Genomic DNA, 226,843 nt, shown 5'->3' with positions numbered 1-226,843 from the left:
ACGGCAGTGTCCAGCGGCGGCGCGTGAGCACGGCCTCCAGATCCACCGTCAGCACTTTCTGCGGATCCTCCTGATCGCGCGTAACCCTTACCACCATGAAGTGTTTCTCACGGCTGGTGGGGGCCACGGCCGTCCACTTGCTGCGCAGCAGTTTCTTGTGATTGACCGGCATGGCGGGCTCCTTGTCGGACCGGGCGATTGCCCGTCAGGCTTGGAGAAGACGGCCGGCGATCAGTTCCACGATGCGGTCGCTGGCGCCCCGGTGGGCCGCGGTGAACGCCAGGGCGGCGTCGTGCATCGCCTGCCTGGCGGGTGCATCCGCCAGAAGGGCCAGCGCTTCGTCCACCAGCGCCCCGGCATCCGGCACCTGCCGTGCCGCGCCGGCCTCGAGTGCAAGACGGCTGGCTTCGGCAAAGTTGAACATGTGGGGGCCGAACAGCACCGGCCGCCCGATGCTGGCCGGCTCGATCAGGTTCTGTCCCCCCAGAGGCAGCAGGCTGCCGCCCACGAAGGCCACATCGGCCGCCGCGTAATAGCCGAACAGCTCACCCATGCTGTCCCCCAGCCATACTGCAGCATCGGGCGGCACCGGGCCTTCTTCGCTGCGGCGCGCGCACGCCAGGCCGGCGCCTTCGGCCAAGCCCGCCACGCTGTCAAAGCGTTCCGGATGGCGCGGCACCACCACCAGCAAGACCCTGCCCACCCGTGCCCGCGCAGCGCTCCAGGCAGCGAAGAGCAAAGCTTCCTCGCCTTCGCGTGTGCTGGCACACACCAGCACCGGGCGCGGCCCGATCCGCTGTCGGAAGTCCTCTCCCAATGCCAGTTTGTCGAGGGGGGGCGTGAAATCGAACTTGGTGTTGCCGCACACGTGCACCTCGCGGGCCCCAAGTTGGGTCAGGCGCCGGGCGTCCTCAGCGGTTTGCGCAGCCACGCCCGTCAACTGTGCGAGGGCGGGACGGATCAGCGCACCGATGCGCCGGTATCCCGCCAGCGACTTCTCCGACAAGCGCGCGTTGGCCAGAAACAGTGGCACCCCGCTGCAGGCCGCTGCCGCGATCAGGTTGGGCCACAGTTCGGTTTCCATCAGCACCCCGAAACGCGGAGCATGGTCGGATAGAAAACGCGCCACAGCGGCAGGCGTGTCGTAGGGAAGGTAGCGAATCTCGGCATCGGGGTAGAGTTCGGCAGCGGTGGCACGACCGGTGGGGGTCATCTGGGTAATCAGCAGCGGCACCCCCGGCCAGCGGGCCTGCAGGGCACGCACCAGAGGCAGTGCAGCGCGCGTCTCACCTACCGATACCGCATGAATCCAGATCGCTCCGCGATGGCGGGCGGCAAAAGGTTGGCCGAAGCGTTCGTCCCAGTGTTCCAGATAGGCCGGCGCCTTGCGGGCCCGCTTGCGCAGGTAGCGCCTGACCAGCGGCAACAGCAGGGGCCAGACTGCGCCATAGAGGCGCCGGGCAATCATGCCTGCCGCACCCGGCGGAGGGCGTCCAGCACCGCTTCAGGTGTGGGACACGCCCCAATACCGCCCAGGTTGGTGGCCCAGGCGGTCTCCACCACTCCGGTGCGGGCAGGGTCGGTATCGGTGTAGAGCGCCACCAGCGGTACATCCAGCGCATTGGCCAGATGCGTCAACCCGGTGTCCACCCCCACCACTGCCGCCGCATGCCCGATCAGTCCGGCCGCCTCCGGCAGACTGAGCCTGGGCGCCACCACGGCGGCAGGCATGGCCTGCGCCAGCCGTTCTGCGCGGGCCTTCTCGGTATCGTTGCCCCAAGGCAGCACCACCGGCCAGCCTTCGGTCTCGGCCAAGGTTTTCCCCAGTGCGATCCAGGCTTGTTCCGGCCATTCCTTGGAAGGCCGGCTGGTGGCATGCAGAAATACTGCGTAGCCCCCTTCGGTGAGCCAGGGTGGTCGTTCGCCTGCCCCGATGCCAAACCGGGGGGCGCCCTCCGGGTTGTAACCCAGCGCCTGCCCAAACAGGCGACGATTGCGCTCGATGGCGTTCAGGGTCCGCGGCACCGTCAGGCGACGATCGTAGAACAGGCTGGCCAGCGGCTCGCGGATGCTGCCAAAGTCGTAGCCCACCAGCGGACCTTGGGCAAGGCGTGCCGGCAGGGCGCTCTTGAGCAGGCCCTGGCTGTCAATCACCCAATCCCAGCGGCCTCCCTGTAGCGTGGCCTTCAGGGCCCGCATCTCGCGCCAGGTGGTGGGCGAAAGCAGGCTGCGTCGCCAGCGGCGCCAGGCAAGCGGGATCACGCGCCGGACTGCGGGGTGCAGGCGCGCGATATCGGCAAAGCCTTCTTCGGCCAACCAGGAGATTTCGACATTGGGGAAGTGTTCGGCAAGGTCGGTGACGGCTGGCCAGGTGTGGATGAGGTCCCCCATCGACGAGGTCCGCACGATCAAGAGCTGCATCATGGCTCGCATTGTACGAGCGGCCCTGTGGTTAACCAAGTAGAATTGGCCGCCATCAAATGTGGATAAGAGGCTGTGGAAAACCCGGGCTGGATTTATCCACAAGCTGTGCCTAGGCAAGGCGTAGCAACTATCCCAAGCCCATCAACAGGGCAAGATGTTGACAGCCTTGATGTTTTTTCGGTTTATCCACATGTGGACAGTTACTACATCAGTTTCATCCTTTTATAAAAGGGCAACAAAGAAAAGAAGAGGATGCGCTGTTTGAATGGCCAAAAGCGTTTTCCCGTACCCAACTGGCAAACGTCGCCTCAGTCTGTGGATAAACGAGCAGTTTGAAAGACGGCCCAACTTATCCACAATTGCTTCTCTACCGGCAAGCCGGGTTGGGCACATCTATATATAGTCCATAAGTATTTGAATTATAAATTGAAAAATCACTTATCCACAGGTAGCGGCTGTCTTCTACCAGTATCATCCGTATTTAATAGGAACACAGAGAAAAGATGCGAGAACCCGTCAGCCTGGTAGTCATTACCAAGAATGCGGCGCCAGCTCTGGAAAAATGCTTGGCCCAGGCCGCATGGGTGGATGAAATCGTGGTAGTGGATTCGGGTAGTACTGATACGACATTGGCAATAGCTTCTGCCTATAAGGCCAAAGTTATCCACCAGGACTGGCTGGGTTTCGGTCCGCAAAAGCAGTTCGCAGTGCAGGCCGCTTGTCATGATTGGGTACTTTGCCTGGATGCCGATGAGTGGTTGTCTGAAGAATTATCTTGTGAAATCAAAAGGTTGCTGGAAAACCCACCCGGGTTTGCCTACCGTTTTGCACGCAGCAACAAGTTCATGGGGCGTTTTCTGAAGCACGGGGAAGGCTACCCGGACTACAGCCTGCGGCTGTTCCACCGGGCGCATGCACGCTGGTCGGACGATATTGTTCACGAGACTGTCCTTACCCAGGCCGAGGTGCACACCCTGCCGGGCGACCTGATGCACGAGTCTGGGGAGGACTTGGCGCTTTACCTCTCCAAGCAGAACCGTTACACCAGCCTGCAGGCCGAAATGCTGTTCCGACGTGGAAAACATGTGGGCATCACCAAGCTGGTGCTCAGCCCCCTGCTGCGTTTTCTCAAGTTCTACTTTTTCAGGCAGGGTTTCCGGGACGGACTGCCCGGACTTGTCCACATCAGCATTGGCTGCTTCAACAGCTACATGAAATACGCGAAGCTGATCGAGCTTCACCGGATTGGGAACAAGTCATGAAAGTACTGGTAACCGGCGCTGCCGGCTTCATCGGACGTGCGGTGTGTGCGCGGCTTCTGGACCGGGGCGACATCAACGTACTCGGTGTGGACAACCTCAACGACTACTATGCGGTGGCCTTGAAGCACGCACGATTGGCTACCTTGTCCGGGCGCCCGGGTTTTGCCTTCCACCATCTGGACATTGCCGACTGGACGGCGCTGGAAGCGCTGTTCGCGGCAGAGCGGCCAGACTACGTGGTGCATCTCGCGGCACAGGCTGGGGTGCGCTACAGCATCGAGAATCCGCATGTGTATGCCCAGAGCAACCTGGTCGGGCACACCAATGTACTGGAGGCCTGCCGGCGTCATCCGGTGCGTCATCTCGTGTTTGCTAGTTCTTCCAGCGTCTACGGGCAGAATGCCAAGGTGCCCTTCTCCGAAGACGACCGTGTGGATGCGCCGGTCAGCTTCTATGCGGCTACCAAGAAAGCCAACGAAGTGATGGCGCATAGCTATGCCCATCTCTACCGCTTTCCTGTGACGGGTCTGCGTTTCTTTACGGTATATGGCCCCTGGGGCCGCCCGGACATGGCACCGTGGCTGTTTACCGAAGCGATCCTGCAAGGAAGGCCGATCAAGGTCTTCAACCACGGCCGCATGCAGCGCGACTTCACCTACATCGATGACATCGTGGAAGGCGTGCTGCGGGTGATGGAACGGCCTGCGGACGGCCAGCCCCCGTTTGCGGTGTACAACATCGGCAACCACAATCCGGTGCCGCTGACTGAGTTCATTGCCGCCACCGAAGCCGCCTGTGGACGCGAGGCGGTGAAGGAATACCTGCCGATGCAGGAGGGAGACGTACCCATCACCTATGCCGATACACGGCGGTTGCGGGAAGCGGTGGGCTTCTCACCCGACACGCCCCTACGTGCAGGCATGCAAGCCTTCGTGGACTGGTATCGCGCCTACCACAGTCTCTGAGCAGCCTTTTTTCCCGATGCAGAACCGGCCTTTCGCGAGGTCGGTTTTTTCTTGTATCAGCGCATTAGACTGCACTGATACTGTTTAACCAGGATCAAAAGACAAAAGGCAGGCACGGGCGTAGCATCTTTGCATTATCGTACGCGAGGAGAGCAGTATGAAATTGCGCATTATTACGCTGGCTCTGGCAGGTATTTGTCTGGTCAGCCCCCTGTCCAGCCTGGCTGCAACGGCTGTATCCGCCACCGCCCCCGTCTCTGCCACCCAGGCGGGCAAAGCCGATCAAGCCCTGCGCAAGCTGGTGGATGGCTACTTCCGGGAAAACCTGGCGCTCAATCCGCTGAACGCGCCTGACATGGGGGTGAACACCTACAACGACCGTTTCGGTGATTATCTCTCCAACGATTATCTCTTCCGCCAGAAGGCGCTGGAAACCCGCTATCTGGAAGCCATCCGCAAGGTGGATCGCAGCCAGCTTTCGGCCGACGGTCAGATCACCTATGACGTGTTCCTCTACGATCGGCAGATGGCGCTGAAAGGCTTCGACTTTCCGTTCTGGTACCTGCCGCTCAACCACTTCTACAGCAAGGCCAGTACTATCGCCGAACAGGGTAGTGGCGAATACGGCCAGCCTTTTGCCACTGTCCGCGACTATGACAACTTCCTGAAGAAGCTGGACGGCTTCGGCCGCTGGGCCGACATGGCGGTCCAACGCATGCGTCAGGGCCAGGGCGAAGGGGTGACGTTGGCCGCCCCGCTGGCCAAGATCCTGGAGGGCCAGCTGCGCGACTATGTGCCAGCCAAGCTGGAGGACAGCCAGTTCTGGAAGCCGGTGATGCACTTCCCCAAGAACTTCAGCGCTGCTGACAAGGCACGGCTGACCAAAGCCTATCGGGCCAAGATTCAGGAAGTGGTCAATCCGGCGTATCTCAAGCTGGCGGACTTCCTGAAGAACGAGTACCAGCCAAGGCAGACGCTGGGATGGCAGGGCTTGCCCAACGGTGCAGCCTGGTATCAGTATCTGGCCGACCTGAACACCACCACTACCCTGCCTGCGCAGCAGATTCACAACATCGGCAAGCAGGAAGTCGCTCGCATCTTGGGCGAGATGGAGACTGTGCGCCAGCAGGTGGGCTTCAAGGGCGATCTGAAAGCGTTCTGGAAGTATCTGCAGACCGATCCCAAGTTCTTCTGGACCGATCCCAAGCAGCAGGTGTCCGACTATGTTGCCTTCCGCGATCGCGTCTATCCGGTGCTGCCGAAGTTCTTCGGGCTGATGCCGAAGGCACCGTATGAAGTGCGTGCCGTGCCCAAGGAATCGGAAGACACGGCAGGCGTGGCGTACTACAACCCCGGCACGCCGGATGGCAAGCGCCCGGGAGTGTTCTTCGTCAACACCAAGCCGGGCCAGCAGCTGCCCAAGTGGAGCCTGGAAACCCTGGCAATGCACGAAGCCGCACCGGGGCATCACTTCCAGATCGCGATCAAGCAGGAGCAGAAGGGTGTGCCGGAATACCGCAAGTTCCGCGACTACACCGCCTACGAGGAAGGCTGGGCGGTCTACGTGGAAAGCATCGGTCGCGAGCTTGGGATGGAGAAAGACCCGTTGCAGTACTTCGGCAAGCTGAACGAGGAAATGCTGCGCGCGATGCGTCTGGTGGTGGATACCGGACTGCACACCCAAGGCTGGACGATCGAACAGGCCGAAGCCTACATGTTGGCCAACTCCGCGCTGGGTGAAGGCGACGTACGCTCTGAAGTACGCCGCTACCTCGCCATCCCCGGACAGGCGCTGTCGTACAAGGTGGGGCAACTGACGATCAGCCGGCTGCGTGCCGAAAGCCAGCAGGCGCTGGGGCCTCGCTTCGACATTCGCCGCTTCCACGATCAGGTACTCGGTTCGGGTGCATTGCCGATGAGCGTGCTCGAAGCCAAGGTACACAACTGGGTCAAATCCGGCGGTTGATCTCGGCTTTTGCGGTAAAGTACCAAGGGCCCGTGCGCGGGCTCTTTTTCATTATCCGGGAAACACGATGATCACCCTGCGTCCTGCCACTGCCTTCGATGCCGATGCCTTGCGCGAACTGATCCTGATTCATGGGCCCAATCCTTGGAACTGGCTACCTCCAGAAGGTGTGGAAGCCACGCTGATGCAGCTGGTGGCGGGTCAGGCGGGGGCGGTGTTGGCCGAAGCGGGGCCGCAGTTGGTGGGTGCCGTCATTCATCGCCGCGAGGATACCTACCCTGCCCTGCGGCCGGTGGAGGTGCCTGCCGTGCAGGCGGCCTTCATCGTCGAAGCCGTCGTACACCGCGATCACGCAGGTCAGGGTATCGGGGCCCGGCTACTCGCTTCCGCCTGCGCACACTTGGCCGACCGTGGCTGTCTATGGGTGGTGGCCGACCGCCATGAGGAAAATGCCGCCTCGGCCGGCATGATGCGCAAGGCAGGTTTTGCCGAACTGGCGGTGTACGACGATCCGCAGCGGCGAACCAGCGGCACAGGCCGTACCACGGTATGCGGGCGTTACCTGTGAGGTAGCTGCCTCCCACCTTCGGCCAACCCTGCCCCGTAAGCCCCAACAAAAACGCCGACGGCGAAACCGTCGGCGTGGCAGGCAGGGCTATCAGCCTTCGTCTTCTTCTGCGGGAGGCGCCCAGTTGTCGTCCCGTGTGACCATGATCTTGTCGACCCGGGTCTTGTCCATGTCCATCACCTCGAAGGTAAAGCCACACCACTCGAAGCGGTCGGTGACGGCGGGTACCCGGCCCAGCTGGAACATCATGATACCGCCCAGCGTGTTGATGTTGCCGGTTTCCTCTCCGGGCAACAGAGTCTCCAGGTCGAAGTACTCCTTGAAGCGGTCGAGCGTCACCATGCCATCGACCAGCCAGCTGCCGTCGTCGCGGCGGACGATCTCTTCGTCGTAGGGCACACCGCTGGCAGGCAGGTCGCCGACGATCGCCTCGAGTACGTCATTCATCGTCACCAGCCCTTCCAGCTCGCCATATTCGTCGACCACCAGCGCCAGATGCGTGCGGGACAGCTTGAACTGCTCGAGAAGCTGCATCAGCGACACATTGGCGGGCACATAGAGCGGTGCCTCGAGGTTGGAAGTGAAATCCACCGGCTCACCGGCCAGCATGCGGTCCAGCATGCGCTTGGCGTCCAGAATCCCCATCACATGCTCCATATCGCCCTTGCACACCGGGAAGCGTGAGTAGGGGCTTTCCTGCAGCAGGCTGCGGTTCTCTTCCAGGGTGTCCTCGATGTCCAGCGCCACGATTTCCTTGCGTGGCGTCATCACCGAGGCCACCTTGCGGTCGTCGAGGCGGAAGATGTTTTCCACCAGCTCCTGCTCGGCGCGGTCAAACACGCCTTCGTCCGCCCCCTGCTCCATCAGCACGCGGATCTCTTCCTCGGTGATCGAAGGTTCCTTGCTCTTGCGGGCACCCAGAAGGCGCAGAATGGAGTCGGTGATGAGGCTGAGCACCCGTACCAGTGGCGAGCTGATGCGCGACAGCAGGCGCATCGGGCGGGCCATGGTGGCGGCCACCAGTTCGGGGTTGAGCATGGCCAGTCGCTTGGGCACAAGCTCGCCCAGGATCAGCGACAGGGTGGTGACAGTGATGACCATGATCACCACCGAGAGGACATGGCTGTAATCGGCCAGGGCAGGATACTGCACCAGCCAGTTACGCAGCTTTTCCGAGATGGCGGCTTCACCGAATACCCCGGACAGGATACTGATCGAGGTGATGCCGATCTGGATGGTGGAGAGAAAGCGGGTGGGCTCTTCGGCCAGCTGCAAGGCGGCCTGGGCGCCCTTGTGGCCATCGTCGGCCCATTGCTGAAGGCGGACCTTGCGCGAGGAAACCACGGCCAGTTCAGACATGGCAAACAGGCCGTTAAGAAGGATGAGAAGCAGTAATATCAGTATGTCCACGGTCGGCACATTGTGTTGAGGAAACCTAAGCTTAGGGCATGCGCTGGTCCGAGGGAAGGGCGACAGCGCCCCCAGGCGGCCGCCGTCGCGTCGCTGGGCATCAGAAGAGGTCGCTCATGCCCACAGCGTGGCACCAACTGACGGTGCCACGCTGCCGCGCTGCCAGCCAGGCATTTGCCTGCGAGAAGGGGCGGCTGCCAAAAAAGCCGCGGTGGGCCGACAGGGGCGAGGGATGCGGAGCGCACAGCACCAGATGCCGCGCGCGGTCGATGCGTTCGGCCTTGCCCTGCGCATAGTTCCCCCACAGCAGGAACACGCAGCCGGGGCTGTCCCGGTTGACGGTGTCGATCAGCGCATCGGTCACCGTCTGCCACCCCAGCCTGGCATGGCTGGCGGCCTTGTCTTCCTCCACCGTCAGCACGCTGTTGAGTAACAGCACGCCCTGCCTGGCCCAGCCGCTCAGGTCGCCGCTGCCCGGCTGCCCGCTGCAGAGGTCCGATGCCAATTCCTTGTAAATGTTGCGCAGGCTGGGTGGGATGCGCACGCCTTCAGGTACAGAGAACGACAGCCCCATTGCTTCGCCGGTCCCGTGATACGGGTCCTGGCCCAGGATAACAACCCGCACGTCGGCCGGGGCGGTGAAGCTCAGTGCGTTGAAGATCAATGGACGGGGGGGGAAAATCGTGTGGCCGGCGTCGCTCAGCTGGGCCAGGGCGCTGTCGATTGCCTGCAGGCCGGGGGCCACGCTGGCGCCGGAGAGGACGTTCTCCCAGGCAGGATGCACGCGGGCCAGTGCCGCGTCGAGATAGTGCAGGTTCATTTCGGGGTTCGCTACAAGGAAACAGCCTAAGGCAAGGGCAATAACGGTGCCCGGCTGGCAAATGAAAACGCCACCCCGAGGGTGGCGTCGTCCGGCCGGAAAGCCCTCAGTAGTGGCGCATGCAAGGGTCCACCTGAGTGGCCCAAGCCTCTACCCCGCCCTGCAGGCTGTACAGGGTATCGAAGCCGGCCTGCTGCAGGTACAGCGCCACATGATAGCTGCGCACGCCGTGATGACAGATGGTAACGATGGGCACGTCATCCGGCAGCGTATTCAGCTGCAGGGGCACCATGTTCATCGGCAGGTGGCGTACGCCTTCGATGCACGCCTGCTCCAGCTCCCACCCTTCACGCACGTCCAGCAGCAGCGGCTGTTCCCGCTCTGGATCGGCCAGCCACTGTGCCAGCGCCTGGGGGGTGATTTCCTGGATCATCAGAACTCGAACCGTTCCGGCTCGATGGCTTCACTGCCCTGCAGGCGTGCGGTCAATGTGTCGAAGATCACCAGTTCGCTGTAGGTGTCTTCCGACAGGCGCTCAATCAGCTGCGCACGCATTACCGGCTCGTCCCCGACGATGATAACCATGCGGCCACCGATCGCCAGCTGTTGTTTGAGTGTCTCGGGCACCAAGGGCAGAGAGCCACCCACGAAGATGGCGTCGAACGGTGCCTGCTGCGGCAGGCCGTTGATACCGTTGCCTTCGGTGAGCGTGATATTGCGCAGGCCGGCCTGCTTGAGGCGGGCAGCGGCGCGGGCCAGCTGGCTACCGTCAATGTCCAGGCTGTAGACGTGGCTGGCCAGCGAGGCCAGCAGTGCGGTGACATAGCCGGAGCCGGTGCCCACTTCCAGCACACGGTCGCTGGGCTTGAGCTGCAACTCCTGCACCAGGCGCGCTTCTACCTTGGGCTGGAGCATCAGTGCGCCGTTCTCCAGCGGCAGCTCCATATCGGTAAAGGCCAGCGTGCGTTTGTCCGCAGCGACGAAGTCCTCGCGTTTCACGTGAAACAGCAGGTCGAGAATCTTGCCGTCGAGCACATCCCACGGGCGGATCTGTTGCTCAACCATGTTGAAACGGGCTTTTTCGAAATCCATCGACAACCTCAGTGGGGCTTCATGACGATAACTTGCGATTATCCCATATTTGCCCTACCTTCACAGCATCGCTAGGGGTCCTGCGAGGCGTTTTGTCGGGGCAAGCAGCTGAATAATCAGCTTTTTTGCCACGCCAGACGTGTCAATGGTGAGAGTTACCCTTCGAACCTGATCCGGTTAACACCGGCGTAGGGAAGCGAGCCTGCCAAACCGGCCTTCGGCCAACCTGCCAGCGTGGCCATCCGCCGCATCGCCCTTACGCCGTTTCATCGAGAGGATACGACGATGAACGCGCGCACCCGCACCAGCCTGAACCAGACCCTGACGGTGGATTCCGCCGCCATCCAGCCTCTGCCCAACGCCCGCAAGATCTACGTCACTGGCAGCCGCCCCGACCTTCGGGTGCCGATGCGCGAAATCAGCCAGGCCGACACCCCGACCCAGTTCGGCGGCGAGACCAACCCGCCCATCTACGTCTATGACACCAGCGGCCCCTACACCGACCCGCATGCGCAGATCGACATCCGCTCCGGCTTGCCGGCGCTGCGCGCCGCCTGGATTGCCGAGCGGGGGGACACCGCGCTGCTGCCCGGCCTGTCCAGCGACTACGGCCGCGCCCGCGCAGCCGACCCAAAACTGGCCGACCTGCGCTTCAACCTGACCCGCCAGCCACGCCGCGCCAAGCCCGGCTGCAACGTCACACAGATGCACTACGCCCGCCGCGGCATCATCACACCGGAGATGGAATTCGTCGCCATCCGCGAAAACCTGAACCGCCAAGCGTATGTCGAATCGCTCAAGGCTACCGGCAACAGCCGCCTGCTGGAGCTGATGACCCGCCAGCACGCCGGCCACAGCTTTGGCGCCCAGCTGCCCGAAAAGATCACCCCCGAGTTTGTACGCCAAGAAATCGCCGCCGGCCGCGCCATCCTGCCGTGCAACATCAATCATCCTGAATCCGAGCCGATGATCATCGGTCGCAACTTCTTGGTGAAAGTAAACGGAAATATTGGTAACAGCGCGTTAACGTCGTCGATCAGCGAAGAAGTGGACAAAATGACCTGGGGCATCCGCTGGGGGGCTGATACCATCATGGACCTGTCCACTGGCAAGAACATCCACGAAACCCGCGAGTGGATCCTGCGCAACAGCCCGGTACCGATCGGCACTGTGCCCATCTACCAAGCGTTGGAGAAGGTCAACGGCAAGGCCGAAGACCTGAGCTGGGACATCTTCAAGGACACGCTGATCGAGCAGGCCGAGCAGGGCGTGGACTACTTCACCATCCACGCCGGCGTACTGCTGCGCTACGTACCGCTTACCGCCGGCCGCATGACCGGCATCGTGTCGCGCGGCGGCTCCATCATGGCCAAATGGTGTCTGGCGCACCACCAGGAAAACTTCCTCTATACCCACTTTGCCGAGATCTGCGACATCATGAAGGCCTACGACGTGGCCTTCAGCCTGGGCGATGGTTTGCGTCCCGGCAGCGTGTGGGACGCCAACGACGAGGCGCAGCTGGGCGAACTCAAAACCTTGGGCGAGCTGACCCAGATTGCCTGGCAGCACGACGTGCAAGTGATGATCGAAGGCCCAGGCCACGTGCCGATGCAGCTGATCAAAGAGAATATGGATAAAGAGCTGGAATGGTGCCACGAAGCCCCGTTCTACACGCTGGGCCCGCTCACCACCGACATCGCCCCCGGCTACGACCACATCACCAGTGCCATCGGCGCCGCACAGATCGGCTGGTACGGCACTGCCATGCTGTGCTACGTCACCCAGAAGGAACACCTGGGTCTGCCCAACAAGCACGACGTGAAGGAAGGCATCATCACCTACAAGCTGGCCGCCCACGCCGCCGACCTGGCCAAAGGCCACCCCGGCGCGCAGATCCGCGACAACGCGCTGTCCAAGGCGCGCTTCGAGTTCCGCTGGGAAGACCAGTTCAACCTGGGTCTGGACCCGGACAAGGCACGCGAATTCCACGACGAAACCCTGCCCAAGGACAGCGCCAAGGTGGCCCATTTCTGCAGCATGTGCGGCCCGCACTTCTGCAGCATGAAGATCACCCAGGATGTGCGTGCGTTCGCCGCCAGCAAGGGCATTAGCACTGATGCCGCGCTGGAAACCGGCATGCAGGAAAAGGCCATCGAGTTCGTCCAGGGGGGCAGCAAGCTGTACGCCCGAGTGTAGGTCGGATAGGAAGGGCCGAAGCGTCCTGCTTCGGCCAACCTTGCCTGACCGCACACCACATCCGCCTGCCTGCGCGCGGGTGGGTGTCAGTCCGACCACAGCGGCTGGCCTGCCCCGGTTGCCTGCAGGGCAGTGCCCTTCCACCCACAGCCATCCGGGGGGGCGGTGCGCCTGCCATTGCTGGTGCCTTACATGCAAGTGACTGATTCCGCTATACTTCCGCCCCTTGCCACCTCCCTTGCCGAAAGAAGCCGATGAGTCTGCTGCCGCACCAGATCGAACTGTTGTCCCCTGCCAAGACCGCCGAGATCGGGCGCGAAGCGATCCTGCACGGGGCCGACGCGGTCTACATCGGCGGGCCCAGCTTCGGGGCGCGCCACAACGCCTGCAACAGCGTGCAGGATATTGCGGCGCTGGCCACGTTTGCCCACCGCTATCATGCCCGTGTGTTCGTCACCCTCAACACCATCCTGCACGATGCCGAACTGGAAGCGGCCCGCATGCTGATCGGCCAGCTCTACGATGCCGGGGTGGACGCCCTGATCGTGCAGGACATGGGGGTGCTGGAGATGGACCTGCCGCCCATCGAGCTGCATGCCTCAACTCAGTGCGACATCCGCACGCCGGAAAAGGCCCGCTTCCTGGCCGACGCTGGCTTTTCGCAGATTGTGCTTGCGCGCGAACTGACCATTCCCCAAATCCGCAGCGTGGCCGAACGGGTGGACGGACATGCCACCCTCGAATACTTCATTCACGGGGCGCTGTGTGTGGCATTTTCCGGGCAGTGCTACATCAGCCATGCCGAAACCGGGCGCAGCGCCAACCGCGGTGACTGTTCGCAAGCCTGTCGCCTGCCCTACACGCTCACCGACGAGAAGGGCGGCGTGGTGGCGTTCGACAAGCACCTGCTGTCAATGAAGGACAACAACCAGAGCACCAATCTGGAGGCTCTGCTGGATGCCGGCGTGCGCTCGCTGAAAATCGAGGGCCGCTACAAGGACGCCAGCTACGTCAAGAACATCACTGCCCACTACCGCCTGCTCCTGGACGAGATCCTCGAACGCCGGCCGGAGCTGGCGCGTGCTTCCAGCGGCACCAGCGAGATCTTCTTCACGCCAGACCCGGACAAGACCTTCCACCGTGGGGCCACCGACTACTTTGCCACCGGGCGCAAGGGCGACATCGGCGCTTTCGATTCGCCGAAATTCGTTGGTGTGCCGCTGGGTACGGTCGAGCGCGTGGGAGAAGGCTGGCTGGAGATCGCCACTGACGCGCCGATGCACAACGGAGACGGGCTCAGCTTCATGCGCAAGCGTGAGGCGGTGGGCGTGCAGGCCAATACGGTGCAGCGCCAAGGCCTGAGTGCGGACGGACGGCCCGTGTGGCGCGTGGTGCCCAACGACGCGTCCGTGCTGGCCGGTCTGAAGCCAGGCACCGACATCAGCCGCAACCGGGACCATGCCTGGGAGCTGGCCCTGCTGAAGAAGTCCGCCGAGCGCCGGGTAGGGGTATGGATGACGCTTGCCGAGTCTGCGGAGGGCCTGACGCTGACGGTGGTGGACGAGGATGGGCACAGTGCCACCGCTACGGCGCTGCTCGCGTTACAGCCCGCCAAGGAGGTTCGGCAGGCCGAAACGACCGTGCGCGACAGCTTGGCCAAGTTGGGCAACACCCTGTTTTTTGCCCATGAGGTCACGTTGGCCTGGACGCAGCCGCTGTTCGTGCCGGTGTCGGTGGTCAATGCGCTGCGGCGCGAGGCGGTGGAAGCGCTGGAGCGCGCACGGCTTGAGGCCTGGCAAAGGCCGGTCCGCAGGCCGGCGGTGGAGCCGCCCGTGCCCTACCCGGAAAAGACGCTTAGCTATCTGGCCAACGTCTACAACACCTTGGCCTGGCAGTTTTATCGCAAGCATGGTGTGGAGGTGATCGATGCAGCATACGAAGCGCATCAGGAAGAAGGCGAGGTATCGCTGATGATCACCAAGCATTGCCTGCGTTTTTCCTTCAACCTCTGCCCCAAGCAGGCCAAGGGCGTGAAGGGGGTGATGGGCCAGGTACGGGCCGACCCGATGACGCTGCGGTCCGGCAGCGAAACCTATACGCTGAAGTTCGAGTGCCGGCCCTGCGAGATGCATGTGATGGGACGGATGAAGAAACACATTCTCAAGTCGCCACCACCGAGCGACGTGCCGGTGACCGCACCGCTCACCTTCTTCCGGCAGCGGCCGAGGTAAACCCTCGCGAGCTTGGCCGAAACCCGTGCTCTGCCTGCAAGTAGGCCTGTTCGGCAGGTGCCGTGTAAGGGCGGTTACGGTTCGGGCCCAGCGCCGCAGTGCTGCGGGAGCGCTGTGGGCTCTAGAGCGGAGGCACGGCGCTTTGCGCTTTCTGACGCCACTGGGTCGCCGGGCGGGTCGTCCCCTCCCCGCTGGCCGGGCGGCGAGATGGCCCGCCCTTCGCGTCCCAAGTCGTCCCCAAGAACGGCAGGGGCATGACGGGCCGGATAGACGGGCCTGCCCGGCGGAGGCAAACTTCATAATCTCCCCTGTCCCAGTTGGTCCCCACCTGCGCTACATCAAAAAACCTTCATAACATTAAAGTATGCTTATGAACTGAATACCGGCCGTGTTGCCGTGAATCAGTCGCCTTCCCGGCGGACAGGGCACGCTGCCGTCAGCTTTTGGGAGAAGGTCATGTTCGTGTCTACCCGCAGTCTCAACAAGGCGCTGCAACCGCTGTCCGATGCCACCGAGCGTGGCGTGGACCTCACTGTGGCGCTTCCCGAATCCTCCAGCAGCCTTGGCTGGATGGCCCGGCTCGTTAATGGTCTCTTCAAGCGTTTTGACGACGCCATGGGGCAGATCGCCGGCAACGCCATCCATCTGTCGCGCGTTGCACCCCGTTTGGCGGAGCTGGCCCAGGTACAGGAAGACCATGCCCGGGCACAGCGGCAGAACGCGGAAGGCATCGGCCAGGCCAGCCATACGCTGGCGCAGACAGTGGCCTCCATTGCCAGTAGCGCTGCCGAAGCCTCGGCTTTCTCCAATCAGGTGGCCGCCGCGGTGCACAGCGCCAATGCCAGCGACGAGGAGAACCGCCAGCAGATCCGGGCCATCGGCGACAGTACCCGCGCGCTCAGCGAACAGATGGCCCTGCTGGAGGACAGTTCGGCCTCGATCGGCAAGGTGGTGGAACTGATCAAGAGCATCGCCGACCGCACCCGCCTGCTGTCGCTGAATGCCGCGATCGAAGCGGCGCGCGCCGGCGAACAGGGCCGGGGCTTTGCAGTGGTGGCCGACGAGGTGCGCAAGCTGGCGGACCAGACCACGCAAGCCACCCAAGATGTCGAACACCTGCTGGAAACCATTCAGCAGCAAGTGGCCACCTCCAGCAGCACCATGGAAAGCATGAACCAGCTGGTGGACAAGGGTATTAGCGTATCGCAGACCGCCGGGGAATCGATCCAGGCGGCCTCGCGCGACATCACCACGCTGATTGAGCACGTCCACACCATCGCTGCGGCCAGCGGCGAGCAGAGCGAGAAGGTGGAGGCTATTGCCGCCCAGATCGGCGAAGTGGTGGCCAGCACCCAGCGCCAGCTGGAAGACGCGCATGCGTTGGCCGAAAGTGCCGGACAGGTGCGTGACCGCAGCGACACGCTGCTCACCGCAGTGGGCATCTTCCGTTTTGAAGGCCACAAGCGGGTGCGGCAGATGATCGAGGAAGCTGTACGCGATTGGAAGCTGGACCACCTCGACGCCGACACGCTGGATAGGCTGCTCAGTGCGCTGGGCGCGCGCCACCCCGAACTGGAAATGTTGTGCATCACCGATGCGCATGGCGTGCAGGTGTCCTCGGATGTGGCCGGCGCACGCGTGGTGCCCGAAGGGCGCGGCAACAAGTGGGCCGATCGTCGGTGGTTCCAGGATGCCGTGCGCGAGCAGCAGCTGGTGGTTTCGGACCTGTACCGCTCGGTGGACACCGGCGACTACTGCTTTACCGTATCCACACCGCTCTTTGACCCTGCCGGCCACCTGCTCGGCGTCTTTGAAGCGGACGTCAATTTCAACCACATTGTGGATGGCTGACGGCGGAAGGTTGGCCGAAGCCGGTGCTTCGGCCAACCTTTGCTTTCCTGCCGCTCGTGGCGGTCCAGGCTGCCGCTCCTTCCTCCCTTCTTTTAGTGCTGTTTCCGTCAAGCCCGGTTGGCCGTGGGCCCCGGGTCCGATTCTGTCACCACCGGTGCCGGCCGTCGGGACGCATCGTGTATGGTTCTCCGCCTAGATCGCTTGTGTTCCCGCTGAAATGGCAGGCTTGCGCCCTGCTTGTGTGGCCGCAACCGTTACCGTAGCGCCCCCTTGCGTCCTTGCTGCGCTGGCGGGATCATCCCCCTCCCCACCTTCTGCGGAAATTGCCATGAATGCTTTCTTTCTGCCCCTGGCCTTCGTGATTGGCGCCGTGGTGCCGCTGCAGGCAGCCATCAACAACCAGCTCAAGGCGGTGATCGGTGGCAGCACCGTGCTGGCCGCGTTGGTGTCCTTCAGTGTGGGCTGTCTGGCACTGGTGGGCGTGGGCATGCTCACCGGGCAAAAGTGGGCCAGCCTGGCCCAACTGCCCCGTGCGGAGTGGTGGATGTTCGCGGGCGGTTTTCTTGGCGCGCTGTTCGTGTTCGGCAGCACCTTCCTTGCACCCCGTCTGGGCGTGGCTGTCATGCTGTCGCTGATCATTGCCGGACAGATCCTCAGTTCGCTGCTGTTCGACCGCTACGGCTGGTTTGGCGTGCCGGTGCGTGACATCGGCCTGTGGCGACTGCTGGGCGCGCTGTTGGTGGTGGCAGGCGTGGTGCTCGTCAACTTTGGCGACCGCATCGGCCGCGGCTGAGCAGGCCGCCTGGCTTTTGCGTCTGCCGCGGCGGTCAGGACCTTGCTGGGCATCGATCATTCTGCCGCACGGTGGTATCGCCCTGCCCTTGGGCAACCTTTGCTACGTCTATGCCTCTTCCTTGCATCTTCCGCTTTTGCCAGCGCTAAAAGCGACTGGGCACGAGCATGGGTTCCCTCCACCCGGTTCCACGTGAAACGCCCGTTTCAGCCTCTGCGGGGTAATAGAAAACAAGGCAGGCTGAAGCCGAGGGAAGGCCGCAGGCCGCGCCGGCGCTGGCAGGCTAGAATGCACACCTTTCCCTTATGCAAGGAAGCACACCATGCAGGATGAAGTACGGATCGAGGATCTGGTGGAAGGCAGCGGCAAAGCGGCCGAGCGCGGCGCGCTGATCACCGCGCACTACACCGGCTGGCTGGAAGATGGCACCGAGTTCGATTCTTCATGGAAGCGGGGCAAGCCCTTCGAGTGCGTGCTGAGCAAGAACCGAGTGATTCAGGGCTGGATTGTGGGCCTGGCCGGCATGCGCGAGGGCGGCCGGCGCCGTCTGTGGGTACCGGCTGCGCTGGCCTATGGCGAGCGTCAGATGGGCGAGTACATCAAGCCGCACAGCAACCTGGTATTCGAGATCGAACTTATGCAGGTGCTGACGCGGGACTGAAACCGGCCGAACGCTCAACCTTCGGGGGGCGAGGCCTTGGCACTGCGCACCCGCAGGATGACATCCACCTGCTCCAGCTGCAGGCCAGGGGGCAAATGCGGGCGTCCCACCATGCCGAACAGGCTGTCGGGGGCATCGCTCAACGTGCCGGTGTCCACGTCGTAGAAGTGGGCGTGCGGGTGGGTACTGGAGTCGTACAGCGTGCGTCCGGACTCCACCACCACTTCCCGGATCAGGCCACAGCGGGAAAACAGGTTGAGCGTGTTGTAGACGGTAGCGCGCGAGATGTCGGGGGCAAAGGCGCGCACCCGGGTCAGCACCTCGTCGGCTGAAAGATGCACCGGTGCGGTCAGCAGCACCCGCGCTACCGCCAGACGCTGCAGGGTGGCCGGGATGCCGGCTTCCTTGAGGACGCCTTCCAGTTCGCTCACAGTCGGAAATCGGGCCATAGCCATATCGGCCCCGGCATGGCCGGGGCCGCCTCATGCTCAGTCGTTGAAGGGATGCGGACGCGGCGTGCTGTCCGAGGACGGCGGCAGGATCGGCAGCTTGAAGTTTGGCTGTTCGCCGGTCAGCGTCTTGAGGAAAGCGACCACATCGTTCAGCTCTCCGTCGCTGAAGGTGCGGCCCAACTGCAGGCGGGCCATGGTATCGACCGCCTGATGCAGCGTGGCGGCTTCGCCATCATGGAAGTACGGATAGGTCAGTTCGACGTTGCGCAGCGTCGGCACCTTGAAGTTGAAGCGGTCTGCATCCTTGCCGGTGACGGCCATCCGTCCCTGGGCGGTGCTGGCGGTCTTGTAGGCTTCGACGATGCCAAACTTCTGGAACGAGTTGCCTCCCACGGCGGGGCCGTTGTGGCAGGCCACACAGCCGGCGTTCTTGAAGGTTTGGTAACCGCGCACTTCCTGGGCAGTCAGCGCCTTGCGGTCGCCCTTGAGCCACTTGTCGAAGCGGGCATTGGGGGTTACCAGCGTTTCTTCGAAGGCGGCGATGGCCTGCGTGATGTTGGCCATGTCCACCTTGCCGTTGGGGAAAACCTGGCGGAATTCGCTGGTGTACTGTGGGATCGACTTGAGCACGTCTACAGCCAGCTCGTGGGTGAAGGCCATCTCGCCCGGGTTGGCGATCGGACCGCCGGCCTGTTCCTTGAGATCCTTGGCGCGGCCGTCCCAGAACTGGGCGATGTTCAGCGTCGCGTTCAGCACGGTGGGCGAGTTGATCGGCCCCTTCTGCCAGTTGTGACCGATGGAGGTCTTCAGGTTGTCAGAACCGCCCATGCTCAGGTTGTGACAGGAGTTGCACGAGATGAAGCCGGAGCGCGACAGGCGCGGCTCGAAGAACAGCTTTCTTGCCCAGCTCCACCATGGCCGGGTTACGGACCTTGGCGGGGGCGATCGGCTGGATGGGTTCCTGGCTGGCGGCAAGCGCAGCCGCGCCTGCAAACAGGGTGGCAACGGCCGAGGCAATCAGAAAGGCAGCTTTCATGGCAGACTCCAAAAGAGGACGGGCGCGTGGCGCCGAATTAGACTGTGTCTAAACCACGGCCAATCTATCGGGGCGATGACGACAGAATGTTGACCGCCATCAAGCTTGACCATGAAAACCCATACCAACGGTAAGGAAATGCGCCAGCCTGCTGCGGGCAGGTGCGCTGCTTCATCCATCCGCTTCAAAGAGCTGTCATGACCGCCAAACAACAGAACAATCCGCTGCACGGCATCACCCTGGAAAAGCTGCTGACCGAGCTGGTTGCCCGCTATGGCTGGCCGGGCCTGGCCCAGCGCATTGCCATCCGCTGCTTCAGCCACGATCCCAGCATCAAGTCGAGCCTGGTCTTCCTGCGGCGCACGCCGTGGGCCCGGCAGCAAGTGGAGGCCTTGTATCTGGAGATGCTGGCGGAGACCCGCGTGGCCGCGAAGGACACCCGGCCCAGGCTGTTCTCCCGTCGCACGTCGGACTGAACGCCGCACTCAAGAGGCTGGTCTGGCCGATGCCTCCTCTGCGGTGTGTGGCTGGCCGCCTGGGCGTTTTGTGGTCTGTGCGGCCCCGTCTGCCCGCCACCCCCAAAGCGCTACCCCTTCTGTGCTGGCACAATGAGGGGGCTTTTGCCCACAGGCGGCTCCAGGGCCGTCTGCCTTTCCCTCAGGAGATGCCATGAAGCTCTACTACTCCCCCGCCGCCTGCTCGCTCTCGCCGCACATCGCGCTGGAAGCCGCTGGCCTGGCCTATACCACCGTGCGGGTGGATGTGCGCGCCCAGCCGCACACCACCGAGCACGGGACACTGATGACCGACATCAACCCCAAGGACTATGTACCGGCGCTGGAGATTGCCGAAGGCCAAGTGCTGACCGAAGGCCCGGCCATCGTGCAGTACATTGCCGATCAGGCCCCTGAGCGCGAACTGGCCCCACCGGCCGGCACGCTGGCACGCTACCGCCTGCAGGAGTGGCTGAACTTCATTGCCACTGAAATCCACAAGGGGTTTTCTCCGCTTTTCTACCCGGGCACGCCTGAAGCACAAAAAACCGCAGCCCGCGAACGGCTGGAAGGGCGCTTCGCTTACCTGGAAAAGCAGCTGGCGGAGGCGCCCTACCTGATGGGCGAACGTTTCACTGTGGCCGACGGCTATCTCTTCACCTGCCTGAACTGGTGCAACTACCTGAAGATGCCGCTCGAGGGCTTCCCGGTGCTGGGGGCATACATGGCGCGAGTGGGTGCCCTGCCCTACGTGCAGGCGGCCCTGCGCGCTGAAGGCCTACTGAAGGGGTAGTGCTGTTGTGCGGAGGCGTCCTGTCCGTTCGGGCAGGCGCCTTGGTCGGCCCCGATGCGTTGCCGCGCCCGACCCCGCTGAGGCACACTCGCCTTCCGCCGGGGCCAGCATTGCCCCTCCCTCACGAGGCCACTTCCATGCAGACACCGCTGTTGCCGCTGACGCTCGTCGCGGCGCTCGTTTCGGCCAACGTCCTTGCCGCGCCCGTCAAGCTGCGGTTGCTCGAAACGTCCGACATCCATATGAACCTGGTGAACTATGACTACTACCAGGACAAGACCACCGACGAGTTCGGCCTGGCCAAGACCATCAGTCTGATCAAGGCGGCCCGGGCCGAGTCCCCCAACAGTGTGCTGATCGACAACGGCGACCTGCTGCAGGGCAGCCCGATGGGTGATCTGGTGGCGCGCATCAAGCCGCTGAAGGCCGGCGAGACCCATCCGGCGTACCGGGTGATGAATGCGCTGGCGTACGACGCCGGCAATCTGGGCAATCACGAGTTCAACTTCGGTCTGCCTTTCCTGATGCGCTCGCTCAAGGGCGCTGCGTTCCCCGTGGTTTCGGCCAACGTGGTGCAAGCCAACACCGGCAAGCCACTGCGCCCGCCGTATGTACTGCTCAAGCGCACCCTCAAGGATGAGGACGGTAAGCCGCAGCGGCTGACCATCGGCGTGATCGGTTTTGTGCCGCCGCAGATCATGCAGTGGGACAAGGCCAATCTCGAGGGACGGGTGCGCACGTTGGATATTGTGGAGACCGCCCGGCGTTACGTACCGGAAATGCGTCGCAAAGGCGCCGATCTGGTGGTGGCTGTGGCGCATTCGGGCTTCGAAAAAGGTGAAACGCCGCGCTTCGCCGAAAACTCCGTGGCAGGGTTGGCCGAAGTGCCTGGCATCGACGCCCTGTTGTTCGGGCACGCGCATGCCGAGTTCCCGTCGGCCGCGTTTGCCGATTATCCCAAGGTGGATGTCGGCCGGGGCACCATCAACCGGGTACCGGCGGTGATGCCGGGGCGTTGGGGCGACCACCTGGGTCTGGTGGATCTGACGCTGGACCGGGTGAACGGCAAGTGGGCGGTCACCGACCGTCAGGCCAGCCTGCGCCCGATCTACGACCGCAAGGCCAAGAAGGCCATCGTTCCGACCGACCCGATGGTGATGGCGCTGGTGGGCCATACCCATGAGGACACGCTCGCCTATGTGCGGGCCCAGGTGGCGGAAACCGCCGCGCCGGTCTACAGCTACTTTGCCCAAGTGGCCGATGACCCTTCGGTGCAGATCGTGTCGCAGGCCCAGCTCTGGTATGCCCGCAACGCTGTGCGCGGTACCGAGTACGAGACCCTGCCGCTGCTGTCGGCTGCGGCCCCGTTCAAGGCGGGCGGGCGACAAGGCTGGAGTTACTACACCGACATCGCCCCCGGTCCGCTGGCCATCAAACACTTGGCCGACCTCTACATCTACCCGAATACGCTGAAGGTGGTGAAGGTGAGCGGACGCACGGTGCGTGAATGGCTGGAAATGTCGGCCGGCCAGTTCAACCGCATCGACCCCAAGGGGCCGGCGGCCCAGGCACTGATCAATCCGGACTTCCGCTCCTACAACTTTGACACCATCGACGGCGTGAACTATCAGGTGGACGTAACCCAGCCGGCCCGTTACGACCTTAACGGCAAGCTGGTCGCGCCCGACAGCCACCGTATTGTCAACCTCACCTACAACGGCCAGCCGATCGACGAGAATGCCAGCTTCCTCGTGGTAACCAACAATTACCGCGCCGCCGGCGGGGGCAATTTCCCCGGACTGAGCGGCAAGGAGATCGTGGTGGACGCCCCGGACGAGAATCGCGAGGCACTAGCGCGCTATCTGGCGAGCGAGAAAAGGGTGAATCCCAGCCGCGACAACAACTGGCGCATCCTGCCGGTGCCGGGCATCAGCCTGCGCTTTGCCACCGGAGCGGGGGCGCTGGCGCACCTGTCGCGGCATCCGGAATACCGGCTGGTCAAGGAAAATGGAGACGGTTCGGTGACTCTGGAGCTGGCGCAGTAGGCCATGAATGAGGTTTCACGTGAAACGCCTACCCGTCTGGTAGACGTGCGGGCGCTGGAGTCCGCTCTGGACGATTTCGCCCGGGCACGCGACTGGCCGCGCTTTCACACACCGCGCAATCTGGTGCTGGCGCTGACGGGCGAGGTGGGGGAACTGGCCGAGGTGTTCCAATGGCTGACCGATGATCAGGCGGCAGGGTTGGCCAAAGACCCGGCGCGGCGCCAGGCGTGCGAGGAAGAGATCGCCGACGTGCTGATGTATCTGGTGCGGCTTGCCAGCGTGCTTGGCATCGATCTGGACCGGGCGGTGGCGGCCAAGCTCTTGCGCAACGCCGAGAAGTACCCGGCACCCTGATCCGGGCAGGCTGCGCCCCGTACGTACGACAGGCCACCCGTGGGTGGCCTGTTTTCATGCAGCCGGCAGCACGCTTACTGTAGCGTGCCCTCCGCTTCCAGCCAGCGGGCCATGGCATGCTGCGGAAAGGCCTGCTCCAGCGCCCAGTCGGTCTGTGGCAGGGCATCATCGATCATTTGCGTGAGCAGGTGCAGCAGGTCGTCGCTCAGGCTGTAGACCTCGCCGCGGCCATGATTGTCGAAGAAGCCCAGCAGGTGGCGTCCCTGCTCATCGTGTCCGTGGCGCACCGTCACCGCCAGGATCGGTGCTTCCGCCAGCGGCATCGGCGCTTCCAGCGTCGGCGCGTAGCGTTCGCGGGTGGACACCTGCTTGAGCGCCATCATCCAAGGACGCGCTTCGTCGGTGACGGCCGGCCCGATGGTGCTTTCCAGGCGCTGGCGCAGGATGGGAATCAGCAGACTGGTCAGGCGACGGGTTAGCCAGAACCCACGGCGGTGGCCTTCGGCGTCGACGCGCAGCATCAGGCGGTCTTCTTCGGGCTGATAGGCAAGTTGGAATTGCATGGCGCTTCATACCGGTTCGGAGTCAACAGTTGCTATTAAGACGAAAGGCTGAACCGCTGGCAACCAGACTGCCGAAAAAACCTTACTTTCTTCCGTTAAAACAGTCGCTTGAGCCGATTCAGACCCCTCGGTGCCGTCTGCGCCGTACGGGTGCTGTGTCCAGCGGGCGCTTGTCTGGCAAGGCTTCACGCTGTTGGCAAGCCCGGGCGCGCGACGCAGAATGACGCAGTAATCCCTTTTTCTGAAGGAAGTGTCCGCATGCATACGGTCAAAACTGTGGTACGAAAAACAACACTTGCCCTGGCGCTGTCTGTCCTGTCACTGCCTGCCCTGGCGGCCTCCACCTTGGTGTACTGCTCGGCGGCTGCGCCCGAAGGCTTTGATCCGGCGCTGTACGCCGGCGCTGACACACACGATGCTACTGCGGAGACGGTGTTCAATCGGTTGGTACGCATCGAGCGCGGCGGCAACCGCGTGGTACCGGACCTGGCAGTGAGCTGGACGGTGTCGCCCGATGCGCGCGACTACACCTTCCAGCTGCGTCCGGGCGTGAAGTTCCACCATACCGCCGACTTTGTGCCCACCCGTACGCTCAATGCGGACGATGTGGTATTTACCTTCAGCCGCTTCATCGACCCCAAGCATCCCCTGCGCGGTGCCCTGCCTTCGGTGTTTCCGCAGATCGGCATGACCAGCTTCGACAGCAACATCGAGAAGATCGAGAAGGTGGATGCGATGACGGTGCGCATCACGCTGAAGAAGTCCGATACCAGCTTCCTCAACGACCTGACCTGGCCGTTCGCGTCGGTACACTCCGCCGAGTACGCCCAGAAGCTGATTGCCGAGAACCGCGCGGCCGAACTGAACCAGAAGCCCGTGGGCACCGGGCCCTTCGTTTTCCGCAGCTACCAGAAGGACAGCGCCATTCGCTATGCTGCCAACCCGGACTATTTCCGCAGCAAGCCCCGGCTGGACAACCTGGTTTTCGCCATCACACCGGACGCCACGGTGCGGGTGCAGAAGCTGCTGCGCAACGAATGCCAGCTGATCATCCAGCCCAAGCCCACCGACCTGGCCAGCCTTTCGGCCAACCGTGACGTGGTGCTGCGCAGCACGCCTGCCCTGGCCGTGGGCTACCTCAACCTCAATCTGGAGAAGGTGCCGCAGCTCAAGGACGTGCGGGTGCGTGAAGCGCTGGCGCTGGCCATCGACCGCAAGGGACTCCTCAGCCAGGTCTATCTCGATGCCGCGCGGCCCGCCAGCAGCCTGGTGCCACCACCAGCCTGGGCCTTCGACCCCACGCTCAAGCCAGTGAGCCAGGATGTGGCGCTGGCCCGCAAGAAGCTGGCGGAAGCCGGCCTGGCGGAGGGCTTCTCCATGGAGCTGTGGGCGATGCCCGTCACTCGCCTGACCCAGCCCAACGGTAAGTTGACCGCAGAGATGATCCAGGCGGACTGGGCCAAGATTGGCGTGAAGACCGATATCAAGACCATCGGCTGGGGGGAATACATCAAGATGGGGCGTTCGGGCGGCTACAAAGGGGCCATGGTGCTCGGCACCGGCGGCACCACCGACCCGGCCTCCTTCCTCGGCATGATGAACTGCGGGGGCATCGACCAGGTGAACTTCTCGCGCTGGTGCAACAAGAACTACGACGCCCTCTTTGCCCGCGCCAAGGCCGAGCGTGACCCCAACCGCCGTGCCGCGCTCTACCGCCAGGCGCAGGGCATCCTGATGAAGGAGCTGCCACTGATCCCGCTGGCCTACCCCAACGCCTACGCCGCCTGGCGCAAGACGGTGCACGGCTACACCCTCAGCGCCGATGGCCGTGTCAATTTCGAAGGGGTGTGGATCAAGTAAGTCGGCCGATCTGAACGATGGTGGAAGATGGGGTGCCTTGCGCACCCCGTTTTTATGGGCGGGGCGTTTTCTCCGGACCGTACATAGCCGGCCGAGGGCGATTGTTCTGCTGTTTTTCTGGTTTTCGCTGTGGATGGGTTTGCTTCTTAAATGGGCCATCCCCCTCCACCCGAGACACCTCCATGCTTCGCACCCTGTTTCACTCTCTTTTGCTGACCCTGCTGCTAGGCACCGCCGTGCCCGTCCACGCCGAGCACCCTATCCCGCTCGCCTACCAGACCGGGGGGCCCTGTCCTAAGGTGGCGCAGTCCTACAGGGTGGACGATGATTGGCGGGTGCGCCGCATCATGCAGCGTGCCCCCACTCTGGATGACCGTCCCGCCTGATACCGGATGTACAAACGCCCCGGGCTGCAGGGTCCGGGGCGTGGTGATGCGGGGGGCTGCTAGCCGCTGTTGCGCAGGCCGGCTGCGATGCCGTTGATCGTCTGGTGCAGGGTGTAGAGCGTTTCCTCATCGTCCGGGTGTTCGCCCAAGGTGCGCAGCAGGTCGATCTGCAGCAGGTTGAGCGCCGCCAGATAAGGCAGCCGGGTGGCCAGACTGCGCGCCAGCGTGGGGTTGCCCTCCAGAAAGCGTGCATGGCCGGTGATGGCGCTCCAGGCGCTGCGGGTCTTTTCGAACTCGTCCTCGATACGGCCGAACAGCGTTTCGGCCAACCGGCTGTCGTCCACCAGGTCGGCGTAGCGGCGGGCAATGGCGAGGTCTGCCTTGGCCATCACCTGCTCCATGTTGGACAGCGCCACTTGGAAGAAGGGGGATGTGTCGTACAAGGCCTTGAGGCGGCTGAGTCCCGCCTCGCCGTGGCGTTCAAGGAAGGCGGCCACCGCCGACCCGAAGCCGTACCAACCCGGCAGCATCACCCGCGACTGTGCCCACGAGAATACCCAGGGAATGGCACGCAGGTCCTTGATCGACGCCAGCGTCTTGCGCGAGGCCGGGCGGCTGCCGATGTTGAGCCGCGCGATTGCGGTAATCGGGGTGGCCTCCAGGAAGTACTGCATGAAGCCCGGGGTGTCCACCAGGGCACGGTACGCGGTGTAGGCGTGGCCGGACAGTTCGGCAAATACGCCCTCGTCGGTCTCGCAACGGGGGCAGTGGGTGAGCGTGGCCTCCAGCGTGGCGGCCACCAGCGCCTCCAGGTTGCGGGCGCCGATGTCCGGGTCCGAATACTTGGAGGCGATGACCTCGCCCTGCTCGGTGATGCGGATGCGTCCGGCCACCGAACCGGCTGGCTGCGCCAGGATGGCGTCGTACGAAGGGCCGCCACCGCGGCCGACCGAGCCGCCCCGGCCGTGAAACAGTCGCAGCCGGATGCCGTGCCGCTCGAACAGCGTCACCAGCCGCCGTTCGGCCTGGTAGAGTGCCCACTGGCTGGTCAGGTAGCCACCGTCCTTGTTGCTGTCCGAATAACCCAGCATCACCTCCTGCAGCCGGCCCCGGCTTTCGAGGAGCTGGCGGTACCAAGGCAGGGCAAACAGCGTTTCCATGATGGTGCTGCCCGCCTCCAAGTCGTGGATGGTCTCGAACAGGGGTACCAGGTTCAGGCTGGCCTGCGGCTGGTGGTCTGTCAGCCGCACCAGTCCCGCTTCCTTGCACAGCAGCGCCAGCGCCAGGATGTCGCTGGCGGCGGCACAGTTGGAAATGATGCTCTGGCCGATGGCGTCCTCGCCATAGTCGCGCTGGATGCGGGCCGCCTCGCGGAAGATCGCCAGTTCCTTTTCCGTCTGCTCGCTATAGGCCAGGTAGGGGGAGTACAGCAGCCGCGGCGTGGAGAGTTCGCGCAACAGCACGCGCACCCGTGCGGCCTCCTCGAGTGCGGCGTACTCCTCCAGGCCGGCGCGGGCAAACAGCTCGCTCACTACTGCGGCATGGATGTCGGCGTGCTGGCGCAGGTCCAGCGGCATCAGCGAGAAGCCGAACACGTCCAGGGCGCGCAGCAGGCGGCTGAGCCGGCCCTCGGCCAGGATGCCGCTGCCATGCTGCATCAACGACAGCTGCAACGCGGTCAGGTCGGCGCGGAAGGCTGCCCGGTCGGTGTAGGGTTCGCCCGCCGGCCAGCGGCTGTTGAAGTCTACGCCCAGCCGCGCGGCCGTCGCCGCCAGACGGCTTTCGATGGTGGCCACCGCCTGGCGGTAGGGCTCCTCGCGCCGGCTTTCGGCCCGGTCGGGCGAGGTTTCGGCCAGGCGAGCCACTGCCGGGCTGACGCACACCAGCCGCGAAGACAGCGACAATTCGCGGTACAGGCCGGCCAGCTCGTAGCCGTAGTGCGCGAATGCGGCCTCGGCCTGGGTGCGCACCGCATAGGCCAGCACTTCGGCGTTGACGTTGGGGTTGCCGTCGCGGTCGCCGCCGATCCAGCTGCCGATGCGCAGGAAGGTGGGCAGTGCCGGCTGGCGTCCCCACAGCCTGCCGATCAGGCCGGCCAGCTTTTCGTACAGCGCCGGCAGGGCCGGCAGGAAGGTCAGCGGGTGGTAGGCCACACCGTTCTCGATCTCGTCCCGCACCGACAGCTTGAAATGACGGATCTCGGCCGTCTGCCATAGCGCCAGGATTACCCGCTTGAGGCGGGCATCCAGTTGCGCCTCCTCGTCGGGCGTCAGGTCGGGGGCATGCAGCCGCGCCAGGAACTTGCGCACCGCACGGTGGCCGTCCAGCACACTCTGACGTTGCACTTCGGTCGGATGCGCGGTCAGTACCGGATGGATGGTGGCTTCGGCCAAGGTGGTCAGCAACTGGGCCTCATCGATGCCGGCATCCTGCAGCGTGGACAGGGCGCGCTCCAGGCTGCCCGCCTGCGGGCGCGAGCCGGCCAAGCGGTGTGCCCGACGGCGGCGGGTGTGATGCAGGTCTTCGGCGATGTTGAAAAGCTGGGCGTAGAGGCCACAGGCCCGCACCAGTGCGCTGCCGGTCAGCGCTGGCTGGGCATCTGGCGTGCCGTCCGCGTGGCGCAGGTTGGCTAGCCGCATTGCCACCGCCGGGCCTTCCTGCTCGGCAATCACTTCGCCCAGAAGGCGGTCGAGCCGGGCGATATCCTCGCGCAGCGGCTGGTCCTTGTCGTGTTCGGTCATCTTCCGTCGTCCTGAATTGTGAGGTCTTTGCGGTCTCTGCCATGATAGTGCCATGAACCCCGCCCTGGTATTGCTGCCCGACTTCCTGCTGATCCTGTTCGGCCATGCGCTGCGCCGCAGCGGCCTGTTCTCCGGCCAGTTCTGGAGCGATGCCGAGAAATTCATCTATTTCGTGCTGTTTCCGCCCTTGCTGTTCCGCGCGCTCGCGCGGGCACAACTGGACCTTCAAGCCAGCGTGCCGATGCTGCTCACCGGGGTGCTCTTCACCCTGGCAGGCTTCGTGGCCGCGCTGGCGGCTCGCCATTTCTTCACTCTGTCGTCGGCCTCGTTTGCCGCAGGCCAGCAGGCAGCGTACCGCTTTAACACTTACGTCGGCTTTGCCGTGATCGGCGCCCTGTCCGGCCCGCCGGGGCTGGCTGCCATCGCGCTGCTGGCCGGGGTGATGATTCCGCTGGTCAACCTGCTGGCAGTGTGGCAGCTGGCGCGGGCCGGCGGTGGACGGCTGTGGGGCGAACTGGCCCGCAACCCGCTGATCTGGGGCATCGTAGCGGGGCTTTCGGCCAACCTTTCGGGACTTTCCGTGCCCGACTGGCTATTTCACGCGGCCGGCTATCTGGCCGACAGTGCGCTGCCGCTCGGGCTGATCACCGTGGGGGCCGGGCTGCGCTTTGCCGCGGTACGTGCCCATCTGGGGCCGGTGTGCTACTGGACCGCGATCAAGCTGGTGCTGGTACCGGCGGTGGCGCTCGCCTTGGCGGCGGTCTTCGGCCTGACGGGTGTCTACCGCCAGGCCGCGCTGGTGATGGCGCTGCTGCCCACGGCTACCTCGACCTACATCCTGGCGGTACGCATGGGAGGCGATGGCACGCTGGCGGCCAGCCTCGTCACCGTGTCCACGCTGGCGGCGATGGTGTCCATGCCGCTCTTTCTGGCCGGCTTTGCCTGAAAGGCTGTCAACCCGGTGCGTCAAGGCGGCCGCGTGGCCGCGCATGCTAGAATGCGCCCAATATCCACACGCCTTATCCGGAAATCTCCGCGCCATGGAAAAACTCGTCATCGCCAGCCGCGAAAGCCGGCTTGCCATGTGGCAGGCCGAACACATCAAGGCCCGGCTGGAAGCCATGTATCCCTCGCTGAAGGTGGACATCCTCGGCATGACCACGCAGGGCGACCAGATCCTCGACCGCACGCTCTCCAAGGTGGGTGGCAAAGGGCTGTTCGTGAAGGAACTCGAAGTGGCCCTGATGGAAGGCCGCGCCGACCTGGCGGTGCACTCCATCAAGGACGTGCCGATGGTGCTGCCCGAAGGCTTTTCGATTGCTGCCATCTGCGAACGCGAAGACCCGCGCGACGCCTTGGTGTCCAACCGCTATGCCAGCCTGGCCGACCTGCCCGAAGGGGCGGTGGTGGGCACCTCCAGTCTGCGACGCGAGTCGCAGCTGCGGGCGCGCTACCCGCATCTGGTGATCAAGCCGCTGCGCGGCAACGTGCTGACCCGCCTGGCCAAGCTGGACGCCGGCGAGTTCGACGCCATCATCCTGGCCGCGGCCGGCCTCAAGCGTTTGGGTCTGAACGACCGCATCCGCACCGAGCTGGCCCCGTCCGAAAGCCTGCCCGCACCCGGACAGGGCGCGCTGGGCATCGAGATCCGCGCCGACCGCGAGGACCTGATCGGCTTGCTGACGCCGCTGGACCACGCCGACACCCGTGACTGCGTACTGGCCGAACGCTCGCTCTCGCGCGAGCTGGGCGGCAGCTGCCAGGTGCCGCTTGGGGGCTTTGCCACGCTGTCGGGCGAACTGCTCACGCTGGGCGGCTTTGTCGCGCATCCGGACGGTTCCACCATGCTGACGGCCTCCGCCAGCGCGCCGCGCGAGTACGCCGACGCCTTGGGGCGCACCGTGGCGCGCAAGCTGCTCGACGCCGGCGCGGGTCCACTGATCGAGGCCGTTCTGGCCGACGGCCGATGAGCCTGGCGGGCCGGCACATCCTCGTGACGCGGCCCGTGGCACAGGCCGCTGCACTGATGCAGCTGCTTGAAGCGGAAGCCGCAGTGCCCGTGGCCTTCCCCCTGATCGACATCCAGCCCGACGAGGCCGCGCTGGCCCGGCTTGCCACCGAGGCAGCGTCAGCCGACTGGCTGGTGTTCGTCAGCCCCACCGCCATCGACCTGGCCTGGCCACGGCTCGCTTCGGCCAAGCTTGCACCCCTGCCTCGGCTGGCCACGGTCGGCCACGCCAGCGGCCAGCGGTTGGCCGAACGCAGCGGGCAGACCGTGCTCTACCCCGAAGGCGGGGACGACAGCGCTGCCCTGGCCGCCCTGCCGGCCCTGCAGGCGATGGCAGGCCAGCGTGTCCTCATTGTGCGAGGCCATGGCGGCCGGCCGGAACTGGGGCAAACCCTCGCTGCCCGTGGTGCCTGCGTGCGCTTTGCCGAGGTCTACCGCCGCGCGGACGCCGCGCCCGACTGGGCCCGTTTCGATGCGCTGGCGGCACGTGGCGCGCTGGACGCCGCCGTGATCACCTCCGGCCCGATGGCACAGGCGCTGTACCGGCTCGGTGGCAGCGCCCGGATGCCGACGTTACAATGTCTGACGTACTGTGTGCCCCATCCGCGCATTGCACAGGCACTGCACGGACTGGGTGCCACCCAGGTCGTCACAACCCGGGCCGACGACAAGGCGCTTGTCGCCGGTCTCAAAGAATGGTTCCTTCGCCACCCATGACCGACACCAATCCCGATAGCCCGACCCGTCCTGCCGCCCGCACCGCGACAGCCAGTATCGCGCTCCTCCTGGCGCTTGGTGCGCTCGGCGTCTCCGGCTGGCAGTGGTATCAGACCCGGCAGGTCCTGACCGCAACGCAGACCGAACTGGCCCGGCGGCTTGCCGAAACCGGTGGCGCCTCCAAGGAAATGCGGGTGCTCACGCAGGAGGCACTGGCCGCCGCACGTGCCACCGACGCCAAGCTTTCGCTGCTGGAAGCGCGGGTCAACGAGTCGGCCGGTCAGTACGCCACGCTCAACGGCATGTATCAGGAGCTGACCAAGAACCGCACCGACTGGCTGCTGGCCGAGATCGAGCATTCGCTGGCGATCGCCAGCCAGCAGCTGCAGCTGGCCGGCAATGTGTCGGCAGCGCTGTCCGCGCTGGAGATGATCGATTCGCGCCTGGCTACCTTCGACCGCCCCCAGCTGATCGGCCTGAAGAAGGCGGTGGCCAAGGATCTCCAGACCCTCAAGGCCGTGCCCTACTTCGACGTGGTGGGCATGACGGTCAAGATCGAGCGCCTGATGCTGGCGGTGGACGGACTGCCTCTGGTGGTGGATCACCACCGTCTGGCCGACCCGGCGCGCCAGCCCGCCACGGTAGTGCCGGCCACTGCTCCCTGGTGGGAACGGCTGGCCGGCGACGTCTCGCGCAGCTTGGGCGAGCTGGTGCACATCCGCCGGATGGACAAGCCCGAGGCGCTGCTGCTCTCGCCAGAGCAGGCCTTCTTCCTGCGAGAGAACCTGAAGCTGCGCCTGTTGGACGCACGCATCGCGCTGATCCAGCGTGAAGGCAGCACCTTTGCCGCGGACATCGATGCCGCAGAGCGCTATGTCAGCCGCTACTACGACCGCGATGCCCCGGCCACGCGCCAGTGGCTGGCACTGCTGTCCGAGCTTAAGGGCGTGCCGCTGGACGTGACCCTGCCCGACCTTTCGGCCAGCCTGAAGGCGGTGCGCGAGGCCCAGGGCACGGCGGGAGAATAAGGTGAGATTCGTACTGTGGATTACCGGCCTCTTCGCGCTGGCCGTACTGCTGGGCCTGGCGTCCACCCTGAACAACGGGTACGCCATCCTGTTCTTCCCGCCTTACCGGATGGAAGTGTCGTTCAACCTGATGATCGTAGGCGTTCTGGTGCTGATTGCCGTGGCCTACGGCATCCTGCGGCTGATCGGTGTGGCCGCCAATATGCCTACCGAGGTGCGCGCCTTCCAGCGTCAGAAGAAGCTCAAGGCCGCCCGCCATGCCCTGCGCGAGGCCGGGATTGCCTTCTTCGAGGGACGCTTCCAGAAGGCCGAGCGTGAGGCCGCCCGGGCCATTGATGATGAATACGCCCCGGAAAACCGCGCGCTGGCCCTGCTGATCGCCGCTCGATCCGCCGGCATGATGCAGAACTTCGACAAGCGCGATGCCTACCTGGCCCGGCTGGATACCGTGCCCGAACGGCTGCAGCTGGCCCGTCATATGGTGGATGCCGAGCTGCGTCTGGAGGCCAAAGACCTTCTGGGCGCGCTGGCCGCCATCGAGCGCGCGCGCGCAGTGGCACCCAACCTCACCAATGCCCTGCGGCTGGAGCTGAAGGTACGCATGCTGCAGAAACAGCCGGACGCGGTGCTGGCGCTGACCGAAAAGCTGCTCAAGGCCGACGCGCTGGAACCCGAGCAGGCCCGTCGCTACCGTATGGCAGCCTACTGCCAGCAGCTTGAAGGCCTGCCCAGCGGCGAGGCGATCCGCAACTGGTGGCGTCGCATTCCCGAGGTGGAGCGTCAGAACCCCGATCTGGTGCGCCCAACGGTGGAGCGCCTTGAGGACCTGGGCGACTTTGACCAGGCCGCGCAGTTGATCGGTGCGGCGCTGGTGAGCGACGACACCACCCTGCCCGAACTGGCGCTGGGGCTGGCAAGGTTGGCCGAACATGTCTCCGGCGAGAAGCGCCTGGCCCTCTTGCGCGAGGCAGAGGCCTGGCTGCAGGTCCGGCCGCGTGATCATCTGCTGCTGTTCGCCCTGGGCCGTCTGGCCGCCGAGGAGCACCTGTGGGGCAAGGCCCAGAGCTATCTCGAAGCCAGCCTGTCGCTGGAACCCACGCTCATGGCCCATGCGGCGCTGGCCCGGCTGTACGAGGCCATCGGCAAGCCCGAAGAGGCCGAGCACCACTATCAGCGCAGTCTGGCGCTGGCGCTGGAGCGCGGTGCCTAGGTTTCCTTTTCCTTCCTCCCGAACGGGCCGCCCTGAGCGGCCCGTTTTGCATTCTGATGTGTCCTGAGCAGCCTTTACGCGTCTTTACGCAATCCTTACGCCGGCTTCTTCTTTCCTGACACCGTCCTTACGCCCGCCTTCCTACACTCACAGCCTCGGTTTCTCTGGGAGTGAACCTCATGGATGTGCCTTTCATGCTGCTGATGCTGCTTTGCGCCGGCCTTGTCACCGGCTTCTTGGGTGCCTGCCAGGCGCTGGGGGAGCAGCGTCATGACTAGTCTCGTTGTGGGCGGTGCCGTGCTCGCCCTGCTGCTGCTGGGCTACCTTGGCTATGCCCTGCTGTTTCCGGAGCGCTTCTGAATGACACAGGACCTTTTCCTTCTTACCCTGCTGTTCCTGGCCCTTCTGGGGGCGATGGCCTGGCCGCTGGGCGCACACATGGCGCGCCTGTTTTCCGGCACATACGCCTGGCAGCCGCGGCTGGAGGCCGGGCTGCTGCGGCTGCTACGCCTTAACGGCGATGACATGCGCTGGACCGTCTACGCGCTGGGCGTGCTGCTTTTCAACCTGATCGGCCTCTTGGTGCTCTATGGCCTGCAGCGGTTGCAGGGCGGCCTGCCTTTCAACCCCCAGGGGTTTGGCGCAGTCAGTGCCGATTCGGCGTTCAACACCGCCATCAGTTTCGTCACCAATACCAACTGGCAGGGCTATGCAGGCGAGAGCACCATGAGCCACGGGGTACAGATGCTGGGGCTGACGGTGCAGAACTTCCTGTCGGCCGCCACCGGCATCGTTGTAGCCATCGCGCTGATGCGTGGCTTTGCACTGCGCGCGGCAGCGGGGCTGGGCAACGTATGGCTGGACCTGCTGCGTGCGGTGCTGGGGGTACTGCTGCCGCTGTCCCTGTTACTGGCGCTGGCGCTGGCCGGGCTGGGCGTGGTGCAGAGCCTGGACGCCCATGTAACGGTGGCGCTCCACGGCACGCCCGGCAGCACGCAGACCCTGCCGCTCGGCCCGGTGGCTAGCCAAGAAGCAATCAAGCTGCTGGGTACGAATGGCGGCGGCTTCTTCAATGCCAACTCCGCACATCCCTTCGAAAACCCGAGCGCGCTGACCAACTTGCTGGAGATGCTGGCGATCTTCCTTGTGCCGGCGGCGCTGTGCTTCGCCTTCGGGCGCTTGGTGGGCGACCGGCGCCAGGGTTGGACCCTCCTGGCCGCGATGACGTTGCTGTTCCTTATCATGCTGGCGGTGTTCTTCGCCGCAGAGTCTTCGGCCAACCCCCTGTTGACCGCACTGGGCGTGGACGGGCACGCCGGCAATCTGGAAGGCAAGGAGCTGCGCTTCGGCCTGGCCGGCAGCAGCCTGTTCGCAGTGGTGACCACGGCCGCTTCGTGCGGTGCGGTCAATGCGATGCACGATTCGCTGATGCCGCTGGCCGGTCTGGTCACCCTGTTGCAGATGCAGTTGGGTGAGGTGATCTTCGGCGGCGTGGGCTCCGGCTTCTACGGCATGCTGCTGTTTGCAGTGGTGGCGGTGTTCGTGGCCGGACTGATGATCGGCCGCACCCCCGAATACCTCGGCAAAAAAATCCAGAGCTTCGACATCCGCATGACGATGCTGGCCCTGCTGGCGACACCCCTGCTGGTACTGGCGGGCACGGCGCTGTCGGTGGTGCTGCCGGCCGGACTTGCCGGGCCTGCCAACCCCGGGGCGCACGGTTTTTCCGAAGTGCTGTATGCCTTCTCGTCCGCGGCCAACAACAACGGCAGCGCCTTCGCGGGCCTTTCGGCCAACACACCTTTCTACAATACGCTGCTGGGGCTGGCGATGTGGTTCGGCCGCTTCCTGGTAATTGTGCCGGTGCTGGCCCTGGCGGGCAGCCTGGCCGCCAAGAAGGCCGTGCCGGTTACCAGCGGCACCCTGCGCACCGATACCGGGCTCTTCGTGGGCCTGTTGATGGGTGCGGTGCTGATCGTCGGCGCCCTCACCTATCTGCCGGCGCTGGCGCTCGGACCCATCGCGGAACACCTCACCCTGTTCGGCATTCACTAGTCAGGCGCGGATCATGGATATCAAGCAAACCCCTCAATCCCCTCTTTCTTCCGCGTCCACCGGCCGCAGCATGGCCAGGGCCAGCCTGCTGGATGCGCGGCTGCTGCGCCCGGCCGTGGCCGGCAGCCTGCTGCGCCTGGCGCCGCAGGCGCAGTGGAAGAACCCGGTCATGTTCGTGGTGTACCTGGGCAGCATGTTCACCACCGTACTGCTGGGCCTGGCGCTGGCCGGGCACGCCGATGCCCCGCCGGCCTTCGTGGCCCTGGTCGCGGTGACGCTGTGGCTCACGGTGCTGTTCGCCAACTTTGCCGAAGCGTTGGCCGAAGGCCGCAGCCGCGCCCAGGCCGCCTCGCTGCGGGCGGCCAAGAAGAACGTGGCCGCCAAGAAATTGCGGGCGCCGCGCCGCGATGCGGGCGTGGAACTGGTGGCCTCCACCGACCTGAGGAAAGGCGATGTGGTCCTGGTGGAGGCCGGTGACACCCTGCCGGGCGACGGCGAAGTGATCGACGGCATCGCCTCGGTGGATGAGTCGGCGATCACCGGCGAGTCCGCCCCGGTGATCCGCGAGTCGGGCGGTGACTTTTCCTCGGTGACCGGCGGCACCCGCGTGTTGTCGGACTGGCTGGTGGTGCGCATCACCACCCAGCCGGGCGAAGCCTTCCTGGACCGCATGATCGCCATGGTCGAGGGCGCCAGCCGCAAGAAGACCCCCAACGAGATCGCGCTGACGGTATTTCTGGTCGCCCTGACCATCGTATTCCTGTTGGCGTGTGTGACGCTGTATCCGTTCTCGGTGTATGCCGCGACTGCGTCGGGTGGCAGCCCGGTATCGCTGACGGTTCTGGTCGCGCTGCTGGTATGCCTGATTCCGACCACCATCGGCGGGCTGCTTTCGGCCATCGGCGTGGCCGGCATGGGCCGGCTGTTGCGCGCCAACGTCATCGCCACCTCCGGACGCGCCATCGAGGCGGCCGGCGACGTGGATGTGCTGCTGCTGGACAAGACGGGCACCATCACGCTCGGCAACCGCCAGGCCACGCGCTTCGTGCCGGCGCCGGGTGTGGAGGAAGGCGCGCTGGCCAGCGCAGCGCAGCTGGCGTCGCTTGCCGACGAGACGCCTGAAGGCCGCAGCATCGTGGTGCTGGCCAAGCAGCGCTTCAACCTGCGCGAGCGCACCGTGGGCGAGCTCAAGGGCGAGTTCGTGCCCTTCTCGGCCCAGACGCGGATGAGCGGGGTGGACACGGGCGGACAACGCATCCGCAAGGGAGCGGCCGATGCGGTGCGACGTTTCGTCGAGGCGCAGGGCGGTGCCTTCCCCGAGGCGGTCAGCGCGGCGGTGGACGCGGTGGCTCGCAGCGGCGCCACCCCGCTGGTGGTGGTGGAAAACACCCGGGTGCTGGGTGTGGTGGAACTCAAGGACATCGTCAAGGGCGGCATCCGCGAGCGCTTTGCCGAACTGCGACGCATGGGCATCCGCACGGTGATGGTCACCGGCGACAACCGGCTGACGGCCGCGGCCATCGCGGCCGAGGCGGGCGTGGACGACTTCCTGGCCGAAGCCACCCCCGAGGCCAAGCTGACGCTGATCCGACGCGAGCAGGCGGCAGGCCGGCTGGTGGCCATGACCGGCGACGGTACCAACGATGCCCCCGCCCTGGCGCAGGCCGACGTGGCGGTGGCGATGAATTCGGGCACCCAGGCGGCCAAAGAGGCCGGCAACATGGTGGACCTGGACTCCAACCCCACCAAGCTGATCGAGATCGTGGCGATCGGCAAGGAAATGCTGATGACGCGCGGAGCGCTCACCACCTTTTCGATCGCCAACGACGTGGCCAAGTACTTTGCCATCCTGCCGGCCGCCTTCGTGGCGACCTACCCGCAACTGGGCGCGCTCAACCTGATGCATCTGGCGTCGCCGCAGAGCGCCATTCTGTCGGCAGTGATCTTCAATGCGCTGATCATCGTGGCGCTGATTCCCTTGGCCCTGCGTGGCGTGCGCTATCGGCCGGACACTGCCGAGAAGCTGCTACGGCGCAACCTGCTGGTGTACGGGCTGGGCGGCCTGCTGACACCGTTTGCCGGCATCAAGCTGATCGACCTGGCGCTGGTGGCGCTGGGCGTGGCCTGAACCCCCGTGCCCATGCGCTGCATGGGCACCAACCTGGAGCAACCTGATGACCCCTCTCCTGAGCACCTGCCGCCAAAGCGCGGCCCAGGCCTTGCGGCTCTTTGCCGTTCTGATGCTGGTAACCGGTCTTGCCTACCCGCTGCTGGTGACCGGCCTGGCACAGCTGGTCTTTCCGCAGGCCGCCAATGGCAGCCTGGTAACGGTCAACGGCCGTGCTGTCGGCTCCCGCCTCATCGGCCAGTCCTTCACCGACCCCGGGCATTTCTGGGGCCGCCCGTCGGCCACTGCCGGCCAGCCCTACAATGGTCTTGGTTCCGGAGGCAGCAACTTGGGCCCGGCTCATCCCGACCTGCAGGCAGCGGTGGCTGCCCGCATTCGCGCCTTGCGTGCCGCCGACCCGGGCAACACCGCGCCCGTACCGGCCGACCTGGTTACCGCCTCGGCCAGCGGGCTCGACCCGCACCTCTCGCCGGCTGCCGCGCGCTGGCAGGCCCTGCGTGTCGCGCGTGTACGCGGCCTGGCGCCACAGCGAGTGCTGGCGCTGATCGAGATGCACACCGAACGACCATTGTTGGGCATACTGGGCGACCCGGTGGTGAACGTACTGGCGCTCAACCTGGCGCTGGATGCCGCCGCCGGCTCCTGATGCCCCGCATGCCATGACCGACCTTCGCCCCGATCCCGATGCCCTCCTTGCCCGCGTGCAGGCGGAGGCGGCACGTGCGTGCCGGGGCCGGCTGAAGATCTTCTTTGGCGCAGCCGCCGGGGTGGGCAAGACCTGCGCGATGCTCGAGGCCGGCCGCGCCCGTCTGCAGGCGGGGGTGGACGTGCTGGTGGGCGTGGTGGAAACGCATGGCCGCAGCGAAACGGCCCTTCTGGCCGCGACACTGCCCCGCCTGCCGGTCAAACGCATTCCCTACCGGGGCACCGTCTTGCAGGAGTTCGACCTGGACGCAGCACTGGCGCGTCATCCGGCGCTGATCCTGGTCGACGAACTGGCACACGCCAACGCACCGGGCAGCCGGCACCTGAAGCGCTGGCAGGATGTGGATGAACTCTTGGCCGCCGGCATCGACGTCTACACCACGCTCAACGTGCAGCATCTGGAAAGCCTGAACGATGTGGTCGGCGGTATTACCGGCATCCGGGTGGCCGAGACCCTGCCCGACTGGGTATTCGACGAGGCCGACGACGTAGAGCTGATCGACCTGCCGGTCGACGAGCTGCTGGCGCGGCTGTCTGCAGGCAAGGTCTACCTGCCAGAGCAGGCGGCCCGGGCCAGCCAGCATTTCTTCCGCAAAGGCAACCTGATTGCCCTGCGCGAACTGGCCTTGCGGCGCACGGCCGACCGGGTGGACGCGCAGATGCGCGACTACCGCGATCACGCGGCCATTCGTGATGTCTGGGCGGTGAACGAGGGCGTGCTGGTGGCCTTGCTGGATGTGGCCGAGGCCGAGCGCCTGGTACGGGCGGGCAAGCGGCTGGCCGAGCGTCTGAAAGCCGCGTGGCATGTGGTATCGGTGGAGACGCCGTCGACACGCCGGACCGCGCACCGGCGCGAGGCGCTGGCCGCTGCCCTGCGGCTGGCGGAAAGCCTGGGCGCGGTGGTGCACACGCTGGCAGGGATCGACCCCGCCGACGAGCTGGCCGGCTTTGCGCGCAGCCACAACATCGGGCGGGTGGTGCTGGCGCAGGCACCACGACGCTGGATGCCGGGGCGCACGCTGGCCGAAAGGTTGGCCGAACGCGCGGACGACATCGACCTCATCCTGCTGGCGCGGCGCGAGCGGGGTCCGGCAGGACTGACGGCCCTCCTGGCGGCCAGTCGCGACTATCTGGGACTAAGCCGGGAAGCCGAAACCCGCCGGCGACACATCAGCCTGGGCTGGGCGGCCGCCATCCCGGCCGGGGTGACGCTGCTGGCCTGGCCGTTGCGCGGCGTGGCCGAGCCGATCAACCTGATCATGCTCTACCTCCTGGCGGTGGTGGGTGTGGCCTACCGCTATGGGCCGGGCGCAGCCTCGCTGGCCTCGGTGCTGTCGGTGGCGGCGTTCGACTTCTTCTTCGTGCCGCCGCATCTCACCTTCGCCGTCTCCGACACGCAGTACCTGTTCACCTTTGCGGTGATGCTTGCGGTAGCGCTGACCATCAGCCACCTGACCGGCAACATGCGCCGCCAGGCGCGCGAGGCGGGCTTTCGCGAGCGTCGGACCGGGCTGCTCTATAGTCTGGTCCGCTCCTTGGCGCAGGCCCCCAGCGAGGACGCCGTGATCCGCCTGGCGGTGCGTGAACTGGCCGAGAGCTTCCAGGCGCAGGCGGTGGTGCTACTCCCGGATGCCAGCGGGCGCTTGGTCTATCCCGCCGGAGCGAGCGGCCATGGCTCGCTGCACGGCGCCGACCTGGGCGTGGCCCAATGGGTATTCGACCGCGGCGAGCGCGCTGGCACGGGGACCGCCACCCTGCCGTCCAGTGGAGCACTGTTCGTCCCGCTGGCCACGCCTTCTGCGCGGCTGGGGGTGCTGGCCCTAAGCCTCAACAGCGGCGAAGCGCTGGCCCTGCCCGAGGAGCACCGGCTGCTGGACACCTGCGCCACGCAGTTGGCCCTGGCGCTGGAGCGGGTGCGTCTTGCCGAGGCCGGGGAGCAGGCCCGGCTGGCCAGCGAGAGCGAACGCCTGCGCAACTCGCTGCTGACGTCGATCTCGCACGATCTGCGCACCCCCCTGGCCGGCATCATCGGGGCCGCTTCCACGCTGGCCACGCGCGAGCTTGCGCCCGATGCACGCGCGGCCTTGGCGGCGGGCATCGAGACCGAGGCCGAACGCATGGCCCGGCTGATCACCAGCGTGCTGGACATGGCGCGGCTGGAAGCCGGTGCGGTGCGGCTGTCCCCGGAGTGGCTGCCGCTGGAGGAGGTATTCGGTGCGGCGCGGCACGCGCTTGCCTCTCGGCTCGCTGCGCATGTGTTCCACGTGGAACTGCCGCCCGGCCTGCCGATGGTGTATGCCGACAGCCGGCTCTTGGAGCGGGTACTGGTCAATCTGCTGGACAATGCGCTCAAATATACCCCGGCCGGTAGCACCCTCACCCTTTCGGCCCGCCTCTACCCTGCCTACACCGATCTTGTGCTGGAGGACGACGGCCCCGGGTTGGGCAGCGCTACCCCCGAGCGACTGTTCGACAAATTCCAGCGGGCCCGGCCCGAAGGCAACGAGGGCGGTGTGGGGCTGGGGCTGGCCATCTGTCGCGCCATTGCCGAGGCCCATGGCGGGCACATCCGCGCCGAAAACCGGCCCGAGGGCGGGGCCCGATTCATACTGACCCTGCCCCACCCCGGTCCGCGGCCCGAGCTGGACGCTTCGGCCAACCTTCCTCTCGGTGAGCCCTGATGAAACCTGTGATCCTCCTGATCGAAGACGAACTGCAGATCCGGCGCTTCCTGCGCGTGACGCTGAGCGCCGAAGGCTTCTCCCTGCTCGAGGCCACCACGGCCACCGAAGGGTTGGCCGAAGCGGCACGGCACACACCGGCGCTGGTCCTGCTGGACCTGGGCCTGCCCGACGCTGACGGGCTGACCGTCATCCAGCGGCTGCGCGAATGGTCGTCGGTACCGGTGATCGTGCTGTCGGCCCGGCATCAGGAGCCCGACAAGGTGACGGCGCTGGACGCCGGTGCCGACGATTACCTGACCAAGCCTTTCGGCGTGGCCGAGCTGATGGCGCGTATCCGGGTCGCGCTGCGGCACCGCCAGCCTGGAGACGAAGCCGTCAGTCCGGTGGTGCGCGCCGGTGAGCTGGCCATTGATCTGGCGGCGCGCTCGGTCAGCCGGGCCGGCCAACCGGTACACCTGACCCCGCTGGAGTACGACCTTCTGGCCGAGCTTGCGCGACATGCGGGCAAGGTACTCACCCATCGTCAGCTGCTGCGCAGCGTATGGGGCCCGTCGGCGGTGGAACACAACCACTATCTCCGCATTTACATGGCGCAGCTGCGTCACAAGCTGGAGCGCGACCCGGCTTGTCCGCGCCACCTGCTCACCGAAACCGGCGTGGGCTACCGGCTCTTGCCGGACCCGGCCGCCTAGCGGCTTCATGAAACCGCAACCGTACGGCCATCTGGTTGTGATGTCCCTGTCAACCCACGCTTCTAGCATGACGCCCTTGCCTTTTACACCCACCCATCAAGAGGCTTGTCATGCAACGTCGTGTTTTTCTCAAGCAGTCGCTCGCGCTCGGTGGCGGCCTGCTGCTGCCGGCGGCCCCGGCGGTGATCGCTTCGGCCAACGTTCGTCCCCAGTTGCCTTCCGGCCTGCAGTTCGGTGATGTGCTGCGCGATCGCGCCCTCGTCTGGGCACGCGCCGACCGTACCAGCCGCATGGTGCTCGAATGGGACACCACCGACCGCTTCGCCCGCCCTCGCCGCCTGCGCGGCCCGTGGGCGCACGAGGCCAACGACTTCATCACCCGGGTTGACCTGACCGGCCTGCCGGCCGGCCAGCGCATCTTCGTGCGCGTGGCCTACGAGGATGCCTCCACCGGCCGCACCCTGTCCGAGGCGCTGACCGGTCAGTTCCAGACTGCCGCCGACAGCCTGCGCCCGGTGCGCTTCGTCTGGTCGGGCGATACCGCCGGGCAGGGCTACGGCATCAACCCCGAGTGGGGCGGCATGCGCATCTACGAGACCATGCGCCAGCAGTCGCCCGACTTTTTCCTGCACAGCGGCGACACCATCTATGCCGATGGCCCGATGGAAGCGCAGAAGACGGTGGAAGGGGGACGGATCTGGAAGAACCTCATCACCCCGGAGGTGGCGAAGGTGGCCGAAACGCTGGACGAATACCGCGGCCGCTACCGGTACAACCTGATGGATGCCAACGTGCGCCGTTTTGCCGCGGAAGTGCCGCAGATCTGGCAGTGGGACGACCACGAAGTCACCAATAACTGGTCCGGCAGCAAGGATCTTTCGGCCGACGCACGCTACACCGAAAAGCGCGTTCCGCTGCTGCAGGCACGCGCCACCCGAGCCTTCCTCGACTATGCCCCCCTGCGCAGCTTTGGCGAGGCCGACAGCGAGCGGGTGTACCGGCACATTCCGTACGGGCCGCTGCTGGATGTGTTCGTGGTGGACATGCGCAGCTACCGCGGCCCCAACGGGGCCAATCTCGAGGCCGAGGCCGGAGACGCCACGGCCTTCCTGGGGCGCCAGCAGCTGGCCTGGCTCTTGGACGGGCTGCGCCGCTCGCGCGCCACCTGGAAGGTTATCGCCGCTGACATGCCCATCGGCCTGCAGGTGCCGGACGGCAAGGACGCCGCCGGTCGTGACCGCTGGGAAGCGATCGCCAATGCCGACCCGGGCAAGCCGCTGGGGCGGGAGCTGGAGATCGCCGAGCTGCTGCGCGGCATCAAGCGCGCTGGCGTGCGCAACGTGGTGTGGCTGACCGCCGACGTGCATTACACCGCCGCCCACCACTATCACCCGTCGCGGGCCCGCTTCACCGACTTCGATCCTTTCTGGGAGTTCGTGTCCGGGCCGCTCAACGCCGGGTCCTTCGGCCCCAATAAGCTGGATGCCACCTTCGGCCCCGAAGTGAAGTACCAGAAGGCGCCGGATACACAGAACGCCTCGCCGCTGGCGGGTTACCAGTTCTTCGGCCAGGTGGACATCGACCCGCGCACGCGCGCGATGACAGTGGCGCTCAAGGACGTGGACAACCGCACGCTGTACAGCCAGACCCTGCCGGCGACCTGAGGCACCGGTGCCGTCCGGCGGGCCGTTCCCGGACGGCCCGCCGCGTTACTGCTGCTCCAGCTGCAGGATCGCTTCCAGCTCCTTGTCCACCGCGCGCATGCGCTCGTACAGCGTCCCGGTCTGCTCCAGCATGGCGTCGATCCGGCCTTTGCTGTCCTGCGACGAGGCTGCCAGGGCCTGCAGCGTTTCCACCACACGGTTCATCCCGCTGGCAAATCCGGATACCTGCGTGCCCATGCCGCGAACGTCGCCGCCCACCGTACGCACCCCGCTCATCACGTTGTCCACGGCCCCACCGGTGGCGTCCAGGTTGGACTGGGTCGTGTTGGCCAGCTTGCGCACCTCGTCGGCCACCACCGCAAATCCGCGTCCGGCCTCGCCAGCCCGCGCCGCCTCGATGGCCGCGTTCAGCGCCAGCAGGTTGGTCTGCTCGGCGATCTTCTTGATCATCTGCATCACTTCCCCGATCTGCTGGGCGTCCTTTTCCAGCGCACCGATGCGTTCGGTCACCTGTCCTGCGGTGGCGGCGCCCGTCTTCACCTCCCGTTCGAAGCGGCTGATCTCTTCCCCGATCCGGCCCAGGCTTTCCACCAGGGTGCCGGTGGTGTCGCGGAACAGCGGCAGGCTGTCCATCAGCTGCGCGGCAAACTGCTTGTAGCCGCCCAGCTCCTCGATCACGCGGCTTTTCATCCGTCCTGTCATGCGTGCCCGCTCGAGTTCGCGGCGGAAGAAGTAGTTCTTGAAGTTGGCGTAATGCACGGGGAAACGGTCCACGAAGTCGTCGCGGAAGCCTTCGGCCGCAGGGTGAAAAAACACCGCCGTCAGGGTCTGGTTGATATTGACGCCCAGAAGTTCGCCGAAGGTGGAGAAACCGGCAGTGGGGACATCGCCGTACACGTTGGCGCGTGCCAGCGCACCGGCATTGTTGAGGCGGCGCAGGATGCAGTCGTTGAGGATGCCGCCCACCGGCGCCTCTTTGCCCTGCAGGTAGGCGCTGAAGTCGCGCCGGGTGCGCTCTGCCAGGTCAACGCTGCGCAGCAGGTGCAGCTGCTCGCCGAAGGCCAGGTCGCAGGCGAACTGCAGGTAGCCCTCTTCCTGGTTGATGGCCAATACCGAGCGTACGTACACCTCGCCCTAGATCTTGATACCGAAGCTGTGGCTCTGCAGCCGGGCTCCCAGCTCCTCACGCCGGCAGCGGAAGTGAGCGGCGAGCGCATCCAGCACGTCGCGCAGCTCGCCGGTGGCCGGGTCCAGCACGGCATGCACGCGGCGCAGCTCGGTGCTGGCTACACCAATGGTGAAGTGGGTGCCGGTTTCTTCGAAGTTCTGGCTCTTGAAGACGCCGTAACGGTAGGCGGGGGCCAGCTTGATGAAGGCAAACACCGCGTGGCCATCCCTTACCTCGTGGCTGTCGTAGAGACGGGTCGTCGAGAAGTCCAGGGGTCCGCCGGCGGAGCCACCCACGAACAGGTAGGGCAGGCGTCCCGATTCGTACAGCGCCTCCATCAGGTAGCTTTCGCTGTTGGAGAGGCCGTCCACCAGCGTCAGCACGAAACCTTCGTCGTGGCGCATCGGAAACGGCAGGGTGATGCGTGCGAGGTGCTCTTCCAGCCGGGCGATCCGCTCGGCATGGCTGAGCCGGGGAGCGCCGGCCTTGATGTCCTCGCAGGCCAGCCCCACCGCAGCCACGTGCACGTCGCTGAGGGCAGGTACAGGTTGTCGGATGCGTGGAGGCTGCACAGCTCGCCGGCGGTGGTGGTCAGGACCATCTGCGCGTGAGGAAAGTGGCGGGCTACTGCGCGGCCCACCTGCTCCAGGTTGGCCGAAGGGTTGATGTAGCCCAGCACCAGTTTCACCCGGCTGCTGGCCGCCCCCGAGAGGGCGCTGTCGTAGTGCTGGCTGTCGGTGGAGACGATGGTCAGAGGACGCTGGCCGGATGGGACGGCGGCGCGGTCGGCGGGCACAGACGCGCCCGAGGGTTTCCTCGAGAAGAGTGGCATGGTGTGACCTCTACGGATGAGTACCGGTACCGGGGCTTGCAGCAGGAAAGGTCACAGGGCCTTTCCTTTGGTTATGGCTGGAGTGTAAGACAATATCGCGGCCATGGAAAAAAACTGTCCGACCCCCGCACGGGGCCGGACAGCACAAGTGCCAAGGCGCATCGGCATGGAGCGGCTGAGGAGGTATCGTCGCCCTTGCGCCCGGCAGGGAAGAAACCTTGGCCGAAAGACCACCGCAGCCGCAGGCGGTGGACCCGGCTGGCAAGGATCCCTCCGCCCACCTCAAGTGCCACGGCCCGTATGAACGGCTGCGCAGGCGGGTCCGCCGGCCAGCGTTGGGGTTAGAAGAAGCCCAGCTTGTCTTCCGCGTAGCTCACCAGCAGGTTCTTGGTCTGCTGGTAGTGCTCCAGCATCATCTTGTGCGTCTCGCGGCCAATGCCGGACTGCTTGTAGCCGCCGAACGCGGCATGCGCTGGGTAAGCGTGATAGCAGTTGGTCCATACCCGACCCGCCTCAATGTGCCGGCCCATGTAGAACGCAGTGTTGATGTTGCGTGTCCACACCCCCGCCCCCAGGCCAAACAGTGTGTCGTTGGCGATCGCCAGTGCCTCGTCGCGATCCTTGAAGGTGGTGACCGATACCACCGGGCCGAAGATCTCTTCTTGGAAGACGCGCATCTTGTTGTGGCCACGGAACACGGTGGGCTGGATGTAGTAGCCTTCCTCCAGGTCACCGCCCAGGTGGGCGCGTGCGCCACCTGCGAGCACCTCGGCGCCTTCCTGGCGGCCGATGTCCAGGTAGCTCTGAATCTTGTCCATCTGCTCCATCGAAGCTTGGGCGCCGAGCATGGTCTGCGGGTCCAGTGGGTTGCCCTGGCGGATGGCCGCCACCCGGGCCAGCGCCTTCTCCATGAAGCGGTCGTAGATGGATTCGTGGATCAGGGCCCGGCTGGGGCAGGTGCACACTTCGCCCTGGTTGAGCGCAAACATTACGAAGCCCTCGATCGCCTTGTCGAGGAAGGCATCGTCCTTGTCCGCCACGTCCTCGAAGAAGATGTTGGGCGACTTGCCGCCCAGCTCCAGCGTCACCGGGATCAGGTTCTGGCTGGCGTAGTTCATGATCAGGCGGCCTACCGGCGTGGAGCCGGTGAAGGCGATTTTGGCAATGCGGGTAGAGGTGGCCAGGGCCTTACCGGCTTCGGTGCCGTAACCGTTGACGATGTTGAGCACGCCCGGTGGCAGCAGGTCGCCCACCAGTTCGGCCAGTACCAAGATCGAAAGAGGGGTCTGTTCGGCCGGCTTGAGCACCACGCAGTTGCCGGCCGCCAGCGCCGGGGCCAGCTTCCACGCCGCCATCAGGATCGGGAAGTTCCACGGAATGATTTGTCCCACCACCCCCAGGGGCTCGTGGAAGTGGTAGGCCACCGTGTTGGCGTCAATCTCGCCGAGGCTGCCCTCCTGCGAACGCACGCAGGCAGCGAAGTAGCGGAAGTGGTCGATGGCCAGCGGGATGTCAGCGGCGCGGGTTTCGCGGATCGGCTTGCCGTTGTCCCAGGTTTCCACCGTGGCCAGCATCTCGAGGTTCTGCTCCATGCGGTCGGCGATGCGGTTCAGCAGGATGGCGCGCTCGGTCACGGGCGTGTGGCCCCAGCCGTGCCGGGCGGCGTGTGCGGCATCCAGCGCCATTTCCACGTCCTGCTCGTCCGAGCGCGGGATCTCGCACAGCACCTTGCCGGTGATCGGCGTGACATTTTCGAAGTAGCGGCCGTTGACGGGGGGTACCCACTTGCCACCGATATAGTTGGCGTAGCGGGACTTCAGTTCCAAGGGGTAGCCGATCTGGCCGGGTACGAGCGTGCTCATGCGTCATCTCCTTTGTGCGTCTTGTGTTGTGGCCACCGGTGTGGCGGCGATGCCATAGCGCACGATCCGTGCCAAGAAAATGGCGTGATGCAGCGCAAAATCCCTCATGCGCCAACTGTAAAGATTTAGAGCAGATGACTTGTGCGTTGCGCAATGTGGCGAGCGAGCACGCAGGCCTGAAGCGGCTTCAAAGGCCGCGCTACACGTCCGACAATCCGGCAGTTCGTGTCGCGGCGTGCGACACTGTGACGCGACACTGTCGCAAGAAAGGCCAGCGATGCGCCCTGTACCCGACCTGACCGAAGCGCGCCGACTCTTCTACGAAACTGCCTCGCTACCCGACGGGCTGCTGCCCCCGTCCATCCTGCAGTCCTGGCGCCGCTGCCGCAGCTTCGGCCTGCCAATGCAAGCCCGCACCCGCAATGAAGAGCGGCTGGAAGCCACCGAGCTTGCCAGGCGCCGAGAGGCCAGTGCCGACTGGCTGTCGCTGGCGCGGCCGCAGGTGGATACGCTGTTCGAGCAGGTGGTCGACGACGGACTCGTGGTGGTGGTGGCAGACGGCCAGGGCCTGATCCTCGACGAGCTGGGCCATCCGGCCTTCCTCGACCGGGCCGAGCGTTTGGCGCTAACACCGGGCATGGCCTGGGGGGAAACCATCCGCGGCACCAACGCCATCGGCACGGCGCTGGCATTGGCCGACCCGGTGCTGGTGCGCGGCGGCGAGCATTATCTGGAGCGCAACCGCACGCTGGCCTGCGCCGCCAGCCCGATCCTTGACCCCTTCGGCCAACCGGTCGGGGTGGTCGATGTCTCCGGTCCGCCGCGCCGGGTGCACGCAGGGCGGCTGCAGCAGGTAGATGCCGCGGTGCGTCTGATCGAGCAGCGCCTGTTCGATGTCGCCCGCGCAGGCTGGATGACGCTGGCGCTGCATCCGGACGCCAGCCAGCTGGCCACGCCGCGCGCCGGCCGGCTCGCCTTCGACGCCCAAGAGCGGCTGTGCGCGGCCGACCGGCGCGCGCTAGGTTGGCTGGGGCGCGATTTCTCCGCCATCGGCCACTGCCGCTTTGCTGACCTGTTCGGCGAGACGCTGTCGCACTGGCTGTCGCGCTCGGGACAGGCCACCGGCCGACTGACGACCTCCGGCGGCCTGCTGTCGGCACGGCTGTTGCCCCAGATAGCCCCGGCCGCGTCCCTTCCCTCTTCTTCCCGCGCCACGCCTCCACGCCCGGTTTCGGCCAACCCTGCCGGCCCACGGGGCGATGCCGCCGCCACCCTGGCAGGCCTGGAGCCACAGTGGCTGGCACGCGCGGTGCGGCTGCTGGAAGCGGACATTCCGGTATTGGTGCTGGGCGAGACTGGCGTGGGCAAGGACCGCTTTGCCCAAGCCCTGCATGCCGCCAGCAGCCGTGCCGCCCGGCCTTTCGTGGCGGTGAACTGTGCCGCCCTACCGGAAGGCCTGGTGGAGGCCGAACTCTTCGGCTATGAGGAAGGCGCCTTCACCGGGGCCCGGCGGCAGGGTAGCCGTGGGCGGCTGCGCGAGGCGCACGGCGGCGTGGTGTTTCTCGACGAGATCGGCGACATGCCGCTGGCGGTGCAGGCGCGGCTGCTCAGGGTGCTGCAGGAGCGGGTGGTGTGTCCGCTGGGCGGAGGGGCGCCACAACCGGTGGACATTCGCCTGGTGTGTGCCACCCACCGCGACCTGAAGGCCATGGTGGCCGAAGGCAGCTTTCGCGCCGATCTGTACTACCGCCTGTGCCATCATCCCTTCCGGCTGCCGCCCCTGCGGGCGCGCGGCGACGTGGGCGCGATCGCGCTGGCGCTGTGGCAGGCGCACGGCGGGCACCGGCGCAATATCGTTCTGTCGGCGGACCTGCTGGCGCTGTTCCGCCGCTATGCCTGGCCGGGCAACCTGCGTGAGCTGGACAACCTGTTGCGCACGCTGCTGGCGCTGTACGATGACGGCACGGTGCTGGCGCCGCGCGACCTGCCGGACACACTGCGTGAGGAAATGGAAGACGCGGAGCCGGCGCAACCGCTAGTCATGCCGGCTTCGGTCAGCGCACTGGAGGCGCATCTGGCGCGGCACCAAGGCAATATGACGGCCGCCGCGCGGGCGCTGGGCATCAGCCGCAGCACGCTCTACCGGCGTATGGCGCGGGAGCGCGCCTGAGGAGGGAAGATGCAGGTCTTGAAGAAGCTGGCGCTGGCCATGATGCTCGGCGCCCTGTCGCACACCCTGCTGGCCGACCCGGTCCTGGTAGACGTGCGTACCCCGCAGGAATTTGCCGCCGGCCACGTGCCCGGTGCGCTTTCGCTGCCCTTGGACACGCTGCCGGAAGCAGCGGCTCGGCTGCCTGACCGTGACGCGCCTATCGTGCTTTACTGCCGCAGTGGTCAGCGCGCTGCCCGGGCCATGGAAATGCTGCGCACGCTGGGCTACCGTAATCTGGAGAATGGCGGCACCCTTGAGGCCGTGGCACAGCGTTTTGGCCACGTGCAGGCGCCCTAGCGCAAAAAGCCGAAGGCAGCCAGCTCGTCCGGGGTGAGATGGCGCCACTCGCCTTCGTCGAGCTCCGCCAGCGCCAGCGTGCCGATGCCTTGGCGGTGCAGGGCTTCCACCCGATTGCCTGCGGCGGCGATCATCCGCTTTACCTGATGGTAGCGGCCCTGCGTGATCGTCATCAGGATGCTGTGCTCGGACAGCACCTCCACCGCGTCGGCTGCCACCTTTTCGTCGTCGTCCTTGAGGTACACCCCCTTCTTCAGGTGGGCCACCAGGGTCTCGCTCACCGGGTGCTTGAGGATCACTTCATAGTGCTTGGGCACATGCCGCTTGGGCGAGGTGAGCGCATGCACGAACTGTCCGTCGGTGGTCAAGAGCAGCAGTCCGGTGGTGTCCACGTCCAGCCGTCCCACGGCCGTGATGCCCAGTTCGCTGAACTGCCAGGGCAACAGGCTGAATACGCTCGGGTTGTGCATCGGCTTGTGCGAGGTTTCGTAACCCGGCGGCTTGTAGAGCATCAAGTACAGCGGGCCTTCCAGCAGTGTCCAGGGCTCGCCATCCACCACCAGCTCTCCGATGGCGGCCGGGTCCACCGGCTGCCGGTAATCGTCGGCCACCACCCCATCGATTTCCACCAGCCCGTATTCCACCAGCTTGCGACACGCCTTGCGGCTGCCGAAGCCCTGTTCGTGCAAAAGTCGGTAAAGTTCCATGGCGCGATGTTAGCACGGCCTCCGCTACCGGCCGGCCTTTCGGCCAACCCCCGCAGGCAGTGGAGGATCTGTAGGGTCCGGTTGCGGCCGGGTTCCGGCAAGGCTGGCGAATGGCCGGCGCAGATGCTTTGGGAGCCATGTCAGGCCCGGATCGCGTGGGGGGCAAAAGGACGGGGCAGTGGCTCAGACAGAAGGCTGGCACGCGGCAGTGCCGGCCACCACCACGCAGTCGCGTCCGGCACGCTTGGCCGCATATAGCGCCAGGTCAGCGGCCTGTACCACAGCCTCCGCCTCCTCTCCGTGGGTGGGCGCGAAGGCCACACCGATGGACAGGGTGACGTGCAGTGTCTGGCCGGCGGTGTCGATCGGCAGGCGTCGCAGCTCGCGGCACAGGGTGCGGGCCTTGTTTTCGGCGGCCACGGGGTCGCTGTCGGGCATTACGATCAGGAACTCCTCCCCGCCGTAACGGCAGACGATGTCGCTGGTGCGGAAGCGTTGGGCCAGATAGCGGCCGATGGCGGCCAGCACTGCATCGCCGCTCTTGTGCCCCCAAGTGTCGTTGATGCGCTTGAAGTGGTCCGCATCCAGCATCAGCACGGCCACCGGGCGGTCCAGCGCCCGCATGTGCGCCAATACCCGCGGTAGGGTGTCATCCAGATAGCGGCGGTTGAACAGCCCGGTGAGCGGGTCGCGCACCGCCTGTTCCCGCAGACCGTGCTGCAGGCTTTCGATCTCGTTCACCTGGCGCCGCAGCGCCTCGTTGGCGGTCTGAAGAGAGTACTCCAAGGCCTTGCGCTCGGTCACATCGTTGATGCCAGAGATCACATACACGGCCTGCTCGGTGCGCACCAACGAGCACGAAACATGTGCCCAGAAGGCGCGGCCGTCGCTATCCCTTAGTCGCACCTCGCGGTCGGCGATCGCGCCTGCGCGCAGCAATGTTTCCACTACCGCGCTGCGTTCTTCCTGGCAAACGTAGAAGTCCAGCACATTCAGCGGCGTCTGCCCCAGCGTGCTGCGGAACAGGGCCTCGGCCTTGGGGTTGGCGTAGAGCAGTCGGCCGTCGCTGAGAGTGTTCATCACCAGCGGGAAGGGCGCGGCGTCTGCCATCAGGCGGAAGCGGGCCTCGCTGTCCAGAAGCTGCTGGGTGCGTTCCCGTACCTTACGCTCCAGCGTCTGGTTGGCCTGACGCAGCCGCTCCTCGCTGATGCGGCGCTCGGCCACCAGCGCACCGATCACCAGCAGCGTGATTGACTGTGCCATCAGCGTCATCGAGGTATTGCCCAATGCCTGCGCCGTGCCCCAAGGGCTGAACACGCCGCGTCCGGATGCCGCGCCCGCCAGCGCCAGCGTGGCCACACCCAGGGCGAGGCCATGCGCCGCCCGCAGCGGTACCCGCCCCACCATCCACAGCAGGGGCAGCAGCAGCAAGGCAGGCAGCGCGGGATAGGCCTGCCCCGCCTGCGGCAGCGAAAGGAACATCCACCCGGCCGCGCAGAGCGTGCCCAAGGCCACCGTCAGGCTCTCCGGCAAGGCCGCCTGATGGCGCCGGTAGTGGTCCTGCTCGCGCGAGAGGCACAGCAGCAGTATCGGGGTCAGCACCAGTGCGCCCGCAGCATCGCACAGCCACCAGCGCACGAAGGGCATGAAGCCCTCCTGGCCGGTGGTGTGGTGCAGCTGGTCGAAGAGCAGAGCGCCTCCCAGTGCGCTGAGCGTGCTGGACACCCCCACCCCCAGTACCAGGAAGCGCACGGTGTCGACAATGCGATAGAAAGGCAGCCTGTCGGCTTGCTGGTGACGGTAGAGCGCGGCGGCCAGCACCGGGCCGAGCGTGTTGGATGCGGACAGACCGAGCGCGCTGTCCAGCGGGGCGTCGAAGAGCCCGTAATTGACGATCAGGGAGCCGGCGAACACCGCCAGCCACATGCGTGAGCCAAACCACAGGCAGGCGGCCAGCGCCACGCCCGAAGGCAGCCAAATGGCTGCAGGAAAGGCATCGGCCACGCCAAGGAAGCGGTACACTACCGCCCCCGCCAGGCAGTAGAGCAGCAGATAGACCAGCGTCTGCAGGCGCCGAGCGAGCCAGCGCGAAAGACAAGGTGAACAGGACAGGTGGATGGGCATGCGGGTGGCCCGGCGGCGGGCCGCCTGCAAGGCAGCTGCAGCGGTGGGGGCCGGCCGTGGCAGAATAGCGACCAGCTGATTATAGCTTCATGCCAAGCGCAAAATTTTAATTAAATGGAATGGAAAGCCAGTAAGGTCACAGTTATGCGGCATTTTTGCACACTCCTGCTCGCAGTCCCGTTGCTGATGCTGGCCCCGGTGGGCGCGCGGGCGACCGACCTCACCCTGCTGGCGATGGACTACCCGCCCTTCAACACGCTCAACAGCACCGGTGAGCCCGAGGGGCTGAGCGTCGAGCTGGTGCGCGATATGCTGGCGTTGGCCGGTCTCAAGGGCTCGGTGTCGCTCTACCCTTGGCTGCGCGCCTATACGATGACGCAGGATAACCGGCACGCCTGTCTGCTTTCCACCACGCGTACCCCGGAGCGCGAGGCGCTGTTCCAGTGGGTGGGACCGCTCTACGACAACCCGTGGGTGCTGTACGCGCCGCGTGCGCTGGCCCCACGCATCCGTTCGCTGGAAGACGCGCGGCCGTATCGCATCGCCGGCTTCGAAGGATCGGCCGCAGCCGCCTACCTCGTCAAGAAGGGGTTTCGCGTGGAGTATGCGCGGGACGATCTGGACAACTTCACCAAGCTGCAGGCCGGCCGGGTGGACCTGTGGCTGACCGGCCGGCTGCAGGCCGAAGCGCTGATGGCGCGTCGGCCGGACGCTGCACCGCTGGAGCCGCGCATCACGGTGCGCACCACCCAGCTCTACCTGGCCTGCAATCGCAACATGCCCCTCACCATGGTGCAACGCTTGCAGCGCGCCCTGACGCAGCTGGCGCGCGAGAACCGCCCCTACATCATCGCGCACCGTTACCTGGACCGCCTGCGCCTGCGTACCCAGCCCGCACTGGATCCCTGGAGCCGGCGCTAGGCGCACCGCTCAGGCTGCCGGCGGCACACTCACCGTCCACCCTTCCAGCGGGTCGAACGGTGGCAGTCCGAAGCCGTCCGTACGCCGCACCTCCGCCCAGGCCGCCTGCACCAGACACAGTGCAGCATCAAGCGTGTCGCCGCTGGCATCGGCCAGCGCAGCGTCCTCGAGCCCGTCCTCCCACTTCACCCGGGGATAGTCGTCCACTCCCTGTGCCAGCGCCGCCAGGAGGGTGGCACGTACCGCGGTGCGCGCCGGCGTCTGCTTGGCTTTTTCGTCGCTTTTATACGAAGCGCGGGTGATGCGCCGCGCCAGATAGCCCGGATAGGCTTCCAGAGCGATGCGTGCTGGGTCGGCCACATGCATGCCCGGCACGGTGACACCCGCCTGCCACAGCCGGGTAGCGCCTTCGAGCAGCATCCAGGCCACGGGCGGATTCACCCATTTCATGGAGGGGGACGAGCCGGCGGGACCATCGGTGGCCCGATGGGCAAACTTCTGTCCGGCAGGGCGGGCGCCACACCAGGCGCGGAAGCGCTCGGTGAGCTGCGCGCGGGCGGTGTCGGCCGGCAGGACAGACAGCGAGGCCATCAGTGCTGGCCAGGTGTTCGGCCAACCTTGGGCTTCCACCAAGGCGCGGGAGAATCCGAAGGGAAAATCGAAACCGCCCAGCCAGGGGCCGGGCGTCTGCAGGAAGGCTTCGAAAGCGGGAAAATGTTCCAGCCGCTGGCAGGACGATACTGTGAGCACGTTGCCCTCCAGCCGCCCTTCGGCCACGACGATTGCCTTGCGGCGCGAGGGCCGGCTGGTGAAGTCGACGCCGAACAGTCGCGGCCTCACCTGCCCGACCTCAACGCTTCTTGGGCGGCGAGAACAGCGCCGCGCGCTGGCCGTCTGCGGGGCGGCCCTGGCGGGCACCCGGCTTGCGGTTGGGCGTGCCGCGCCGATCGCCTTGGCCGTGGCGGGCCGGTTCGACGCGGTTGCCATTGATCTCCGGGCGCGGCGGTTCGATGCGGTTGCCGTTGATCTCCGGCCGTGGCGGCTCGATGCGGTTGCCGTTGACCTCGCGCTGCGGTTCGTTGCGGTTGCCGGCGGTGCTGCGACCGCCGCGGCCGGTTGCCGGCTTCTGACGGCCCGGCTGGGCCGGTGCGTTGCGCGGTGTGTCGTGCCCGTGTGGCTTGGCCTCGCGACGCGGCGCGGCGGCCTTGGATGTACGGGCAGGTTCGGCGTTGCGGGGCTTTTCACCGCCGCTGCGGCCCCGGCCTGCACCGGGCGCGCCACGGCCGCGATTGCCGCCCATCAGGATCGGCTCCGGCTTGACGCTCAGGTCCGCTTCGAAGCCCGCTTCGGTGAAGCGCGGGATCGACTGGCGCGTCAGCTTTTCGATGTCCTTCAGGAAGCCCAGCTCGTCCACGCACACCAGCGAGATTGCCTCGCCCGGCGAGCCGGCACGGCCGGTCCGGCCGATGCGGTGCACATAGTCCTCGGGGACGTTGGGCAGCTCGAAGTTGACCACATGCGGCAGTTGGTCGATGTCCAGGCCGCGGGCTGCGATGTCCGTGGCGACCAGCACCTGCAGCGAGCCTGCCTTGAAGTCGGCCAGGGCCTTGGTGCGGGCGTTCTGACTTTTGTTGCCATGAATGGCCGCGGCCGGTATGCCGCTCTTTTCCAGCTTTTCGGCCAAGCGGTTGGCGCCGTGCTTGGTGCGCGTGAACACCAGCACCTGCTGCCAGTTGTAGGTAGCGATCAGGTGGGTGAGCAGTTCGGTTTTCTTGTCGCGGTCCACCAGATGGATTTTCTGGTCCACCAGCTCGTTGGTGGTGTTGCGGCGGGCCACTTCCACCAGCTTGGGTGCGTCCAGCAGCCGGTCGGCCAGAGCCTTGATCTCGTCGGAGAAGGTGGCCGAGAACAGCAGGTTCTGGCGCTTGGCCGGCAACAGGGCCAGCACCTTCTTGATGTCGTGGATGAAGCCCATGTCCAGCATGCGGTCTGCTTCGTCCAGTACCAGGATCTCCACACCGGAGAGGTCGACGGTCTTCTGGCCGGCATGGTCCAGGAGGCGGCCCGGGGTGGCTACAAGGATGTCCACCGGCTTGCGCAGGGCGGCGATCTGCGGGTTGATGCCCACGCCACCGAACATCACCATCGAGGTATGCGGCAGGTACTTGCCGTAGGTGCGGACGGACTCTTCCACCTGGGCCGCCAGTTCGCGTGTCGGGGTGAGCACCAGGGCACGCGGGCGCCCCTTCAGGTGAGTGGGCTTGGGCCCCAGGCGATGCAGCAGCGGCAGCGTAAAACCCGCGGTCTTGCCGGTGCCGGTCTGGGCTGCGGCCAAGAGGTCGCCGCCTTGCAGCACCTGCGGGATGGCCTGGGCCTGGATGGGGGTGGGGCGGGTGTAACCGGTTTCGGTCACCGCGCGCAGCAGGGGTTCGGCCAACCCGAGGTCGGCAAAGGTAATTTCAGACATTGAGCACTCCCGCGACGGCCTATCGCAGGTTGTGCGACACCAATCCAGGCAGACGGAACGAGTGGATAGAGGGCGGAAAACTTCGCTAAGGGGGCCAGGCGGCCACCCGGGAAGAAGACCTGGCGCCGAATTGGTCAGGCGCAAGTGGCGGCAGTGTACAGGCTTTCGGCCCGCTATGAAACAAGGGTTGGCCGAAAAGCCTTCGGCCAACCCTTTCAGCTAACGTCTGTTATCCGATCAGCACCCCAGCTTGCAGGCCGGATCCGGGTTCTGGATCAGGATGCGTACCAGAAGGCCGCGTGCCTCGCGCAGCGGGTCGTTGCCGATGGCCAGCACCTTGCCATCGGCCGAAGCGGTGTACTCGCGGATCACGTCGCCGAAGGCGTTGCGCTGCACCGCCACTTTCTGGCCTTTCTTCACCATGTCGCCTACCTTCACGAGCACTTCCGAGAAGCCGCCGACTTCGGCGCGGATCGAGGTCATGTCGTTGCCGACGAAGGCCTTGTAGTCCTGGGCGGTTTTGCCCAGCCGGCCGTCGACCATGCCGTTCTTGATCATGACGTTGCGCACGCCAGTCAGGCTGCGCTCGATCAGTTCGGGCTGGTAGAGCTTGGGCTTGCCGATCTCCAGCGTGATCGCCGGGATCTTGTTCTCGACGAAGGTGGTTTCCACCGAGCCTTTCTCACCCGGGTCGGCCTTGATCTGGTCGGCCGGAATCAGCTCGGCAATCTCGCGGATCTTGGGGTTGCGGTAGTCGGCGTAGATGAAGAGCGGATACTCGGTGCCACGGCTTTGGGTGTGCATATCGATGAACATGTCCACATTGCCGCCCCACAGCTGGTTCCACAGCCGCCATGCGTGCTGTTCGGGCGTGTTGCCCTTTTCCTTGCCGGGCCAGATGCGGTTGAAGTCAACCATGTCGCCACCGTCGTTCATCAGCTGCCAGTTGCGGTTGTTGGCCAGCATGCCCGAGGGGTTGGCGCCAATGGCCCCGATCACCGTGCCCTTCAGGGTTTTGGGATCGATCGATTCGAACACCTTCTGGATGACGCGGGTACCGTTCAGCTCATCTCCGTGCACCGAAGCCTGCAGGCCCAGTTTCGGACCCGGCTGCGCGCCTTTGGCCACGATCACTGGTACGTACCAGTGTTGCGCGATGCCATTGGAAGCGCCCTCAAACATGAAGCGCTGCATCGTACCGGCCGGCAGGTCGGAAATGTCCAGTTTGCGGATGACGGGCACACCGTCGATCTTGTCGCCGGTGTAGACGGTTTCAGCGTGGGCAGCCAGGCTGCCCAGCGCAAGGGTAACGGCCAGAGCAAGGGTACGCATGTTTAAGACTCCTCTTTGCCGGTTTGGCAAGCGAGCGCCAGGATGGGCCGGGCGATGCCGGTCCACACGGATCAGTCTGGCAGCAGGTTGCTTTGTCGTCTGTTGACATGCCGCAAGCAGACCGGCAAGGGCTGGTACGCGCCGCCCGTTTGGGCCCGGGCCCGGGCCCTGCCCTGCCGCCGTCGGCGCTCGGCAGGATGTGGCGCGCCAAGCGATTCCTTGGGGCGGCTTGTTGCGCCGAGAAGGGAAACGCTACGGGGAGATTGCCGGGGGCCGCGTTCCAGGCCGGCGTTAGGCGTGTTGCGTAATATCGACATCCCTCGCCACACCGGGCCCAAGCGCCTACACTCGCCCCCTTCTTCTCTTGTCCGGACGCAACCATGGCACTCAAGGCGACCATCTTCAAAGCCGATATCGACGTTTCCGACCTCGACCGCGGGTATTACGCGCGCCACAGCCTGACCTTGGCGCAACATCCGTCCGAGACGGTGGAGCGTCTGATGCTGCGCCTGGCAGCCTTCGTCCTGCACGCCAGCGACACCCTCGCGTTCACGCGCGGGCTGTGTGCCGACGACGAGCCGGAGCTATGGCAGAAGAACTACAGTGACGAGATCGAGCTGTGGGTGGAGCTGGGCGAGCCGGACGAGCGACGGCTGAAGAAAGCCTGCAGCCGCGCCCAGCAGGTCGTGCTCTACAGCTACGGCGGCCGGGCCGCCGAGGTGTGGTGGCCGCAGATCCAGGGACGCCTCGGCCGGCTGGACAACCTGACCGTGCGCAGCGTGTCCCCGGCCACCCTGGCCGAATTGGTCACGCTCAACCAGCGCAGCATGCAACTGAGCGCCACAGTGCAGGACGGTCAGCTGTGGCTGGCCGATGGTAGCCGCAGCGTGCTGGTCGAAACCCTCACGCTTCAGGCGCCGCGCTAGCCGCGCTGGACGGAGGCGGGTCCTCCATCGCAGCGGCTACGGCCCGCGCCATGGCATCGCCCTGCGCCAGATGCCGCGCCACTGCGGCGCGGTCCTCCTGCGTGCGGTTCTGACTGAGCTTGGTCTTCACGTCCCAGCGGCTGACGTGAAAGCGAAAGGCAACGAGGCCGGGAAGCTCGGCCGCCACCGGCGCCAGACCAAAGTCAGGCGCCCAGCCTCCGGCCGGCTCCAGCACCTGGCTCAGCTGCACGAGCACCTGCCGCGCGCCCTCGTCGTCCAGCGGCGCCGCCCGGCCGTGCGCATGCGCCACCGTGTAGTTCCAGGTAGGCACCTGCGGGCCGGGGCTCACGTACCAGCGCGGGGAAACATAGCTGTGCGGGCCATGGAAGATGGCCACGCTCGGTTGGCCGAAGAGCACCCTGCAGTGCCCGCTGGCGGCAGACAGGTGGCCCAGCAGGGCCCCGGCATCGTCCGGGTCGGGCAGCATCAGCAGGTGCGAGATCCAGGGCTCGTCATCGGCCATCGGGGTGATCAGCGTGGCAAACGGCCAAGCTTCGGCCAAGGTGGGGCCGGATGCGGCGGGTGCACGAAAGGCGCGGGGGCAGTAAAGCGGCATGGGATTCCTCTGCTCGGCGCACGGCAGCGGCCCGAACCGGGCCGCCCCTTTTTCCCATTATCGGCGCGCGCGTGCGCCGAACCCAGGACCGGTATGCCGTCCGGACAGGGAACCACGCGGGCACCATGCCGGACAGTGCGATGCAAAAATGACCGGGCTTACAGCAAGCGGGTGAAGCGCAGCGCGATCACGTTCACCCCCGGGTTAGGCTTCTTGATGCCGGCATTGGAAAAGTGCATCGCATTCAGGCTGACCTCGCTGGCCCCGAACGCATAGCCCACGCCCAGACGCGAGGCGAAGTGCCCGTGCGAGGTGAGGTCGTGGTCGTCCGCGAAGCGGGTCTTGGAGAGGTATGCGCCGCCCAGGCTGGCTTCCACGAAGGGGCCGCTGTCGGGCCGGCTGGTCTTGAAGCGGTAGTGGGCCACCGGCGCCACCGTCACGCTCCACACCTTGTCGGCCTGGGTGTTGCTGTACCCTACTCCTACTTCCATCCGGGTCTGGTAGAGGCCGCTGTCGCTTTCGTACTGGTTGATCACCCAGCCTGCGCTGATACGCCCGTCGTTGACGCTGCCCTCGCCGCGCGGATGATCGAGCGCACCCAGCGAAACCGTCAGGGAATCCACTGCCAGGGCCGGCAGCGCGGACAGGGCCAGGCACAGCCCCAGGCCGATTGCATTGAACCGCATGTTAGCTCCTTCGTTCTTATTGGCTGGCGCTGCCTTTCCACATGAAAAGCGCACGCCTGCCAGACAGGAGCAAACGTCATACCGGCCGTGGCCGGTTTACCCGCGTGGGAAGCGGAGGGTCATCCTGGATCAGCCGGTCACGCCGGGCCAGCGAGGGGAACCAGCGCATCCACAGGCCCGCCACCGCCAGCGTGCCCACCCCGCCCAGCACCACAGCGGGCACCGTGCCCAGCCAGTGTGCGGTCATGCCCGACTCGAACTCGCCTAGCTGGTTGGAGGCGCCGATGAAAAGCGAGTTGACTGCACTGACGCGGCCGCGCATCTCGTCCGGGGTTTCCAGCTGCACCAAGGTGCTGCGGATCACCACGCTGATCATGTCGGAGGCGCCCAGTACCACCAAGGCCGCCAGCGACAGCGGAAACCACGACGAGAGGCCAAAGACGATGGTCGCCAGGCCGAACACGGCCACAGCGATGAACATGATGCGCCCCACGCGATGCTGGATCGGGTGCCGCATCAGCCATGCCGACATCGCCAGCGCGCCCACCGCCGGTGCGGAGCGCAGAAGCCCCAGCCCCCACGGGCCGGTATGCAGGATCTCGCCGGCATACACCGGCAGGAGCGCCGTGGCCCCACCCAGCAGCACTGCAAAGAGGTCCAGCGACATCGCCCCCAGAATGTCGCGCCGGCTGCGGATGAAGTGCACGCCGGCCATCAGGGCCTCCAGTGTCATCGCCTTGCCGCTGGAAATATGGCGCCGGGCCGGCACACGTACCACCAGCGCCGCGCCCAGGAGGAACATGGTCATCACCAGGGCATAGGTAAACTCCGCTCCCAGTGCGTACAGGAAACCGCCGGCGGCCGGCGCAAGGATGGTGGCCGCCTCGTTGGCCGAAGCGGCTGCGGCGATGGCGGGCGCCAGCAGCGTGGGCGGCACCACGCTCGGCAGGAGGGCCTGCATCGTGGGCATGTCGAAAGCACGGCAGATGCCGATCACCACGGCAATGGCGAAGATCAGCTCGCGAGTGGTAGAGAACCCCCAGTGCAGCGCGCCCATCGCCAAAAGCGCTGCCGAGGCCGCCTGGACCGTCATGCTCAGCGCCACGATGCGCTGGCGATGGAAGCGGTCGGCCACCGTGCCCACCACCAGCACCAGCAGGATACGCGGCACAAACTGCAACAGGCCGACAATGCCCAGATCGAAGGCGCTGCCGGTCAGCGCGTACACCTGCCAGCCGATCGCCACCGACATTACCTGAAAGCCGCTGGTGAGCAGCACCCGGGTCAGCCAGAACCACCAGAACGGGCGGAAATGACGCAAGGAAACAGGCGGGTCGGACAGCGGAGCGGAGTCGGGGGCGTGCATGCAGGGTTGGCCGAAGGATGGGGATGAGCAGAGCCCACAGCTTACCGCGTCTTGCGCAGGGCCGCGACCCGCCGCCCCAGCCCCGGCTTTGGGCGTATCATCGGGCGCCTGATTCCGCTTCCGGTGACCTCCCATGACCGACACTCCCACCCTTCAGCCCAAACCTTGCAACAAGTGCGGCGCCCCTGCACAGGTGGTCAAGACCGGTTCGCGCCGCTTCTGGGTGCAGTGCAGCCGCTACCCCGATCAGGGCACCTGCGTCACCATCGGCCCGCAGACCGACAACCGCAAGGATGCGATCCTGCGCTGGAATGCCACCCGCTGAGTCCGCAAGCAAAACCGCCCGTGCGGGCGGCGATGCGTGCAAACGCCAGCCTGGTCAGAAGCCGGCGGTGGCCCCGTCCGGATTGCGCGGGTCGGAATAGCCGTACAGCCCATCCTCACGCACCTGGATCGTCTGGGTGCGCCCCATCGTCGGCTTGACCGACACCTTGTAGCCCTGCTGGCGCAGGATGGCCAGCGTGTCCGGGCTCAGCCCCTTCTCTACCCGCAGCTCATCGGGTAGCCACTGATGATGGATGCGGGGCGTGGCAGCGGCTTCGGCCGGGTTCATGCCGAAGTCGATCGCATTGACGATCGTCTGCAGCGTGGTGGTGATGATACGTGCGCCGCCAGGGCTGCCTGTTACCAGCCATGGCTTGCCTTCCTTGAGTACCAGCGTCGGCGACATTGATGACAGCGGGCGCTTGCGCGGGGCGATGGCGTTGGCCTCGCCGCCGATCAGGCCGTAGGCGTTCGCCACGCCGGGCTTGGCCGAAAAGTCGTCCATCTGGTCGTTGAGCAGGATGCCGGTGCCCCGTGCGACGATGCCACTGCCGAAGTTGAGGTTGAGGGTATAGGTGACCGCTACCGCGTTCCCTTTGCCGTCGACGATCGAGTAATGCGTGGTCTGGTCGCTCTCGTACGGCTGCGGCTGGCCGGGCTTGATGGCCGATGCCGGGCTCACCCGTTCCGGGTCGATCCTGGCCGCCAGGCTGTCGGCATAGCGCCGCGAGGTCAGCCCGGCTACCGGCACCTTCACAAAGTCCGGGTCCCCAAGGTATTCCGCCCGGTCGGCGTACGCCAGCTTCATGGCTTCGGCCATGAGATGGATCGACCGGGCACTGTTGGCACCGTACTGGGCCAGCGGGTAGCGCTCCAGAAGGTTGAGGATCTGCACGATGTGCGTGCCGCCGGAGCTGGGCGGCGGCATCGACACCACCCGGTAGCCGCGATAGCTGCCCGCAACTGGCTGTCGCTCGGCCACGCGGTAGCCGCGCAGGTCCGCAGCGGTGATCAGCCCGCCGTGCGCCGCCATCTCGGCCACGATCTTCTCCGCGATCGGCCCTTCGTAGAAGGCCCGGGCGCCTTGGACGGCGATCAGCCGCAGCGAACCGGCCAGGTCTTTCTGTACCAGCCGCTCGCCCGCCTTCAGGGGCCGCTCGCCGCGGAAGAAGATCGCACGCGTCGCCGGCCACTTGCCGAGGTTGTCCTTTTCCACCTCCAGCACCTTGGCCAGAGTGGGGCTGACAGTGAAGCCCTGCTCGGCCAGGCGGATGGCCGGCGCGATCACGTCGCGCAGGCGCATCGTGCCCCAGCGGCGCAGGGCGTGTTCCATGCCCGCCACGGTGCCGGGTACGCCGACCGCCAGATGCGTGTACAGCGACCGCCCTTCTACCACCTTGCCCTCGGCATCCAGGTACATGTCGCGCCCGGCCCGTTCGGGGGCCATTTCGCGGAAGTCCAGCGCAATGTCCTGACCGGTTCGCGCGTCGTGCAGCATCAGGAACCCGCCACCGCCGATGTTGCCGGCATTGGGCAGGACCACAGCCAGTGCAAAGCCGACGGCGACGGCGGCGTCCACCGCATTGCCGCCCCGGCGCAGGATGTCCAGCCCCACCTGCGTGGCCAAGGCCTGTTCGGTAGCCACCATGCCGTTGCGGGCGTACACCGGGTGGAAGATGTCCTGTTCGTAGTCGTAGCGGATGGCGGCCGCGGCCGTGGTGCCTGGCACGGTATCAGCGGCGGACGGTGCGGCAGCGAAGAGAAGGCCGAGGCTGGCAGCCAGCATGGCCAGGCGTAGGCGGGTGGGCATGAAGGTCTCCTTTGTCGTTCGGATGGGGGCGCGACCGTCTTTTTGCGGCTGGGCGCTCCTTCATGCTCGGGGCAGCGGCTGGGGCGGTCAATGGCGCGCGGCAGTGCCGAGGATGCACAAAAAAGCCCGCCGAGGCGGGCCGAATGCAGAAGAAAGGATGAGGCGGGCTCAGGCAGCGGCGGCGGCTTTTAGCAGGCCGTAGAGTTCGTCCTTCAGGCGCAGCTTGGTCTTCTTGAGTGTTTCGATCTCGTCGGGCGAGCCAGGCTCGATGTGCGCTTCCATGTTCTTGATCTTCTGGTCCAGATCATTGTGCTCGTTGAAGAGGCGGGCAAAATGCGGGTCCTGCGTCTTGAGGCGGGAAATCAGGTCGCGGTATTCGGGGAACATCGGCAACTCCTTGGGTGGGATGAAAACGTCATCGATGGCTTCATCCTACTCCGGCGGCCTACCGTTTCCTTGCGCTGCATCAACTGCGCCTGCCCAGCTGACTGATCAGTACGCTGACCACAATCAGAGCGGCCCCGGTCACCATCCACACCGTCAGCCGCTCGCCTGCGAGCCAGCCCACCAGCCCTGCCCAGACAGGCTCCATCGCATAAATGATGGTGGCGCGGGTGGCAGGTACTGTTTTCTGAGCCCAGTTCATCGCTACCTGGATCACCGCCGTGGCCAGACCCATGCCCAGTACGCAGACCAGCAGCATCGGATGCGCCTGCGGCAGTGGTTCGCCGGCGGCCACTGCCCCGGCTGCCGCCAGGCACGACACGGTGAAAAGCTGCACCACTGTCACCCGGCGCGCATTGCAGTCGGCGGCATAGCGGCTGACGAGGCAGATCTCCAGCGCGATCGCTGCCGCCCCGGCCAACGTCAGCCACTCGCCTTGGCCGAAGCCGCTGTCCAGTCCGTTGGGGTCGGCCAAGAGCACCAGCCCGGCAAACGCCACGGCGATGCCGATCCAGGCCGCCACGGGGGGGCGCCAGCGGAACATCGCCCATTGGAAGACCGGCACCAGCGGCACGTACAGCGCGGTGAGGAAGGCCGATTTGCTGCTGGTGATGCTGCCCAGTCCCACTGTCTGCAGGCAGTAACTGAGGGTGAGCACGCTGCCGATCAGTACACCCGCCCGCAGTTCGTGAGCGGTAAGGCCCGCCAGGAGACGCCCGGCAAGCAGCAAAGCAATCAGGCCGGCAGTACCGAACCGCAGGGCAACAAAGCCGAACGGCCCCACCCATTCGAGCGCGGTCTGGACAGTGAGAAAAGTGCCCCCCCAAAGCATGGTGACACCGATCAGTGTGACGTCGGGCAGCAGGGGATGGCGGGCGGGGGGCTGGCTGGTGGCGGGCATGGCATTGCAAAGGACTGGGGGATAGCGCACTATACCGCTGCCCTCCCGTTTTGTGCAGTATATTGCTCATGCCCCTGCCCACCCCCCTTCCGGATGTTCTCGCCACCGTGGCGGCCAACCTGCGCCGTGCGCGTTTGGCGGCCGGTCTGTCCCAAGATGGGCTGGCCCGCCAGGCCGGGGTCAGCCGGCGCATGCTGGTGGCCATCGAGGCGGGCGAGAGCAATGTCAGTCTCTCCACGCTCGATCGGCTGGCGCGTGCGCTGGGTCTGCGTTTCGGTGAGTTGGTGCAGCCGCTTGCGACGGGCGGTGCCGTTCCCCGTCCGGCACGGTTGTGGCAGGGCCAGCAGGAGGAAAGCCACGGTACGCTGATGGAGCATATCGCCCATGCGGGCACGCAAGTGGAACTGTGGCTGTGGCAGCTGGCGGCCGGGGACAGCTACGAGGCCTCGCCCGATCCGGACGGTAGCCACGAGATGCTGCTGGTGCTGGAGGGGACGCTGCTGCTGGTGCTGGCGGGGGGCGAGCGCACGCTGTCGGCGGGCGAGACAGTCACCTTGGCGACCGACCGTCCTTACCGGTATCACAACCCGGGACCAGAGCGGGTGCGCTTCAGTAAGAATGTGATCGCTCCGCTCTAGCCCCGCGCCCGGCCAAGGTTGGCCGAAGCCGGCAGTCAGGGGGTGTAGCCGAGATTGGGCGCCAGATCGCGCTCGGCCTGCTGCAGGCTGACCCCGCGACGCTGTGCGTAGCTCTCCACCTGATCCCGCTCGATCTTGCCGACGCCAAAGTAGCGTGCTTCGGGGTGGCTGAAGTAGAAGCCGGACACTGCCGCCGTCGGCAGCATCGCGTACCCCTCAGTCAGGGTCATGCCGATGCCGGGGGCGTCCAGCAGCTCGAACAGCGCCTGCTTGACCGTATGATCCGGGCAGGCTGGGTAGCCCGGTGCCGGGCGGATGCCGCGGTAGGCCTCGTCGATCAGTGCCTCATTGTCCAGGGCTTCGTCAGCCGCATAGCCCCAGAACTCGCGTCGTACCCGCGCATGCATCAGTTCGGCAAAGGCTTCGGCCAACCGGTCGGCCAGCGCCTTGAGCAGAATGGCCGAATAGTCGTCCCCTTCCGCCTCGAAGCGGGCCACATGTGGCTCAATGCCGAGCCCGGCGGTGACGGCAAAGGCGCCGATGTAGTCGGCCACACCACTTTCGCGCGGGGCAATGAAGTCCGCCAAGGCCCAGTCCGGCTTGCCGTCGGCCTTGGCCAGCTGCTGGCGCAGCCCCACCCAGGTCATCAGCGGCCCACTGCCGTCCGGTGCGTAGATCTCGATGTCGTCGTCCCCCACGCTGCTGGCGGGGAAGAGCCCGATCACCGCGCTGGCCGTCAGCCACCGCTCGCCGATGATCTGGCGGAGCATGGCCTGTGCATCGTCGAACAGCGCCCGAGCCGATTCGCCCACGACCTCATCCTGGAGGATGGCCGGGTAGCGGCCGGCCAACTCCCAGCTCTGGAAGAATGGCGTCCAGTCGATGTAGCCCGCGATTTCCTCCAGCGGGTAGTGCTCGAAACGGCGTACCCCGAGCCAGCGGGGCACGGGTGGGACATAGGCCTGCCAGTCGGTCCGCAGGCGGTTGGCCCGGGCTTCCGCCAGGGGCAGCCCCTGGCGCTTCTGCTTGCCGGCGTGTCCTTCTCGGGCGCGCTCGTACTCGCCCGCCACCTCGGCTACATATGCATCGCGCAGGGTGTCCGACAGCAGGTTGGAGCATACCCCCACCGCACGGCTGGCATCGGGCACGTAGATCACCGGGCCATCGTAGTGCGGGGCGATCTTCACTGCCGTGTGCACCTTGGAGGTGGTGGCGCCGCCGATCAAGAGAGGAATGTCGAAGCCCTGGCGCTGCATTTCCTTGGCCACATGGCTCATTTCTTCCAGGCTGGGGGTAATCAGGCCAGAGAGGCCAATGATGTCGGCCTTGTGTTCGCGCGCGGCGTCGAGGATGGTCTGGCACGGCACCATCACGCCCAGGTCGATCACCTTGTAGTTGTTGCAGCGAAGTACCACGCCGACGATGTTCTTGCCAATGTCGTGCACGTCGCCCTTCACCGTGGCCATGATGATCACGCCCTTGGCTGGCGCATCAGCCAGGCCCAGCGCAATCTTTTCTTCTTCGATGAAGGGTTCCAGATGGGCCACCGCAGCTTTCATTACCCGCGCGGATTTCACCACCTGCGGCAGGAACATCTTGCCGGCACCGAACAGGTCGCCCACCACATTCATGCCGTCCATCAGCGGGCCTTCGATCACATGGATCGGCCGCTCGCTCTTCTGGCGCACCTCCTCGGTGTCTTCCACGATATAGGTGGTGATGCCTTTCACAAGCGCGTGTTCCAGCCGCTTTTCCACCGGCAGCGTGCGCCAGGCGAGATCCTCGGCTTTTTTCTCGCCCACTGCATCGCCCTTGAAGCGTTCGGCCAACGCAATCAGGTGTTCCGTCGCATCGCCGCCCTCCTTGGGCGCGCGCATCAGCACCACGTCTTCGATGCGCTCGCGCAGTTCCGGGTCCACCTCGTCGTAGACTTCGAGTGCACCTGCGTTGACGATGCCCATGGTCATGCCACGCTTGATGGCGTGGTAGAGGAACACTGCGTGGATGGCCTCACGCACCTTGTTGTTGCCGCGGAAAGAGAAGGATACGTTGGACACGCCGCCGGAAATCTTGGCATGCGGCAGATGTTGCTTGATCCAGCCGGTAGCTTCAATGAAGTCCAGGCCGTAGCGGGCGTGTTCCTCGATGCCCGTGGCGACCGCAAAGATGTTGGGGTCGAAGATGATGTCCTGCGGCGGGAAGCCCACCTCGTCCACCAGGATGCGGTAGCTCTTCTCGCAGATTTCCACCTTGCGGGCATAGGTGTCGGCCTGGCCCTGCTCGTCAAAGGCCATCACGATTACCGCCGCACCGTAGCGGCGCAGCAGGCGCGCCTGTTCCTTGAACTTGTCGACCCCTTCCTTCATGGAGATGGAGTTGACGATGCCCTTGCCCTGGATGCATTTCAGCCCGGCCTCGATCACTTCCCACTTGGAGCTGTCGATCATGATCGGCACGCGCGCGATATCCGGCTCGGCCGCGATCAGGTTGAGAAAACGCACCATCGCGGCCTGGGCATCGAGCATGCCCTCGTCCATGTTGATGTCGATGATCTGGGCGCCGTTTTCCACCTGCTGGCGCGCTACATCCAGCGCGGTAGCGTAGTCACCGTTGAGGATCAGCTTGGCAAACGCCCGGCTGCCGGTGACGTTGGTACGCTCGCCCACGTTCACGAACAGATCGTTGTCGCCGATGTTGAACGGTTCCAGGCCGGAGAGCCGGCACTTGGGCTCGATGGCCGGCAGCGCGCGCGGCGGCAGCCCTTCCACCGCGCGTGCAATGGCGGCAATGTGGTCCGGCGTGGTGCCGCAGCAGCCCCCCACGATGTTGATCAGCCCGGACTGCGCCCATTCGCGCACGTGCTCGCCCATGGTCTCGGGCTCGAGGTCATAACCGCCGAAGGCGTTGGGCAGGCCGGCGTTGGCGTGCACCGAAACGTAGGTGGCCGAGATGCGCGCCATTTCCTCCACATACGGTCGCAGCAGGTCCGGCCCCAGGGCACAGTTGAGACCGAAGGACAGGGCGTCGGCATGTGCCAGGCTGTTGTAAAAGGCTTCGGTGGTCTGACCGGTGAGCGTGCGCCCCGACTGGTCGGTGATAGTACCGGAGATCATGATCGGCAGCCGGGGCCGGTCGGGGCGGGTGTCGAAGTAGCGGTGGATGGCGAACACCGCTGCCTTGGCGTTCAGCGTGTCGAAGATGGTTTCCACCAAGAGCAGGTCGGCCCCGCCGGTCACCAAGCCGTCGATCGCCTCGGTGTAGCTCTCCACCAGTGCGTCGAAGGTGATGTTGCGAAAGCCCGGGTCGTTGACGTCCGGGCTGATGCTACAGGTACGGTTGGTGGGGCCGAGCACGCCGGCACAGAAGCGTGGCCGGTCTGGCGTCCGCGCGGTCTGGGCCGCACACAGCGTCTTCACCAAGCGTGCCGCAGCGTGGTTGATTTCCCACACCAGGCTCTCCATCGCGTAGTCGGCCATTGCGATCGAGGTGGCGTTGAAGGTGTTGGTCTCGATGATGTCGGCTCCGGCATCCAGGTAGGCCTGGTGAATGCCGCCGATGACGTCCGGCCTGGTCAACACCAGGAGGTCGTTGTTGCCCTTCACGTCGCACGGCCACTCGGCAAAACGGGTGCCGCGGTAGTCCGCCTCCGTTAGCTGGTGCCGCTGGATCATGGTACCCATGCCGCCATCAAGAATCAGGATGCGACGGGACAATTGTTGGTATACGGTAGAGGACTGGGCAGTATGCATCTCGAAGGGCAGGTCTCTAGTCGGTATGATGGGGCCGGACAAAAAAACGGAGCCGCACGGCGGCCCCCTTGCATGATCTTACCACCGGCACCCCGCACGGGGGTGGCGCGCATTTAGAAGAAGAAGGTACAAGATTATGGTTGCTTACTATAAGGTGCTGCTGGGTGCGGTGGCACTGATGCTGGGTGTCGGGGTGTGTCGGGCGGAGGCGCCTCTGCGGATCGGCGTCTCCGATTCCGACGGACCGCCGCTGGTGGTGCTGTCCGATACCGCCGAGCGCGTGCTTTCCGGTGGGCTGATCCGCGACTTGGGCGAGGCGCTGGCCGGCGAGCTTGGCACCCGCGCCGAATACGTGGTGCTGTCGCGTAACCGCATCGAGCCCGCGCTGGAAGCCAGCCGGGTAGACATCGTCTGCAATGCCAATCCGGCGTGGTACGGCAACGCCGGCCGCCTGGGGTGGACGGCCGAGCTCTTCCCGCAGATCGAACGGCTGGTGTCGTTGCGCAACCGTCCAGACATCACCGAGCTGGACCAGCTACGCGGCCGCCGCGTGGGTACCATCCGCGGCTATCACTACCCCGCGTTGGAAAAGGCCTGGGCCAGCGGCGCGCGCCGTCAGGACGAGGCCCGGCTGGACTTGCTGGTCAAGGCGGTACAGAAAGGCTTGGTGGATGTGGCGGTATACTCCGAGCTGGAGTTCTCGGCCTGGGCACGTGCCTACCCCTTCGAGGCCCGGCAGTTCAAACTGCATCCAGTCATGGTGTCCACCATGCCCACGATGTGTGCAGTGGCCCCGCAGTCTGCCTACGGGGTGGACCGGCTCAACGGCGCCATTGGTCGCCTTAAGGATGCCGGGCGCCTGCGCACGCTGGTGCGCAGCTATCAGTGGCATCCGATCTGAATATGGGGACGTTCGTTTATCTGCACGGCTTCGAGTCCGGCCCGTCTTCGGCCAAGGCGCGGGAGGCCGCTGCCTTTTTGGCGCGTGACGGCCGGGGGGCCAGCCTGCAATGTCCGCAGCTGCCGGTGCACCCGGCGGAAGCGTTCGCCCTGCTCGAAGGGCTGTGTGCCCCGCTTCCCCCTGACAGTGTGCTGATCGGCAGTTCGTTGGGTGGCTTCTATGCCACATGGGCCGCCGAGCGCTTCGACTTGCGCGCCGTGCTCATCAATCCCGCTGTCCGTCCCTTCGATCGCCTGGCCGAGCTGGCCGGCGAGCGGGTGCATCCTTATACCGGCGAGCATTACCATCTGGACATGGACGATATGAACGCCTTGCGCGATCGCTTTGTGCCGCGTCCCGACCCGCGCCGTTACTGGCTGGTGCTGGGCACCGCGGACGAGACGCTCGACTGGCGCGAGGCCGCCCGTCACTATGCCGGTGCCCGACAAACCCTCTTCAACGGCGACGATCATCGCCTGAACCGCTGGCCCGAATGTCTGCCTTCCCTTTCCGACTTTGCCGCCTGACGGCGCTGGCTGTCCTGGTGGCCAGCCTGTCCGCCTGTGGCGACTACGAGGCCCGTGTGGCCGATGGCATCCGCATCGATGCCACCCCCTTGCAAACCCCGGCCGATGGCGTGGCGCCGGTAGTGGTGAATGGCTATACGCTCACCCCGCTGGCCCGCTTCGACATCAGCGCACGCGTGCTGTCGCGGCGTGAGTACAAGCAGGACCGTGAAGCCGAACTGTCACAACTGGATCTGGCGCTCGGCTGGGGGGCGATGTCCGACAGCGCGGTGCTGCGCAAACTGGAGATCACTCAGAGCGACCGCTTTTTCTTCTGGCGGGCCAGCGCGCTGCCCATTCCGCGCGACGAAGTGGTGCGCTCGGCCTCCAACATGCATCTCATCCCGGCCGATCCTACCGTGCGGCGCACGCTGCTGTCGGCCGGCAAGGGCGATGGGGTGCACCTGACAGGCTATCTGGTGGAGGCGCGCGGACAGAAGAACTACGTCTGGCGCAGTTCGCTCTCGCGGGAGGACAGTGGCCGTGGCGCGTGCGAGCTGGTGTATGTCACCGCTGCCGAAGTGCTGCCCCTGCCGGAGCTGGCTCGCCGCCTGCCGCACTGAGCGGCCTGGCCGACGGAGAGCGCGGACGCGACACTGCCGGCACACCGGGGCCGTGCCCCGTTTCGGCCAACCCTGTCTGCTGCAAGGAGACCCTGCATGCCCTATGCCATCCGTTTTGCCCGCACCGGCGGGCCCGAAGTGCTCGCCAGCGAGGCGGTCGAGGTCGGTGTGCCCGGCCCGGGCGAGGTGCGCATCCGCCATACTGCCATCGGCGTCAACTTCATCGATACCTACCAGCGCAGCGGCCTCTATCCGCTGGCGCTTCCCTCTGGCCTGGGCCAGGAAGCAGCCGGTGTGATCGAGGCGGTGGGTGATGGCGTGACCGGGCTGGGGGCGGGGGACCGTGTGGCCTATGCGGGCGGGCCGCTCGGGGCCTACAGCACGCACCGCATCATGCCGGCCTCGGTGCTGGTGAAACTGCCGGACGAGATCGATGATGAAACCGCCGCTTCGATCATGTTGCAGGGCATGACGGTGGAGTACTTGGTACGCCGCACCTTTGCCGTGCAGCCCGGTCAGACGGTGCTGTGGCACGCCGCGGCTGGCGGTGTCGGCCAGATCGCGGTGCAGTGGCTCAAGTCGGAGGGGGCCAACGTGATCGGCACGGTCGGCTCCGATGCCAAGGCAGACATCGTGCGCCGTCTGGGATGCGACCACGTCCTCAACTACCGCAGCGACGATGTGGTGGCCGCCGTCCGGCGCCTGACGGGTGGACGCGGTGTGCCGGTGGTGTACGACTCGGTGGGCAAAGACACCTTCGAGCGCTCGCTTGACTGTCTGGCTCCGCGTGGCATGTTCGTCAGCTTCGGTAATGCCTCGGGCGCCGTACCTGCCTTCGCTCCGCTGCTGCTGTCGCAGAAGGGCTCGCTGTTCTTTACCCGCCCCCGGCTGGCGGACTACACCGCCACGCGCGACGAACTGCTGGCTTCGGCCGGAGCGCTGTTCGAGAAGGTACGCTCGGGCGCGATCAGTGTGGCCCCCTCGGCCCGCTACCCACTGGCGCAGGTGGCTCAAGCCCACCGGGATCTGGAGGCCCGCGCGACTACCGGGTCGATCATTCTGGTGCCGTAAGGGCCGGTCAGGGTTGGGTGACGTCATCTGGCAGCAGCCGCGACAGTGCCCGTCGCACGCACTGCCGCCGTGCAGCACCGAAGGTATGGCTGCACTGGGCTTCTGCCTCGGCCATGCCCTGACAGCGTTCGGGTCGGGCGTGCCGACTGCAGTCCGCGGCGGGCAGGCGGGCGCGGATGCAGGCTCGCAGGCCGGCACCGGTCTGCCCGGTACATGCCGCATGGGCAGCCACCAGGGCTTCACAGCTGCGGCTGTCGCGCTGGCGCTTGCACACCAATGGCGGCGTGAACTCGGCCACGCACGCCTGGCGGGCGCCGGTGTTCAGGTCGGTGCAGGCGGTGGCCCCCAGTCGGGCGGCCTCGCAGCGCTGTGGCGCCTGGGTGCGAGCACAGGAGGATTCGGCCAAGGCAAGGGAACCCGGCAGGCCGCCTGCCAGGAAGAGTGCGGTAATGCAGAGCGCAAACAGGCGCCGCATGCTGTCCCCTTGCCTTGGGCCGTTCGTCAGTCGGCCGGGTTAAATGGGCTCTGGCGCTGCTTGTTGCGCCAGTAGCAACGTTTTTTCTGTCCGGGTGGGCCGTCGGCCTCGTCCGGCGGGGCGGGCGGCCCCTCGCGCATCCGCATCCACGCACGCGGGTGCTTGCGCAGGTGTTCGGCCTGCTCTTCGGTCAGGTCGCCATTACGGATGGCCTCCCGCAGTCGCAGCTCGCGCAGCGCCCGACGCCGGGCCTTGTCGGTCTGCTCGCCATCGTTCTGGAACGGTCCGTCCGCCTGCCAGGGCGCAGCCTGCAGCGGGGGCGGGCAATCTGGCGGGGCCGCAGCCGCCGGCCGTGCCATCACAACGAGACCGATGGCCAACAAGCCGGCCAGCAAACGGTATTCCATGCAAACATTCTATCCGCTGAAAGGGCGGCGTGCCACGTGGCTGGCCGCCCGCAGGTGGGCTTACTTGTCGCGGTGCACTTGGCTGTTGGGCACGGTGCCCGCCTGGGTGGCCGCCGGGTGCATGCTCTGGCGCAGGCTGCGCAGCTGGGCACGCTCGCTGGCATCGATCACACCGTCGGCGCGGAAGGCCTGCATCTTTTCCCGGAACCGTGCACGGTCCTCCGGGCTCAGCCGTTTGGCTTGGGCACGGTGTTCGAAGCCAGGCCCATGATGCCGGCCCTTGCCTTGAAACTGCCATTCGGCGGGGATATCGGTACGGGCCGGTCCGCGGACGTCGTTTTGGGCCAGCTGGCGCATCTTTTCATGCAGGGCCTGCCGCTGGGCTGCCAAGGCCTGACGGTCGGCCTCGCTCAGCGGCCCAGGGGTTTGGCTGCGCAGCGTCTGCACGCGAGCGCGCAAGGCATCGCGGTCGGCAGCCAGCGTTTGCAGTTCGGCATCGGTCAGCGCGCCTGAGCGGATGGCGTCTTGCAGGAAATGGCGCGATCCGGGCTGGGCGGGCTGGGCGGGCGCTGCCAGCGCCGACAAGGTGGAGGTAACGAGCGTAGCGGCCAAGGTGGCGGCAAGAAGCTTTTTCATCGTGAAATCCTCTGTGAGTGGGATGAACGCTGTCACTGTAGGAGGAAGGTGTTGCGCAAAGCTGTAGCACGGCCCGGCAAATGTTAAGAGGTGTGTCGGCAAGCTGCCAGCTTCACACTTCTTTACAGCCGGGCTGACCGCAGCGCCCGGGCGCGCTAATCTTCCGGCATGGACGCTCACAAGATTCTCGTCATCGACGATGACGCAAAGCTGCGCGATCTGCTGGCGCGCTATCTCACCCAGCAGGGCATGACGGTGGAGACCCTGCCAGACGCCCGCGACCTGGACCGCAAGCTCGCGCGCAACCGGCCTGACCTGATCGTACTGGACGTAATGATGCCGGGCGAGGACGGGCTGGCCGTAGTGCGGCGGCTGCGTGCCCAGGGCGAGAGCATGCCCATCATCATGCTGACCGCGCGCGGTGAGGACGTGGACCGCATCCTGGGGCTGGAAATGGGGGCCGACGACTACCTGCCCAAGCCCTTCAATCCTCGGGAGCTCACCGCCCGCATCGAGGCGGTACTGCGGCGCCATCACACCACTCCGGCGCTGGTGGCGCGCCACGAGGCGGATGAAGCGATCACCTTCGGCGACTTCGTGCTGCATCTGGGGCGGCGCGAGCTGGCACATGGGGGGCGCCCGGTATCGCTGACCAGCGCGGAATACGCAGTGCTGGCCGTGCTGGCCACCCATCCGCGCCGTCCGCTCACCCGCGAGCAGTTGATGGAGCTGGCGCTCGGCAAAGGGGGGGGCGAATCGCTCGATCGCAGCATCGACGTGCACATCTCGCGCCTGCGGCGCGCGCTGGACAGCGGCGAGGCCGGCGTGCGCTACATCCAGACGGTATGGGGCTACGGCTACGTGTTCGTCCCCGACGGTCTGCCACGGGATGCGGCCTGATGCGTGCGTTCGCCGGCTCGCTGTTCCTGCGCTTGGCGCTTCTGGTCGTGGTGACGGTGCTGGCCACGCAGGTGTTCACACTCTGGCTGTCGGTGCGCCAGAAGCATGCACTGCTGGCAGACCAGCTCTACGCACAGGTGATCGACACGCTGGCCGATCTGGAGGGCAGCCTGGATGGCATGGGGCCCGCCGGACGCCGTGCCTTCCTGCGCGTATACAACCGCGAGGGGTTTCCGCAGCTGCTGCCCGGTGGTGCAGAAAAGGGCCCCGCGTTCGCGCGGCGCCTGCCGCCCTTGGGCCAGGCGGTGGCCGAGCGGCTTTCGGCCAACCTGGGCGAACCCGTCAGCGTACGCTGGCTGCGCACCGGCGAGCGGCAAGAAATGTGGGTGCAGGTTCCGCTTCTGGGGGAGCGCTACTGGCTGGTCATGCCGATGGGGCGCTTTCTGTCCCCGGACTTCACTCCCGCCATGCTGGCCGCCGCCGGGGTTTCGCTGCTGGCCATGCTGGCCGCCTTCGGTCTGGCCTGGCGGGTCACCCGTCCGCTCACCCGCCTGTCGGACGCCGCGCGATTGCTGGAAGCGGGGGGCGTGCCCGAGCCTGTGCCGGCCACTGGCCCACGCGAGGTACGGTTGCTTACAGAACGCTTCAATCGCATGGCGCGTGCCCTGACCGACAGCGCACGCGAGCGCCGCCTGATGCTGGCGGGCCTGTCCCACGACCTGCGCACGCCACTTACCCGGCTGAAGCTGGCACTGGCATTGCAGCCCGACGGCGGAGACAAGCCAGACATGCTGGACGACATCGACGAGCTGTCGCGCATCGTGCAGCAGTTCATCGATTTCGCTCGTGCCGAGGAGGGGGCCCGGCTGGAGCCGGTGGCCTTGGGCGATGTGGCCGCCAGCGTAGTGGGTCGTTTTGTGCGCGAGGGGGTGGACGTGCGTCTCGAGCGCCAAGTGGAAGACGAGCGGCTGGCCGATGGCTTGGCATTGGAACGGCTCTTGACCAACCTGATCGACAACGCGCGGCGCTACGGCCGCGCACCGTTCACCGTGCGTCTGGCAAAGGACGGCGTCGATGGCGTATGCCTGTCAGTGATCGACTGCGGCCTCGGCATTCCCCCAGAACACCGTGAAGCCGCACTGTCGCCCTTCGAGCGCCTGACCGCACACCGCGGCACCGATGGGGGCAGTGGACTGGGGCTGGCGATCGTGGCGCGGATCGTACGCCAGCATGGGGGTACGCTAGCCTTCGATGACCCACCCGAAGGAGGGTTCGCGGTCCGGGTGTGCCTGCCTGGGCACGTACCGCCCCGCTAATCCCCGGCTGCGGCCGCCCTCTTTTCCGCCCCCTTCCGGGGCCGCGTGTCGTCATGTCCGCTTGTCGGACGCAGATTGTCACCGGGGCTTGTGTACAAAGGCAAATTCTGCGGCAAGGATGCCCGGAGGGCTGGGGCCGGATGCTTCGGCCAACCTTGCTCGTGCCGAGTGGGGCGTTTTACCTAGAAGCTATGCTTCAGGTTTTTTTGTCTTGGGAAACGGGGAACTCAACCCTCGCCATTTTCGGCTACTCGCCGCTAGCGACATGTCGGCGGCCAGGTATCCGCTTCAAGCGCCCTTCTTTCATGAGTAGACCGATCACACTATAGCTTAAGTAGTCCTTTGATCCCCCACCGTAGTCAGATTGAAGACCAAGATACTTGGCGGCATCGGAGTTCGAGATGCCCTGTGGGTTGGCCTTAGCCAACTCCATTACGGCTGATTTTAAAAATTCCAACCCCATCTGCGCCTTCTCATAGCAGCCGTCTGGAATATTGGCCTTGATCTTGTTGCTGACGTTGTCTGGGTTAGGACGTACCTTATTGGTAAGTAAGCCCCCTTGGGAGCGGATACCAAAGGCAGCTATCAGCTCAGCCTCGATTTTTAGCGCCTGCTGCTCTGTGAGGTCGTCAGCGAGGATCGTGTGGATAATGCTGTGACCGCTGCTCTTGATCTCCTGGATGAGTTTGCCCTTTTCGGAGTCATCAATAATAGATTGGTGCTCCCATGCACGATTTCCTGTCCCCTTGCCGATATAAAACGGTTTGGCGGGCTTTTGCCTGGGATCTTTCAGCGCGTAAACGTAGAAGGGGTTTTGAGCCATGATGCATCACCATTAAGGAGACAACAGCTTAGTCCCTTGCTGCCACATTGCACAATTTTTACCGAATCTTTGCAAGATTTAAGGCGCGCTCCGCTGCGGCTAAGGAAAGCGCGAGTGAAAATTCCCGCTCTTGAAAAGAGGGAACCTTGTCTGCTCAAACTGCTTATTGTCTCAAAGAGCTTTCGGCTCTCGTGCGTTTGGAGCCGGCAAATAATTATGCACTCAAAGCGGGCAGTCTCCACGTTCCGAAACGAGGGCGTGGCTTAAGGTTGCCTTGCCTCTAATTCGCAAAGGAGAATAATTAATAGAAAAAGGTGGCTTGGCTTATCCAGGCCACCTTCTACGCACTCCTTGTCACCTTGAGGCGTGCTCAGCTCTTCTTAGCGGAACAGGTGTTGATACCCAGCAGGGCGTAGGGGGGGCACCAGCCGATCAGCCCGGTGGCCAGTAGCACCAGACCGATCCACCCCCAAGGAGTTTGCGGACCGACGAACACAAGCGAAAGCAGGATAAGGCCGGCGACGATGCGCAGAGCGCGGTCCAAGGCACCGATGTTGCGTTTCATGACACTCTCCACGTTATGTGTATATATATAATATTGTTGTTTTAAATGTTTTGGCAACAATGGCAGAGTCTGCTACCAAAAGCGACACATTCTTTCCCGGTTACACAACTGTCCTACAAAAAACGCTTCTCTGGCCGATAAAACTACGTAAAACTACGTAAAAAGCCGGGAGGGCGTGCACATGAAACGACAAGGGAAATGGGGAAAGCTGAGCCATCGGATCATCCTGGTGGTGGGTGTGGCAGTGGCGGTCTGCTTTGCAGTGATGATCGTCATCCTGGCGCGCATGAGTTACTCCAGCGCGGTGGAGCAGGGTTACCGGATCGCCAACGATCAAGCCACCTCCTACGCTGCAGGCATCGAGGCCGAGCTCTCCAATGGCTTTGCGCTGCCACATCACATGGCCGATACCCTGGTTGGCCTGCGCAAGGTGGCCGCCCCCGGGCGGGACGCCACCGACCAGATGCTGATGCGCCTCTTGGAGGGTAACCCGGCCGCGATCGGTGTGTGGATGCTGTGGGAGCCGGACGCCTTCGACCGCAACGATGCGGCTTGGCGGCTGGACTGGCCGCGCCATGACCCAACCGGCCGCTACATGCCCTATGTCACCCGTGCCAACGGCAAAGCCAAGCTGGACGTGATGGTGGGCAGCGACTACATCAAGGATTTTCCGAAGTACCGCGACAACCCCGCAGCCTACCAGCCGCCCTATGAAAAGTCCGGCTGGGGCGACTTCTACGTTGTGCCTAAGCAGCGCGGCCGTGACACCATCACCGAACCCTTCTTCTATGAAGTGCAGGGCCAGAAGGTGCTGGAGAGCTCGCTGGCGGTGCCGATCCGCGACGAGGCGGGCAAGTTCCTCGGGATCGCGGCGGCCGACCTGTCGCTGGACGACATGCAGAAGCGACTGTCGCAGGTGCGCCTGTACGACACTGGCTATCTGACGCTGGTGTCCGAGGGTGGTCTGTACGTGGTCAGCAACCAGACCGGTCTGGTGGGCAAGCCTGTCGATCCGCAGGCTCCGCTGGGCGTTCATCTCGCCCAAGTGCGTAAAGGTGAGAAGTTCAGCTACGAGGAAGGCGGCTTCACCCACTTCTTTCAGCCGATCAAGGTCGGCGACACCGGCCAGTTCTGGGCCATGGGCGTCAGTATCCCCACCGCAGCCATCACTGCCGAGGCCGCACGCCAGCGCAATGTGGCCGTGGTGGTGGGCGTGGTCGGGCTGGTGGTGATCCTGCTGCTGGTGGGGGTGGTGGTGTCGGCCCTCACCCGCCCGCTCAACCGTCTGGCGGCCACCATGGAGCAGCTGGCCACCGGCAAGGGCGACCTGACAGTGCGGGTGGACATCAACAACCGCGACGAGATCGGCCGCACCGCCGATGCATTTAATCGCTTCATGGCCAGCCTGCGCGAGATGTTCGGCGAGGTGCGCGAGCAGAGCCGTGCGGTCAGCCAGTCGGCGCTCCAGCTGGCGGCGTCGGCCCAGCAGGTGGAGTCTGCCTCTTCGGCTCAGTCTGATGCCGCCAGCGCCACCGCTGCCGGCGTGGAGGAAGTGACCGTCAGCGTGCACCACATCGCCGATACCGCCGGGGAGGCGGAGCAGGCCGCCCGCGAGACCGGCAACCTGACGCGCGACAGCGTGGCCACGGTGAAGGATGTGACCGAGGAGATCCGTCGGGTCACCGCCACGATGCATGCGCTGACCGACCGCATGAACGCGCTGGGTGCCCGCTCCGAGGAGGTGACCTCCATCGTACGGGTGATCAAGGACATTGCCGACCAGACCAACCTCTTGGCGCTCAATGCGGCGATCGAGGCGGCGCGGGCTGGCGAGCAGGGCCGTGGCTTTGCGGTGGTGGCCGACGAGGTGCGCAATCTGGCCGCCCGTACGGCGGAAGCCACGGTGGACATCACCCGCATCGTCCATGCCATTAGCGCTGAAACACGCGATGCGGTGGGCGACGTAAACCGTAGCTGCGAGCTGGTGGATAACAGCGTGACGATCGCCGAGAACGCCAACAATGCGATGCAGGGGGTAATGGACCGCAGTGAGGCGCTGGTGGCCAGTATTGTGGACATCGCCGCCTCTACCCGCGAGCAGTCGAGCGCCAGCGCCGAGATCGCCCAGAACGTGGAGCGTATCAGCGCCATGGCACAATCCAACAGTAGCGTTGTGGCCAGTGTGGGCCGCGAGGTGGAGCAGCTGCGGGCGCTTTCGGCCAACCTGGAGCAGCTGGTAGGCAATTTCCGGCTGTAAGCGCAACAGTGGCACCCCGTGGGGCCGTCCAGCACGCTGGACGGCCTTTTGCATGGGAGCGATGCCAGAGCTATCCACCGCTGTCGCACAGCATGCTCAATGGTTATCAACAGAGTTATCCACATTTTCAACAGGCTGACTGCGATACACTGCTGCTTTGAACGGGCGAACAAGCGAATGAACGTTGCAAGGTGGGCTGTGGTGGCGCTGCTGGCTGCGCTGGGCGGGTGTACCGTGGTGACGGTGGCTGGCGCTGCGGTGGGGGCAACGGTGACGGCGGTGAAAGTGGGGGCTGCGGTGGTGGGCACTGCGGCGGACGTGACCGTGGGCGCTGTCCGGCTGGTCACTGGCAGCGACCGATCGCCCGCCCCGGCCGAAGACGAGGCCCCGCGCGCGGCGGGGCATGAAGCGGAAACGGCTGCAGGGTCCGCGGCTCCACGGAAGACCGAGCGTTGAAGCCTTGGTATCTTTACATACTGGAGTGTCGTGGCGGAAGGCTCTACACCGGCATCACCACCGATGTGGCACGCCGCTATGCCGCCCACGCCAGCGGCCGTGGCGCGCGCTTCACGCGCAGCCATCCCCCCGAGCGGCTGTGTCTGGTGCTGGCCTTCGAGAGCCGGCAGGCCGCCGCTGCGGCCGAATACACCATCAAGCAATGGAGCGTGGCGCGCAAGCGGGCCTGGCTGGCTGACCAGACGGCCTCCGGCACCCTTCCCTGCCAAGGCGCAACCCTGCCTGCCGACGCCAGCGTTTAGTCGACCGTTTCGGCCGGTAGCGTGCCGGCACGGATCGCCTGACGGAAGGCCGCAAAATCTGCTTCAACCTGGTCGGCGTAGCCGAGCGCATATGTCGTCAGCGCCTCGTCGAAAGGCTCGCCCTGCCCTAGATAGCCAGCGATCTCGGCCGCGCGCCCGCTGCCCTTGGCATGCGCACGCGCCAGCGCCCAGGCACAGGCCTCTCCGTAACTGGCCAGTGCCTCGGCATCAAATTGCTCGAGGTTGGCCGAAGCCTTCATGTCGCGCAGCTGTCGCACGTAAAACTCCCGCTCGCCAGGGCCGCTGGTCCAGCCCAGAAACAGGTCGCTGGCCGCCTGCAGCAGTTGCTGGCCCGCCACCACGCGCCGCCCCTGGTGCGCATGGACGCATGGCTGGGTGTACGGCTCCAGCACCGAGCGGCGCGCTTCCTTCAGCTGCAGGAACAGCGGCTGATCGTAGTCGTCCTGCAGCAGGATCACCAGGCAGCGGGTGCCCACACTGCCGACCCCAACCACCTTGAACGCCATGTCCACCAGCCGGAACCGCTCCACCAGCATGCGCCGGTCATCTTTCAGCGTGGCCAAGTAGCGGGTCATCATCGGTTCCACCAGCGCGTGCCAGTTGCCGGTAGCCAGCCACTGATCATCGTCGGGCAGCGGGGTGCCTTCCTCGTGCACGTGAAACAGCACCGGCGGGTCGTCCTTCAGCCGCAGGCTGCCGCCCTCGTCTTCCGCCAGCTTGGGCAACAGGCGCTCATGGGTGCGGTTGCGGGCTTTTTCCCCCAAACGCTCCAGGCTGTCTTGCAATGCCTGGGTGGGCGCCAGGCGCACCAGTGCCTCATGGCTGATGCGGCTGTACCACAACGCCATCTGGCCCATCCGTGCAAATTCCGCTTGCCGGGCGCGATAGTTGGCCACCGCCCTGCGCACCGCTTCGCGCGCGGCGTCCTCGTTGAGGCTGCACTCGCGTGCGGCCAGTGCCAGGCTTACGGCCAAGCGCTTGAGGTCCCACTCCCACGGGGCCGGATGCGTTTCGTCCAGGTCGTTCAGGTCGAACAGCAGCGTGCGCTCCGGCGAGGCGAAGAAGCCATAGTTGAGCAGGTGGGCATCGCCACATGCCTGCACGGTGATACCGCTGTGCGGGTGCGCCGCCAGATCGGCAGCCTGTACCAGCGCCAGTCCACGGAAGAAGGCTGAAGGCGAGACCTGCATGCGGCCGTAACGCACCGGGATCAGCGCCGGCACCCGGCCTTCTGAGCTCTGGCGCAGCATAGCGATCACGTCCCGGTCAGGGCGGTCGGTATCGAAGCGGGCTTGGCAGCTACGGCTGCAGGCCTTGCGGCGCGCTTTGCCGGCGGCATACAGGCGTTCAAAGTGTGGATGCGGGGTGTCCATGAGGCGCGTTCCAGCTAATGAAGGATCCGGCTTGGGTAAGGCAAGGCGCGCGCCCGGGGCCAGAACAAAGAAAGAGGGCCCACCCCGAAGGGTGGGCCCGCAATGCCTGCGGAGGCTGATGAATGGCCTGCCCCTGACGTGCCAGCAGGGGGTGCCACTCGTCTTTTTTAGTCGAGCCCTGCCCCGGTCGCCAGGAGAAAAGAGGGGCCTAGGTATTTGTACGTAGCCATTGCCGGGGCTGCCTGGCAGGTGGATCGGGTCTATAAAGAAGCCGGTGCAGTGCGCCAGTTTTTTTCATTTGTGCGACAGTACCCTTAACGCCACGCGCCAACGGCGTTAGAATTCCGCGGTTTTGTTCGGAGGACGAGATGGCCCAGACCCTGCATGCACGCTGTACCGGTAATGGCATTGCCAGCCGCCCGGTGCCGTTGCCGTCGCTGGTGCTCCGTCCCCGACCGCATTGTTTCTGCAAAAAAAGCTCCTGATTCTTTCAGGAGCTTTTTTTTTGCCGCCGAACCGAAGACAGAAAAAAGGAACCGACCATGGCGAACCCCCTGTACCGGAAGCACATCATCTCGATTGCCGACTTCAGCCGCGAGGAACTGGAGCTGGTGGTGGACACTGCAGCGCGGCTCAAGCGCCAGCCCCGCAATGATCTGCTGGCCGGCCGGCTCATCGGCAGCTGCTTCTTCGAGCCTTCCACCCGTACCCGCTTGTCCTTCGAGACGGCGGTACAGCGGCTGGGCGGTAGCGTGATCGGCTTTGCCGATGGTGGCAATACCAGCGCCAAAAAGGGGGAAACACTGGCCGATTCCATCAAGATCATCGGCTCTTACACCGACGCGGTGGTGATGCGCCACCCGCGCGAGGGTGCGGCGCGGCTGGCCAGCGAGTTCTCCGCGGTGCCCGTCATCAACGGCGGGGATGGCTCCAACCAGCATCCCACGCAGACGCTGCTGGACCTTTTCACCCTGCGCGAGACCCAGGGCACCCTGGAAAACCTGACGGTGGCTTTCGTGGGCGATCTGAAGTACGGGCGCACGGTGCATTCACTGGTACAGGCGTTGTCGCTCTTCAACGCCCGCTTCTACTTCGTCTCGCCCGAGCAGCTGGCCATGCCCGACTACCTGTGCGAGGAGCTGAACGAACGCGGCATCCAGTACACCTTGGCCGATTCGCTCGATGATGTGATCCCCCAGGTGGACATCCTCTACATGACCCGGGTGCAGCGCGAACGCTTCGATGAGGCCGAGTTCAAGAAGATCCAGGGCCAGTACATCCTGAAGGCGGAAATGCTGAAGAACGCCCGTACCAACATGAAGGTGCTGCATCCGCTCCCGCGGGTGGACGAGATCGAGGTGGCGGTGGACGCCACCCCCCACGCCTACTATTTCGAGCAGGCCAAGAACGGTGTGTTCGCCCGGCAGGCCCTCCTGTCGCTGGTCCTGAACGAAACTGTCTGAGCCGCCTGTCCGGCCCGTACTGAAAGGAAAACGCAATGGAATACACCCGTACCGTCGAAGCACTGAAGGAAGGCACCGTCATCGACCATATCCCCGCCGGCCAGGGACTGAAGATCCTGCGACTGTTCCGCTTTGCCGACACCGGGGAGCGCGTCACCGTCGGCCTCAACCTCTCCAGCCGCCACATGGGCAGCAAGGACATCATCAAGGTGGAGAACGTGGCGCTGACGGCGGCACAGGCGAACGAGTTGGCGCTGTTCGCCCCCAAGGCGACGGTGAACCTGATTTCCAACTTCGAAGTGGTAAAAAAGCACAAGCTGGAGCTGCCCGAGGCGATCGAGGGCATCTTTGCCTGCCCCAACTCCAACTGCATCTCGCATACCGAGCCGGTGGAAAGCCACTTCTACGTGCGACCGCAAGGTACTGACACCAAAATGAAATGCAAGTATTGCGAAAAGGTGTTCAGTAAGGATATCGTTGCAGAAGTGCGCTAAGTCGTACAAAAGAGCTCGTAGGAGAAACGAACCAGAAGCACTGCGATCGACAGTGCCATCACAACACGCAAAGCGCCGCGGATCCGCGGCGCTTTTTCTTTGGCCGGCGCGTCATGCGTGTGCAGCCTGCCCGCTTTTCGGGCGACGCCTGCCTTGCCGTGGTGCGGCAGGCCGGGGGCAGGCCCGCTGCAGGCGGCCAGCCGGGCTGGCATGTTGTTTGCTCCTTCCTCCGGAAAATTTCCCCTTCCGGAGAACGGTCATGAAGCTGCTTTCGCGCAACACGCCGCCTGCTTCCACCACCAGCGACATCGTGATGTTCAACTACCGGCGGCCTGCCCGCGCACGCCATGTGGCGCTAGGTACCGGGGGACGGGTGTGGCTGGTGGAAACCTTGGATGCGGTGCACGGTGTCTGGGTATGGCAGGATGAATGCGCCGGGGTGGACGACGCACTCGAAGAAGCCCGCCGGCTGAGCCTGATGCTCTCCTGAAGGCAGCGCTTGGCCGAGGGTGAAAAAAACGCGGGCCTGTGCCCGCGTGTCAAGACCACCCTCAACATTGCAGTAGGCCCGCAAGGTGAACCTTGCGGGCCTGTCTCATGCGGCGACGCCCGAGACGCTGGCCCTGGCGGTTGGGGTACCCCCTCGCCGCAATACTTCCAGGCGCTGGCGGCCGGCGGCCACATTGCGGGCCTTCACGTGGCCGAAACCACGCATGCCTTCGTATACCTTCACCATTTCCACGGCAGTGCCCAGCTTGTCGGCCTGCAGCCCGGCCAGCAGTTCTTCCAGCAGTCCTTCGAACTCGCCGATCAAAGCGCGGTCAAGCTTGCGGTCGGCCTGCCAGGCAAACGGGTCGAACGCCGTGCCACGCAGCACGCGCAGCCGCGTGAGCACCTTCATCGCTTTGAAGATCCACGGTCCGAAGCTGACTTTCTTCGCCTGATGGCCGGTCATCCAGCTTGCCCCCAAATGGAAGGTGAGCCGGGGCGTCCCATCGAAAGTGGTAGTGAGGTCGCGCTGGAATTCGCCGTCGGTGTAGAGGCGGGCCACTTCGTACTCGTCCTTGTACGCCAGCACATGGTAGTAAGCGCGGGCCACCGCCAGCGTTAGTGCGGTACTGCCGGGCTTGACGGCCTCTTCTGCCGTCCGTACCCGGGCCACCAAGCTACGGTAGCGTTCGGCCAACCGCTCGTTCTGGTAAACGGTCAGCAGGGTGGCGCGGTGGTGGGCCAGGGCATCCGGCGTTTCGCGCGGGACAAACTGCACCACCGCACTGGGCGTAACCAGCGCCTCCACGCGTGCCAGGTCGTGCGCGGCGTGTCGGCCCCACAGGAAGGCTGCCTGGTTGAACTTCACCGCAGCGCCATTGAGTTCGATCGCGGCCATCATCGCTTCCAGCGATACCGGCACCAACCCCTTCTGCCACGCAAAGCCCAGCATGAACATGTTGGTGGCGAGCGCATCACCCATCAGGGTGGTGGCCAGGCGGGTCGCATTTACCTCGTTGTAGTGGCCGCTGCCCACCGCCTCGATCACAGCCTCCTTCATGGAGCGGGCCGGAAAGCGTACATCCGGGTTCTTCAGGAAGGCGCTGGTCGGCGATTCGTAGCTGTTGACCACGGCGTGGCTGAAGCCCTCACGCATTTTGGCCAGCGCCTCCTCCGCCGCAGTCACCACCAGGTCGCAGCCAAGCACCAGGTTGGCGTCGCCCGCCGCGATCCGCACCGCATGCAATGCGTGCCGGTCATCGGCAATCCGCACGTGTGACCACACCGAGCCGCCCTTCTGGGCCAGGCCGGCCATGTCCAGCACCGTTACGCCCTTGCCGTCCAGATACGCGGCCATGCCAAGTACCTGACCGATGGTCACCACGCCTGTGCCGCCTACGCCGGTCACCATGATGCCGTAGGGGCTGGCCGACGATGGCAGGGCCGGGGCCGGCAGGGGCGGCAGGCTATCGAGGTTGGCCGAAGCGCCCGCCGGCTTCTTGAGCGTGCCGCCCTCGACGGTGACGAAGCTCGGGCAGAAGCCTTCCACGCACGAGTAGTCCTTGTTGCACGAGGACTGGTCGATCCGGCGCTTGCGTCCCAGCGGGGTCTCCACCGGCAGCACCGACAGACAGCCAGACTTGGCACTGCAGTCGCCGCAGCCTTCGCACACCCGCTCGTTGATGAAGACGCGCTTGTTAGGGTCGGGGAAGGTGCCACGCTTGCGCCGCCGCCGCTTCTCGGCCGCGCAGGTCTGGTCGTGGATCAGGATGGTGGTGCCTTCGGTCTCGCGCAGTTCGCGCTGCAGACGGTCGAGCTCGCGCCGATGGAACACCTGCACTCCTTCGGCCAAGCCTTGCGCGTTCTGGTACTTGTCCGGGTCGTCGCTGGTGATGACGATGCGCTTCACCCCTTCGGCCGCGAGTTGCCGGGTCATCATCGGTACGTCCAGGTAACCGTCCACGTTCTGGCCACCAGTCATCGCCACCGCATCGTTGTAGAGAATCTTGTAGGTGATGTTGACGCGGGCAGCCACGGCTGCGCGGATCGCCATCAGTCCCGAGTGGAAGTAGGTTCCGTCCCCCAGATTGGCGAACACATGGCGCGTTTCGGTGAAGGGGGCTTGGCCGATCCACGGCACGCCTTCGCCCCCCATCTGGCTGAAGGTTTTGGTACTGTCGGCCTCGATCCAGTTGGCCATGTAGTGACAGCCGATACCGGCGATGGCACGGCTGCCGTCGGGCACCTTGGTCGAGGTGTTGTGCGGACAGCCCGAACAGTAATGGGGCACGCGCGGCAGCGCCTCACGCGGCCGCACGAGTTGGGCTTCCTTGTCATCGTAGAACTTCAGGCGGTCGTGGATCACCGGGCTATCGAACACCAGGGCCAGGCGACTGGCAATAGCACGGGCGATCATCGCCGGTGTCAGCTCGCCCGCCGCCGGCAGCAACCAGTCGCCGTGGGGAAGCGCCCATTCGCCCTTCTCGGCGAATTTGCCCACCACCCGCGGGCGCACGTCATCGCGCCAGTTGTAGAGCTGTTCTTTGAGCTGGTATTCGATGATCTGGCGCTTCTCCTCCACCACCAGAATCTCGTCCAGCCCCTCGGCAAAGTGGCGCACGCCCTCGGGCTCCAGCGGCCACACCATGCCCACTTTGAAAATGCGCAGGCCGATGTCGGCCGCCAGCGCTTCGTCGATGCCCAGATCGTCCAGCGCTTGCATCACGTCCAGATAGCTCTTGCCAGTGGTAATGATGCCCAGCCGGGCATTGGGCGAATCCAGCACGAGGCGGTTGAGACGGTTCTCGCGCGCATACGCCAGCGCCGCATACAGGCGATGGTGCAGCAAACGTTTTTCCTGCGCCAGCGGCGGGTCGGGCCAGCGGATGTTCAGCCCGTCCTCGGGAATGGGAAAGTCTGCCGGAATGCGGCATTCCAGCCGCTCGGGGCTGATGTCAACGATGGCAGAGCTTTCAATAGTGTCGGAAATTGCCTTGATCGACACCCAGCAGCCCGAATAGCGACTCATCGCCCAGCCGTGCAGGCCGTAGTCGATCACCTCCTGCACGCCGGACGGGTTGAGCACCGGAATCATGCTGGCAGCCAGGATGTGGTCGGACTGGTGGGGGAAGGTGGACGACTTGGCCGCATGGTCGTCCCCAGCCACGATCAGCACGCCGCCATGACGGCTGCTGCCGGCAGCGTTGCCGTGCTTGAGTACGTCGCCGGAGCGGTCCACGCCCGGTCCCTTGCCGTACCAGAGCGCGTAGACCCCGTCCACCTTGGCACCTTCAAACAGGTTGACCTGCTGCGTGCCCCAAACAGCGGTGGCTGCCAGGTCCTCGTTCAGGCCCGGGTGGAAGACCACGTTGTGGTCCTTGAGGTACGGGCCCGCCTTCTGCATGGCCTGGTCCACGTTGCCTAGGGGTGAGCCGCGGTAACCGGTGACGTAACCGGCGGTGTTCAGGCCGGCGGCCCGGTCGCGGTCCTGCTGCAGCATCGGCAGGCGCACCAGCGCCTGTATGCCGGTCATGAAGACTTCGCCGGTGGGGGCGGTGTACTTGTCTTCCAGATCGACGTGACGGATCGACATGGTTTCTCCTCCATCTGTATGTGTTCGCTTGTGGCGACTGCCGCCGCAGAGGGCCTTGTGAGCCGGGCTTGTTCTTTTGTTGTAGACGGTACGGGCAGCATCCGGAAACTATAGTTAACGTAAACGTCAACGTCAAAATGGTTGACGCATAACTGCCTGCATCCGGCAAAGAGCTGAGGCTTTTTCGCCAGCGCAGCATGGCGCAGGGATAAAGGCTACTGTTCCCTCAGGCGAACAGTCTTTTCGCCGTGTCAGGTTGAGCGCGGCCGGCCAAGCCTTTAGGCTTTCTGTTTTATCCGGGTCCAAGGCCGGTACACCATTCATGTCCTCCCCTTCCTCCTCCGCTTCCTCAACTTCCGAAACCGGGCGCGGCGTCCTCTATGCCGTGGGCGCCTATTTCTGCTGGGGCCTGTTCCCCCTCTACTGGAAGCCGCTGGCGAGCGTGTCGGCACTGCAGATCCTGTGTCACCGCATCGTCTGGTCCGCAGTATTCGTGGCGCTGATCCTGCTGGTCCGTCAGCACTGGGCATGGCTGCGGCCTGCGCTGCAGAGCCCGCGCCGCGTGGGGCTGTTCATGGCCTCCTCGCTGATGCTTTCGGCCAACTGGCTGATCTACATCTGGGCGGTGAACGATGGCCGGGTGGTGGAGGCCAGCCTGGGTTACTTCATCAACCCGTTGGTCAACGTGCTGCTGGGACGGCTGTTTCTCGGCGAACGGCTGACGCGACCGCAGGCGCTGGCGGTGTTGCTGGCGGGGTTGGGGGTGATGTGGCTGACGGTGCGCGTGGGCGCGGTGCCTTGGGTGGCGCTGGGCCTGGCCGCCAGCTTTGGCATCTACGGGCTGCTGCGCAAAAAGGCCCCCCTCGCGTCGCTGGAGGGGCTGGCGCTGGAAACCTTCCTCATGCTGCCGGTGGCGCTGGCAGCGCTGGGGTGGTTTGCGGTGCAGGGACAGGGTGCCTTCGGGCACCAGGGGGCATTGACCGATGGTCTGCTGATCGGGGGCGGCATCGTCACCGCCATTCCGCTGCTGATGTTTGCGGCCGGGGCTCGGCGCCTGAAGTTGGCCACCATGGGGCTGATCCAGTACATCGGCCCGACCATGCAGTTGATGCTGGGCGTGCTGTTGTACCACGAACCCTTCGACGTGGCGCGGCTAGTGGGATTCGCTCTGATCTGGTCGGCGCTGCTGCTCTACTCGGGCGCGGGGGTGATGCAGGTGCTGGGCCGACGGCGCGCCGCGGGCGCGGCCTAGTACCACCGCGCCGGGCCGGCCGGTCAGACCGGAGGTTGCAAGGGTAGCCTCAGCGTAGCCACCACCCGGCCGTCCTGATAATCCAGCGCCAGGTGTCCGCTGTGGGCGGCCGCCATGTGATAGGTAATGAAGAGCCCCAGGCCCAGGCCGCCCTTGTTGCGGGCGTTGGGCCCGCCAGACTTGAAGGGCTTGTAGAGCTGGCTGTTGATGCCGGGGGGCAACGGGGCCGAAGCGTTGCCCACGGCCAACACCGCTTGCCCGTCTTCTTCGGCCAAGCTAACCGTGATCGGCATGCCTGGCTTGCTGTGGCTGCGGGCATTACTGACGAGGTTGAGCAGCATCTGGCCGTACCGGTCCGGGTCCACCTGTGCCGAAAGGTCCGGAGCCAAGGCGGCATGCAGCGCCAGTTGCGGATACGCCAGCTGCACCTCCTGCAGCAGTTCCTCGGTCAGTGCCGTCAACGGCTGCGGGCTGCGGTTCAAGGGCAGCCCCAGCCCGGCCTGCAAGCGGCTGAGGTCCAGTAGCTGGGTGATCAGGCGCTCCATGCGCCGGCTGGCGTTGCCGATGCGACCGCCCACCCGCGCCGAGGCTGCATGGCTGGAGCGGGTCAGGATGCCTGCTGCCATGCTGATGGCCTGCAGCGGATCGCGCAGGTCGTGTCCCAGCATTGCCAGGAATCGGTGGCGCATGCGGTCGGTTTCCACCAGCCGGCTCAGGCACAGCTCCACCAGCTCGCCGCGCAGGGCCCGGGCCTGCTCCACTTCTTCGGCCAACCACGGCAGCGAGGTTTCACGCACCACTTCGGTCCAGGCATCGAACGAACCACGCGGCGTCAGCCGGGCGCCGGACGGACCGTAGCTGAGAGACTTTTCCGGCTTGCCGCCCCATTTGACCGACTGCACCTGTTCCTGACGCAGCCAGATCACCCAGCCGCCCTCGTCGCGGCTGAAGGGGATCGCCAGCACGCCGAAAAATCCGTGCGGGTCCACCCCCGCGGTCGGTGTCCAGTGGTCGGTATGGAACACCTCGCCTACCGTCTCGTCCTCCAGGCGGCGCACGATGTCGCCCACGAAGGCGTCCAGCGGCGCATCGGACAACACCACTGTTTCATCCTTGAGCAACACCGCCGCGGCGTCGCACGGCACAAGATGGCGAACGTTCAGCGCATTGCGCGTCAGCGCATGCACCAGGTCGGGCGTACGCATCGCGGCCTCCACCAGCGCGGTGCGCCGTTCGGACACCTGAGCCTGCAGGGCGCGGCGGTTGGCCGACTCCACGCGCTCGATCACCACACCGCACATCTGCGACAAAAGCTGGGCGGCCATCCGCACCGCGTGCGCCACGACGCGCGGGGTCATGTGGTGGCAGGCGAACAGTCCCCACAGCCGGCCGTCGATCACGATCGAAATGCTCATCGAGGCCGCCACCCCCATGTTGCCCAAGTATTCGCAATGGATGGGGGACACGCTGCGCAGCACGCTGTGACTGAGGTCGAAGGGCGCGCCCGTGACCGGATGCCGCTGTGGCTCCAGGGGAACCGGGCGGTAACCCACATCTGCAATCAGGCGGATCGCGTTTACCACGTACAGCCGTCTTGCTTGGGCGGGAATGTCCGAGGCCGGATAGCGCTGTCCCCGATAGCTGACCAGATCGTCGCGCCGGGCCTCGGCCACCACTTCGCCCGAGTCGTCGCTGCGAAAGCGGTAGGCCATCACCCGGTCGAACCCGGTCATGCGGCGGATTTCCTCCACAGCCTCCTCCAGCAGCCCCTGCAGCTCGCGGTGACGTTGGATGCGGCTGATGGTGCGGTGAGCCTGCAAGGCGAACTGGGCCAGTGGCGGCGCATCGGCCGGGCGCGCCTCGAACTCGGCCAGTAGTACGCCTTCATGCCAGTGCGCCACCACGTCGTAGCAGACGGCGCCAGTCGTCAGCTCGGCTGTCTCCATGCCGGTGTCGTCCCCGGCGGCCAGCCGGGCGATGAAGGCCCGCACCTGGGGCGATAGGTGCGTTTCGGCCAACCCTTCGCCCAGCGGGGGTAGTGGCCCGAGCAGCGTCTCGGCATTCCCGCTCCGTGTCAGCAGCTGTGCCTGAGCGTCGAAGCCCAGCAGGGCACCGTGCGGCTGAATGGAGCCCGGCAGGTGGATGGGTTCGTCCTCGCAGTTCTGCAGGGTGACGGGCGGAAAAAAGGTGTTCTGTTGCATCAGGGCCCTTCGGCCGGCGCGGCCACATGGAGGCGGAAGGCATCGAAAGCGGCCGCGGCCCAGCGGGTGGCCTCTGCCCGGTCGGCTTCGGTGGGGAGGGCATCCTCCAGTACGGTCAGGAAGTTCTTCCACAGCGGCGCGGTGGCTTCCCCATACGCTTGCCACCAGCGCAGCGGCAAGGGGGTCAGGGCAGCGGCATGACGCCGGTACAGGTGTCGGGCCCCCAGCGTGGCGCCTTCGGCGACGTAGGCCAGACCAAAGCGTGCCGCCGGGCCGGGCGAGCCGGGTAGCCAGTCCACTGCTTTCAGGGTGGCGAGGTCGGCTGCCGTCCAGCCACCTGCCATAAGGTCGGCCTCGATCCAGCGGACCTTGTCCCGTCGCGGCGCGAGCATAAGGGCAGCGGGCCAGTCGGCCTGCCACAGGACGGCCTCCAGCGGGCGCAGCCAGCAGTGCACCCGGGCCACATGACGCAGGTAGTGCGGTGCGGAAAAGCCGGCCTGCGCAAAGGGCAGAGCCGCCTCCAGCGCCGCATGGCTGGCCTGCGTGCCAGCCCGCAGACGGGCGAGCGCAGGCGAGGCGGTGCTCACGACCGCACTCCGTCGATGCAAGGCAAGAGAGGTGTCCGGGCACGACCGGGCAGGCAAACCGCCGCTGCAGTACTCAATGGCCTGTCCTATGATGGGGCCGGCAGGAGCCGGCCGGGATGAAAGGGAAGGCCGGGTAGGACCGGCTTAGGCGTGTGGGGGTTCCCCGCGTGTCCGGGCGAAGGGCTGTCCGCTTACTGGTTGGCCCGTACCCAGCGTAGCCATTGTTCGAACAGCGGCGGGTGCAGGGCGGCGATGGCGGAGCGCTTCCAGGGTGGGTCGGACCAGTAGTCGTCGGACTCCAGGCTGGCGATGCGGCCGCCTGCTTCCTCAAGGATAACCGCGCCCGCAGCATAATCCCAGAGACGCTGGCCGCCGTGCAGGTAGACGTCGTAGCGACCGGAAGCAAGCGAACACCAGTCCAGGGTGGAGGCCCCCATGTTGCGCTGGCTGCCGCATGGTGCCACCGTGTTGAGACGGTTGGCCAGTTTGCCCGAGCGCAGGTATTTCACTTCCACGCCGGCGATCGCATCGCTCATACAGTTGGGGGTTTTCTTGAGCGGCAGCGGAATGCCGTTCATATAGGCACCCTTGCCACGGCGGGCATAGAACATTTCGTCGGCCACGGGGTTGTAGATCACCCCGAGCTCGCTTTTGCCGTCCACCATCAGCGCTACCGAGATGGCAAAGTAGGGCAGGCCGTTGACGAAGTTGGTGGTACCGTCGATCGGGTCTACGACCCACAGACCGTCGCGGTGCGCCATCCAGAGGGCGTGCTGGGCCTCGTCGGTCATCTCCTCGCCCAGTACAGGATGGGGCAGCACCTGCGGCAGCAGGTGGGCAAGCGCGGCCTGGCAGGCGAGGTCCGCCTCGGTAAACAGGGTGCCATCGGTCTTGCGGTTGCTGCCCACCCGCAGGAAGCGGGGCATGACCTCGGTCTGCGCCACCTCGCGCACGACACGAATCACCTGGTCGACCACCTGCATCCGCTTCTCCTTGGCTGACTGCTGCCGTGCCCCGCCTTTCGCCCCCGACGGGCGCTTGGTATAACCGGGGCAAACAACGCAAAATACCGCCATCCCTAGTGACTTTCAATACATCATGCCCAGGTTTTTCGTAGAGGCCGCGCTTGCGTCCGATCAAACTCTCGCCCTGCCCGATACCGTGGTGCGGCATGTACACGTGCTGCGCCTGCGCCCGGACGATACCATCACGCTGTTCAACGGGCAGGGCGGCGAAGCCGAGGCACGGTTGTTGACGGTGGAGAAGCGCAGCGCCAGCTGCCAGATCACCCGGCTGCTGCCGGTCGAACGCGAATCGGCGCTGTGGCTGGGCCTGGCGCAGGCGATCTCCAGCGGCGAGCGCATGGAGTTCACGCTGCAGAAGGGAGTGGAGATGGGTGTGACCGTCTTCCAGCCGCTGGCGACCGCGCGCTCGGTGGTGCGGCTTGCGGGGGAGCGGGCAGAAAAACGCGTGGCCCGCTGGCAGGAGATCGTGCTGGCAGCCTGCGAGCAGTGCGGCCGCAACACGCTTCCCGAAGTACGCCCTATCCTGACGCTGGAGGCTTGGTTGCGCACGCTGCCCCCAGCCGATGCCCACCTGCTGCTGTCTCCGCTGGGTTCGCGACGACTGGCAGATCTGGCTAGCGCCCCGCGCCGGTTGTGGCTGATGGCCGGCCCCGAAGGCGGGCTGTCGCAGGCCGAGGAGGCCGCCTCGCTGGCGGCTGGCTGGACGCCCCTCAAGCTGGGGCCGCGCATTCTGCGCACCGAGACAGCCGCGCTAGCCGCAGTGGCTGCGATGCAGACGCTGTGGGGCGATTACGCGGCCTGAAGACCGGCTTCGGCCAACCTGAAACCGAGGAGACAGCAATGGAAGCACGATTGAGCATGGTGACGCTGGGCGTTGGCGATCTGGACCGGGCCGTCGCGTTCTACGAACAGGTGCTGTGCTTGCCGCGCGTGCCGATGCCCGAGGGGGCCGGCGTGGCCTTCTTCGAGCTGGGCAAAACTTGGCTGTCGCTCTACCCACGGGCGCGTCTGGCCGAGGATGTGACCGTAGCCGACAGCTCGCCGTCGGCCTTTCCCGGCTTCACGCTGGCGCACAATGTGGCCACACCGCAGGCGGTGGATACGCTCTTGGCAGAGGTGGCCGAGCGGGGCGGGGAGATCGTCAAGCCGGCACAGGACGTATTCTGGGGCGGACGCAGCGGGTACTTTCGCGATACCGACGGCTTTCTCTGGGAAGTGGCCTGGAACCCCGGGTTTCCCCACGCCTGAGGTTTGGGGACCGGTGGGCAGAGACGGTTCAGGCTTCCGGTCGGGGCGGTGGTGCCATCACCACCCGGTTGCGGCCCTGTTCCTTGGCTTGGTAGAGCGCGGCATCGGCCAAGCCAAGGAGGAGCGGCGCATCCTCGCCCGTCTGGCAGCACGCCACCCCCACCGAGATGGTGACCGCAGGCAGGTCAGGTCGCCTGGCGGCCTCGACCTTGAGCCGCAGCCGTTCCGCCAGTGCAAAGGCCCCACCGGCATCGGCGTGCGGCAGGATCAGCACGAACTCCTCGCCGCCCATCCGGCACAGGATATCGCTGTCGCGAGCGGTTTCCCGCATCAGTCTGGCCAGTTCCACCAGTACCTGGTCGCCGGTTTCATGACCATAGGTGTCGTTGACGTTCTTGAAATGGTCCACGTCGAGTACCACCACGGCCACGCGCTGAGGGTTGGCCTTCCAGTGCGCGATCATCGCGTCGAACTCGCGCCGGTTGCCCAGCCCCGTCAGCGGGTCGGTGTTGGATTCGCGCCGGAAGCGGTGCAACTGCGAATGCATCGCCTGCACGCCCGCCAGCAGGGCCAGCTTGAGCTGCTGCGCCTCCAGATACCATCCGGGAATGCGACGAATGCGTTCGGGCACCTCGGCGGCGTCCAGATGGCGCGCCTCTTCGGCCAACCGTGTCAGCGGGCGCGCCACTTGGCGTGACATCCACCACACCGCCAGCAGAATGGCGACCAGGAGCGGCGCGGCATGGCGCAGCTGGCTCAGGGTGAGCAGGTCCAGCTCGGCCAAGGCCGCATCCCGGGGGCGCTGTGACACCACGCCCCAACCCAGGCTGGGGATGGGGGCGTAGCCCGTCAGCATGTGCACGCCCCGCGAGTTGGTGACTTGGGCCGCCCCCGTCTCGCCGCGCAGCAGCCGCTGCACCACCGGGTTCTGGTCCACGCGCTCGTCCACCCGGCGGACCTCGGGGTGGTAAAGAAGGTGCCCGCGATGGTCGACGACGAAGAGATAGGAGCCGTCGCGATAGGCGTGTTCCTTCAGCTGGCTGTACAGGATGTTGCGCTCGTGCAGCAGGATCGAGCCGCCGTAATAGCCCAGGTAGCTGCCGTTGCGGTCGAAGAGCGGCTGGCCGACGAAGATCATCAGCTTGCCGTTGGCCCCCATGTAGGGCTCGGTGATCAGCGGCTGGCGCTGGCTGAGGTTAAGACGGATGCCGTAGCTTTCGAAGACCTTGCCCTCCCGCAGCGGTTCGGCGGGCGCAGCAGCCAAAAGACGGCCTTCGCTGCTGAATGCCACCACCTGATTGAAGGAGTCGGTGGCGCGAAACACCCGGTCCAACCGACGCTGCAGCTCCGGCGGGTCGTCGAAGTGGGCTAACACCGTCTCGCTTTCCGCCTGCAGCGTCTGCTGCAGGGCGCGCATGTAGCCTTCGGTGTTGCTCGCCACCTTGGCCGCGTACACACGGTGGGCCTCCAGCGTGTTGCGGATCAGGCTTTCCGCCAGCACATGCCGCGCCGCCAGGGTGCTGTTGATCAGCGTGAGCACCATGGCGGTCAGGGCAATCAGCAGGATCAGCCCCTGCAGGTTTCGGCGGCGTGAAACGGGTTTCATGTCAGGCCGTCCTTGCCGGACGGGCGCTCCTTGCATGGTGCGGACGGGGCCGGGCGGCTGCCCGGCCCGGCATCAGGCGATACGGGCGAAGGCCCGCGCGGCCGCCTCCAGGGTGCGCTCGATCAGCGCGTCGTCGTGCGCGATCGAGACGAAGCCGGCTTCGTAGGCAGACGGGGCAAGATAGATGCCTTCTTCCAGCATGGCATGGAAGAAGCGCTTGAAGCGTTCGATGTCGCAGCGGGTGGCCTCGGCATACGAGGTGGGGACCTGTTCGCTGAAATAAAAGCCGAACATGCCGCCCACGCTGTCGCTGCTGAGCACCACGCCGGCCTTCCGTGCGGTTTCGGCCAAGCCCTGTGCCAGACGGGCGGTGCGGGCACCCAGTGTGGCATGGAAGCCCGGCTGCTGGATCAGGCGCAGCGTGGCCAAGCCCGCCGCCACCGACAGCGGGTTGCCCGACAGTGTGCCTGCCTGATAGACATTCCCCAAGGGCGCGATCTTCGCCATGATGTCGGCCCGGCCGCCGAAGGCAGCCAGCGGCATGCCGCCGCCCACCACCTTGCCCAGCGTGGTCAGATCGGGCGTGATGCCGTGCAGACCTTGGGCGCACTCCAGCGCCACCCGGAAACCGGTCATCACTTCATCGTAAATCAGCACCGCGCCATGCTGTTCGGTCAGGCTGCGCAGCGCTTGCACGAACTCGGCGGACGGCTGGATCAGGTTCATGTTGCCGGCGATCGGCTCCAGGATCACACAGGCGATCTTGTCGCCCAGGTCCTTGAAGGTGTCGGCCAGCTGTTGCACGTCGTTGTACTGCAGCACCATCGTGTGCCGGGTACAGTCGGCCGGCACGCCGCCGGAGGACGGGTTGCCGAAGGTGAGCAGGCCTGAGCCCGCCTTCACCAGCAGGCTATCGGAGTGGCCATGGTAACAGCCTTCAAACTTCACGATCAGGTCCCGACCGGTGAAGCCGCGTGCCAGACGGATCGCACTCATGGTGGCTTCGGTGCCGGAGCTCACCAGCCGCACCTGCTCCACCGACGGCAGTAGCCGACAGATTTCCTCGGCGATTTCAACCTCGCCTTCGGTGGGGGCGCCGAAGGACAAGCCATCCGTGGCCGCCTCTTGAACAGCCTTCACTACATCGGGATGGGCATGGCCCAGGATGGCCGGGCCCCAGCTGCCCACGTAATCGAGGTACTGGCGGTCGTCAGCGTCCCAGAAGAAGGCGCCCTCGGCGCGCTTCACAAAGCGGGGCGTGCCACCGACTTGGCCAAAGGCCCGGACGGGAGAGTTCACTCCTCCGGGGATTACCTGCTTGCCACGTTCGAACAGTTCGAGATTACGGGACATCCTTGTTCCTTCCTTATCGGCCTCTTCACGGGCCGCAGTTGCTGTGTATCGGGTGCGCCTGCCCGCCGGGAGGTGCGGGGCGCTTCGGCCAACCCTGCCGGCGCTCAGCGCAGATGCTGTTGCAAATGCTTACGCCATACGGGCGCCGTCTTTTCAAAGCAATGGTGGTGGTCCACCCTGTCTTCATGGCAGAAACGCCTGTCGAGCAGCCCGGTCGACGGGTCCAAGAGGTCGGGTATCGTGTCGATCCACCCCAGTCCCTGCTGCCGAGCTAGGGCATGCAGCGCCCGGTTATAGGCGTGAACCAGTGCGGTGCGTTGTGCCAGGCTGGCCCCGATGCGCTGGCGCAGCGGCAGCTCCTGCTGACCGGACTGTTCATCCGTGACAGAGGGCAGCGGTGCTGCGACCAAGAATATTGCCTTGCCCGGCACCTGTTTTCTGATCCACTCCACCATCCCGGCAATATTTTGCACCGCTCGCGGAATGAAGTCCGTGGCAGCCTGCGCGCTTCGCGCGGCAAGCAGCCAGAAGGTGACCGAACAGTCCACCTCGCCCAGCATCAGGAAGATGGTATCGAAACGCCGGTAGCGCAGCACTGCCCCCTCGAACCGGGCGCGTGCGCCGCTGGTGGGACGGGGATTGGCCAGCCCGGTGGCGGTGGCACCCCCCACGATCTCGCAGTTGATGAGGTGTCTGCCCAGTAGGCCGTTGTCGAAGCAGAATTCGAAGAGCCACAGTGGGAATCCCCCAGCACGAGGATTCTTCATCCCCGGAATACGCTGCATGAAAGCCGCTTTTTCAGCTTGTGTAAAGATTTTCTAAATTTCACGGATACGCTAGGTAAAACGGCCGGGCGAGGACTTCAGGCGCCCCAGCTTCGGTAGGGGTGCTGCGACAGGTAGGCATTGGTGAAGCGCCCGTCGTGGGTGACTTCCTCGCCCAGCCAGTCGGGACGGGCGAAGGGGGTGTCCTCCGCGGGCAGTTCCACCTCGGCCAGGATCAGTCCGGCGTTGTCGCCGAAAAATTCGTCCACTTCCCAGCAGAGGTCTCCGCACTGGATACGGTGCCTGTGCTTCTCCACCACCATCGGGCACATCGTATCCAGGAGGGTCTGGGCATCTGCCAGCGGGATCGGGTATTCGAATTCGTGCCGGCTGACGTCGCTGATGGCGCCTTTCAGGGTCAGCCACGCCGACGTCTCCACGATACGCACCCGGACGGTGCGCGCCTTTTCCACCGACAGATAGCCCTGCTTGTAGAGCTTCGGTGGTGCCAGGGCGCGCCAGGCATCGCCCTTGACCAAGAAGCGGCGTTCGATTTCCAGAGCCATGCAACCTCGCTTGCAGTGAGCCTGTTCAGAAGGGTTTGACCACCACCAGAATCACCACCGCGAACAGGGCCAGGACGGGGAATTCGTTGAAGAAGCGGAACCACACATGGCTGTGGCGCTCGGTGCGGGTTTCAAAGCGGCGGAGGATCTGCCTGCACCAGAAATGATAAACCACCAGCGCGGCCACCAGCACGAGTTTGGCATGCAGCCAGCCGCCTGTCATGCCGTAGCCCAGCCACAGCCACAGGCCGAAGCCCAGCGCCAGCAGCATGATCGGCGTCACGAAGCGGTAGAGCTTGCGCGACATCAGTAGCAGGCGGTCGTACTCTGCGCCTTCACTGGCCATGGCGAGGTTGACGTAGATGCGGGGCAGGTAGAAAAGACCTGCAAACCACGACACCACGAAGATGATGTGTAGAGCCTTGATATAGAGGTATGCCATTGCAGTCGTTCCGAAAGGGAAGGGGCCGGCCGGGCCGGGCGGCAAGAACCGCCCCGGCGCCACCGGCACGCCATTGTGCGCGATGGGCAGCCGGGGCGTCTTGTTTCCCGTCAGAGAAGCGGTGCGCCGGCTAATGCCTTAGCGCTTGCGGGCTGCCTCGTAGAGCGGCATCACCTGCGGCAGGTGGCGCCGCAGATTGTCGATGCGACTGGGGCCGCTGGGGTGGGTGGACAGGAACTCGATCCCGCCGCCCTGCCCTTGAGCCATCATCTTGTTCCAGACGCTGATGGCGGCCTGCGGGTTGTAGCCGGCACGGGCCATCAGTTCCAGGCCCATGGTGTCGGCTTCGTTCTCCATGGTGCGGCTGTGCGGCTTGGAGAGGGCAACATCGGTGGCCATGGCGGCGAGGTTGAGCTGGCTTTCATTGAGACCCGCGAGCGCGCCCACCACCGACAGGCCCATCTGCTGTGCGTACTCCTGGCTCATGCTCTCGCGCGAATGCTCGCGCAGGGCATGGGCCATCTCGTGGCCGATGACAGCGGCGAGCTCGTCGTCGCTCAGGTTGAGCTTGGTCATCAGGCCGCTGTAGACCATGATCTTGCCGCCGGCCATCGCGTAGGCGTTCAGTTCGTTGGGCGCATTGGCCACGTTCACTTCCCACTTCCAGCGGGCAGCGTCCGGACGGAACACGGTGGCTTGGCGGATCAGGCGGTCGCTCACGCGGCGTACCCGGGCCGTCAGGGCCGGATCGGTGTTGAGCTTGCCGGCGCCGCGCAGCTTGGTTTCTTCCTGCTGGTAGGCCTTGGCCGAAATCTCCTCGACCTGATCGGAGGACAGCAGCATGCGCTGCTTGCGATTGACTCCGACTGCCCCGGTCTGGGTGGTGGAGACGTCCGCACAGGCCCCCAGGCCGAGCACGGCCGGCAGGGTGAGGGACAGGATCAGGGTTTTCCAGCGGCGTTGCATTCGGTTCTCCTTGTGGGCGGTGGAATCAGATTTCCACCATTTCGAAGTCTTCCTTGCGGGCATCGCAGTCCGGGCAGGTCCAGTTCGGGGGGATGTCCGCCCACTTGGTGCCCGGCGCAATGCCGTCCTCGGGGCGGCCAGCCTCCTCGTCGTAAATGAAGCCGCAGATGAGGCACATCCAGGTACGCATACGTTGACCCTTTGCTCGGTTAAAATGAAAGAGAAGATTTTAAATCCTGACCACAGCGAGGTTAAAGCATTGACGAACGAACGCCCCTACCCGGCCGTGCTGGTCCTCGCCGGTAACGACCCTTCCGGAGGCGCCGGTCTTTCGGCCGACCTGCTCACCCTCGCCAGCTTGGGCTGCCACCCCTTGCCGGTAGTCACTGCCATCACCGTGCAGGACAGTGCCACCCTCGACGATTTCCTCGTGATGGAGCCGGACTGGGTGGTGGACCAGGCTCGCATGGTACTCGAAGACATGCCCGTCGAGGCTTTCAAGGTGGGCATGATCGGCAGCGTCGAGAACGTCGCTGCCATCACCGAGCTCGTGTCAGACTACCCCGACGTGCCCTTGGTTCTCGACCCGGTGCTCGCCAGCGGCAGTGGCAGCCCGATGGCCGATGACGATCTGGTGGCGGCCATGCGCGACATGTTGCTGCCGCAGGTGAGCGTGCTCACGCCCAACAGCCTGGAAGCGCGCCGGTTGGCGGTCAACGACCCGGACGGGGACGACGACCCCGACCTGGACGAGTGTGCCCGACGGCTGCTGGCTCTGGGGCCGGCCTACGTGCTGATCACCGGTACCCACGAGGGCAGCGCTGACGTGGTCAACGTGCTCTATGGTCCCGAGGGCCGCATCCGCGAAGACCGCTGGCCCCGCCTGCCCGGCAGTTACCACGGTTCCGGTTGCACGCTGGCGTCCGCACTTACTGCCTTTCTGGCGCAGGGCGTGGAAATCGGCGAGGCAGTGCGCGAGGCCCAGGCCTATACCTACCAGACGCTCGCCCACGCCTTTCGTCCCGGCATGGGGCAGTTCATTCCCGACCGGCTGTTCTGGAGCCGGGACGAGGCTGGGCCCGAAAATCCGGAAGAAGATGCCGGCGCGGAGCCCGAATGAACCGGCCGCCTTGTGGGCTGTACGCCATCACCCCGGAAACCAGCGACACCGAGCATCTGCTTCAGCAGACACAGGCCGTGCTGGCCGGCGGAGCGTGCGTGCTGCAGTACCGCAGCAAACTGGCTGACGGCCTGTTGCGGCGGACACAGGCAGAGGTCTTGCAAACCCTGTGCCGACGCCATGGGGTGCTGTTCATCGTCAACGATGACCTGGGGTTGGCCGAAGCGGTCGGCGCCGATGGCGTCCATGTCGGACGCGACGATGCGGCCGTGACCGAAGCCAGACAGCGGCTGGGCCGCGCTGCCGTGGTTGGTGCCTCCTGTTACGACAGTCTGGAGCGGGCGCGCGAGGCGGTCCGTGCAGGGGCTGATTACGTGGCCTTCGGTGCCGTCCATCCTTCCACGACCAAACCCGGGGCGCCTCGGGCGCCGCTCGCCCTGTTTGCGGCCGCGCGCGAACTGGGCGTGCCGCGGGTGGCGATCGGAGGCATCCGGCCGGACAACGCCGCTGCGGTGGTGGCCGCCGGGGCAGACCTGCTGGCCGTGGTCGACGGCGTGTTCGGGGCTGCGGATCCCCGGGCGGCCGCAGCCCTGCTGGCCGGACTCTATCCCTGCGCCTGAGTGCGCCACTTTCCCGGCCTCCATAAAAACAGCCCGCTGCGGGCGGGCTGTTGTGCTTCGGGTGGGCGGTTCTGCCTCAACTGCGGCGGAAGAGGTCGTCCAGCCGCACCAGGTCTTCTTCCAGTAGAGTGCCGCTGGTGGCCCGCAGGCGGATCCAGCTGGCCAGCATGCCGTAGCTTGCCTGGGCCAGCTCCCGGCGGGCAGTAAAGCGTTGCTCCTCGGCATTGAGGATGTCGGTGGTGGTGCGTACCCCTGCCCTGAAGCCGATCCTGCTTGCCTTGAGGGCCTCCTCGCTCGAGGCCACGGCCTTGAGCAGCGCTTCGGTCTTGGCGATGCCGTTGACCACGCCGGCGTACTGCTTGTTCACCTCAAGTTCGATCTGGCTGCGCACATTGTCCAGCTCGAACTGTGCCTGGGTCAGCCGCGCGCGGGCCTGGTCGGTCTGCGCCGACACCGAGCCCCCTGCAAAGATCGGGATGTTGACCTGGAAGCCGATCGAGTTGCTGAGTGTGCGCTGGTCGATGGTGGTGATCGATTCGGAAGTGGCGTGGCTGCGGCTGGCAATGAAGTCGATGGTGGGGAAATGCCCCGATCGCGCTTTGGTGATCTCCTGCTTGCTCAGCTCCACGTTCTTCTGGCTGGCGTGCAGGTCGGGGCTGTTGGTCACCGCCAGTTCCAGCCAGCGCTGCAGTGTCTCGGCCGGCGGGGTGCGCAGTTGGGCCAGGTTTTCGGCGCGCGGCTGATGCAGCCCCGACGGGGCTTCGCCGATGATGGCGCCGAGCGTGCGACTGGCGATGCCGAACTGGTCCTGTGCCTCCAGCACCTGCGCCTGCGCCAGCGACAGCCGGGCTTCCACTTCCTTCTTGTCGGTGAGCGTGCCATCCCCCAGCTCGAACTGGCGGTCGGTCTGCGCCTGCTGTTCCTTCAGCGCGCTGACCTTGGCCTCTGCAAGCGCCAGTGTTTCCCGTGCCAGGAGCACGTCCAGATAGGCCGTCAGGTAGCGGACGGCCAGGTCCTTTTCCTTTTTGGAGAACACCGCCTCGCTGTAGTCCGCCCGTAGCTGCCCCTGGCGGTACTCGGCCCAGCGCTGCAGGTTGAAGATGGGCTGGCGCAGCTGGATGGTGCCGTTCTTGCTGACGTAGTCGAGTTCACGCACCACGGTGGTAGTTTTGCGGGTCAGGGGGTTGGTACTGGGGTAGCGCTGGTCGCCCTCCACCTCCATGCGCGAGCCGCTGGCAGCAATCACCGGTAGCAGCTGTGCGCGGCCAAGGGCGCGATTGGCTTCGCCCGCCTCGCGTTCGGCCTGTGCGGCCCGGTAGACGGGGTCGCGGGTCTTGGCCAGGCGGTAGCCTTCCAGCAGGCTGAGCGCGTGCACCGGCAGGGCCCATGCCAGGCACAGGCCGGTAATGAGAGACTTCATCCGCAAGTTCACCTCATTCCTCCTTGAACGACAGCGCCATGCGGTCCTTGAGCGGCTTGAGCAGGTATTCGAGGAAGGTTCTCTCCCCTGCTTTCATCACCACTGCGGCCGGCATGCCAGGGCGGATCTGCTGTTTGCCGATCAGCTTCATGCCTTCAGACGTGACCTTCACCTGCGCGAGGAAATAAGGCGCTCCAGTCTTCTGGTCTACCAGGCGGTCGGCCGAGAAGGTCTGCACCTCACCCGGGATGACTGGCGTGGTGTGCTGGTTGAGGGCCGGGAAGGTGATGTCCACCGGCATGCCCGGTTTCACCTTGGCGCTCATTGATGGGTCCACCATCGCCTCAATGATCAGGGGTTCGTTGTGCGGGACCACGTCCATCAGCGGCTGGCCACCCTGTACCACGCCGCCCACCGTGTGTACTTTCAGCCCTACCACATATCCATCCATCGGTGCGCGGATCACGGTGTTGCTGGTTTCATAGCGCAGAGCATTGAGCTTGTCGGCCAGCGCTGTCGCTTCTTTCTGAATGTCCGTCAGTTGCGACTCCACCTCTTTCTGATATTCCTGCTGGCGAGCGACCAGGCGCATCTTCACTTCCGAGATGCCGTTCTGGGTACGCCCGATGTTGGCGATGGTGTCCGCCAGTGCCCCGTTGGCTTCGGCTGCACTGCGCTCCAGCTGGTAGAGCCGGTTCTTGGGCACGTAACCTTCCTGTGCCAGATCGCGCACGCCCTTGAGCTCCTCGGTGATCCAGCGGCTCTGGGCCTGACGGCTTTCCCGCAGCGCCTGGTAGCCGCTCAGCTGTGCGCTCAGGCCCTGCAGGTTCTCGCGCAGGATGCCAAGCTCGCTCTGGAGCGCGGCACGACGTGTATTGAAGAGCTGGGTCTGCAGGGCCTTGGCTTCCCGGACGCGCGGGTCCTCGGCCAGCTTTTCCAGGTCGGGCGAAAAGGTGACGGTCGGCCGGTTGTCCCGCTCGGAAATCAGCCGGTCTTCGACGGCCTTGGCGCTGATGTACTGCGTCAGGGTCATGCCCAGCTGGGCGCGCGCCTGGGTGTCGTTGAGGCGGACCAGCGGCTGGCCCTTTTTCACCGGCTGGCCTTCTTCCACCAGAATGCTGTCGACGATGCCGCCCGTGAGGTGCTGCACGGTCTGGCGATTGGAGGCCACGATTACCGTGCCGTTGGCGGTGACACCCTCATCCAGCGGCGCCAGTGCCGCCCATAGGACGAAACCGCCAAAACCCACCAGCAGTACCCGCATGCCCCAGCGGCTGATGCTCTTGTCGTCGGTGTCCACCGGGGCCTGGGGCAGTGCATCGGTTCGCTGGGCCTGCCCTTCGATGGTTTCTGCCTGGTGTGCCTTCTTCTTGAAATTGAGCCAGTTCATGTTCCGTTACGCCTCGTCCGTCGAAGAAGCTGCAGCGCGGGCCTGCTGGGCCTGCTGCTGTTGCAGCGCTGCCTGCTGGTTGGCTTGGGCCAGTGCGGCCAGCACCTGATCACGCGGACCATACATCTGCAGTAGCCCGTCGCGCAGGACCATCAGCTTGTCCACAGCACTGATGATGCTGGTGCGATGGGTGATCAGGACCACGGTCTTGCCTCGCGCCTTGAGATCGATGATGGCCCGCACCAAGGCCTGTTCCCCGACGTCATCCAGATTCGAGTTGGGTTCGTCCAGTACGATCAGCGAGGGGTCGCCGTACATGGCGCGCGCCAGACCGATGCGCTGCTTCTGGCCGCCTGACAGCAGGTTGCCGCCGTCACCCAAGCGGGTGTCGTAGCCCTGCGGAAAGCGCAGGATCATCTCGTGCACGCCGGCGCGCTGCGCCGCCTGGATCACCTTTTCGGAATCCACTTCCCCGAAGCGGGCGATGTTCTCGGCAATCGTGCCTTCGAAGAGCTCGATGTCCTGCGGAAGGTAGCCGATGTAAGGGCCGAGTTCGTCCTTGTTCCAGCGGAAGATGTCGGCGCCATCCAGCCGTATCTTGCCCGCCTGCGTGGGCCAGATGCCCACGAGCAGGCGCGCGAGCGTGGATTTGCCCGAAGCGCTGGGACCGACCACCCCGATGATTTCACCATTGTTGAAGGAAAAGCTCAGTCCCTTGAGCACGGGGGCCTGCGCGCCGGGGGGCACCGCCACCGCATTCTCGACCGTTACGACCCCCGTCGGTGGTGGCAGGCTCATGCCGGTGCCGCGTTCTGGAAAATCTTTCAGGAGTTCTTCCAACCGGGTATAGGCAGCGCGGGCACTAATGAGCTGCTTCCAAGTGCCGATGGCCATTTCCACTGGCTGCAGGGCGCGGCCCATCAGGATGGAACAGGCGATCATCATCCCCGGGGTGATCTGATTTTCCAGCGCCAGCATCGCTCCCACACCCAGCACCAGCGACTGCATGGAAAGGCGCACGAACTTGGTGACCGCATTGATGCGCGCGGCCTTGTCCGAGGCCTCGGTCTGCTTGGACAGCACCTTGCCCTGGAATTGGAACCAGCGGGCGCGCAGGGCCGGCAGCATGCCCATGGCCTCGATTACCTCGGCATTGCGCAGGTTGTTGTTGGCATAGTTGCCGGCTGCAATGGCCGCCTGGTTGGCTTCGGCCAAGGGCTGGCGGGTGAGTTTCTCCGTGACGTAGGTCAGGATGACGAGAAGGAGGATCCCTGCCAGCACGAAAAGTCCCAGTACCCAGTGGAACATGAAGCACACCGCAAGGTAGATCGGTGCCCAGGGCGCATCGAAGAAGGCGAACAGGCCGTTGCCAGTGAGGAACTGGCGCACGCTGGTCAGATCGTGCAGGGCCTGGGCGGCATTGCCCCCGCTGCGTCGCAGGTTGCGCTCGAAGGCGGCGGTAAAGATGCGGAAGTTCAGCAGCATGTCCAGCCGGTTGCCCACACGGATCAGTGTGGAGGAGCGCGCCAGCTCAAGAAGGGCCATCAGACCATACAGTCCAAGGATCAGCAGCGTCAGCATCAGGAGCGTGGTTGCATTGCGGCTGTGCAGTACGCGGTCGTAGACCTGCATCATGTACAACGAGGGCAGCAGCATCAGGACATTGATGACGGCGCTGAAGGCGCCCAGACGATAAAAGGTTTGCCGGAAAATTTGCAGGGTTTCTGCTAGTTCCGAGCGGCTTTGCAACAGACTTTTCATCAGGGAAGGTCCCTTTGATGGGGCCGGAAGAACCGCCTTCTCCGACAGACACGGCTCTTGCGACTACACGGAATTTAGGGGAGGCCATCGTAGCACAGCGGGTTGAACTACCCCGCCCACGTAGGCATTTTTGATGCCCGTGCTGACGATGAGTGTTGTTTAAATGTGACGAATATCACATTTTTCTAGCCTGCTTGAAAGGGGGGCTTGCTGCGGCGCATGGCCCCTGCAGGAAGGCTGATGCTAATATCGGCCCCTGTTTTTCCGCCTAGGGCAGAACCCTCATGCTCGTTTCCGTCATTCTTTCCGGTGGTGCCGGTACCCGCCTGTGGCCCGTGTCGCGCGAAGGCCATCCCAAGCCCTTCATTACGCTCCCCGACGGGGAGAGTCTGCTGCAGAAGACGGCGCTGCGGGCGCGCAAGGTGGCCGATACGCTGATGGTGGTCACCAACCGTGAATACTACTTCCGCAGCCGTGACGACCTCGCTGCCCAGCAGCTGGATGCGCGCTACCTGCTGGAGCCCTTCGGTCGCAATACCGCGCCGGCCATCCTGCTGGCCGCGCTGGCCGCCGAAGACACCTGGGGCAGCGATGCCTGCCTTCTGGTACTGCCGGCCGATCATCTGATCGAAGGGGAAGAAGCCTTCCGCGAGGCGGTGAACAAGGCAGAAGCGCTGGCGCGCAACGGCTTCTTGGTGACCTTTGGCGTGATGCCTACGCACGCGCATACCGGCTACGGCTACATCCAGCAGGGCGAGGCGCTGGGGGAGGGCTACCGCGTGCAGGCTTTCCGCGAGAAGCCCGAGCAGGCGGTGGCGGACCGCTATCTGGCCGAGGGTGGCTATTTCTGGAACAGCGGCATGTTCTGCTTCACCGCCGGGCACATCCTTTCAGCGTTCCGCACCCTGCAGCCGGCCCTTTTCGAGAAGGCCGAGGCCTGCCATCGGGCATCGCCCGAAGCCAAGGCGCTTTCGGGCGCTGTTGAGATCGATGCGTGCCACTTCGAGGCCTGCGAGGATATTTCCATCGATTATGCGCTGTTCGAGCAGGCGGCCAACGTGGCGGTGGTGCCGGCCCGTTTCAGCTGGAGCGACATCGGGGCCTGGGATGCCATGGCCGCGCTCGGCCAGCCGGACGCTTCGGCCAACCGCTTTGAGGGCGAGGTGATTAACGTCGACAGTCACGGCTGCTATGTGCGGGCTGAGGACCGTCTGGTGGCGGCTGTAGGAGTGGAAGATCTGGTAATCGTTGACACCCCCGATGCGCTGCTGGTGGCACGCAAGGACAAGGTGCAGGCGGTCAAGAGCGTGGTCGCCGAGCTCAAGGCGCGCAAGCACGACGCCTACAGGCTGCACGCCACGGTGCACCGTCCGTGGGGGACGTACACCGTGCTGGAAGAAGGCCGGCAGTACAAGATCAAGCGCATCGTGGTCAAGCAGGGGGCCTCGCTCTCGCTACAGATGCATCACCACCGCAGCGAGCACTGGATCGTGGTGTCCGGCATGGCCCGCATCGTCAACGGCGAGACCGAAACACTGCTGCGTCCGAACGAGTCCACCTACATCGCCGCCGGCCACCAGCACCGGCTGGAGAACCCTGGCGTGCTGCCGCTGGTGATGATCGAGGTGCAAAGCGGCGAGTATCTCGGCGAGGACGACATCGTGCGTTTTGCGGACAACTATGGCCGTCAGTAAGCTTGGCCATCTGTGGCAGTACCGCGGGTTCGTGCTCGGCAGCGTCCTGCGCGACATTCGCCTGCGTTACCGCGGTTCGCTGCTGGGCACTTTCTGGCTGGTAGCCCCGCCTTTGGTGATGATCGGCATCTACACGCTGGTGTTCTCCAAGATCATGCACTCCAAACTGCCCGGGGTGCCGTCGGATTACGCCTACAGCATCTACCTGTGTGCCGGTCTCTTGCAGTGGACGCTGTTTGCCGAGGTGGTGCAGCGCCTGCAGAACACCTTCATCGAGCACGCCAACCTGATCAAGAAGGCGAGCTTTCCGCGGCTGACCCTGCCTCTGGTTACGGTGGGGGTAGCGCTCTTCAACTTTGCGGTGATCTACGGGCTCTTCACCCTGTTTTTGCTGGCGCTGGGCCAGTATCACGTGCTGATTCCGCTGGCCTACCCAACGGTGCTGCTGGTGCTGCTGTGGCTGGCCACGGCCACCGGCCTGTTCCTGGCCGTGCTCAACGTCTTCTTCCGCGATATTGGCCAGATGACGGGCGTGGCCTTGCAACTGGTGTTCTGGGCCACCCCCATCGTCTACCCCTCCAGCATCCTGCCGGAGCGTGCGCGCGCGCTACTGGCGTGGAATCCGGTCTATGCGCTGATGGACACCAGCCAGATGCTGCATGTGACCGGCGATACGGTGCGCCTGGGCAGCCTGTGGTATCCGGTGGCCTGGGCGCTGCTGCTGACCGTGCTGGCGGCCGTGGCGTACCGGCGCCTGTACGCCGACCTGATGGATGAAATCTGATGGGCCGCATCGCTGTAGAGAACCTGGGCAAGGCCTTCAAGCGCTACCCTTCGCCGCTGGCGCGGCTCAAGGAGTGGCTGAACCCCGCCCGGCCGCGCCATGAAGCGCGCTGGGTGCTGCGCCATCTGGACTTTGCCATCGAGGCCGGTGAAACCGTCGGCATCGTTGGCCGAAACGGCGCCGGCAAGAGCACACTGCTGAAGATGCTGACCGGCACGCTCGCGCCCACAGAAGGCCGTATCGCCCTGGAGGGTCGAGTGGCGGCCCTGCTGGAACTGGGCATGGGCTTTCATGGCGAGTTCACGGGCCGGCAGAATGTCTACATGGCAGGCCAGCTAATGGGGCTGGGCCGCGAGGCCGTGGATGATCTGATGCCGGCAATCACCGATTTTGCCGAAATCGGCGATGCCATCGATCAGCCGGTGCGCACCTACTCCAGCGGCATGCAGGTGCGACTGGCCTTCAGCGTGGCCACCGCCGTGCGGCCCGACATCCTGATCGTGGACGAGGCCTTGGCGGTGGGCGATGCCTACTTCCAGCACAAGTGCTTCCGCCGTATCCGCGAGTTCAAGAGCCAAGGCGTCACACTGCTGTTCGTGTCGCACGACCCCCTGGCGGTGAAGTCGCTCTGTCATCGCGCCATCCTGCTGGAAAAGGGCGCGGTGGTGATGGACGATGCACCCGACCGGGTGCTGGACTACTACAACGCGCTGATCGCCTTGGACGAGGACGCTGCCGAAGCCCATGCCGCGCACATCAGTCAGGACAGCCGTGCCACCCGTTCGGGCAGCGGCAAGGCGCGCATCGTTTCGGCCGACCTGCTTGCTGCGGATGGGCAGTCCACCCGCATCCTGCGTCACGGAGAGGACGCACGCCTCGTGGTGCGCTGCCGCGTGGACACACCGCTACCCGACCTAACGCTGGGCTTCCTGCTGCGCGACCGTCTGGGCAACGAGATCTTCGGCACCAACACCTATCACCTAGGACAGCCCCTGCCGCTGGAAGCGGGCACCGTCTTCGACGTGGTGTTCGACCTGCCCGGCTGCCCGCTGGGACTGACGAGCTTCAGCATCACGCTGGCGCTGCACCGCGCCTACAACCATCTCGAGGACAACTACGACTGGTGGGACCAGGCCCTCACCTTCGAGGTGGCCCAGGGCGCCTCCCCCCTCTTCAGCGGCGTGGCCGGCCTGCCGGTGACGGTATCCGTCCTGCAGGCCGCGCCGCTGGCTTCATGATGCAGAAAGAAGGAGTCCCCATGGCCCAAACCACGCCTTCCCTCGACGACATCATCCGCCGCGTGCGCGAGGAAGCTGCGCGTCAGCCCGAAGCGGCCAGCAGCCCTGTCGTGGCCAGCGTGGCCCTGCCGCACTTGGCCAGTGAGGACAATCCGCTCACCGTCGAGGAGGGCGAGACCGTCGCGCTCGATCTGCTGCTGCTGGAGGAGGGCGACACCTTCCTCCACAACGCCTACCGGGTGCTGCTGGGACGCGAGGCCGATCCGGCCGGGTTGGACAACTACCGTGCGGTGCTCGGGCACAGCGGCAAACTGGCGGTGCTTTCCGCGCTGCGGCTGTCGGCGGAGGGGCGGCGCCGGGCGGTGCAGGTAGACGGCCTGGCGCTGCCCATGGGTCTGTACGGTCTGGCACGTCTTCTGGAGCGACGTGGAATCCGCGTGGGCATGGGCCGGGTCCTGCGTGCGCTGGAGCGCTGGCAGGGGCGGCGGCTTGCAGCGGTGCGAAGCCTGATGCGCCGTCAGGCCGCTGCCAGCCGTCAGGCCGAAGCCCGCCTTGCCGGTACCGAAGCACGGTTGGCCGTGCTGTTCGACCTGAAGGCGCAGTACCTGGAAACCCGGCAGGCGCTGGCGGCGGCCCGGGACGAGATCGCCCGGTTGCGTGCCGAGCAGCGCGGACAGTTCCAGCGGCTGGACACGTTGCTCGACCGCCTGGCCCACAATGCCGCCGAGCCGGATGTGCAGCAGCTGGCCCAGCGCCATGCCCACGACAAGATCGATCTCTATTACCGGGCCTTCGAGGATGCCAACCGCGGCTCGCTAGAGGAGATCCGGGCCAAGCAGTCGGTTTACCTGCCGCGCTTTGCCGCGCTGCGCGCCGCCGGTCTCCAGGCTCCGGTACTGGACATTGGCTGCGGACGCGGCGAATGGCTGCTTCTGCTCCAGGAGCAGGGCTGGACCGTGCGCGGCGTGGACATGAACCCAGTGATGGTGGCCGCCTGCCGCGAACAGGGGCTGGAGGCTGAGGTGGGCGACGCGCTGGCGTGCCTGCGCCGCCTGCCTGATGCCAGCCTGGGTGCGGTGACGGGCTTTCACATCATCGAGCACGTGCCCTTCGAGACGCTCTACGGCCTGTTCGAGGAGGCGCGGCGGGTGCTGGTGCCCGGCGGGATGATACTTTTCGAGACCCCCAATCCGGAGAACGTGCTGGTGGGCAGCCATACCTTCTATCACGACTTTAGCCATCGCAATCCCGTCACGCCCACCAGTGTCAGCTTCCTCGCGCGCTATCACGGCTTCGAACGGGTCGAGGTCGAGCGCTACAATCCCTATCCCGAATCGGCCAAGGTCCCGGGCGATGATCCGCTGACCGAGCGCGTCAATGGCCACCTGTGCGGGCCGCAGGACTACGCGCTGATCGGCTATGTGCCGGAGCATGCGGCATGAGGGTGCTGGTGGCGGCCAACATCACGCCCTTCCTGCACGGCGGTGCGGACTACCACATCCTCGGCCTGGTCGAGGCGCTGCGGCGCCACGGGCACGAGGCCGAACTGCTGCGCCTGCCCTTCGTCTTCCAGCCGGAGGCCGACATCGAACGGCTGATGGACTTTTGCGCGGCCACCGACCTGTCAGCCCCCAACGGCCAGCACATCGACACCTTGATCAGCCTGCAGTTTCCGGAGTTTGCCCTGCGCCACCCCAACCATGTGGCATGGGTGATGCACCAGCACCGGGCAGTGTACGAACTCTACGATGAAGCGCGCGCCGATCCGACGCTGGCTGCGCTGCGTGCCCGCATCACCGCGTTTGACAATCAGGCGCTCGGTGCGGTGAAGAAACGCTTCGCCAACTCGCAACGGGTGGCGGCGCGGCTCAGTCAGTTCAACGGCCTGGAGGCCGAGCCGCTCTATCATCCCCCTGCCGGCGCGGAGCGTTTCCACTGTGCACCGGCCGAGCCGTACATCTTCTACCCCAGCCGTTTTGAGACGCTCAAGCGCCAGTCGCTGCTGATCGAGGCCGCCCGACACATGCGTTCGCCGCTGGGCATCCTGCTGGCCGGTGAAGGCGGGCAGCTGTCTGCCTGCAAGGCCTTGGCCGAACGCTTGGGCGTGGGGCACCGGGTGCGCTTCCTCGGCCGCGTCAGCGAGGCGGAGAAGCATGCCTTCTATGCCCATGCCACGGCCGTGTTCTTCGGCCCGTTCGATGAGGACTACGGCTACATCACCCTCGAGGCAATGCTGTCCTCCAAGCCGGTGGTCACCTGCACCGATTCGGGCGGGCCGCTGGAGTTCGTGCTCGACGGCGAAACCGGATGCGTCGTCGACCCGCAGCCCGAGGCGTTGGCCGAAGCGCTGGACCGGCTCCATGCCGACGCCGGCCGTACCGCGGCCATGGGGCGTGCCGGCCGTGCCCGCTACGACAGCCTCGGCATCGGCTGGGGGCCGGTTGTCGCCCGTCTCTTGTCTTGAGGAGCGCGCGATGAAACTTGCGATTGTTGCGCCCAGCCCGGTGCCCTTCGTCATCGGTGGCGCCGAAAACCTGTGGTGGGGCCTGGTGTCCGCCTTCAACCGCGAGCCGGGCATCGAGGCTGAGCTGATCAAGCTGCCCAGTCCGGAGCGCAACGCGCGCGAGATCCTGGCCAGCTACCGGCGCTTTGCCGAACTGGACGTCAGCCACTTCGATCAGGTCATCACCACCAAATACCCGGCGTGGATGCTCAGCCATCCCAACCATGTGGTGTATGTACAGCACAAGCTGCGCGGGCTGTACGACACCTATCCGGCGCATCTGCCCACGGCACTGCCTGCCGATACCCGGCTGCCTCAGGCGCTGCGCAGTCTGATCACCCGCCCCGACCCCGACCGTAGCCTGCTGCCCGACCTGTTCGGGGCGCTGGAAAGCTGGTTTACGGCCCATCCGGACGATCACGGCTTTGACCTGCCGGGGCCGCTGCTGCGCGCAGTGGTACATCAGCTGGATCGCATCGCGCTCGCCCCCGGTGCTATCCGCCGTTACATGGCCATTTCGCATACCGTGGCCGGCCGCGCCGACCACTTCCCGCCCGGCGTGCAGGTGGAGGTGCTCCACCATCCCACCAGTCTTGCCACCCAGCCTGCCAGTGCCTACGAGGCGATCTTCACCGCCAGCCGGCTCGATGGCCCAAAGCGGGTGGAGCTGCTCTTGCGGGCCTATCTCAAGGCCGGCGTGGACGTGCCGCTGCGTATTGCCGGTAGCGGACCGGAGGCGCAGCGCCTGCAGCGCCTGGCCGAGGGCAATCCGCACGTCAGCTTCCTTGGGCGCATCACCGAGGAGCAACTGGTGGACGAATATCGTCGGGCGCTGTTTGTGCCCTTCATCCCCGATCGCGAGGATTACGGGCTCATCACGCTGGAGGCGATGCAGAGCGGCAAGGCGGTGCTGACGGTGTCGGATGCAGGGGGGGTAAACGAACTGGTGCAGCCCGGGCTTAATGGCGAGATCGTCGCGCCCGATGAAGACACGTTGGCCGAAGCCATCCGCCGGCTGTGTGAAGATCGCACCCGCACCTTGGCGATGGGAGCAGCGGCGCCGGGCTCGGTGGCCCACATCGACTGGGCCGCCACCGCCCGGACGCTGCTCACGCCGCCCGTACGGCGCAAGAAGGTGGTGGTGGCCAATACCTTTACCATTTATCCTCCGCAAAGCGGCGGGCAGCTGCGGCTCTACCACCTCTACAAGGGCCTTGCGCGTCAGGCCGACGTGGTAATGGTCAACCTGACCGAGCCCGGCCAGCCCGCCCGGCGCCTGGCTCTGGCGCCCGGCCTGAGCGAAGTACGGGTGCCACGGGCCCTGTCGCTGGCGGAGGCAGACCGGGCGTTGGAAGGCGCGCTCGGCGTCTCCAGCGGCGACCTGTCGCTCGCGCTGTTTCCGGCGTTGGCGCCCAATTACCTGCGGGCCCTCCGGGAGGCTTGTGAAGGGGCCGATGTGGTCGTGGCCTCGCATCCTTACGCTTGGGCGGCGCTGCGCAAGGTATGGCCCGGGCCGATCGTGTACGAATCGCACAATATGGAATACGACCTCAAGGCAGCCCTGTACCCGCCGGACACGCCCTGGTTGCAGGGTCTGGCAGACGTGGAGGGCGCCTGCGCGCGCGAGGCGCCACAGGTGTTTGCCTGCAGCGAGGCCGACGCTGACCGCCTGGCCGAGGTGTATGACGTACCGCGCGCGCGCATCGGCGTAATACCCAACGGGGTGGATGTCTCCGAGGTGACGTTCACCCCGCCAGAAGAACGCGAGACCGCCAAGGCGCGTCTCGGCCTGGCGGGTCGGACGCTGGTGCTGTTCATGGGCAGCCTGCATCAGCCCAACGTGGAGGCACTGGAAACGCTGATCGCGGTCGCGCACACGTGCCCCGACCTGGACTTCCTCATCATGGGTAGCGTCTGCCAGGCCGCCTGCCTTCAGGCGGCTTCGGCCAACGTGCACCCGCTGGGCCTGGTGTCCGAGCGCGAGAAACAGCGCTGGCTGGCCACTGCCGATATCGGCTTCAACCCCATGCTGAGCGGTTCCGGCACCAACCTCAAGATCCTTGACTATGCCGCCGCCGGGCTGGTGATCGTCAGCACGCCTTTCGGGGCCCGCGGCGCGGTGCTGACCGCCCCGGAGCACTTGCTGTTGGCCGAACCCGACCGCCTGGCACCTGCCCTGATGGCTGCTGCCCGTCTGCCGCTGGCCGAGCGCCAGCGTCTGGTGGAGGCAGCCCGCCGCCGCATCGAGGAAACGGTAGACTGGCCCGCCGTGGCCGATGCCTACGCCCGTCAGCTTCTCTGACCAGCCGGCCCTGCAGTAGGCGGTGCGCAGGCCCATGAAAAACGCTCCCGGAAGGGAGCGTTTTTCATGGGGAAGGGCGCTTATTGGGTGGCGGCCAGTTCCGGAGTCTGGATCAGCCGATCCATTGCTGAAGGGTCGGGGATTAGCAGCGCCCGCCCCTCGCGCACGATGAGCCCCTGCTGCGCCTATTTCCCACTGTCCTCCGCACCGCGCTGCGCATTCTGGATCAGCCGGTCCATTGCTGAAGGGTCGGGGATTACCAGTGCCCGCCCCTCGCGCACGATGAGCCCCTGCTCCATCAGGCTGCGCAGTACCCGCGACACCGACTCCCGGCTGGTGTTGGCCATCGCCGCCAGCTCGTGCTGGGTTGGCAGCTGCCGGATCACCAACGCCTTGCGCCCGCCCGCTTCCGGCGTGGAGTAGCTCAGCAGCAAAGCTGCCACCCGGCGCTGCACATTGTTGATGGAAAGGATCACCCGCCGCTTGTTGTTGGCACGGATCACCAGTGCAAACCGGTCCAGCATCGCCCGGGTGACCGACGGCGCCATGCTCATCAGCTGCTGGAAGCATTCGCGCGAAAGCTTGCCCACCACTGAGGGTTCCATGGCCCGTACTGACGCTGCACGAGGCAGGCCGTCAATTGCCGATAGCTCTCCAAAGTAATCTCCGGGTTGGATGATATGCAGTCCCACCTCCTGGCCGTCCTGGGCAACATCCATCACCAGAAGGCGGCCTTTTATCAGGAACAGCAGCTCTGTGGAGGGCTCGTTCTTTCCGATGACTTGCTCCTGCTTGCCATATTCGTGCAGCGCAGTGTGCTGCCCCAGCCACTCCAAGGTTTCCGGAGAAAGGGGGGCAAAGAGGGAAATCTGATGGAGAAGATGGGCCTGGATCATGGGAGAAATGTGACGGCTGTAACATTTTCCGTCAAGTTCTGGCACCCGTTTGTCCTAAAGCACGACTAGAATTCTGTATTGCCTACACCATCTAAGTGTAGATAAGTGTAGATAACTCCGTTTTCCCAAATGGGAAGCGTTTAAAGGAAACGGTATGCAAGGCAAATGGATAATGCTTTCCTGCTTGCTGGCCGGGGCGGCCTGCGCAGCCGATCACGCAGGCGAAGTCGTGTTTGCTTTGGGGGACGTCACCGTCAGACAAGGGCAAACGGTCCGCCCCCTGCATACCGGCGATAAGGTGTATGCCGGAGACCTGCTGCAGACGGGCTCCAACGGGCATGTGCACGTGCGTACCGTGGACCAGGGTTTCCTGAGTGTACGGCCTGCCTCCCGCCTGTTCATCGAGCAGTATCGCTATGAGGCTGCCCAGCCTGCCAGCTCCAGCATTCGCTTCCGGCTGGAGCAGGGAGTCATGCGCAGTGTGACCGGCAAGGGCGGTCAGGCGGCCAAGGGCAACTTCCGACTCAACACTCCGGTTGCTGCCATCGGCATTCGGGGCACCGACTTTAGCGTCTACACCGACCGTTCCGAGACCCGGGTCAGCGTCCAGCAAGGAGGCGTGGCGGTTTCTCCTTTCACCGACACCTGCCGCGCAGAGGCCGCCGGACCGTGCGCCGGTCAGTCCGTCGCCAACCTCTACGCGGGCATCAGCGACCAGATCCTGCGCCTGCGGCTGCAGGACGGCCGCCCCGTGATCCTGCACGATGCCAGCCACAGCCTCAGCCCCGAAAGCGTGGCGCCGCCTCTGCCGGAAGAAAAGGCCAGTCAGCCGACCGAAACGGCCCATGTCGCCAAGGCGATGCCGCTACCGTTGAGCGACCTGCAACTGGTGGATGTCATGGCTGGCAAGCAGGACCTGTTGCCTTCGGACACCTCTTCGCCCGCACCCGGTCCGGTCCCACAGTCGCTGGCAAGACTGGACTGGGGGCGCTGGGCCGGTCAGGCGGGTGCCGGGTCTGATGCCACTTACGAGCCGATCTATAACGATCCGGCAGGGCGCTATACTTTGGTGCGTACCCGGCAGCCTCTGGCTCTGCCCGAGCGCGGCAGCTTCGATTTCAAGCTGGCCGCCGCCGACGCGGAAGTACGCATGGGCGAGAGCCGCGTGGCCGCCGCAGAGGTATCCAATGCACGCCTCACAGTGGACTTCGGCAAGCGCGAGTTCCACACCTCCCTCACCGTGACTTCCGAGGCGCTGTCCAGTCCAGTAGACCTCAAGGCCACCGGTGGTGGCGTCAGCCAGGATGGCAGGCTCAATGCCAACCAGTATTATCAAGGCAACATGCGTGTACGCGGAGCGCTGTCCGGCGATGGCCGTCAGGCAGGATACATCTTCAGTCACGCGATCAATGAGGGGGGTCTCAAAGTGGTTGGGGCCACGCAGTGGAAACGCAGCCCCTGAATCGACGCGCTGAAAATCCGTTTCACAGAGCCGGCTTTTCTTTTTCGGGCTCAAGATGGTCAAGGTGGCCGCTTTGAGCCCGATGTCATTACATGCGACAATGCCGGCAGTTAAAAATGGCTGCCGGCTTTGAAAAAGACCCACCCGTTTCTTCCCTGTGCCGCTCTGCTGCTGGCAACCATGTACCTGCTGCTTTCCGGCGCTTTTTCGCTCTGGAACGCGCCCTTTCTCGCGGCAGTGGAGGATACCCGCTGGCAGGTATTTCCCCGTGAGCGGGTGGCGGGCCTGCCGGTTGCGGTGGTCGACCTGGACGAGACCACGCTGTCCCGTTACGGCTACTGGCCCTGGCCCAGGGAGCGCATGGTTGCGCTGGTGCGCCGGTTGCTGGAAGAACAGGGCGCCGCTGCGGTGGCACTGGATATCCTCTATCCGGAAGCCTCGGGTAACCCGGCTGCCGATGCCGCATTGGGCCATCTTGCCCGCACCGCTCCGGTGGTGTTGGCACAGACCTTCGACCTCTCCCAAAGTAACGCCCCACGCACGCTTGGACAGGTGGCCGGCGGGCAGGCATGCCCTGCCGGGCTGCCGGTCCCACAGGCACAGGGCGTCATTGCCCCCGGAGCCACCCTTGGCCCCGGCGTGCGTGCCGGACACATTACCCCTGCTATCGACGCCGACGGGCACCTGCGCCGTGCATGGCCCCTGGTGCGCTATCGCGACCGCTGCTACCCCGCCCTGAGCATGGCGTTGCTGGGTGCGGCTGCCCGGCTGCCCGACGCCACGGTGTGGAAGGCTGGCTCCGGAGGTGGGCTGGAAAACCCGGTGCTCGGCATTCATCTGCCGCTGCAGGCTGATGGCAGCATACGGCTGCCGTGGCCGGTGGAATGGCCACCTGTCATCCCTGCCGCTGCGGTACTGGATGCCCGCCTCCCCTTGCCTGCCCTGCACAATAGTTTGGTCGTAGTAGGCTCGTCCGCAGCCGGCCTGGGCGATCTAGTCACTGTGCCCGGAAAATCCCGCCTACCGGGGGTCATGGTACATGCGGTGCAGGCCCAGGCCATGCTGTCCGGCACCTGGATGCAGCGTCCCGGCTGGGGTGTGGCGCTGACGGGACTGTACGTCTTCCTGCTGGCATGGGGCTGTCTATGGCTGGCGGTACAGCGTCATCCTTGGCTGGGCCTGACACTTGCGCTGACGGGCGGGCTTGTCTGGGTGGCGGTTAATGCCACGTGCTGGCGGCAGGGGCTGGACCTGCCCCTGTTGCCGCCGCTTTTCTGCGTGCTGCTGCAATGGCCTTTGCAGTCCGCGTGGCAAGGCCTCAAGGCGCAGCGTGCCCAGCGCCTGCTGTTCCGCCAGTTCAGCGCCTATCTGCCGCGTCGGGTGCTGGACGAGCTGGTACGCTCCGGTGCCGACCCACGCACCCTGGATGATGCCCGTCGCTGCGACATCACCGTGCTGTTCGCCGATATCGTCGGCTTCACCCGACTGGCCGAGCAACTGGCACCGGAACAGGTGGCCCAGCTGCTCAACATTGTGATGAGCCACCTGGGCAGGCTGGTGCACCGCCACGAGGGTACCCTGGACAAGTACATCGGCGATGCGCTGATGGCCTTCTGGGGCGCCCCCCTGCCGCAGGCGGACCACGCCGACCGTGCCGTGGCCTGTGCCGAGACCATGCTGGCCGACCTGCCCGCCATCAACCACGCCCTGCGTCAGGTTGGCCTGCCTGCCATACGCCTTGGAATCGGCGTCAACAGCGGGGAGGCAGCCGTGGGCAACCTCGGGTCCAGTCAGCGGCGCGCCTACAGCGCCGTGGGCGATACCGTCAACGTGGCCGCTCGGCTGGAGTCGCTGACGCGCGTGCTGGACCAGCCTCTGCTGCTGGGAGAAGACACCTGTCGCCGCCTGCGTACCGGCGCCATCTACCCTTTGGGGTGCTTTGAATTGCGTGGTCGCTCGCGCGCCAGCCTGGTGGGGGCCCGCCAATGCAGCTGAAAACCCTGTGCCTGCTGGCCGGACTAACGGGTGTCCTCCTGCCGCAGACCGTAGCGGCTGGACCCGGGGCAGATGACGAGCGGGCCCGCCTGGAAAACGCACTGGCGGCCGACCCCTACAATGTGGAGCTCAGCTACCGGATTGGTGTGCTGGCCTACCAGCAGGGCGACCTGGCCAGCGCGCTGGAGATGTTCGAGCGCACCGTGGCACTCAACCCCGGGCACGCCGGCGCCTTGCTGGACATGGCCATCACCTGTTTTGACCGGGGCGAGTACGACGATGCCGAGGCGCTCTTTCAGCGGCTGGAGGCGCTGCCAGAATCTGCCCGGCCTGCCCGCGTCAGCCGCGTGGTGCGCGCGTACCGCGCCCGCATTCGCGCTCTGCGCTCGCCGTGGCAGCCGCAGCTAATCACCACCCTGGCCATGGGCTACAACAGCAATGCCAACCAGGGGTTGGCTTCCAGCATTGTCACCCTGCCGGCGGACATTGCGCTGGAGGTGGACCCGGCCTTGCAGGCGCAGGCAGACCCCTTTGCCGAAGTGGCGCTGGACCTACGCAGCGAGCGGGCCCTGGCCGGGGGGCGGCTGGGGCTGGCCGTAGGGCTGAGGGCGCGTCGCTGGGCCACGCAGAATGACTACCGCCAGGGCTGGCTGGTGGCGGGCGCCGATTACCTGTACCCGCTGGCCCCACAGTGGCAGGTGCAGGCGGCGCTGTATGGGGTGGAAGGCCGACTGGGCGGCATGGCCGTACAGCGTACCGTGCTCTCCAGCGTGCAGCTTACCCGACAACCCGGCCCGTTCTCGCAGTGGCTACGCTGGGAGGCTGCCGGCCGCCAGTTCCCCGAAAGCAGGCCCTACGATAGCAGCAGCCAGCGCTACGTGGCCGGCCTGGGCTGGGCTACCCAGCGCTGGCAGGTGCGCAGCGAGGCCGGCTATACCCGGGACACCGCCCGCCACGACCGCCCCGGCGGCAACCGCCAGCGGTACGATCTGCTGCTAGAGGCCGACTACCGCCTGTTGCCGGCCTGGACACTGGCGGGCAGCGTGCAGGCGGAATACGAGCGCCAGCAGGCACCTTTCAATCGTACCGAATTCGGTAATTTCTACCGCACCGATCGCACCCGCAGCAGTAGCCTTTCCCTGGCCTGGCAGCCGCAGGACCGCCAGCGCTGGGCGCTCAGCCTCAACCGCTACCGCCTGGCTTCCACGCTGGACCTCTACGATCTTGGCCGTACCGAGGTACGTCTGGAGTGGCAGCACGCCTGGTTTTAGGGCGCATTCTTCCCCCCACCTTTTTTCGGGCCTGCCGTTTGCTGCGCCTGCCGCTGGAGTGATGGAGTACACCGGGCAGGCCCAGCCATGCGCTTGGTCTATCGGCCTGGCAATAAAAACGCATAAGCATGTGACAGCTGTCACGTAGGTTTTATGCACCCCCGCCTATAATTCACTGGGCTGAAGGGGTATTCCCACAGCATTGGTTGATCAATCAAACCGTTTTATTGAAGGAGCCATACATGGCCGCTGCTGCTTACTACGATGCCGTACAGAAACTGTACATCGCTTACTATGGCCGTCCGGCCGACCCGCTGGGCCTGCAATACTGGTCCAACGAGATCGAAAAAGCCGGCGGCAAGATCGACGCCGTTGTGAATGCCTTCGGCAACTCTGATGAAGCCAAGGCCATCTATGGGGATCTGGGCCTGGCTGCTCAGATCAACAACGTGTACCAGAACATTCTGGGCCGCCCGGCTGAAACCGGTGGCCTGACCTGGTACGCCCAGGAAATCCAAGCTGGCCGCATCACGCTGGCTGGCCTGGCACAGGCTGTTATCGCTGGGGCCAAAGGCGCCGACGCCACTGTCGTAGCCAACAAGCTGGTCGTAGCCAAGGCCTTCACCGACGCGGTGGACGACAGCGCCCAGTCCATCGTTGCCTACAACGGCGAAGCCGCTGCTGGCATCGCCCGCGATTTCCTGGCTACCGTTACCGCCGATACCGCTTCGGTGACCGCTGCCACCGGCAACGTTGCCTCGACTGTTTCCAGCCTGAACGGCGCGCTGACCGGCGAAACCTTTACGCTCACTACGGCTGTTGGTGAGCAAGTGAATGGTACCGCTGGCAATGACGTATTCAAGGTAGTTGCAGGTACCGACGCAACCCTGAATACCAGCGATATCCTGGACGGTAAGGATGGTAACGACACGCTGCAGCTTATCGTTAATGGTGCGAACACTGAACTGGCTGCTGGCATCGAAATCAAGAACATCGAGCGTGTGTTCATTACTGCCGCAGGCAACCTGAAGAACGACGTTGATGCCACTCTGTTCCAAGGCTCCAAGGAAATCTGGGAAGTTGGTTCGGACAAGGCCATCACTGGCCTGACCACTCAGACCGTCGGTTTCCAGAACGATGCTGGTAATGCCGGTGATCTCACCTTCGATGCAGGTATTGCCACCGCCAATGTCGCGCTGAACAACAGCAACAAGGCTACCAGCATTACCGTTACTGGTGCTGACCTGAAGACCCTGAACGTGTCCGGTTCGGTCAAGGCTGATAACGCTACCACTGCTGGTACCGTGACGCTGAACAACAGCACTGCAACTGCACTGAATCTTAAGCTGAGCAGCGCTGCCACTGTTGAAGCTGCGGGTCTGACCAAGGTGACCGCTATCGACGCTTCGGCTTCGGCTGGCAGCCTGGGTATCTCTGACGCGGGTAGTGTTGTCGCTTCGCTGAAAACCGGCGCGGGTAACGACACCGTGACCATCAAAACCGTCACCGATAAGGCCACCGCCGTGAACGCGGTGGTGGACGCTGGCGCGGGCACCGACAAAATCACCGTCAACACCTCCGGCGATGGCGCGACCACCGTGACCGCTGGCGCCGGTGACGACACCGTGACCGTTACTGCGACCAGCACCGGTGTGTTCACCGTTAACGCTGGCGACGGCAACGATGTGATTGACCTCGGCACCCGTGGCCTGGCCCTGACCGACAAGATTGACGGCGGCGCCGGCACCGACACCCTGAAGCTGGCAGGCAAGGCGCTGGTGGCGGAAGACTATGCGCTGATTTCGTCGGCCGTGTCGAACGTTGAAGGCATCGCCTTCACTGGTGCTACCAAGGCGGACGTTGATGCTTCCAAGCTGGCCCAGTTCTCGACCCTGAGCTTCGCCGGCAACGCTGGCGATAAGGTGACTGAAGTTGCCGCTGCCCAATCGCTGGTGACCGCTGCCGACCTGGCTGCCGCTTCCAAGGGCTATGTTAATGATGCTGACCCGACCAAGACCGTCTACGGCGACGCGCTGACCATCAAGGCCACCGGTGATGGCACCATCACCGCCGCCGGCGCTTCGGTTGCCCTGAACGTGGCCCCGGCCAAGAACTTCAGTGACGCGGACCAAGTGGCTACCACCACCCTGAAGGGTGACTTCAAGGCCGCGACCGTGACCCTGACCGCCTCGCAAGACTTTGATGCCACCGGCAAGGTGACCGGCGACAACAAGGCTGCGCTGACGTTTGTTGCTACTGATGCCGCGCAAACCACCTCGCTGACCATCTCCGGCGCCGGCACTGCCGATGTGACCGGCGGCGGTAAGCTGGCGACTATCGACGCTTCCGGCCTTGGCGGTGCTTACACCGTTGACGCGGGCGCCAACAAGGCTGGCGACATCTACGGTGGCCTGAAGTTTGTTGGCAACGCTGCTGTGGCCGAAACCATCAAACTGGGCGCCGGCGCGGATGACATCACCGTGAACTCCACCTACGGCAAGCTGGATACCGTGGTCGGCTTCGATACGGTTAAGGAAACGGCGACTGCGCTGAAGAACTCGGTGGTCGATACCCTGACCTTTGGTACCCATAAATTCGACGGCACTGCTGCCAACGCCTTGACTGCCGCTGCTAAGGTCGACGTGACGGGTCTGTCGCTGGAGGCTGCCTTCATCAAGGCAATTCAGGCTTCGGGTGCGAACTCCACGGTCGACGGCGCTATCAAGCAATTCCAGTTCAATGGCGACACTTACCTGGTTCAGGATCTGCACAGCAATGGCGCAACCTTGGCTGGCCACCTGGACAACGGTGACCTGGCCATCAAGATTGCGGGTCTGCACGACTTCACCACCGCTTACGGTACCTTCGCCGGCTAATCTCCCCCGGAGACAAGCCCCCGCCCTCGGGTAGGGGCTTGCGGTGAAACCCTCAACCCTCGGCTCTTCCGAGCCGGGGGTTTTTTCCGAGGACGTTGGTAAACCAGTTTCCTCCGAAAAACCCCCCCTACTTTTCCATCAAGGTGGCTGTATGCCGATGTCCGAACACAACCTTGTCGAGCTGCTGTCGCAGCTGGAGGCTTCTACGTTGGCCGAAGAGACGGTGCCTGTACCGTTGGCCCCCTCGACAGTGGCGGTGGTGCTGGTGGGCACCGTCGCCCCGGCGGCAGACGGGCTGCCGCTGTGGCAGCCGCTGGCGGGCGATGCCTGGGTGCTGGCCTAGGCGAGTGCCTATCCCGTCTGGCCCTTGCCTTGCCCCGTAGCTGAAAGCAAAACAGCATGACCCTGCCGGAATACATCACCCTAAACGGTAGCCGCTATACCACGGCCAAACGGCCCGAAGAGGCGCAGGCCCGCAGCATCCTGAGGGTGGGCGCCAAGCTTGCCCGCCTGCCGCAGCAGCGGGCCATTGCCCAGGCTGCCCGCAGCGCCTGCGGCCATGCGCTGGCCGATGCGGTAAACGGGGGCGATACCCCTGCCCAGGCGCCCAAAAAACCCCGCGCCCCGCGCAAGACCCAGACAGCGTGATGTGTCTCCCTCTTCCAAGGGCGCACCCCTGTCCTGCCCGTGCCGGCAGGAAAGCCCGGAATGGCCTGTTGTGAGCGCAGTACTGTGGGCCTCTGACAGCAGGCCGGACAAGCGGGCTGGGCCTTCGTGCCGGGGGGTGTGGGTGCGCTGGCCTCCCGCCCCGGGCCAGGTCGGCAGAGGGGAAGGCCTGGAGAAAATGGGGGCGTGTCCTGCCGGGGTAGCCCGCCCATGCTGACCGAGATCATCCAGTCCGACCCGGCGTTGCAGGCGCTGCAGGCAGCGTGGCAGGCGTTGAGTGCCGTCGTGCCGCAATCCACCGGCTTCTTCGCCAGCAGGGATTTCGTGTGGCAGTACACCCGCGCCATCCAGCCCAAGGGTTGGTTCGTGGTGACGATACGGGATCCGGACACCCGAAAGCTGGTGGCTGTGTTTGCCTGGGAGCGGGTCAACCTGCACACAGCAACCCACGCCTATCGGGCTGTGCAGCCCATGGGCGCAAGCCTGGGCTCGTATATCGAGCCACCCATCGCTCCACGCTGTCTTCGCCCCGCGATGCAGGCCTTGTTCAACACGGCCCTGCCCGCAGCCGGGGCTGATCTCGTCTGCTTCTGGCCGCTGCACGAAACTTCGCCGCTTTACAATGCCCTGAATGAAGACTTGCGCGGCAGCGGCACGCTGAAAACCTTCCGTTACCCGGACAACCTGCGCGAGATCGAGACCCGGGGGCTGGACTATGCGCTCTACTGCAGCAGCCGGCCCGGCGCCACTATTCCCGATGCGCGTTATGGTGAAAGGCGTCTGAATAGGGAGGGGACCCTGCACTTTACCCTGTGCGAGCCTGGCCCTGAGGCCGTGGAGATTGTGCAAAGGCTGTGCACGGCTACTGTCGAACGCTTCGGGGCGCAGTTTGCCTATCGTGCCCAGCCGGAGTGGAAGACGCTCGTCGTCGGGCTGGTCCGGGCGCTCGCCACATGCGGAACGGCCCAGGTATCGACGCTGCGCTTCAACGGTGCCATCATCGCCAGCGGCCTGAGCTTCTGGCACAAAGGGCGACGCTTTTTTTACCTGACGCACTACGACCCAGCCTACGCCCGTTATTCTCCCGGAAAGATCCTGCTTTACCGGCTCATTGAACAGACCTTCGCAGACCGGGGGTGTGCTGTTTCGGCTCTGGCACGTATCGCTACAAGGATGATTGGGCGCAGAGCAGTGGCGAGCTGAAGGCCGCGTTCGTCTTCCTGCAGCCGGAGGTCCGCGAGGCGCTGGACGCGCTGATAGACCGCGACTTCATTGTCCGCCTGGCCGGATAGCGCGGCGCATGTGGATGGAACTCTCCAAGAGGGCGGCGCGGTCGCACAGGCGCTACCCCTCGCTGTCGCCCGGGCTGGCCACCCCTGATGCAAGAACATGGAGTGCCTGATGCCTACGCTTCCCCTGCCCCCTGACCAGCAGACCGTCATGCCGCGGGTTCTGCTGGTTACGCACGACTGGAGCACGCTGACCGAGCTGCCCTGGCTCTTCCGTGAGGCGGGTTGCCGGGTGGATGTGCTGTGTCCGGCGGGCAACTGGGCCATCCGTAATGGCTTTTACGACCGCTGGCTGGATGCCGGCCTCACACTGGAAAGCCTGCTGGAGACGCTGGAGACGCTGGTGGCAGGGGGTACTTACCGTACCATCGTGATCGGGGACGACCCGATTCTGTGGGCTATCTACCGCCGGCGGCTGATGCCGCTGTGGCCACTGCTGCCGCTGCACCGGCCCGAGGCGCTTCCCATCCTCAACAAGCTGGGGTTGGCCGAACACTGCCGGGCACATGCCATCCCCTGTCCGCCTGCCTGCCGGGTGGAGAATGCTGACGAGGCGCTGGCGGCGGCTGTTACGCTGGGACTGCCCTTGGTATTCAAGGAGAATTATTCCAATGGCGGGCAGGGCGTGTGGGTGATACGCGACGAGGGCGCCTGTCGGGCCTTTGCGGCCAGCCATGGCTTCGGCCAACCCCTGCTGGCGCAGCGTTTTGTTGCCGGCCGCCATGTGGATGTGGAGGCGCTCTTCAAAGAGGGGCACCTGCTGCAGTACGTTTGCGCGGAGATACTGGAAGACAACCACGGACCTTCCAGCAAGCGGCGCTATTTCCCCAATCCGCCTGAGATCGGGGCCATCCTTGTGCAGCTGGGCCAGACCACCGGCCTGCACGGCTTTGCCAACGTCGCCCTGATGCAGGAGGAAAGCAGCGGCCGCTACCTGCTGTTCGAGGCCGATCCGCGCCCCAACAAGTGGGTGCCGTATGGCCGTTGGTTTGGGCAGGATTTCGTATCTGCCCTACGGGTGTTCCTGGGGCTGACGCCGGTGCCACCTGCGGACGCCGACACGCCGCCCGTTGCCGTGGCCTGCTGGGAGGTGGAGCATTTCTCCAGCCACGTTACCCGGCTGCTCAATGCCGGGCGCTACCTGGACGCCATCCTGCATCTGCTGGACTTCGACCGTACCTGGCGGCCGGTGTTGTACGACCCGGTGCTGCTCAAGGCGAAGATGGAGGCCCTGCGCGGACAGATCCTTCCCAAGGCCGAAGCCTGGGCGGCCCGCGCGGCCCAGCAGGTGGCCGCCCTGCAGCAGCCCAATCTTGTTGTCCCCGTTCCCTTTTCTCCGGAGGCCGCCGTGACAACCGTCACCATCGACAACCACACCTATGACGTGGAGGCCCTTCCCGCCGAAGCGCGTGCGCAGGTGGCCAGCATCCAGTTCGTGGATCAGGAGCTGGCCCGTCTGCAGGCCCAGGTAGCGGCCTTGCAGACGGCGCGCAATGCTTACAGCCAGGCCCTTGTGGCCGCCGTGCGCGAAGCGGACTCCACTGCAGGCTAACCTTGCCTTGGTGCCAGAGCGGAGGGGAAGACGCTAGCTTGTCCTCCGGTACGATGCTCGGCCTACATGCGCCTTGTGTGCAGGAAAGACTGCTATTCCGGCCAGAAGCACTAGGCAGCACAGTCGTGCCGCCGGTGCCTTATGGCGTACCAGGCCCCCCTCTCCGTGGCACGGGCAGTGCGCCCTAAACTTGAGCGGCGCCCTGGTTTAATGCCATGATCATGAAATACTTTGATTGTTCATGACTACGGAAGGATGCGTGCGATGAGCGCAGAACAATACTATGCAGTGATCGAAAAGGCCTACCTGGCCTATTACGGCCGCCCGTCCGATATCGGCGGGCTGGCGTACTGGAGCGCCCGACTGGACCAGGAAAAGGGCAACCTGAGCGGCATGATCGATGCCTTTGCCAACTCCGCCGAGGCCCAGCAGCTGTATGGCGGGCTGGACAATGCCACACGCATCGACAAGATCTACCAGCAGCTCTTCGGACGGCATGCGGACGACGGCGGCCTTAAGTATTACCTGGGCCAGCTGCAAAGCGGCAAGATGACGCTGGGTAGCATCATGTTGAACGTGGCAGATGGCGCCACGAATCAGGATGCCACGCTGATCAATACCCACGTCAACCAGCATCTGGCCAGCTATGACGCCAGCCAGCTGAGCAGTCTGGTCAAGCAGTACCAGGACATGCTCACGCCCAAGGTGGACCCGGCGTACGGGCTGTATGTCACGCTCGGGGAGGCCGCCATCAAGTGGGAGAAGGGGCTGCACCTGACCAGTCCGCAAAGCCTGGACGACCTGCTGCAGAAGTACATCGTGGTGTCCGGCAACCAGGAAACCATCAAGGGCCTGATGACGCTGACCATCAACCAAGATGGCACGATGAAGGTGGATTTTGCCAACCCGGTCTACCATGACTGGAAGGTCAGCATGGACGTGGCCCAGAAGGCTTTCGAGTATCTGTCGGAAGACAGTGTGGCCCTGAAATACGCGGGCCCCTTGACCTATCAGGAATACCAGCAGGGCTTGCAGGAGATGGGGGCCCACTTCGACAGTCTGTACGCCAAGCTGCCTGCCTACGATGGCTTCTGGATCAGCTGACCAGACCGCTTGCAGTTCGAAAAGCACAGCCCCGTCCGCCTCAGGCAGTCGGGGCTGTATTCATGGGGCGCTGGCTTCTTGCGGCCTGGGCTGCTCCGGTTCAGCGCACTGTGGCAGGCGAGGGCTCGCTGCTGCGGCCATAGCGCTTGCGTAGGCCGAGAAAAGGCCGTTCGATGGTTTCATAGCTCAGGCTGGCCACCAGCCAGGTCACGCCATAGAGCACTATGGCTGTGACCGTACCATCCACCAGCACCCGGCCGGTCAGTACCAGCGGCCCCAGCGTCTGGTAGGCCAGATAGATGACCAGGCCATGCAGCAGGTAGAAGGAGAAGCTGATCTCCCCGCCACGCTGCAGCAGCCGCTCCAGCCAGGCGGGCAGGCGCAGGTTGGCCGAAGTCCAGGCGATGATGAAGAATGCCCAGCCTGCCGCCTCCTGCATGGACCAGGTCACCCAGAAAAGCTGCTTCGGTTGTGGCAGGAAGTAGCTGGCATAGCGTGCCTGCAGGCCGCTGTTGAGCACGACCAGGCACACCGCGATGCCCAGCAACAGGTGGCCATGCCGGCCTAGCCATTCGCGGTGGCGCTGGTACAGCAGGGCCGCCAGCATGCCAATGAGGAACTGGTCGAAACGGCCGACCAGCGTGGAGTAGAACATGTGGGTGCTGCGTTCGCTGATACCGTAGGCGCCCAGCTTGAAAAGCAGCATCAGCAACAGCAGCCGTGCCAGGTAGCCCGGCCCCCGCTCCAAGGCAAACCGGCCCAAGAAGGGGAATACGAGATAGAAGGTGAATTCCAGCGAAATGGTCCACGCCGCCCCGGTGATGAAGCTGTTGGAGGTGGGCGCCTGCCCCAGGTTGGAAAAGAAAACGTACAGGATGTCCGACGCGCGAAAGGTGTCACGCCCGATGGAGATGGACAGCACGAACACCGTGAGGAACAGCGGGAAGATCCGCAGGAAGCGGTTACGCACGAACTGTCGGTAGTCGATCGCCGGGTTGTGCAGTGCGATCAGCATGAACAGGAAGCCCGAAAGGGTGAAAAACAGTCCGACGCCGGTGTGGCCTTCACTGATCAGCCCAAGCCAGGGCCGATCGCTGGCGGGCTGCCAGTGCAGGTAATAGAAGTGGAAAACGTGGAACACAAACACCAGCCCGGCTGCCAGGAAGCGGATCTGATCCAGGCGGGGCTGGTGTGGAAGGTTTGCAGACTGCATACGGAACCCACCGGATAAAGACAGCCCGACAGCATAACATGGGCCTTGTCCGTCCCTGGAAAGCTGTCGCATGCCTGTGGAAGTTCTGATAATTTGCGCATGGATCAGCCCGCATGAAAGGAAGCCACCGTGAGCGCACAATCCGAGAAAGCCGTCACCGCCCTCTACAAGGGCCTCTTGGGTCGCAGCCCCGAGTCCGCTAGCCTGCAGCAGTATGTAGGCAAACTCGATAGTGGTTTCCTGACTACGGCGCAGGTGGCCAGCGACCTGGTGGCCAGCGCCGTTTTCGGCGCCTACACGCTGCCGGTGGCGCGGCTGTATACGGCCGCATTCGGCCGGCTTCCGGATCCGGAAGGGCTGGCCTTCTGGGTGAACGTGCGTCGCCAGGGTGCCGATACCGGACAGATCGCCAAGCAGTTTCTCGGTTCCGATGAGTTTGCCTCGCTGTATGGCAGCCGACCGGATGACACCACCTTCCTCACCGCGCTCTACCAGAATGTACTCGGGCGCAGTCCGGACACGCCCGGACTGATGTACTGGAAGGGGCGCTTGGCCGAAGGCGAGAGCCGCAGCTATGTGCTGGACAGCTTTGCCCAGTCGCCGGAAAACCGTGCCAATGCCGACCTCAAGCTCAAGCTCTCCACCGTCTGGGGTGTGCAGCAGGGCACCACGCCCACGGCCGATGAGCTGGCCGCTCTGCCGACAGGTTTCGAGGCAGCGCTGGCAAAGATCATGAGTACCGGAGGCAGCGGGCCTTCCCTGACGCTCAGTGGCAAGCTGCTGACCGAAAGCCCACTCAACGATGGCACGGTGGATGGCAGCCTCACGCTTATGCTAACTGGTGGTGAGTTCGCCGGGGCCATCGGCGCGGCCTTGGGCAAGGTGACGGGGGCTCCGGCAGGCCTGACGGCCCGCTTGGTGAAGACCGGCGCCCATACCGCAGAGCTGTTCTTGGACGGAGTGGCCAAGGCTCATGCGTCGATCAACAGTACCAAGAACATCAGCCTGTCGTTCACCGACAAGGACTTCAGCGGCCTGAAGGCCGCCGACGTGGTGGGCGCCACCGCCAGCGGCATCGCGCTGTCGTTCATCGATCTTCCTCCAGTCAAGATCAGTAATGATATTTTCGCGCCAGCTCTCTCCACTACGGCCACCTTCCGGCTGGACCTTCAGAACGATGTGCTGACGGTGGGAGGCAAAACAGTCTTGCCCGAAAGCGGGAGCTGGCCCAAAGTCAGCACCGTGGACCTGCGGCAGCTGGTGGCCGCCAGTGTGTCGGTGGTGGGAGACAATGCTGTCTCCGAGGTCATTCATGCCGCGCCCGGTGGTGGTCGGTTGCAGGCAGGCGGCGGCGATGACATCCTCCACGCCGCAGAAGGCGTGGACCGCATCGTGTTCGCCAAGAGTGCGGCAGACAACGGGGTCGACCGCATCCTGGGCTTCGAGCTGGGTGCCGGTAAGGACGTGCTGGACTTCACCGCCTTCCTCAACAGTCCTCAGAAGAGCAGCGTGGCCACAGTCGATGCATCGGTCATGCCTGCCAAGCCGATCACTTGGACCAACGGACAAATCCTGGTGGTGGCGGGTACCTTTGCCGGGCCGGCCGATGTGGCAGCGCTCTTCGACGGGGCGGTGTTTGCCGAACCCACGGCCAGCCGCAAGGCGGTGGTGATCACTGCCGACCTGACCGGCGATGCGTCGGTCTGGTTTGTCACCAACCAGGCGGATGTTACCCATGTGACGGCAGACGAGGTGGAGCTGGTGGCCACGATGGCGGACATCAATAATCTGCAGCTGGTCGGGTTCAACGCCGGCAACTTTGCCTGACCGGCCCCGCTGACCTGCGTCGCGCGCGGGGGCGCGCTAGAATGCGCGCATGCGAATTCTCTACAGCGTTCAGTCGATCCAGCCCCCTCTGACCGGGGTGGGGCGTTATGCCTACCAGCTTGCCCGCGGCCTAGAGCAGCACCCAGCCTTGGACGAACTGGCGTTCTTTGCCGGCCACCGCAAGGTGGGGCTGCCCGATCCGGCGCAGGCCGCGCCTTCGCTCGGGCGCCGCTGGCGCGACTGGGTGCCATTCAAGCCGCTGGCCAGGCGGGCCTATCATGCCTTGCGTGACCTTCGGGCCGCGTCTTCCTTGCGAGCGCTGGGAGAGGACTATCTCTTTCACGAGCCCAACTACATTCTTGGCCCGTACCGCGGGCCTTCCGTGATCACCATCCACGATCTGTCGCACCTGCATTTCCCGCAATTCCATCCGGCAGACCGGGTGGACTACTTCAACCGCGAGCTACCAGCTTCGGTGGAGCGGGCGGAACACATCATCACGGTGTCGCATTTCGTGCGCCAGGAGATCATCAAGGTGCTGGGGGTGGCCCCCGAGCGGGTATCCGTGACCTACAACGGGGTAGACCCGCGTTACCGCCCTGCGGAGGCTGCCACGCTAGCACCGGTGTTGGCCCGTTACGGACTGGCCGACCTGCGTTACTTGCTGGTGGTGGGGACGCTGGAGCCGCGCAAGAACCTGCAGGGCCTGATCGAAGCGTATGAAAGCCTGCCCGCCGCCTGGCAGCAGCAGCACCCCTTGGTGCTGGCCGGTGCGCGCGGCTGGGGCGAGGCGGCCTTCCTGTCGCGTCTGGAGCGGCTGGAACAGCGTGGGCGGGTGCTGCGCCTGGGGTATGTGCCTGAGGCCGATCTGCCGCACCTCTATGCCGGCGCCAGCGGCTTTGCCTTTCCCTCGGTGTACGAGGGCTTCGGCCTGCCGGCACTGGAGGCGTTGGCCTGTGGCGTGCCGACGCTGGTGGGCAGCCGCTCTTCGCTGCCCGAAGTGGTGGGCGAGGCCGCCCTGGTGGTGGACACCCTCTCGCAGGATGCGCTGCGCGCAGGTCTGGAGCGGCTGATGGGGGACGAGGCCTGGCGGACCGAGGCACGGCAGCGCGGCCCGGCCCGTGCGGCCGAATTTACCTGGGCGCGCTGCGTGGAGGACACGGTGGCCGTCTACCGACAGGCGTGGCAGGCGGCCGGCGGTTAGCCCGCGTCGGTGCTGATGACGGACTTGGCGTAACTGTCGCGGTCGATCTCGCAGGTTTCCACGCACAGCTCCACCGGCTGCTGTCCGGGCCAGGGCACACCTGCCTTCAGCGCCTCCAGCAGGCTTTCGGCCAACCGCTGGCGCAAGGCTGGCGGACGCCCCGCCAGGAGCGCCAGCCGTACGTGCACGAACAGGACGGTGGCCGGCGCCTCCCGCCCCCGGCGGTAGTGCGCCAGCGGGTGCAGCCGGCTCTTGATATCCCCTTCCTCGAAGACACCACTCTCCATCAGGGTGGCATGGGCGACGTCCAGCGCGGTCAGCATGACCGGCCTAGGCAGGGTATCGGTGTATTCCAGCGTCAGATGAGGCATGGCGTGCTCAGGTAAGGGTGAGGCTCAGTGCCAGGGCCAGCCCGGCGATACTGCCGATGACGTTGGCGAGCATGTCCCACCAGCAGAAACCTGAGCGGTAATAGAAGAGGTCCAGGAGTTCCTTGCCCAGGCCGATGGCCTGCGTGGCCAGCCAGGCCGCCCACAGCGGCAGGAACAGGCCCAGCAGCGGAACGAGGAGGAGGGTGGCTGCCAGATGCTTGAGCTTGTCGGTTTCCCCAAGCCAGGCAAGCGGCGGAGCAAAGCGGGCGATCAGCACGGGCAGGCGATTGCGCATGGGCAGGCGGATGCGTGGCAAGGCTAGTACGCACCTTCCCGGAACAGCACCACCTTGACGGTTTTGAACAGAATGGCGATGTCGTACCACAGGTTCCAGTTGCGCACATACCAGACGTCGAGCGAGATGCGGTCTTCGTACGAGAGCAGGTTGCGGCCGCTGACCTGCCACAGGCCGGTGAGTCCGGGGCGCACCGCCTTGTAATAGAAGCAGGCCGGCTCATCCGGCAGGCGCGGCCGAGGGCCGACCAGGCTCATCTCCCCCAGGAGCACGTTGAAAAGCTGCGGCAGTTCATCCAGGCTGGTCTTGCGCAGGAAGGCACCGACACGCGTAATGCGCGGATCGTTGCGCAGTTTGCGGTAGGCCTCCCATTCCGCGGCAGCCTGGGCATCTGTGGCGAGCAACCGCTCCAGAGCAGCCTCGGCATCCACGCGCATGGTGCGGAACTTCAGGCAAGTGAACAGCTGCCCCTCGCGACCGATCCTGGGTTGGCCGAAGAGGGCCGGGCCCCCTTCCAGACGGATCAGTAGGGCGATGACCAGCAGCAGCGGCAGGGCGAGGGCGAGGAGCAGCACGCTGGAAACGATGTCAAACAGCCGCTTGAAACGCTGGGCCTGTGCGTCCAGCAGATTGTTGCGTGCCCGCAGCATCAGTACATCATGACTGAAGAACACCTGTGGCCGCATGGATACCAGAGGTAGCTCCGAAACGGGGGGCACGACGTGCAAGTTGAGGAACTGCTGGGAGAGGGTTTCCAACCAGCCGGGGTGGGCCGGAACGGACTCGGGCTCCAAGGCATAAATGATGTGGTAGCCCCGTAGCAGTCCGGCAAGCGTTTCCACGCTGTCGTGCGGCCAATGCAGCAAGGGCACGCCAGGGACGGGAGAATGTCCGGGCGCGGCCAAATCGGATTCGATGAAGGCATGCACCCGATACCCCAGCTGCGTTTCCCCATCCAGCGCACGCTGGCAACTGCGGGCCGCCGGCCCGGTGCCAATGACGACCGCCGGAATCGCCCAGTGCCCTCGGGCACAGAGTGCGGCCCGGGCCGCCATGCGCATTAGCGGAACGAGTGCCAGCACACTGAGAAAGCCGGCCAGCCAGACCGTGCGCGACAGGGGCAGGTTCATCACCAGGACGAAGACGCCGTAAAGGAGGGCAAGGATGCTGGTGGTACGCATCACTTCGCCGGTCTCGGCCCAGAAGGGCTGGCGTTCGTGGTAATGCCCGCTACGCCAGAAGAGGATGCAGCCCACGAGGGCAAATCCGCCGAACCCCACCATCTGCCTCAACCCGATGGCTTGCCACCAGCGTTCCATGTCGAGCTCGGAAAAGTGGGGATGCAGTGACAGGGCCAGCAGGCCCAGGCAAAAGGCAGTGGTCCAAGCCAGTAGGTCCGCCCCGAACAGGGTGGCGGCCGCCAGCCGTCTGCTGGATACAGGCGGACAGCACCCTGCCGTCAGGTAGCGGACGGCATCATTGATCTGAGTGAGACTGGGTGTGCCCTCGGGCATGGACATGAAGCAACCTTGATAATCAGCAGGCAGACCGCCTGGACGCGAAAGCACGCCACGCGTCTTCAACGGTGTGGCCAAACTGTTCTGCAAATGCCGCCTGCGAAAAACGCATGGCATTGGAACGGCAGTGCCCGGGGAGGATACGCCCCGCCTCCCGTTCGAACAAGCGCACCGCCCCAGCGATCGCCTCCGGTGTCTGCGCATCGAAGAACACTCCGGTGGGCGCCGGATTGTCCAACCCACACACGCTCTCACTGGCGCCACCGCGCCCATAGGCGATGACCGGAGTGCCGCAGGCCTGCGCCTCTACCGGGGCGATGCCGAAGTCCTCCAGAGCGGCGAACACGAAGGCCCGGGCGCGTTGCAGATGATCGCGCACGACCGTATCCGGCTGAAAACCCGGCAGGCTCACGTTGGCGGGGGCGATCGCCCGCAGCCGCTCCAGCTCGGGGCCGTTGCCGATCACCACCAGTTTCCGGTCGGGCAGCTGACGGAAGGCCTCTACGATCCGGTCGATGCGCTTGTAGGGCACCAGCCGCGATACAGTGAGATAGAAATCCTCGCGCCGGGTTCCCGGTTGCAGGCCGGCCACGTCCACCGGCGGGTGGATCACCACCGACTCGCGCCGGTAGCACTTCTCGATGCGCCGTGCGATGAAGCGGGAGTTGGCCACCAGCACGTCCACTCCGTTGGCCGAACGCGCATCCCAGTTGCGCAGCCGGTGCAGCAGCCAGCGCACCAACGCACCCTTGGGGCCATGCGCGAGGCCCGCGTCGCGCAGGTACTCCGCCTGCATGTCCCACGCATAGCGCAGCGGCGAGTGTACGTAGCTCACATGTAGCTGGTCGGGGCCAACCAGCGCGCCCTTTGCCACAGCGTGGCTGCTGGACAGAACGAGATCGTAACCGGAGAGATCGAATTGCTCCACAGCCAGCGGCATGAGGGGCAGGTAGTGCCGGAAATGGCGACGCGCTCCTGGCAGGCGCTGGATGAAGCTGGTGATGACAGGGCGTCCGCCCAGAAAGCCGCGTTCGCCCGACGGTACGAAGTCCACCACCGCGTGTACATCAGCCTGGGGGAACACCGCCAGCATGGCCTCAATCACCCGCTCTGCACCGGCGTAGCTCTCCAGCCAGTCGCAGACAAGCGCCACCTTCAGCTGACCCAGCCGCCCGCCCGTCATGCGCTGCCCTGACGGTAGACCAAGCGGTTGTCGAACAGCACCTCACTCTCGCCCAGGCGCGGCAGGCTGCCTGGTGGCAACGTGCGTTCGAAGCGGTAGCGAGTGCCCTGATGCTCGATCCAGGCATGGATGGGCCGGCCGTCGAGACGGCCGATCACTTCGTCGGAGCGCTGGATGTCTGCACTGTCCGCCAAGTGGTTGGCCGGCGGCACGGGTGGCTCCGGCGGTATCCACTCGGGGGCGCTGCGCGGCGGCATGTTGCGCAGCGCCAGCCGCAGCCACAGGGCGAACAGGGCGTTGGGAAACAATACCCGGTGTACCCGCTTGTCGTTGGTGATGGCACAGGTGATCGCGAACCCGTGGCTGCAGGCTGGGCACCGGGCCCGGGCGGCGAGGAAGAGCCGGTCCTGCACCAGTCCGGCCACGCCGTGCATGTCTTCGGCGCCCACCAAGTTGCGGCAGCGCGGGCAGTGCTTCGCAAAGCGCCGGACGGTGGTACCGTTGGAGAAGGTGGCAGGCAGGAAACGGTTGATACGGTCGGGGTGTAGAGCCATGGGCAGTGAATGTCCGCTTGCTTGAAATACCGCCTGGTGCGGCTTGGGCATCATTATACCGGCTTGACGTGCCAGCCGTGCCCGAGGCGGTCGGGCGCAGGATTCTTGACCTGCCGCAAGCCAGCGGTGCACGCAATGCTCGACCGTTTATTAGGAAAGGCTACAATACCCCCATGGACGACATTGCACTCATGGAGGCGCCGGCGATCCGGCAGCCCCGTTACCAACGCATCAAGGACTACATCCTGCTGGGCATTCGCGACCGCCAGTTCCTGCCGGGTAACAAGATCCCGCCGGAGCTGGAGCTGGCCCGCCAGTTCGGTGTGTCGCGCATGACGGTGAACAAGGCGATCCGCGATCTGGCCGAGGCCGGCATCCTGCTGCGCTTTGCCGGGGACGGCACCTATGTGGCCGAACGCAAGGCAGAGTCCCCGCTTCTGGACATCAACAACATCGCGCTGGAGATCGCGGCCCGCGGTCACACCCATTCAGCCGATGTACACGACCTGTCGCCGGCGGTCGCCACCGAGGAGGTGGCCCTGCGCCTGGGCGTGCGGGTAGGCAGCCGGGTGTTCCATTCGCTGATCGTACACCGCGAGGATGGGGTGCCGATCCAGCTGGAGGAGCGCTACGTGAACCCGGAGTGGGCCCCGGGCTATCTGGAGCAGGATTTCACCCGCACCACGCCCAACGGCTATCTGGTGGAGGCATGCCCACTTACCGACATCGAGCACACGGTAGAGGCGGTTTTGCCCAATGCGGCCGAGCAGCGGCTGCTGGCCATCGACGCCGGCGAGCCGTGCATTCTGGTGCTGCGCCGAACCTGGTCGTACAAGAACCTGGTGAGCTTTGCCCGGCTGATCCATCCGGGCAGCCGTTACAAGCTCCGTTCGCAGACCCGTGTGAAAGCCTAACGGCCCGACCACGTTTGCTTGCTGCCTGCAGGGCGCCCGATGGGCGCCCTTTTTATTTGTCTATACAAATGTGGTGTGACCGGCTGTGCGTGATGTTTTCAGGGCTTGACTCTGTTCTAACGGCTGATTAATTTGTATATACAAATAACCCAAGGAGCTGTTATGTCCTCTACCCGCGTCTGGATCAATGCGCGTCTGGCCACCTTCGATCCCACTGTAGAGGCCGCCTATGGTGCGCTGGAAGGCCGGGCACTGGTGGTAGAGGAGGGACACATCGGGCGCATCGTGCCCCTGGAAACCCTCGACCGGGCGGGCATGGAGGTGGTGGATGCCGGGGGCCGGTGGATCACGCCCGGGTTCATCGACTGCCACACCCATCTGGTCTATGGCGGCAGCCGGGCGACCGAATGGGAGAAGCGGCTCAAGGGTGTGCCCTATCAGGACATCGCGGCGGAAGGAGGCGGGATCGTCTCCACGGTGCGCGCCACCCGTGCGCTGACGCAGGCCGATCTCTTGGCGGCCAGCCAGCCGCGCCTGGAGGCCCTGATGGGCGAAGGCGTGACCACGGTCGAGATCAAGTCGGGCTACGGGCTGACCCTGGCGGACGAGCTGCGCCAGCTACAGGTGGCGCGTCAGCTGGGAGAGCGGCTGCCGGTGGAGGTGGTGCCCACGCTCCTGGCGGCCCATGCGGTGCCGCCGGAGTTTGCCGGCCGCAGTGAGGACTATGTCGAACATGTCTGCGGCACCATCCTGCCGCAGGTGGCCGAGGCGGGGTTGGCCGAAGCGGTGGACGTGTTCTGCGAAAGCGTGGGCTTTTCGCTAGAGGAGACGCGCCGGGTGTTCGAGGCCGCGGTGGCGCACGGGCTGAAGGTGAAAGGCCACGTGGAGCAGCTCTCGAACCTGCAGGGCGCGGCGCTGGTGGCACGCTTTGGCGGGCTTTCGGCAGACCATGTCGAATATCTGGATGACGACGGTGTGGCTGCGCTCAAGGCCGCTGGCACCGTGGCGGTGCTGCTGCCGGGCGCGTATTACTTCCTGCGCGAAACGCGCAAGCCGCCGGTGGAAGCGCTGCGCGCGGCAGGCGTACCCATGGCGCTTTCCACCGACCTTAACCCTGGCACCAGCCCCTTTGCCTCGATCCGCCTCATCCTCAACCAAGGGTGCGTGCTGTTCGGTCTCACCCCCGAAGAGGCGCTGACCGGCGTCACCCGCCATGCTGCCCAGGCACTCGGGCGGGGCGACAGTCACGGCCGCTTGGCCGAAGGCTGTGTGGCCGACTTCGTGCTGTGGGACATCGACCATCCGGCCGAGATCGTCTACAGCCTGGGCACGCCGCTGGTGGCGCAGCGGGTGTTCCGCGGTCGGCCCGACCGTCCACTCGCCTGACCTTCCCAACGGAGACCTCTCATGGATCTGTCCCCCGACATGCAGCTATGGAATGGCCGCGTCGACACCGGTGAAGGCGACCGGGCGCGCCGCTGGCACCAAGTGGTCCGCCCGCTGGACGACGGTACTCTACCAGGCATCGCTCTGCTCGGTTTTGCCTGCGACGAAGGCGTGGCGCGTAACCAAGGCCGCATCGGTGCGGCCGAAGGGCCGGCTGTACTGCGCCGCGCGCTGGCCGGCCTTGCCTGGCATCCGACCGCCCCACTGGCGGACGCCGGCGATGTGGCCTGTACCGACGGTGACTTGGCCGCCGCGCAGCAAAGGTTGGCCGAAGCCGTACAGCAGCTGGTGACCGCGGGGCATTTTCCACTCGTGCTGGGCGGAGGGCATGAGACTGCCTATGGCACCTACAGCGGCCTGGCCCGAGCCTGTCCCGAGAGCGTGATCGGCATCGTCAATTTCGATGCCCACTTCGACCTGCGTGCTGCAGCGGTACCCACCTCGGGTACGCCCTTCGCGCAAATTGCCGACGACTGCGCCGTCCGCAGCCAGCCCTTTCGCTACGCCTGCTTGGGGGTGGCCGAACCTTCCAATACCCAGGCGCTGTTCGACCGGGCCCGCGCTCTGGACGTGCGCTGGCGCCTGGACACCGAGATGGTGCCTTGGCGCTTGGCCGAAACCTGCAGCTTCCTGGCCGACTTCGTTGCCAGCGTGGACCGGGTCTACCTGACCATCGACCTGGACGTGCTGCCGGCCGCGCAGATGCCGGCTGTCTCCGCCCCTGCCGGCTTCGGTGTAGAGCTGGCGGTTGTCGAAACCCTTGTGGCCGATCTGGCCGCCAGCGGCAAACTGGCCGCCGCCGACCTCGTGGAGTTCAACCCCCGCTTCGACCAGGACAGCCACGGCGCCAAGGCGGCTGCCCGGCTGGCGTGGTGCATCACCCGACATCTGAAACGCTGAACCCGGCCTGGCCGGAAGGAGAAGAGGAGAAACCGATGAATGATTCGCGTCTGGACACCTCACGTGTCATCCGTGCCCCCCGCGGCACCGACAGGGCCTGCAAGAGCTGGCTGACCGAAGCCGCCTACCGCATGCTCCAGAACAACCTCGACCCGGAAGTGGCCGAGCACCCGCAAAGCCTGGTGGTGTACGGCGGCATCGGTCGCGCGGCCCGCAACTGGGAATGTTTCGACACCATCCTCGACGTGCTCAAGCGTCTGGAAGACGACGAAACGCTGTTGATCCAGTCCGGCAAGCCGGTGGGCGTGTTCAAGACCCATGCCGATGCGCCGCGCGTGCTGCTGGCCAACTCCAATCTGGTGCCGCACTGGGCCAACTGGGAGCACTTCAACGAGCTGGATAAAAAAGGGCTGATGATGTACGGCCAGATGACCGCCGGCAGCTGGATCTACATTGGCAGCCAAGGCATCGTGCAGGGCACCTATGAGACCTTCTTTGCCGTGGCCAACCAGCATTTCGACGGCAAACCGCAAGGCCGCTGGATCCTCACCGGCGGGCTCGGCGGCATGGGCGGTGCGCAGCCGCTGGCCGCCACCATGGCCGGTTTTTCCATGATTGCCGTCGAATGCGACGAAACCCGCATCGATTTCCGCCTGAAAACCCGGTATGTGGACCGCAAGGCCAAGACGCTGGACGAGGCGCTGGCCATCATCGAAGACGCCAAGCAAAGCGGCAAGGCCGTATCGGTGGGCTTGCTGGGCAATGCCGCTGATGTGTTTACCGAACTGGTAAACCGCGGCATCACCCCGGATGTAGTGACGGACCAGACTTCCGCTCACGATCCGGTGCACGGCTACCTGCCGCAGGGCTGGACGGTGGAAGAATGGCGCGCCAAGCAAAAGACCGCCGCCGCAGAAATCACCGCCGCTGCCAAGAAATCCATGGCCATGCAGGTGCGCGCCATGCTGACGCTGCAGGAGCGCGGCGCGGCCACGCTGGACTACGGCAACAACATTCGCCAGATGGCGCTGGAAGAGGGCGTGGCGAACGCTTTCGACTTCCCCGGCTTCGTGCCCGCCTATGTGCGCCCGTTGTTCTGCGAGGGCATCGGTCCCTTCCGCTGGGTGGCGCTGTCCGGCGATCCGGAAGATATCTACAAGACCGACCAGAAGGTGAAGGAACTGATCCCGGACGATCCGCACCTGCACAACTGGCTGGACATGGCGCGCGAGCGCATCAGCTTCCAGGGGCTGCCGGCACGCATCTGCTGGGTGGGGCTGAAGGATCGCGCCCGTCTGGGCCTGGCCTTCAACGAGATGGTGAAGAACGGCGAACTCAAGGCCCCGATCGTCATCGGTCGCGACCATCTGGACTCCGGCTCGGTGGCCAGCCCCAACCGCGAGACCGAATCCATGAAGGACGGCTCGGATGCGGTCTCCGACTGGCCGCTTCTGAACGCGCTGCTGAACACCGCCGGCGGCGCCACCTGGGTGTCGCTGCATCATGGCGGCGGCGTGGGCATGGGCTTCTCCCAGCACTCGGGTGTGGTGATCGTGTGCGACGGCACCGACGATGCCGCTCGGCGCCTGGGTCGCGTGCTGCGCAACGATCCGGGCACCGGCGTGATGCGCCATGCCGACGCCGGTTACGAGATCGCGCAGCAGTGCGCACGGGAACAGGGGCTGGATCTACCGATGCTGAAATGAAGCTTGCCCGGCGCGGCGCCATAACAACAATCGGCCGCGCCGGTTTCCACTACAAAGGAGACACCGATGCACACAAGCCAAGCCTTGCCGCTGCCTGTCGGCCGCGGCCGCGCGCTGTTCCGCCTGGCAGCTTACAGCCTCGCCGGAATCGTGCTGTTCTTTGTGCCGTTTGAACTGGGCGGCAAGTCCACCATCCTGCTGGACCATGCGGCAAGCTACCTGGCGGGCAGCCAGCGGCCGCTGGCTGTGACGCTGGTGATGCTGCTGATCGCCTACGGCGCCCTCAGCCCCTGGTTTGACGGACGCTGGAAGGAAAGCCGCGTCAGCCGCGTGTTCGCCCTGCTCAAGCTGGCCGGCCTGGCGCTGGCGGTGATGTACCTCACCGGCGCGGGCCCGGCGGTGCTGCACGAGAAGGACATGCTGCCCTTCCTGTTCGACAAGCTGGCCCTGACAGTGGGACTGATTGTTCCGTTGGGGGCGCTGGCGCTGGCCTTTCTGGTCGGCTTCGGCCTGCTGGAGCTGGTCGGTGTGCTGATGCAGCCGGTGATGCGTCCGGTCTGGCGCACGCCCGGCCATTCCGCCATTGATGCCGTGGCCTCCTTTGTCGGCAGTTATTCGGTGGGTCTGCTGATCACCAACCGCGTGTTCCTCGAAGGCAAGTACACCGTGCGCGAGGCGGCGATCATCGCCACCGGATTCTCCACCGTATCGGCCGCCTTCATGGTGATCGTAGCCAAGACGCTGGGCCTGATGGGGGTGTGGAATTTCTACTTCTGGTCCACGCTGCTGATCACCTTTGCCGTTACCGCCATCACGGCCTGGCTGCCACCGATCGCCAGGATGGACAACGCCGGCGGGGTGGATGACACGTTGCCGCCAGGCCAGGGCCGCTGGCAGACCGCACTGTCTGCGGGCTGCGCGCAGGCTCGCCAGGCGCGGCCGCTGCCGCAAGTGCTGGCCGAGAATTTACGCGACGGCGTAGCCATGGCTGGGGCAGTGGTCCCTTCGATCCTGTCGGTGGGGCTGATCGGCCTGGTGCTGGCCCGCTTCACGCCGGTGTTCGACGTCCTGGGCCTGCTTTTGGTACCGTTCGCCTGGCTGGGCGGCTTGGCCGAGCCGATGGCGGCCAGCAAGGCCCTGGCTGCCGGGTTGGCCGAAATGTTTCTGCCAGCCATTCTGCTCAAGGGCGCCGACCCGCTGGTCCGCTATGTAGCGGCGGTGGTGTCGGTCGGCAGCGTGCTGTTCTTCTCCGCTTCGATTCCCTGCGTGCTGGCTACCCGTATCCCGCTGTCCGTGCGGCAGTTGGTGGTGATCTGGTTCCAGCGCACCGTACTGTGCCTGCTCTTGGCAGCTGCCTTGGGGCAGCTGGCGCTCAAGCAGGGCTGGCTCGCCTGACGGGCCCCGCATCACTCAAGAAAGACATGTTCATGCAACTGACCCTGATTCCCGGCCGGCTGACGCTGGCCGACCTGCGCCGCATCGCGCGCGAGCCTTCGCTGACACTGGCGCTGGACGCTTCGGCGCATGCCGCCATCGATGCTTCGGCCGCCACCGTGGCCCAGGTGTTGGCCGAAGGCCGCACTGTCTATGGCATCAACACCGGGTTCGGCCTGCTGGCCAATACCAAGATCGCCAATGAGGAACTCGAGCTGCTGCAGCGCTCCATCGTGCTCTCCCATGCTGCGGGCATCGGCGAACCGATGGCCGTCTCTACGGTACGCCTGACGCTGGCGCTCAAGATCAACTCGCTCGCGCGCGGGTTTTCCGGCATTCGCCGCGACGTGATCGAGGCGATGATTACGCTCTTCAACAAGGGCATCTATCCGGTCATCCCACAGAAGGGGTCGGTAGGCGCCTCGGGCGACCTGGCACCCTTGGCCCACATGAGCGCGGTGCTGATCGGCGAGGGTGAGGCTCTGATCGACGGCGTGCGCGTGCCGGGCGACGTGGCCATGCGCAGTGCCGGGCTGGCCCCGCTGACGCTGGCCCCCAAGGAAGGGTTGGCGCTGCTCAACGGTACCCAGGCATCCACCGCCTTTGCCCTGGAGGGACTGTTTGCCGCGGAGGACCTGTATATCGCCGCCTCGGTCGCGGGGGCCCTGTCGGTGGAAGCGGCACAAGGCAGCCGCCGGCCCTTTGACGAGCGCATCCACGCGGTGCGTGGGCATCTGGGCCAGATGGACGCCGCCCGGCTGTACCGCGCCCTGCTCGACGAGAAGAGCGAGATTGCCGAATCCCATGCCGACTGCGGCAAGGTGCAGGACCCCTACAGCCTGCGCTGCCAGCCGCAGGTGATGGGCGCCTGCCTGACACAGATCCGTCAGGCCGCCGAGGTACTGCTGGTGGAGGCCAATGCCGTGTCCGACAACCCACTGGTGTTTGCCGACGACAACGACATCCTCTCTGGCGGCAACTTCCACGCCGAGCCGGTGGCCTTCGCCGCCGACAACCTGGCACTGGCCATTGCCGAGATCGGTGCGCTGTCCGAGCGACGCATGGCGCTGCTGATCGACAGCAACCTTTCCAAGCTGCCGCCCTTTCTGGTCAACAACGGTGGGGTGAACTCCGGTTTCATGATCGCGCAGGTGACGTCGGCGGCGTTGGCCTCGGAAAACAAGTCGCTGGCCCACCCGGCCTCGGTCGACAGCCTGCCCACTTCGGCCAACCAGGAAGATCATGTCTCGATGGCCACCTACGCCGGCCGCCGGCTGCGCACCATGGCCGACAATACCGCCGGTATCCTGGCGGTGGAGCTTCTGGCCGCCTGCCAGGGGGTGGACTTCCGCACGCCGCATCGGGCCGCTGAGCCCTTGGAGGAAGCCAAGGCCCTGTTGCGCGCCGAGGTGCCCTTCTACGACAGGGACCGCTACTTCGCGCCCGACATCGAGAAGGCGGCCGCGCTCATCCAACGCGCGACGTACAACCGCTTCTGCCTGCCGGGGCTGCTGCCCTCGCTGTAAGGCGCCGCGCCGCCTAGGCCGTGTTGGGATCTCGAAAGTGGAAGGGCAGGCGCCAAGGCTTGCCCTTCTTTATCTGCGCCCCCACACCAGGCTGCCGGAAGCCGCCTGCCCGGGCGGTGGGCGGTGTGCCCTGCCGTTTGTCGGCTTCACTATAAGAACATTCAAAAACAATTAAATTTTGATGTGTGTCAAGCGCCGGCGGGGAAAGGTTTCTGCTTTACCGGCAGAGGGGGCTAGCATGATGTGTCACCAATGCTCACATTCTGGAGTGCATCATGTCTCGCTCGCTGCAACTGTCGCTCTTGTCACTGGCCCTCGTGTCCGCCTTCGGCGCGGTCGATGCCTGCTCTTCGCTGATCGTCGGCAAGGGTGCCTCGGCCGACGGGTCGATCATCATCGCCCGCAACGAGGACTACTACATCAACAACTGGAACAAGCGGATGGTGGTGCACCCCCGCCGCGAGGCCGACAAAGGAGAAATGCTCGCGTTCAAGAACGGCCTGAAGGTACCGGCTCCGGCCACACTCTACCGCTATACCGGGCTGATGGACTGGAACGGCGACACCGCCGGCGGTGACGGCCTGTACGAGGAACGCGGCGTCAACGAGTTCAACGTGGCCATTTCTGCCACCAACAGTGCGGAAGTCAACGAGCGTGCCAAAAAGGCCGACCCGCTGGTGGATGAGGGCGTGATCGAGGCCGCCATTCCGTCGCTGATCCTGCCGCAGGCCAAGACCGCCCGTGAGGCGGCCGAACTGTTGGGCCGCTACGTGACCGAGCACGGCGCCGGCGAAGGCAACGGCATCCTGCTGGCCGACCCGAATGAAGCCTGGTACCTGGAAATCGGCTCTGGCCACCACTGGCTGGCCTACCGTGTGCCGCAGGACGGTTACCTGATGATTGCCAACGGCCTGCGCCTGCAGGGCATCGACCTGACCGATTCGGCCAACGTGATCGCCAGCCCGGGTCTGGCTGAGTTCGTTACCACCCACAAGCTGCTGGACAAGGTGGACGTGCACCGCTTCAACTTTGCCAAGGCCTTCGGCGTAACGGGCGACCGGTACAACATCGACCGCGAGTGGATGGGGCAACACCTGCTCAACCCGGGTACGGTACAGAAGGTCCGTCAGGACCAGTATCCGCTGGTGATGAAGCCGGAGAAGAAAATCACCGTGGCTGACGTGGCCCGTGTGCTGCGTGCCGACTTCAAGGGCACCGAACTGGCCAAGCTGAAGGACGCCGAGCGTCCCATGGGCGTGGACCGCACGATCGAGACGCACGTGATCCAGTTGCGCAGCGACATGCCCAAGGAGCTGGCCGCGCTGACTTGGCAATCCTTCGGCAGCCCCGCCGGGGCCGTGCTGGTACCGCTCTATGAAGGGGCGATGAAGGATGTACCCACCGTGCTGCGCACCGGCACCGCGAGCTTCGACACCCAGTCGGCCTACTGGGCCTTCCGGGCCAACGCCACACTGGCCCAGACCAATCCGGCAAAATACGGCCCCGTTCTGCAGGGCTGGCAGCAGAAGGTCGAGGGCGGCTTCCTTGCGCAGCAGCAGGCGGTCTCCACCATGCTCAAGGGGCTGTATGCACAGAGTCCCGAGGCCGCCGTCAGCTTCGCCAACCAGTGGAGCAACGGCAACATGCTGTGGGCCGTCCAGTCCGCCCGCGATGTACAGGCTTCGCTGATGACCGACCTGACCAAGTCCACCGAGAAGAAATACAAGCCGGCCGAGCTGGAAAAGATCAAGAACCTGTAAGCCCGCTCCGCCTTGCCACGCAGCGCCGGCTTTGCCGGCGCTTTTTTATTGCCCGAAGGGTTGGCCGAAGCGACCCTAGGCGGCCGCTGCGTGCGCCACGGCCTGTAACAGGGCCGACAGCTCCTGCCAGCCTGCTTCCCAGGTCCTGTGTCCGCTGTCGACGTTGATGTGCCCGGCTTGCGGCAGCCAGACCAGCGATGCACCCCAGTACCCTGCCATACGCGCTGCGCGGTGTGGCTTGCAGTAGGGGTCGCTGGTGCTGGCCACCACCCGGGCGGGAAAGGGCAGCGGCTGGCGTGGCACCGGGGCAAAGCCCATCAACGCTTGGGGCACGAAAGGCCGCTCCACGTCGGCGGGCGCCACGAGCAGGGCGCCGGCGATGCGGTTGTGGAAACGCCGGGCATGGTGGGCCACGGTGATGCAGCCCAGACTGTGCGCGATCACGATTGCCGGCCGGCGGGCCGCGTCCAGCGCTTCGTCCAGCCCGTCGAGCCAGGCCTCCAGCACCGGTTCGGTCCAGTTGTCGTTTTGCACTCGCAGAGCGCCCAGGGCCTGCTGCCAGTGGGTTTGCCAGTGGTCTGGGCCGGAATCCTTCCAGCCGGGCTGGATAATGTAGTCGTATGCTTGGTTGAACGGCGGCATGGCACTCTCCCTAGGATATGCTGCCACTATAGAGGGGCTGACTTATAATTCAAAAGAATGAAGGTAGAAAACAAAATTCTCTTAAAGAATATGCTTTATGAAGGATTTGAATTAAAAAATCGCAATTAATCATTTCCGGAAATAAAGGCCCCGTGGTTTGATGCAGACATCGCTTACTGCCTACCGGAGATGTCCATGACCCGTACCTTCAAGCTGGCCGCACTGTCGCTGGCCTTCATTGCCGGCCTGACCGGCCCTGTCCAGGCGGCCGAACTACTCAACGTCTCCTACGATCCCACGCGCGAACTGTATCAGGACATCAACAAGGCGTTCGCGGACGCGTGGCAGAAGAAGACGGGCGAAGCAGTCAGCATCCGGCAGTCGCACGGCGGTTCGGGTAAGCAGTCGCTGTCCATCCAGCACGGCCTGGAAGCAGACGTAGCCACGCTGGCGCTCGCTTACGACATCGACGTGCTGGCCGACCAGGGCCTGCTGCCCAAGACCTGGCAGCAGCGCCTGCCGAACAACAGCGCCCCCTACACCTCCACCATCGTGTTCCTGGTGAAGAAGGGCAACCCGAAGCAGATCCACGACTGGAACGACCTTATCCGTCCGGGCGTACAGGTGATTACCCCCAATCCCAAAACTTCCGGCGGCGCACGCTGGAACTATCTGGCGGCCTGGGGCTATGCCCTCAAGCAGCCGGGCGGTAGCGAGGCCAAGGCGCGCGCATTCGTCTCCGAGCTCTACAAACATGTGCCGGTACTGGATACCGGAGCACGCGGCGCAACGCTGACCTTCGCACAGCGCGGCCTGGGCGATGTGCTGCTGGCGTGGGAAAACGAAGCGGTGCTGGCGGTGAAGGAGCTGGGGCCGGACAAGTTCGACATCGTGACGCCCTCGGTCTCCATCCTCGCTGAACCGCCGGTGACGGTGGTGGACAAGGTGGTGGACAAGAAGGGCTCGCGCAAGGTGGCCGAAGCCTACCTCAACTTCCTCTACACCCCGCAGGCCCAGGAGATCGCTGCGCAGAACTACTACCGTCCGCGCAACCCACAGGTGGCGGCCAAGTACGCGGCGCAGTTCCCGAAAGTGAAGCTCTTCACGCTGAAGGAAGTGTTTGGTGACTGGCGCAACGCGCAGAAGCGGCATTTTGCCGACGGCGGTGTGTTCGACCAGATCACCACCGGCAAATAAGCCCCGGTCGGCTCACAGCAGGCAGCCGCCGGCCACGGTTTCTGCCAGTGCCAGGGCTGCAGTGAGCCCGGGCGATTCGATGCCGTACAAGTTGACCAGGCCGGGCACGCGGTGCTGGCGTACGTCGTGCACCACAAAGTCGGCCTCCTTCTGGCCCAGCCCGCCCAGCTTGGGCCGGATGCCGCTGTAGGCCGGGGCGAGTGCACCCTCCGGCAGCCCCGGCCACCAGCGGCGCACGCTGTGGTAAAAGTGCTTGGCGCGACCCGCATCGACACTGTAGTCGATGCCTTCCACCCACTCCACGTCCGGTCCGAAGCGGGCCTGTCCGGACACATCCAGCGTCAGGTGCGTACCCAGGCCACCGGGTTCGGGCACCGGATAGATGAGGTGCGAGAAGGGGCAAGGGATGCCGAGGGAAAAGTAGTTGCCCCGGGCGTAGCGCACCGCCGGAATGGATTCGGGCGCCACCCCTCCCAGGCTGGCTGCCACCGCATGGGCCCGAAGGCCGGCGGCGTTGACTACCGTCCGCGCCAACACTTCGTAGCCCCCATTGACCTGCAGCACGATGCCCTCCGAGGTGGCGGCGCCACCGCTGACGGCCGAGTCCACCGCGAGGCGTGCGCCCTGGGCTTCGGCATCGGCCAACAGGGCCAGCATCAGGGCATGGCTGTCCACGATACCGGTGCAGGGCGACCATAAGGCGGCTACCGCTTCGAGCGCCGGTTCACGCTCGGCCAGCGCGGCCTTGTCCAGCCACGCCAACTCCTCCACCCCGTTGATCCGGCCCTGTTCGGCCAGCGCCCTCAGGCGGTCCTTGTCCTCGCTGCGCACCGCCAGGAGCAGTTTGCCGATGCGGCGGTGCGGGATGCCGCGCCTCTCGCAGTAACGGTAAAGCCGCTGGCGACCGGCCACGCACAGCCGAGCCTTTAGGCTGCCGGAGGGATAGTAAATGCCGGCGTGGATCACCTCGCTACTGCGGCTGGACGTATGTCGGCCAAAGCCGGTCTCCGCTTCCAAGACCACTACCTCGCGCCCCGCCAGCGCCAGCACCCGGGCGACGGCCAAGCCCACGACCCCGGCACCGATCACCACACAGTCGATTCTTTCCATCGTCCCTTCCGTTTCCGGCTGCTTCACTGCCCCTGCAGTTGCGCCCGGGCCAGAGCCCCCAGCGTGGCCACATCTTCGGCCAAGGTAGACGACCAAGGTTGGCCGAAGTTCAGCCGCAGGCAGTGCCCGAAGCGTGGCTCGGCAGAAAACAGCAGTCCGGGCGCGAAGCTGATGGAGTGGGGCAGCGCTGCCTGCAGCAGCCGATGACTGTCCAGCCCGTCCGGGCCTTCCACCCACAAGAGCAGCCCCCCCAGCGGCCGGCGTAGTCGTGTCCCGCGCGGAAACGCGGCCAGCACCGCATCGGCCAGTTGGTCGCACTGACGTGCCAGCTGCTGGCGGATGCGTTGGCTGATGCGGGTGTAGTCGCCACTGCCCAGCACGTCCGACAGCACACCCAGCAGCAGTGCCGGGCTGACCAGGCTGCTGCTTTCCCGCAGCCGGGCCAGCTCGGCGTGGTGACGCCCGCCGGAAAGCCAGCCAAGCCGGAAAGCCGGTGCGAAGCTCTTGGTGAACGAAGAACAGTAGATCACGTCGCCGTCCCGGTCCCAGGCCTTCAGCGGCGGCGGGTGGCTGCCGCTGAAGTGCAGCTCGCCGAACACATCATCCTCGATGATGGGCAGCCCGTGGCGGCGCGCCAGTTGCAGCAGTCGCTTCTTGTTGTCCTCGGGCATCAGGGCGCCGGTAGGGTTCTGGAAGTTGGTGACGGTGACCAGGCACTTCACCGGGGCGCCGTGACGCAGGGCAAACTCCAGTGCCTCCAGCGACAGGCCGGCGTCGGGGGTGCAGGGAACCTCCAGCGCCTTGAGCCCCAGCATTTGCAGGGTCTGCAATAGACCGAAGTAGACCGGCGTCTCCACCGCGACCGTGTCGCCTGGCCGGGTGAGCAGACGCAGCGACAGGCTGATGGCCTCGGTGATACCGCCCGTGAAAAGGATGCGGTCGTGCGGAATATCCAGCTGCCACCCGGCTGCCAGCTGACTGATCTGTCGATGCAGCAGGGCCTGCCGCGCCATGGGCAGGTGGGCACCGATCAGTTCCGGCTGTCGTGTCAGCACCTGCTGCATGCGGCGCGCCAGTTCCTGCGCCGGATACAGACTGTCGTGGGCCTCCGCCATATGCAGCTGCTGCCGGATCGGTGCGGCCGACAGGCGGATCAGGTTGCTCATGCGGCTTTCCACATCCACCAGCGTGGCCACCGAAGGCATGGGGCGCTCGGCCTGCCCGCTTGCCACGGCACCGGGCAGGGCGGCGAAAAAGCCGGCACGCGGGCGCGCCACCACGCGTTGCCGTTCTTCTAGGTAACGATAGGCGGCCAGTGCGGTGAGGGTATTCACACCGTGTTCGGCAGCCAGCTGCCGCACCGACGGCAACCGGCTGCCGGGCGCAAGTTCGCCGCTGTCCAGCCGCGACTCCAGCTGGCCGGCGATGGCAAGGTAGCGGGGCAGGTCCTCCATCCTGTTATATATAACAGATCGCTTCGGCCAAGGGCTGTTTTCCGCCGTGTGGCACGCCACCGTGCCGGCTGAAGGCTAGGCTGGAGCCCTATGTCTTCACTGGAGTCCGCTCATGCCCGATTTTTCCCAGCGCCAAGCGGCAGCCCGCCTGCCGGCGCCCCCGGCGTTCCGCTGGTCGCACTTCTCGCCCTCGGCTGGACTGGCCGCCGTTCTGGCGCTGCTGGTGGGATATTCCGGCCCCTTTCTCATCATCGTCCACGCGGCGCAGTCGGCCGGCCTCAGTGCTGTCCAGCTCGGTTCGTGGATCTGGGCAGTGTCGGTGGCTTCCGGCGTTGCCGGCTTCTGGCTGAGCTGGCGCTGGAAAATGCCGATTATCACTGCCTGGAGCACGCCGGGCGCGGCACTCTTGCTTACCGCCCTGCCGGGCGTGCCCTATGGAGAGGCGGTGGGGGCGTATCTGGCCGCCGGCCTCATCGTGACGCTGGTGGGCGTCAGCGGCGCGTTTGACCGACTGATGCAACGCTTTCCAGCGCCGCTGGCTGCTGCCTTGCTGGGCGGCATCCTGTTTCACTTCGTGGCCGATGTGGCTGCCGCAGCCCATCAGCAGGCCCTGCTGGTGGGGCCGATGACGGCGCTGTTCTTTGTCGGCCGGCGCTGGTTTCCACGCTTTGCCCTGCTGGCCGCCATTGCCTTGGGGTTGGTCATTGCCGGCCTTGGCGGGCAGTTTGCCGCCCCTGGCGTCTGGCAGGGCAGTAGCGGGCCCAGCTGGACCACGCCCGCCTGGTCGTGGGCGGTTTTCGTCAATCTGGGCCTGCCGCTGGCGGTGCTGGCGCTCACCAGTCAGTTTCTGCCTGGCATGGCAGTGCTCAAGGCCTCCGGCTACGACGTGCCGGCCCGTTCGCCCGTCACCACGCTGGGTGTGGCCTCGATCCTCAGCGCGCCGTTCGGCGGTCACGGGGTGACGCTGGCGGCCATCATCGCCGCCATCTGCACCGGACCGGAGGCGCATCCCGACCCATCGCGTCGCTATGTGGCCGGACTGGTGTGCGGCGTGCTCTACATCCTGCTGGGCGTGGCCGGCGGTGCGCTGGCCGGTATGGTGCTGCAACTGCCCAAGGCGCTGGTGGTGACTGCTGCCGGTTTGGCCCTGTTCAACACCCTGGCCGGCGCATTGGCTGCCGCACTGCGCGATGAAAGCCACCGCGAAGCGGCCTTGCTCACCTTCGTGGTGGCCGCGTCCGGTGTCAGCATCGCCGGGCTGGGGGCGCCCTTGTGGGCGGTCCTGGCTGGCGGCGTCACCGGCTGGCTGCTGGAGAGGCGTCGCAGCTGAGGCTGCCCGTGCCGTCTATGAGCCGCCCTGTCCCGCCCGGCTGGGTACCGATGCATGCTCCGGCCGGTGTGCGGGGTGGCGAGGGGGACGGCCGGCGTGTAAAGTGGGACCGTCAATTCCGTATTTCCGGCGTGCGCAGCGCAAGCGGCAGCACGCCGCTTCGCTTCAAGGACAAGCCCATGTTCCGCTCCGAATGTTACGTTGCCCGCCGCCAGCGCCTGCTCTCCACCGCCCCCAAGGGCCTGCTGCTCTTTCTGGGGCAGACGGACGCGCCGATGAACTACCCGCACAACCCTTATCCCTTCGTGCAGGATGCCAGCTTCCGCTATTTTTTCGGCCTGAACGAACCGGGACTGGCGGGCCTGATCGATACCGAGGCTGGCGAGGCCGTGCTGTTCGGCACCGATCCCTCGGTGGATGACATCGTCTGGACTGGCCCCCAGCCCACGCTGGCCGAGCGTGGCGAGCGGGTAGGCATCCGCTCCACCGCCGACTATGCCACGCTGGCCGACAGGTTGGCCGAAGCCGGGCGCAGCGGCCGTGCGGTGCACTACCTGGCGCCGTATCGCGGCGAGACGGTGCTGGAACTGGCACGGCTGCTCGGCTGCTCGCCCGAGGCGGTGCGCCAGGGTAGCTCGGCCGCGCTCACGCGCGCGGTGGTGGCGCTACGCGAGATCAAGGGCGAGGAAGAGATCGCCGAGATGGAGGACGCGCTGGCGGTCACCCGGGAGATGCATATCGCCGCGATGAAGTCGGCGCATGCCGGCGTGGTGGAGTACGAAGTGGTAGGGATCATGGAAGGCATCATGCGTCGCCGCGACCTGCAGCTGGCCTATCCGTCCATCTTCTCGCGCCGGGGCGAGGTGCTGCACAACCACGGCCATGACCAGGTGATGCAGCTGGGCGACCTGGTGGTTAACGATACCGGCGTGACCAGTGCCGGCGGCTACGCCAGTGACATCACACGCACCATCCCCGTCGGCGGGCGCTTCAGCGTGGAGCAGCGTGCGCTGTACGACACCGTGCTGGCGATGCAGCTGGCAGCGATCGAGGCCATCCGTCCAGGGGTGCGCTATCTGGACGTGCACAAGCTGGCGGCACGGGTGATGGTGGAGGCGATGAAGCCCATGGGCTTCTTTCACGGGGACACCGACGCCATCGTCGAGTCCGGCGCCTACGCAATCGCCTTCCCGCACGGGCTTGGCCACCAGATCGGCATGGATGTGCACGACATGGAGGGCCTGGGGGAGGATCTGGTCGGCTACGACGACAGCGTGACGCGCAGTCCGCTGTTCGGTCTGGGTTACCTGCGCCTGGGTAAGGCCCTGAAGGCCGGCATGGTGCTGACCGTCGAGCCCGGCATTTACTTCATTCCCACGCTCATCGAGGCCTGGCAGGGCGAAGGGCGGTTCGTCGACTACATCGACTACGAGACCTTCCAGCAGTATCGGGACTTCGGGGGTATCCGCATCGAGGACAACGTGCTGGTGACCGAAGATGGCCATCGCGTTCTGGGCGAGCCGATTCCCAAGACCGCCGAGGATATCGAGGCGCTGATGCAGGCCTGAGATCGAACCCCCTACTCCATGCAAACAGCCGGGCTTGCCCGGCTGTTTGCATGGAGCCCGGCAGGGCGTTGCATCCTGCGTACACCACCCCCGACCTGTGCCGCGCGCGCTTGCAGCCGGCGGGCCGAAGCATGCACGATGAATGTACCGCCTGCCGCCGGAGCCGTACATGCCGTTGTCCGCTGCCCCGATCGTCCTGAGTCCGGACCGTGCGTCCGACGCCGCCACCGCAGCCACGTCGCTGCATACCGTTGCCACCACGGTCAGCCTACTGGGCCGGCACGGCATTGCCCCCGAGGCCCTGCTGGCTGGCAGTGGCATCACCCCGGCCTGCCTGACCGAACCCGCCCGGCTGGTCACCCACGCGCAAGAGTTGGTGGTGTTTGCCAACGCGCGGCGGCTGCTGGGTGATGACACCTTCGGCCTGCGCCTCGGGCAAAGTCTGCACATTTCCAGCTACGGTCTTCTGGGGTACACGCTCTTGGTGTCGCCCACCCTGCGTCAGGCCTTGGCTTCGGCCATCCGCTTTCCGCTGCTTTTGGGCAGCTACTTCCGACTGCGGGTGGAAGAAAAGGGCGACACCGCGCGTCTCGTGGCCGACGGCTACCATTACCGCGCCGACCTGCACGCCCTCAACGCCGAGATGTGCCTGTCGTCGATGTGGACCATCGCACGCGACTGTACCGGCCTGCCGCTGGTACCCAGCGCTGTGACGCTGGCTTTTCGCGCGCCGGCGCATCATGCCCTGTATGCGGACATTTTCGGCCAGGCAGGTACCTTCGAGGCCAGCGAGAATGCCTTGATCTTTCCGGCCGAGTGGCTTGACCGGCCCCAGCCCCTCGCCGACCCGGTGAGCTACCACATGGCCTTGGAGCACTGCGAGCGCCTGGAGGGCGAATGGGCCGCCAGCCAAGGGTCCGGCTTTGTTGCGCGTGCCTTGCGCCTGGTACGCACCGACCCGGCACGCTATGCCCAGGCGCCCCAACTGGCGGCTGCCCTGCATGTCTCCGAACGCACGCTCAGACGCCGCTTCGCCGCGCTTGGCACCTCCTTCCAGGCCGTCATCGATCAGGTGCGTTGCGAGGAGGCCCAGCACTTTCTGCGCCACACCGCCCTGCCGGTCAGTGCCATCGCCGAGCGCCTGGGTTTTGCCGAGCCCGCGAGCTTCCGGCATGCCTTCCAGCGCTGGACCGGTCGCCGGCCCAGCGACATTCGCCGCTGACGCCGTCCCCACCCTAAGGCCGTTATGGCCGGATTGATCCCTTAGTTGGCCGCTATTTATCTTCCAGCCCGGCCCGGGCTTGGCAGAATGAAGAAAAGAAAAAAGCAAGACAGACCCACCACAACAGAAAACTGTCTGCAAAAGGAGAAGACGATGACCCAGGTCACCGTAGCGGCCATCCAGATGGCCGTGCATGCGCACGACCGCCGGGCAAACTGGGCACATGCCGAGGCGCTGATCCGCCAGGCTGCGTCCGAAGGCGCACAAGTCGTGCTGCTGCCCGAACTGTTCGAGTGGCGATATTTCTGCACCGAGCAGGATGCCGCCTTTCACGCCTTGGCCGAACCCGTGGCCGCTCATCCTGCCGTTGCCCACTTTGCCCCGCTGGCGCGTGAGTTGGGCGTGGTATTGCCGCTGAGCGTGTTCGAGGCCGCCGGACCGGTGCGTTTCAACACCGTGGTGATGCTGGACGCCGACGGCAGCGTGCTCGGCCACTACCGCAAGAGCCACATTCCGGATGGCCCCGGGTATTCCGAGAAGTTCTACTTTGCCCCGGGCGACACCGGTTTCCGTGTCTGGCCCACCCGCCATGGTCGCATTGGCGTGGGCATCTGTTGGGACCAGTGGTTTCCGGAGTGCGCCCGCAGCATGGCGCTTCTCGGGGCCGAGTTGCTCCTCTACCCCACCGCCATCGGCTCGGAGCCACAGGACCCGACGCTCGACTCCAGTGCCCACTGGCGCCGCACCATGCAGGGCCACGCAGCGGCCAACCTGATGCCGGTGATCGCCGCCAACCGCTGGGGCCGCGAGGCCGGGCGCGATTTTGCGCAGACCTACTACGGCTGCTCCTTCCTCACCGACGGGCTGGGCGAGGTGATCGCCACTGCCGGACGCAGCGGCGATGCGATCCTGACCGCGCACTACGACCTGACACGCCTGGCTGCCGCGCGTGCAGCCTGGGGCGTATTTCGCGACCGGCGGCCGGCGCTGTATGCCCCGCTCCTGACGCTGGACGGCAGCACGCGGCAGCCCTGAGCCCGCACAGCCCGTCCTGTCCGACCCCCACTTCCCGAGGAGTGCCGCCATGAACGGCCATGCGTATTCGATCGAGATCGACCAGGTAAGCAAGCGTTTCGGCCACGGCAGCGAGGCCACGCTCGCGCTCGACACCGTGTCGCTGAACATCCGTACCAACGAATTCTTCACCCTGCTGGGCCCTTCCGGCTGCGGTAAGACCACACTGCTGCGCATGATCGCCGGCTTCGAGGAGCCCACCTCCGGCGATATCCGCCTTGATGGCGTCTCGCTGACTGGCAGGCTGCCCTTCCAGCGGCCGGTCAACACCGTGTTCCAGAGCTACGCGCTGTTTCCCCACCTGACGGTGGAGGAAAACGTGGCCTTCGGCCTGGAAATGTTGGGCCGTGACCGTGCCGCCGTCCGCGAAGCGGTGACACGGATGCTGGCGCTGGTGAAGCTGTCCGACTATGCCCGCCGCCGTCCGCACCAGCTCTCTGGTGGCCAGCAGCAGCGTGTGGCGCTGGCGCGCGCCTTGGCGCCCCATCCCAAAGTGCTGCTCCTGGATGAGTCGCTGTCGGCGCTGGACCTCAAACTGCGCAAGGACATGCAGGTGGAGCTCAAGCGCCTGCAGCGTGAAACGGGCATCACCTTCGTGTTCGTCACCCACGACCAGGAAGAGGCGCTGACGATGTCCGACCGCATTGCGGTGATGGGAGGGGGGAAGCTGCAGCAGGTGGGCTCGCCGGAAGAGATCTACGACCGACCGGTAAACCGTTTCGTGGCCGACTTCATCGGCGAAACTTCCTTCCTCACCGCTGAGGCGCGGGGCAGCGCACTGGAGTTCGGGGCGGCCGGACGGTTGGCCGAAGGCGCGCTCGGGACGACAGCACAGGGACCGGTGGCACTGGCGGCGCGGCCAGAGCGGCTGCGCCTGTCGGAGGACGGCGGGCTGACCGGCGTCGTGTCTGAGGTGGTGTACCGGGGTGCGGACACGCTTTATCTGGTGACGCTGGCGGATGGCCAGAACTGCCGGGTGCGCCACACCAACCGCCTGGGTGCCCGGGAACGGGCGGTTACGGGCGACCGGGTGCGCATCGCGGCCGAGCCCGGTGCCTTCCAGCTGCTGACCGGGGAGGCCGGCCATGCGTGATCCGCGTACCGTATTGCGCCGCGCGCTGCTTTTGGCCCCCACCGGCCTGACCTTGTTCGTGTTCATGGTTATTCCGATGGGCCTGATGGGCTGGATGTCGGTGCTGGAGCCGGATACCTATGGCGGCGTGCGCTGGCACGCCCTGTCGCTCGATGCTTACGTGCAGTTCTGGTACGAGCGCGATCTGGACGACAGCCTGATCCTTAACACCGCCTATATGGAGATCTTCCTGCGTTCCTTCCTCCTGGCCGGCTTCGCTACGCTGGCCACGCTGGTGTTGGGCTTTCCCACCGCGCTCTACATCGCGCTGCAGGACGAGCGCACACGGCAGCGGCTGATCCTGCTGATCTCGATCCCTTTCTGGACCAACCTGCTGGTGCGCACCTATGCCTGGATGCTGCTCTTGCGCAACGGCGGCCTGATCGACAGCGGCCTGGGGGCCTTGGGGCTGGGCAGCGGCGCGCTCGACGTGCTCTACACCCCCACGGCCGTGGCCATCGGCTTCGTGTATTCCTTCCTGCCCTTCATGGTGCTGCCGATCTACACCAGTCTGGAAAAGATGGACTGGCGTCTGGTGGAGGCAGCGTTCGACCTCGGCGCCAACCGCTGGACGGCGCTGCGCCGGGTGGTGTTGCCGATGGCCTTGCCCGGCATTGCCGCAGGCTGCCTGCTTGTATTCATTCCTGCGCTCGGCTCGTACTACATCCCCGAGCTCCTTGGGGGCGGCAAGAGCCTGATGATCGGCAACCTGATCCAGAACCAGTTCGGCACCGCACGCAACTGGCCCTTCGGCGCCGCACTGTCCTTCACACTGCTGGCACTGGTGCTGCTGGCCATGATCGTTTACACCCGCCGGTTCCGGCAGGCTCCGGGAGAATGAGCATGCCCTCTATCGAAAACCGACTATGGCGCTTTCACGGCGTTGCGCCCACCGCCTGGCTGGCCTTCGTCTACCTTTACCTGCCGATCGTCATCCTGGTGGTGCTGTCTTTCAACGCCAACAAGGTCGCGACGCTGTGGACCGGTTTCTCGTTCGACTGGTACCTGCGGGTGCTGGAGAACGACAACATCCTGCGGGCCACGCGCAACTCGCTTGTCGTGGCGACCGGCGCGACCGTGGTGTCCACCTTCTTCGCTACGCTGGCGGCGCTGGCCATGGCTTCGGGTCCGTTCCGCGGCAAGGGGGTGATGAATGCGATGCTGGGCCTGCCGCTCTTGGTGCCCGAGATCGTCACCGCCGTGGCCTCGCTGCTGTTCTTCCTGGCGCTGGGGCTGGAACTGGGGCTGACTACGGTGCTGATCGCGCACATCGTGTTCTGCCTGCCATTTGCCTATCTGCCCATCCGTGCCCGGCTCGAAGGGCTTGACCCAAGGTTGGCCGAAGCCGCCGCCGATCTCTACGCCAGCCGCTGGCAGGCCTTTCGCCGCGTAACGCTGCCGCTGATCCTGCCTGGCGTTGTCTCGGGCGCAATGCTGGCGTTCATCGTCTCGCTGGACGACTTCGTCATCACTTTCTTCGTGGCCGGCGCCGGGGCCACCACGCTGCCAGTCTATATCTTCGGCCTGATCCGGATGGGCATCACCCCGGAGGTCAACGCCATTTCGGCGCTGCTGCTGATGGTGTCCATCGCTTTTGTCGTCCTGTCCTACCGGGTGGGCCGCCGCCCGTCGTAAACCGCTACAAAGGAGAGAACCATGAAAACCGCAGCCCTGCTGCCCCGCCTTGTGCTCTCGGCGGCGCTTCTGGCCCCGTTCTGCGCGCACGCCGCCGGCGAGGTCAATCTCTACAACTGGTCGGATTACATCCCGCAGCCGCTGCTCAAGCGGTTTGAGAAGGAAACCGGCATCAAGGTGAATCTGGACGTCTACGAATCCAACGAGTCGCTCTTGGCCAAGCTCAAGGCCGGCGCCACCGGCTATGACGTGGTGGTGCCCTCCGACTATATGGTCAAGATCATGATTGACGAGAAGCTGCTCGAGCGCATCGATGCCGGCAAGCTGTCCAACTTCAGCCGGGTGATGGCGCCTCTGGACAAGCCCGCCTTCGACCCGCGTCGCGAGTATTCCGCACCCTACATGTGGGGCGTGACCGGCTTTACCTATGATTCCAGTCGCGTGCCTGGCGGCAAGCTGGACGAGAGCTGGAAGAGCTTCTTCGAGCCGCCTGCCGCGCTCAAGGGCAAGGTGGTGGCCCTCAACGACGCCAACGAGCTCTACAACGCTGCCTCCATCTACCTGAAGGTGGACCCGTGCTCGGAGGACCCGAAAGTGGCGCGGCAGGTGCAGGACCTGTTGCTGCGGCAGAAGCCGATGCTGGCCATGTACAACTCCGACGGCACCATCGAGCGCATGCAGGCGCGCGAGGTCATCATGCACCAGCAATGGAACGGTGCGGCCTACCGTACCCGGGAGAAGCTCAAGTCGGCGGTGTTCGTGTATCCGCGGGAGGGCATTCCGTTCTGGAACGACAACTTCGTGGTGCCGCGCGGTGCCAAGAACCGCGACAACGCGCTCAAGTTCATCAACTGGATGATGGAGCCGCGCAACATCGCCGAGGCCTCCAACTTCACCGGCTACAACAACGCCATCAAAGGCTCGGACCAGTTCTTCAAGGCCGACTTGCGCGCCGACCCGGCGATCAACCCACCGGCCGAGTTGCGCAAGCGTTTCGTCCCCAACAAGGTGTGTTCGCAAAAGGCTACGCAACTGCGTGACCGCGTCTGGACCAACCTGAAGAAGTAAAGCCTTCCCCCCTCCCCTTTGGAGCGGCCGTGACTACGCGTCACGGCCGGAGGAGCCCTGCATGCTTACGATTTACAGCGATACCCACCGCCTGCACCACGGCAAGGCCGAACTGATCGACGGCACGCTCAAACCCTGCTTCGAAATGCCGCGCCGCGCCGATATGGTGCTGGGCCGGGTGCGCGAGGTGGGCCTGGGCGACATCGTGCCCCCGCGCGATTTCGGACGCCACCCGCTGACGCGCGTGCATACCGAGCGCTATGTGCATTTTCTCGAACACGCCTGGCAGGACTGGACCGCCTCCGGACGCGACTACGATGCCTTGCCGCTGGTGTGGCCGGTGCGCGACCTGCGGCTGGATCGCGTTCCGCGCGACATCGACGGTCGGCTGGGGTTCTTCTCCTTCGACGCGGGCGTGCCGATCACCGCCGGTACTTGGCAGGCGATCACCGATTCGGCCAACGTTGCCCTGACCGGACAGGCTGCTGTCACGGGGGGAGCGCGGGCCGCCTTTGCGCTGTGTCGCCCGCCCGGCCATCATGCCGCGGCCGAATATATGGGCGGCTACTGCTACCTCAACAATGCTGCCATCGCCGCCCAAGCGTTCCTTGATGACGGCGCCGGCCGCGTGTCCATCCTCGATGTGGATTACCACCACGGCAACGGTACCCAGAGCATCTTCTATCACCGGCGTGACGTGCAGTTTCTGTCTCTGCACGGCGACCCGGACGTGGAGTATCCCTATTTCCTGGGGTTCGCCGACGAAACGGGCGCGGGCGAAGGGGAGGGCTACAACCACAACTACCCCCTGCCGCACGGCACAGCCTGGCCCGACTATGCGGCCGCGCTGGATAATGCCTGCGCCCGCATTGCAGCCTACGGGCCCGACGTACTGGTGATCTCCCTGGGGGTGGATACCTTCGAGCATGACCCGATCTCGCAGTTCCGGCTCAGGAATGCCGACTATCTGGAAATCGGCCGCCGCATCGCCCGCCTGGGGCGCCCCACGCTGTTCGTGATGGAGGGGGGCTACGCGGTGGAGGACATCGGCATTAACGCGGTGAATGTGCTGATGGGGTTCGAGGCGGGCTGACACCTCGCATGCAAAGAAAAACCGCCCTGAACGGGCGGTTTTTCCAGACCTTCGCCGGACTCACGGCGACGGCACCGGCGTGACGGTGCGTTCGGCCTTTTCGGTCATCACCACCCGCTCCAACACTGGCCCCTGACCGGGCATGGCGGGCTTGAGCTTCAGGTAGTAACGAACGCCGGCTTCCGGGGTGAAGCCCTGGATGCCGCCCGGCAGCACCTGCCACGGTTGGCCCGGTGCGGTGCGCACGCGCAGGCAGCGGGTGCCATCGTCGCATTTGCCTGGGTGCTCCGATACGTACAAATAGCCGGCACCGACAAGGTTGGCCGAAGCGGGGGGCTTGGCAGAGGGGGCCGCCGTCCGCCGGAACACATAGCGTTTGCCTTCGGCTTCCAGCACCAGCTCCTCGGTGGCCGGGTCCGGTTCGAAGCGCGCACCGGACAGCACCGTCAGGAAGTCCTTCTCGATCTGCATGCGATCGGGCGGACACATCATGCGTGTGCTGCCGATCGGGTGCGGACCGTTGGGGCCGACGCTACCGAAATAGCGGTTGCATCCGGCAAAGCCGCTGATGCGGCCTCCCTCTATCGTGAGGGTGGGAACCCGCCCGGACACCTTGGGCGATACCAGCTCCCACTGGCTGGCAGCCGGAGCCGCCAGCACCGGCAAGGCGATCAGGCAGGCCGGGAAGACAAGTTTCCAGGGTTTCATGGCTACGCTCCTTCTATCAGTCTATGCTGATATAAAGACCGTCGACCCTGCCAAGGGTTCCGCAACCCATTGGGGCAGGCGCTCCTTGCCGCGATCAGAGGATTTCGGCCACGCTCTTGGCGGCGCGCTTGGCATCCAGGAAGATCAGGCCCAGTTTGGCATCCTTGCGTGCAATCACCGTCAGCACCGCGTCCTTGCCAGCGTGGCTCATCAGGATGTAACCGTTGTCGCCCTTCACCATTACCTGTTCCAGCTCGCCACGCGACAGCTCGCGCGCCGTCCGTTCGCCCAGAGATAGCATGGCAGCGGCCATTGCGCCGACCCGGTCTTCGTCCACGTCCTGCGGCAGCAGCGCTGCCATCGTCAGACCGTCGGAAGAGATGATGGCCGATGCCTCGATGTCGGCCGAAGCCCCGTTAAGGTCGCTGAGGATCGATTTGAGCAGTTGTTCACGCATGGGTTTCTCCGGTAAGGGCGGTCAGGCGTAACGCCGGCAGAGCGCTTCGACCATGTCGACGAACGCCTGACCTTGCAGCTTGGGCAGGCCGCCAATCACCAGTACGAACGCCTGGCGGCCAATGTAGAGGGGATAAAAGCCGAGTTCGGCCTGTCCGGCCGGGTCCGTCAGCGCCCACGCGGCGGTCTGCAGACCCAGGTGATTGTTGAGCAGTCGTGCATGTCGGCGCGACATCGCCATCGTGTCGCCCGCCAAGGCTGCGATTTCTTCCGCCGTCTCGTGCATGAAGCCGGAGGTGGCGTAATAGAGTCCGTTGTCGTCGGCCAGCAGTGCCCGACCCTCGCTTGAGAGGGTGGCCAGCAGCTCAGGCAGCCGGCTCTCCAGGTTGCCGGCGGGCACGGGTCGGCCTTCTCGCCGCCCGAGCACGAAGTCCAACCGCTGGAGACGGTAGAGCACCGACAGGGCTTCCTCGATGGAATCCAGCCCCGACCATGCCAGAAGCCGCTCTTCGTTCAATGGCAGGATTGGGCCCTGTTGCAGGATGTGCAGCAGCAGGGTCCGGTCCGCACCGGTCTGCGGGCCAGACACCGCGTAGTAGGTGCCAGCAGGGGTGGCTTCTGCGTACAGGTCGGCATGCAGTCTGAGCGTCTGCGACATCGTCAGCCCTCAAGCCCGGGATCAATGGAATACAACAGCGCGCACACCAGTGACTGAATGTCCTCGCGGCGCCGCGCATCCACCTCGAACACCGGCGGGCGCATGCCCAGGGTTTCCAGGATAGTGGCGTACTGCGCGGGTGTAGGAGTGGGCGCGATATCGGTCTTGGTGATGCCCACCACCAGCGGTGCACGTTCCAGCAGCTTCGAGAAGGCCTCCACGAAGAACTGCAAATCCTTGAGCGGATGGGGGCGGGTATTGTCCAGCAGCAGGATCAGGCCGATGCCGCCTTGGCTCAGGATGTCCCACATGAAGTCGAAGCGCTGCTGGCCAGGGGTGCCGTACAGGTGCACCTTGGTCGTCGGGTCCAGCATCAGCACGCCGTAATCCAGCGCCACCGTGGTGTGGCCCTTGCGGTTGACGGTCATGTCCGAAGCCGTGGCGTCGGTCGTGACCGGCTCGATGTCGCTGATGCTGGCGATCGCCGAGGTTTTGCCCGCACCGACCGGGCCGGTAAAGAGAATCTTGTTGTCGTAAGCACGCATGGTTGGGCGGCCTCAAAGAGAGCGGATCTTGTGCAAAAGCCGCGAAAGCAGGCTTTTCTTTTCTGGAGCCATCGCGGGACGTGCCGGGCTCGGTGCGGCTTCCTCTGGCAGGGGCGCAGCAGGAGCCGGTCCCACCGGCGGGCGCAGCGGCATGGTTTCCCTGTCCTCGGGCCGTACCTGCTCCAGAAGCCCCAGCGCATGTGTGGCAGCCACAAAGTCCAGCAGGGCGCCCACGGGCAGGCCGAGCAGTGTGGCCGTCACCTTAAGGTTGGCGGGCGTGCGTGACCAGAAGGCGGCAATGCGCACCGCATGCGGCAGGGGCGCCAGCCGCGTCAGGTTGGGCCAGTGTCGCAGTCGCAGCGGCGTATCGAGCCGGATGCCGGCCAGAAGGCGGCCACGGCAGGACCAGATCGCCATCTGCCACATCAACGCCTGCATGCCGAGCACCACTACCGGGGTGGGCAGGCTGTTGCTGTCGATCAGGGGCTCGCTGAAAGTGCGCAAGCGGCTGTCGGCCAGGCGCTGTAGCTGCAGCAGCGGCAGGTAGAGCGCGACCTTGTCCTCCGCCGGGAGGTACCATCCCAGCATGCGGCCCTCACAGCCGAAGAGCACTGGCTGGCCATTGGTCAGTACGCTGACCAAGAGACCATACAGGGTATGGTTGGGGTCGAAGCGCTGTACCGCCTGCCAGTTGATGGCCGTTGGGGCGGGACGGGGCGCGACCGCAGGGGCAGGGGCTTCCACCTCCTCCGCGGCAGGCTGTGCCGGGGCGGGCAGATCGGTCGGATCGGCTGTGCGCTCCAGCACAGCCACTTTGCTGTCCAGGGTGGTGGCAGTGTCGGCCAGGGCCGGCTGTACCACTGGCGCCGGTACCATGCGGACCGCCGGGGCCGGCATGCGGTCCGGCTGGGGGTCCGCCAGGATGCTGCGCATCAGCGGGAACAGGGCTTCGATGCGCACCGGTTTGCCCAGCACCGGTACCGGGGCATCTGGCTGCGGGAAGGCGCTGACCACCAGGGCCGGCAGGTCCGGATGACTGCCGCGGAAGTCGTGCCAAGCGCCCCAGCCGGCGGCACTGTCCACATCCACGATTGCCATGGCAGGGGAGTCCGGCACGTCCTCGTGCAGCTGGTAGCGTTGCAGGGTATGCATGCGAAACGCCATGCGGAACACGGCGAGCTTGCGCGCGTCCATGCCGCAGGTCAGGACTGTGACGGCTTCAGCCGGCATCGTTCCCCTCCTCTTCCATCATCAGGGTGCTGTCGTCGTCCATGCGCCAGCGCTGGCGCAGCTGGCTGATGCGCTGTGCCGCCTCGCGTGGGGGGCGCAGGTGGCGCCGGCGCAGCTCGTCCACCAGCCGGTGAAGCTGTTCGCTGGCCTCTAGGCGTTCGTAAAGATCCAGCAGCAGCGGATAGCAGCGGGCATCTTCGGGGTTGGCGGCCACCGCCTGCTCCAGTTCGGCCAGCGCAAGATCGGTCTGGCCAAACGCAAGATAGCTCTCGGCCTCCTCCAGCGGATCCTGCCCTGCCTCGACGGCAGAGGGGGCCGGGCCTTCCACCGCGACTAGCGGTGTGCCCATCGGTGCGGGCGCTGGAACGGCTACATAGCCATGTACCCTGCCCAGATGCTCCAGAGCGGCCGGACTGTCGGCTTCGGCCAACCCTTCGAGCACCGGGTGGGTGCCGAGGGCGAAGCCCATCCGCAGCAAACGCTCGCGCAGCGGGTGGCCGTACTGCCCCAGCAGGGTAAAGCTATGCCATGCGTCCTTGGCATAGGCCGGCAGGTCGCGATGCCGATAATGCAGATGCAGGAGGTCGATCAGCAGGGAGAGCGGGCGCTGTGCAGCGGGCAAGGCCTGCCGGTAGGCATGTACTGCTTCCCGGGTGGCACCTGCCGCAGCCAAGAGCCGGGCAGTACGCGGCCGCTGGGCCAGCCCCAGCAGCGCACGGCGCTCCTCGGCGCTGGGCGGGGCCAGCGGCATGTCCCCTTCCACCAGCACCAGGCTGCCTTCGAGTGGCCGCGGCGCCGCGGCCAGCGGGCCGGTGTCTACCGGAGCGCTTGGTACTGACGGGGTCGGTTCCACAGTGAGCGGATGTCCCAGCCGGCAGGCAACGGTGTCCACATCCCAGCCCAGCCGCTCTTCGGCAAACACCCTCAGGGCGAGGGTGCTGGGGGCGCGCTGCAGTCCGGCGAGCACCGCCTCTTCCAGGCTGGACGGCGTCATGATGTCCAGGTCGGCCAAGCGTTCCAGTATCTCGCCGTAGTCGTCGATGCGCTCCAGCTCCAGATAGAGGCCAAGCAGCCGGGTCAGTTCGTGCGTAGCCCCGGACGTCTGATCCACATAGCGGCGCAGGGTGTCGGCAGCCCGGTCGGTGTAGCCAAACTGCAGGAAGACTTCCGCCTCGGTCAGGAGATCGGCTTCGCTGACACCGATGGCCACGCTTGGCAGGGCCACTTCGGCCTCGCCTGCGGGGAGGGGCTCGTCCATGAAAGGGGTCGGTTCGGACTGACCGGCATGCGGTGCCCGCTCCGGCAGGGCAGGGATGAGCTCTGACAGGGGGTCAGGCTGCTCGGGCTCTGGGGCCGGCACCACCGGTGCCGTACGCAGGGGCGGCACCAGTCTGTCTGCTTGTGCCGCGTGGCGCCGGCGGCTCCACCACAGCGCACCCAGCAGTGCCAGGACTGCTACCCCACCGGTGAGGGGCGGTACGCTGGCGGTCAGCTCGGCGAGGGTATCCAGAGCGCTCATGAATTAGACGGCCGGAAAATCGGCCTCGGTCAGCAGGTCGGTGCCGCACTCGAGCGTCTCGAACCAGTCGAGGAAGCGGTTGATCATCTCCTTGCCGCGGTAGGAGCCGCCGTGCTGCGGCACGATCCATTCCACGTCCAGCTGGCGCACCATGCGCACCCACATTCGGGCGGCCTTGTTGCAGCACATGTACCGCTGGTGGAAGGCAGCCATGTGGCTTTCCACCAGATGACGGTCGAAGTCGGTCACCGGCTTGCCCGCTTCTGCGCCATCCATCAGCGAGGCCCCCACGTCTCCCGAGAACAGGATCTTGCTGATCGGGTCGTAGATCTGGAAGTTGCCCACGGTATGGAGGTAGTGTGCCGGGATGATGTGCAGCTGGCAGCCCCCCAATGGCAGCGTCATGCCGCGCGGTGGAATGGGGATCAGCCGCCCTTCGGTGGCGCCCTTGATGCAGAAGTGCGGGATGAAGCGTACCCACTCGCGCGCAATGACGATCTGTGCATCGGTGATGAGGAGCCAGCCGTTGGCCGAAGCGACGATGTCCGGATCTTGGTGCGATGCGAAGATGTAGCGGGTGCGGGAGGGCAGGAAGAAGTCTGCCATCTCGGCCAGCAGATGCTTGTAGGTGAGGTTGCCGCCCGGATCGAGCAGCATGCCGTCGCCGTCATGGATGATGGCGAACTGGTTGGCCTGGATGCCCTCGCCTTGCACCAGCTCGGTGAAGGCGACGCATTTGTGGTTGCCGTCGTCGTACAGAACGATAGACATGGCGTGCTACCCGTAAACACCCCGCAGGGAAACGGCGCCCAGACTAATATTCCAGTCGCATTACCGTCTTGATGCAGGTCAATGACGGTAACCGTAGGCCTACAGGTTCTGCAAACAGCATGAAGCCTGTCTTCAAGGCCAGCCGTCTGTACAGGGTGTACGGATCAGTAACGCAGTTTGGCGAACGCCTCCTTCGCGCAGCGGCCCGCCAGCGCCCGGGCGGGCAGACCGGTATCGTGATGTGCGCTGCCGCGGGCCTCCACCGGTTTGATCAGCACCGCGTGACCGGCCTGCATCAGTGCGGAGGCAAAACGCCGCTGCAGGGCATAGGGGGCCACCGTGTCCTGGGGGTCGCCAACAAAGATCAGCACCCGGTCCCGGTCCGGCGCGATGCCCTCTATGTGCTGGGCCGGGTCGTAGGGATGCCGCAGTCCAGTGGTGTCACGCAACAGTGAAGGGGCCACTGCACGGGCCGCCGGTGCATGACGGGCCCGGATGTCTGCGGCGCGCTCCAGAAGGTAGAAAGCGCCCGAGGCCATCACGGCGCAGCGCACGTCGGTGCGCCCCATTGTCAGCAGCGCGGCCACGGCGGTGGCGCCGCCACTGTGTCCCACCAGCACCAGTTGCTCGATCTGGTGACGCCGTCGAATGGCGGTCACGGCGGCATCCAGAGTGCGGAACTCCTTTTCCTGACGACGCTGGCGGTGGTCACCGGAAGAGCCGTACACCCCTGGGCGGCCCACCCGGATCCAGGGCACGCCGGCGGCGTCGGCTTCCTGCTGGGCCAGCTTCAGCTGCGCCGCCTGGCTGTTGTCGCGGTAGGCTACCGGCTTTTTGCCTACCAGACGGTCTCCGTGGAACTCGATGACTGCAATGCGGGCGCGATCCACATGCTGGCTGGGGAAATAGCGGATGCATTCGCTGCCCAGCGCATGTTCTACCCATACGGTGCCTGCTTCGTTACTGCAGGACCGGCGTTCCGCCGGTGCCCCGTCGACCAGTGATTCCACCGCAAAACGCTCCTCGGCCCCAGCGTCTGCCAGAGGCAGCACCAAACTGGACAACAGCAACAGCGAAAGACGCCGGAAAGGTTGGCCGAACGCGCGCAGGCATCGGCACAGGCGGGTGACGGAAGGGCTGCCCATGTCAGGCGGTCTCCAGCGGGGTCTGGCTTTGCAAGGCTTCCACGATCTCGCTCAGCCGGGTGCCGGCCGAGCTCTTGATCAACAGGAAGTCGTGCGCGGCCAAGTGGTCGAACAGCGCTGCCTGCAGGGCTTCCACCTCCGGAAACCACCAAGCCTTCACGCCGGCGTCCTCCAGTGCCTGTGCCAGATGCTGCATCATCGGCCCGCACAGATAGATGCGGTCCGCTCTGGCGGCCTGTACTGCCGGGGCCAGCGCGGCATGGTACTGCGGCGCATCGGGCCCCAGCTCCAGCATGTCGCCCAGTACCAGCAGGCGACGTCCGCCGTGCGGCGCCTGCGCTGCCAGCAGCCGCAGCGCGGCTTCCATTGATGCGGGGTTGGCGTTGTAGGCCTCGTCGAGCACTTCCACCGGCTTGCCGTCGAATACCCGTGCCACCCGGGCGCCACGGCCAGGCAGCGGGGCAAAGGTTTCGAGCCGCTCAAGCGCCGGGGCCAGGTCCAGCCCTTGCATTGTCACCGCCGCGAGTACGGCCAGGCTGTTGAGTGCCATGTGCTCGCCCGGGGCGCCCACGCGGTAACGCAGCGTCTGCCCCGCAAGGTCGGCCTGGACCACGCCATCGGTCGGGCTGTAGTCCAGCAGGCGGAAGCGGCTCTCCGGGTGGCGTCCGTACGGCACCACCTGAAGCCGGTTGCGCAATGCGGCATCGTGGACGATCGGCCACTCCAGCATGTCGCGGTTAAGGATGGCCGGTTCGCCCGCTTGCATGCCGTCGAAGATGGCGCTCTTCTTGCGGGCCACCTCCGCCGTCGTGCCGTGATATTCCAGATGCGCCGGCGCGATATTGGTGAATACCGCCATGTTGGGACGCACCAGCTGGGTGTTTTCCGCCATGCGTCCGATGGCCATTTCCATTACGGTGTAGGGTGCGCCCCATGGCATCGAGGCCAGGTTCCAGGCGATACCGTGCGGGAGGTTGGCGTTGTGTCGGGTCTGTCCGACCTCTCCCCAGGCTTCCAGGATGTGCGTGAGCATGGCCACGGTGGTGGTCTTGCCACTGCTGCCCGTCACGCCGATCAGCGTGCCCTTCATCTGGCTGCGCGCATAACGGCCAAGGTCGATGATCGCCTGGGCGGCATCGGCCACCACCAGTGTCGGCCCGGCTTCGGGGGGGATCAGCTGCGGCTCGTCGGTGATCAGTGCCGCCGGGGGCGGCTGCATGCGGCGCGCAGTGTCCACCAGCACGCCACGTGATCCACCGGGGCGCTTGGTGAGCACCATGTTGCCCGGCTGCATGGCGGGTGCCCACACACACAGGCCAGTGGCGCTCCAGTCGGAGGGGGGAGGGCTTAGCCACTGGCCGCCGGTGGCCTGTGTCACCCGCTCGGCATTCCAGTTGTCCCCGCCTTGCCACGTGGCGGCCAGGGCGGGCGCCGCGACTGCAGGTGCCTCCACTACCGGACGCCCTGCGCGGCAGTAGCGCAGATACGCCACCAGGCCCGAAAGGTAGTGTTCCACGTCGTCGATCCGGACCCGGAAGGCGTGATGACGGATGAAGAAGCTGCCCACAATACGTGCCGGCTTCTTGAAGAACATCGCCATTTCCGGCCAGAAATAGCCGTTTTGAAGGTAATGGGCGCGGTGTTCCAGGGCGTGGTAAAACTTGTCGAGGTCGATCAGCGCCAGAAGATGGCGCTTGTCCGGCTGCTGTTGCAGCCGCTCCAGCATCTGCTGGGCCGCCATCATCAGTTCCAGCAGGGTAGGGAAGGTGGTTTCGCGCTCCAGCACGAAGTCCAGATAACCGCTGACGTTCTGCAAGCCAAAGCGGTAGTACTTCTCGTCATCACAGTAACGCGTCAATTCGTTGACGCAGTAGCTCAGCCAGTGGTCGTGGGCGGTCCAGTGCTTGCGGGCGATGAAATAGTCGAAGGCCTTTTCCACCACGCTCAGCCAGCGTGCATCCCGGGTCAGCCCGTACAGTCGCATCAGGCCGAAGGCAGCCTCGCCATCGTAGTAGATGATGCGGAAGTCTTCCTTGACCGACAGGTCGGGAAAGTGCAGCACATGGTTCAGGCGGCCGCTCTTGGGCTCCTGCATGAAGGCAATGCCTTGGGCCAGGCTTTCCAGCAGCGGCAGATGGGTCTTGTCGCCGCTCACTTCGCAGTACTTGACCAGCGCCAGCAACGAAACCGCATTGCCTCCGAGCTTGATTTCATCGTTCTTTTCTACCAGGAAAGCCAGTTCGGTGCCGTCAGGCGCATGCGTACGGCGGATGAGCTCGCGCGTCAGGTAGCCCAGTGCCCGCTCAATGGCGGGGCGGAGGCTCCTGTCGCCGGTGGCTTCCCACGCCTCGATCAGCGCATAGGTGCTGCTGGCGTGGCGCAGGGCGTTGTAGGTGGGAATCTCGCGGTTGAAGCAGGGGAAATAACCGTAGACGAATTCGCCGCTTCTTTTCACCTGCCGTGCCAGAAAGCTGCCGCCGGTATTTACCAATGCGAGCACATCCTTCTCGGCCAGTCGTCCGGTCAGCCGTCGCCCTGCCTCCAGCCCGCTGGAAGCCAGTCGGTAAGCCGGACCCGTCCGCTCGCAGTAGGCGGCGCCGGTGGTGAAGACCACCGGGTTCTCGCCCGGATGGTCGAAGTCGATCTCCACACCGAAGCGGCTAGCGGCGTAGACGTTGAAGTTCTTGGGGTTGATGCGTGCCTGCGCCACATCGCTGCCCGCATACAGCATCGCGTTGGCGTTCAGTTCCTGTTCCAGAAAAGCCAAGGTGAAGTCCGCGGACAGGGCCAGCCCATGGCGGAAATAGTTGCGCTTGGTGGCGGCCAGGCGGCTGTGCAATACCTCCCATGGGAGCGTTTCTGCCGCCTCCACCCAGTCCACCCGCAGCCAGTCGCCCGAAAGCTTGTGCTTGCGCAGCACTTTGCGTATCGCCTCCACGCCCTCCTGCCATGCGGCCTCGAAGCTGGCGGCACGAGCGTGCACCACTTGGGCACGGTCCTGGCCGTCGGTAACCGAGAAGAACAGCACATACCGGGGATAAGGGGTGGGCAGCGAAGTGGCATGTTGCTGGGCAATCGGCCGCAGCCGTGCCAGCTGATCGGAAAAAGACATCAACAGAGTCCTTTCGTACAGGCTGATGGGAAACCCTGCACCCGCTTCGGCCAACGTTGGCGGCCGGCGGGCAAGAAAACCGCCTCCCGAGGGAGGCGGCTTCTGCTCAGGTAGGGCCTGGAAGCGGTGCAAGCGCCATGCCTGCACCTGCCAGAGCGCCTGCCTTACTCGATACCACCCGAGGAGATGGTGAAGGTGCCGTCATTGAAGACAGCCTGGCTCAGGTCCACCCCAGTGATTGCAACGGTGGCCACTTCGCTGCCTTCCGGATTCAGCTCGAACACCACAGTGCTGATGTTGGTCGTGCTGTTGTAATTCACCGTAATGTCCAGGGTGCTATCGCTGGCCGGGCTACCGAACTGCAGGCCTTGGCCGAAGATCAACTGGTCGCCAGCGTCCAGTTTGGTGATGTTCGCCCCTTGGCCGGAGGTCAGGCCGCTGAAGTCGAACTTGTCGACTTGGCCATCCACACCCGACAAGGACTGACCGGCAGCCACGTCAATATCGCCGTCGCCATCGGTGTCTACACCAGCGTCAGCATCGGCGTCAGCATCCGCATCGGCGTCAGCATCGGCATCGGCGTCAGCATCCGCATCGGCGTCAGCATCCGCATCCGCATCGGCGTCAGCATCCGCATCGGCGTCAGCATCGGCATCGGCGTCAGCATCGGCATCGGCGTCAGCATCGGCGTCAGCATCGGCATCGGCATCGGCATCCGCATCGGCATCGGCATCCGCATCGGCGTCCGCATCGGCGTCAGCATCGGCGTCAGCATCGGCGTCAGCATCGGCGTCAGCATCGGCGTCAGCATCGGCATCGGCGTCAGCATCCGCATCCGCGTCAGCATCGGCGTCAGCATCGGCGTCAGCATCGGCGTCAGCATCCGCATCGGCATCGGCGTCAGCATCGGCATCCGCGTCGGCGTCAGCATCCGCGTCGGCGTCAGCATCCGCGTCGGCGTCAGCATCCGCATCGGCGTCAGCATCCGCATCGGCATCGGCATCGGCATCGGCATCGGCATCGGCATCGGCATCGGCATCGGCATCGGCATCGGCATCGGCGTCAGCATCGGCGTCAGCATCGGCATCTGCATCAGTGTCATCGTTGTTGGTTACGGTCTCGACAGCGTCATTGACCGCACGGGCAATGTCTTCGAGGCTGGTTTCATGGGTGACGCCTGCCAGGAATTGCTGGGCCGCCTGAATATCGGCTGCGCTCTTGTATTGGGCAGCCAAGTCGGGATTGGCGGCCAGTGCTTCATGGAAGGCCACGGCTGCGGCAACTTTGTGCTCTACGGTCTGGGTGTCCTGGTCGCCCTGAGCCCCGCTAATTACGGCTGCGGCGAGTTGTCCTAGGGTCAGGCGGCCGGAAGCCAGCTCACCAGTGTAGTAAGCGAGACCTTCTGCATCCGGTTCGCGTCCAAGGATACCTTGATAAACGAGGCTGAGAACTTCTTCGGGGGTCTTGCCTTCGTAGCGGGCTTCGGCTTCGGGAGAGGTGGCAAAAGCATCGATGACGGTGTTCAGGTCGCCATTGTTTTCTTCCAGGCGTCCTACCCAGTAATCCAACCCGGCGGGGTCGGCCGGGCGGCCATAAAACGCTACGTAGAGCTCGTGAATGCTCGTTTCGTACGACATGACTTCTCCTTCATCAGACCTGAGGTTAAGAAGCGGACTCATCAATAACCACTACCGAAGTAGGGCTGCTCGTGATGAGAACTGTTTTTTTTGGCAGGTCCGACGAAAGTTCATCAAAAAGTACATATGCATTAAAAAACCCGGCACTTTGGCCGGGTTTCATAAAATAATGAAAAATGGATTATAAAAATCAGTGACTTACCGCTTTGACAAGGTCTTCTATCACCTCCTTGGCGTCGCCGAATACCATCATCGTTTTGTCCATGTAGAAGAGCTCGTTGTCCAGTCCCGCATAACCCGCATTCATCGAGCGCTTGACCACGATGACGGTACGGGCCTTGTGGGCCTCCAGGATCGGCATCCCATAGATGGGGCTCTGCTTGTCCTTTTGCGCCGCCGGGTTCACCACGTCGTTGGCACCAATGACCAGCACCACGTCGGTGTTGGAGAAGTCGGAGTTGATCTCCTCCATTTCCAGCACCTGTTCGTAGGGGACCTCGGCTTCGGCCAACAATACGTTCATGTGGCCGGGCATGCGGCCTGCCACGGGGTGGATGGCGTAGCGCACGGTGACGCCCTGCTCGGTCAGCAGTTGGGCGAACTCCTGCAGCGCGTGCTGGGCGCGCGAAACCGCCAGACCGTAGCCGGGCACGATGATCACGCTATCGGCATTGCTCATCAGGAACGCGGCGTCATCAGCCGAACCGGACTTGTAGTTCTTGGGGCCGGAAGCGGTGCTACCACCCGAAGCGGCCTCGGCACCGAAGCCACCCAGCAGCACGCTGACGATGGAACGGTTCATCGCCTTGCACATGATGTAGGACAGGATGGCGCCGGACGAGCCCACGCAGGCGCCGGCAATGATCAGCACCGGGTTGTTCAGCGTGAAGCCGATGCCCGCCGCCGCCCAGCCGGAGTAGCTGTTGAGCATCGACACCACCACCGGCATGTCGGCCCCCCCGATCGGGATGATCAGTGTCACGCCCAGCACCAGCGCGATGGCCAGCATCATCAGGAACGCCGCGTGGCTATCGCTGACGAAGTAGGCTGCGCCGAAGCCGACCATGCTCAGTGCCAGCACCAGGTTCAGCAGATGTTGGCCGCTGAAGTTCACTGCCTTGGCGCCGAACTTGCCCGATAGCTTGCCGTAGGCGACGACCGAAGCAGTGAAGGTGATGGCCCCGATGAAGGCACCGATAAAGAGCTCCACCTTCTGCACCGGAGTGTGTTCCACCCCGGTGTGAAAGATGGCGGCCACTGCGATCAGCACCGCGGAGAGGCCCACCAGCGAGTGCATGGCGGCCACCAGTTCGGGCATGCCGGTCATCTCGACGGTCTTGGCCTTCCAGGCACCGATGGCGCCGCCGGCCGCAATGGCAGCGATGATCAGCAGCAATACGGGCTTGTCCATCAGCATGAAGGTGGTGGCCACGGCGATCACCATGCCCAGCACGCCGTACAGATTGCCGCGCAGGGCGGTGACCGGACTGGACAGCCCCTTCAGAGAGAGGATGAACAGCACGGCCGCAGCAAGATACAGTAGAGCGGAGAGGTTTTCCATCGTTCGGGCTCCTTACCGTTTCTTCTTCTTGAACATGTCGAGCATGCGCTGGGTGACCAGAAAGCCGCCGAAGATGTTGATGCTGGCGAGGAAGATACCGATGGCGCCCAGTACGGAGGTGAGCGTGATCGACTCGCCATTGATGTCCACGACCTGCAGCATGGCGCCGACGATGATGATGCCCGAGATGGCGTTGGTGACGGCCATCAGCGGCGTGTGCAGGGCAGGGGTGACGTTCCACACCACGTGGTAACCGACGAAGACGGCCAGCACGAAGATGGTGAAGCTGGTGATGAAGGGATCAACCATGATGAATGTCCTGTAGCAAGCCGGTCAGGCGGCAGGTTGGCCGAAACGGACCTGTCCGTCGTGGGTCACCAGGGTGGCCGCGAGCAGGTCGTCTTCCAGATTGAGCGTGAAGCCCTCCTTGCCCAGCATCAGCGAGAGGAAGGTCAGCAGGTTGCGGGCGTAGAGGCTGGAGGCATCCGCTGCCACCAGACCCGGCAGGTTGGGCTGGCCCACGATGGTGACGCCGTTGGAGGTGGTGAATACCTCGCCGCAACGGGTCAGCGCGCAGTTGCCGCCGGCCTCAGCGGCCAGGTCCACGATTACCGAGCCGGGCTTCATTGCCTCCACTACCTCGCTGGCGATCAGGAGCGGCGCCTTGCGGCCCGGGATCAGTGCAGTGGTGATGATAATGTCGGCCTGCCGGGCGTGCTTGGCTACCAACTCCGCCTGACGGCGCTTGTAGTCTTCCGACATCTCCTTGGCATAAACGCCGTCGTTGGCCGCCTTTTCCTCGTCGGTCATCGGGACTTCGATGAACTTGGCGCCCAGCGACTCCACCTGTTCCTTGGTGGAAGGGCGCACGTCGGTTGCCTCCACCACAGCGCCCAGGCGCTTGGCCGTGGCGATCGCCTGCAGCCCGGCTACCCCAACGCCCATGATCAGCACACGAGCGGGCTTCACCGTGCCCGCCGCCGTCATCAGCATCGGCATGAAGCGGGGGTAGTACTGGGTGGCCAACAGCACCGCCTTGTAGCCTGCGATGTTGTTCTGGCTGGAGAGCACGTCCATGCTCTGCGCGCGCGTGGTGCGCGGCAGAAGCTCCATGGCAAAGGCGGAGATCCGTTTGGCCGCCAGCGTCGGAAAGGTGGCGTTCTGGTAGGGGGCCAGCATGCCGATGAGGACGGCGCCGTCCTTCATCTCAGCCACGGCCTCGACTTCGGGCGGGCGCACCGTCAGGACGATGTCGCCCTGAGACAGGGTGGCAGCCCGTCCTTCGGCCAAGGTTGCGCCTGCTTCCACAAAGGCCGCGTCCGGTACGGCGGCATGACGCCCCGCACCGGCCTCTACCACCACGGCGTGACCCATGGCGACGAGTTTCTTCACCGTTTCCGGTGTGGCGGCCACGCGGGTTTCACCAGCCAGCCGTTCGGCGGCAACAGCGATTTGCATGGTCTTCCTTTCGGGATGTGTGTAACGAGAAACCGGTATCAAAATTTGAAACGCCCGTGCGGTTGCAAATTCGAACGGGCGTTTGAATCTTATTTAAATCATTTATTTTGATTTTGCGCAACACTTTTACAGATTTGCGACATTATCCAATTTTCTCTGACCCACCCCGGCGGGAAGGCGGGCTCAGAGCAATAGATCGTAGGCAAATTTGCCTATCAGAGCGGTGACCAAGATCAGAAACAGCACACGTACCAAGCCGGCCCCGCCGTGAATCGCGATACGCGCACCCACCAGCGAGCCGGCCACATTGCAGGCGGCCATCGGCAGCGCCACCAGGTACATCACATTGCCCGACGGCACGAAAAACGACAGGGCCGCCAGGTTGGTGGCCAGGTTCACCACCTTGGCCGAAGCCGAGGCATGCAGGAAGTCGAAGGCAAAGCAGCGCACGAACAGAAAGATCAGGAAGCTCCCGGTACCCGGTCCGAACACACCGTCGTAAAAGCCGATGCTGCCACCCACCAATACTGCGGTGAGCCGCTCGCGCGGGCCGATCACCGCCGGCTTGTGCAGTTTGCCCAAGTCCTTTTTCATCAGTGTGTAGACCGCCATCGCAATCAGCAGCACCAGTACCACCGGCTTCATCACTTCCTTGGGGATATGGCTGGCCGCGGTGGCGCCGGCAAAAGACAGAAAGAAGGCTGCCACCGTCGCCGGCAGCACCAGCGCCCACGGCAGCTGCACCCTGCGCATGAAGCTACGGGTGGCACTGGCGGTGCCGAAAACCGAGGCCAGCTTGTTCGTGCCCAGAAGCGGGGCAGGATGCGCTTGCGGCAGCGCGTTGAAGAGCGCGGGGAGCTGGATCAGCCCGCCACCTCCTACGGCCGAGTCGATCATGCCGGCACAAAAAGCCATACTGCACAAAAACAGCCATTCCATTAGGGGTGATTCTTTCAGGTTGCTGCGCCGCACAAGGCTTCCGGACATTAAGTTTCGCCGGACGCTTTGTAAAGCAGGGTTTACGATAGGGTGCCCGCACGCCGTCGGGCAAAAGCAGCATGATACGCCAAGCTCCAGGGCACCTCCCGGAGCGCAGGCAGGGGGAAATATGGAAGCATGGCCTTATCCAGTGGTGTTCGTTCATCGGCTGGGCGGGGCACTGGCGCCGGAGAACACTTTGGCCGGCCTGATGCTGGCACACAGGCTGGGCGCCCGCGCGGTGGAGTGCGACGTCAAGCTCAGCGCCGACAACGTGCCACTGCTGTTTCATGACGACGATCTGGAGCGCATCTGCGGCAGCAGCGGTCCGGTGGCGCATCTCACCCTGTCGGAGCTGCGCCGGCTGGATGCCGGTAGCCGTCATCATCCAGCGTTCGCCACCGAGCCAATCCCTCTACTGGACGAGCTGGCTGCGGCGGCGCGTAGCACTGCGCTGGCGGTAAACCTAGAAATCAAGCCCTGCGCCGGCCGGGCGGCAGAGAGCGGGGCCACCGTGGCCCAGGCGGCCGCTGCGGCGTGGCAGGGCCATCTGCCTGCGCCGCTGCTGTCCTCGTTTTCGGAGGAGGCGTTGGCGGCTGCGCGCGATGCGGTGCCCCACCTGCCACGCGCCTTGCTGCTGGAGCGCTGGCGTGACGACTGGCAGGCGGCCGCCCTGGCCCTGGGCGCGGTGGCCCTGCATGTTCACCGGCTGCAGCTTACGCCTTCACGCGTGGAGGCAGCGCATGCAGCCGGGCTCAGGGTAATGGCATGGACGGTTAATGACGTGCTGGAGGCGCGTCAACTGCTGGCTTGGGGGGTGGACATGCTGTGCACCGACCGGCCTGACCGCTTGCTGTGCCTGTAGCCGGTTCGGAGGCGGATCGGCTTTCGGGCCCTTCGGCCAACAGGTGCCGCATCGTGCCGTCAGCCACCATGGCGGCGATGGCCTGTTCGAAGCGCGGCCGCAACGAGTAGTACGGAGACTGCCGGGCCAAGCCGATCTTGCGGTCCTCCTCGGGCCATACCACTAGCGGTGCAAGCCTGATCCGTCCGGCAAACTCTGCCTGACGCAGTAGGGCACGGCCACGGCCTTCGGTGGTGGGGACCACATCCACCCGGGCCATCAGCAGCTTGCGGAAGCTGCTGGCCGTGGTGGGAGAAAGATCGCGTATCAGTCCGGCATGTTGGTGCAGCGGAGGTGGAAACTGCACGCCCTCCGTCCAGCCCACCGAGAGACCGTTCAGGTCGGTCAGACTGCGCAGCACGCGGCGGTCTTCGAGACGCTGATAGAAGCGGATGGGAGAGGCGGGTGCAAATGCCGGTTCGAGAAAGTGCAGATAGGCCCGGCGCTCCGGGGTGCCCCGCACGCCGATCACTAGGTCCACATCCCCGCGCTCCGCCTCAAGCAGGCAACGCTGCAGCGGGCAGTCACGGAAAGTCAGCAGCAGACCCATCCGCTTTGCGAGTGCCCGGATGATCTCCACATATGGCCCGGCCGGCAGGCCGGTGGGACCGAGCACTTTCCAGGGGGCATAAGGGCTGAAGGCCAGGCGCAAGGGCCGCTCGGATCCGGCCGGGGCGGCAAGGGCAGGCAGCACCAGCATGCCCAGCAGCACGCCCTGTCGCAGGGGGCGCATAAAGACCATGAGTCGTACAGGGCTATATCAAAGCGCCCATTATAGGCAGCGATTTATTCTTTAAGCATTAAATTGAATACGGATTCACTCTTTAGGCATTCACAACTGTTGGGCCTTTTCCGGTGTCTGCATCACCGCAATGAAAGCATCCACCACCTCCCTGTCGTACAGCCGCCCCCGTCCGTCCATCAGTTCGCACAGCCCAGTCTCCATCGGGCGTGCCGGCCGGTAGGGACGGTGTGAGGTGATGGCGTCGTAGACATCGGCCACGGCAATGATGCGTGCCTCAAGACAGATAGCATCGCCCTGCAATCCTTGCGGGTAGCCCGAGCCGTCCAGCCGTTCATGGTGCTGGTAAACCATGTCTGCAATCGGCCAGGGGAAGTCGATGCCGCGCAGGATGTCGTACCCGGTTTCCGGATGCGAGCGGATAATCTCGAGTTCGGGCGGGCTCAGCCTGCCCGGTTTGCCCAGGATGTCCGCAGGAATGGCGATCTTGCCGATGTCGTGAATCTTGGCGCCCAGCACCAGACCGTGGCGACGCGCCGCATCCAGGCCCATCCGGCGCGCGATGCGCTCGCACAGGACCGCCACCTGATGCTGGTGGCCGGCAGTGTAGGGGTCGCGTTTTTCCACGAACAAGGCGATGGCATCCACCGTGGAACTGAAAGCGCCGGCCAGCTGCGCGGTCTGCCGCAAGGTAGTTTCCTGAGCCTGCTTAAGTGCGGTGAGATCCTCGTGGGCCACCACCACGCGCAGCTGACCCGGATGGGGAAACGGTGTGATTGTCACCAAGAACCAGCGTGATTCGGTGGGGGAGGGGCAGGGGTACTCCAGCTGGAACTTCTCACGCCGTCCGCTCAGCACCTCGCGCAGGCCCTGCGCCACCTGACGGGCAATCAGGGTGTCTTCCTCACTCTTGGCATCGCCCGGCACACACCCCTGTATCCCCTCCAGCAGAGCAAGATAGTTGAGCCCGATGCCGTAGTCGGCCTGATGGCCCTGGTTGGCGTCGGCATAGCGCATCCAGGCCGCGTTGACGCCGACGATGGTGGCATCGCCATCCAGCAGCGCCACATGTGCGGTCAGCGCATCGATGATGGGCTGGAAGGCGCGTGCCTCAAGGCAGGCCCGGGAAAGCGCCGGGCGGGTAGAAAGGTCTGGTCCGTTCATGCGGGGCACTTTGGGAGCGTGATGCTGCCGAGAGTAGTGCGTAAAGGGGGTGCGGTACAAGCCGGTTAGATCAAGCCTGCTGCAGAAAGCGGGCGCTGCCGTGAAACGGGTGTCAGAGATAGCGGGTGCCAGGCCGAACCGGACTTTTTGACAGAAAGCGGGCCTGGGAGCCCGCTCTTGCGGGGTGCAGAGACTAGGTCCGCTAGGGTGGAGGGCAGATGCGTGCCAAGGGGGGCAATACGTGGCTGTAAGGACCTGCCTGAGCCGGGCCGCGAACCAGGCAGCCCCGAACGGAAAACACCCCGCTGGGCGGGGCGCTGCGCTGAGGGAGGCGTTCACTTGCCGATACAAAACCGGCTGAAAATGACGCCGAGGAGATCGTCCGGGGTGAAGCTGCCGGTGATTTCGGACAGGGCGTTCTGCGCCAGACGCAGCTCTTCGGCGAACAGCTCTACCTGCTGCCAGACGCCAGCGGCGGTCTCCAGATGCTGGCCCGCACGGCGGATCGCGTCCAGATGGCGTTCGCGCGCCAGGTAAACGCCTTCGTCGGCGCCGGTGTAGCCGATCAGCTCCAGCAGTTGGGCCTTCAGTTCGCTCACGCCGGCTTGGGTGCGTGCCGACAGGCGCACCGCGCGCGCGCCGCCCGGGCCTTCGGCCAACCCTGGGCTCTGCCCCGAAAGGTCGATCTTGTTGAACACGAACACCCGCGGCAGCCTGGCGGGCAGGCGGGCCAGGATCGCCTCCACTGCCGCGCCCGGCGTGGTGCGACTGTCGACCAGCACTAGCACAGCATCCGCTTTTTCCACCGCCTGCCAAGTGCGCTCTATGCCGATGCGTTCCACCACGTCGTCGGTGTCGCGCAGCCCGGCCGTGTCGATGATGTGCATCGGTACGCCCTCGACCACGATTTCTTCGCGCACGGTGTCGCGGGTGGTGCCGGCGATGTCGGTGACGATGGCCACCTCGTCGCCCGCCAAGGCGTTCATCAGGCTCGACTTGCCCACGTTGGGCTCGCCCACCAGCACCACCGTCATCCCCTCGCGCAGGATGGCGCCCTGGCGGGCCGTGGCCTGCACCCGGCGCAGCTGTGCCTGCAGGGCGTGCAGTTGACCCACCGCGTCGGCTTTTTCCAGAAAGTCGATGTCTTCCTCGGGGAAATCCAGTGTGGCCTCCACCAGCATACGCAGGGTGATGAGGTCGTCCACCAGATGGTGGATCTCGCCGGAGAAGGCACCCTTGAGCGACTTGAGCGCCCCGCGCGCGGCGGTTTCGCTGGCCGCATCGATCAGGTCGGCCACGCTCTCGGCCTGGGCAAGATCGAGCTTGTCGTTGAGGAAGGCGCGTTTGGTGAACTCGCCCGGCTCGGCCAGGCGGGCGCCCAGCTCCACACACCGCGCCAGCAGCATCTTCATCACCACCGGCCCGCCATGTCCCTGCAGTTCCACCACATCTTCGCCGGTGAAGGAGTGGGGTGCGGGAAAGTACAGCAGCAGACCGTTGTCGATCGGGCTGCCGTCGGCCGCCAGGAAATCGGTGAAGAGCGCATGACGCGGACGCGGCGTCTTGCCGCCGGTCAGCGCCTGGGCCATCGGCAGCAGGCCGGGGCCGGAAATGCGGATGACGCCTACGCCGCCACGACCAGGGGCGGTGGCTATGGCGCAGATGGGAACGGGAGTATAGGCAAGGCTCATGGTCAGGGTCCTCGGGCGCGTCATGCGAGCGGCAGTATCGCAGAAACCTCCGCCGGGCGCGCAGTCAGCAAAAAGCCCGACCGCGGGGTCGGGCTTGGAAGGTTGGCCGAAGCAGGACTTAGGACGGCAGAACGACCTTCTTGGCCTGTTCGATCTGGCGGTTGATGTACCACTGCTGCGAGATCGACAGGATGTTGTTCACCACCCAGTACAGCACCAGACCGGCCGGGAAGAAGAAGAACATCACCGAGAAGGCGATCGGCATGATCTTCATCATCTTCGCCTGCATCGGGTCGGTCGGCGGCGGGTTGAGGAAGGTCTGCACGAACATGGAGATCGCCATCAGGGCCGGCAGCACATAGTACGGGTCCGGGCGTGACAGGTCGTGGATCCACAGCACCCACGGCGCCTGGCGCAGTTCCACCGACGCCAGCAGTGCCCAGTACAGGCCGATGAACACCGGAATCTGGATCAGGATGGGCAGGCAGCCGCCCAGGGGGTTGATCTTTTCCGTCTTGTACATCTCCATCACGGCCTGCTGGAACTTCATGCGGTCGTCGCCGTACTGCTCCTTCAGGCGCTCCAGGCGCGGCGATAGCGCCTTCATCTTGGCCATGGAGCGGTAGGACGCAGCGGTGAGGGGGTAGAACACGCCCTTCACGATCAGCGTCAGCAGGATGATGGCCCAACCCCAGTTCTGCACGATGGCGTGCAACTTGGTCAGCAGCCAGAACAGCGGCGAGGCGAAGATATGCACCCAACCGTAGTCTTTGGAGTATTCCAGGCCATCGGCCACGCGGGTGATGACGTCGTACTCCTGCGGGCCGGCGTACAGCGGTACGGTCAGGGTACCGGTCTGGCCCGGTGCGATCGGCTTCAGGTCTACCATCGCGGCGGCCGAATAGAGGCCGCTGGTGGGCTTGAGCTCGAAGCGGCAGGCGGTGGCACTGCTGCAGACGCTGCTGCCATCCTTGGGCTTGAGGATCCAGGCGCTCAGGAAGTAGTGCTGCACCATCCCCACCCAGCCATCGCCTGCGCTGCGGGCGTAGTCGGCCTTGTTCTTGTCCAGGTCCTCGAACGATACCTTCTGGAACTTGTGCTCGGATGTGAATACGGCCGGGCCGGTGAAGGTATGGGCGAAACGGCCTTCGCCTTCTGGCGCCTTGCCGTCACGCAGCAGGCGGTAGTAGGCGCTGGCAGTCAGGGGCTGCGTGCCGAGGTTGGTCACTTCGTAGCGCACCGCAATGTCGTAGCCGCCCTTGCGGAAGGTGTACACCTTCGCCACCTTCACGCCGCCAGCTTCCGGCGCGGTCAGGCGCACTTCCACTTTGTCGCCCGTCAGGCTGTAGGCGGTCCGTTCCGCAGAAAACACGGTCTTGTGCGTTGGCAGCTGCGGGTTGGCCGCAGACACCAGGCCGGTCTGGGCGATGTAGGTGCGGCCACCCTTGTCGGTCAGCAGGTCGAAGGGCTTGTTCGGGTCTTCGGCCGCATCATGCTTGAGCAGGGACAGCTGACGCAGGTCCCCGCCCTGGGTGTCGATCTCGGCGCGCAGCACGTCGGTGGTCACCACCACGCGCTGGCCGCGGGCCAGCTGGGCCGTGTCCGCCGGCTGCGCAGCAGCGGGCGCCGCAGCGGCAGGCACATCGGTCGTGGCCGTCTGGGCGGCAACCGGCTTGGGCGGTGCCTTGGGCGCGAAGTACTCCTGCCACAGCAGCAGGATGCCCATCGACAGCACGATGAAGATAATCAGTCGTTTGGAATCCATCTCGTCTTTACCGGAAAGTTCATGGGACCGGGTCGTACCCACTGCCGCCCCATGGGTGGCAGCGCGCGATGCGTCGGAGCGCCAGCCAGCCTCCCTTGCACGCACCGTGACGGCTCACCGCTTCGAGGGCATAGCTCGAGCAGGTGGGCTGGTAGCGGCAGCGTGGCGCGATCCACGGGCTGATGGCCAGCTGGTAGAAGCGGATCAGGAGGATGAAGAGGCGCGACATCGGGCTAGTTTAGCAAAGAGTGCGGACAATGCCGTGACAGCGTCCGCGCGGGTGTCGCGGGTGAAGGACAGGCGGGCGCGAACCACGTAGTCGGCGCTGCCCAGCGCATGCTGGTTGAGCCGGAACCACTCCCGTACCGTGCGCTTGATGTAGTTTCGGCGGTTGGCCCGCTTGGCCGTCTTCTTGCCCACCACCAGGCCCAGGCGGGGATGTCCCAGCGGGTTGGGGCGCATGTACACCTGGAAGAACGCATTGCTGCGTGCCTGGCGCAAACTAAAAACGGATGAGAACTCATCCGTTTTTAGGAGCCGGTACGAACGGCGGAAGCGGAAGGCCAATGCTTACACAGCCAGACGCTTGCGGCCCTTGGCACGACGGGCGCGGATGACGGAGCGGCCGCCGCGGGTCTTCATGCGAACGAGGAAACCGTGGGTGCGCTTGCGGCGCGTAACGGAAGGCTGGTAAGTACGCTTCATGATCTGTGGTCCTATACTAGACGGGCAAAATAAACACGCGATTTGACAAGAAACCCGAAAGGTTGTCAACCGCTAATTTTTCTCCGGGCTGTGGATAACTTTGGGAAAAAGCTTTAGAATGTCACAGTTTAACGCTCGGCAGACGCTGCGCAAGAAATGACCGGCCTGCCGGGCTGCGCTTGCCTTCTGCCGCCCCGGCCTCCGATCTGCCCGGCCTTGCCGCCTGCGGCACGCGAAGCCGTCCTTTCCGGCGGCTGGCACACTACTTACACGTATCTTGATGACCGAACTGGACCAATTCTGGCCGGCCTGCCTTGCCCGCCTGGAAGCCGAACTGTCCGCACAGCAGTTCAATACCTGGATCAAGCCCCTGTCCGCCGAGCTGGCCGACGAGGGCGTGCTGCTGTACGCGCCCAACCGCTTCATCATGCAGTTCATCAAGGAGCGCTTCCTCGGGCGCATCGAGGAGCTGGCGGCCGAACTGGTGGGCCAGATGCCAGTGGAGCTGCGCATCGGCTCGGCCAGCGGCGCGCCCGCAGCCCCCGCCAGCCGGCCCGCGCCACGCATGGCCCCTCCCGAAACGGCACAGACGGTGCACAACGATGCGCTCAGCCAAGCCAAGCAGGCTGCCGTAAAGGCGATCGGCGCCGGCCACGAAAGCACCCGTCTCAACCCCGGCTTCACCTTCGAGACGCTGGTGACCGGCAAGGGCAACCAGCTAGCGCGTGCTGCGGCGCTGCAGATTGCCGAGAACCCGGGGGACCCGGCGTACAACCCGCTGTTCGTGTATGGGGGCGTGGGCCTCGGCAAGACCCACCTGATCCAGGCCATCGGTAACCATGTGTACCAGAAGAACCCGGCCGCGCGCATCCGCTACATTCATGCCGAGCGCTACGTGGCCGACATCATGCGTGCCTACCAGCACAAGGCCTTTGACGAGTTCAAGCGTTACTATCACAGCCTGGATCTGCTTCTGATCGACGACATCCAGTTCTTTGCCGGCAAGAACCGCACGCAGGAAGAATTTTTCTACGCCTTTAACGCGCTGATCGAGGGCGGCAAGCAGGTCATCATGACTTGCGACACCTATCCCAAGCAGATCGAAGGCATGGAAGAGCGCCTGATTTCGCGCTTCTCCTGGGGTCTGACGGTGGAGATCCAGCCGCCGGAGCTGGAGATGCGCGTGGCGATCCTGATGAAGAAAGCCGAGGCAGACAGTATCAAGCTGGACAATGCGGTAGCCTTCTTCATTGCCCAGAACGTGCGCTCCAACGTGCGCGAACTGGAGGGTGCGCTCAAGCGGGTGGTGGCGTATGCGCGCTTCACCAACCAAAGCATCTCGATGGAGCTGGTGAAGGAGGCCCTGAAGGACATCTTGGCTGCCGGCAACCGTCAGGTGACGGTAGATGCCATCCAGAAGACGGTGGCCGAGTACTACAAGATCAAGCTGTCGGACATGCATAGCAAGAAACGCAGTCGCGACATCGCCCGCCCACGCCAGGTGGCGATGGCGCTGGCCAAGGAGCTGACCCAGCTGTCGCTGCCCAACATCGGCGACGCCTTCGGCGGCCGGGACCACACCACCGTCCTGCACGCCTGCAAGACTATTGCCGAAATGCGCACCAACGACACCGACATGGCGCATGATTACGAAACGCTGCTTTCCATGCTGCGCAACTGAATGCCGCATCTGACCGATACCATCGTTATTCAACGGGAGTTTTTTGCATGCTGATCCTGCAAGCCGAACGCGATGCCCTCCTCAAGCCGCTTCTCGCGGTGACCGGGATCGTGGAACGCCGCCATACGCTGCCGATTCTTTCCAACGTGCTCGTCGAGAAAAAGGGCGGCGAGGTCAGCTTCCTGGCGACCGACCTGGAGATCCAGATCAACACGGCCAGCCCGGAAGCGCTGGCTGGCGAGAACTTCCGCCTGACCACATCGGCCAAGAAGCTGCAGGACATCCTGCGCGCCATCCCCGACAAGACCATGGTAACGCTGGAGCAGCAGGACGGCCGCCTGACGCTAAAGGCAGGCAAGAGCCGCTTCAACCTGCAGACGCTGCCGGCCGATGACTTTCCGCACCTGACGGCCAACCAGGCAGCCGAGGCGAGCTTCAGCCTGCCGCAGCGCGAACTGCGCCAGCTGATCGCCAAGGTGCAGTACGCCATGGCGGTACAGGACATCCGCTACTACCTCAACGGCCTGCTGCTGCAGACCGACGGCCAAGCGATCCGCCTGGTGGCTACCGACGGCCACCGGCTGGCTTTTGCCGCCGCCGAGGTGGAAACCGCGCTGCCCAAGAGCGAAGTGATCCTGCCGCGCAAGACGGTGCTGGAGTTGTACAAGCTGCTGCAGGATAGCGACGAGCCCATCACCATTGACCTGCTGGGCAGCCAGGTGCGCTTCAGTCTGGGCGCCACCGTCATCATCAGCAAGGTGGTAGACGGCAAGTTCCCCGACTACAACCGTGTGATCCCGCTGGACAACGAAAAGATTTTCCTGATCGAGCGTGCGCCCTTCCTGCAGGCGCTGCAGCGCGCGGCCATCCTGGCTAACGAGAAGTTCCGCGGAGTGCGGCTGGTGCTCAAGCCCGGCTCGCTGTCCATCCTGTGCACCAACAGCGAACAGGAAGAGGCCGAGGAAGAGCTGGAGATCGCCTACGATGGCGGCACGCTGGAGATCGGCTTCAACATCAACTACCTGCTTGATGTGCTGACCAACCTGCCACTGGACACGCTGCAACTGGCCTTCGGCGATGCCACGCGCAGCGCGCTGGTCACCATTCCGGACAACCCCAACTTCAAATACATCGTGATGCCGATGCGCATCTGATCCGGCCTTCGGCCAACCCTGCAGGGTTGGCCGAAGCGCCCGCGGGGGCCGACGGCCCCGGTGATACCGTCATACGAAAGAGTTGCGTTTTATGAGCGAACAGGAATACGGCGCGGAGAGCATCAAGGTCCTCAAGGGTCTGGACGCGGTACGCAAGCGCCCGGGCATGTACATCGGCGACACACAGGACGGGACCGGCCTGCACCACATGGTGTTCGAGGTGCTCGACAATGCCATCGATGAAGCCCTGGCCGGCCATGCCGACACCATCAAGGTCACCATCAACCCGGACAACTCCGTTTCGGTGGAGGACAACGGCCGCGGCATTCCCACCGACATCCATCCGGAAGAGGGCCGCTCTGCCGCCGAAGTGATCATGACGGTGCTGCACGCAGGCGGCAAGTTCGACTCCAACAGCTACAAGATTTCCGGCGGCCTGCATGGTGTGGGCGTCTCGGTGGTGAACGCCCTGTCCGACTGGCTGAAGCTGAAGATCTGGCGCGACGGCAAGGTGCACGAGATGGAGTTCCGCCGCGGCGAGCCCGTGGCGCCGCTGGCCGTAACCGGCCACAGCACCCACCGCGGTACCGAGGTCACCTTCTTCGCCAGCACTGAAACCTTCGGCACCATCGAATACCACTTCGACATCCTGGCCAAACGCATCCGCGAGCTGTCCTTCCTCAATCAGGGCGTGGCCATCACCCTGATCGACAAGCGCAACGGCAAAGAGGAGAACTTTGCCTTCTCGGGTGGTGTGGCCGGTTTCGTCGAGTACATGAACCGCAACAAGACCCCGCTGCACAGCAAGGTCTTCCACGCTGTGGGCGAGCGCGACGGCATGACGGTGGAAGTAGCCATGCAGTGGAACGACTCCTACCAGGAGTCGGTTCAGTGCTTCACCAACAACATCCCGCAGCGTGATGGCGGTACCCACCTCACCGCGCTGCGTCAGGTGATGACGCGCACCCTCAATGGTTACATCGAGGAAAGCGACGCGGCCAAGAAGGCCAAGGTGGACACCACTGGCGACGACATGCGCGAAGGCCTGACCTGCGTGCTGTCGGTGAAACTGCCCGACCCCAAGTTCTCCAGCCAGACCAAGGACAAGCTGGTTTCCAGCGAGATTGGGCCGGTCATCAACGAAGTGGTAGGCGAATCGCTGCGCAACTTCCTGCTGGAGCACCCCAACGAGGCCAAGATCATCACCGGCAAGATCGTGGACGCCGCCCGCGCCCGCGAGGCCGCCCGCAAGGCCCGCGAGATCACCCGCCGCAAGGGCATCATGGATGGCATGGGCCTGCCGGGCAAACTCGCCGACTGCCAGGAGAAGGACCCGGCCATGTCCGAACTCTACCTGGTGGAGGGGGACTCCGCCGGCGGTTCGGCCAAGCAGGGCCGCGACCGTAAGTTCCAGGCCATCCTGCCGCTGAAGGGCAAGATCCTCAACGTGGAAAAAGCCCGCTTCGACAAGCTGCTGGCCAGCCAGGAGATCGCCACCCTGATTACCGCCATGGGCTGCGGCATCGGCAAGGAAGAGTACAACCCGGACAAGCTGCGCTACCACCGTATCATTATCATGACCGATGCCGACGTGGACGGCGCCCACATTCGCACCCTGCTGCTCACCTTTTTCTACCGTCAGATGCCCGAACTGGTGGAGCGCGGCCACATTTACATTGCCCAGCCGCCGCTGTACAAGGCCAAGCACGGCAAGCAGGAGCGCTACCTCAAGGACGACAACGAGCTGAACCAGTACCTGCTGCAGCTGGCGCTGGACAAGTCCGAACTGGACACCGGCGACGGCCAGACCGTGCTTTCGGGCGATGCTCTCGCCAACATCGCTCGCCAGTATCTGGTGGCCCGGTCCGTCATCGAGCGCGAGAGCCGCGTCATCGATACGCTGGTACTGCAGGCGCTGCTCAAGCTGCCGCGCCTGGCGCTGGACACCCCCGCTGCTGCTGCCTCCGCCCTGCAGGCCCTGCTGCCCTTGGTGCCCCCCGAGCAGATTGCGCTGAGCCTGGTGCACGACGAGAAGAACGACAGCCAGCTGATCAAGATCGTGCGCAAGCTGCACGGCAACTTCATGGTCACCTACCTGGACCAGACTTTCTTCGAGTCCGGCGACTATGCCGAGCTGCTGAAGACCAGCGACCTACTGCGCGGCCTGCTGCACCCGGGTGCCCAGGTGCGCCGTGGCGAAACTGCCCGCCCGGTGGCCGAGTTTGGCGACGCGCTGGACTGGCTGTTGGCCGAAGCCAAGAAAGGCATGAATATCCAGCGTTACAAGGGGCTGGGCGAGATGAACCCCGAGCAGCTGTGGGAAACTACCATGGACCCCACCGTGCGCCGCCTGCTGAAGGTGAAGATCGAGGACGCCATGGGTGCCGACGATGTGTTCACCACCCTGATGGGCGACAACGTCGAACCGCGCCGCGCCTTCATTGAAAGCAACGCGCTGATTGCACGAAATATTGATGTGTGAGGCTGTAGGATCCCGTTGGAGTTTAGATTTTTCCCCAGTTTTTTAGATGTAACAGAGAAGGCTGCCGCGAGGTGGCCTTTTTTGTGGGGCTTCGGGATCTTGTTGAATGGGACGGCGCTCTAGATACGGAATCAGCATATACTCAGCCACCGTATCTCTTGCCTAAATCGCTGAACACTTTTGCTAAGTCATCCGATTCGATTGGCCAGCTTTCCTCGGTTTGAGCAGGCATCCTCTCCACTAGGAAGTAAGCCAGCAGTACGGCCGGCTGGTTGAAGAAGTGCCGCTGTCTATTCTGCTCTTTGATCTTGTCGAAGACGTAGCTCTTGTCCTTCAGGAAGGCTTCGAGTTGCGGTATTGCATCTTCCGGCAGAAGGTCCATTGAATCGCCCCGGCTTCTCTAGACACTTTTGAGCCGGTAGGAAGATTGCTCCTCAATCAGCAAGCTCAATGTTGCTACCGCGCCGCCTGAAACCTCCCCAATGCGGGATCTCTCGGAGAAGAGCACAGTCTCCATCCCTAATCTCCCTCTCCAAGGCGCCGTATTTGCTTCGGCTTTGGTACCGGCTGTGCGTCGCCGGTACGGCCCCGTTCGGGCTGGCATATGACAGCAACCTACTCAGGAGCAGAACAATGGCGGTAAAAGTTCTCTACACTGCGCACGCCACAGCCACCGGCGGGCGCAATGGGCACACGCAGTCCGACGACGGGCTGGTGAGCGTGGACCTTTCGGTGCCCAAGGCGATGGGTGGGCCGGGCAAGGCGGGTGCCACCACACCGGAGGACCTGTTTGCAGCGGGCTATGCGGCCTGCTTTGGCGGAGCCTGCGAATACATGGGTCAGCAGCTCAAGCTGCGGCCGCGGTCGGTGGAGGTGCGTGCGTCGGTGGGGATCGGTACCACCGATGGCGGTGGCTTCGGGCTGACGGTGCGGCTGGAGGTAAAGGTGGAAGGCCTGTCGCAGGAGGATGCAGAGCGCGTGGTGGCCGCCGGCCATGACCTGTGCCCCTACTCCAACGCGGTGAAGGGCAATGTGGAGGTGGAGATCGAGGTGACTGCGGTCTGAGCAACGCAGATAGACAGGGCGGCCCAGCGGCCGCCCTTTTCATGCGCGCGGGGGCACTAGATGGCGCCCACGCTGCCGGTAACCGGCAGGACGATGCCGGTGATGTAGCTGGAGCAGACGGGCGAAGCCAGGAACACATACGCGGGCGAGAGTTCTTCCGGCTGGGCGGCGCGCTTCATGTCGGTACTCTTGCCGAATTCGGCCACCTTGTCTGCCGGCGAGTCGGCCGGGTTCAGCGGGGTCCACACCGGGCCGGGGGCGACGGCGTTGACGCGGATACCGCGGGAGACCAGGTTCTGCGCCAGCGCTTTGGTGAAGGCGTGGATAGCCCCTTTGGTGGTGGAGTAGTCCAATAGCTTGGGGCTGCCTTGCAGGCCGGTGACCGAGCCGGTATTGACGATGGCGGCGCCCTCCTTGAGATGGGGCAGTGCGGCGCGGGTCATCTGGAAGTAGCCGTAGACGTTGGTGCGCAGCGTTTCGTCGAAGCGCTCGTCGGTGATGTCTTCCAGCGTTTCGGCGTGCTCCTGGAAGGCGGCGTTGTTAACGAGGACGTCCAGCCCGCCGAAGGCTTCCACCGTGCGCGCCACCGCCTCGCGGCAGAAGGCGGGATCTTTCACGTCGCCGGGAATCAGCAGACAACGGCAGCCTTCGGCCTCGATGCAGCGGCGGGTTTCTTCCGCATCCTCGTGCTCGTTGAGATAGACAATGGCCACGTCGGCCCCTTCGCGGCCGTAGAGCACTGCCACGGCCCGGCCGATGCCGGAGTCGCCGCCGGTGATCAGCGTGGACTTGCCCTCCAGCTTACCGCTGCCCTTGTAGTCGGGGGCCTCGAAGCGCGGGCGCAGCGCCAGCTCATTCTCGTGGCCAGGTTTCTCGATGTGCTGGGCCGGCATGTCGGCCGGCTGGGTGCGTGCGCCGGCCTGCATGGCGCCGCTGTTGGCTTCGCCGCTGTCCTGGCCGGCATCGTGGGCATCCTGCTCGCGCTGGATGGCGCGTTGTCTGTCGGCGGTGTGGTCGGCCTGCGGGTTGTGGGGTTTGCCGTCGTTCTGGCTCACGGGGCACTCCTTTCAGAAGAGGGTTGTTGGGGGTCCCCCGCTGGGCAGGCAGGCTTTGTGCCCGGCTAGCGTGCACCGGTGCCCTGCACCCGCCACACGGTATTGCCCACGTCATCCGCTACCAGAAGATGCCCGTCGGCATCGAAGGCCACGCCCACCGGGCGGCCGAAGGCCTGGCCGTCCGGGCCGGTGAATCCGCTCAGCACGTCGATAGGCGGGCCGGCGGGGCGGCCGTCGCGGAAAGGCACGAACACCACTTTGTAGCCGCTGGGCGGGCGACGGTTCCATGAGCCGTGCTCGCCGATGAAGGTACCGTCATGAAAGAGAGTGGGGAGGGCGTTGCGCTGGCTATAGGCCAGCCCCAAGGGGGCGACATGCGTGCCCAGTGCGTAGTCGGGCACACGGGCGCGGGCGACCAGATCCGGCCGCTGCGGGGCGACGCGCGGGTCCAGATGTTGGCCGAAGTAGCTGAACGGCCAGCCGTAAAAGGCGCCATCGTGCACTTCGGTGAGGTAGTCAGGCACCAAGTCGCTGCCCAGCTCGTCGCGTTCGTTCACCACCGTCCACAGCCGGCCGGTGTCCGGCTGCCAAGCCATGCCGTTGGGGTTGCGCAGACCGGTGGCAAACAACCGCTTGCGCCCGGTGGCCGCTTCCACTTCCCAGATCGCGGCACGGCCGGTTTCTTCTTCCAGGCCATGTTCGGCGGCATTGCTGTTGGAGCCTACGGTCACGTACAGCCGCTGGCCATCGGGGTGGGCGATGAGGTTCTTGGTCCAGTGGTGGTTGCGCGGGCCTGCGGGCAGGTCAGTCACTCGCGTGCCCGGGCCGGCCAGGCGGGTGGCGCCCGGTGTATAGGTGTAGCGCATCAGCGCGTCGGTGTTGGCCACGTACAGCGCATTGCCCACCAACGCCATGCCAAAGGGAGAATGCAGGCTCTCAAGGAAGGTGGTGCGCACGTCGGCCTCACCGTCGCCGTCGGTGTCGCGCAGCAGGGTGATGCGGTTGGCGCTGGGCGTGGCGGCGCCCGCCCGTTGCATCACCTTCTTCATCGCCCAGCCTTTCAGGCCGGCACTGTCCGCCGGACGTGGCGGGGCATTGGTCTCGGCCACCAGTACGTCGCCGTTGGGTAGTACGTACAGCCAGCGCGGATGGTCCAGCCCGGAGGCAAAGCGCTGGACGCGGGTGCCCGGGGCGGCCAGCGGGGCCTGGCCTTCCTGCCAGCCACGCGCCGGGGCGATCGCCACCGTGGGCAGCAGGGTGCGTACCGGCGGGGGGCAGCCGTGGCACCGGGCCGGTGCTGTCGGCAAGGTTCAGGCGAGCGGTGTCACCACAGGCAGCCAAGGCAAGGCAGCAGGAAAGGAGAACCGGCAGGTGGCGCATGGGCGTGTCTCGTCAGGGTGATACCGCCCCGGAGCAAATGGCGTGCGCCGCTGGCGCCCAGGCCGTGGCCAGCCGTTCGGCCAACCTTCGGGCCGACCAGGGCCCGCCGAACAGCCAGGTGTCGGCCGGCAGGCGGCGCAGCCGGGCTTCGGCCACGGCGGGCACGCGCTGCCACAGGGCGCCACGGGTGAAGTCGGCACGCGGGTCGGTGACGGCGGTAAGGCTGGCCGTGCTGTCCAGCAGGTCTTCCACTGTCAGCGTGACGATGCCCTGGCGGGCGTCACGGGCTGGCCAGGCATTCTGCCAGCCCAGCGCGTCCACCACACCGCCGGCAAGACTGTTGCCGGCAAACGCCCAGAACTGCGGGCTGCCGCCCAGTCCCTGCAGTACGCCCATGCGCTGCTTGGCAGACGGGCCCAACTGACCGCGCAGGCGCGACAGGCAGTCGTCCAGCCGCGCGAGCTCGGACTCGGCGGCCTGGCTGCGTCCGGTCCAGACCGCCAGCTGGCGAAAATCCTGCCGCATCAGCGCCAGCCCGTTGCCGGTACGGTCGCTGGCTTGCAGCCGCGTCGGCGCCAGCCGCGACAGTAGCGGCAGTAGCGGCAGTAGCGGCTGGTGCCGGAAGTCCACCCCAAGGATCAGGTCGGGGCGCAGTGCGGCGATTGCCTCCAGTGAGGGCTGTTGGCGCGTGCCCACCGAGACGCAGCCGGACAGCGTCTGCTGGCCCAACCCCACCCAGCGTCGGTAGCCCTTGAGGTCGGCGACTCCCACGGGCGTCAGGCCCAGTGCCAACAGCATCTCTACCAAGTTGTATTCCAGGGCCACCACCCGTAGTGGTGGCGGTGCGGCGTGGGCGGCGAGCGGAGCGATCAGCAGGGCGCCGGCGGCGGCCAGAAGCCGGCGGCGGTCAGGGTTGGGCATGCCAGTGTTCCAGAAGGGCATAAAGTTCGGATTCGGGTTTGTTGGGCAGCAGCGGGCATGTGGCACAGCACACCTCGCCCGGCAGTTCGTAACGCAGGCAGCACAGCCGCCGCAGGCGCACCGGCGAGGGGATGGGCGGCAGGAACGAAGGGACGTAGCGCACCGGCTGCCACAAGAGGTTGGCCGAACCGTCGGGCCGTTTCTTGGGCTCCAGCAGCACTGCCTGGCAGGCAGCTGCTTCGGCATGGCCCGCCGCGGTCAGGTGGGCCAGTACGAACTCCATCAGGTTGCCGGCGCTGTTCCACAGCACGCGTGGGCTGATACGGCCATGCGTGGCCACGGTGGCGATCAGCGGTGCCAGCACCTGCTCGGTAAGCGGCGTGCAGGCGGCCGCGACGGGCTGCCCGGCCTCCAGCGGCACCCCCAGATGATCCAGCTCCAGTACCACCGGCAGGCCGTCGGGGCCCGGGCGCAGTCCGATACGTGCCGGCTCCAGCGGCAGGGCCAGTCGTCCGAGTACCGCCCCGGCCAGCACTGGCGGAATGAGCAGACGGAAGACGGCCTTGATCCACTGCGACACTTGGGCCCGCGCCGGGGCGCCTGGGTAGCGCGCGGCGGTCCCGGCCAGGGCTTCGGCCAACCTTGCTCCAGAAATCAGCGCCGCCAGCGGCAGTGCCTCCGGCGTGTGGCCAGCCACCACGCTCTCCCGATAGGGGGCCAGTGTGCCCTGCAGGCAGTCGTGAAGCGTGCTCATGCCCGGCTCCGCCCTTGGTACGCCAGCAGGCACAGCAGGTAAGGGGCCCCGAGAGCGGCGGTCATCAGCCCGAGCGGGATTTCCAGCGGGGCCAGCAGCGTGCGTCCCAGCACGTCCGCCAGCCCGCACAGCACCCCTCCGCACAGCAGCGTGGCCGCCAGGCGGGCGCCGGGACGTGGCCCGACCAGCAGCGTGGCCAGATGCGGTGCCGCCAGCCCCACGAATCCGACCGGCCCCACCGCCGCCACCGCCACCGCCGCTGCCAGCGCTGAGAGCGCCAAGGCCCCCACTCGCAGTCGCGCCACCGGCACTCCAATGGCTGCGGCCTGCTCGTCCCCCAGCATCAAAAGCCCGAGAAGGCGCGTCAGCCAAAGCGCAGGCAGGCCCAGTAGCAGCCAAGGCAGCAGGGCCGGCAGCAGCGCCCGGCCCCGACCGTAGCTGCTGCCGGCCAGCCACACCAGCGCCTGTGCTGCCTGGACCTTGGCGGCGACCACCACCAGGGTGGCCAGCGCCGCCAAGAGGCCGGCAAAGGCAATGCCGCTGAGGGCGAGCTTGACCGGTTCGTAATCGCTGCGGCGGTTGAGCCACAGCACCGCGGCCAACACCGCGCTGGCGCCGGCAAAGCTCGCCAGCCAGCCGGCTGCTGCAGGGGCCGCAGGCCAGACGAGGGCCACCGACAGCGCGGCCAGCCCCGCGCCTTGCGTCACGCCCATCATCTCGGGTCCAGCCAGCGGATTGCGCACCACCTGCTGCAGCAGCAGCCCGGACAGCGCCAGCAGGGCGCCGGCCGAGAGCGCGGCCAGCACCCGGGGCAGCCGCAGTTCCACCAGAAAGGCGCCGGTACCGGACGCGCCCTGCCACCAGTCCGTCCAAGCGCCCGCGGGCAGCGGCAGACTGCCCTGAGTGACGCCGGCATAAATAACGAGCGGCACTGCCAAGGCCAGCGGCCACAGCGGCCAGCGCCGGTGTCGCACTGCTGCCACCGGGGCATCGGGCGTGGGCGGCGACAGGCGGGGCTGGCCACGAATCAGCCACAGCAGCAGGGGGGTGCCGATCAACGCGGTAGCCACCGACAGCGGCAGTCCGCCCGTGAGCGGCGTCGTCTGCCGCACCAAGACGTCAGCCAGTAGCATCAGCAGCGCGCCTGCCACGGCCGAGCCGGGAAGCAAGCGCCCCGGATGGGCACCACCGGCCAGGCGCACCAGATTGGGGGCGATCAGACCGATGAAGGCCACCGGGCCTGCCAGGGTTACGGCTACGGCCGACAGTAGGGTGGCCACGGCCAGGGTGCGTCGTCGGAGTGCGTCCACCCTCAGCCCCAAGCTCGCGGCCGCTTCGTCTCCCAGTGCCAGCACCGTCAGCGCGCGGGCCTGCCGCAGGGCTACCCAGCCTGCGAGCACTGCCCAAGGCAGTACCCGCACTACGCCGTCCCAGCCGTTCTGGAACAGCGAACCCGCCCCCCACAGCGCCAGCCCGGCGATATGCTGTTCATTGATGATCAGCAGTAGCGCGGTGAGGGCAGAGAGCAGCAAGGTGGTGGCTGTCCCGGCCAGGATCAGTCGGAGCGGGCTGGCGCGCCAGCCGCCGGCCACGGCAAAGGTGAGCAGCGCGGCCAGCAGGCCGCCCGCAAACACCGGCACAATGCTGGCCGGCCGCAGTGCGGCGGGCAGCAACAGGCTGAGTAGCAGCCCGATCTGCGCGCCGCTGGTCACCCCCAGCACCGAGGGCGCGGCCAGCCGGTTGCGGGTCATCGCCTGCAGCAGTGCCCCGGCCAGACCCAGTGCAGCGCCTGCGATCAGGGTGGCGGCCAGCCGCGGCAGCCGCAGCGTGGTGAGGACTTCCCCGTGTACGGCCGGGCTGGCCGGCAGCCCGGAAAAGAGGCTGGCCGAAGCCAGTCCGAGCGCAACGGCCAGCGCCAGCAGCAGCCAGCCGCTGCCGCCGATGTCCGGCAGCCGTCGGGGCAGGGCGTGGTTCAGCATGCCTGCACCCGCTGGTCGTGGGGCAGCGGGGCCGACACGTAGCGCGGCAGGCATACCGGCGGTGTGCTGCCGGGCAGGCGCCACATCTCTACCTCGAACACTTCGCGCATCAGCGCCGGCTGCATCAGCGCATCGGGTGTGCCACGCGCCACCAGGTGCCCCGACTTCATCAGCAGCAGTTCGTCGCTGAAGGCGGCGGCCTGGTTGAGGTCGTGCAGCACCCACACCACGGTCAGCCCGTGTTCCCGGTTGAGGCGCCGCACTGTTTCCAGCACATCGATCTGGTGGTGCACATCCAGATAGGTAGTGGGTTCGTCCAGAAGCAGCAGCGTGCCTTCCTGAGCCAGGGCCATCGCCAGCCAGGCACGCTGCCGCTGCCCGCCCGAGAGCGTGGCTACATCACGTCCGGCCAGGGCCTCCAGCCCGGTCAGGGCCAAGGCATGGTCAATGGCGGTGGTGTCGGCGGCCCGTAGCCGGTGGCCCGGGCCGGCATGCGCAAACCGGCCGCAGGCCACCAGCTCGCGTACCGTCAGGCCCGTTGGCGTCAGGTGGCTCTGTGCCAGCATCGCCAGCCGACGGGCACGGTCGCGGGGGCGCATACGCGCGAGGTCCTGGCCCTCAAGGCGGACCTGTCCGCTGGCTGGAGCGATCAGGCCGGCCAGCGTGCGCAGCAGCGTGCTTTTGCCGCAGCCGTTCGGCCCGCACAGGGCATAGACGCGGCCGGCATCGAATTGGACGGAAAGCGCATCGAAAATGGTCTGGCCGCCCAGCCGCACGGCGATCGCGTCGGCGGCAAGCAGCGGAGGAGAAGAGGCAGACATGGCAGCGGTCCGGGCCGACGTAGCGGCCCGGTAGGGTGGAATGAACACCCTGCATATTTTAATGGTAATGAGAATAATTATCTATAATAGCGTGTCATGCGGCCCGGGCCGTGTCCTGGACGGTACCGCTGCGACGAGGCCAGCTCACGGCGTGCGGGGCGTCGTAGTCGTTGGAGTGGTGTCAGCCCATCAGGCTGTTGACGACGACCGCGCTACGCCACGCCGCCAGCGACAGCGGCGGGTCGGCAATGCTGTGGCTCAGCCGGCCGGCATTCTGGAGGTCGATGCGCTGTTTGGCTGGGGCCTTCCAGCGTGGCGAAAAGTCGGCCGTCACCACCGGTCGGCCAGCTTCACGGCACGCTAGTTGTTGTGTGATCGGCGCCAGGCACGGCGGCAGGGCGTAGCGGTAGCCGGTGGCGAAGCGCACTCCGTACCCTCCAGAGGCTCTCTGCCGTCCTCCAGGTTGTTGTTCATCATCAACAGGACCCTTCCGCCCTGCTGCGTGAAGCGGCGGACCTCGCGGTACGACAGGATGCCCGGACGGGTGGCGCCCGGAGTGAGGGGGCCGCGCATGTTGAGCGCCTGCGTCAGGGCGGCCAGCGTGTCGGTAGAGAGGCCGTCGCTCGCCAGCTGCGGCCGTTCCACGATCGGCGTCTTGCGCGTCTTGGGGGGGCGTGGAAGGCGGCCACGTAGGCCTGCGTGAAGTATTCGTGGGTGCAGTGGCTTTCCTCCTGTGGCTCCAACGTCTGGCGACGGTTGGCCAAGGCCAGAGCTCCTGCTTCGCTGTGCTGACCGGTCATCAACTCAAGCAGGCTCGGTCCCCGCTCTGGGCGCCGCCCACCACCGCTACCTGCTTGCCTTCCAGCGATAGTGGGCTGGTCAGTAGCGGCGGGCATGCCCACAGCCCTCACCCAGCCAGGGCGTGGCCCAGTCCGGTGGCTGCAGCACGGCCCCGGTGACCACCACCAGATTGTGGGCCGCCCTGTCGCCCTCTGCCATGGGCAGCACAACGTAGCGGCCGTTGTGGCGGACTTCACGGATATCGCGGCCGACCGCGAGGTTGGGCAGTGGGGCCGCCGTCCAGCGCGGGCAGTCAGCGAACTCACGCCGTTGCACCTGCGGGGCCTCCGTATTGATGAAGCGGTAGAAGCGCTGATGGGCCACCCACCAGGCCCGGAAGGAAGAAGGGCTGGTGGGATTGGCAAAAGTCCAGCCGCTGGTGCGGCAGCGTCGGGCGGATACCCTACCTGTACCAGTGCCTCGTTGCGGTTGCCAGCCCGGCCATGCGCGCAGCAGGGGGTTGAGAAAGGCGGTGATCGCCATCCGTTCGCCCGGGGGCGACAGGGAAATGAAGGGCTGCGCTCGGCAGACGTCATCGCGGTGGGGCTTTATGGGGTGGGTGGTTTTTATTTGATAGCAATTCTCGTTTGCGCTGGGCGTGGTCAGCCTACAATCCACGCTCTACTGGAGTGATGAGGCATCATGGTGTTGCCGTTTTCTTCGCCGCGGCTGTTGCTGACGCTGGTGGCCGCCTGTGCGGTGATGGGCCTGGGCCAGGCCGCGCTGTTCACCTTCCAGCCCTTGCTGATGGCTGCGACCGGGCTGAGCCTCGCCCGCATCAACGGGGCCTTCGCGCTCGGCAGTGCACTGTTTCTGGTGGGTACTCCGCTGTGGGCGCTGGTCGGGGACCGTATCGGCCGAAAGCCGGTGCTGATGGTGGCGCTGACCGGTTTTTTGGTGAGCCACGTTTTTCTGCTGGGACTGGTGCTGGCGTGTCGGGCTGGGCGGCTGAGCGGTGACGCGGTGGGCGTGGGCCTGCTGCTCAGCCGCGTGGTGTACGGGCTGACGGTATCCGGACTGGTGACCGCAACGCAGGGCTGGCTGGTTGCTGGCTGGCCTGCTGACAAACGGTTGCCGGGCCTGTCGCGCCTGTCGGCGGGGCTGACCTTCGGCAGGCTGGTCGGTCCTCTGCTGGCGGCAGCCACCCTGTGGGTCAGTCCGCTGGGGCCGCTGTGGCTGGTGGCGCTGGCCGCGCTGCCGGTGTTGGCCGCGCTGGGTGGGTTGGCCGAAGCCCGTACCATGCCGACGGTCGCGACGGTGCGGCCATGGCCGGTCTGGCGTGGATTGGCGCCCTACTGGCTGGTGGCCTTTGTCAGCCAATGCACGCTGGGCCTGGTGCAGTACGTGACGGCGAGCTGGCTGGTCGCGCGTCTGCACTGGAGCCCGGAGGTGGCGGCGGCCCGCCTGGGCGGCATGATGGGGCTGGCCGGTGCGGGGTCGCTGGCCGTCCAGCTGCTGCTCTTGCCTCGTCTGGCCCGAGCCGAGCGGCAGGCTGTGCGGGCCGCCTGGGGGCTGGTGCCGGCCTTGGCGCTGATGCCGCTGACCGGCAGTGGCTGGTCGGCGTGGCTGGGTCTGGCCAGCTTGGCAGCGGTCTTGGCACTGGTGGTGCCCACCTACACACACCGCGCGGTGGAGGTAACAGGGGCCGGCAACCCCGGCCGGGTCAGTGCCGCGCTGGCCACCGCACATACTGTGGGCTACACCGTCAGTGCCGCGCTCGGTGGCTGGCTGTTCGATCGTCACCCCGATGCGCCGCTGTGGCTGGCGGTGTTGGGCGCGCTGCTGCTGGCGGGGATGTTGGGACGCGTGATTCGCCCGTCCCGGGAGGCCGCGATGCCGTAATCATGGTTGTTGTCGGTAGGCAATATTGATAATAATATCGCTTCTCATTTACGTTAATATCCTGCCAACCATGAAAACATACGCTCCTTCGCTCTTGGCGCTGGCCGTTGCGCTGGTCTATGCCCCCCACGCCAATGCTGATCAGGCCGCTGCGGCGACCCGCCCCACAGCTACCCTCGATACCGTGGTGGTCACCGCCACCCGGGCCAATGAGTCGGCCGGTTCCATCCCGCAGACGGTGCGCGTGATCCGGCGGCAGGAGGTGGAGGCGCAGCTGGCTTCCAGCAATGACGCCGCCCGGTTGCTGCAGCGGCATGTGCCCGGCCTGCAGGGTACCACCCAGACCATGTCCTCCACTTCGATGACGATGCGGGGCCGCGAGCTGCAGATTCTGGTGGATGGCGTGCCGCGCAGCACGCCGCTGCGCCAGGTATCGCGCATCCTGTCGCTGATCGACCTGAACAACGTCGAGCGGGTGGAGGTGGTCAACGGGGCCAGCGGCGTCTGGGGCAGTGGTGCCACCGGAGGCGTGGTCAACTTCATTACCCGCAAGGCCGCGCCCGGCATCTTCAAGGTGGATGTCAATCTGGGCATGACCGCGTTCACCGAGAACGTGGGTGACTCGCTGTCGCCGGACGTGTCGGTGCGGGCTTCGGGTAACACCGGGCAATTCGACTATGTAGCCTCGCTGGCCTACCAGGGCACGCGTGATGTGTTCGACGCCCACGGCACGCAGCTGCCTTCGGATGCGATTGCCGGGCAGGGCGGCAGCGACAACCTCGAACGCTATGTGGCCGGCCTGAAGCTTGGCCGCAACCTGGATGCCGACCGCCGTCTGGAGCTGTCACTGGATGCGGTGCGCCTGGACCAGAAGCCGGATTACTTCACCGACTACAGTCGTCAGCCGGTGGCGGTGGATTACCGCTCCCCCTACACCGGCCAGAGCGTGTACGAGAACTCGGCCTTCGCCACGCTGCGTTATACCGATGCCGGCTTCTTCCTCGGCCGCCTGGATGCCCGGGCCAGCTACAAGAACATCGAGAAGCGCTTTGCTTATTCGCCGCTGTTGTCAGTGAACCCGTCGGTGTATTACTCCGGCAACCCGGCCAGTCCGGTCTCACCCAATAGCCAGACCGTGGTCAACTCGGAGCAGGCGGAGTTCGCGGTGACGGTGAACACCCCGCTGGGGCAGGCACCACGCGCCCCCTCGCTGACTTGGGGGCTGGAAGGCGGACAGGACCGTACCGCGCAGACCTATTACGATGGGGTGAATACATCGGCGCCGATGAAGCAGACCACCTGGGCGCTCTTCGCGCAGCTGGACCTGCCGGTCACCGAGCGGCTGAAGCTGCGCGGCGGTGCCCGCTACGAGAACATCGACCTGGACATCGGGGCTTTCACCCGCAGCACGCTCTACTCGGGCAAGAACGGCTCCGGTGCCAACCTGTACCTGCCGGCCGTCGACGTGAAGGGTGGCAGCTACAGCTACGACGCCACGGTATTCAATCTGGGCGCGGTGTACGATCTCACCGACAACCTCAATCTCTACGGCGGGTTCTCCCAAGGGTATTCACTGCCGGATGTGGGGGGCTTCACACGCCGGGCCGGCAACGACAAGCGCTATCTCACCACCAACCCCAATGCCCAGTTGCCGGCCATCAGCTATGCCAACCTCGGCGTGGAGGCGGTGGTGGTGGACAACTACGAGCTGGGCCTACGCGGCGTGTGGGACCGCTGGCAGTTCAACACCAGTGCCTACCTGAGCCGCTCCGACAAGGGCACCAACTATGACGTGGTCACCAACCGGCTTTCGCAACAGAAGGAAGAGATCCGCGGGCTGGACCTGACCGCTTCGTACGCGGTGCAAGAATACTGGACGCTGGGCGGCAACCTTGGCTACACCGAAGGCAAGCGGGACTACAACGGCGACGGCGTGCTGGAAGCCTACCTGCCCAATAACCGCATTCCGTCGCCGTTGCGCACCACGCTCTACAGCGACTATCGCTTCGGCAACGGCGCCCGCTGGTATCTGGAGGGGGTGTACCTGCAGGGCCGTCACCGCTGGGACGGTACCGTCAACAAGACGGGTCAGCAGGTGGTGTACGACATCGACTCGTCCTTCCTGGTGAACACCTCGCTGGCCTACCCACTCGACAAGACCACTACACTGGACGTGGGCGTGGACAACCTGTTCAACCGGCAATACCTCAACTCGACGGCTAGCGCCGTGCGCAACAGCCAGGTATCCGGCTTTGGCCGCACCGTCCGTGTTGGCGTGCGCGCCAGCTTCTGATCCGGATGCGTCTGCATCGCCAGGCCGCCCGCGGGCGGCCTTTTTCATGCAGGGTTGGCCGAAGCGTGTCTCAGCGCATGCCGGGCAGGAGGGCCACCAGCCAGTTGCGAAAGGCTTTTACCTTCGGCGATTCAACCAGGTGGGCCGGGTAGACGAGGTAATAGCCCCATTCGGTTTCCAGCACGGTGTCAAAGGGAATCACCAGCCGGCCGCTGGCAACGTCCTCGTGGATCATCGACAGTTGGGCCAGCGTCACCCCCATGCCGCGCGCCGCCGCATGCAGGGCGAATTCCAGCGTGTCGAAGGTGATGCCGCTCTTGCCGTCCACCCGGCGGGCACCGGCCAGCCGCAGCCACGCCCCCCAGGAGTCCTGTTCCCGCCAAGGGTGCAACAGCACGTAGTTCCGCAGGTCGTCGGGGGTGACGAGCGGTGGGCCACGCTCCAGCAGGCCGGGCGCGCATACCGGCACCAGCTGCTCGCGCGACAGGCATTCGGAGATCAGGCCGGGCATCGAGGGTTCGGTCAGACCGACGATCGCCAGATCGTACTCCGCTGCATTGAAAGGGGTGTCATGCATCAGCTGGGTGATCAGGTGCAGGGTGTATTCCGGATGACGCGTCTGGAAGTCCGGCAGGTTGGGCAGCAGCCAGCGCATGGCCGGTGTCGGGGCAACACGCACACGGATGTCGCTCTCACGCCGGGCCAGCGCCTCGCTCGCCTCGCGGATCAACCCGAAGGCCTGCTGCACTGCGGGCAACAGGGCTTCCCCCGCAGCCGTCAGCGTCAGGCCGCGCTGCTCCCGCACGAAGAGTGGCGTGCGGTAGAAGGCCTCCAGCGTCTGGATCTGCCGGCTGACGGCCCCTTGCGTGAGATGGATCTCCTGCGCGGCCTGGGTGAAAGAGCGTGCCTGAGCGGCGGCCAGAAACACACGCAGGGCATTGAGCGGGGGCAGGCGCATTGTTGGGGCAGTCATGCGTTTTCCTCATGGATGGCATGAGTATAACTGCTTTGTCACGCTCGCTTGCGCCCGCTATGCTGGCAAGCCATAAGCCATTATTTCCTTTAAGGAATCGTTCTTTATGCTTGCCGCTCTTCGCTTTCTCTCTCCTTACCGTGCTGCCGGCTATCTTGCCGCGCGATGCGCTGCCTTCATGCACGAGGTGCCCAGCCTCTGGCGCTTGGCCTGGCCACTGATTCTGTCCCAGCTGGCGCAAAGCGGCATTCTGTTCGTCGATTCATTGCTGATGGGCCAACTGGGGCCCGCAGCCTTGGCGGGCGGCGCGCTAGCGCTTTCGACGTACTTTCTGGTGTACGTGCTCGCGTTCGGGGTGCTCTCGGCCTCGGGCACGCTGGTGGCCCTGGCGTATGGGGCCGGCAAACGCCGCCGCCTGGTGGCCGCGGTACGCGCCGGACTGGTGCTGGGCGCCGGGCTGAGCCTCCTGGCCGGCGTGCTGCTGTGGCACGCCGAGCCTTGGATGCTGATGCTGGGGCAGGCGCCCGAAATGGCACGGGTGGCGGCCGGCTTCCTGCGGGTGCTCGTCTGGGGGCTGCCCTTCGGCCTGCTGTTTCTTACGCTGCGCAGTTTTGCATCGGGCATCAACCGCCCGGGGCCGGTGCCCTTCATCACCTTCAGCGCGCTGGCGCTGTCTGCCGTGCTTGGCTGGCTGCTATCGCAGGGTCTGGGGAGCTGGCGCGGCCTTGGGGTCTATGGCATCGCGCTGTCGTCGGCGATTACCTACTTCTACATGGGCATGGCCTTCGCGTGGGTGGTGCGCCACCACCGTGGCTTTGCCCGTTACCCGGTGTTCGGACGCATCCGGCGCCGCGACCTGGCGATGATCGGGCCGGTACTGCGGCTGGGGTTGCCCACCGCCGGTACGCTGGGCATGGAAAGCGGCCTGTTCAGTGCTTCGGCTTACCTGATGGGCGCGCTGGGGGCGGCACAGCTGGCGGCGCACCAGAGCATGATGCAACTGGTGATCGCCAGCTTCATTGTGCCGATGGGGCTGATGCACGCGATCTCCATGCGTGTGGGACAGGCGATCGGCGCGGGTGAACCGCGTCGGGCGCGCGGGGCCGCTCTCACCGGCCAGTTGCTGGCCCTGGTCTGGACGGGTGTGACCGCCAGCGTGCTGCTGCTTATGCCGGAAACACTGCTGTCGGCCTTCCTGCCCGCGGGGCGGCCGGGCGCCGAGGCGGCCAGGGCGGTGGCACTGACGCTGGCACCGGTGGCGGCGCTGCTGTTCGTCATTGATGCCTGGCAGAGCATTCTCGGGGCCGCCCTGCGGGCGGTGAAGGATGCGCGCTTTTCGATGGTGGTGTATGGGCTGGGATGCTGGGGAGTGGGTTTTCCGCTCGCCTGGGTGCTGTCGCACGGTCCGCTGGGAGCACTGGGCGTGTGGGTGGGGCTGACCACCGGTCTGGTGAGCGCGGGCCTCCTGCTGATGTGGCGCTTCGAGAAACTGTCTCACGCCCTGATTGCCGGGCGCAGGCAGGTCGGGCTGTAAGCCACCCAGGCGCAGGCATGAAAAAGGTTGGCCGAAGTTTCGGCCAACCTTTTCCTTTGCTGGGTACCCATGGCGTACCCATCTTCGACTCACGCCCTCTGCGTCAGGCGCGGATGCGGAAGAAGCGCACGCTGGACTGCAGGGCTTCGGCCAAGCTCACCATCTGCTGCAGCCGATGGTGCATGTCCTGCATCACGTTGCAGTTTTCCTCGGCGGCACTCGCCACCACCTCCACATGCCGGGCCAGATCCAGGCTGGCGGTGCGCTGCTCGGCCACCGAACTGGCAATATCGTCCGCGCTGCGGCTGGAGCGTGCGACGGCCTCCTCGCTGGCATGCAGTCCGTCGGCCACCTGCTGTACTGACTGCCGGCTAGTGGACAGGGCCGCCAGGCTGTCCTCGATCGCCCGTTCCAGCGCATGCGACTGTGTATCCAGCGAAGTGGTCACCTGGTCGATCTCGCCCGCCGAACTGGCCGATTTCTCCGCCAGCTTGCGCACCTCGTCGGCCACCACCGCAAAGCCGCGGCCCTGCTCGCCGGCACGTGCGGCCTCGATGGCGGCATTCAGGGCCAAGAGGTTGGTCTGGTCAGCGATGTCGCGCACCTCGCGTGTCATGGTGTTGATCTCGCGGCTCTTCTCGAGGAAGGCATGTACCGCGCTGGCAATAGTGCGTACGATGCCCTCCACACGGTTGACCTCGGCCACTAGCGTATCCAGCCGGCCCGTGCCTTCCCGGGTGGCCGACAACGCCGCTTCCGCCTCGCCCTTCAGATGGCTGGCCGCCTCGGCAATCGCACCGATGCTGTGGGTGAGTTCCTCGATCGCCCCTGCGGATGCGGCCGCCACCTGTGACTGGCTCTGCGACGAAACCAGTGTCTGCTGGGCCGCTTGCGCCAGCGTTTCGGTGAGCGCGGTCACTTCGCCCGAGTGACGGTGCACGCCGGAGACGCCCTCGGCCAGTCGCGCCGTCATGGTGCGCATCGCATTGAGTACGGCGCCAGCCTCGTCGGCGCCGCCTTCGGGCACTTCTACCGTCAGGTCGCCCGCCGCCACCGTACTCACCGCCTGTACCGCGGTGGCCAGTGGGCGGCGAATACTACGGGCAATCAGCAGCCCGGACAGCACCGCCAGAACCAGCACCACCGCCGAGGCCCCCCACAGCACCAGCATGCTGCGCTCGTAGGCGGCATCGATCTCGGCCAGCGCCACGCGTGTTTCCTTCTGCTCCTCGGCCACCAAAGCCTCGATCGCTTCACGCCAAGGCTTTACTGCCGGGATCAACTCCTTCTCCATCGTCTGGATGGCACCGGCCTGATCACCGGCCAGACCCTGCGCCATCATCTTGTCCACCGGCGGCTCGCTCAGCTTGCGCTGGACGATCAGCGTATCCATCAGCAGCTTCTCGCGCTCGCTGGGGCGGAAGGTGCCGAAGTGGGCCTGGATCTCCGCCAGAAGCGCATCGTATTCCGTACGGGCCTTGGCCATGCCGGCCACGGCCTTCTGCTTGCTGGCCGCATCGGGGTACATCACCACGTCGCGGTACAGGGTGCGCTGTTTCTGCAGGTTCTGGTTGAGCTGGGTGGCCTTCTCGACGAGGAAGGTGTTGTCCTCGCTGATGGAGGTCAGATTGCTATGAATCGCCGTCATGGCCAAGTATTGCACCGCCGTCTGTACGATCACGAGCAGCACGATGCCGCCAAAGGCCCAGGCCAGCTTGCGGCCCACTGTCCAGTCACGCATACACACCCCGTTACATCTTCTTTTATGAAAGACCGGGATTGTGTGGCAGTTTTATGAAAATGGGATGGCTTTTTCGCGCTTGCTTGACAAATGTCAATCAGAAGTATTCGCAACCCGATCCGGGTCAACCGCAGAGAAGACAGGCGCGTTTAGAGGCGGCTAGCGGCGATGGCGTGCCACCAGGTTCTCCAACGCCGCCCGCACGTCCGGGTGCGGCACACTGGCGACGCTGGCAGCAATGCAGTCCAGGGCGCCGGGCGTGAAACCGATGCCCTTGGGGCGGCTACGGCGCACCGGCTGCAGGGAAACACGGATGCGCAGACGATCGGCCGCATGGCCCGCGGCGGACAGGGCGGGGAGAAGGCTGGGGCCCAGCATGCGCAGCCGGGCGGCGGCGATGCCGGTATGCGCGAACACCACCAGCTCGCCCTGGTTAATGCCGGCCGCCTGGCAACACGCCTGCAGCGGCTCGGGCAGCAGCTTGCGGAAGGCGCGGTCGAGCGCCAGACGCTGCCGTGCCTCGGCACCCAGTTGGGCAAGGCGGCTGTCTCGGCGGAGGAAGTCCTGGAAGGTCTGGCTGCTCATGGCGGGTACGGACGGAAATGGTGGCGCGTGCCCCGATTGTAGCCAAAAACCCGGCGCAAGGTTGGCCGAAAGGCCTGCTCCGGAACCGGAGGCCGGGCCGGCCTTCTTCACCAAGGCTTGATGCGGCGCATGTTCGCCCCCATACCGGACGGGATGGTTGTGCTACACTTTTCCCCATTTTTCGGGCCGGTTGCTGGCCTCAGGACCCTTTTAGATGATTTCTACGCTTCTCAAGAAAGTGTTTGGCAGCCGCAACGACCGGCTCCTGAAACAGTATCGTCAGACCGTACTGCGGATCAACGCGCTGGAAGAAGGTCTCAAGGCCCTGTCGGACGAGGCGCTGGCCGCCAAGACCCCGGAATTCAAGCAGCGCCTGGCGCAGGGGGAGACGCTCGAAGGCCTGCTGCCGGAGGCGTTTGCCGTCTGCCGCGAGGCCAGCCGCCGGGTGATGGGCATGCGCCACTTCGATGTGCAGCTGATCGGCGGCATGGTGCTCAATGACGGCAAGATTGCCGAAATGCGTACCGGCGAGGGCAAGACGCTGGTGGCCACGCTCCCGGTCTACCTCAATGCCCTGACCGGCAAGGGTGTGCATGTGGTGACCGTCAACGACTACCTGGCCAGCCGCGATGCCAGCCTGATGGGACGCCTCTACAATTTCCTCGGTCTGTCGGTGGGCGTGAACCTGTCTCAGATGCCGCATGACGCCAAGCAGGACGCCTACGCCGCCGACATTACCTACGGCACCAACAACGAGTTCGGCTTCGACTACCTGCGCGACAACATGGTGTTCTCGCTGGCAGAAAAAGTGCAGCGCGAGCTGGCCTTCGCGGTGGTGGACGAGGTGGACTCCATCCTCATCGACGAGGCACGCACCCCGCTCATCATCTCCGGCCCTGCGGAAGACAACGTCGAACTCTACCGTCGCATGAATGCAGTCCCGCCGCTGCTCAAGCGCCAGGAAACCGAGGAAGGCGAAGGCGACTACTGGGTGGACGAGAAGGCCCACAGCGTGATGCTGTCCGAACAGGGCCACGAGCGCGCGGAGACCATCCTCGCCGAGATGGGCTTGTTGGCCGAGGGCGACAGCCTCTACTCCGCCACCAACATCACGCTGATGCATCACCTGATGGCCGCGCTACGTGCCCATGCCCTCTATCATCGCGACCAGCACTATGTGGTGCAGGACGGGGAGGTCGTGATCGTGGACGAGTTCACCGGCCGACTGATGCCGGGGCGCCGCTGGAGCGAAGGGCTGCATCAGGCCGTCGAGGCCAAGGAAGGCGTGCAGGTCAACCGCGAAAACCAGACCCTGGCGTCGATCACCTTCCAGAACTACTTCCGCCTGTACCGCAAACTGTCGGGCATGACCGGTACTGCCGACACCGAAGCCTACGAATTCCAGCAGATCTACGGCCTGGAGACGGTGGTGATCCCCACCAACCGTCCGATGATCCGCAAGGACGCCCAGGACAAGGTCTACCGTACCGCCAAGGAGAAGTACGACGCGATTCTGGCCGACATCAAGGACTGCGTGGAGCGCGGCCAGCCGGCCCTGGTGGGCACCACCAGCATCGAGAACTCGGAGTTGATCTCCAACCTGCTCAATGCTGCCCGCATCCCGCACAACGTGCTCAACGCCAAGGAGCATGCGCGCGAGGCCGAGATCATCACCCAGGCGGGCCGACCGGGCGTCATCACCGTGGCTACCAATATGGCCGGCCGCGGCACCGATATCGTACTGGGCGGTAACCCCGACCCGGCGATCAAGGCCATCGAGGCCGACGAACAGCTCAGCCCGGAGGAGAAGGCCACCCGCATCGCTGCCCTGCGCAGCGAATGGTCCGAACTGCACGAGCAGGTGCTGGCTGCCGGCGGCCTGCACATCATCGGCACCGAGCGCCACGAATCACGCCGTATCGACAACCAGTTGCGCGGCCGTTCGGGCCGTCAGGGCGACCCCGGCTCCAGCCGCTTCTACCTCAGCCTGGAAGATCCGCTACTGCGCATCTTCGCCTCGGATCGTGTGGCCGCCATCATGGACCGCCTGAAGATGCCGGAAGGCGAGGCTATCGAGCACCCGTGGGTGACCCGTTCGATCGAGAACGCCCAGCGCAAGGTGGAAGGCCGTAACTTCGACATCCGCAAGCAGCTGCTGGAGTACGACGACGTTGCCAACGACCAGCGCAAGGTTATCTACCAGCAGCGCAATGAGATCCTGGAGTCCGACGATGTTTCGGACATCGTGGCCAACATGCGCGAAGGCGTGATCACCGACATGGTGGACCGCTTCATGCCGCCAGATTCGCTGGAAGAGCAGTGGGACCTGCCCGGTCTGGAGAAGGCGCTGGAGGCGGAGTACCAGATCAGCGCCCCCGTGGCAGAGTGGCTGAAGGCCGAGCCGAACCTGGACATCCCCGACCTGCGCGCCCGTATCATGGAGCAGGCCGAAGCCGCCTACGCGGAGAAGGTGGCGATGGCGGGCGAGGAAGTGATGCGCCACTTCGAGCGCAGCCTGGTACTGCAGATGCTGGACAATCATTGGCGCGAGCACCTGGCCTCGATGGACCACCTGCGTCAGGGCATCCACCTGCGCGGCTATGCCCAGAAGAACCCCAAGCAGGAGTACAAGCGCGAGGCCTTCGAACTCTTCGCCGACATGCTGGAGCGAGTGAAGCGCAGCGTGGTGGGCGTGCTGATGACGGTGCAGGTGCGCGGCCAGGAGGATGTGGACGCGGTGGAGCCGCACGCGCCCGCCGACATGGCCATGCAGCATGCGTTGCCGCAGGACGCATTGGCCGAAGGCGACGACAATCCGTTCAGTCCGCAAGCGCTTGCGGCGCAGGGTCTGCGGGTGGGACGCAACGACCCTTGCCCCTGCGGCAGCGGCCAGAAGTACAAGCAGTGCCACGGCCGTTTGGCCTGACAGGGCACTTCCCGCGAAAAGCCGGCCTTGGGCCGGCTTTTTTCATGCCGCGCGTGCTTGCCGTCGGCAGGGGCTTTGGGCTCAATGGTGGGCAACCATCCTGCGGCCCGGCCGCTTCGCTCACGGGAGACACAGCATGACGCGCACTGCATTCATCACCGGATCCGCGCAGGGGATCGGACTTGCCATTGCCTGCCGTCTGGCCGCCAACGGCTGGGCTATCGGACTGCACGGGCTGGCCAGCCCGGCACAACAGGCCGAAGCGCTGGCGCGTGTCCGTGCGGCCGGCGCCAGCGCGGTGCACTTCTTCGAGGGCGACCTGCGTGAGCCTCAGGCGGTCACAGGGTTGGCCGAAGCCGTGCTCGACTGGCAGGGTGGGGTGGATGTGCTCGTCAACAACGCCGGCATGCAGCACACGGCCCCCGTCACCGGCATGCCGCCCGAGGTGTGGCAAGCCGTGCTGGCAGTGAACCTCAGTGCCGCCTTCCTGCTGATGCAGGCGCTGCTGCCCGGGATGGCGCAACAGGGCTGGGGTCGGGTGGTCAACATCGCGTCAGTGCACGGTCTGGTGGCCTCGGTGCACAAGGCGCCCTATGTGGCGAGCAAGTTCGGTCTGGTGGGCCTGACCAAGGTGGCAGCCCTGGAGATGGCCGAGTCCGGCGTTACCGTCAACGCCCTCTGTCCGGGCTGGGTGGAAACCGCACTGATCGAGCCGCAGATCGCCGCCCGGGCCGAGCGGATCAGTGGCAGCCGCGACGAGGGCATGCGCAGCCTGGTGCTGGAAAAGCAGCCCTCCGGCAGGATGAGCCGACCTGAGGAGATCGCCGAAGCGGTGGCGATGTTGTGTGGGGACTGGGCGCATAACCTGACCGGCGTGGCCCTGCCCATCGACGGAGGCTGGACGGCACAGTAGCACCCCTTGCCCGGGCGGGCGCAAGTGTGCCCGGGCGGGCGCTCTGGTAACCTAGCGGGTGATCCGAAAGAAACGCACGCATCCGCCATGAATCCCAACGATACCCGTCTCTATCTTGCGTCCGGCAGCCCGCGCCGGCGCGAACTGCTCGAACAGCTGGGGCTGCACCTCGAGCGCATCCATGCCGACATCGATGAATCGGTGCTGCCCGGTGAGGAAGCCGTGGCCTATACCGAGCGGTTAGCCCGCCAGAAGGCCGAAGCCGGCTGGGCGGTGGTGAGCCGCTGTGGTCTGCCCTCGCGCCCGCTGCTGTCTGCCGATACCACGGTGGTGCTCGATGGCTGCATTTACGGCAAGCCGGCCGATGCCGATGACGCGCGCCGCATGCTGCGTGCCTTTTCCGGACGTACGCATCAGGTCGTCACCAGCGTGGCAGTGCGCGAAGGTGAGCGCCAGGCCCTGCGCACCTCGGTGACCGATGTGAGCTTCCGTGTTCTGAGCGATACCGACATCGAGCGCTACCTCGATACCGGCGAGCCTTTCGACAAGGCCGGTGCCTATGGCATTCAGGGCCGTGCCGGTGTGTTCGTCGAACGCATTAATGGCAGCTTCACCGGTGTGATGGGGTTGCCGCTGTTCGAAACCGCCGCGCTCCTCTCCGAATTCGGCTACCGCTTCCCCTGAAAGGGCGACACGATGATGCTGCACCAACCGATTGCCCTGCCGCGCGACCTGCCGCGGCCCAAGGAGCAGATTCTCGTCAACATCACGCCCCAGGAAACGCGCGTGGCGGTGGTGGAGGACGCCATCGTCCAGGAGTTGCACATCGAGCGGGCGGCCAGCCGCGGCATCGTGGGCAACATCTATCTGGGCCAGGTCAAGCGCGTGCTGCCGGGCATGCAGAGCGCCTTCATCGAGATCGGCCTCGAACGTGCCGCCTTCCTGCACATCGCGGATGTGCTGGAGCAGCGCCAGCATCCCGCCGAGCAGCAGCGCATCGAGCGCATGCTGTTCGAGGGCCAGACAGTGCTGGTGCAGGTGATCAAGGACCCGATCGGCACCAAGGGCGCGCGGCTCTCCACCCAGATTTCGCTGGCCGGGCGCTTCCTGGTGCATCTGCCGCAGGAAGAGCACATCGGCATCTCGCAGAAGATCGAGAACGAAGACGACCGGCTCAGCCTGAAGGCGCGCCTGGAGCGTCTGCTGCCCGAAGGGGCGCCCCGCGGCTACATCATCCGTACCAGCGCCGAGACCGCAAGCGATGCCGAACTGCTGGCGGACATCGAGTACCTTTCCAAGCTGTGGTCCGACATCAGCAACCGCAGCCGCCTCAGCCCGGCGCAGACGCTGCTCTACCAGGACTTGCCGCTCAGCCTGCGTGTGCTGCGGGACATGGTGAGCGACTCCACCGAGCGGGTGATCGTCGACTCCACCGAGAACTACGGCAAGATGCTGGAGTTTGCCGAGCAGTACGTCAGCCAGGCGGTGCCCAAGATCGAGCGCTACAGCGGTGAGCGGCCGCTCTTCGAGATGCACGGCATCGAGGCAGAGATCGACAAGGCGCTGGCGCGGCGCGTCAACCTCAAGTTCGGCGGCTACCTGATCATCGACCAGACCGAGGCGATGACCACGATCGACGTCAACACCGGTGGCTTCGTGGGCAACCGCAACTTCGAAGAAACGATCTTCAAGACCAACCTGGAAGCCACCCATGCCATCGCCCGCCAGCTGCGGCTGCGCAATCTGGGCGGCATCATCATCGTGGACTTCATCGACATGGACAGCGAGGAGCACCGCGAGGCGGTGCTGCACGAGCTGGCCAAGTCGCTGGCCCGTGACCGCACCCGGGTGACCCTGAATGGCTTCACCAGTCTGGGCCTGGTAGAGATCACCCGTAAGCGCACCCGCGAGAGCCTGGCTCACGTGCTGTGTGAAGGTTGCCCCACCTGCCAGAGCCGCGGTGAGATCAAGACAGCCCAGACGGTATGCTACGAGATCCAGCGCGAGATCGTGCGCGAGGCGAGGCAGTTCGACGCCAAGGGCTTCCGCATCCTGGCGGCTCAGCCGGTGATCGACATGTTCCTCGACGAGGAGTCGCAAAGCCTGGCCATGCTGGTGGACTTCATCGGCAAGCCGATCTCGCTGTCGGTGGAGGCCACCTACACCCAGGAACAGTTCGACGTGGTGCTGCTCTGACCGCGTCTTTCGGCCAACCCTGCGGGGTTGGCCGAAGTGCTGCCGGCTGCGGCCGGCGTTTTCGCAGCAAGAAGGTAAGGGAATGAACGATGCAAGCGGCGATGCCCTGTGGCTCGCCATCCTTCAGGAAGCCGAATCGGCCGCGCGTGACGAGCCGCTCCTGGCGAGCTTCCTGCATATGACGGTGCTGCGCCATGCCACGCTGGAAGACGTGCTGGCGTTCCACCTCTCCAGCAAGCTGGCCAGCCCGGTGATGGACGCGCGGGCGCTGATGGAGCTCTTCCGCGAGGCACTGGCCTCCGATCCCAGCGTTGGCGGCAGCATGCGTGCCGACATCCGCGCCTGCTTCGAGCGCGATCCGGCCTGCGACAGTTACGCCACCCCCCTGCTGTACTTCAAGGGTTTTCACGCCATCCAGAGCCAGCGCATCACCCACTGGCTGTGGAAGGAGGGCCGTCGCACCCTGGCCCTGTTCCTGCAGAACCGCATTTCCGAGGTCACCGGCGCCGACATCCACCCGGCCGCCCGGATCGGCACCGGCGTGATGCTGGACCACGGTACTGGCGTGGTGGTGGGCGAGACCGCGGTCATCGGCAACAACGTCTCGCTGCTCCAGGGCGTCACGCTAGGCGGTACCGGCAAGGAACACGGCGACCGCCACCCGAAGGTAGGCGATGGGGTGCTGATCGGCGCTGGCGCGGCCATCCTCGGCAACATCCGCATTGGTGAATGCGCCAAGGTGGGTGCCGGCAGCGTAGTGCTGGAGGATGTCCCCCCGCACACTACGGTGGCAGGCGTGCCTGCAAGGGTGGTGGCGCGCCACTGCGAAGGCACGCCTGCCCTCAGCATGGACCAGCGCGTCTGACCGCTCAAGCCCAGGCCCGGCCGCTTGGGGCCGGGCCTGGGCTTGGGTAGAATGCCCGCCCCACTGCCCACCACGAGACTTTCCATGCAAGTACAGGTTGTTGACTACCGCGCGCCCGACGCGCCGGAGCGCTTTGCCCGCTCGCTGCACGAAACCGGCTTTGGCGTGCTGACCCAGCATCCCATCCAGCAGGCACTGGTGGAGCGGATCTACGCCGAGTGGCTGAAGTTTTTCGATAGCGCCGAGAAGCACGACTACGCCTTCTCTCCCGAGAAGCAGGATGGCTGGTTCTCCACGGCCATCTCCGAAACTGCCAAGGGGTTCAGCCAGAAAGATATCAAGGAGTACTACCACCTCTACCCCTGGGGACGGATTCCGCCTGCGCTGAAGGCGGATGCCATGCAGTACTACCGCGAGGCCAACACCCTGGCGGCCGAACTGCTGGCATGGGTAGAGGCCCACACCCCGGCCGAGATCGCCCAGCATTACAGCCAGCCCCTCTCGCGCATGATCGAGGGCAGCGACAAGACCCTGCTGCGCGTGCTGCGCTATCCGCCCCTGACCGGCACCGAGCCGCCGGGCGCGCTGCGTGCCGCGCCCCATGGCGACATCAACCTACTGACCCTTCTCCCTGCGGCCAACGAGCCGGGGCTGCAGGTGCAGGACAAAACCGGGGCCTGGTGCGATGTGCCCTGTGACTTCGGGACGCTGGTGATCAATATCGGCGACATGTTGGCCGAAGCCTCGCGCGGCTATTACCCCTCCACGCAGCATCGGGTGGTGAACCCCACCGGTGCGGCGGCGCGCAAGAGCCGTGTGTCGCTGCCCCTGTTCCTGCACCCGCGTGACGACGTAGTGCTGTCGGAGCGTTACACCGCCGGCAGCTATCTGGACGAGCGCCTGCGCGAGCTGGGCGTCAAGTCCTGATTGGAACCGCCAGGCAAGACGGGGGGCGCCCGGCCGTGTGTCGGGTTTCCCCGCGCGCTCGTGTCGGCTTGCCGGATTGCGCCCCTTGAAGAGCGCATCCCTGCGATACGCAGCTGTTCGGTGTACAAGCAGGGGAGGGCCTGTGGGCGCTGGCTGCCATGTGGAGTGGAATCGGGCTATCGGCAAGGTAGAAATGTTCAATTTTTACTATTAAACGAGAATGACTATCATCTCTCTAACCGATACACCCAAGCCTCTGGAGGCTGCCATGCTCAAGACCCTTACCTTTGCCGCCTGCCATTTCACCGTCGCCTTCACTGTGGCCTACCTGCTGACCGGCAGCATCGGCATCTCCAGCCTGCTGGCACTGGTAGAGCCCTTGGTCAACACTGTGGCCTACTACTTCCACGAAAAGGTGTGGGACCGCATTCGCAGCCGCGACACACGCACCCCTAAGACCGACGCCGCCGGACACCACGCCTTCTTCCATAGCCACTGAGCGCGGCCACGCCCTCGGGCGTGCGCCGTTGAGGCAGCCCGGGCTGGTGTAGAATCGGGGTTTCGACGTTTGAAAGACACCCGACTCCATGAGCACCGACCTGCTTGCCGGACTCAACCCGCCGCAGCTGTCCGCCGTCACCTGGCCCGCCAAGAGCGCGCTGGTCCTGGCGGGTGCCGGCAGCGGCAAGACGCGCGTGCTGACCACGCGCATCGCCTGGCTGCTGGGCACCGGACAGGTCAGCCCGGCCGGCATTCTGGCCGTCACCTTCACCAACAAGGCGGCGCGCGAGATGCACACCCGCCTCTCGGCAATGGTGCCCTACAACCTGCGGGGCATGTGGATCGGCACCTTCCACGGTCTGTGCAACCGCTTCCTGCGTGCGCATTGGCGCGATGCCGGGCTCCCTTCCACCTTTCAGATCCTCGATTCCGCCGACCAGCTGGCCGCCATCAAGCGCCTGCTCAAAAGCCTGGATGTCTCCGACGAGAAGTTTCCGCCCAAGGCCGTGCAGGGCTTCATCAACGGCAACAAGGAAAACGGTAACCGGGCAGCCGTGTTGTCGGCGCACGACCCCTACACCAAGAAGCTGATCGAGCTCTACGCCGCCTATGACGCGCAGTGCAACCGCGAGGGTGTGGTGGACTTTGCCGAACTCCTACTGCGCAGCTACGAACTCCTGTCGCGCAACGCCGCGCTGCGCGAGCACTACCAGAGCCGTTTTAGGCACATCCTGGTGGACGAATTCCAGGACACCAACCGCCTGCAGTACGCTTGGCTGAAGCTGCTGGCTGGCAGCGAGGCGGCCATCTTCGCCGTCGGGGACGACGATCAGAGCATCTACGCCTTCCGTGGCGCCGAAGTCGGCAACATGCGTTCGCTGCTCAATGACTTCGGCGTGAGCGAGCCGATCCGGCTGGAGCAGAACTATCGCTCGGTGGGCAACATCCTCGCCGCGGCCAATGCGCTGATCGAGCATAACGATGGCCGGCTGGGCAAGAACCTCTGGACCGACGCCGGGGAAGGCGAGCCGATCCGCCTGTTCGATGCTCCCTCAGATACCGACGAGGCCGTATTCATCGTCGACGAGGTCAAGGCACTGGCGCGCGAAGGCTGGAGCCTAGCGGACATGGCCGTACTGTATCGCTCCAATGCCCAGTCCCGGGTGCTGGAGCACGAACTGGTGCGCGCCGGGCTGCCGTACCGCATCTATGGCGGGCTGCGCTTCTTCGAGCGCCAGGAAGTGAAACATGCCCTGGCCTACCTGCGCCTTACGGCCAACCCCGACGATGACAATGCGCTGCTGCGTGTGATCAATGTGCCGGCCCGCGGTATCGGGGCGCGTACGGTGGAAAACCTGCAACTGGCCAGCCGTGAGCAGGGTATCTCGCTGTGGCAGGCCGCCTGCGCCGGTGGAGGGGGCCGTGCGGCCGCCAAGCTCGGCGAGTTCGTGCGCCTGATCGAAAGCCTGCGCCAGCGAGCGGAAACCCTGACCTTGGCCGAAACGGTCAGCCTGATCGTGGACGACTCCGGCTTGCGGGCAATGTACGAGGCCGATCGCAAAGAAGGCGAGGAGCGGCTGGAGAACCTGGACGAACTCGTCAATGCCGCGGCCGGCTTCTTCCCGGACGATGCCGATAACGCGGTGGTGGAGTTTCTCACCGCAGCCAGCCTGGAAGCGGGCGAACATCAGGCAGAGGCCGGTGAGGACGCACTGCAGCTGATGACGGTGCACGCCGCCAAGGGGCTGGAGTTCGATGCGGTGTTCGTTACCGGGCTGGAGGAAGGGCTGTTTCCGCACGAGAACAGCATGAACGATACCAAGGGCCTACAGGAAGAGCGGCGACTGATGTACGTGGCGGTCACGCGGGCGCGCAAGCGGCTGTACCTGACCTGCGCACAGAGCCGCATGCTGCACGGGCTGTCTCGCTACCCGATCCGCTCGCGCTTCGTGGACGAAATCCCCGTCAAGCTGCTGCGCATCCTGTCGGCACGCTCCAAGCCGGTGATGAGCCGGCCGGGCAGCGAGAAGGCGCCCTGGTTGGCCGATAGCCCCGGGATGGGTCACGCTCCGAGCCTGGGCGGGTTCCGGTTGGGGCAGCAGGTGGTGCATCCCAAGTTCGGCGCCGGCGTGATCGTGACCGGGGACGGCAGCGGCAGCGAAGTGCGGCTGCAGATCAACTTCGCCGAGCACGGGCTCAAATGGCTGGACCTGCGCTATGCCAAGCTCGAAACGGTAGACTGAGCCCTGCCCCGAACGGAGTCGGACATGAGTGCCTTGCCCCCGGAATCCACGTCGCTGCAGTCGCTGGTGGGACAGCGCGACCCGCGCGAGCCGCGCAACGATTACCAGAACCCGTTTGCCAAGCGCCTGTTCCTGGTGATCGACAGCGTGCCGGAGATGCAGCGGGCGCTGGCGATGACGCTGGCCTCCTTCGGCGCGGAAAAGGTGGAGTACGCCAGCAAGGCGGCCGATGCCCTGGCCAAGATGTCGCGCTTCGAATTCGACGTGGTGCTGTGCGACTACGATTTGGGTAACGGCTACGACGGCCTTTACCTCTTCGAGGAGGTGAAGGAGCGCAACCTCATTAAGCAGTCGTGCGTGTTCATGATCGTCACCGGCGAGCGCCGCGCCCAGCGGGTAATCTCGGCGGCGGAGCTGGGGCCGGACGACTACCTGCTCAAGCCTTTCACTGGCGAAGTACTGGCCGGTCGGCTGGAGCGTGCCATCCGCCGGCGCGAAGCCTTCCGCGCGGTGGACGAGGCGATCATGCGCCACGAATATCTGGCCGCCATCGATACCTGCAGCCGCAAGATCGCCGAGAAGGGCGAGTTCGCTCTGGATTTCATGAAGCTCAAGGGCTCGCTGGCGCTACGCATCGGCGATTACGACACCGCCCGCACGCTCTACATGAGCGTGCTGCGGCTCAAGACGGTGCCGTGGGCGAAGATGGGCCTGGCCAAATCCCTGACCGGCCTCAAGCAGTATGACGAAGCACGCATGCTGTTCGAGGAAGTGCTGGCCGAGAACGACCGGGTGATGGAAGCTTACGACTGGCTGGCCAAGCTGTACCGCAGCAATCATGCTCTCGAGGCGGCCCAGCAGACGCTGCAGACCGCCACCCGGCTGTCGCCGGTGGTATTGCGCAGGCAGAAGCAGCTGGCCGAGGTGGCCCTGCTCAACAAGGATCTGGACACAGCCGAGTCGGCAAGCCGCGAGACACTGGAGATCGCCAAATACACCTGGCATCGTCACCCCATTCACTATGCCCTGCTGGCACGGGTGCAGCTGGCACGGGGCGAGACCGGTAGCGCCACCCGCACGCTTGCCAGCCTGCGGCGCGACTACCGCTACAATGAGACGGGCGAATGGATGGCCACCGTCGTCGACAGCCAGATTGCCCAGCAGAGCGGCAATCGTCAGCGGGCCGCACAGTTGCTGTCCGAGGCGGAGAAGGGCTTTGACAGGTTGGCCGAAGACCTGCCGCCCGAGGCACAGATGGAGTTTGCGCGCACTTGCTACCAGCAGGGCCGCAGCGACAGTGGCGACCGGGTGATGCGCGATCTGGTGCGCAACCACCACGACGACGAGGCGCTGCTCTCCAGCATGGGCGACCTCTTCGACGAAGTGGGGCGTGGCGAGAACGGTCGCCAGTTGATCGCCGAGAACGTGCAGTCGCTGGTGGAGCTCAACAACCGGGCGGTGCGCGAGGCGCAGGCAGGCCAGCTGGAGGCCGCCATCGACCGCTTCCTCAAGGCACATGAAGAAATGCCCGCCAATCTGCAAGTAATGCTCAACCTGGTCAACGCCATCATGGCCTATGTGCACCAGAACGGCTGGCACGAAAGCCACATGCGCCGCGCCCAAGAGCTCTTGGTGCGGGTGCGCGAGCAGGCGCCCACCAACAACAAATTCCAGAAGCTGCTGCAGGCGTGGCGGCTTCTGGTCGAGAAATTCGGGCGGCCGCAGTGGATGGTGTAGCGCTGCGCGTCCTTCTGGTGGACGACGAGCCCTTGGCGCGGCTTCGGCTGAGACAGCTCCTGGGCGACTGCGGTGCCTGCGTGGCGGGGGAGTGCGCCAGCGCCGAATCCGCCTTGGCATGGCTGGCCACGAACGAGGCTGATGCCGTGCTGGTGGACATCGGCATGCCTGGTACCGACGGGCTCGCCTTCAGCCGACACATGGCGACACTGCCGCGTCCGCCCTCCGTTATTTTCGTCACTGCACACGACCAGCACGCGGTGGAGGCTTTCGAGCTGGGCGCGGTCGACTATCTGCTCAAGCCGGTCCGGCGCGAGCGGCTGGTGCGTGCGCTCGAGCGCGTGCCGGCTCGTCCGCAGCCCAGCGGCGGGGCTTTCCGGGTGCGCGGACGCAACCGCCTGTTGCTGGTGCCTTACGATGCCGCCCGGTTCCTGCGCGCAAGCGAGAAGTACGTCGAGCTGCACGCGGTGACCGGCATGTACCTGCTGGACGAACCATTGGTGGTACTGGAGGCTCGTCTGGGGCCGCTGGCGCTGCGCATCCATCGCAACTGCCTGGTGATGCGGCAGGCCCTGCGGGGTCTGTTGCGCCCGGGCAACAACACTGACGAAGGCTGGTTGGTGCAGCTTGAGGGGCTGGATGAGCCCCTGCCCGTCAGCCGGCGTCAACTGGCGCATGTCAAACAGGCGTTTGAGGGTGCCCGCCACGCGTTCGATTGAAGTCCCGCTGCGTGTCATCCATTCGTAAGTAAAAATACCTAAACGGGGTGCGTGCCCTTTCAATGGTTGTCAATTGTCCTAGAATCCCCCCTTCACCCTGGCATCTTTCTACGGTTCTTCCCTTCTTTCATGAACAAGCGCGGGCATATTGCGGGCTGTATCGTGGCGTGGGCTGTCCTCAGCCTCGCGGCTTCGCTCGCCTTCGTCTCGCGTGCGGTTCATCTGGCTGAAGAGGCTTTTGCCAGCCGGGCCAACCGTTATGCCGAACAGGTGGCCCAGCGCCTCCTTACCAACGATGCGGTACTGGAAAACTATGCCGCCTTCGTCTCCCTGGACTCCGAAGCTACCCAGAGTGAGGAGCGCACCTTCATCCGCCAGCTGCTTTACCGGCATCCGCATATCGAGGCCATGCTGCGCCTGGACCGTGTCCGTCAGGGCGAGTTGGCGGCCTATGAGACCGGCGTGCGCCTGCGTGACGACCCCACCTTCGCCGTGCGTGGCTATGATCTGGACCACCAGCGTTATTTCGAACCCTTGCCGGAAAAGCCGGATTACTTTCCCGTCGTGCTGGTGGAACCGCCTACCGCCAGCGCGCTGCGGCTGCTGGGCGTGGACGTGAGTTTCAACAGCCGCTGGCGGGATGCACTGCTGACCACAGTTCAGGCGGGCCGCCCGGCCGCCTCTCCGCCCTTTCCGCTGGGTGCGCAGCGCGGTCCCGCCTACCTGCTGGTGCGGGCCGTCACCTTCCCCCGTGAGGAAGCGGTGGGGCCTTCGGTACGTGCGCGGCATCTGGTCGGCATGCTGGTACGGGCGGACTTCTTCGGCCAACTGCTGCTGCCGCTGCCACGCGGCCTGCAGGTGGATGTGAGGCTACAAGCGCACCAGAGCGGCGGCGACCAGCCGGTACCACTGTTGCGGCGGGGCAGCAGCCAGGGTTCGCTGGTCGAAGAGCTGCTCTTTCCACGACTGGAATGGCAGCGCACGCTGGGCGGCGATGCCCAGCCGGTCGAGCTGCGCTTCGTGCAGCAGCTGGGCTGGTCGGCCATCGGCCCGAGCGAGTGGGCGGGGATGACCGTCAGCGCGGTGGCGGCCTTTTTTCTGGTAGCGTACGTGCGGCGTCGTTACCGGCATCATCAGGATACCCTCCGGGCCCGCGAGAACTGGCTGACCTATCTTGCCCATCATGATCGCCTGACAGGCCTGCCCAACCGAAACTTGTTCTACGATCGGCTCCAGCACGCCATCTCACGGCTGCGGCGCAGCGAGCAGCGGCTGGCCGTGCTGTTTCTCGATCTGGACCGCTTCAAGCCGGTCAACGACCTTTACGGCCATGCGGCCGGCGACAGGGTGCTGCAGCTTCTGGCCGCACGGCTGGAGGGCGCGGTGCGCGAAGCTGATACCGTGGCCCGGCTGGGGGGGGACGAGTTTGTGGTGCTGGTGGAAGATGTAGACCACCAGTACGAGGTGGACCAACTGATTGCCCGTCTGAAGGGCCTGATCGAGGCTCCTTACGAGTTTGACGGAATGGCGGTGCGTATCGGCGTCAGCATCGGTCTGGCCTATTATCCGGAAGATGGGCTGCTGATCGACGAACTCCTGGCAGCCGCCGACCGCAGCATGTATGGCAAAAAGCAGCACCGGCCCTTCCCGGATGCACTTTTAGCCAGCGAGGACGAGGCGCCAGAGGACGTAGACCACAAAACCGGCCACGATCGCCAGTAGGGTGTGCCGACTGCGCAGCGCCACAAGGCCCGCCGCCAGCGTGCCCGCGAGATAGGCATTGTCCCATCCGATGTCCAGCGTGCCCCGGGGGGCCAGCGCCATCGGTACCACCAGTGCCGACAGCACGGCCGGCGGTACGTAGTGTAAGGCTTCGTGTAGCCAGGCAGGAAAGCGCAGCCCGCGTCCGAACACGAGAAAACTTGCGCGGATCAGGAAGGTCAGCACGGCCATGCCGGCCAGCATCCAAAAGGTCGTCATGTTCTGCTCCTCCGGCTAGCGTACCGAACGGCCATGGCGGCGCTCATTCCGCCGGTCACAGCTACGATCAGATCCAGCTTGTAGGGCCAGCCACGACACAGCAGTGCCAGCACACCCGCGGTGGCCGCAGCGGCCAGGGCCGGACGCTGACGCAGTTGCGGCGCCACGATGGCCGTAAAGGTGGCCACCATCGCAAAATCCAGCCCCCAGTCCGCCAGCCCCGGTACTGCCTTGCCCAGCACGATGCCCACCAGCGTGAAAAATTGCCAGTTGAGATACATCGCTAGAGACGAGCCAAGCTGATAGGCCGCGGCGCCGGCTTCACCGCGCGTACGGAAGCGATGCTCGACTACGGCGAAGGTTTCGTCGGTGAGCCAGAACGCCAGCGCGGCCCGCCAGCGCAAAGGCCAAGTACGTGCGGTGGGCAGCAAAGTGGCACTGTAGAGGGCGTGGCGCAGGTTGATGATGAAGGTGGTCAGCCAGATGACGGGCAGGACGGTGCCCGCGCTCACCAGGCTGACCGCTACGAACTGCGACGAGCCGGCATACACCAGCAGTGACATGGCCTGGGCGGCCCAGGGCGGCAAGCCGGCCCCGACGGCCAGTGTGCCGAAGATCACTCCGAAGGGGGCTGCACCCACCAGCATGGGAAGGGTATCGCGCGCCCCCGCCAGACAGTCACGGGTATTGAAAAGAGAGGACATGGCAGTGGTCGGCAGGATAAAGGGCCAGCCTAGCGCGAGCGCTCGGCGTTGTCTTGAACGATCTTGCGCTTACGGCCGGTTCATTGTTCGGTAGAGGCCAGGAGGCAGGCCCACTACCTGCCGAAAGGCCCGGCTGAAGTGGGCCTGGTCGGCAAAGCCCAGGAGAAGGGCGACCTCGGCAGGAGACTTGCCCGCTGCCAGAAGCCCCCGGCTGCGGGCAATCCGCAGCTGGTTGCGCCAAGCCACTGGTGGCAGACCGAAGCGTGCCCGGAACTGCCGGCTGAAATGGTAGACCGACAGACCGCTGGCGGCCGCTACCTCGGCCAGGGACAGGTTTTCGGCCAACCTGTCGGCCAGGAGCGCGCGTGCGGTGTCGAGACGATGTCCGGCATCGGGGGTATCGGTCACCCGGCAGCGGCCATAGCGCAGCAGCAGTGCGGTCAGCGCCTGGTAGAGGCGGGTTTCACGCAGGAGACGGTCCGGTTCGCTTTCCAGGGCCTGGTGCGCCAGAGCCAGCTGGTGCGCCAAGGGCGGATCGTGTACTAGCACTTCTCCAAAGTCCGGCACGCTGCCGGGGCGGCCGGTCAGCATCTGGGCAATGTCCGCCAGCAGCGCCGCCGGCGGATAGAACACGCGATAGGCCCAGCCTTCTTCCACCCCCGCCTCCCCGGTGTGCACCTCCCCGGGTTGGATCAATGAAATCATGCCTGGCCCCGCACGGCGCAACCCGCCTCGGTGGTGGTAGGTCTCCACGCCGTCTGTCAGTACCGACAGCACGTATTCCTCATGAAAATGCGGGACGAAGCGATGCGCCACATAATGCGCACGCAGACACTCCAGCGGCAGCAGGTCGTGGTTGTGGAAGAAACGGGCAAACTCGGCTGGGGCGTTCATGGGACAGAGGACAAAGGGGCCGGACGATTGTGCGATGCACAGCGGTATGCGGCAAGCGGGGCCTGCCGGCGCGACACTATGTCGCACGGCAGAACGGGTGGCCTGTGTTAGCTTAGGCGCTCCCGTTTCTCACAGGAAAGCCTGCGCATGAAGAAAACCCTGCTGATCCTGGCCGGCCTCGCGCTGAGCCTGCCCGCCCTGGCCCATGAATACACAGTTGGCGCCCTCAAGATCGGCCACCCTTGGAGCCGTGCCCTGCCGGCCGCCAGCCAGAACGGCGCCGCTTATTTCAGCGTCGACAACCCTGGCAGCGAACCCGATCGCCTGCTGTCCGCCAGCACACCGCGCGCGCAGCGGGCCGAACTGCACAACCACATCAACGACAATGGCGTGATGCGGATGCGTCAGGTGCCAGACGTCGCCGTGCCCGTCGGGCAGAAGGTCAACTTCATGCCGGGCAGTCTGCACGTGATGCTGATGGGACTGACGGCGCCGCTGAAAGTGGGCGACCGCTTCCCGATGACGCTGCGTTTCGAGAAGGCCGGGGAGGTGACGGTGGACGTAGTCGTCCAGGCCGATGCGCCCGCCGTGGGCGCACACAGCCACTGAAACCCGCCAAACCTTGGCCTAAAACAAAAGCCGCCCCTCGGGGCGGCTTTTTAATGGCGGCTGTTTTGCCTAGCGGCCCTGCAACACGGCAGCCCGTGCGGCCACGGCAGTATCGGTGTAGTCGCTGAACACCCCGTCCACCCCCAGCCGGAAGAAAAGACGGTATTCCTCGGCCGGGTCCCCGCCGAAATTGGCGGCCAGCAGCTTGGCTTCGTTGCGGAAGGTGAAGGGATGAACGAACAGACCGGCACGATGTGCATCGCGCACCAGTGTGGTGGGCTCCATCAGCGTCATGTCCCGCTGGTCGACGACGCTGTCGCCGTTCACATCCATGGCTTTGCCGGTCTTGGGGTCCACCATCGCCTGGTAGGAGACAATAAACGGCTTCCAGGGGCCGATGCCATCGGCAAAACGACGGATTTCCTTCAGCGCTTCCGGCTTCACCATGTCATTGAAGGTGCGCTTATCGCCAGAGACGACAAAGTCGTAGGGCTGTACCGGGGCAATGGTGCCGTCCGGACGCACGTCATCCGCATCCAGCAGAAACACCTTCTTCACCGGCGTCATCTTGGACAGGGCCTTGAGGTTGGCGGTCTCGAACGACTGGATGATCACCGGCGCATCACGCCGGTTCAGCCGATACTTGTCCAAGAGGGCCACCAGCTTGGCCTCCAGTGGCAAGCCGAGCGACTGGTGCCAGGTGGGGTGCTTGGTCTCGGGATAAACGCCGATGGGGCGGCCCAGGTCACGCGACAGTTTCTCGCGCAGCTGCAGGATTTCCTCGAAGGTGGGGATCTGGAAACGTCCGTCGAATTCCTTGGAGCGGTCGCTGCGTGGTTGCACAGCGCGCAGCGTCTTGATTTCGGCCAAGGTGAAGTCGCTGGCAAACCAGCCTTCCTCGTCGTGGCCATCCACTTTCACCGTGCGCTTGCGGTCGGCGAACTCGGGATGCTGAGCCACGTCGGTGGTGTCCTTCAGGTTGGGCTCGTGCCGGGCGATCAGCACGCCATCCTTGGTGGACACCAGGTCCGGCTCGATGTAATCGGCCCCCATCGCTGCGGCGCGTGCGTAGCCTTCCAGCGTATGGTCGGGCATGTAGCCCGATGCACCACGATGGGCAATTACCAGCGGAGCCTGGCCCTTGAGCGTGGGCAGGCGCACCGGTTGGGCGGCCAAGGCCGATGTGGCGGGTACGGCAAGGGTGGCCAGCACGGCGGCCGCAATCAGTTTGGTCATCTAGGCTTCTCCAGGCAGGTCAAACCGCGCAGAGTCTGTCAGCAGAAAATGACACGCTCATGACAGTGCGCCTGATGGGTATGTGGGGAAAACTGCTACACAATGGAAAAAAAACCGCATGCAGGCTAAGCTCAACCGATGATTTCCGCCGCACTCTCCCGCCTCGCCCGTCCCTTCGGCCATCCGCTGGTGCTGGCCGGGCTGCTCATCGTGCTGGGCCTGGCCGGCAGCTGGGTGGTGGTGCGCGAGGCCGTCCACCAGAGCAACCAGGCCTTCCGCCAGCAGACCGCCAGCCTGCTCGACCATGGGCTGCTGCACCTGCGGGACACTCTCAGCGCCTCGGCGGCGGAGTACGCCGTCTGGAACGACATGTACGCCGCCACGCTGGGGCCGGCTCCAGATTTCCGCTGGTTGCGCGAGAATTTCAACGGGTCAATCCAGCGTAACCTCAAGATTCAGCTCGGGCTGGTGGTGGACGCGGAAGGGCGGGGACTGTACGCGGTACATGATGGCGCAATCGTTGAATATCCGCAGGAGCTGCTGCGGCTCACGCCGATGCAATGGCAGACACTGTTCCGCATGGCACGCCGGTACGATGCTATGGGCAAGGACGGTTTTCCGACCACGCTGATCCGCCAGCGCACGGTGGACCCCATCACCCGCCAACCTCGGGTGCGCATCCTGATGCTGGCCATCCTGCCAGTCGTTCCCGAGACCGACGACCGGCCGGCGCCCGCCGAAGCCCGCTACCTGCTCTTTGCCCGTGAGATCGATCCCAACATCCTGTCCGACCTGATGCGCGATCATCAGCTCACCAGCCTGGAACTCAGCTTCGGCCCCGGCCGTCCTGGGCTGGAGCGCACCGTGCTGCGTGGACTCAACAACGAAACCGTCGGCTATCTGGACTGGACGCTGCCACTGCCGGGCACGGCCCTGATGCAGTTTCTGGCACCGCGTCTAGCTGTACTGGGGGCGGCGATGCTGGCGCTGGCTCTGCTGATCGTTCGCGTGGCCAGCCGTCTGCGCGAGCGCCAGCAGGCCACCTTCCGCCGTTTGGCGGCCCAGGGGCAGGCCTTGCGCCAGCTGGTGGCCCAGCGCCGTGAGGATGGGGCCCAGATGGAGGGCTACCTGCAGGCTCTGGCGCAGATGCTGGCCGATACCCTGCAGGCCTCGCGCGTCAGTGTCTGGCGTCATTACCCGGAGAACAAGCGCCTGCTGTGTCTGGCCGGGTATGACCACGATGCCGGTCGTGCTTTCTCTCAGGCCACCTTGGCCGAAAGCGAACACCTGTCCTACGTGGAGATCCTGCAGACGCAGCGCTTTCTCGCATCGGTCGATGCCCAGAACGACGAGCGCCTGCTGAGCTTGCGCGCGTATCTGCGCGAGCATGGGGTGCACAGCCTGCTGGATGCCTCGGTGATGCTGGCGGGCCAGCATAGCGGCCTGATCTGTGTGGAAACCCGCCTGCCGCGGGACGCCTGGTACCCGGACGAGATCAACTTCGTCTGCTCTACCGCCGATGTCGTGGCACTGGTGCTGGAGTCCGGTGCACGCGTGGAGGCCGAGGGCGAGCTCTACCGGCACCACTACTATGATCGGGTGACCGGCCTGCCCAACCGCACCCGTCTCCTGATGGAGCTGGAAGAACTGACCACCCAGGGGGATACCGAAAAGCCGTTCGGCTGCCTGATCTGTGCCCTTGAAGGGATGGCCAACATCAACGACCTATACGGCCGTGAACGCGGGGACCGCATGATCATGGGGCTGTGCGAGCGGCTGGAGTCCCTGGCCGAGCGGGGTGAACTGGTGGCCCGTCTTGCCGACAATCGCTTCTGCCTGGTCGTGCTCGGAGACGACGAGGACGCCATTCTCCATCGGGTGAACCGGGTGGTGGACGAGCTGAACCTGCCGATTGAGCAGGGCAACGGGCTGCTGTCGCCGCGGGTCAATGCCGGCTGCGCACTCTACCCCTCCGACAGCGAGGCTCCCCTGCGGCTGTTGGAACATGCCGAGCTCGCCCTGCACACCGCGCGCGAGCAGCAGGGCGGGGTGTGGGTGCGCTTCCGCGAGGAGATGAGCCTGCAATGGTCGCGGCGCCACCAACTGCTCAACGACCTGCGCCAAGCCATCAGTGGCCACGGCCTCTACCTGGCCTACCAGCCGTATGTCCATGCCCAGACCGCCGCGGTGCGCGGCGCCGAAGCGCTGCTGCGCTGGCAGCATCCCCAGCAGGGCACCATTCCGCCTTCCGAATTCATTCCGCTTGCCGAG

Annotated in this window: 200 protein-coding genes, 3 pseudogenes and 1 riboswitch (2 of these 204 only partly in view); of the genes and pseudogenes, 106 read left to right on the top strand and 97 right to left on the bottom strand. The window is 65.3% G+C overall.

Going from position 1 to position 226,843, the window contains the following annotated elements:
* The 3 genes in view from EV669_RS04605 to waaC are tightly spaced (at most 33 nt apart) and all read right to left on the bottom strand, a layout consistent with a single transcriptional unit that may run on beyond the window.
* Positions 1-172: the 5' portion of a TIGR02450 family Trp-rich protein gene (locus tag EV669_RS04605; protein WP_054285576.1), read on the bottom strand. 47 nt of this gene lie to the left of the window's left edge; the window shows 172 of its 219 coding nt (coding positions 1-172); its start codon is at positions 170-172; its stop codon lies off the left edge, out of view.
* Positions 173-205: 33 nt separating this feature from the next.
* Positions 206-1,468 (bottom strand): lipid IV(A) 3-deoxy-D-manno-octulosonic acid transferase, encoded by a 1,263-nt coding sequence (waaA, locus tag EV669_RS04600; protein WP_132098009.1) that lies wholly within the window; start codon positions 1,466-1,468, stop codon positions 206-208.
* The gene (waaC, locus tag EV669_RS04595) at positions 1,465-2,424 is read right to left on the bottom strand and encodes a lipopolysaccharide heptosyltransferase I (RefSeq protein ID WP_132098008.1); all 960 of its coding nucleotides are present in this window, start codon (positions 2,422-2,424) and stop codon (positions 1,465-1,467) included. The genes waaA and waaC overlap by 4 nt, the downstream gene beginning before the upstream one ends.
* Before the next feature lie 503 nt (positions 2,425-2,927).
* Here waaC and EV669_RS04590 point away from each other — a divergent pair.
* The 4 genes from EV669_RS04590 (at position 2,928) to EV669_RS04575 (ending at position 7,185) form a co-directional block, all read left to right on the top strand.
* Positions 2,928-3,686 (top strand): glycosyltransferase family 2 protein, encoded by a 759-nt coding sequence (locus tag EV669_RS04590; RefSeq protein ID WP_132098007.1) that lies wholly within the window; start codon positions 2,928-2,930, stop codon positions 3,684-3,686.
* Positions 3,683-4,651 carry an NAD-dependent epimerase gene (locus EV669_RS04585; protein WP_132098006.1) on the top strand — a complete coding sequence of 323 codons (969 nt, stop codon included), beginning with the start codon at positions 3,683-3,685 and terminating at the stop codon, positions 4,649-4,651. Before EV669_RS04590 ends, EV669_RS04585 begins: the two co-directional genes overlap by 4 nt.
* A gap of 157 nt (positions 4,652-4,808) precedes the next feature.
* Entirely contained in the window at positions 4,809-6,617 is a 1,809-nt protein-coding gene (locus EV669_RS04580) for a DUF885 domain-containing protein (protein ID WP_132098005.1), read from the top strand.
* A gap of 67 nt (positions 6,618-6,684) precedes the next feature.
* Positions 6,685-7,185 (top strand): GNAT family N-acetyltransferase, encoded by a 501-nt coding sequence (locus EV669_RS04575; RefSeq protein WP_132098004.1) that lies wholly within the window; start codon positions 6,685-6,687, stop codon positions 7,183-7,185.
* Positions 7,186-7,275: 90 nt separating this feature from the next.
* Here EV669_RS04575 and EV669_RS04570 read toward each other — a convergent pair whose 3' ends face one another.
* The 4 genes from EV669_RS04570 to EV669_RS04555 all read right to left on the bottom strand — a co-directional run bounded on the left by EV669_RS04570 (position 7,276) and on the right by EV669_RS04555 (position 10,507).
* On the bottom strand, positions 7,276-8,595 hold the full coding sequence (locus tag EV669_RS04570) for a hemolysin family protein (RefSeq protein WP_082446401.1): 1,320 nt from the start codon (positions 8,593-8,595) through the stop codon (positions 7,276-7,278).
* Positions 8,596-8,695: 100 nt separating this feature from the next.
* Entirely contained in the window at positions 8,696-9,415 is a 720-nt protein-coding gene (ung, locus tag EV669_RS04565) for a uracil-DNA glycosylase (RefSeq protein WP_055433834.1), read from the bottom strand.
* 106 nt (positions 9,416-9,521) lie between these two features.
* Positions 9,522-9,848: a rhodanese-like domain-containing protein gene (locus EV669_RS04560; protein WP_054285568.1), complete on the bottom strand. Its 327-nt coding sequence runs from the start codon at positions 9,846-9,848 to the stop codon at positions 9,522-9,524.
* Complete coding sequence (locus EV669_RS04555; RefSeq protein ID WP_132098003.1) at positions 9,848-10,507, bottom strand: protein-L-isoaspartate O-methyltransferase family protein; 660 nt, start codon at positions 10,505-10,507, stop codon at positions 9,848-9,850. Before EV669_RS04555 ends, EV669_RS04560 begins: the two co-directional genes overlap by 1 nt.
* 63 nt (positions 10,508-10,570) lie before the next feature.
* Positions 10,571-10,719, top strand: a riboswitch (TPP riboswitch).
* A 73-nt stretch (positions 10,720-10,792) separates the two neighbouring features.
* On the opposite strand from EV669_RS04555, the gene thiC reads away from it, so the two are divergent.
* The 5 genes from thiC (at position 10,793) to EV669_RS04530 (ending at position 18,239) form a co-directional block, all read left to right on the top strand.
* Positions 10,793-12,703: a phosphomethylpyrimidine synthase ThiC gene (gene thiC, locus EV669_RS04550; RefSeq protein WP_132098002.1), complete on the top strand. Its 1,911-nt coding sequence runs from the start codon at positions 10,793-10,795 to the stop codon at positions 12,701-12,703.
* Between the two features lie 254 nt (positions 12,704-12,957).
* Positions 12,958-14,934, top strand: coding sequence for a peptidase U32 family protein (locus tag EV669_RS04545; protein WP_132098001.1), 1,977 nt, complete (start codon positions 12,958-12,960; stop codon positions 14,932-14,934).
* A 462-nt stretch (positions 14,935-15,396) separates the two neighbouring features.
* Complete coding sequence (locus EV669_RS04540) at positions 15,397-16,785, top strand: methyl-accepting chemotaxis protein (RefSeq protein ID WP_165922706.1); 1,389 nt, start codon at positions 15,397-15,399, stop codon at positions 16,783-16,785.
* Between the two features lie 328 nt (positions 16,786-17,113).
* On the top strand, positions 17,114-17,578 hold the full coding sequence (locus EV669_RS04535; RefSeq protein WP_054285563.1) for a DMT family transporter: 465 nt from the start codon (positions 17,114-17,116) through the stop codon (positions 17,576-17,578).
* A gap of 322 nt (positions 17,579-17,900) precedes the next feature.
* The gene (locus EV669_RS04530; RefSeq protein WP_054285562.1) at positions 17,901-18,239 is read left to right on the top strand and encodes an FKBP-type peptidyl-prolyl cis-trans isomerase; all 339 of its coding nucleotides are present in this window, start codon (positions 17,901-17,903) and stop codon (positions 18,237-18,239) included.
* Between the two features lie 14 nt (positions 18,240-18,253).
* Here the strand turns inward: EV669_RS04530 and EV669_RS04525 are convergent, their stop codons facing one another.
* The 3 genes from EV669_RS04525 to EV669_RS14185 are packed head-to-tail and all read right to left on the bottom strand — an operon-like array spanning position 18,254 to position 19,727.
* On the bottom strand, positions 18,254-18,688 hold the full coding sequence (locus EV669_RS04525; protein ID WP_054285561.1) for a Fur family transcriptional regulator: 435 nt from the start codon (positions 18,686-18,688) through the stop codon (positions 18,254-18,256).
* Between the two features lie 39 nt (positions 18,689-18,727).
* Positions 18,728-19,549: a cytochrome-c peroxidase gene (locus tag EV669_RS04520; protein ID WP_318271323.1), complete on the bottom strand. Its 822-nt coding sequence runs from the start codon at positions 19,547-19,549 to the stop codon at positions 18,728-18,730.
* Positions 19,506-19,727: a hypothetical protein gene (locus EV669_RS14185; RefSeq protein WP_318271324.1), complete on the bottom strand. Its 222-nt coding sequence runs from the start codon at positions 19,725-19,727 to the stop codon at positions 19,506-19,508. The genes EV669_RS04520 and EV669_RS14185 overlap by 44 nt, the downstream gene beginning before the upstream one ends.
* 197 nt (positions 19,728-19,924) lie before the next feature.
* Between EV669_RS14185 and EV669_RS04515 the strand changes: the two genes are divergently transcribed.
* The 4 genes from EV669_RS04515 to EV669_RS04500 all read left to right on the top strand — a co-directional run bounded on the left by EV669_RS04515 (position 19,925) and on the right by EV669_RS04500 (position 23,413).
* Positions 19,925-20,203 (top strand): VF530 family protein, encoded by a 279-nt coding sequence (locus tag EV669_RS04515; protein ID WP_054285559.1) that lies wholly within the window; start codon positions 19,925-19,927, stop codon positions 20,201-20,203.
* A gap of 193 nt (positions 20,204-20,396) precedes the next feature.
* Complete coding sequence (gstA, locus tag EV669_RS04510; protein WP_054285558.1) at positions 20,397-21,014, top strand: glutathione transferase GstA; 618 nt, start codon at positions 20,397-20,399, stop codon at positions 21,012-21,014.
* Positions 21,015-21,151: 137 nt separating this feature from the next.
* A complete protein-coding gene (locus EV669_RS04505) occupies positions 21,152-23,059 on the top strand; it encodes a bifunctional 2',3'-cyclic-nucleotide 2'-phosphodiesterase/3'-nucleotidase (protein WP_132098000.1) in 1,908 nt (635 codons plus the stop codon).
* 3 nt (positions 23,060-23,062) lie between these two features.
* The gene (locus EV669_RS04500) at positions 23,063-23,413 is read left to right on the top strand and encodes a nucleotide pyrophosphohydrolase (protein WP_054285556.1); all 351 of its coding nucleotides are present in this window, start codon (positions 23,063-23,065) and stop codon (positions 23,411-23,413) included.
* 74 nt (positions 23,414-23,487) lie between these two features.
* Here the strand turns inward: EV669_RS04500 and EV669_RS04495 are convergent, their stop codons facing one another.
* A complete protein-coding gene (locus tag EV669_RS04495) occupies positions 23,488-23,976 on the bottom strand; it encodes a hypothetical protein (RefSeq protein ID WP_055433842.1) in 489 nt (162 codons plus the stop codon).
* Positions 23,977-24,234: 258 nt separating this feature from the next.
* On the opposite strand from EV669_RS04495, the gene EV669_RS04490 reads away from it, so the two are divergent.
* Both EV669_RS04490 and EV669_RS04485 read left to right on the top strand, forming a co-directional pair.
* A complete protein-coding gene (locus EV669_RS04490; RefSeq protein WP_072242855.1) occupies positions 24,235-25,836 on the top strand; it encodes an ABC transporter substrate-binding protein in 1,602 nt (533 codons plus the stop codon).
* Between the two features lie 182 nt (positions 25,837-26,018).
* Positions 26,019-26,222 (top strand): hypothetical protein, encoded by a 204-nt coding sequence (locus tag EV669_RS04485; protein WP_132097999.1) that lies wholly within the window; start codon positions 26,019-26,021, stop codon positions 26,220-26,222.
* 59 nt (positions 26,223-26,281) lie between these two features.
* Here EV669_RS04485 and ppc read toward each other — a convergent pair whose 3' ends face one another.
* Positions 26,282-28,963 (bottom strand): phosphoenolpyruvate carboxylase, encoded by a 2,682-nt coding sequence (gene ppc / locus EV669_RS04480; RefSeq protein WP_132097998.1) that lies wholly within the window; start codon positions 28,961-28,963, stop codon positions 26,282-26,284.
* Positions 28,964-29,015: 52 nt separating this feature from the next.
* Between ppc and EV669_RS04475 the strand changes: the two genes are divergently transcribed.
* From EV669_RS04475 to EV669_RS04420, 12 genes are all read left to right on the top strand, one after another.
* Positions 29,016-29,909 (top strand): AEC family transporter, encoded by an 894-nt coding sequence (locus EV669_RS04475; RefSeq protein ID WP_054285552.1) that lies wholly within the window; start codon positions 29,016-29,018, stop codon positions 29,907-29,909.
* Between the two features lie 94 nt (positions 29,910-30,003).
* Positions 30,004-30,933 (top strand): hydroxymethylbilane synthase, encoded by a 930-nt coding sequence (gene hemC / locus EV669_RS04470; protein WP_054285551.1) that lies wholly within the window; start codon positions 30,004-30,006, stop codon positions 30,931-30,933.
* On the top strand, positions 30,930-31,688 hold the full coding sequence (locus EV669_RS04465; protein ID WP_132097997.1) for a uroporphyrinogen-III synthase: 759 nt from the start codon (positions 30,930-30,932) through the stop codon (positions 31,686-31,688). The genes hemC and EV669_RS04465 overlap by 4 nt, the downstream gene beginning before the upstream one ends.
* A complete protein-coding gene (locus EV669_RS04460; protein ID WP_054285549.1) occupies positions 31,685-32,716 on the top strand; it encodes a uroporphyrinogen-III C-methyltransferase in 1,032 nt (343 codons plus the stop codon). The genes EV669_RS04465 and EV669_RS04460 overlap by 4 nt, the downstream gene beginning before the upstream one ends.
* Position 32,717: 1 nt before the next feature.
* Positions 32,718-33,926: a heme biosynthesis protein HemY gene (locus EV669_RS04455; RefSeq protein WP_055433846.1), complete on the top strand. Its 1,209-nt coding sequence runs from the start codon at positions 32,718-32,720 to the stop codon at positions 33,924-33,926.
* Between the two features lie 270 nt (positions 33,927-34,196).
* Positions 34,197-34,286 (top strand): K(+)-transporting ATPase subunit F, encoded by a 90-nt coding sequence (kdpF, locus tag EV669_RS04450; RefSeq protein ID WP_072242856.1) that lies wholly within the window; start codon positions 34,197-34,199, stop codon positions 34,284-34,286.
* Positions 34,287-35,981, top strand: a complete 1,695-nt coding sequence (kdpA, locus tag EV669_RS04445; RefSeq protein WP_054285547.1) for a potassium-transporting ATPase subunit KdpA — start codon at positions 34,287-34,289, stop codon at positions 35,979-35,981. It begins immediately after the preceding gene.
* A gap of 13 nt (positions 35,982-35,994) precedes the next feature.
* A complete protein-coding gene (gene kdpB / locus EV669_RS04440; protein ID WP_082446402.1) occupies positions 35,995-38,109 on the top strand; it encodes a potassium-transporting ATPase subunit KdpB in 2,115 nt (704 codons plus the stop codon).
* 46 nt (positions 38,110-38,155) lie between these two features.
* Positions 38,156-38,755, top strand: coding sequence for a potassium-transporting ATPase subunit KdpC (gene kdpC, locus EV669_RS04435; protein WP_055433848.1), 600 nt, complete (start codon positions 38,156-38,158; stop codon positions 38,753-38,755).
* A gap of 13 nt (positions 38,756-38,768) precedes the next feature.
* Positions 38,769-41,495 carry a sensor histidine kinase gene (locus tag EV669_RS04430; protein WP_132097996.1) on the top strand — a complete coding sequence of 909 codons (2,727 nt, stop codon included), beginning with the start codon at positions 38,769-38,771 and terminating at the stop codon, positions 41,493-41,495.
* Entirely contained in the window at positions 41,495-42,190 is a 696-nt protein-coding gene (locus EV669_RS04425; protein ID WP_054285544.1) for a response regulator, read from the top strand. The genes EV669_RS04430 and EV669_RS04425 overlap by 1 nt, the downstream gene beginning before the upstream one ends.
* A 110-nt stretch (positions 42,191-42,300) precedes the next feature.
* Positions 42,301-43,854, top strand: coding sequence for an alkaline phosphatase D family protein (locus tag EV669_RS04420; protein ID WP_132097995.1), 1,554 nt, complete (start codon positions 42,301-42,303; stop codon positions 43,852-43,854).
* A 45-nt stretch (positions 43,855-43,899) separates the two neighbouring features.
* Here the strand turns inward: EV669_RS04420 and EV669_RS14325 are convergent.
* The 4 genes and pseudogenes from EV669_RS14325 to adh all read right to left on the bottom strand — a co-directional run.
* Positions 43,900-44,364 (bottom strand): annotated as a pseudogene (locus EV669_RS14325) (methyl-accepting chemotaxis protein); the annotation flags it as partial.
* A gap of 351 nt (positions 44,365-44,715) precedes the next feature.
* A pseudogene (locus tag EV669_RS14275) lies at positions 44,716-44,982 on the bottom strand (FIST C-terminal domain-containing protein); the annotation flags it as partial.
* A gap of 6 nt (positions 44,983-44,988) precedes the next feature.
* Positions 44,989-45,594, bottom strand: coding sequence for an FIST N-terminal domain-containing protein (locus EV669_RS04410; protein WP_165922705.1), 606 nt, complete (start codon positions 45,592-45,594; stop codon positions 44,989-44,991).
* A 601-nt stretch (positions 45,595-46,195) separates the two neighbouring features.
* Positions 46,196-47,716 carry an aldehyde dehydrogenase gene (gene adh / locus EV669_RS04405; protein WP_132097992.1) on the bottom strand — a complete coding sequence of 507 codons (1,521 nt, stop codon included), beginning with the start codon at positions 47,714-47,716 and terminating at the stop codon, positions 46,196-46,198.
* A gap of 277 nt (positions 47,717-47,993) precedes the next feature.
* On the opposite strand from adh, the gene EV669_RS04400 reads away from it, so the two are divergent.
* A complete protein-coding gene (locus tag EV669_RS04400) occupies positions 47,994-49,886 on the top strand; it encodes a sigma-54-dependent Fis family transcriptional regulator (protein ID WP_132097991.1) in 1,893 nt (630 codons plus the stop codon).
* A 9-nt stretch (positions 49,887-49,895) separates the two neighbouring features.
* Positions 49,896-50,225 (top strand): rhodanese-like domain-containing protein, encoded by a 330-nt coding sequence (locus EV669_RS04395; RefSeq protein WP_132097990.1) that lies wholly within the window; start codon positions 49,896-49,898, stop codon positions 50,223-50,225.
* On the opposite strand, the gene EV669_RS04390 is transcribed toward EV669_RS04395, so the two are convergent.
* On the bottom strand, positions 50,222-50,932 hold the full coding sequence (locus EV669_RS04390) for a pseudouridine synthase (protein ID WP_054285539.1): 711 nt from the start codon (positions 50,930-50,932) through the stop codon (positions 50,222-50,224). The genes EV669_RS04395 and EV669_RS04390 overlap by 4 nt on opposite strands.
* 183 nt (positions 50,933-51,115) lie before the next feature.
* Positions 51,116-53,056 (bottom strand): sensor domain-containing diguanylate cyclase, encoded by a 1,941-nt coding sequence (locus EV669_RS04385; RefSeq protein ID WP_083460526.1) that lies wholly within the window; start codon positions 53,054-53,056, stop codon positions 51,116-51,118.
* A gap of 144 nt (positions 53,057-53,200) precedes the next feature.
* Here EV669_RS04385 and EV669_RS04380 point away from each other — a divergent pair, with 144 nt between their 5' ends.
* The gene (locus tag EV669_RS04380) at positions 53,201-53,977 is read left to right on the top strand and encodes a substrate-binding periplasmic protein (RefSeq protein WP_083460521.1); all 777 of its coding nucleotides are present in this window, start codon (positions 53,201-53,203) and stop codon (positions 53,975-53,977) included.
* A gap of 9 nt (positions 53,978-53,986) precedes the next feature.
* Here the strand turns inward: EV669_RS04380 and EV669_RS04375 are convergent, their stop codons facing one another.
* The 3 genes from EV669_RS04375 to EV669_RS04365 form a co-directional block, all read right to left on the bottom strand.
* Positions 53,987-54,817: a DUF429 domain-containing protein gene (locus tag EV669_RS04375; protein WP_132097988.1), complete on the bottom strand. Its 831-nt coding sequence runs from the start codon at positions 54,815-54,817 to the stop codon at positions 53,987-53,989.
* A 10-nt stretch (positions 54,818-54,827) separates the two neighbouring features.
* On the bottom strand, positions 54,828-56,444 hold the full coding sequence (locus EV669_RS04370) for a DEAD/DEAH box helicase (RefSeq protein ID WP_207913776.1): 1,617 nt from the start codon (positions 56,442-56,444) through the stop codon (positions 54,828-54,830).
* Between the two features lie 237 nt (positions 56,445-56,681).
* Positions 56,682-57,776, bottom strand: a complete 1,095-nt coding sequence (locus EV669_RS04365) for a M14 family metallopeptidase (protein WP_054285535.1) — start codon at positions 57,774-57,776, stop codon at positions 56,682-56,684.
* A 380-nt stretch (positions 57,777-58,156) separates the two neighbouring features.
* On the opposite strand from EV669_RS04365, the gene EV669_RS04360 reads away from it, so the two are divergent.
* A complete protein-coding gene (locus EV669_RS04360; protein WP_054285534.1) occupies positions 58,157-58,702 on the top strand; it encodes a YaeQ family protein in 546 nt (181 codons plus the stop codon).
* On the opposite strand, the gene EV669_RS04355 is transcribed toward EV669_RS04360, so the two are convergent.
* The 3 genes from EV669_RS04355 to EV669_RS04345 form a co-directional block, all read right to left on the bottom strand.
* The gene (locus EV669_RS04355) at positions 58,680-59,318 is read right to left on the bottom strand and encodes an FMN-binding negative transcriptional regulator (RefSeq protein ID WP_132097987.1); all 639 of its coding nucleotides are present in this window, start codon (positions 59,316-59,318) and stop codon (positions 58,680-58,682) included. The two genes, EV669_RS04360 and EV669_RS04355, sit on opposite strands and share 23 nt — an antisense overlap.
* A gap of 158 nt (positions 59,319-59,476) precedes the next feature.
* Positions 59,477-60,004 carry an acyloxyacyl hydrolase gene (locus tag EV669_RS04350; RefSeq protein WP_055433854.1) on the bottom strand — a complete coding sequence of 176 codons (528 nt, stop codon included), beginning with the start codon at positions 60,002-60,004 and terminating at the stop codon, positions 59,477-59,479.
* A gap of 76 nt (positions 60,005-60,080) precedes the next feature.
* Positions 60,081-61,370, bottom strand: coding sequence for an MFS transporter (locus EV669_RS04345; RefSeq protein WP_132097986.1), 1,290 nt, complete (start codon positions 61,368-61,370; stop codon positions 60,081-60,083).
* Between the two features lie 133 nt (positions 61,371-61,503).
* Between EV669_RS04345 and EV669_RS04340 the strand changes: the two genes are divergently transcribed.
* Positions 61,504-61,695, top strand: coding sequence for a Lar family restriction alleviation protein (locus tag EV669_RS04340; RefSeq protein WP_054285530.1), 192 nt, complete (start codon positions 61,504-61,506; stop codon positions 61,693-61,695).
* A 54-nt stretch (positions 61,696-61,749) separates the two neighbouring features.
* Here EV669_RS04340 and ggt read toward each other — a convergent pair whose 3' ends face one another.
* The 3 genes from ggt to EV669_RS04325 form a co-directional block, all read right to left on the bottom strand.
* On the bottom strand, positions 61,750-63,504 hold the full coding sequence (gene ggt, locus EV669_RS04335) for a gamma-glutamyltransferase (RefSeq protein WP_132097985.1): 1,755 nt from the start codon (positions 63,502-63,504) through the stop codon (positions 61,750-61,752).
* A gap of 168 nt (positions 63,505-63,672) precedes the next feature.
* On the bottom strand, positions 63,673-63,891 hold the full coding sequence (locus EV669_RS04330) for a YdcH family protein (protein ID WP_055433857.1): 219 nt from the start codon (positions 63,889-63,891) through the stop codon (positions 63,673-63,675).
* 79 nt (positions 63,892-63,970) lie between these two features.
* The gene (locus EV669_RS04325) at positions 63,971-64,849 is read right to left on the bottom strand and encodes a DMT family transporter (RefSeq protein WP_132097984.1); all 879 of its coding nucleotides are present in this window, start codon (positions 64,847-64,849) and stop codon (positions 63,971-63,973) included.
* A gap of 68 nt (positions 64,850-64,917) precedes the next feature.
* On the opposite strand from EV669_RS04325, the gene EV669_RS04320 reads away from it, so the two are divergent.
* Positions 64,918-65,487: an XRE family transcriptional regulator gene (locus EV669_RS04320; RefSeq protein WP_245622705.1), complete on the top strand. Its 570-nt coding sequence runs from the start codon at positions 64,918-64,920 to the stop codon at positions 65,485-65,487.
* Between the two features lie 35 nt (positions 65,488-65,522).
* On the opposite strand, the gene metH is transcribed toward EV669_RS04320, so the two are convergent.
* A complete protein-coding gene (metH, locus tag EV669_RS04315; protein WP_132097983.1) occupies positions 65,523-69,236 on the bottom strand; it encodes a methionine synthase in 3,714 nt (1,237 codons plus the stop codon).
* A 136-nt stretch (positions 69,237-69,372) separates the two neighbouring features.
* Between metH and EV669_RS04310 the strand changes: the two genes are divergently transcribed.
* The 4 genes from EV669_RS04310 to EV669_RS04295 all read left to right on the top strand — a co-directional run bounded on the left by EV669_RS04310 (position 69,373) and on the right by EV669_RS04295 (position 72,376).
* Entirely contained in the window at positions 69,373-70,137 is a 765-nt protein-coding gene (locus EV669_RS04310; RefSeq protein ID WP_132097982.1) for a substrate-binding periplasmic protein, read from the top strand.
* A gap of 2 nt (positions 70,138-70,139) precedes the next feature.
* Entirely contained in the window at positions 70,140-70,703 is a 564-nt protein-coding gene (locus EV669_RS04305; RefSeq protein WP_132097981.1) for a YqiA/YcfP family alpha/beta fold hydrolase, read from the top strand.
* A complete protein-coding gene (locus EV669_RS04300; protein WP_072242858.1) occupies positions 70,670-71,305 on the top strand; it encodes a hypothetical protein in 636 nt (211 codons plus the stop codon). The genes EV669_RS04305 and EV669_RS04300 overlap by 34 nt, the downstream gene beginning before the upstream one ends.
* 96 nt (positions 71,306-71,401) lie before the next feature.
* Positions 71,402-72,376, top strand: coding sequence for a quinone oxidoreductase family protein (locus EV669_RS04295; protein WP_055433862.1), 975 nt, complete (start codon positions 71,402-71,404; stop codon positions 72,374-72,376).
* 7 nt (positions 72,377-72,383) lie between these two features.
* Here the strand turns inward: EV669_RS04295 and EV669_RS04290 are convergent, their stop codons facing one another.
* From EV669_RS04290 to EV669_RS04280, 3 genes are read right to left on the bottom strand one after another with little or no spacing between them, the layout of a single operon-like run.
* A complete protein-coding gene (locus EV669_RS04290) occupies positions 72,384-72,851 on the bottom strand; it encodes a hypothetical protein (RefSeq protein WP_132097980.1) in 468 nt (155 codons plus the stop codon).
* A 26-nt stretch (positions 72,852-72,877) separates the two neighbouring features.
* Positions 72,878-73,258, bottom strand: a complete 381-nt coding sequence (locus EV669_RS04285) for a hypothetical protein (protein ID WP_055433864.1) — start codon at positions 73,256-73,258, stop codon at positions 72,878-72,880.
* Between the two features lie 60 nt (positions 73,259-73,318).
* Entirely contained in the window at positions 73,319-73,894 is a 576-nt protein-coding gene (locus EV669_RS04280) for a hypothetical protein (RefSeq protein WP_132097979.1), read from the bottom strand.
* A gap of 168 nt (positions 73,895-74,062) precedes the next feature.
* Here EV669_RS04280 and EV669_RS04275 point away from each other — a divergent pair, with 168 nt between their 5' ends.
* Both EV669_RS04275 and EV669_RS04270 read left to right on the top strand, forming a co-directional pair.
* Positions 74,063-74,794, top strand: a complete 732-nt coding sequence (locus tag EV669_RS04275; protein ID WP_054286126.1) for a response regulator — start codon at positions 74,063-74,065, stop codon at positions 74,792-74,794.
* A complete protein-coding gene (locus tag EV669_RS04270; RefSeq protein ID WP_132097978.1) occupies positions 74,794-76,110 on the top strand; it encodes an ATP-binding protein in 1,317 nt (438 codons plus the stop codon). Before EV669_RS04275 ends, EV669_RS04270 begins: the two co-directional genes overlap by 1 nt.
* A gap of 247 nt (positions 76,111-76,357) precedes the next feature.
* Here the strand turns inward: EV669_RS04270 and EV669_RS04265 are convergent, their stop codons facing one another.
* Positions 76,358-76,933: a GIY-YIG nuclease family protein gene (locus tag EV669_RS04265; RefSeq protein ID WP_132097977.1), complete on the bottom strand. Its 576-nt coding sequence runs from the start codon at positions 76,931-76,933 to the stop codon at positions 76,358-76,360.
* 370 nt (positions 76,934-77,303) lie between these two features.
* Entirely contained in the window at positions 77,304-77,498 is a 195-nt protein-coding gene (locus tag EV669_RS04260) for a YgaP family membrane protein (RefSeq protein ID WP_054286124.1), read from the bottom strand.
* A 181-nt stretch (positions 77,499-77,679) separates the two neighbouring features.
* Here EV669_RS04260 and EV669_RS04255 point away from each other — a divergent pair, with 181 nt between their 5' ends.
* The 3 genes from EV669_RS04255 to EV669_RS04245 all read left to right on the top strand — a co-directional run bounded on the left by EV669_RS04255 (position 77,680) and on the right by EV669_RS04245 (position 80,513).
* Entirely contained in the window at positions 77,680-79,755 is a 2,076-nt protein-coding gene (locus EV669_RS04255; protein ID WP_054286123.1) for a methyl-accepting chemotaxis protein, read from the top strand.
* A gap of 177 nt (positions 79,756-79,932) precedes the next feature.
* Entirely contained in the window at positions 79,933-80,211 is a 279-nt protein-coding gene (locus EV669_RS04250) for a hypothetical protein (RefSeq protein ID WP_054286122.1), read from the top strand.
* Positions 80,208-80,513 carry a GIY-YIG nuclease family protein gene (locus EV669_RS04245; RefSeq protein ID WP_132097976.1) on the top strand — a complete coding sequence of 102 codons (306 nt, stop codon included), beginning with the start codon at positions 80,208-80,210 and terminating at the stop codon, positions 80,511-80,513. The genes EV669_RS04250 and EV669_RS04245 overlap by 4 nt, the downstream gene beginning before the upstream one ends.
* Here EV669_RS04245 and EV669_RS04240 read toward each other — a convergent pair.
* Positions 80,510-81,907: a DUF2252 domain-containing protein gene (locus EV669_RS04240; RefSeq protein ID WP_132097975.1), complete on the bottom strand. Its 1,398-nt coding sequence runs from the start codon at positions 81,905-81,907 to the stop codon at positions 80,510-80,512. The two genes, EV669_RS04245 and EV669_RS04240, sit on opposite strands and share 4 nt — an antisense overlap.
* A gap of 542 nt (positions 81,908-82,449) precedes the next feature.
* Here EV669_RS04240 and pyrB point away from each other — a divergent pair.
* The 3 genes from pyrB to EV669_RS04225 all read left to right on the top strand — a co-directional run bounded on the left by pyrB (position 82,450) and on the right by EV669_RS04225 (position 84,354).
* Positions 82,450-83,370 (top strand): aspartate carbamoyltransferase, encoded by a 921-nt coding sequence (gene pyrB, locus EV669_RS04235; protein ID WP_054286119.1) that lies wholly within the window; start codon positions 82,450-82,452, stop codon positions 83,368-83,370.
* 35 nt (positions 83,371-83,405) lie between these two features.
* Entirely contained in the window at positions 83,406-83,864 is a 459-nt protein-coding gene (gene pyrI / locus EV669_RS04230) for an aspartate carbamoyltransferase regulatory subunit (protein WP_054286118.1), read from the top strand.
* A 259-nt stretch (positions 83,865-84,123) separates the two neighbouring features.
* On the top strand, positions 84,124-84,354 hold the full coding sequence (locus tag EV669_RS04225; RefSeq protein ID WP_054286116.1) for a hypothetical protein: 231 nt from the start codon (positions 84,124-84,126) through the stop codon (positions 84,352-84,354).
* Positions 84,355-84,459: 105 nt separating this feature from the next.
* On the opposite strand, the gene EV669_RS04220 is transcribed toward EV669_RS04225, so the two are convergent.
* Positions 84,460-87,945 carry an indolepyruvate ferredoxin oxidoreductase family protein gene (locus EV669_RS04220; protein WP_132097974.1) on the bottom strand — a complete coding sequence of 1,162 codons (3,486 nt, stop codon included), beginning with the start codon at positions 87,943-87,945 and terminating at the stop codon, positions 84,460-84,462.
* A 322-nt stretch (positions 87,946-88,267) separates the two neighbouring features.
* On the opposite strand from EV669_RS04220, the gene rarD reads away from it, so the two are divergent.
* Entirely contained in the window at positions 88,268-89,197 is a 930-nt protein-coding gene (gene rarD / locus EV669_RS04215; RefSeq protein WP_054286114.1) for an EamA family transporter RarD, read from the top strand.
* Positions 89,198-89,220: 23 nt separating this feature from the next.
* Here rarD and EV669_RS04210 read toward each other — a convergent pair whose 3' ends face one another.
* From EV669_RS04210 to EV669_RS04200, 3 genes are all read right to left on the bottom strand, one after another.
* A complete protein-coding gene (locus EV669_RS04210) occupies positions 89,221-91,398 on the bottom strand; it encodes a GAF domain-containing protein (protein WP_132097973.1) in 2,178 nt (725 codons plus the stop codon).
* Complete coding sequence (locus EV669_RS04205; protein WP_165922704.1) at positions 91,398-91,985, bottom strand: biliverdin-producing heme oxygenase; 588 nt, start codon at positions 91,983-91,985, stop codon at positions 91,398-91,400. The genes EV669_RS04210 and EV669_RS04205 overlap by 1 nt, the downstream gene beginning before the upstream one ends.
* A 191-nt stretch (positions 91,986-92,176) precedes the next feature.
* Positions 92,177-92,968: an inositol monophosphatase family protein gene (locus EV669_RS04200; RefSeq protein ID WP_054286111.1), complete on the bottom strand. Its 792-nt coding sequence runs from the start codon at positions 92,966-92,968 to the stop codon at positions 92,177-92,179.
* A gap of 115 nt (positions 92,969-93,083) precedes the next feature.
* Between EV669_RS04200 and EV669_RS04195 the strand changes: the two genes are divergently transcribed.
* The gene (locus tag EV669_RS04195; protein ID WP_055433875.1) at positions 93,084-93,812 is read left to right on the top strand and encodes a 16S rRNA (uracil(1498)-N(3))-methyltransferase; all 729 of its coding nucleotides are present in this window, start codon (positions 93,084-93,086) and stop codon (positions 93,810-93,812) included.
* A gap of 38 nt (positions 93,813-93,850) precedes the next feature.
* Positions 93,851-94,258, top strand: a complete 408-nt coding sequence (locus EV669_RS04190; RefSeq protein WP_055433876.1) for a VOC family protein — start codon at positions 93,851-93,853, stop codon at positions 94,256-94,258.
* A 28-nt stretch (positions 94,259-94,286) separates the two neighbouring features.
* On the opposite strand, the gene EV669_RS04185 is transcribed toward EV669_RS04190, so the two are convergent.
* From EV669_RS04185 to EV669_RS04155, 7 genes are all read right to left on the bottom strand, one after another.
* Positions 94,287-95,864 carry a sensor domain-containing diguanylate cyclase gene (locus EV669_RS04185; RefSeq protein ID WP_132097971.1) on the bottom strand — a complete coding sequence of 526 codons (1,578 nt, stop codon included), beginning with the start codon at positions 95,862-95,864 and terminating at the stop codon, positions 94,287-94,289.
* 72 nt (positions 95,865-95,936) lie between these two features.
* Positions 95,937-97,217, bottom strand: a complete 1,281-nt coding sequence (gene hemL, locus EV669_RS04180) for a glutamate-1-semialdehyde 2,1-aminomutase (RefSeq protein WP_054286107.1) — start codon at positions 97,215-97,217, stop codon at positions 95,937-95,939.
* A 104-nt stretch (positions 97,218-97,321) separates the two neighbouring features.
* On the bottom strand, positions 97,322-98,002 hold the full coding sequence (locus EV669_RS04175) for an SGNH/GDSL hydrolase family protein (protein ID WP_132097970.1): 681 nt from the start codon (positions 98,000-98,002) through the stop codon (positions 97,322-97,324).
* A 77-nt stretch (positions 98,003-98,079) separates the two neighbouring features.
* Positions 98,080-98,547, bottom strand: a complete 468-nt coding sequence (locus EV669_RS04170) for a CYTH domain-containing protein (protein WP_054286105.1) — start codon at positions 98,545-98,547, stop codon at positions 98,080-98,082.
* Between the two features lie 25 nt (positions 98,548-98,572).
* On the bottom strand, positions 98,573-98,989 hold the full coding sequence (locus EV669_RS04165) for a CopD family protein (protein ID WP_054286104.1): 417 nt from the start codon (positions 98,987-98,989) through the stop codon (positions 98,573-98,575).
* A gap of 138 nt (positions 98,990-99,127) precedes the next feature.
* Positions 99,128-99,955, bottom strand: a complete 828-nt coding sequence (locus EV669_RS04160; protein WP_054286103.1) for a M48 family metallopeptidase — start codon at positions 99,953-99,955, stop codon at positions 99,128-99,130.
* 25 nt (positions 99,956-99,980) lie between these two features.
* Positions 99,981-100,145, bottom strand: coding sequence for a rubredoxin (locus EV669_RS04155; RefSeq protein WP_132097969.1), 165 nt, complete (start codon positions 100,143-100,145; stop codon positions 99,981-99,983).
* 69 nt (positions 100,146-100,214) lie between these two features.
* Here EV669_RS04155 and thiD point away from each other — a divergent pair, with 69 nt between their 5' ends.
* Positions 100,215-101,075 (top strand): bifunctional hydroxymethylpyrimidine kinase/phosphomethylpyrimidine kinase, encoded by an 861-nt coding sequence (gene thiD / locus EV669_RS04150; RefSeq protein WP_318271310.1) that lies wholly within the window; start codon positions 100,215-100,217, stop codon positions 101,073-101,075.
* Entirely contained in the window at positions 101,072-101,695 is a 624-nt protein-coding gene (thiE, locus tag EV669_RS04145; RefSeq protein WP_132097967.1) for a thiamine phosphate synthase, read from the top strand. The genes thiD and thiE overlap by 4 nt, the downstream gene beginning before the upstream one ends.
* A 76-nt stretch (positions 101,696-101,771) precedes the next feature.
* Here the strand turns inward: thiE and EV669_RS04140 are convergent, their stop codons facing one another.
* Genes EV669_RS04140 through EV669_RS04130 form a run of 3 tightly spaced genes read right to left on the bottom strand, consistent with a single transcriptional unit; the run spans position 101,772 to position 106,266 of the window.
* Complete coding sequence (locus tag EV669_RS04140; protein WP_072242867.1) at positions 101,772-103,115, bottom strand: TolC family outer membrane protein; 1,344 nt, start codon at positions 103,113-103,115, stop codon at positions 101,772-101,774.
* 13 nt (positions 103,116-103,128) lie between these two features.
* The gene (locus EV669_RS04135; protein ID WP_132097966.1) at positions 103,129-104,505 is read right to left on the bottom strand and encodes an HlyD family type I secretion periplasmic adaptor subunit; all 1,377 of its coding nucleotides are present in this window, start codon (positions 104,503-104,505) and stop codon (positions 103,129-103,131) included.
* Between the two features lie 6 nt (positions 104,506-104,511).
* A complete protein-coding gene (locus EV669_RS04130) occupies positions 104,512-106,266 on the bottom strand; it encodes a type I secretion system permease/ATPase (protein ID WP_132097965.1) in 1,755 nt (584 codons plus the stop codon).
* Positions 106,267-106,550: 284 nt separating this feature from the next.
* Here EV669_RS04130 and EV669_RS04125 point away from each other — a divergent pair, with 284 nt between their 5' ends.
* From EV669_RS04125 to EV669_RS04100, 6 genes are read left to right on the top strand one after another with little or no spacing between them, the layout of a single operon-like run.
* Positions 106,551-107,960 carry a mannose-1-phosphate guanylyltransferase/mannose-6-phosphate isomerase gene (locus EV669_RS04125; protein WP_132097964.1) on the top strand — a complete coding sequence of 470 codons (1,410 nt, stop codon included), beginning with the start codon at positions 106,551-106,553 and terminating at the stop codon, positions 107,958-107,960.
* Positions 107,947-108,744, top strand: a complete 798-nt coding sequence (locus tag EV669_RS04120) for an ABC transporter permease (protein WP_054286097.1) — start codon at positions 107,947-107,949, stop codon at positions 108,742-108,744. Before EV669_RS04125 ends, EV669_RS04120 begins: the two co-directional genes overlap by 14 nt.
* On the top strand, positions 108,744-109,982 hold the full coding sequence (locus tag EV669_RS04115) for an ABC transporter ATP-binding protein (protein ID WP_132097963.1): 1,239 nt from the start codon (positions 108,744-108,746) through the stop codon (positions 109,980-109,982). The genes EV669_RS04120 and EV669_RS04115 overlap by 1 nt, the downstream gene beginning before the upstream one ends.
* A 20-nt stretch (positions 109,983-110,002) precedes the next feature.
* Positions 110,003-111,424 carry a class I SAM-dependent methyltransferase gene (locus tag EV669_RS04110; RefSeq protein ID WP_165922703.1) on the top strand — a complete coding sequence of 474 codons (1,422 nt, stop codon included), beginning with the start codon at positions 110,003-110,005 and terminating at the stop codon, positions 111,422-111,424.
* The gene (locus tag EV669_RS04105) at positions 111,421-112,446 is read left to right on the top strand and encodes a glycosyltransferase family 4 protein (protein ID WP_132097961.1); all 1,026 of its coding nucleotides are present in this window, start codon (positions 111,421-111,423) and stop codon (positions 112,444-112,446) included. The genes EV669_RS04110 and EV669_RS04105 overlap by 4 nt, the downstream gene beginning before the upstream one ends.
* A 10-nt stretch (positions 112,447-112,456) precedes the next feature.
* Entirely contained in the window at positions 112,457-114,787 is a 2,331-nt protein-coding gene (locus EV669_RS04100; RefSeq protein ID WP_165922702.1) for a glycosyltransferase family 4 protein, read from the top strand.
* A gap of 185 nt (positions 114,788-114,972) precedes the next feature.
* Here the strand turns inward: EV669_RS04100 and EV669_RS04095 are convergent, their stop codons facing one another.
* On the bottom strand, positions 114,973-115,683 hold the full coding sequence (locus EV669_RS04095; RefSeq protein ID WP_132097959.1) for a Crp/Fnr family transcriptional regulator: 711 nt from the start codon (positions 115,681-115,683) through the stop codon (positions 114,973-114,975).
* A gap of 172 nt (positions 115,684-115,855) precedes the next feature.
* Here EV669_RS04095 and EV669_RS04090 point away from each other — a divergent pair, with 172 nt between their 5' ends.
* The 9 genes from EV669_RS04090 to EV669_RS04050 all read left to right on the top strand — a co-directional run bounded on the left by EV669_RS04090 (position 115,856) and on the right by EV669_RS04050 (position 127,898).
* Positions 115,856-117,145, top strand: coding sequence for a FecR family protein (locus EV669_RS04090; protein ID WP_165922701.1), 1,290 nt, complete (start codon positions 115,856-115,858; stop codon positions 117,143-117,145).
* 180 nt (positions 117,146-117,325) lie between these two features.
* Positions 117,326-119,140, top strand: coding sequence for a CHASE2 domain-containing protein (locus EV669_RS04085; RefSeq protein WP_132097957.1), 1,815 nt, complete (start codon positions 117,326-117,328; stop codon positions 119,138-119,140).
* On the top strand, positions 119,131-120,411 hold the full coding sequence (locus EV669_RS04080) for a porin family protein (protein WP_132097956.1): 1,281 nt from the start codon (positions 119,131-119,133) through the stop codon (positions 120,409-120,411). The genes EV669_RS04085 and EV669_RS04080 overlap by 10 nt, the downstream gene beginning before the upstream one ends.
* 206 nt (positions 120,412-120,617) lie before the next feature.
* A complete protein-coding gene (locus EV669_RS04075) occupies positions 120,618-123,287 on the top strand; it encodes a DUF4214 domain-containing protein (protein WP_132097955.1) in 2,670 nt (889 codons plus the stop codon).
* 157 nt (positions 123,288-123,444) lie between these two features.
* Positions 123,445-123,630 carry a hypothetical protein gene (locus EV669_RS04070; RefSeq protein WP_132097954.1) on the top strand — a complete coding sequence of 62 codons (186 nt, stop codon included), beginning with the start codon at positions 123,445-123,447 and terminating at the stop codon, positions 123,628-123,630.
* A gap of 56 nt (positions 123,631-123,686) precedes the next feature.
* Positions 123,687-123,935: a hypothetical protein gene (locus EV669_RS04065; RefSeq protein ID WP_132097953.1), complete on the top strand. Its 249-nt coding sequence runs from the start codon at positions 123,687-123,689 to the stop codon at positions 123,933-123,935.
* Between the two features lie 228 nt (positions 123,936-124,163).
* Entirely contained in the window at positions 124,164-125,156 is a 993-nt protein-coding gene (locus tag EV669_RS04060) for a GNAT family N-acetyltransferase (protein ID WP_132097952.1), read from the top strand.
* Positions 125,157-125,354: 198 nt separating this feature from the next.
* Positions 125,355-126,794 (top strand): ATP-grasp domain-containing protein, encoded by a 1,440-nt coding sequence (locus tag EV669_RS04055; protein WP_165922700.1) that lies wholly within the window; start codon positions 125,355-125,357, stop codon positions 126,792-126,794.
* 264 nt (positions 126,795-127,058) lie between these two features.
* The gene (locus tag EV669_RS04050; protein WP_165922699.1) at positions 127,059-127,898 is read left to right on the top strand and encodes a DUF4214 domain-containing protein; all 840 of its coding nucleotides are present in this window, start codon (positions 127,059-127,061) and stop codon (positions 127,896-127,898) included.
* 100 nt (positions 127,899-127,998) lie between these two features.
* On the opposite strand, the gene EV669_RS04045 is transcribed toward EV669_RS04050, so the two are convergent.
* Complete coding sequence (locus tag EV669_RS04045; RefSeq protein ID WP_165922698.1) at positions 127,999-129,111, bottom strand: acyltransferase family protein; 1,113 nt, start codon at positions 129,109-129,111, stop codon at positions 127,999-128,001.
* A gap of 129 nt (positions 129,112-129,240) precedes the next feature.
* Between EV669_RS04045 and EV669_RS04040 the strand changes: the two genes are divergently transcribed.
* On the top strand, positions 129,241-130,938 hold the full coding sequence (locus tag EV669_RS04040; RefSeq protein ID WP_132097948.1) for a DUF4214 domain-containing protein: 1,698 nt from the start codon (positions 129,241-129,243) through the stop codon (positions 130,936-130,938).
* 49 nt (positions 130,939-130,987) lie between these two features.
* Positions 130,988-132,142: a glycosyltransferase family 4 protein gene (locus tag EV669_RS04035; protein ID WP_132097947.1), complete on the top strand. Its 1,155-nt coding sequence runs from the start codon at positions 130,988-130,990 to the stop codon at positions 132,140-132,142.
* Here EV669_RS04035 and EV669_RS04030 read toward each other — a convergent pair.
* From EV669_RS04030 to EV669_RS04010, 5 genes are read right to left on the bottom strand one after another with little or no spacing between them, the layout of a single operon-like run.
* Positions 132,139-132,513, bottom strand: a complete 375-nt coding sequence (locus EV669_RS04030; protein WP_054286089.1) for a 5-carboxymethyl-2-hydroxymuconate Delta-isomerase — start codon at positions 132,511-132,513, stop codon at positions 132,139-132,141. The genes EV669_RS04035 and EV669_RS04030 overlap by 4 nt on opposite strands.
* Before the next feature lie 7 nt (positions 132,514-132,520).
* Complete coding sequence (locus tag EV669_RS04025) at positions 132,521-132,829, bottom strand: hypothetical protein (RefSeq protein ID WP_132097946.1); 309 nt, start codon at positions 132,827-132,829, stop codon at positions 132,521-132,523.
* Positions 132,830-132,831: 2 nt separating this feature from the next.
* Entirely contained in the window at positions 132,832-134,328 is a 1,497-nt protein-coding gene (wbaP, locus tag EV669_RS04020; RefSeq protein ID WP_165922697.1) for an undecaprenyl-phosphate galactose phosphotransferase WbaP, read from the bottom strand.
* 16 nt (positions 134,329-134,344) lie between these two features.
* The gene (locus EV669_RS04015) at positions 134,345-135,508 is read right to left on the bottom strand and encodes a glycosyltransferase family 4 protein (protein ID WP_207913775.1); all 1,164 of its coding nucleotides are present in this window, start codon (positions 135,506-135,508) and stop codon (positions 134,345-134,347) included.
* Positions 135,505-136,062, bottom strand: coding sequence for a hypothetical protein (locus EV669_RS04010; RefSeq protein ID WP_054286086.1), 558 nt, complete (start codon positions 136,060-136,062; stop codon positions 135,505-135,507). The genes EV669_RS04015 and EV669_RS04010 overlap by 4 nt, the downstream gene beginning before the upstream one ends.
* 173 nt (positions 136,063-136,235) lie before the next feature.
* Here EV669_RS04010 and hutC point away from each other — a divergent pair, with 173 nt between their 5' ends.
* The 7 genes from hutC to EV669_RS03975 all read left to right on the top strand — a co-directional run bounded on the left by hutC (position 136,236) and on the right by EV669_RS03975 (position 145,748).
* Positions 136,236-136,976: a histidine utilization repressor gene (gene hutC, locus EV669_RS04005; protein ID WP_200906468.1), complete on the top strand. Its 741-nt coding sequence runs from the start codon at positions 136,236-136,238 to the stop codon at positions 136,974-136,976.
* A 162-nt stretch (positions 136,977-137,138) separates the two neighbouring features.
* Entirely contained in the window at positions 137,139-138,362 is a 1,224-nt protein-coding gene (gene hutI / locus EV669_RS04000; protein WP_132097944.1) for an imidazolonepropionase, read from the top strand.
* Positions 138,363-138,383: 21 nt separating this feature from the next.
* Positions 138,384-139,322 carry a formimidoylglutamase gene (gene hutG, locus EV669_RS03995; protein ID WP_132097943.1) on the top strand — a complete coding sequence of 313 codons (939 nt, stop codon included), beginning with the start codon at positions 138,384-138,386 and terminating at the stop codon, positions 139,320-139,322.
* Positions 139,323-139,357: 35 nt separating this feature from the next.
* Positions 139,358-141,028 carry a urocanate hydratase gene (gene hutU / locus EV669_RS03990; RefSeq protein ID WP_132097942.1) on the top strand — a complete coding sequence of 557 codons (1,671 nt, stop codon included), beginning with the start codon at positions 139,358-139,360 and terminating at the stop codon, positions 141,026-141,028.
* Positions 141,029-141,094: 66 nt separating this feature from the next.
* Positions 141,095-142,423 carry a YjiH family protein gene (locus EV669_RS03985; protein ID WP_054286083.1) on the top strand — a complete coding sequence of 443 codons (1,329 nt, stop codon included), beginning with the start codon at positions 141,095-141,097 and terminating at the stop codon, positions 142,421-142,423.
* Between the two features lie 32 nt (positions 142,424-142,455).
* Positions 142,456-143,988, top strand: a complete 1,533-nt coding sequence (hutH, locus tag EV669_RS03980; protein ID WP_054286141.1) for a histidine ammonia-lyase — start codon at positions 142,456-142,458, stop codon at positions 143,986-143,988.
* Between the two features lie 275 nt (positions 143,989-144,263).
* The gene (locus tag EV669_RS03975; RefSeq protein WP_054286082.1) at positions 144,264-145,748 is read left to right on the top strand and encodes a C69 family dipeptidase; all 1,485 of its coding nucleotides are present in this window, start codon (positions 144,264-144,266) and stop codon (positions 145,746-145,748) included.
* A gap of 75 nt (positions 145,749-145,823) precedes the next feature.
* Here the strand turns inward: EV669_RS03975 and EV669_RS03970 are convergent, their stop codons facing one another.
* A complete protein-coding gene (locus EV669_RS03970; protein ID WP_132097941.1) occupies positions 145,824-146,390 on the bottom strand; it encodes an RBBP9/YdeN family alpha/beta hydrolase in 567 nt (188 codons plus the stop codon).
* 195 nt (positions 146,391-146,585) lie between these two features.
* On the opposite strand from EV669_RS03970, the gene EV669_RS03965 reads away from it, so the two are divergent.
* Positions 146,586-147,587, top strand: coding sequence for a sulfate ABC transporter substrate-binding protein (locus EV669_RS03965; RefSeq protein ID WP_404810833.1), 1,002 nt, complete (start codon positions 146,586-146,588; stop codon positions 147,585-147,587).
* Positions 147,588-147,599: 12 nt separating this feature from the next.
* Here EV669_RS03965 and EV669_RS03960 read toward each other — a convergent pair whose 3' ends face one another.
* Together EV669_RS03960 and EV669_RS03955 are read right to left on the bottom strand one after the other, a co-directional pair.
* Entirely contained in the window at positions 147,600-148,697 is a 1,098-nt protein-coding gene (locus EV669_RS03960) for an NAD(P)/FAD-dependent oxidoreductase (RefSeq protein WP_132097939.1), read from the bottom strand.
* Between the two features lie 23 nt (positions 148,698-148,720).
* A complete protein-coding gene (locus EV669_RS03955; RefSeq protein WP_132097938.1) occupies positions 148,721-150,151 on the bottom strand; it encodes an aminotransferase-like domain-containing protein in 1,431 nt (476 codons plus the stop codon).
* Between the two features lie 112 nt (positions 150,152-150,263).
* Between EV669_RS03955 and EV669_RS03950 the strand changes: the two genes are divergently transcribed.
* The 9 genes from EV669_RS03950 (at position 150,264) to EV669_RS03910 (ending at position 160,273) form a co-directional block, all read left to right on the top strand.
* Entirely contained in the window at positions 150,264-151,481 is a 1,218-nt protein-coding gene (locus tag EV669_RS03950; protein ID WP_132097937.1) for a benzoate/H(+) symporter BenE family transporter, read from the top strand.
* Positions 151,482-151,660: 179 nt separating this feature from the next.
* A complete protein-coding gene (locus EV669_RS03945) occupies positions 151,661-153,049 on the top strand; it encodes an aminopeptidase P family protein (RefSeq protein ID WP_132097936.1) in 1,389 nt (462 codons plus the stop codon).
* A 169-nt stretch (positions 153,050-153,218) separates the two neighbouring features.
* Complete coding sequence (locus EV669_RS03940) at positions 153,219-154,271, top strand: AraC family transcriptional regulator (protein WP_165922696.1); 1,053 nt, start codon at positions 153,219-153,221, stop codon at positions 154,269-154,271.
* A gap of 153 nt (positions 154,272-154,424) precedes the next feature.
* A complete protein-coding gene (gene aguB / locus EV669_RS03935) occupies positions 154,425-155,306 on the top strand; it encodes an N-carbamoylputrescine amidase (RefSeq protein ID WP_132097934.1) in 882 nt (293 codons plus the stop codon).
* 49 nt (positions 155,307-155,355) lie between these two features.
* A complete protein-coding gene (locus tag EV669_RS03930; RefSeq protein WP_132097933.1) occupies positions 155,356-156,438 on the top strand; it encodes an ABC transporter ATP-binding protein in 1,083 nt (360 codons plus the stop codon).
* Positions 156,431-157,318, top strand: a complete 888-nt coding sequence (locus EV669_RS03925) for an ABC transporter permease (protein WP_054286075.1) — start codon at positions 156,431-156,433, stop codon at positions 157,316-157,318. Before EV669_RS03930 ends, EV669_RS03925 begins: the two co-directional genes overlap by 8 nt.
* Positions 157,319-157,320: 2 nt before the next feature.
* Complete coding sequence (locus EV669_RS03920; RefSeq protein WP_055434044.1) at positions 157,321-158,112, top strand: ABC transporter permease; 792 nt, start codon at positions 157,321-157,323, stop codon at positions 158,110-158,112.
* A 21-nt stretch (positions 158,113-158,133) separates the two neighbouring features.
* A complete protein-coding gene (locus EV669_RS03915; RefSeq protein ID WP_054286074.1) occupies positions 158,134-159,180 on the top strand; it encodes an extracellular solute-binding protein in 1,047 nt (348 codons plus the stop codon).
* Between the two features lie 61 nt (positions 159,181-159,241).
* The gene (locus EV669_RS03910) at positions 159,242-160,273 is read left to right on the top strand and encodes a histone deacetylase family protein (protein ID WP_132097932.1); all 1,032 of its coding nucleotides are present in this window, start codon (positions 159,242-159,244) and stop codon (positions 160,271-160,273) included.
* A gap of 60 nt (positions 160,274-160,333) precedes the next feature.
* On the opposite strand, the gene EV669_RS03905 is transcribed toward EV669_RS03910, so the two are convergent.
* From EV669_RS03905 to EV669_RS14180, 10 genes are all read right to left on the bottom strand, one after another.
* Positions 160,334-160,981, bottom strand: a complete 648-nt coding sequence (locus EV669_RS03905) for an META and DUF4377 domain-containing protein (protein WP_132097931.1) — start codon at positions 160,979-160,981, stop codon at positions 160,334-160,336.
* 94 nt (positions 160,982-161,075) lie between these two features.
* Complete coding sequence (locus tag EV669_RS03900; RefSeq protein WP_054286071.1) at positions 161,076-161,438, bottom strand: roadblock/LC7 domain-containing protein; 363 nt, start codon at positions 161,436-161,438, stop codon at positions 161,076-161,078.
* A gap of 21 nt (positions 161,439-161,459) precedes the next feature.
* On the bottom strand, positions 161,460-162,095 hold the full coding sequence (locus EV669_RS03895; protein ID WP_132097930.1) for a roadblock/LC7 domain-containing protein: 636 nt from the start codon (positions 162,093-162,095) through the stop codon (positions 161,460-161,462).
* Positions 162,096-162,097: 2 nt separating this feature from the next.
* Positions 162,098-162,640 (bottom strand): GTP-binding protein, encoded by a 543-nt coding sequence (locus EV669_RS03890; protein WP_054286069.1) that lies wholly within the window; start codon positions 162,638-162,640, stop codon positions 162,098-162,100.
* A 12-nt stretch (positions 162,641-162,652) separates the two neighbouring features.
* Positions 162,653-163,870, bottom strand: a complete 1,218-nt coding sequence (locus EV669_RS03885; protein ID WP_132097929.1) for a hypothetical protein — start codon at positions 163,868-163,870, stop codon at positions 162,653-162,655.
* A complete protein-coding gene (locus EV669_RS03880) occupies positions 163,860-165,389 on the bottom strand; it encodes a hypothetical protein (protein ID WP_054286067.1) in 1,530 nt (509 codons plus the stop codon). The genes EV669_RS03885 and EV669_RS03880 overlap by 11 nt, the downstream gene beginning before the upstream one ends.
* 3 nt (positions 165,390-165,392) lie before the next feature.
* Positions 165,393-166,160, bottom strand: a complete 768-nt coding sequence (locus EV669_RS03875) for an oxygen-binding di-iron domain-containing protein (RefSeq protein ID WP_054286066.1) — start codon at positions 166,158-166,160, stop codon at positions 165,393-165,395.
* 164 nt (positions 166,161-166,324) lie between these two features.
* Entirely contained in the window at positions 166,325-167,305 is a 981-nt protein-coding gene (locus tag EV669_RS03870; protein WP_132097928.1) for an alpha/beta hydrolase family protein, read from the bottom strand.
* 1 nt (position 167,306) lies between these two features.
* Positions 167,307-170,417: a UDP-N-acetylmuramoyl-tripeptide--D-alanyl-D-alanine ligase gene (locus tag EV669_RS03865; RefSeq protein WP_132097927.1), complete on the bottom strand. Its 3,111-nt coding sequence runs from the start codon at positions 170,415-170,417 to the stop codon at positions 167,307-167,309.
* Between the two features lie 164 nt (positions 170,418-170,581).
* Complete coding sequence (locus EV669_RS14180; protein WP_318271305.1) at positions 170,582-170,887, bottom strand: hypothetical protein; 306 nt, start codon at positions 170,885-170,887, stop codon at positions 170,582-170,584.
* Between EV669_RS14180 and EV669_RS14175 the strand changes: the two genes are divergently transcribed.
* Positions 170,876-171,772 carry a hypothetical protein gene (locus EV669_RS14175; protein ID WP_318271304.1) on the top strand — a complete coding sequence of 299 codons (897 nt, stop codon included), beginning with the start codon at positions 170,876-170,878 and terminating at the stop codon, positions 171,770-171,772. The two genes, EV669_RS14180 and EV669_RS14175, sit on opposite strands and share 12 nt — an antisense overlap.
* A gap of 51 nt (positions 171,773-171,823) precedes the next feature.
* Here the strand turns inward: EV669_RS14175 and EV669_RS14270 are convergent.
* The 5 genes and pseudogenes from EV669_RS14270 to EV669_RS03840 all read right to left on the bottom strand — a co-directional run.
* Positions 171,824-172,054 (bottom strand): annotated as a pseudogene (locus tag EV669_RS14270) (DUF4214 domain-containing protein); the annotation flags it as partial.
* Positions 172,055-172,244: 190 nt separating this feature from the next.
* A complete protein-coding gene (locus EV669_RS03855; RefSeq protein ID WP_132097925.1) occupies positions 172,245-173,615 on the bottom strand; it encodes an NAD(P)(+) transhydrogenase (Re/Si-specific) subunit beta in 1,371 nt (456 codons plus the stop codon).
* Positions 173,616-173,627: 12 nt separating this feature from the next.
* A complete protein-coding gene (locus tag EV669_RS03850; protein WP_054287260.1) occupies positions 173,628-173,924 on the bottom strand; it encodes a proton-translocating transhydrogenase family protein in 297 nt (98 codons plus the stop codon).
* 24 nt (positions 173,925-173,948) lie between these two features.
* Positions 173,949-175,073 (bottom strand): Re/Si-specific NAD(P)(+) transhydrogenase subunit alpha, encoded by a 1,125-nt coding sequence (locus EV669_RS03845; RefSeq protein WP_055433900.1) that lies wholly within the window; start codon positions 175,071-175,073, stop codon positions 173,949-173,951.
* Between the two features lie 183 nt (positions 175,074-175,256).
* On the bottom strand, positions 175,257-176,012 hold the full coding sequence (locus EV669_RS03840) for a sulfite exporter TauE/SafE family protein (protein ID WP_132097924.1): 756 nt from the start codon (positions 176,010-176,012) through the stop codon (positions 175,257-175,259).
* A gap of 169 nt (positions 176,013-176,181) precedes the next feature.
* Here EV669_RS03840 and ugpQ point away from each other — a divergent pair, with 169 nt between their 5' ends.
* Positions 176,182-176,916: a glycerophosphodiester phosphodiesterase gene (ugpQ, locus tag EV669_RS03835; protein WP_132097923.1), complete on the top strand. Its 735-nt coding sequence runs from the start codon at positions 176,182-176,184 to the stop codon at positions 176,914-176,916.
* On the opposite strand, the gene EV669_RS03830 is transcribed toward ugpQ, so the two are convergent.
* The 7 genes from EV669_RS03830 to rpmH form a co-directional block, all read right to left on the bottom strand.
* The gene (locus tag EV669_RS03830; RefSeq protein ID WP_165922694.1) at positions 176,828-177,688 is read right to left on the bottom strand and encodes a substrate-binding periplasmic protein; all 861 of its coding nucleotides are present in this window, start codon (positions 177,686-177,688) and stop codon (positions 176,828-176,830) included. The genes ugpQ and EV669_RS03830 overlap by 89 nt on opposite strands.
* A gap of 99 nt (positions 177,689-177,787) precedes the next feature.
* Entirely contained in the window at positions 177,788-178,861 is a 1,074-nt protein-coding gene (locus tag EV669_RS03825; RefSeq protein ID WP_132097921.1) for an HD-GYP domain-containing protein, read from the bottom strand.
* Between the two features lie 335 nt (positions 178,862-179,196).
* A complete protein-coding gene (mnmE, locus tag EV669_RS03820) occupies positions 179,197-180,552 on the bottom strand; it encodes a tRNA uridine-5-carboxymethylaminomethyl(34) synthesis GTPase MnmE (RefSeq protein ID WP_054287262.1) in 1,356 nt (451 codons plus the stop codon).
* 118 nt (positions 180,553-180,670) lie between these two features.
* Entirely contained in the window at positions 180,671-182,317 is a 1,647-nt protein-coding gene (yidC, locus tag EV669_RS03815; protein ID WP_132097920.1) for a membrane protein insertase YidC, read from the bottom strand.
* Between the two features lie 19 nt (positions 182,318-182,336).
* Positions 182,337-182,546 carry a membrane protein insertion efficiency factor YidD gene (gene yidD / locus EV669_RS03810; protein WP_132097919.1) on the bottom strand — a complete coding sequence of 70 codons (210 nt, stop codon included), beginning with the start codon at positions 182,544-182,546 and terminating at the stop codon, positions 182,337-182,339.
* On the bottom strand, positions 182,522-182,884 hold the full coding sequence (rnpA, locus tag EV669_RS03805) for a ribonuclease P protein component (protein WP_054287252.1): 363 nt from the start codon (positions 182,882-182,884) through the stop codon (positions 182,522-182,524). The genes yidD and rnpA overlap by 25 nt, the downstream gene beginning before the upstream one ends.
* 3 nt (positions 182,885-182,887) lie before the next feature.
* Entirely contained in the window at positions 182,888-183,022 is a 135-nt protein-coding gene (rpmH, locus tag EV669_RS03800) for a 50S ribosomal protein L34 (protein WP_054287251.1), read from the bottom strand.
* A 280-nt stretch (positions 183,023-183,302) separates the two neighbouring features.
* On the opposite strand from rpmH, the gene dnaA reads away from it, so the two are divergent.
* From dnaA to gyrB, 3 genes are all read left to right on the top strand, one after another.
* Positions 183,303-184,703 (top strand): chromosomal replication initiator protein DnaA, encoded by a 1,401-nt coding sequence (gene dnaA / locus EV669_RS03795; protein WP_054287250.1) that lies wholly within the window; start codon positions 183,303-183,305, stop codon positions 184,701-184,703.
* Positions 184,704-184,750: 47 nt separating this feature from the next.
* The gene (dnaN, locus tag EV669_RS03790; protein WP_054287249.1) at positions 184,751-185,857 is read left to right on the top strand and encodes a DNA polymerase III subunit beta; all 1,107 of its coding nucleotides are present in this window, start codon (positions 184,751-184,753) and stop codon (positions 185,855-185,857) included.
* A gap of 91 nt (positions 185,858-185,948) precedes the next feature.
* Positions 185,949-188,339, top strand: a complete 2,391-nt coding sequence (gene gyrB, locus EV669_RS03785; protein ID WP_132097918.1) for a DNA topoisomerase (ATP-hydrolyzing) subunit B — start codon at positions 185,949-185,951, stop codon at positions 188,337-188,339.
* A gap of 142 nt (positions 188,340-188,481) precedes the next feature.
* On the opposite strand, the gene EV669_RS03780 is transcribed toward gyrB, so the two are convergent.
* A complete protein-coding gene (locus EV669_RS03780) occupies positions 188,482-188,721 on the bottom strand; it encodes a hypothetical protein (protein ID WP_132097917.1) in 240 nt (79 codons plus the stop codon).
* Positions 188,722-188,972: 251 nt separating this feature from the next.
* On the opposite strand from EV669_RS03780, the gene EV669_RS03775 reads away from it, so the two are divergent.
* A complete protein-coding gene (locus tag EV669_RS03775) occupies positions 188,973-189,404 on the top strand; it encodes an organic hydroperoxide resistance protein (protein WP_132097916.1) in 432 nt (143 codons plus the stop codon).
* Positions 189,405-189,460: 56 nt separating this feature from the next.
* Here the strand turns inward: EV669_RS03775 and EV669_RS03770 are convergent, their stop codons facing one another.
* From EV669_RS03770 to EV669_RS03735, 9 genes are all read right to left on the bottom strand, one after another.
* Positions 189,461-190,459, bottom strand: coding sequence for an SDR family oxidoreductase (locus tag EV669_RS03770; RefSeq protein WP_207913773.1), 999 nt, complete (start codon positions 190,457-190,459; stop codon positions 189,461-189,463).
* 65 nt (positions 190,460-190,524) lie between these two features.
* A complete protein-coding gene (locus tag EV669_RS03765; RefSeq protein WP_318271303.1) occupies positions 190,525-191,703 on the bottom strand; it encodes a PQQ-dependent sugar dehydrogenase in 1,179 nt (392 codons plus the stop codon).
* Between the two features lie 148 nt (positions 191,704-191,851).
* Complete coding sequence (locus tag EV669_RS03760; RefSeq protein ID WP_165922693.1) at positions 191,852-192,760, bottom strand: ABC transporter substrate-binding protein; 909 nt, start codon at positions 192,758-192,760, stop codon at positions 191,852-191,854.
* Positions 192,747-193,514: a siderophore-iron reductase FhuF gene (gene fhuF / locus EV669_RS03755; protein ID WP_132097914.1), complete on the bottom strand. Its 768-nt coding sequence runs from the start codon at positions 193,512-193,514 to the stop codon at positions 192,747-192,749. Before fhuF ends, EV669_RS03760 begins: the two co-directional genes overlap by 14 nt.
* Complete coding sequence (locus EV669_RS03750) at positions 193,511-195,493, bottom strand: iron ABC transporter permease (protein ID WP_165922692.1); 1,983 nt, start codon at positions 195,491-195,493, stop codon at positions 193,511-193,513. Before EV669_RS03750 ends, fhuF begins: the two co-directional genes overlap by 4 nt.
* On the bottom strand, positions 195,487-196,314 hold the full coding sequence (locus EV669_RS03745) for an ABC transporter ATP-binding protein (RefSeq protein ID WP_083460502.1): 828 nt from the start codon (positions 196,312-196,314) through the stop codon (positions 195,487-195,489). The genes EV669_RS03750 and EV669_RS03745 overlap by 7 nt, the downstream gene beginning before the upstream one ends.
* 181 nt (positions 196,315-196,495) lie before the next feature.
* Positions 196,496-196,648: a hypothetical protein gene (locus EV669_RS14020; protein ID WP_165922691.1), complete on the bottom strand. Its 153-nt coding sequence runs from the start codon at positions 196,646-196,648 to the stop codon at positions 196,496-196,498.
* A gap of 26 nt (positions 196,649-196,674) precedes the next feature.
* The gene (locus EV669_RS03740) at positions 196,675-196,959 is read right to left on the bottom strand and encodes a hypothetical protein (protein ID WP_132097912.1); all 285 of its coding nucleotides are present in this window, start codon (positions 196,957-196,959) and stop codon (positions 196,675-196,677) included.
* Between the two features lie 234 nt (positions 196,960-197,193).
* Positions 197,194-197,637: a SidA/IucD/PvdA family monooxygenase gene (locus EV669_RS03735; RefSeq protein WP_132097911.1), complete on the bottom strand. Its 444-nt coding sequence runs from the start codon at positions 197,635-197,637 to the stop codon at positions 197,194-197,196.
* A gap of 159 nt (positions 197,638-197,796) precedes the next feature.
* Here EV669_RS03735 and EV669_RS03730 point away from each other — a divergent pair, with 159 nt between their 5' ends.
* Positions 197,797-198,996, top strand: coding sequence for an MFS transporter (locus tag EV669_RS03730; RefSeq protein WP_132097910.1), 1,200 nt, complete (start codon positions 197,797-197,799; stop codon positions 198,994-198,996).
* A gap of 70 nt (positions 198,997-199,066) precedes the next feature.
* Positions 199,067-201,289, top strand: a complete 2,223-nt coding sequence (locus EV669_RS03725) for a TonB-dependent receptor (protein WP_132097909.1) — start codon at positions 199,067-199,069, stop codon at positions 201,287-201,289.
* A 70-nt stretch (positions 201,290-201,359) separates the two neighbouring features.
* On the opposite strand, the gene EV669_RS03720 is transcribed toward EV669_RS03725, so the two are convergent.
* Positions 201,360-202,262, bottom strand: coding sequence for a LysR substrate-binding domain-containing protein (locus EV669_RS03720; RefSeq protein WP_083460500.1), 903 nt, complete (start codon positions 202,260-202,262; stop codon positions 201,360-201,362).
* A gap of 106 nt (positions 202,263-202,368) precedes the next feature.
* Between EV669_RS03720 and EV669_RS03715 the strand changes: the two genes are divergently transcribed.
* Complete coding sequence (locus tag EV669_RS03715; protein ID WP_132097908.1) at positions 202,369-203,796, top strand: MATE family efflux transporter; 1,428 nt, start codon at positions 202,369-202,371, stop codon at positions 203,794-203,796.
* Positions 203,797-203,899: 103 nt separating this feature from the next.
* Here EV669_RS03715 and EV669_RS03710 read toward each other — a convergent pair whose 3' ends face one another.
* Positions 203,900-205,537, bottom strand: coding sequence for a methyl-accepting chemotaxis protein (locus tag EV669_RS03710; protein ID WP_132097907.1), 1,638 nt, complete (start codon positions 205,535-205,537; stop codon positions 203,900-203,902).
* A gap of 159 nt (positions 205,538-205,696) precedes the next feature.
* Positions 205,697-206,122 carry a DciA family protein gene (locus EV669_RS03705; protein ID WP_054285252.1) on the bottom strand — a complete coding sequence of 142 codons (426 nt, stop codon included), beginning with the start codon at positions 206,120-206,122 and terminating at the stop codon, positions 205,697-205,699.
* A 214-nt stretch (positions 206,123-206,336) separates the two neighbouring features.
* Here EV669_RS03705 and secA point away from each other — a divergent pair, with 214 nt between their 5' ends.
* From secA to EV669_RS03650, 11 genes are all read left to right on the top strand, one after another.
* The gene (gene secA / locus EV669_RS03700) at positions 206,337-209,048 is read left to right on the top strand and encodes a preprotein translocase subunit SecA (RefSeq protein ID WP_132097906.1); all 2,712 of its coding nucleotides are present in this window, start codon (positions 206,337-206,339) and stop codon (positions 209,046-209,048) included.
* Between the two features lie 136 nt (positions 209,049-209,184).
* Positions 209,185-209,961, top strand: a complete 777-nt coding sequence (locus EV669_RS03695; protein WP_055433922.1) for a 3-hydroxybutyrate dehydrogenase — start codon at positions 209,185-209,187, stop codon at positions 209,959-209,961.
* Positions 209,962-210,048: 87 nt separating this feature from the next.
* On the top strand, positions 210,049-210,645 hold the full coding sequence (locus tag EV669_RS03690; protein ID WP_132097905.1) for a Maf family protein: 597 nt from the start codon (positions 210,049-210,051) through the stop codon (positions 210,643-210,645).
* A 15-nt stretch (positions 210,646-210,660) separates the two neighbouring features.
* On the top strand, positions 210,661-212,157 hold the full coding sequence (gene rng / locus EV669_RS03685; protein WP_132098044.1) for a ribonuclease G: 1,497 nt from the start codon (positions 210,661-210,663) through the stop codon (positions 212,155-212,157).
* A gap of 82 nt (positions 212,158-212,239) precedes the next feature.
* On the top strand, positions 212,240-213,022 hold the full coding sequence (cysE, locus tag EV669_RS03680; RefSeq protein WP_054285248.1) for a serine O-acetyltransferase: 783 nt from the start codon (positions 212,240-212,242) through the stop codon (positions 213,020-213,022).
* 84 nt (positions 213,023-213,106) lie between these two features.
* On the top strand, positions 213,107-213,949 hold the full coding sequence (locus EV669_RS03675) for an isopenicillin N synthase family dioxygenase (protein ID WP_055433924.1): 843 nt from the start codon (positions 213,107-213,109) through the stop codon (positions 213,947-213,949).
* Between the two features lie 268 nt (positions 213,950-214,217).
* Positions 214,218-214,448 carry a DUF2061 domain-containing protein gene (locus EV669_RS03670; RefSeq protein ID WP_054285246.1) on the top strand — a complete coding sequence of 77 codons (231 nt, stop codon included), beginning with the start codon at positions 214,218-214,220 and terminating at the stop codon, positions 214,446-214,448.
* Between the two features lie 88 nt (positions 214,449-214,536).
* Positions 214,537-216,693, top strand: coding sequence for a UvrD-helicase domain-containing protein (locus tag EV669_RS03665; protein WP_132097904.1), 2,157 nt, complete (start codon positions 214,537-214,539; stop codon positions 216,691-216,693).
* Positions 216,694-216,717: 24 nt separating this feature from the next.
* Positions 216,718-218,430, top strand: coding sequence for a response regulator (locus EV669_RS03660; RefSeq protein ID WP_055433926.1), 1,713 nt, complete (start codon positions 216,718-216,720; stop codon positions 218,428-218,430).
* A complete protein-coding gene (locus EV669_RS03655; protein ID WP_132098043.1) occupies positions 218,418-219,149 on the top strand; it encodes a LytR/AlgR family response regulator transcription factor in 732 nt (243 codons plus the stop codon). Before EV669_RS03660 ends, EV669_RS03655 begins: the two co-directional genes overlap by 13 nt.
* A 162-nt stretch (positions 219,150-219,311) precedes the next feature.
* On the top strand, positions 219,312-220,871 hold the full coding sequence (locus EV669_RS03650; protein WP_165922690.1) for a diguanylate cyclase domain-containing protein: 1,560 nt from the start codon (positions 219,312-219,314) through the stop codon (positions 220,869-220,871).
* Here the strand turns inward: EV669_RS03650 and EV669_RS03645 are convergent.
* The 3 genes from EV669_RS03645 to EV669_RS03635 form a co-directional block, all read right to left on the bottom strand.
* On the bottom strand, positions 220,809-221,129 hold the full coding sequence (locus EV669_RS03645) for an AzlD domain-containing protein (RefSeq protein WP_054285242.1): 321 nt from the start codon (positions 221,127-221,129) through the stop codon (positions 220,809-220,811). The genes EV669_RS03650 and EV669_RS03645 overlap by 63 nt on opposite strands.
* Positions 221,126-221,833 carry an AzlC family ABC transporter permease gene (locus EV669_RS03640; RefSeq protein ID WP_054285241.1) on the bottom strand — a complete coding sequence of 236 codons (708 nt, stop codon included), beginning with the start codon at positions 221,831-221,833 and terminating at the stop codon, positions 221,126-221,128. Before EV669_RS03640 ends, EV669_RS03645 begins: the two co-directional genes overlap by 4 nt.
* A 69-nt stretch (positions 221,834-221,902) precedes the next feature.
* Positions 221,903-222,727, bottom strand: a complete 825-nt coding sequence (locus tag EV669_RS03635) for an AraC family transcriptional regulator (RefSeq protein WP_318271299.1) — start codon at positions 222,725-222,727, stop codon at positions 221,903-221,905.
* A 147-nt stretch (positions 222,728-222,874) separates the two neighbouring features.
* Between EV669_RS03635 and EV669_RS03630 the strand changes: the two genes are divergently transcribed.
* Complete coding sequence (locus tag EV669_RS03630; RefSeq protein WP_054285240.1) at positions 222,875-223,336, top strand: copper chaperone PCu(A)C; 462 nt, start codon at positions 222,875-222,877, stop codon at positions 223,334-223,336.
* 69 nt (positions 223,337-223,405) lie between these two features.
* On the opposite strand, the gene EV669_RS03625 is transcribed toward EV669_RS03630, so the two are convergent.
* A complete protein-coding gene (locus EV669_RS03625) occupies positions 223,406-224,572 on the bottom strand; it encodes a glycerophosphodiester phosphodiesterase (RefSeq protein WP_054285239.1) in 1,167 nt (388 codons plus the stop codon).
* Between the two features lie 138 nt (positions 224,573-224,710).
* Here EV669_RS03625 and EV669_RS03620 point away from each other — a divergent pair, with 138 nt between their 5' ends.
* Positions 224,711-226,843, top strand: the 5' portion of a protein-coding gene (locus tag EV669_RS03620) for a bifunctional diguanylate cyclase/phosphodiesterase (protein WP_132097902.1). The gene runs 645 nt beyond the window's last position; the window shows 2,133 of its 2,778 coding nt (coding positions 1-2,133); it begins with the start codon at positions 224,711-224,713; the stop codon falls past the right edge of the window.

Source organism: Gulbenkiania mobilis, assembly GCA_004346645.1.
Classification (GTDB): domain Bacteria; phylum Pseudomonadota; class Gammaproteobacteria; order Burkholderiales; family Chromobacteriaceae; genus Gulbenkiania; species Gulbenkiania mobilis.
Note: the sequence above shows the minus strand (reverse complement) of the source record. Positions and strands in the feature narration are given on the sequence as shown.

What these genes read in the sequence shown, in the direction of transcription:
- waaA (WP_132098009.1), bottom strand. Translation starts at nt 1,468, where the DNA reads ATGATTGCCCGGCGCCTCTATGGCGCAGTCTGGCCCCTGCTGTTGCCG.
- waaC (WP_132098008.1), bottom strand. Translation starts at nt 2,424, where the DNA reads ATGATGCAGCTCTTGATCGTGCGGACCTCGTCGATGGGGGACCTCATC.
- EV669_RS04590 (WP_132098007.1), top strand. Translation starts at nt 2,928, where the DNA reads ATGCGAGAACCCGTCAGCCTGGTAGTCATTACCAAGAATGCGGCGCCA.
- EV669_RS04585 (WP_132098006.1), top strand. Translation starts at nt 3,683, where the DNA reads ATGAAAGTACTGGTAACCGGCGCTGCCGGCTTCATCGGACGTGCGGTG.
- EV669_RS04580 (WP_132098005.1), top strand. Translation starts at nt 4,809, where the DNA reads ATGAAATTGCGCATTATTACGCTGGCTCTGGCAGGTATTTGTCTGGTC.
- EV669_RS04575 (WP_132098004.1), top strand. Translation starts at nt 6,685, where the DNA reads ATGATCACCCTGCGTCCTGCCACTGCCTTCGATGCCGATGCCTTGCGC.
- ung (WP_055433834.1), bottom strand. Translation starts at nt 9,415, where the DNA reads ATGAACCTGCACTATCTCGACGCGGCACTGGCCCGCGTGCATCCTGCC.
- EV669_RS04560 (WP_054285568.1), bottom strand. Translation starts at nt 9,848, where the DNA reads ATGATCCAGGAAATCACCCCCCAGGCGCTGGCACAGTGGCTGGCCGAT.
- EV669_RS04555 (WP_132098003.1), bottom strand. Translation starts at nt 10,507, where the DNA reads ATGGATTTCGAAAAAGCCCGTTTCAACATGGTTGAGCAACAGATCCGC.
- thiC (WP_132098002.1), top strand. Translation starts at nt 10,793, where the DNA reads ATGAACGCGCGCACCCGCACCAGCCTGAACCAGACCCTGACGGTGGAT.
- EV669_RS04545 (WP_132098001.1), top strand. Translation starts at nt 12,958, where the DNA reads ATGAGTCTGCTGCCGCACCAGATCGAACTGTTGTCCCCTGCCAAGACC.
- EV669_RS04535 (WP_054285563.1), top strand. Translation starts at nt 17,114, where the DNA reads ATGAATGCTTTCTTTCTGCCCCTGGCCTTCGTGATTGGCGCCGTGGTG.
- EV669_RS04530 (WP_054285562.1), top strand. Translation starts at nt 17,901, where the DNA reads ATGCAGGATGAAGTACGGATCGAGGATCTGGTGGAAGGCAGCGGCAAA.
- EV669_RS04525 (WP_054285561.1), bottom strand. Translation starts at nt 18,688, where the DNA reads ATGGCCCGATTTCCGACTGTGAGCGAACTGGAAGGCGTCCTCAAGGAA.
- EV669_RS14185 (WP_318271324.1), bottom strand. Translation starts at nt 19,727, where the DNA reads ATGAAAGCTGCCTTTCTGATTGCCTCGGCCGTTGCCACCCTGTTTGCA.
- EV669_RS04515 (WP_054285559.1), top strand. Translation starts at nt 19,925, where the DNA reads ATGACCGCCAAACAACAGAACAATCCGCTGCACGGCATCACCCTGGAA.
- gstA (WP_054285558.1), top strand. Translation starts at nt 20,397, where the DNA reads ATGAAGCTCTACTACTCCCCCGCCGCCTGCTCGCTCTCGCCGCACATC.
- EV669_RS04505 (WP_132098000.1), top strand. Translation starts at nt 21,152, where the DNA reads ATGCAGACACCGCTGTTGCCGCTGACGCTCGTCGCGGCGCTCGTTTCG.
- EV669_RS04500 (WP_054285556.1), top strand. Translation starts at nt 23,063, where the DNA reads ATGAATGAGGTTTCACGTGAAACGCCTACCCGTCTGGTAGACGTGCGG.
- EV669_RS04495 (WP_055433842.1), bottom strand. Translation starts at nt 23,976, where the DNA reads ATGCAATTCCAACTTGCCTATCAGCCCGAAGAAGACCGCCTGATGCTG.
- EV669_RS04490 (WP_072242855.1), top strand. Translation starts at nt 24,235, where the DNA reads ATGCATACGGTCAAAACTGTGGTACGAAAAACAACACTTGCCCTGGCG.
- EV669_RS04485 (WP_132097999.1), top strand. Translation starts at nt 26,019, where the DNA reads ATGCTTCGCACCCTGTTTCACTCTCTTTTGCTGACCCTGCTGCTAGGC.
- ppc (WP_132097998.1), bottom strand. Translation starts at nt 28,963, where the DNA reads ATGACCGAACACGACAAGGACCAGCCGCTGCGCGAGGATATCGCCCGG.
- EV669_RS04475 (WP_054285552.1), top strand. Translation starts at nt 29,016, where the DNA reads ATGAACCCCGCCCTGGTATTGCTGCCCGACTTCCTGCTGATCCTGTTC.
- hemC (WP_054285551.1), top strand. Translation starts at nt 30,004, where the DNA reads ATGGAAAAACTCGTCATCGCCAGCCGCGAAAGCCGGCTTGCCATGTGG.
- EV669_RS04465 (WP_132097997.1), top strand. Translation starts at nt 30,930, where the DNA reads ATGAGCCTGGCGGGCCGGCACATCCTCGTGACGCGGCCCGTGGCACAG.
- EV669_RS04460 (WP_054285549.1), top strand. Translation starts at nt 31,685, where the DNA reads ATGACCGACACCAATCCCGATAGCCCGACCCGTCCTGCCGCCCGCACC.
- kdpF (WP_072242856.1), top strand. Translation starts at nt 34,197, where the DNA reads ATGACTAGTCTCGTTGTGGGCGGTGCCGTGCTCGCCCTGCTGCTGCTG.
- kdpA (WP_054285547.1), top strand. Translation starts at nt 34,287, where the DNA reads ATGACACAGGACCTTTTCCTTCTTACCCTGCTGTTCCTGGCCCTTCTG.
- kdpB (WP_082446402.1), top strand. Translation starts at nt 35,995, where the DNA reads ATGGATATCAAGCAAACCCCTCAATCCCCTCTTTCTTCCGCGTCCACC.
- kdpC (WP_055433848.1), top strand. Translation starts at nt 38,156, where the DNA reads ATGACCCCTCTCCTGAGCACCTGCCGCCAAAGCGCGGCCCAGGCCTTG.
- EV669_RS04430 (WP_132097996.1), top strand. Translation starts at nt 38,769, where the DNA reads ATGACCGACCTTCGCCCCGATCCCGATGCCCTCCTTGCCCGCGTGCAG.
- EV669_RS04425 (WP_054285544.1), top strand. Translation starts at nt 41,495, where the DNA reads ATGAAACCTGTGATCCTCCTGATCGAAGACGAACTGCAGATCCGGCGC.
- EV669_RS04420 (WP_132097995.1), top strand. Translation starts at nt 42,301, where the DNA reads ATGCAACGTCGTGTTTTTCTCAAGCAGTCGCTCGCGCTCGGTGGCGGC.
- adh (WP_132097992.1), bottom strand. Translation starts at nt 47,716, where the DNA reads ATGAGCACGCTCGTACCCGGCCAGATCGGCTACCCCTTGGAACTGAAG.
- EV669_RS04400 (WP_132097991.1), top strand. Translation starts at nt 47,994, where the DNA reads ATGCGCCCTGTACCCGACCTGACCGAAGCGCGCCGACTCTTCTACGAA.
- EV669_RS04395 (WP_132097990.1), top strand. Translation starts at nt 49,896, where the DNA reads ATGCAGGTCTTGAAGAAGCTGGCGCTGGCCATGATGCTCGGCGCCCTG.
- EV669_RS04390 (WP_054285539.1), bottom strand. Translation starts at nt 50,932, where the DNA reads ATGGAACTTTACCGACTTTTGCACGAACAGGGCTTCGGCAGCCGCAAG.
- EV669_RS04385 (WP_083460526.1), bottom strand. Translation starts at nt 53,056, where the DNA reads ATGCCCATCCACCTGTCCTGTTCACCTTGTCTTTCGCGCTGGCTCGCT.
- EV669_RS04380 (WP_083460521.1), top strand. Translation starts at nt 53,201, where the DNA reads ATGCGGCATTTTTGCACACTCCTGCTCGCAGTCCCGTTGCTGATGCTG.
- EV669_RS04370 (WP_207913776.1), bottom strand. Translation starts at nt 56,444, where the DNA reads ATGTCTGAAATTACCTTTGCCGACCTCGGGTTGGCCGAACCCCTGCTG.
- EV669_RS04365 (WP_054285535.1), bottom strand. Translation starts at nt 57,776, where the DNA reads ATGCGTACCCTTGCTCTGGCCGTTACCCTTGCGCTGGGCAGCCTGGCT.
- EV669_RS04360 (WP_054285534.1), top strand. Translation starts at nt 58,157, where the DNA reads ATGGCACTCAAGGCGACCATCTTCAAAGCCGATATCGACGTTTCCGAC.
- EV669_RS04355 (WP_132097987.1), bottom strand. Translation starts at nt 59,318, where the DNA reads ATGCCGCTTTACTGCCCCCGCGCCTTTCGTGCACCCGCCGCATCCGGC.
- EV669_RS04350 (WP_055433854.1), bottom strand. Translation starts at nt 60,004, where the DNA reads ATGCGGTTCAATGCAATCGGCCTGGGGCTGTGCCTGGCCCTGTCCGCG.
- EV669_RS04345 (WP_132097986.1), bottom strand. Translation starts at nt 61,370, where the DNA reads ATGCACGCCCCCGACTCCGCTCCGCTGTCCGACCCGCCTGTTTCCTTG.
- EV669_RS04340 (WP_054285530.1), top strand. Translation starts at nt 61,504, where the DNA reads ATGACCGACACTCCCACCCTTCAGCCCAAACCTTGCAACAAGTGCGGC.
- ggt (WP_132097985.1), bottom strand. Translation starts at nt 63,504, where the DNA reads ATGCCCACCCGCCTACGCCTGGCCATGCTGGCTGCCAGCCTCGGCCTT.
- EV669_RS04330 (WP_055433857.1), bottom strand. Translation starts at nt 63,891, where the DNA reads ATGTTCCCCGAATACCGCGACCTGATTTCCCGCCTCAAGACGCAGGAC.
- EV669_RS04325 (WP_132097984.1), bottom strand. Translation starts at nt 64,849, where the DNA reads ATGCCCGCCACCAGCCAGCCCCCCGCCCGCCATCCCCTGCTGCCCGAC.
- EV669_RS04320 (WP_245622705.1), top strand. Translation starts at nt 64,918, where the DNA reads ATGCCCCTGCCCACCCCCCTTCCGGATGTTCTCGCCACCGTGGCGGCC.
- metH (WP_132097983.1), bottom strand. Translation starts at nt 69,236, where the DNA reads ATGCATACTGCCCAGTCCTCTACCGTATACCAACAATTGTCCCGTCGC.
- EV669_RS04310 (WP_132097982.1), top strand. Translation starts at nt 69,373, where the DNA reads ATGGTTGCTTACTATAAGGTGCTGCTGGGTGCGGTGGCACTGATGCTG.
- EV669_RS04305 (WP_132097981.1), top strand. Translation starts at nt 70,140, where the DNA reads ATGGGGACGTTCGTTTATCTGCACGGCTTCGAGTCCGGCCCGTCTTCG.
- EV669_RS04300 (WP_072242858.1), top strand. Translation starts at nt 70,670, where the DNA reads ATGTCTGCCTTCCCTTTCCGACTTTGCCGCCTGACGGCGCTGGCTGTC.
- EV669_RS04295 (WP_055433862.1), top strand. Translation starts at nt 71,402, where the DNA reads ATGCCCTATGCCATCCGTTTTGCCCGCACCGGCGGGCCCGAAGTGCTC.
- EV669_RS04290 (WP_132097980.1), bottom strand. Translation starts at nt 72,851, where the DNA reads ATGCGGCGCCTGTTTGCGCTCTGCATTACCGCACTCTTCCTGGCAGGC.
- EV669_RS04285 (WP_055433864.1), bottom strand. Translation starts at nt 73,258, where the DNA reads ATGGAATACCGTTTGCTGGCCGGCTTGTTGGCCATCGGTCTCGTTGTG.
- EV669_RS04280 (WP_132097979.1), bottom strand. Translation starts at nt 73,894, where the DNA reads ATGAAAAAGCTTCTTGCCGCCACCTTGGCCGCTACGCTCGTTACCTCC.
- EV669_RS04275 (WP_054286126.1), top strand. Translation starts at nt 74,063, where the DNA reads ATGGACGCTCACAAGATTCTCGTCATCGACGATGACGCAAAGCTGCGC.
- EV669_RS04270 (WP_132097978.1), top strand. Translation starts at nt 74,794, where the DNA reads ATGCGTGCGTTCGCCGGCTCGCTGTTCCTGCGCTTGGCGCTTCTGGTC.
- EV669_RS04265 (WP_132097977.1), bottom strand. Translation starts at nt 76,933, where the DNA reads ATGGCTCAAAACCCCTTCTACGTTTACGCGCTGAAAGATCCCAGGCAA.
- EV669_RS04260 (WP_054286124.1), bottom strand. Translation starts at nt 77,498, where the DNA reads ATGAAACGCAACATCGGTGCCTTGGACCGCGCTCTGCGCATCGTCGCC.
- EV669_RS04255 (WP_054286123.1), top strand. Translation starts at nt 77,680, where the DNA reads ATGAAACGACAAGGGAAATGGGGAAAGCTGAGCCATCGGATCATCCTG.
- EV669_RS04250 (WP_054286122.1), top strand. Translation starts at nt 79,933, where the DNA reads ATGAACGTTGCAAGGTGGGCTGTGGTGGCGCTGCTGGCTGCGCTGGGC.
- EV669_RS04240 (WP_132097975.1), bottom strand. Translation starts at nt 81,907, where the DNA reads ATGGACACCCCGCATCCACACTTTGAACGCCTGTATGCCGCCGGCAAA.
- pyrB (WP_054286119.1), top strand. Translation starts at nt 82,450, where the DNA reads ATGGCGAACCCCCTGTACCGGAAGCACATCATCTCGATTGCCGACTTC.
- pyrI (WP_054286118.1), top strand. Translation starts at nt 83,406, where the DNA reads ATGGAATACACCCGTACCGTCGAAGCACTGAAGGAAGGCACCGTCATC.
- EV669_RS04225 (WP_054286116.1), top strand. Translation starts at nt 84,124, where the DNA reads ATGAAGCTGCTTTCGCGCAACACGCCGCCTGCTTCCACCACCAGCGAC.
- EV669_RS04220 (WP_132097974.1), bottom strand. Translation starts at nt 87,945, where the DNA reads ATGTCGATCCGTCACGTCGATCTGGAAGACAAGTACACCGCCCCCACC.
- rarD (WP_054286114.1), top strand. Translation starts at nt 88,268, where the DNA reads ATGTCCTCCCCTTCCTCCTCCGCTTCCTCAACTTCCGAAACCGGGCGC.
- EV669_RS04210 (WP_132097973.1), bottom strand. Translation starts at nt 91,398, where the DNA reads ATGCAACAGAACACCTTTTTTCCGCCCGTCACCCTGCAGAACTGCGAG.
- EV669_RS04200 (WP_054286111.1), bottom strand. Translation starts at nt 92,968, where the DNA reads ATGCAGGTGGTCGACCAGGTGATTCGTGTCGTGCGCGAGGTGGCGCAG.
- EV669_RS04195 (WP_055433875.1), top strand. Translation starts at nt 93,084, where the DNA reads ATGCCCAGGTTTTTCGTAGAGGCCGCGCTTGCGTCCGATCAAACTCTC.
- EV669_RS04190 (WP_055433876.1), top strand. Translation starts at nt 93,851, where the DNA reads ATGGAAGCACGATTGAGCATGGTGACGCTGGGCGTTGGCGATCTGGAC.
- EV669_RS04185 (WP_132097971.1), bottom strand. Translation starts at nt 95,864, where the DNA reads ATGAAACCCGTTTCACGCCGCCGAAACCTGCAGGGGCTGATCCTGCTG.
- hemL (WP_054286107.1), bottom strand. Translation starts at nt 97,217, where the DNA reads ATGTCCCGTAATCTCGAACTGTTCGAACGTGGCAAGCAGGTAATCCCC.
- EV669_RS04175 (WP_132097970.1), bottom strand. Translation starts at nt 98,002, where the DNA reads ATGCAGCGTATTCCGGGGATGAAGAATCCTCGTGCTGGGGGATTCCCA.
- EV669_RS04170 (WP_054286105.1), bottom strand. Translation starts at nt 98,547, where the DNA reads ATGGCTCTGGAAATCGAACGCCGCTTCTTGGTCAAGGGCGATGCCTGG.
- EV669_RS04165 (WP_054286104.1), bottom strand. Translation starts at nt 98,989, where the DNA reads ATGGCATACCTCTATATCAAGGCTCTACACATCATCTTCGTGGTGTCG.
- EV669_RS04160 (WP_054286103.1), bottom strand. Translation starts at nt 99,955, where the DNA reads ATGCAACGCCGCTGGAAAACCCTGATCCTGTCCCTCACCCTGCCGGCC.
- EV669_RS04155 (WP_132097969.1), bottom strand. Translation starts at nt 100,145, where the DNA reads ATGCGTACCTGGATGTGCCTCATCTGCGGCTTCATTTACGACGAGGAG.
- thiE (WP_132097967.1), top strand. Translation starts at nt 101,072, where the DNA reads ATGAACCGGCCGCCTTGTGGGCTGTACGCCATCACCCCGGAAACCAGC.
- EV669_RS04140 (WP_072242867.1), bottom strand. Translation starts at nt 103,115, where the DNA reads ATGAAGTCTCTCATTACCGGCCTGTGCCTGGCATGGGCCCTGCCGGTG.
- EV669_RS04135 (WP_132097966.1), bottom strand. Translation starts at nt 104,505, where the DNA reads ATGAACTGGCTCAATTTCAAGAAGAAGGCACACCAGGCAGAAACCATC.
- EV669_RS04130 (WP_132097965.1), bottom strand. Translation starts at nt 106,266, where the DNA reads ATGAAAAGTCTGTTGCAAAGCCGCTCGGAACTAGCAGAAACCCTGCAA.
- EV669_RS04125 (WP_132097964.1), top strand. Translation starts at nt 106,551, where the DNA reads ATGCTCGTTTCCGTCATTCTTTCCGGTGGTGCCGGTACCCGCCTGTGG.
- EV669_RS04120 (WP_054286097.1), top strand. Translation starts at nt 107,947, where the DNA reads ATGGCCGTCAGTAAGCTTGGCCATCTGTGGCAGTACCGCGGGTTCGTG.
- EV669_RS04115 (WP_132097963.1), top strand. Translation starts at nt 108,744, where the DNA reads ATGGGCCGCATCGCTGTAGAGAACCTGGGCAAGGCCTTCAAGCGCTAC.
- EV669_RS04110 (WP_165922703.1), top strand. Translation starts at nt 110,003, where the DNA reads ATGGCCCAAACCACGCCTTCCCTCGACGACATCATCCGCCGCGTGCGC.
- EV669_RS04105 (WP_132097961.1), top strand. Translation starts at nt 111,421, where the DNA reads ATGAGGGTGCTGGTGGCGGCCAACATCACGCCCTTCCTGCACGGCGGT.
- EV669_RS04100 (WP_165922702.1), top strand. Translation starts at nt 112,457, where the DNA reads ATGAAACTTGCGATTGTTGCGCCCAGCCCGGTGCCCTTCGTCATCGGT.
- EV669_RS04095 (WP_132097959.1), bottom strand. Translation starts at nt 115,683, where the DNA reads ATGATCCAGGCCCATCTTCTCCATCAGATTTCCCTCTTTGCCCCCCTT.
- EV669_RS04090 (WP_165922701.1), top strand. Translation starts at nt 115,856, where the DNA reads ATGCTTTCCTGCTTGCTGGCCGGGGCGGCCTGCGCAGCCGATCACGCA.
- EV669_RS04085 (WP_132097957.1), top strand. Translation starts at nt 117,326, where the DNA reads ATGTACCTGCTGCTTTCCGGCGCTTTTTCGCTCTGGAACGCGCCCTTT.
- EV669_RS04080 (WP_132097956.1), top strand. Translation starts at nt 119,131, where the DNA reads ATGCAGCTGAAAACCCTGTGCCTGCTGGCCGGACTAACGGGTGTCCTC.
- EV669_RS04070 (WP_132097954.1), top strand. Translation starts at nt 123,445, where the DNA reads ATGTCCGAACACAACCTTGTCGAGCTGCTGTCGCAGCTGGAGGCTTCT.
- EV669_RS04065 (WP_132097953.1), top strand. Translation starts at nt 123,687, where the DNA reads ATGACCCTGCCGGAATACATCACCCTAAACGGTAGCCGCTATACCACG.
- EV669_RS04060 (WP_132097952.1), top strand. Translation starts at nt 124,164, where the DNA reads ATGCTGACCGAGATCATCCAGTCCGACCCGGCGTTGCAGGCGCTGCAG.
- EV669_RS04055 (WP_165922700.1), top strand. Translation starts at nt 125,355, where the DNA reads ATGCCTACGCTTCCCCTGCCCCCTGACCAGCAGACCGTCATGCCGCGG.
- EV669_RS04050 (WP_165922699.1), top strand. Translation starts at nt 127,059, where the DNA reads ATGAGCGCAGAACAATACTATGCAGTGATCGAAAAGGCCTACCTGGCC.
- EV669_RS04045 (WP_165922698.1), bottom strand. Translation starts at nt 129,111, where the DNA reads ATGCAGTCTGCAAACCTTCCACACCAGCCCCGCCTGGATCAGATCCGC.
- EV669_RS04035 (WP_132097947.1), top strand. Translation starts at nt 130,988, where the DNA reads ATGCGAATTCTCTACAGCGTTCAGTCGATCCAGCCCCCTCTGACCGGG.
- EV669_RS04030 (WP_054286089.1), bottom strand. Translation starts at nt 132,513, where the DNA reads ATGCCTCATCTGACGCTGGAATACACCGATACCCTGCCTAGGCCGGTC.
- wbaP (WP_165922697.1), bottom strand. Translation starts at nt 134,328, where the DNA reads ATGTCCATGCCCGAGGGCACACCCAGTCTCACTCAGATCAATGATGCC.
- EV669_RS04015 (WP_207913775.1), bottom strand. Translation starts at nt 135,508, where the DNA reads ATGACGGGCGGGCGGCTGGGTCAGCTGAAGGTGGCGCTTGTCTGCGAC.
- EV669_RS04010 (WP_054286086.1), bottom strand. Translation starts at nt 136,062, where the DNA reads ATGGCTCTACACCCCGACCGTATCAACCGTTTCCTGCCTGCCACCTTC.
- hutC (WP_200906468.1), top strand. Translation starts at nt 136,236, where the DNA reads ATGGACGACATTGCACTCATGGAGGCGCCGGCGATCCGGCAGCCCCGT.
- hutI (WP_132097944.1), top strand. Translation starts at nt 137,139, where the DNA reads ATGTCCTCTACCCGCGTCTGGATCAATGCGCGTCTGGCCACCTTCGAT.
- hutG (WP_132097943.1), top strand. Translation starts at nt 138,384, where the DNA reads ATGGATCTGTCCCCCGACATGCAGCTATGGAATGGCCGCGTCGACACC.
- hutU (WP_132097942.1), top strand. Translation starts at nt 139,358, where the DNA reads ATGAATGATTCGCGTCTGGACACCTCACGTGTCATCCGTGCCCCCCGC.
- EV669_RS03985 (WP_054286083.1), top strand. Translation starts at nt 141,095, where the DNA reads ATGCACACAAGCCAAGCCTTGCCGCTGCCTGTCGGCCGCGGCCGCGCG.
- hutH (WP_054286141.1), top strand. Translation starts at nt 142,456, where the DNA reads ATGCAACTGACCCTGATTCCCGGCCGGCTGACGCTGGCCGACCTGCGC.
- EV669_RS03975 (WP_054286082.1), top strand. Translation starts at nt 144,264, where the DNA reads ATGTCTCGCTCGCTGCAACTGTCGCTCTTGTCACTGGCCCTCGTGTCC.
- EV669_RS03970 (WP_132097941.1), bottom strand. Translation starts at nt 146,390, where the DNA reads ATGCCGCCGTTCAACCAAGCATACGACTACATTATCCAGCCCGGCTGG.
- EV669_RS03965 (WP_404810833.1), top strand. Translation starts at nt 146,586, where the DNA reads ATGACCCGTACCTTCAAGCTGGCCGCACTGTCGCTGGCCTTCATTGCC.
- EV669_RS03960 (WP_132097939.1), bottom strand. Translation starts at nt 148,697, where the DNA reads ATGGAAAGAATCGACTGTGTGGTGATCGGTGCCGGGGTCGTGGGCTTG.
- EV669_RS03955 (WP_132097938.1), bottom strand. Translation starts at nt 150,151, where the DNA reads ATGGAGGACCTGCCCCGCTACCTTGCCATCGCCGGCCAGCTGGAGTCG.
- EV669_RS03950 (WP_132097937.1), top strand. Translation starts at nt 150,264, where the DNA reads ATGCCCGATTTTTCCCAGCGCCAAGCGGCAGCCCGCCTGCCGGCGCCC.
- EV669_RS03945 (WP_132097936.1), top strand. Translation starts at nt 151,661, where the DNA reads ATGTTCCGCTCCGAATGTTACGTTGCCCGCCGCCAGCGCCTGCTCTCC.
- EV669_RS03940 (WP_165922696.1), top strand. Translation starts at nt 153,219, where the DNA reads ATGCCGTTGTCCGCTGCCCCGATCGTCCTGAGTCCGGACCGTGCGTCC.
- aguB (WP_132097934.1), top strand. Translation starts at nt 154,425, where the DNA reads ATGACCCAGGTCACCGTAGCGGCCATCCAGATGGCCGTGCATGCGCAC.
- EV669_RS03930 (WP_132097933.1), top strand. Translation starts at nt 155,356, where the DNA reads ATGAACGGCCATGCGTATTCGATCGAGATCGACCAGGTAAGCAAGCGT.
- EV669_RS03925 (WP_054286075.1), top strand. Translation starts at nt 156,431, where the DNA reads ATGCGTGATCCGCGTACCGTATTGCGCCGCGCGCTGCTTTTGGCCCCC.
- EV669_RS03920 (WP_055434044.1), top strand. Translation starts at nt 157,321, where the DNA reads ATGCCCTCTATCGAAAACCGACTATGGCGCTTTCACGGCGTTGCGCCC.
- EV669_RS03915 (WP_054286074.1), top strand. Translation starts at nt 158,134, where the DNA reads ATGAAAACCGCAGCCCTGCTGCCCCGCCTTGTGCTCTCGGCGGCGCTT.
- EV669_RS03910 (WP_132097932.1), top strand. Translation starts at nt 159,242, where the DNA reads ATGCTTACGATTTACAGCGATACCCACCGCCTGCACCACGGCAAGGCC.
- EV669_RS03905 (WP_132097931.1), bottom strand. Translation starts at nt 160,981, where the DNA reads ATGAAACCCTGGAAACTTGTCTTCCCGGCCTGCCTGATCGCCTTGCCG.
- EV669_RS03900 (WP_054286071.1), bottom strand. Translation starts at nt 161,438, where the DNA reads ATGCGTGAACAACTGCTCAAATCGATCCTCAGCGACCTTAACGGGGCT.
- EV669_RS03895 (WP_132097930.1), bottom strand. Translation starts at nt 162,095, where the DNA reads ATGTCGCAGACGCTCAGACTGCATGCCGACCTGTACGCAGAAGCCACC.
- EV669_RS03890 (WP_054286069.1), bottom strand. Translation starts at nt 162,640, where the DNA reads ATGCGTGCTTACGACAACAAGATTCTCTTTACCGGCCCGGTCGGTGCG.
- EV669_RS03885 (WP_132097929.1), bottom strand. Translation starts at nt 163,870, where the DNA reads ATGCCGGCTGAAGCCGTCACAGTCCTGACCTGCGGCATGGACGCGCGC.
- EV669_RS03880 (WP_054286067.1), bottom strand. Translation starts at nt 165,389, where the DNA reads ATGAGCGCTCTGGATACCCTCGCCGAGCTGACCGCCAGCGTACCGCCC.
- EV669_RS03875 (WP_054286066.1), bottom strand. Translation starts at nt 166,160, where the DNA reads ATGTCTATCGTTCTGTACGACGACGGCAACCACAAATGCGTCGCCTTC.
- EV669_RS03870 (WP_132097928.1), bottom strand. Translation starts at nt 167,305, where the DNA reads ATGGGCAGCCCTTCCGTCACCCGCCTGTGCCGATGCCTGCGCGCGTTC.
- EV669_RS03865 (WP_132097927.1), bottom strand. Translation starts at nt 170,417, where the DNA reads ATGTCTTTTTCCGATCAGCTGGCACGGCTGCGGCCGATTGCCCAGCAA.
- EV669_RS03855 (WP_132097925.1), bottom strand. Translation starts at nt 173,615, where the DNA reads ATGGAAAACCTCTCCGCTCTACTGTATCTTGCTGCGGCCGTGCTGTTC.
- EV669_RS03850 (WP_054287260.1), bottom strand. Translation starts at nt 173,924, where the DNA reads ATGGTTGATCCCTTCATCACCAGCTTCACCATCTTCGTGCTGGCCGTC.
- EV669_RS03845 (WP_055433900.1), bottom strand. Translation starts at nt 175,073, where the DNA reads ATGCAAATCGCTGTTGCCGCCGAACGGCTGGCTGGTGAAACCCGCGTG.
- EV669_RS03840 (WP_132097924.1), bottom strand. Translation starts at nt 176,012, where the DNA reads ATGGAATGGCTGTTTTTGTGCAGTATGGCTTTTTGTGCCGGCATGATC.
- ugpQ (WP_132097923.1), top strand. Translation starts at nt 176,182, where the DNA reads ATGGAAGCATGGCCTTATCCAGTGGTGTTCGTTCATCGGCTGGGCGGG.
- EV669_RS03830 (WP_165922694.1), bottom strand. Translation starts at nt 177,688, where the DNA reads ATGCGCCCCCTGCGACAGGGCGTGCTGCTGGGCATGCTGGTGCTGCCT.
- EV669_RS03825 (WP_132097921.1), bottom strand. Translation starts at nt 178,861, where the DNA reads ATGAACGGACCAGACCTTTCTACCCGCCCGGCGCTTTCCCGGGCCTGC.
- mnmE (WP_054287262.1), bottom strand. Translation starts at nt 180,552, where the DNA reads ATGAGCCTTGCCTATACTCCCGTTCCCATCTGCGCCATAGCCACCGCC.
- yidC (WP_132097920.1), bottom strand. Translation starts at nt 182,317, where the DNA reads ATGGATTCCAAACGACTGATTATCTTCATCGTGCTGTCGATGGGCATC.
- yidD (WP_132097919.1), bottom strand. Translation starts at nt 182,546, where the DNA reads ATGTCGCGCCTCTTCATCCTCCTGATCCGCTTCTACCAGCTGGCCATC.
- rpmH (WP_054287251.1), bottom strand. Translation starts at nt 183,022, where the DNA reads ATGAAGCGTACTTACCAGCCTTCCGTTACGCGCCGCAAGCGCACCCAC.
- dnaA (WP_054287250.1), top strand. Translation starts at nt 183,303, where the DNA reads ATGACCGAACTGGACCAATTCTGGCCGGCCTGCCTTGCCCGCCTGGAA.
- dnaN (WP_054287249.1), top strand. Translation starts at nt 184,751, where the DNA reads ATGCTGATCCTGCAAGCCGAACGCGATGCCCTCCTCAAGCCGCTTCTC.
- gyrB (WP_132097918.1), top strand. Translation starts at nt 185,949, where the DNA reads ATGAGCGAACAGGAATACGGCGCGGAGAGCATCAAGGTCCTCAAGGGT.
- EV669_RS03780 (WP_132097917.1), bottom strand. Translation starts at nt 188,721, where the DNA reads ATGGACCTTCTGCCGGAAGATGCAATACCGCAACTCGAAGCCTTCCTG.
- EV669_RS03775 (WP_132097916.1), top strand. Translation starts at nt 188,973, where the DNA reads ATGGCGGTAAAAGTTCTCTACACTGCGCACGCCACAGCCACCGGCGGG.
- EV669_RS03760 (WP_165922693.1), bottom strand. Translation starts at nt 192,760, where the DNA reads ATGCCCAACCCTGACCGCCGCCGGCTTCTGGCCGCCGCCGGCGCCCTG.
- fhuF (WP_132097914.1), bottom strand. Translation starts at nt 193,514, where the DNA reads ATGAGCACGCTTCACGACTGCCTGCAGGGCACACTGGCCCCCTATCGG.
- EV669_RS03750 (WP_165922692.1), bottom strand. Translation starts at nt 195,493, where the DNA reads ATGCTGAACCACGCCCTGCCCCGACGGCTGCCGGACATCGGCGGCAGC.
- EV669_RS03745 (WP_083460502.1), bottom strand. Translation starts at nt 196,314, where the DNA reads ATGTCTGCCTCTTCTCCTCCGCTGCTTGCCGCCGACGCGATCGCCGTG.
- EV669_RS03735 (WP_132097911.1), bottom strand. Translation starts at nt 197,637, where the DNA reads ATGGCGATCACCGCCTTTCTCAACCCCCTGCTGCGCGCATGGCCGGGC.
- EV669_RS03730 (WP_132097910.1), top strand. Translation starts at nt 197,797, where the DNA reads ATGGTGTTGCCGTTTTCTTCGCCGCGGCTGTTGCTGACGCTGGTGGCC.
- EV669_RS03725 (WP_132097909.1), top strand. Translation starts at nt 199,067, where the DNA reads ATGAAAACATACGCTCCTTCGCTCTTGGCGCTGGCCGTTGCGCTGGTC.
- EV669_RS03720 (WP_083460500.1), bottom strand. Translation starts at nt 202,262, where the DNA reads ATGACTGCCCCAACAATGCGCCTGCCCCCGCTCAATGCCCTGCGTGTG.
- EV669_RS03715 (WP_132097908.1), top strand. Translation starts at nt 202,369, where the DNA reads ATGCTTGCCGCTCTTCGCTTTCTCTCTCCTTACCGTGCTGCCGGCTAT.
- EV669_RS03710 (WP_132097907.1), bottom strand. Translation starts at nt 205,537, where the DNA reads ATGCGTGACTGGACAGTGGGCCGCAAGCTGGCCTGGGCCTTTGGCGGC.
- EV669_RS03705 (WP_054285252.1), bottom strand. Translation starts at nt 206,122, where the DNA reads ATGAGCAGCCAGACCTTCCAGGACTTCCTCCGCCGAGACAGCCGCCTT.
- secA (WP_132097906.1), top strand. Translation starts at nt 206,337, where the DNA reads ATGATTTCTACGCTTCTCAAGAAAGTGTTTGGCAGCCGCAACGACCGG.
- EV669_RS03695 (WP_055433922.1), top strand. Translation starts at nt 209,185, where the DNA reads ATGACGCGCACTGCATTCATCACCGGATCCGCGCAGGGGATCGGACTT.
- EV669_RS03690 (WP_132097905.1), top strand. Translation starts at nt 210,049, where the DNA reads ATGAATCCCAACGATACCCGTCTCTATCTTGCGTCCGGCAGCCCGCGC.
- rng (WP_132098044.1), top strand. Translation starts at nt 210,661, where the DNA reads ATGCTGCACCAACCGATTGCCCTGCCGCGCGACCTGCCGCGGCCCAAG.
- cysE (WP_054285248.1), top strand. Translation starts at nt 212,240, where the DNA reads ATGAACGATGCAAGCGGCGATGCCCTGTGGCTCGCCATCCTTCAGGAA.
- EV669_RS03675 (WP_055433924.1), top strand. Translation starts at nt 213,107, where the DNA reads ATGCAAGTACAGGTTGTTGACTACCGCGCGCCCGACGCGCCGGAGCGC.
- EV669_RS03670 (WP_054285246.1), top strand. Translation starts at nt 214,218, where the DNA reads ATGCTCAAGACCCTTACCTTTGCCGCCTGCCATTTCACCGTCGCCTTC.
- EV669_RS03665 (WP_132097904.1), top strand. Translation starts at nt 214,537, where the DNA reads ATGAGCACCGACCTGCTTGCCGGACTCAACCCGCCGCAGCTGTCCGCC.
- EV669_RS03660 (WP_055433926.1), top strand. Translation starts at nt 216,718, where the DNA reads ATGAGTGCCTTGCCCCCGGAATCCACGTCGCTGCAGTCGCTGGTGGGA.
- EV669_RS03645 (WP_054285242.1), bottom strand. Translation starts at nt 221,129, where the DNA reads ATGACGACCTTTTGGATGCTGGCCGGCATGGCCGTGCTGACCTTCCTG.
- EV669_RS03640 (WP_054285241.1), bottom strand. Translation starts at nt 221,833, where the DNA reads ATGTCCTCTCTTTTCAATACCCGTGACTGTCTGGCGGGGGCGCGCGAT.
- EV669_RS03635 (WP_318271299.1), bottom strand. Translation starts at nt 222,727, where the DNA reads ATGAACGCCCCAGCCGAGTTTGCCCGTTTCTTCCACAACCACGACCTG.
- EV669_RS03630 (WP_054285240.1), top strand. Translation starts at nt 222,875, where the DNA reads ATGAAGAAAACCCTGCTGATCCTGGCCGGCCTCGCGCTGAGCCTGCCC.
- EV669_RS03625 (WP_054285239.1), bottom strand. Translation starts at nt 224,572, where the DNA reads ATGACCAAACTGATTGCGGCCGCCGTGCTGGCCACCCTTGCCGTACCC.